This window comes from Streptomyces sp. NPDC043996, assembly GCF_056435225.1.
On the sequence record NZ_JBWKEY010000003.1, the window covers coordinates 468,687 to 692,219 of the forward strand.

At 72.5% G+C, this 223,533-nt stretch carries 209 protein-coding genes, 6 tRNA genes, 5 pseudogenes and 3 riboswitches (1 of these 223 cut by a window edge); of the genes and pseudogenes, 104 read left to right on the forward strand and 116 right to left on the reverse strand.

Annotated features, from left to right (window positions below; genetic code table 11):
* Both AC07A4_RS09415 and AC07A4_RS09420 read right to left on the reverse strand, forming a co-directional pair.
* A pseudogene (locus AC07A4_RS09415) lies at positions 1–686 on the reverse strand (dihydrodipicolinate synthase family protein) (its annotated part extends 439 nt beyond the left edge of the window); the annotation flags it as partial.
* 95 nt (positions 687–781) lie between these two features.
* Complete coding sequence (locus tag AC07A4_RS09420; RefSeq protein WP_478595215.1) at positions 782–1,933, reverse strand: Gfo/Idh/MocA family protein; 1,152 nt, start codon at positions 1,931–1,933, stop codon at positions 782–784.
* A gap of 180 nt (positions 1,934–2,113) precedes the next feature.
* Here AC07A4_RS09420 and AC07A4_RS09425 point away from each other — a divergent pair, with 180 nt between their 5' ends.
* The 3 genes and pseudogenes from AC07A4_RS09425 to AC07A4_RS09435 form a co-directional block, all read left to right on the forward strand.
* On the forward strand, positions 2,114–3,175 hold the full coding sequence (locus tag AC07A4_RS09425) for a LacI family DNA-binding transcriptional regulator (RefSeq protein ID WP_478595217.1): 1,062 nt from the start codon (positions 2,114–2,116) through the stop codon (positions 3,173–3,175).
* 307 nt (positions 3,176–3,482) lie between these two features.
* A complete protein-coding gene (locus tag AC07A4_RS09430; RefSeq protein ID WP_478595220.1) occupies positions 3,483–4,412 on the forward strand; it encodes a bifunctional helix-turn-helix transcriptional regulator/GNAT family N-acetyltransferase in 930 nt (309 codons plus the stop codon).
* A 79-nt stretch (positions 4,413–4,491) separates the two neighbouring features.
* Positions 4,492–5,202 (forward strand): annotated as a pseudogene (locus AC07A4_RS09435) (sugar phosphate isomerase/epimerase family protein); the annotation flags it as partial.
* On the opposite strand, the gene AC07A4_RS09440 reads toward AC07A4_RS09435, so the two are convergent.
* Positions 5,156–6,142 (reverse strand): EamA family transporter, encoded by a 987-nt coding sequence (locus tag AC07A4_RS09440; RefSeq protein WP_478595221.1) that lies wholly within the window; start codon positions 6,140–6,142, stop codon positions 5,156–5,158. The pseudogene AC07A4_RS09435 and the gene AC07A4_RS09440 sit on opposite strands and share 47 nt — an antisense overlap.
* Positions 6,143–6,265: 123 nt before the next feature.
* On the opposite strand from AC07A4_RS09440, the gene AC07A4_RS09445 reads away from it, so the two are divergent.
* From AC07A4_RS09445 to AC07A4_RS09455, 3 genes are all read left to right on the forward strand, one after another.
* Positions 6,266–7,168: a LysR family transcriptional regulator gene (locus AC07A4_RS09445; protein WP_478595925.1), complete on the forward strand. Its 903-nt coding sequence runs from the start codon at positions 6,266–6,268 to the stop codon at positions 7,166–7,168.
* A gap of 328 nt (positions 7,169–7,496) precedes the next feature.
* Positions 7,497–9,254 (forward strand): glycoside hydrolase family 3 protein, encoded by a 1,758-nt coding sequence (locus tag AC07A4_RS09450; protein WP_478595223.1) that lies wholly within the window; start codon positions 7,497–7,499, stop codon positions 9,252–9,254.
* 129 nt (positions 9,255–9,383) lie between these two features.
* Positions 9,384–10,007 (forward strand): hypothetical protein, encoded by a 624-nt coding sequence (locus tag AC07A4_RS09455; RefSeq protein WP_478595226.1) that lies wholly within the window; start codon positions 9,384–9,386, stop codon positions 10,005–10,007.
* Positions 10,008–10,208: 201 nt separating this feature from the next.
* Here AC07A4_RS09455 and AC07A4_RS09460 read toward each other — a convergent pair whose 3' ends face one another.
* Both AC07A4_RS09460 and AC07A4_RS09465 read right to left on the reverse strand, forming a co-directional pair.
* Complete coding sequence (locus AC07A4_RS09460) at positions 10,209–11,615, reverse strand: S28 family serine protease (protein ID WP_478595229.1); 1,407 nt, start codon at positions 11,613–11,615, stop codon at positions 10,209–10,211.
* A 180-nt stretch (positions 11,616–11,795) separates the two neighbouring features.
* Positions 11,796–12,188 (reverse strand): hypothetical protein, encoded by a 393-nt coding sequence (locus AC07A4_RS09465; protein ID WP_478595231.1) that lies wholly within the window; start codon positions 12,186–12,188, stop codon positions 11,796–11,798.
* 159 nt (positions 12,189–12,347) lie between these two features.
* On the opposite strand from AC07A4_RS09465, the gene AC07A4_RS09470 reads away from it, so the two are divergent.
* Complete coding sequence (locus AC07A4_RS09470) at positions 12,348–12,899, forward strand: hypothetical protein (RefSeq protein WP_478595234.1); 552 nt, start codon at positions 12,348–12,350, stop codon at positions 12,897–12,899.
* On the opposite strand, the gene AC07A4_RS09475 is transcribed toward AC07A4_RS09470, so the two are convergent.
* Positions 12,883–13,494: a TetR/AcrR family transcriptional regulator gene (locus AC07A4_RS09475; protein WP_478595236.1), complete on the reverse strand. Its 612-nt coding sequence runs from the start codon at positions 13,492–13,494 to the stop codon at positions 12,883–12,885. The two genes, AC07A4_RS09470 and AC07A4_RS09475, sit on opposite strands and share 17 nt — an antisense overlap.
* Positions 13,495–13,636: 142 nt before the next feature.
* On the opposite strand from AC07A4_RS09475, the gene AC07A4_RS09480 reads away from it, so the two are divergent.
* On the forward strand, positions 13,637–14,062 hold the full coding sequence (locus tag AC07A4_RS09480) for a RidA family protein (protein ID WP_478595239.1): 426 nt from the start codon (positions 13,637–13,639) through the stop codon (positions 14,060–14,062).
* Between the two features lie 53 nt (positions 14,063–14,115).
* On the opposite strand, the gene AC07A4_RS09485 is transcribed toward AC07A4_RS09480, so the two are convergent.
* On the reverse strand, positions 14,116–17,850 hold the full coding sequence (locus AC07A4_RS09485) for an ABC transporter ATP-binding protein (RefSeq protein ID WP_478595241.1): 3,735 nt from the start codon (positions 17,848–17,850) through the stop codon (positions 14,116–14,118).
* A gap of 100 nt (positions 17,851–17,950) precedes the next feature.
* On the reverse strand, positions 17,951–18,877 hold the full coding sequence (locus AC07A4_RS09490; RefSeq protein ID WP_478595243.1) for a serine hydrolase: 927 nt from the start codon (positions 18,875–18,877) through the stop codon (positions 17,951–17,953).
* 350 nt (positions 18,878–19,227) lie between these two features.
* Here AC07A4_RS09490 and AC07A4_RS09495 point away from each other — a divergent pair, with 350 nt between their 5' ends.
* Entirely contained in the window at positions 19,228–19,452 is a 225-nt protein-coding gene (locus AC07A4_RS09495; protein WP_478595246.1) for a hypothetical protein, read from the forward strand.
* A gap of 605 nt (positions 19,453–20,057) precedes the next feature.
* Here the strand turns inward: AC07A4_RS09495 and AC07A4_RS09500 are convergent.
* Entirely contained in the window at positions 20,058–20,273 is a 216-nt protein-coding gene (locus AC07A4_RS09500) for a DUF397 domain-containing protein (protein ID WP_478595247.1), read from the reverse strand.
* A gap of 13 nt (positions 20,274–20,286) precedes the next feature.
* A complete protein-coding gene (locus AC07A4_RS09505) occupies positions 20,287–21,237 on the reverse strand; it encodes a helix-turn-helix domain-containing protein (protein WP_478595250.1) in 951 nt (316 codons plus the stop codon).
* Between AC07A4_RS09505 and AC07A4_RS09510 the strand changes: the two are divergent.
* Positions 21,197–21,334: pseudogene (locus tag AC07A4_RS09510) on the forward strand (ATP-binding protein); the annotation flags it as partial. The gene AC07A4_RS09505 and the pseudogene AC07A4_RS09510 overlap by 41 nt on opposite strands.
* Before the next feature lie 166 nt (positions 21,335–21,500).
* On the opposite strand, the gene AC07A4_RS09515 reads toward AC07A4_RS09510, so the two are convergent.
* The 3 genes from AC07A4_RS09515 to AC07A4_RS09525 all read right to left on the reverse strand — a co-directional run bounded on the left by AC07A4_RS09515 (position 21,501) and on the right by AC07A4_RS09525 (position 25,868).
* Positions 21,501–23,192 carry a thiamine pyrophosphate-binding protein gene (locus AC07A4_RS09515; RefSeq protein ID WP_478595253.1) on the reverse strand — a complete coding sequence of 564 codons (1,692 nt, stop codon included), beginning with the start codon at positions 23,190–23,192 and terminating at the stop codon, positions 21,501–21,503.
* On the reverse strand, positions 23,189–24,163 hold the full coding sequence (speB, locus tag AC07A4_RS09520; protein ID WP_478595254.1) for an agmatinase: 975 nt from the start codon (positions 24,161–24,163) through the stop codon (positions 23,189–23,191). Before speB ends, AC07A4_RS09515 begins: the two co-directional genes overlap by 4 nt.
* 253 nt (positions 24,164–24,416) lie before the next feature.
* On the reverse strand, positions 24,417–25,868 hold the full coding sequence (locus AC07A4_RS09525) for a sodium:solute symporter family protein (protein ID WP_478595257.1): 1,452 nt from the start codon (positions 25,866–25,868) through the stop codon (positions 24,417–24,419).
* Positions 25,869–26,050: 182 nt separating this feature from the next.
* Between AC07A4_RS09525 and AC07A4_RS09530 the strand changes: the two genes are divergently transcribed.
* Together AC07A4_RS09530 and AC07A4_RS09535 are read left to right on the forward strand one after the other, a co-directional pair.
* Positions 26,051–27,544, forward strand: coding sequence for a PucR family transcriptional regulator (locus tag AC07A4_RS09530; protein WP_478595259.1), 1,494 nt, complete (start codon positions 26,051–26,053; stop codon positions 27,542–27,544).
* Positions 27,545–27,651: 107 nt separating this feature from the next.
* Entirely contained in the window at positions 27,652–28,437 is a 786-nt protein-coding gene (locus AC07A4_RS09535) for a phosphatase (RefSeq protein ID WP_478595262.1), read from the forward strand.
* 42 nt (positions 28,438–28,479) lie between these two features.
* On the opposite strand, the gene AC07A4_RS09540 is transcribed toward AC07A4_RS09535, so the two are convergent.
* The 3 genes from AC07A4_RS09540 to AC07A4_RS09550 all read right to left on the reverse strand — a co-directional run bounded on the left by AC07A4_RS09540 (position 28,480) and on the right by AC07A4_RS09550 (position 31,264).
* Entirely contained in the window at positions 28,480–29,352 is an 873-nt protein-coding gene (locus AC07A4_RS09540; protein ID WP_478595264.1) for an acyl-CoA thioesterase, read from the reverse strand.
* 8 nt (positions 29,353–29,360) lie between these two features.
* Positions 29,361–30,518: an acyl-CoA dehydrogenase family protein gene (locus AC07A4_RS09545; protein ID WP_478595267.1), complete on the reverse strand. Its 1,158-nt coding sequence runs from the start codon at positions 30,516–30,518 to the stop codon at positions 29,361–29,363.
* Between the two features lie 137 nt (positions 30,519–30,655).
* Positions 30,656–31,264, reverse strand: coding sequence for an SACE_7040 family transcriptional regulator (locus tag AC07A4_RS09550; protein ID WP_478595268.1), 609 nt, complete (start codon positions 31,262–31,264; stop codon positions 30,656–30,658).
* A gap of 82 nt (positions 31,265–31,346) precedes the next feature.
* On the opposite strand from AC07A4_RS09550, the gene AC07A4_RS09555 reads away from it, so the two are divergent.
* The 9 genes from AC07A4_RS09555 to AC07A4_RS09595 all read left to right on the forward strand — a co-directional run bounded on the left by AC07A4_RS09555 (position 31,347) and on the right by AC07A4_RS09595 (position 43,061).
* A complete protein-coding gene (locus tag AC07A4_RS09555) occupies positions 31,347–32,963 on the forward strand; it encodes a carboxyl transferase domain-containing protein (RefSeq protein ID WP_478595270.1) in 1,617 nt (538 codons plus the stop codon).
* Positions 32,964–32,983: 20 nt separating this feature from the next.
* The gene (locus AC07A4_RS09560; protein WP_478595928.1) at positions 32,984–34,936 is read left to right on the forward strand and encodes an acetyl/propionyl/methylcrotonyl-CoA carboxylase subunit alpha; all 1,953 of its coding nucleotides are present in this window, start codon (positions 32,984–32,986) and stop codon (positions 34,934–34,936) included.
* Positions 34,933–35,892 carry a hydroxymethylglutaryl-CoA lyase gene (locus AC07A4_RS09565; RefSeq protein WP_478595272.1) on the forward strand — a complete coding sequence of 320 codons (960 nt, stop codon included), beginning with the start codon at positions 34,933–34,935 and terminating at the stop codon, positions 35,890–35,892. The genes AC07A4_RS09560 and AC07A4_RS09565 overlap by 4 nt, the downstream gene beginning before the upstream one ends.
* Before the next feature lie 4 nt (positions 35,893–35,896).
* Positions 35,897–37,057, forward strand: a complete 1,161-nt coding sequence (locus tag AC07A4_RS09570) for an acyl-CoA dehydrogenase family protein (RefSeq protein ID WP_478595274.1) — start codon at positions 35,897–35,899, stop codon at positions 37,055–37,057.
* Between the two features lie 187 nt (positions 37,058–37,244).
* The gene (locus tag AC07A4_RS09575) at positions 37,245–38,279 is read left to right on the forward strand and encodes an ABC transporter substrate-binding protein (RefSeq protein ID WP_478595277.1); all 1,035 of its coding nucleotides are present in this window, start codon (positions 37,245–37,247) and stop codon (positions 38,277–38,279) included.
* 301 nt (positions 38,280–38,580) lie between these two features.
* Positions 38,581–40,017 (forward strand): pyridoxal phosphate-dependent decarboxylase family protein, encoded by a 1,437-nt coding sequence (locus AC07A4_RS09580; RefSeq protein ID WP_478595280.1) that lies wholly within the window; start codon positions 38,581–38,583, stop codon positions 40,015–40,017.
* Positions 40,001–41,158, forward strand: a complete 1,158-nt coding sequence (locus tag AC07A4_RS09585) for a lysine N(6)-hydroxylase/L-ornithine N(5)-oxygenase family protein (RefSeq protein WP_478595282.1) — start codon at positions 40,001–40,003, stop codon at positions 41,156–41,158. Before AC07A4_RS09580 ends, AC07A4_RS09585 begins: the two co-directional genes overlap by 17 nt.
* Before the next feature lie 50 nt (positions 41,159–41,208).
* Positions 41,209–41,877, forward strand: a complete 669-nt coding sequence (locus tag AC07A4_RS09590; protein ID WP_478595284.1) for a GNAT family N-acetyltransferase — start codon at positions 41,209–41,211, stop codon at positions 41,875–41,877.
* Complete coding sequence (locus tag AC07A4_RS09595; RefSeq protein ID WP_478595286.1) at positions 41,874–43,061, forward strand: IucA/IucC family protein; 1,188 nt, start codon at positions 41,874–41,876, stop codon at positions 43,059–43,061. Before AC07A4_RS09590 ends, AC07A4_RS09595 begins: the two co-directional genes overlap by 4 nt.
* An 82-nt stretch (positions 43,062–43,143) precedes the next feature.
* Here the strand turns inward: AC07A4_RS09595 and AC07A4_RS09600 are convergent, their stop codons facing one another.
* Positions 43,144–44,763: a beta-N-acetylhexosaminidase gene (locus AC07A4_RS09600; protein ID WP_478595288.1), complete on the reverse strand. Its 1,620-nt coding sequence runs from the start codon at positions 44,761–44,763 to the stop codon at positions 43,144–43,146.
* A 125-nt stretch (positions 44,764–44,888) separates the two neighbouring features.
* Here AC07A4_RS09600 and AC07A4_RS09605 point away from each other — a divergent pair, with 125 nt between their 5' ends.
* The 3 genes from AC07A4_RS09605 to glmS all read left to right on the forward strand — a co-directional run bounded on the left by AC07A4_RS09605 (position 44,889) and on the right by glmS (position 48,047).
* Positions 44,889–45,782: a DUF4429 domain-containing protein gene (locus AC07A4_RS09605; RefSeq protein ID WP_478595290.1), complete on the forward strand. Its 894-nt coding sequence runs from the start codon at positions 44,889–44,891 to the stop codon at positions 45,780–45,782.
* 159 nt (positions 45,783–45,941) lie between these two features.
* The gene (locus tag AC07A4_RS09610) at positions 45,942–46,199 is read left to right on the forward strand and encodes a hypothetical protein (RefSeq protein WP_478595292.1); all 258 of its coding nucleotides are present in this window, start codon (positions 45,942–45,944) and stop codon (positions 46,197–46,199) included.
* A 30-nt stretch (positions 46,200–46,229) separates the two neighbouring features.
* Positions 46,230–48,047: a glutamine--fructose-6-phosphate transaminase (isomerizing) gene (gene glmS, locus AC07A4_RS09615; RefSeq protein WP_478595294.1), complete on the forward strand. Its 1,818-nt coding sequence runs from the start codon at positions 46,230–46,232 to the stop codon at positions 48,045–48,047.
* 118 nt (positions 48,048–48,165) lie between these two features.
* On the opposite strand, the gene AC07A4_RS09620 is transcribed toward glmS, so the two are convergent.
* The gene (locus AC07A4_RS09620; RefSeq protein WP_478595297.1) at positions 48,166–48,729 is read right to left on the reverse strand and encodes a GPR1/FUN34/YaaH family transporter; all 564 of its coding nucleotides are present in this window, start codon (positions 48,727–48,729) and stop codon (positions 48,166–48,168) included.
* Between the two features lie 266 nt (positions 48,730–48,995).
* Positions 48,996–49,520 (reverse strand): universal stress protein, encoded by a 525-nt coding sequence (locus AC07A4_RS09625; RefSeq protein ID WP_150511256.1) that lies wholly within the window; start codon positions 49,518–49,520, stop codon positions 48,996–48,998.
* Positions 49,521–50,491: 971 nt separating this feature from the next.
* On the opposite strand from AC07A4_RS09625, the gene AC07A4_RS09630 reads away from it, so the two are divergent.
* The 5 genes from AC07A4_RS09630 to AC07A4_RS09650 all read left to right on the forward strand — a co-directional run bounded on the left by AC07A4_RS09630 (position 50,492) and on the right by AC07A4_RS09650 (position 54,662).
* The gene (locus tag AC07A4_RS09630; RefSeq protein WP_478595931.1) at positions 50,492–50,782 is read left to right on the forward strand and encodes a hypothetical protein; all 291 of its coding nucleotides are present in this window, start codon (positions 50,492–50,494) and stop codon (positions 50,780–50,782) included.
* Positions 50,783–51,178: 396 nt separating this feature from the next.
* Complete coding sequence (locus AC07A4_RS09635; protein ID WP_478595300.1) at positions 51,179–52,486, forward strand: helix-turn-helix domain-containing protein; 1,308 nt, start codon at positions 51,179–51,181, stop codon at positions 52,484–52,486.
* A 10-nt stretch (positions 52,487–52,496) separates the two neighbouring features.
* Positions 52,497–53,099: an oligoribonuclease gene (gene orn, locus AC07A4_RS09640; RefSeq protein ID WP_478595303.1), complete on the forward strand. Its 603-nt coding sequence runs from the start codon at positions 52,497–52,499 to the stop codon at positions 53,097–53,099.
* Positions 53,100–53,214: 115 nt separating this feature from the next.
* A tRNA-His gene (locus AC07A4_RS09645) sits at positions 53,215–53,287 on the forward strand.
* Positions 53,288–53,375: 88 nt separating this feature from the next.
* The gene (locus AC07A4_RS09650) at positions 53,376–54,662 is read left to right on the forward strand and encodes a helix-turn-helix domain-containing protein (protein ID WP_478595305.1); all 1,287 of its coding nucleotides are present in this window, start codon (positions 53,376–53,378) and stop codon (positions 54,660–54,662) included.
* Positions 54,663–54,671: 9 nt separating this feature from the next.
* Here AC07A4_RS09650 and AC07A4_RS09655 read toward each other — a convergent pair whose 3' ends face one another.
* Positions 54,672–55,814, reverse strand: a complete 1,143-nt coding sequence (locus tag AC07A4_RS09655; protein ID WP_478595308.1) for a helix-turn-helix domain-containing protein — start codon at positions 55,812–55,814, stop codon at positions 54,672–54,674.
* A 161-nt stretch (positions 55,815–55,975) separates the two neighbouring features.
* On the opposite strand from AC07A4_RS09655, the gene AC07A4_RS09660 reads away from it, so the two are divergent.
* Positions 55,976–56,470: a hypothetical protein gene (locus AC07A4_RS09660; RefSeq protein ID WP_478595310.1), complete on the forward strand. Its 495-nt coding sequence runs from the start codon at positions 55,976–55,978 to the stop codon at positions 56,468–56,470.
* A 189-nt stretch (positions 56,471–56,659) separates the two neighbouring features.
* Here the strand turns inward: AC07A4_RS09660 and AC07A4_RS09665 are convergent, their stop codons facing one another.
* The gene (locus AC07A4_RS09665) at positions 56,660–57,715 is read right to left on the reverse strand and encodes a LacI family DNA-binding transcriptional regulator (RefSeq protein ID WP_478595312.1); all 1,056 of its coding nucleotides are present in this window, start codon (positions 57,713–57,715) and stop codon (positions 56,660–56,662) included.
* A gap of 262 nt (positions 57,716–57,977) precedes the next feature.
* Between AC07A4_RS09665 and AC07A4_RS09670 the strand changes: the two genes are divergently transcribed.
* From AC07A4_RS09670 to AC07A4_RS09685, 4 genes are all read left to right on the forward strand, one after another.
* Positions 57,978–59,330, forward strand: coding sequence for an ABC transporter substrate-binding protein (locus AC07A4_RS09670; RefSeq protein WP_478595314.1), 1,353 nt, complete (start codon positions 57,978–57,980; stop codon positions 59,328–59,330).
* A 13-nt stretch (positions 59,331–59,343) separates the two neighbouring features.
* A complete protein-coding gene (locus AC07A4_RS09675) occupies positions 59,344–60,366 on the forward strand; it encodes a carbohydrate ABC transporter permease (protein ID WP_478595933.1) in 1,023 nt (340 codons plus the stop codon).
* 9 nt (positions 60,367–60,375) lie between these two features.
* Positions 60,376–61,278 carry a carbohydrate ABC transporter permease gene (locus AC07A4_RS09680; protein ID WP_478595316.1) on the forward strand — a complete coding sequence of 301 codons (903 nt, stop codon included), beginning with the start codon at positions 60,376–60,378 and terminating at the stop codon, positions 61,276–61,278.
* A gap of 69 nt (positions 61,279–61,347) precedes the next feature.
* A complete protein-coding gene (locus AC07A4_RS09685; protein ID WP_478595319.1) occupies positions 61,348–62,769 on the forward strand; it encodes a GH1 family beta-glucosidase in 1,422 nt (473 codons plus the stop codon).
* Positions 62,770–62,986: 217 nt separating this feature from the next.
* Here AC07A4_RS09685 and AC07A4_RS09690 read toward each other — a convergent pair whose 3' ends face one another.
* Entirely contained in the window at positions 62,987–64,381 is a 1,395-nt protein-coding gene (locus AC07A4_RS09690; protein WP_478595321.1) for a sensor histidine kinase, read from the reverse strand.
* Between the two features lie 25 nt (positions 64,382–64,406).
* On the reverse strand, positions 64,407–65,093 hold the full coding sequence (locus tag AC07A4_RS09695; protein ID WP_478595324.1) for a response regulator transcription factor: 687 nt from the start codon (positions 65,091–65,093) through the stop codon (positions 64,407–64,409).
* 131 nt (positions 65,094–65,224) lie between these two features.
* Here AC07A4_RS09695 and AC07A4_RS09700 point away from each other — a divergent pair, with 131 nt between their 5' ends.
* On the forward strand, positions 65,225–65,734 hold the full coding sequence (locus AC07A4_RS09700; protein WP_478595326.1) for a hypothetical protein: 510 nt from the start codon (positions 65,225–65,227) through the stop codon (positions 65,732–65,734).
* A 38-nt stretch (positions 65,735–65,772) separates the two neighbouring features.
* Here the strand turns inward: AC07A4_RS09700 and AC07A4_RS09705 are convergent, their stop codons facing one another.
* Positions 65,773–66,633, reverse strand: a complete 861-nt coding sequence (locus AC07A4_RS09705) for a spermidine synthase (RefSeq protein WP_478595328.1) — start codon at positions 66,631–66,633, stop codon at positions 65,773–65,775.
* Positions 66,634–66,871: 238 nt separating this feature from the next.
* A complete protein-coding gene (locus tag AC07A4_RS09710) occupies positions 66,872–67,423 on the reverse strand; it encodes a hypothetical protein (RefSeq protein ID WP_478595330.1) in 552 nt (183 codons plus the stop codon).
* Positions 67,424–67,763: 340 nt separating this feature from the next.
* Between AC07A4_RS09710 and AC07A4_RS09715 the strand changes: the two genes are divergently transcribed.
* Complete coding sequence (locus AC07A4_RS09715; RefSeq protein WP_478595332.1) at positions 67,764–69,182, forward strand: tetratricopeptide repeat protein; 1,419 nt, start codon at positions 67,764–67,766, stop codon at positions 69,180–69,182.
* Between the two features lie 25 nt (positions 69,183–69,207).
* Here the strand turns inward: AC07A4_RS09715 and AC07A4_RS09720 are convergent, their stop codons facing one another.
* Positions 69,208–69,801: a histidine phosphatase family protein gene (locus AC07A4_RS09720; protein ID WP_478595335.1), complete on the reverse strand. Its 594-nt coding sequence runs from the start codon at positions 69,799–69,801 to the stop codon at positions 69,208–69,210.
* A 262-nt stretch (positions 69,802–70,063) separates the two neighbouring features.
* On the opposite strand from AC07A4_RS09720, the gene AC07A4_RS09725 reads away from it, so the two are divergent.
* The 7 genes from AC07A4_RS09725 to AC07A4_RS09755 all read left to right on the forward strand — a co-directional run bounded on the left by AC07A4_RS09725 (position 70,064) and on the right by AC07A4_RS09755 (position 76,687).
* Complete coding sequence (locus tag AC07A4_RS09725) at positions 70,064–71,122, forward strand: phosphatase PAP2 family protein (protein WP_478595338.1); 1,059 nt, start codon at positions 70,064–70,066, stop codon at positions 71,120–71,122.
* Positions 71,004–72,179: a hypothetical protein gene (locus tag AC07A4_RS09730; protein WP_478595340.1), complete on the forward strand. Its 1,176-nt coding sequence runs from the start codon at positions 71,004–71,006 to the stop codon at positions 72,177–72,179. The genes AC07A4_RS09725 and AC07A4_RS09730 overlap by 119 nt, the downstream gene beginning before the upstream one ends.
* Before the next feature lie 326 nt (positions 72,180–72,505).
* A complete protein-coding gene (locus AC07A4_RS09735; protein WP_478595343.1) occupies positions 72,506–74,092 on the forward strand; it encodes a hypothetical protein in 1,587 nt (528 codons plus the stop codon).
* Positions 74,089–75,435 (forward strand): AAA domain-containing protein, encoded by a 1,347-nt coding sequence (locus AC07A4_RS09740; protein ID WP_478595345.1) that lies wholly within the window; start codon positions 74,089–74,091, stop codon positions 75,433–75,435. The genes AC07A4_RS09735 and AC07A4_RS09740 overlap by 4 nt, the downstream gene beginning before the upstream one ends.
* A 140-nt stretch (positions 75,436–75,575) precedes the next feature.
* A complete protein-coding gene (locus AC07A4_RS09745) occupies positions 75,576–75,923 on the forward strand; it encodes a hypothetical protein (protein WP_478595347.1) in 348 nt (115 codons plus the stop codon).
* Positions 75,924–76,032: 109 nt separating this feature from the next.
* Positions 76,033–76,623, forward strand: coding sequence for a bifunctional DNA primase/polymerase (locus AC07A4_RS09750; RefSeq protein WP_478595349.1), 591 nt, complete (start codon positions 76,033–76,035; stop codon positions 76,621–76,623).
* Positions 76,614–76,687: transfer RNA gene (locus AC07A4_RS09755), tRNA-Lys, on the forward strand. The genes AC07A4_RS09750 and AC07A4_RS09755 overlap by 10 nt, the downstream gene beginning before the upstream one ends.
* Positions 76,688–76,759: 72 nt before the next feature.
* On the opposite strand, the gene AC07A4_RS09760 is transcribed toward AC07A4_RS09755, so the two are convergent.
* Complete coding sequence (locus AC07A4_RS09760) at positions 76,760–77,986, reverse strand: M6 family metalloprotease domain-containing protein (protein ID WP_478595351.1); 1,227 nt, start codon at positions 77,984–77,986, stop codon at positions 76,760–76,762.
* 391 nt (positions 77,987–78,377) lie between these two features.
* Here AC07A4_RS09760 and AC07A4_RS09765 point away from each other — a divergent pair, with 391 nt between their 5' ends.
* Positions 78,378–80,240 (forward strand): putative bifunctional diguanylate cyclase/phosphodiesterase, encoded by a 1,863-nt coding sequence (locus AC07A4_RS09765; protein ID WP_478595353.1) that lies wholly within the window; start codon positions 78,378–78,380, stop codon positions 80,238–80,240.
* A 62-nt stretch (positions 80,241–80,302) separates the two neighbouring features.
* On the opposite strand, the gene AC07A4_RS09770 is transcribed toward AC07A4_RS09765, so the two are convergent.
* The 3 genes from AC07A4_RS09770 to AC07A4_RS09780 all read right to left on the reverse strand — a co-directional run bounded on the left by AC07A4_RS09770 (position 80,303) and on the right by AC07A4_RS09780 (position 83,453).
* The gene (locus tag AC07A4_RS09770; protein ID WP_478595935.1) at positions 80,303–81,379 is read right to left on the reverse strand and encodes an LLM class flavin-dependent oxidoreductase; all 1,077 of its coding nucleotides are present in this window, start codon (positions 81,377–81,379) and stop codon (positions 80,303–80,305) included.
* Between the two features lie 407 nt (positions 81,380–81,786).
* A complete protein-coding gene (locus AC07A4_RS09775; RefSeq protein ID WP_478595356.1) occupies positions 81,787–82,521 on the reverse strand; it encodes a maleate cis-trans isomerase family protein in 735 nt (244 codons plus the stop codon).
* The gene (locus AC07A4_RS09780; protein WP_478595359.1) at positions 82,518–83,453 is read right to left on the reverse strand and encodes a maleate cis-trans isomerase family protein; all 936 of its coding nucleotides are present in this window, start codon (positions 83,451–83,453) and stop codon (positions 82,518–82,520) included. Before AC07A4_RS09780 ends, AC07A4_RS09775 begins: the two co-directional genes overlap by 4 nt.
* Positions 83,454–83,766: 313 nt before the next feature.
* Between AC07A4_RS09780 and AC07A4_RS09785 the strand changes: the two genes are divergently transcribed.
* Both AC07A4_RS09785 and AC07A4_RS09790 read left to right on the forward strand, forming a co-directional pair.
* Entirely contained in the window at positions 83,767–84,747 is a 981-nt protein-coding gene (locus AC07A4_RS09785; protein ID WP_478595362.1) for a D-2-hydroxyacid dehydrogenase, read from the forward strand.
* A 78-nt stretch (positions 84,748–84,825) separates the two neighbouring features.
* Positions 84,826–86,307 carry an amidase gene (locus tag AC07A4_RS09790; protein ID WP_478595364.1) on the forward strand — a complete coding sequence of 494 codons (1,482 nt, stop codon included), beginning with the start codon at positions 84,826–84,828 and terminating at the stop codon, positions 86,305–86,307.
* A 17-nt stretch (positions 86,308–86,324) separates the two neighbouring features.
* Here the strand turns inward: AC07A4_RS09790 and AC07A4_RS09795 are convergent, their stop codons facing one another.
* Positions 86,325–86,813, reverse strand: coding sequence for a DUF3830 family protein (locus tag AC07A4_RS09795; protein WP_478595366.1), 489 nt, complete (start codon positions 86,811–86,813; stop codon positions 86,325–86,327).
* A gap of 109 nt (positions 86,814–86,922) precedes the next feature.
* On the opposite strand from AC07A4_RS09795, the gene ehuB reads away from it, so the two are divergent.
* The 11 genes from ehuB to AC07A4_RS09850 all read left to right on the forward strand — a co-directional run bounded on the left by ehuB (position 86,923) and on the right by AC07A4_RS09850 (position 97,183).
* Positions 86,923–87,855: an ectoine/hydroxyectoine ABC transporter substrate-binding protein EhuB gene (gene ehuB / locus AC07A4_RS09800; protein ID WP_478595369.1), complete on the forward strand. Its 933-nt coding sequence runs from the start codon at positions 86,923–86,925 to the stop codon at positions 87,853–87,855.
* Positions 87,852–88,619 carry an ectoine/hydroxyectoine ABC transporter permease subunit EhuC gene (gene ehuC, locus AC07A4_RS09805; RefSeq protein WP_478595372.1) on the forward strand — a complete coding sequence of 256 codons (768 nt, stop codon included), beginning with the start codon at positions 87,852–87,854 and terminating at the stop codon, positions 88,617–88,619. Before ehuB ends, ehuC begins: the two co-directional genes overlap by 4 nt.
* Positions 88,616–89,281, forward strand: a complete 666-nt coding sequence (gene ehuD, locus AC07A4_RS09810) for an ectoine/hydroxyectoine ABC transporter permease subunit EhuD (RefSeq protein ID WP_478595374.1) — start codon at positions 88,616–88,618, stop codon at positions 89,279–89,281. The genes ehuC and ehuD overlap by 4 nt, the downstream gene beginning before the upstream one ends.
* Positions 89,271–90,086 carry an ectoine/hydroxyectoine ABC transporter ATP-binding protein EhuA gene (ehuA, locus tag AC07A4_RS09815; protein WP_478595377.1) on the forward strand — a complete coding sequence of 272 codons (816 nt, stop codon included), beginning with the start codon at positions 89,271–89,273 and terminating at the stop codon, positions 90,084–90,086. Before ehuD ends, ehuA begins: the two co-directional genes overlap by 11 nt.
* A 159-nt stretch (positions 90,087–90,245) precedes the next feature.
* Positions 90,246–91,004, forward strand: a complete 759-nt coding sequence (locus AC07A4_RS09820) for an IclR family transcriptional regulator (protein ID WP_478595380.1) — start codon at positions 90,246–90,248, stop codon at positions 91,002–91,004.
* Between the two features lie 80 nt (positions 91,005–91,084).
* Positions 91,085–91,158, forward strand: a tRNA-Lys gene (locus AC07A4_RS09825).
* A 156-nt stretch (positions 91,159–91,314) separates the two neighbouring features.
* The gene (locus AC07A4_RS09830; protein ID WP_478595382.1) at positions 91,315–92,046 is read left to right on the forward strand and encodes a thioesterase II family protein; all 732 of its coding nucleotides are present in this window, start codon (positions 91,315–91,317) and stop codon (positions 92,044–92,046) included.
* Between the two features lie 34 nt (positions 92,047–92,080).
* Positions 92,081–92,941 (forward strand): endo alpha-1,4 polygalactosaminidase, encoded by an 861-nt coding sequence (locus AC07A4_RS09835; RefSeq protein WP_478595385.1) that lies wholly within the window; start codon positions 92,081–92,083, stop codon positions 92,939–92,941.
* 89 nt (positions 92,942–93,030) lie between these two features.
* Entirely contained in the window at positions 93,031–94,266 is a 1,236-nt protein-coding gene (locus AC07A4_RS09840; protein WP_478595387.1) for a sensor histidine kinase, read from the forward strand.
* Positions 94,199–94,882, forward strand: coding sequence for a response regulator (locus AC07A4_RS09845; protein WP_478595390.1), 684 nt, complete (start codon positions 94,199–94,201; stop codon positions 94,880–94,882). The genes AC07A4_RS09840 and AC07A4_RS09845 overlap by 68 nt, the downstream gene beginning before the upstream one ends.
* A gap of 168 nt (positions 94,883–95,050) precedes the next feature.
* Positions 95,051–97,183 (forward strand): MMPL family transporter, encoded by a 2,133-nt coding sequence (locus AC07A4_RS09850; protein ID WP_478595392.1) that lies wholly within the window; start codon positions 95,051–95,053, stop codon positions 97,181–97,183.
* Positions 97,184–97,189: 6 nt separating this feature from the next.
* Here the strand turns inward: AC07A4_RS09850 and AC07A4_RS09855 are convergent, their stop codons facing one another.
* The 7 genes from AC07A4_RS09855 to AC07A4_RS09885 all read right to left on the reverse strand — a co-directional run bounded on the left by AC07A4_RS09855 (position 97,190) and on the right by AC07A4_RS09885 (position 103,679).
* Positions 97,190–97,489 carry a hypothetical protein gene (locus tag AC07A4_RS09855; protein WP_478595394.1) on the reverse strand — a complete coding sequence of 100 codons (300 nt, stop codon included), beginning with the start codon at positions 97,487–97,489 and terminating at the stop codon, positions 97,190–97,192.
* 54 nt (positions 97,490–97,543) lie between these two features.
* The gene (locus AC07A4_RS09860; RefSeq protein ID WP_478595396.1) at positions 97,544–98,212 is read right to left on the reverse strand and encodes a response regulator; all 669 of its coding nucleotides are present in this window, start codon (positions 98,210–98,212) and stop codon (positions 97,544–97,546) included.
* Positions 98,188–99,438 carry a sensor histidine kinase gene (locus AC07A4_RS09865; RefSeq protein WP_478595399.1) on the reverse strand — a complete coding sequence of 417 codons (1,251 nt, stop codon included), beginning with the start codon at positions 99,436–99,438 and terminating at the stop codon, positions 98,188–98,190. Before AC07A4_RS09865 ends, AC07A4_RS09860 begins: the two co-directional genes overlap by 25 nt.
* A gap of 173 nt (positions 99,439–99,611) precedes the next feature.
* A complete protein-coding gene (locus AC07A4_RS09870) occupies positions 99,612–100,211 on the reverse strand; it encodes a lytic polysaccharide monooxygenase auxiliary activity family 9 protein (RefSeq protein WP_478595402.1) in 600 nt (199 codons plus the stop codon).
* A 159-nt stretch (positions 100,212–100,370) separates the two neighbouring features.
* On the reverse strand, positions 100,371–101,084 hold the full coding sequence (locus AC07A4_RS09875; protein WP_478595405.1) for a nucleoside/nucleotide kinase family protein: 714 nt from the start codon (positions 101,082–101,084) through the stop codon (positions 100,371–100,373).
* A complete protein-coding gene (locus AC07A4_RS09880; RefSeq protein ID WP_478595407.1) occupies positions 101,071–102,300 on the reverse strand; it encodes an SPFH domain-containing protein in 1,230 nt (409 codons plus the stop codon). Before AC07A4_RS09880 ends, AC07A4_RS09875 begins: the two co-directional genes overlap by 14 nt.
* An 86-nt stretch (positions 102,301–102,386) precedes the next feature.
* Complete coding sequence (locus AC07A4_RS09885) at positions 102,387–103,679, reverse strand: peptidoglycan-binding protein (RefSeq protein ID WP_478595409.1); 1,293 nt, start codon at positions 103,677–103,679, stop codon at positions 102,387–102,389.
* A 265-nt stretch (positions 103,680–103,944) separates the two neighbouring features.
* Between AC07A4_RS09885 and AC07A4_RS09890 the strand changes: the two genes are divergently transcribed.
* The 4 genes from AC07A4_RS09890 (at position 103,945) to glxA (ending at position 109,066) form a co-directional block, all read left to right on the forward strand.
* Positions 103,945–104,018 (forward strand) — tRNA-Lys (locus AC07A4_RS09890).
* Positions 104,019–104,103: 85 nt separating this feature from the next.
* Positions 104,104–104,817: a FadR/GntR family transcriptional regulator gene (locus AC07A4_RS09895; protein ID WP_478595411.1), complete on the forward strand. Its 714-nt coding sequence runs from the start codon at positions 104,104–104,106 to the stop codon at positions 104,815–104,817.
* A gap of 329 nt (positions 104,818–105,146) precedes the next feature.
* A complete protein-coding gene (locus AC07A4_RS09900) occupies positions 105,147–107,132 on the forward strand; it encodes a glycosyltransferase family 2 protein (RefSeq protein WP_478595414.1) in 1,986 nt (661 codons plus the stop codon).
* Positions 107,129–109,066: a radical copper oxidase GlxA gene (gene glxA / locus AC07A4_RS09905; protein WP_478595417.1), complete on the forward strand. Its 1,938-nt coding sequence runs from the start codon at positions 107,129–107,131 to the stop codon at positions 109,064–109,066. Before AC07A4_RS09900 ends, glxA begins: the two co-directional genes overlap by 4 nt.
* Positions 109,067–109,142: 76 nt before the next feature.
* On the opposite strand, the gene AC07A4_RS09910 is transcribed toward glxA, so the two are convergent.
* Entirely contained in the window at positions 109,143–110,186 is a 1,044-nt protein-coding gene (locus AC07A4_RS09910) for a glycoside hydrolase family 6 protein (RefSeq protein ID WP_478595419.1), read from the reverse strand.
* A 163-nt stretch (positions 110,187–110,349) separates the two neighbouring features.
* Between AC07A4_RS09910 and AC07A4_RS09915 the strand changes: the two genes are divergently transcribed.
* The 3 genes from AC07A4_RS09915 (at position 110,350) to AC07A4_RS09925 (ending at position 112,829) form a co-directional block, all read left to right on the forward strand.
* Entirely contained in the window at positions 110,350–111,126 is a 777-nt protein-coding gene (locus AC07A4_RS09915; protein ID WP_478595421.1) for a GAF and ANTAR domain-containing protein, read from the forward strand.
* A 463-nt stretch (positions 111,127–111,589) separates the two neighbouring features.
* Positions 111,590–111,705, forward strand: a riboswitch (cobalamin riboswitch).
* 33 nt (positions 111,706–111,738) lie between these two features.
* Positions 111,739–111,966 (forward strand): CbtB domain-containing protein, encoded by a 228-nt coding sequence (locus AC07A4_RS09920; protein ID WP_478595423.1) that lies wholly within the window; start codon positions 111,739–111,741, stop codon positions 111,964–111,966.
* Between the two features lie 17 nt (positions 111,967–111,983).
* Positions 111,984–112,829: a CbtA family protein gene (locus AC07A4_RS09925; RefSeq protein WP_478595426.1), complete on the forward strand. Its 846-nt coding sequence runs from the start codon at positions 111,984–111,986 to the stop codon at positions 112,827–112,829.
* Here AC07A4_RS09925 and AC07A4_RS09930 read toward each other — a convergent pair.
* From AC07A4_RS09930 to AC07A4_RS09990, 13 genes are all read right to left on the reverse strand, one after another.
* Entirely contained in the window at positions 112,826–113,506 is a 681-nt protein-coding gene (locus AC07A4_RS09930; RefSeq protein ID WP_478595428.1) for a class F sortase, read from the reverse strand. The genes AC07A4_RS09925 and AC07A4_RS09930 overlap by 4 nt on opposite strands.
* A 1-nt stretch (position 113,507) precedes the next feature.
* Positions 113,508–114,050, reverse strand: a complete 543-nt coding sequence (locus AC07A4_RS09935) for a hypothetical protein (RefSeq protein WP_478595430.1) — start codon at positions 114,048–114,050, stop codon at positions 113,508–113,510.
* A 96-nt stretch (positions 114,051–114,146) separates the two neighbouring features.
* The gene (locus tag AC07A4_RS09940; RefSeq protein WP_478595432.1) at positions 114,147–114,926 is read right to left on the reverse strand and encodes an HAD-IIA family hydrolase; all 780 of its coding nucleotides are present in this window, start codon (positions 114,924–114,926) and stop codon (positions 114,147–114,149) included.
* An 82-nt stretch (positions 114,927–115,008) separates the two neighbouring features.
* Positions 115,009–116,493, reverse strand: a complete 1,485-nt coding sequence (locus AC07A4_RS09945) for an alkaline phosphatase family protein (RefSeq protein WP_478595937.1) — start codon at positions 116,491–116,493, stop codon at positions 115,009–115,011.
* Positions 116,494–116,606: 113 nt separating this feature from the next.
* On the reverse strand, positions 116,607–117,677 hold the full coding sequence (locus AC07A4_RS09950; RefSeq protein ID WP_478595434.1) for a 2-aminoethylphosphonate ABC transporter substrate-binding protein: 1,071 nt from the start codon (positions 117,675–117,677) through the stop codon (positions 116,607–116,609).
* A gap of 58 nt (positions 117,678–117,735) precedes the next feature.
* The gene (locus AC07A4_RS09955; RefSeq protein WP_478595437.1) at positions 117,736–118,530 is read right to left on the reverse strand and encodes an ABC transporter permease; all 795 of its coding nucleotides are present in this window, start codon (positions 118,528–118,530) and stop codon (positions 117,736–117,738) included.
* Positions 118,517–119,395: a 2-aminoethylphosphonate ABC transporter permease subunit gene (locus AC07A4_RS09960; RefSeq protein ID WP_478595439.1), complete on the reverse strand. Its 879-nt coding sequence runs from the start codon at positions 119,393–119,395 to the stop codon at positions 118,517–118,519. Before AC07A4_RS09960 ends, AC07A4_RS09955 begins: the two co-directional genes overlap by 14 nt.
* Positions 119,388–120,440 carry an ABC transporter ATP-binding protein gene (locus AC07A4_RS09965; protein WP_478595441.1) on the reverse strand — a complete coding sequence of 351 codons (1,053 nt, stop codon included), beginning with the start codon at positions 120,438–120,440 and terminating at the stop codon, positions 119,388–119,390. Before AC07A4_RS09965 ends, AC07A4_RS09960 begins: the two co-directional genes overlap by 8 nt.
* Positions 120,437–121,156: a phosphonatase-like hydrolase gene (locus AC07A4_RS09970; protein ID WP_478595443.1), complete on the reverse strand. Its 720-nt coding sequence runs from the start codon at positions 121,154–121,156 to the stop codon at positions 120,437–120,439. The genes AC07A4_RS09965 and AC07A4_RS09970 overlap by 4 nt, the downstream gene beginning before the upstream one ends.
* Before the next feature lie 5 nt (positions 121,157–121,161).
* Positions 121,162–122,283, reverse strand: coding sequence for a TIGR03364 family FAD-dependent oxidoreductase (locus AC07A4_RS09975; protein ID WP_478595445.1), 1,122 nt, complete (start codon positions 122,281–122,283; stop codon positions 121,162–121,164).
* A 212-nt stretch (positions 122,284–122,495) separates the two neighbouring features.
* The gene (locus tag AC07A4_RS09980) at positions 122,496–123,284 is read right to left on the reverse strand and encodes a GntR family transcriptional regulator (RefSeq protein WP_478595447.1); all 789 of its coding nucleotides are present in this window, start codon (positions 123,282–123,284) and stop codon (positions 122,496–122,498) included.
* 91 nt (positions 123,285–123,375) lie between these two features.
* Positions 123,376–124,149 (reverse strand): hypothetical protein, encoded by a 774-nt coding sequence (locus tag AC07A4_RS09985; protein WP_478595449.1) that lies wholly within the window; start codon positions 124,147–124,149, stop codon positions 123,376–123,378.
* A gap of 553 nt (positions 124,150–124,702) precedes the next feature.
* The gene (locus AC07A4_RS09990; protein ID WP_478595451.1) at positions 124,703–125,857 is read right to left on the reverse strand and encodes an ROK family transcriptional regulator; all 1,155 of its coding nucleotides are present in this window, start codon (positions 125,855–125,857) and stop codon (positions 124,703–124,705) included.
* A gap of 56 nt (positions 125,858–125,913) precedes the next feature.
* Between AC07A4_RS09990 and AC07A4_RS09995 the strand changes: the two genes are divergently transcribed.
* Together AC07A4_RS09995 and AC07A4_RS10000 are read left to right on the forward strand one after the other, a co-directional pair.
* Complete coding sequence (locus AC07A4_RS09995) at positions 125,914–127,011, forward strand: Gfo/Idh/MocA family oxidoreductase (protein ID WP_478595454.1); 1,098 nt, start codon at positions 125,914–125,916, stop codon at positions 127,009–127,011.
* Positions 127,008–127,493: a heme-degrading domain-containing protein gene (locus AC07A4_RS10000; protein WP_478595456.1), complete on the forward strand. Its 486-nt coding sequence runs from the start codon at positions 127,008–127,010 to the stop codon at positions 127,491–127,493. Before AC07A4_RS09995 ends, AC07A4_RS10000 begins: the two co-directional genes overlap by 4 nt.
* A gap of 17 nt (positions 127,494–127,510) precedes the next feature.
* On the opposite strand, the gene AC07A4_RS10005 is transcribed toward AC07A4_RS10000, so the two are convergent.
* The 5 genes from AC07A4_RS10005 to AC07A4_RS10025 all read right to left on the reverse strand — a co-directional run bounded on the left by AC07A4_RS10005 (position 127,511) and on the right by AC07A4_RS10025 (position 132,223).
* Complete coding sequence (locus AC07A4_RS10005; protein WP_478595459.1) at positions 127,511–129,202, reverse strand: choice-of-anchor A family protein; 1,692 nt, start codon at positions 129,200–129,202, stop codon at positions 127,511–127,513.
* Positions 129,203–129,362: 160 nt separating this feature from the next.
* Positions 129,363–130,220: a fumarylacetoacetate hydrolase family protein gene (locus tag AC07A4_RS10010; RefSeq protein WP_478595461.1), complete on the reverse strand. Its 858-nt coding sequence runs from the start codon at positions 130,218–130,220 to the stop codon at positions 129,363–129,365.
* Between the two features lie 133 nt (positions 130,221–130,353).
* Positions 130,354–131,121 carry a YidC/Oxa1 family membrane protein insertase gene (locus AC07A4_RS10015; protein ID WP_478595463.1) on the reverse strand — a complete coding sequence of 256 codons (768 nt, stop codon included), beginning with the start codon at positions 131,119–131,121 and terminating at the stop codon, positions 130,354–130,356.
* A gap of 90 nt (positions 131,122–131,211) precedes the next feature.
* Positions 131,212–131,538, reverse strand: coding sequence for a DUF6412 domain-containing protein (locus AC07A4_RS10020; protein WP_478595466.1), 327 nt, complete (start codon positions 131,536–131,538; stop codon positions 131,212–131,214).
* A gap of 154 nt (positions 131,539–131,692) precedes the next feature.
* A complete protein-coding gene (locus tag AC07A4_RS10025; RefSeq protein WP_478595469.1) occupies positions 131,693–132,223 on the reverse strand; it encodes a winged helix-turn-helix transcriptional regulator in 531 nt (176 codons plus the stop codon).
* A gap of 148 nt (positions 132,224–132,371) precedes the next feature.
* Here AC07A4_RS10025 and AC07A4_RS10030 point away from each other — a divergent pair, with 148 nt between their 5' ends.
* Positions 132,372–133,778 carry an MFS transporter gene (locus AC07A4_RS10030; protein ID WP_478595470.1) on the forward strand — a complete coding sequence of 469 codons (1,407 nt, stop codon included), beginning with the start codon at positions 132,372–132,374 and terminating at the stop codon, positions 133,776–133,778.
* On the opposite strand, the gene AC07A4_RS10035 is transcribed toward AC07A4_RS10030, so the two are convergent.
* Positions 133,741–135,258: a sodium:solute symporter family protein gene (locus tag AC07A4_RS10035; protein WP_478595473.1), complete on the reverse strand. Its 1,518-nt coding sequence runs from the start codon at positions 135,256–135,258 to the stop codon at positions 133,741–133,743. The genes AC07A4_RS10030 and AC07A4_RS10035 overlap by 38 nt on opposite strands.
* Positions 135,255–135,464 (reverse strand): DUF3311 domain-containing protein, encoded by a 210-nt coding sequence (locus tag AC07A4_RS10040; protein WP_478595940.1) that lies wholly within the window; start codon positions 135,462–135,464, stop codon positions 135,255–135,257. The genes AC07A4_RS10035 and AC07A4_RS10040 overlap by 4 nt, the downstream gene beginning before the upstream one ends.
* Before the next feature lie 126 nt (positions 135,465–135,590).
* Here AC07A4_RS10040 and AC07A4_RS10045 point away from each other — a divergent pair, with 126 nt between their 5' ends.
* Positions 135,591–136,640 carry an SEC-C domain-containing protein gene (locus AC07A4_RS10045; RefSeq protein ID WP_478595475.1) on the forward strand — a complete coding sequence of 350 codons (1,050 nt, stop codon included), beginning with the start codon at positions 135,591–135,593 and terminating at the stop codon, positions 136,638–136,640.
* Here AC07A4_RS10045 and AC07A4_RS10050 read toward each other — a convergent pair.
* From AC07A4_RS10050 to AC07A4_RS10060, 3 genes are all read right to left on the reverse strand, one after another.
* Positions 136,637–137,563, reverse strand: coding sequence for a YDG/SRA domain-containing protein (locus AC07A4_RS10050; protein WP_478595477.1), 927 nt, complete (start codon positions 137,561–137,563; stop codon positions 136,637–136,639). The two genes, AC07A4_RS10045 and AC07A4_RS10050, sit on opposite strands and share 4 nt — an antisense overlap.
* Positions 137,564–137,624: 61 nt before the next feature.
* Positions 137,625–138,077, reverse strand: coding sequence for a hypothetical protein (locus AC07A4_RS10055; protein WP_478595479.1), 453 nt, complete (start codon positions 138,075–138,077; stop codon positions 137,625–137,627).
* 148 nt (positions 138,078–138,225) lie between these two features.
* Positions 138,226–139,515 (reverse strand): DUF445 domain-containing protein, encoded by a 1,290-nt coding sequence (locus tag AC07A4_RS10060; protein WP_478595943.1) that lies wholly within the window; start codon positions 139,513–139,515, stop codon positions 138,226–138,228.
* 329 nt (positions 139,516–139,844) lie between these two features.
* Here AC07A4_RS10060 and AC07A4_RS10065 point away from each other — a divergent pair, with 329 nt between their 5' ends.
* Positions 139,845–141,179 carry an SGNH/GDSL hydrolase family protein gene (locus AC07A4_RS10065; protein ID WP_478595481.1) on the forward strand — a complete coding sequence of 445 codons (1,335 nt, stop codon included), beginning with the start codon at positions 139,845–139,847 and terminating at the stop codon, positions 141,177–141,179.
* 64 nt (positions 141,180–141,243) lie between these two features.
* Here the strand turns inward: AC07A4_RS10065 and AC07A4_RS10070 are convergent, their stop codons facing one another.
* Positions 141,244–141,606: a roadblock/LC7 domain-containing protein gene (locus AC07A4_RS10070; RefSeq protein WP_478595945.1), complete on the reverse strand. Its 363-nt coding sequence runs from the start codon at positions 141,604–141,606 to the stop codon at positions 141,244–141,246.
* Between AC07A4_RS10070 and AC07A4_RS10075 the strand changes: the two genes are divergently transcribed.
* Positions 141,499–142,014, forward strand: a complete 516-nt coding sequence (locus AC07A4_RS10075; RefSeq protein ID WP_478595964.1) for a hypothetical protein — start codon at positions 141,499–141,501, stop codon at positions 142,012–142,014. The genes AC07A4_RS10070 and AC07A4_RS10075 overlap by 108 nt on opposite strands.
* Positions 142,015–142,183: 169 nt before the next feature.
* Positions 142,184–142,583 (forward strand): annotated as a pseudogene (locus AC07A4_RS10080) (roadblock/LC7 domain-containing protein).
* Positions 142,584–142,808: 225 nt separating this feature from the next.
* Here the strand turns inward: AC07A4_RS10080 and AC07A4_RS10085 are convergent.
* From AC07A4_RS10085 to AC07A4_RS10100, 4 genes are read right to left on the reverse strand one after another with little or no spacing between them, the layout of a single operon-like run.
* Entirely contained in the window at positions 142,809–143,630 is an 822-nt protein-coding gene (locus AC07A4_RS10085; RefSeq protein ID WP_478595483.1) for a DUF1707 SHOCT-like domain-containing protein, read from the reverse strand.
* Positions 143,631–143,640: 10 nt separating this feature from the next.
* Positions 143,641–144,651, reverse strand: a complete 1,011-nt coding sequence (locus AC07A4_RS10090; protein ID WP_478595486.1) for an ABC transporter ATP-binding protein — start codon at positions 144,649–144,651, stop codon at positions 143,641–143,643.
* A gap of 1 nt (position 144,652) precedes the next feature.
* A complete protein-coding gene (locus AC07A4_RS10095; RefSeq protein ID WP_478595487.1) occupies positions 144,653–145,555 on the reverse strand; it encodes an ABC transporter permease in 903 nt (300 codons plus the stop codon).
* Entirely contained in the window at positions 145,548–146,369 is an 822-nt protein-coding gene (locus AC07A4_RS10100; protein ID WP_478595489.1) for an ABC transporter permease, read from the reverse strand. Before AC07A4_RS10100 ends, AC07A4_RS10095 begins: the two co-directional genes overlap by 8 nt.
* A gap of 202 nt (positions 146,370–146,571) precedes the next feature.
* Between AC07A4_RS10100 and AC07A4_RS10105 the strand changes: the two genes are divergently transcribed.
* Positions 146,572–149,445 (forward strand): transglycosylase domain-containing protein, encoded by a 2,874-nt coding sequence (locus AC07A4_RS10105; protein ID WP_478595492.1) that lies wholly within the window; start codon positions 146,572–146,574, stop codon positions 149,443–149,445.
* Between the two features lie 224 nt (positions 149,446–149,669).
* Here the strand turns inward: AC07A4_RS10105 and AC07A4_RS10110 are convergent, their stop codons facing one another.
* The 3 genes from AC07A4_RS10110 to AC07A4_RS10120 all read right to left on the reverse strand — a co-directional run bounded on the left by AC07A4_RS10110 (position 149,670) and on the right by AC07A4_RS10120 (position 150,858).
* Positions 149,670–149,990 carry a DMT family transporter gene (locus AC07A4_RS10110; RefSeq protein WP_478595494.1) on the reverse strand — a complete coding sequence of 107 codons (321 nt, stop codon included), beginning with the start codon at positions 149,988–149,990 and terminating at the stop codon, positions 149,670–149,672.
* Positions 149,991–150,019: 29 nt separating this feature from the next.
* Positions 150,020–150,090, reverse strand: a riboswitch (guanidine-III (ykkC-III) riboswitch).
* A 41-nt stretch (positions 150,091–150,131) separates the two neighbouring features.
* The gene (locus AC07A4_RS10115) at positions 150,132–150,434 is read right to left on the reverse strand and encodes a GroES family chaperonin (RefSeq protein ID WP_055568690.1); all 303 of its coding nucleotides are present in this window, start codon (positions 150,432–150,434) and stop codon (positions 150,132–150,134) included.
* Positions 150,435–150,531: 97 nt separating this feature from the next.
* A complete protein-coding gene (locus tag AC07A4_RS10120; protein WP_478595497.1) occupies positions 150,532–150,858 on the reverse strand; it encodes a DUF3618 domain-containing protein in 327 nt (108 codons plus the stop codon).
* A gap of 169 nt (positions 150,859–151,027) precedes the next feature.
* Between AC07A4_RS10120 and bcp the strand changes: the two genes are divergently transcribed.
* Positions 151,028–151,495 carry a thioredoxin-dependent thiol peroxidase gene (gene bcp, locus AC07A4_RS10125; RefSeq protein WP_478595500.1) on the forward strand — a complete coding sequence of 156 codons (468 nt, stop codon included), beginning with the start codon at positions 151,028–151,030 and terminating at the stop codon, positions 151,493–151,495.
* 60 nt (positions 151,496–151,555) lie between these two features.
* Positions 151,556–151,639, forward strand: a tRNA-Leu gene (locus AC07A4_RS10130).
* Between the two features lie 85 nt (positions 151,640–151,724).
* On the opposite strand, the gene rdgB is transcribed toward AC07A4_RS10130, so the two are convergent.
* The 4 genes from rdgB to AC07A4_RS10150 all read right to left on the reverse strand — a co-directional run bounded on the left by rdgB (position 151,725) and on the right by AC07A4_RS10150 (position 154,236).
* Entirely contained in the window at positions 151,725–152,327 is a 603-nt protein-coding gene (rdgB, locus tag AC07A4_RS10135) for an RdgB/HAM1 family non-canonical purine NTP pyrophosphatase (RefSeq protein WP_478595503.1), read from the reverse strand.
* Between the two features lie 147 nt (positions 152,328–152,474).
* Complete coding sequence (locus AC07A4_RS10140; RefSeq protein ID WP_478595506.1) at positions 152,475–152,873, reverse strand: hypothetical protein; 399 nt, start codon at positions 152,871–152,873, stop codon at positions 152,475–152,477.
* Positions 152,874–153,060: 187 nt separating this feature from the next.
* Positions 153,061–153,792 (reverse strand): ribonuclease PH, encoded by a 732-nt coding sequence (rph, locus tag AC07A4_RS10145; RefSeq protein ID WP_478595509.1) that lies wholly within the window; start codon positions 153,790–153,792, stop codon positions 153,061–153,063.
* A 132-nt stretch (positions 153,793–153,924) separates the two neighbouring features.
* Complete coding sequence (locus tag AC07A4_RS10150) at positions 153,925–154,236, reverse strand: PTS sugar transporter subunit IIB (protein WP_478595512.1); 312 nt, start codon at positions 154,234–154,236, stop codon at positions 153,925–153,927.
* A gap of 144 nt (positions 154,237–154,380) precedes the next feature.
* Between AC07A4_RS10150 and AC07A4_RS10155 the strand changes: the two genes are divergently transcribed.
* A complete protein-coding gene (locus tag AC07A4_RS10155; RefSeq protein WP_478595515.1) occupies positions 154,381–155,694 on the forward strand; it encodes a PTS transporter subunit EIIC in 1,314 nt (437 codons plus the stop codon).
* Between the two features lie 228 nt (positions 155,695–155,922).
* Positions 155,923–157,173 carry a PTS transporter subunit EIIC gene (locus AC07A4_RS10160; RefSeq protein ID WP_478595518.1) on the forward strand — a complete coding sequence of 417 codons (1,251 nt, stop codon included), beginning with the start codon at positions 155,923–155,925 and terminating at the stop codon, positions 157,171–157,173.
* A gap of 106 nt (positions 157,174–157,279) precedes the next feature.
* Here AC07A4_RS10160 and AC07A4_RS10165 read toward each other — a convergent pair whose 3' ends face one another.
* Positions 157,280–158,032: an MBL fold metallo-hydrolase gene (locus AC07A4_RS10165; protein ID WP_478595521.1), complete on the reverse strand. Its 753-nt coding sequence runs from the start codon at positions 158,030–158,032 to the stop codon at positions 157,280–157,282.
* A 492-nt stretch (positions 158,033–158,524) separates the two neighbouring features.
* Here AC07A4_RS10165 and AC07A4_RS10170 point away from each other — a divergent pair.
* A pseudogene (locus tag AC07A4_RS10170) lies at positions 158,525–158,736 on the forward strand (hypothetical protein).
* A 75-nt stretch (positions 158,737–158,811) separates the two neighbouring features.
* Here AC07A4_RS10170 and AC07A4_RS10175 read toward each other — a convergent pair.
* Together AC07A4_RS10175 and AC07A4_RS10180 are read right to left on the reverse strand one after the other, a co-directional pair.
* On the reverse strand, positions 158,812–158,994 hold the full coding sequence (locus AC07A4_RS10175; protein ID WP_478595524.1) for a DUF397 domain-containing protein: 183 nt from the start codon (positions 158,992–158,994) through the stop codon (positions 158,812–158,814).
* Positions 158,991–159,803, reverse strand: a complete 813-nt coding sequence (locus tag AC07A4_RS10180; RefSeq protein ID WP_478595527.1) for a helix-turn-helix domain-containing protein — start codon at positions 159,801–159,803, stop codon at positions 158,991–158,993. Before AC07A4_RS10180 ends, AC07A4_RS10175 begins: the two co-directional genes overlap by 4 nt.
* A 110-nt stretch (positions 159,804–159,913) precedes the next feature.
* Here AC07A4_RS10180 and AC07A4_RS10185 point away from each other — a divergent pair, with 110 nt between their 5' ends.
* The 4 genes from AC07A4_RS10185 (at position 159,914) to AC07A4_RS10200 (ending at position 162,136) form a co-directional block, all read left to right on the forward strand.
* The gene (locus tag AC07A4_RS10185) at positions 159,914–160,177 is read left to right on the forward strand and encodes a hypothetical protein (protein ID WP_478595530.1); all 264 of its coding nucleotides are present in this window, start codon (positions 159,914–159,916) and stop codon (positions 160,175–160,177) included.
* Positions 160,174–160,380: a hypothetical protein gene (locus AC07A4_RS10190; RefSeq protein ID WP_478595532.1), complete on the forward strand. Its 207-nt coding sequence runs from the start codon at positions 160,174–160,176 to the stop codon at positions 160,378–160,380. The genes AC07A4_RS10185 and AC07A4_RS10190 overlap by 4 nt, the downstream gene beginning before the upstream one ends.
* Positions 160,381–160,620: 240 nt before the next feature.
* On the forward strand, positions 160,621–161,094 hold the full coding sequence (locus AC07A4_RS10195) for an NUDIX domain-containing protein (protein ID WP_478595534.1): 474 nt from the start codon (positions 160,621–160,623) through the stop codon (positions 161,092–161,094).
* 250 nt (positions 161,095–161,344) lie between these two features.
* Positions 161,345–162,136, forward strand: coding sequence for a phosphotransferase (locus tag AC07A4_RS10200; RefSeq protein ID WP_478595537.1), 792 nt, complete (start codon positions 161,345–161,347; stop codon positions 162,134–162,136).
* Between the two features lie 222 nt (positions 162,137–162,358).
* Here the strand turns inward: AC07A4_RS10200 and AC07A4_RS10205 are convergent, their stop codons facing one another.
* Positions 162,359–162,577, reverse strand: coding sequence for a DUF397 domain-containing protein (locus AC07A4_RS10205; RefSeq protein WP_478595540.1), 219 nt, complete (start codon positions 162,575–162,577; stop codon positions 162,359–162,361).
* Positions 162,578–162,870: 293 nt separating this feature from the next.
* Between AC07A4_RS10205 and AC07A4_RS10210 the strand changes: the two genes are divergently transcribed.
* From AC07A4_RS10210 to AC07A4_RS10220, 3 genes are all read left to right on the forward strand, one after another.
* Positions 162,871–163,032 (forward strand): hypothetical protein, encoded by a 162-nt coding sequence (locus AC07A4_RS10210; protein WP_478595543.1) that lies wholly within the window; start codon positions 162,871–162,873, stop codon positions 163,030–163,032.
* Between the two features lie 717 nt (positions 163,033–163,749).
* Positions 163,750–164,844 carry a hypothetical protein gene (locus AC07A4_RS10215; protein ID WP_478595545.1) on the forward strand — a complete coding sequence of 365 codons (1,095 nt, stop codon included), beginning with the start codon at positions 163,750–163,752 and terminating at the stop codon, positions 164,842–164,844.
* Between the two features lie 25 nt (positions 164,845–164,869).
* Positions 164,870–165,298 (forward strand): type II toxin-antitoxin system PemK/MazF family toxin, encoded by a 429-nt coding sequence (locus tag AC07A4_RS10220; protein WP_478595547.1) that lies wholly within the window; start codon positions 164,870–164,872, stop codon positions 165,296–165,298.
* A gap of 122 nt (positions 165,299–165,420) precedes the next feature.
* Here the strand turns inward: AC07A4_RS10220 and AC07A4_RS10225 are convergent, their stop codons facing one another.
* From AC07A4_RS10225 to AC07A4_RS10260, 8 genes are all read right to left on the reverse strand, one after another.
* Entirely contained in the window at positions 165,421–166,371 is a 951-nt protein-coding gene (locus AC07A4_RS10225) for a PLP-dependent cysteine synthase family protein (RefSeq protein ID WP_478595550.1), read from the reverse strand.
* A gap of 8 nt (positions 166,372–166,379) precedes the next feature.
* Positions 166,380–166,667, reverse strand: coding sequence for a MoaD/ThiS family protein (locus AC07A4_RS10230; RefSeq protein WP_478595553.1), 288 nt, complete (start codon positions 166,665–166,667; stop codon positions 166,380–166,382).
* Between the two features lie 142 nt (positions 166,668–166,809).
* Positions 166,810–166,914 (reverse strand): putative leader peptide, encoded by a 105-nt coding sequence (locus tag AC07A4_RS10235; RefSeq protein ID WP_478595556.1) that lies wholly within the window; start codon positions 166,912–166,914, stop codon positions 166,810–166,812.
* A gap of 115 nt (positions 166,915–167,029) precedes the next feature.
* On the reverse strand, positions 167,030–167,905 hold the full coding sequence (locus tag AC07A4_RS10240) for an ABC transporter ATP-binding protein (RefSeq protein WP_478595559.1): 876 nt from the start codon (positions 167,903–167,905) through the stop codon (positions 167,030–167,032).
* Positions 167,902–169,011, reverse strand: a complete 1,110-nt coding sequence (locus tag AC07A4_RS10245; protein ID WP_478595562.1) for a FecCD family ABC transporter permease — start codon at positions 169,009–169,011, stop codon at positions 167,902–167,904. Before AC07A4_RS10245 ends, AC07A4_RS10240 begins: the two co-directional genes overlap by 4 nt.
* A 44-nt stretch (positions 169,012–169,055) precedes the next feature.
* Complete coding sequence (locus AC07A4_RS10250) at positions 169,056–170,030, reverse strand: ABC transporter substrate-binding protein (RefSeq protein ID WP_478595565.1); 975 nt, start codon at positions 170,028–170,030, stop codon at positions 169,056–169,058.
* Between the two features lie 45 nt (positions 170,031–170,075).
* Positions 170,076–170,187: riboswitch (cobalamin riboswitch) on the reverse strand.
* A 2-nt stretch (positions 170,188–170,189) separates the two neighbouring features.
* Complete coding sequence (locus AC07A4_RS10255; RefSeq protein WP_478595568.1) at positions 170,190–170,612, reverse strand: M67 family metallopeptidase; 423 nt, start codon at positions 170,610–170,612, stop codon at positions 170,190–170,192.
* Positions 170,613–170,788: 176 nt separating this feature from the next.
* Positions 170,789–172,273: an amino acid permease gene (locus AC07A4_RS10260; protein ID WP_478595570.1), complete on the reverse strand. Its 1,485-nt coding sequence runs from the start codon at positions 172,271–172,273 to the stop codon at positions 170,789–170,791.
* On the opposite strand from AC07A4_RS10260, the gene AC07A4_RS10265 reads away from it, so the two are divergent.
* Positions 172,272–172,427, forward strand: coding sequence for a hypothetical protein (locus AC07A4_RS10265; RefSeq protein WP_478595573.1), 156 nt, complete (start codon positions 172,272–172,274; stop codon positions 172,425–172,427). The genes AC07A4_RS10260 and AC07A4_RS10265 overlap by 2 nt on opposite strands.
* Positions 172,428–172,721: 294 nt before the next feature.
* On the opposite strand, the gene AC07A4_RS10270 is transcribed toward AC07A4_RS10265, so the two are convergent.
* Positions 172,722–173,330, reverse strand: a complete 609-nt coding sequence (locus AC07A4_RS10270) for a DUF2017 domain-containing protein (RefSeq protein WP_478595576.1) — start codon at positions 173,328–173,330, stop codon at positions 172,722–172,724.
* An 11-nt stretch (positions 173,331–173,341) separates the two neighbouring features.
* A complete protein-coding gene (clpS, locus tag AC07A4_RS10275) occupies positions 173,342–173,659 on the reverse strand; it encodes an ATP-dependent Clp protease adapter ClpS (RefSeq protein ID WP_478595579.1) in 318 nt (105 codons plus the stop codon).
* A gap of 78 nt (positions 173,660–173,737) precedes the next feature.
* Between clpS and AC07A4_RS10280 the strand changes: the two genes are divergently transcribed.
* Both AC07A4_RS10280 and AC07A4_RS10285 read left to right on the forward strand, forming a co-directional pair.
* The gene (locus AC07A4_RS10280) at positions 173,738–175,072 is read left to right on the forward strand and encodes a nicotinate phosphoribosyltransferase (protein WP_478595581.1); all 1,335 of its coding nucleotides are present in this window, start codon (positions 173,738–173,740) and stop codon (positions 175,070–175,072) included.
* Between the two features lie 122 nt (positions 175,073–175,194).
* A complete protein-coding gene (locus AC07A4_RS10285; protein ID WP_478595584.1) occupies positions 175,195–175,779 on the forward strand; it encodes an isochorismatase family protein in 585 nt (194 codons plus the stop codon).
* A 221-nt stretch (positions 175,780–176,000) separates the two neighbouring features.
* Here AC07A4_RS10285 and AC07A4_RS10290 read toward each other — a convergent pair whose 3' ends face one another.
* Complete coding sequence (locus AC07A4_RS10290) at positions 176,001–176,318, reverse strand: hypothetical protein (RefSeq protein WP_478595587.1); 318 nt, start codon at positions 176,316–176,318, stop codon at positions 176,001–176,003.
* A gap of 135 nt (positions 176,319–176,453) precedes the next feature.
* Positions 176,454–178,901, reverse strand: a complete 2,448-nt coding sequence (locus AC07A4_RS10295) for an immune inhibitor A domain-containing protein (RefSeq protein WP_478595590.1) — start codon at positions 178,899–178,901, stop codon at positions 176,454–176,456.
* Positions 178,902–179,485: 584 nt separating this feature from the next.
* Between AC07A4_RS10295 and AC07A4_RS10300 the strand changes: the two genes are divergently transcribed.
* A complete protein-coding gene (locus tag AC07A4_RS10300; protein ID WP_478595592.1) occupies positions 179,486–179,806 on the forward strand; it encodes a hypothetical protein in 321 nt (106 codons plus the stop codon).
* 156 nt (positions 179,807–179,962) lie between these two features.
* Here the strand turns inward: AC07A4_RS10300 and AC07A4_RS10305 are convergent, their stop codons facing one another.
* Positions 179,963–180,619, reverse strand: coding sequence for an RDD family protein (locus AC07A4_RS10305; protein ID WP_478595594.1), 657 nt, complete (start codon positions 180,617–180,619; stop codon positions 179,963–179,965).
* A gap of 576 nt (positions 180,620–181,195) precedes the next feature.
* Positions 181,196–182,632: an RDD family protein gene (locus AC07A4_RS10310; protein ID WP_478595597.1), complete on the reverse strand. Its 1,437-nt coding sequence runs from the start codon at positions 182,630–182,632 to the stop codon at positions 181,196–181,198.
* A gap of 296 nt (positions 182,633–182,928) precedes the next feature.
* On the opposite strand from AC07A4_RS10310, the gene AC07A4_RS10315 reads away from it, so the two are divergent.
* Entirely contained in the window at positions 182,929–183,408 is a 480-nt protein-coding gene (locus AC07A4_RS10315) for an SsgA family sporulation/cell division regulator (RefSeq protein ID WP_478595599.1), read from the forward strand.
* Between the two features lie 19 nt (positions 183,409–183,427).
* Here AC07A4_RS10315 and AC07A4_RS10320 read toward each other — a convergent pair whose 3' ends face one another.
* Positions 183,428–184,798, reverse strand: a complete 1,371-nt coding sequence (locus tag AC07A4_RS10320) for an FAD-binding oxidoreductase (protein ID WP_478595602.1) — start codon at positions 184,796–184,798, stop codon at positions 183,428–183,430.
* 97 nt (positions 184,799–184,895) lie between these two features.
* Here AC07A4_RS10320 and AC07A4_RS10325 point away from each other — a divergent pair, with 97 nt between their 5' ends.
* Positions 184,896–186,407, forward strand: a complete 1,512-nt coding sequence (locus AC07A4_RS10325; protein ID WP_478595604.1) for a hypothetical protein — start codon at positions 184,896–184,898, stop codon at positions 186,405–186,407.
* Between the two features lie 12 nt (positions 186,408–186,419).
* Here the strand turns inward: AC07A4_RS10325 and hppD are convergent, their stop codons facing one another.
* Positions 186,420–187,565, reverse strand: a complete 1,146-nt coding sequence (hppD, locus tag AC07A4_RS10330; RefSeq protein WP_478595607.1) for a 4-hydroxyphenylpyruvate dioxygenase — start codon at positions 187,563–187,565, stop codon at positions 186,420–186,422.
* A gap of 121 nt (positions 187,566–187,686) precedes the next feature.
* On the opposite strand from hppD, the gene AC07A4_RS10335 reads away from it, so the two are divergent.
* From AC07A4_RS10335 to AC07A4_RS10360, 6 genes are all read left to right on the forward strand, one after another.
* A complete protein-coding gene (locus AC07A4_RS10335; protein ID WP_478595609.1) occupies positions 187,687–188,154 on the forward strand; it encodes an Lrp/AsnC family transcriptional regulator in 468 nt (155 codons plus the stop codon).
* 127 nt (positions 188,155–188,281) lie between these two features.
* Positions 188,282–188,929 carry an ABC transporter permease gene (locus tag AC07A4_RS10340; RefSeq protein WP_478595611.1) on the forward strand — a complete coding sequence of 216 codons (648 nt, stop codon included), beginning with the start codon at positions 188,282–188,284 and terminating at the stop codon, positions 188,927–188,929.
* Between the two features lie 109 nt (positions 188,930–189,038).
* Complete coding sequence (locus tag AC07A4_RS10345; protein WP_478595949.1) at positions 189,039–190,253, forward strand: betaine/proline/choline family ABC transporter ATP-binding protein; 1,215 nt, start codon at positions 189,039–189,041, stop codon at positions 190,251–190,253.
* Positions 190,250–191,149 (forward strand): ABC transporter permease, encoded by a 900-nt coding sequence (locus AC07A4_RS10350; RefSeq protein ID WP_478595613.1) that lies wholly within the window; start codon positions 190,250–190,252, stop codon positions 191,147–191,149. Before AC07A4_RS10345 ends, AC07A4_RS10350 begins: the two co-directional genes overlap by 4 nt.
* Positions 191,146–192,120, forward strand: coding sequence for a glycine betaine ABC transporter substrate-binding protein (locus AC07A4_RS10355; protein ID WP_478595615.1), 975 nt, complete (start codon positions 191,146–191,148; stop codon positions 192,118–192,120). The genes AC07A4_RS10350 and AC07A4_RS10355 overlap by 4 nt, the downstream gene beginning before the upstream one ends.
* A 113-nt stretch (positions 192,121–192,233) precedes the next feature.
* Positions 192,234–192,869 (forward strand): ArsR/SmtB family transcription factor, encoded by a 636-nt coding sequence (locus AC07A4_RS10360; protein WP_478595617.1) that lies wholly within the window; start codon positions 192,234–192,236, stop codon positions 192,867–192,869.
* 154 nt (positions 192,870–193,023) lie between these two features.
* Here AC07A4_RS10360 and AC07A4_RS10365 read toward each other — a convergent pair whose 3' ends face one another.
* From AC07A4_RS10365 to AC07A4_RS10385, 5 genes are all read right to left on the reverse strand, one after another.
* Complete coding sequence (locus AC07A4_RS10365; protein ID WP_478595619.1) at positions 193,024–193,833, reverse strand: S16 family serine protease; 810 nt, start codon at positions 193,831–193,833, stop codon at positions 193,024–193,026.
* Positions 193,834–193,920: 87 nt separating this feature from the next.
* Positions 193,921–194,562: an IclR family transcriptional regulator gene (locus AC07A4_RS10370; protein WP_478595621.1), complete on the reverse strand. Its 642-nt coding sequence runs from the start codon at positions 194,560–194,562 to the stop codon at positions 193,921–193,923.
* 429 nt (positions 194,563–194,991) lie between these two features.
* On the reverse strand, positions 194,992–196,785 hold the full coding sequence (locus AC07A4_RS10375) for a DEAD/DEAH box helicase (RefSeq protein WP_478595624.1): 1,794 nt from the start codon (positions 196,783–196,785) through the stop codon (positions 194,992–194,994).
* Positions 196,786–196,950: 165 nt separating this feature from the next.
* A complete protein-coding gene (locus tag AC07A4_RS10380) occupies positions 196,951–198,444 on the reverse strand; it encodes an MFS transporter (protein ID WP_478595626.1) in 1,494 nt (497 codons plus the stop codon).
* Between the two features lie 867 nt (positions 198,445–199,311).
* The gene (locus AC07A4_RS10385; protein WP_478595628.1) at positions 199,312–199,998 is read right to left on the reverse strand and encodes a hypothetical protein; all 687 of its coding nucleotides are present in this window, start codon (positions 199,996–199,998) and stop codon (positions 199,312–199,314) included.
* 404 nt (positions 199,999–200,402) lie between these two features.
* On the opposite strand from AC07A4_RS10385, the gene melC1 reads away from it, so the two are divergent.
* The gene (gene melC1 / locus AC07A4_RS10390) at positions 200,403–200,810 is read left to right on the forward strand and encodes an apotyrosinase chaperone MelC1 (protein WP_478595630.1); all 408 of its coding nucleotides are present in this window, start codon (positions 200,403–200,405) and stop codon (positions 200,808–200,810) included.
* A 17-nt stretch (positions 200,811–200,827) separates the two neighbouring features.
* Positions 200,828–201,655 (forward strand): tyrosinase MelC2, encoded by an 828-nt coding sequence (gene melC2 / locus AC07A4_RS10395; protein WP_478595633.1) that lies wholly within the window; start codon positions 200,828–200,830, stop codon positions 201,653–201,655.
* 98 nt (positions 201,656–201,753) lie between these two features.
* On the opposite strand, the gene AC07A4_RS10400 is transcribed toward melC2, so the two are convergent.
* From AC07A4_RS10400 to AC07A4_RS10430, 7 genes are all read right to left on the reverse strand, one after another.
* Positions 201,754–202,935, reverse strand: a complete 1,182-nt coding sequence (locus AC07A4_RS10400) for a methyltransferase domain-containing protein (RefSeq protein WP_478595636.1) — start codon at positions 202,933–202,935, stop codon at positions 201,754–201,756.
* Positions 202,932–203,897 (reverse strand): ATP-grasp ribosomal peptide maturase, encoded by a 966-nt coding sequence (tgmB, locus tag AC07A4_RS10405; RefSeq protein ID WP_478595639.1) that lies wholly within the window; start codon positions 203,895–203,897, stop codon positions 202,932–202,934. The genes AC07A4_RS10400 and tgmB overlap by 4 nt, the downstream gene beginning before the upstream one ends.
* Before the next feature lie 6 nt (positions 203,898–203,903).
* Positions 203,904–204,200, reverse strand: coding sequence for a putative ATP-grasp-modified RiPP (locus AC07A4_RS10410; protein ID WP_478595641.1), 297 nt, complete (start codon positions 204,198–204,200; stop codon positions 203,904–203,906).
* Positions 204,197–204,673, reverse strand: coding sequence for a hypothetical protein (locus AC07A4_RS10415; RefSeq protein WP_478595643.1), 477 nt, complete (start codon positions 204,671–204,673; stop codon positions 204,197–204,199). Before AC07A4_RS10415 ends, AC07A4_RS10410 begins: the two co-directional genes overlap by 4 nt.
* On the reverse strand, positions 204,670–204,909 hold the full coding sequence (locus AC07A4_RS10420; RefSeq protein WP_478595645.1) for a DUF7848 domain-containing protein: 240 nt from the start codon (positions 204,907–204,909) through the stop codon (positions 204,670–204,672). Before AC07A4_RS10420 ends, AC07A4_RS10415 begins: the two co-directional genes overlap by 4 nt.
* A complete protein-coding gene (locus AC07A4_RS10425) occupies positions 204,906–205,043 on the reverse strand; it encodes a hypothetical protein (protein WP_478595648.1) in 138 nt (45 codons plus the stop codon). Before AC07A4_RS10425 ends, AC07A4_RS10420 begins: the two co-directional genes overlap by 4 nt.
* A 137-nt stretch (positions 205,044–205,180) precedes the next feature.
* Complete coding sequence (locus tag AC07A4_RS10430; protein WP_478595651.1) at positions 205,181–206,365, reverse strand: helix-turn-helix domain-containing protein; 1,185 nt, start codon at positions 206,363–206,365, stop codon at positions 205,181–205,183.
* 270 nt (positions 206,366–206,635) lie between these two features.
* Here AC07A4_RS10430 and AC07A4_RS10435 point away from each other — a divergent pair.
* Positions 206,636–206,710: transfer RNA gene (locus AC07A4_RS10435), tRNA-Cys, on the forward strand.
* Between the two features lie 14 nt (positions 206,711–206,724).
* Here AC07A4_RS10435 and AC07A4_RS10440 read toward each other — a convergent pair.
* On the reverse strand, positions 206,725–207,669 hold the full coding sequence (locus AC07A4_RS10440; RefSeq protein WP_478595654.1) for a L,D-transpeptidase: 945 nt from the start codon (positions 207,667–207,669) through the stop codon (positions 206,725–206,727).
* A 145-nt stretch (positions 207,670–207,814) separates the two neighbouring features.
* Here AC07A4_RS10440 and AC07A4_RS10445 point away from each other — a divergent pair, with 145 nt between their 5' ends.
* From AC07A4_RS10445 to AC07A4_RS10455, 3 genes are read left to right on the forward strand one after another with little or no spacing between them, the layout of a single operon-like run.
* The gene (locus tag AC07A4_RS10445; protein ID WP_478595657.1) at positions 207,815–208,345 is read left to right on the forward strand and encodes a SigE family RNA polymerase sigma factor; all 531 of its coding nucleotides are present in this window, start codon (positions 207,815–207,817) and stop codon (positions 208,343–208,345) included.
* Positions 208,335–208,979, forward strand: a complete 645-nt coding sequence (locus AC07A4_RS10450) for a L,D-transpeptidase (RefSeq protein WP_478595660.1) — start codon at positions 208,335–208,337, stop codon at positions 208,977–208,979. Before AC07A4_RS10445 ends, AC07A4_RS10450 begins: the two co-directional genes overlap by 11 nt.
* Positions 208,980–209,036: 57 nt before the next feature.
* The gene (locus tag AC07A4_RS10455) at positions 209,037–209,708 is read left to right on the forward strand and encodes a hypothetical protein (protein WP_478595663.1); all 672 of its coding nucleotides are present in this window, start codon (positions 209,037–209,039) and stop codon (positions 209,706–209,708) included.
* A 272-nt stretch (positions 209,709–209,980) separates the two neighbouring features.
* Here the strand turns inward: AC07A4_RS10455 and AC07A4_RS10460 are convergent, their stop codons facing one another.
* The 7 genes from AC07A4_RS10460 to AC07A4_RS10490 all read right to left on the reverse strand — a co-directional run bounded on the left by AC07A4_RS10460 (position 209,981) and on the right by AC07A4_RS10490 (position 219,547).
* Complete coding sequence (locus AC07A4_RS10460) at positions 209,981–210,526, reverse strand: AAA family ATPase (protein ID WP_478595666.1); 546 nt, start codon at positions 210,524–210,526, stop codon at positions 209,981–209,983.
* Between the two features lie 60 nt (positions 210,527–210,586).
* Positions 210,587–212,893, reverse strand: a complete 2,307-nt coding sequence (locus AC07A4_RS10465; RefSeq protein WP_478595668.1) for a xanthine dehydrogenase family protein molybdopterin-binding subunit — start codon at positions 212,891–212,893, stop codon at positions 210,587–210,589.
* Positions 212,890–215,013, reverse strand: coding sequence for a 2Fe-2S iron-sulfur cluster-binding protein (locus AC07A4_RS10470; RefSeq protein WP_478595671.1), 2,124 nt, complete (start codon positions 215,011–215,013; stop codon positions 212,890–212,892). The genes AC07A4_RS10465 and AC07A4_RS10470 overlap by 4 nt, the downstream gene beginning before the upstream one ends.
* Entirely contained in the window at positions 215,010–215,912 is a 903-nt protein-coding gene (locus tag AC07A4_RS10475) for an FAD binding domain-containing protein (protein ID WP_478595674.1), read from the reverse strand. The genes AC07A4_RS10470 and AC07A4_RS10475 overlap by 4 nt, the downstream gene beginning before the upstream one ends.
* A 297-nt stretch (positions 215,913–216,209) precedes the next feature.
* The gene (locus AC07A4_RS10480) at positions 216,210–217,835 is read right to left on the reverse strand and encodes a beta-N-acetylhexosaminidase (RefSeq protein ID WP_478595677.1); all 1,626 of its coding nucleotides are present in this window, start codon (positions 217,833–217,835) and stop codon (positions 216,210–216,212) included.
* A 250-nt stretch (positions 217,836–218,085) separates the two neighbouring features.
* The gene (locus tag AC07A4_RS10485) at positions 218,086–218,385 is read right to left on the reverse strand and encodes a DUF3039 domain-containing protein (protein WP_037825937.1); all 300 of its coding nucleotides are present in this window, start codon (positions 218,383–218,385) and stop codon (positions 218,086–218,088) included.
* Positions 218,372–219,547, reverse strand: coding sequence for an MFS transporter (locus AC07A4_RS10490; RefSeq protein ID WP_478595681.1), 1,176 nt, complete (start codon positions 219,545–219,547; stop codon positions 218,372–218,374). Before AC07A4_RS10490 ends, AC07A4_RS10485 begins: the two co-directional genes overlap by 14 nt.
* A 110-nt stretch (positions 219,548–219,657) precedes the next feature.
* On the opposite strand from AC07A4_RS10490, the gene AC07A4_RS10495 reads away from it, so the two are divergent.
* Positions 219,658–220,521, forward strand: coding sequence for a LysR family transcriptional regulator (locus AC07A4_RS10495; protein ID WP_478595684.1), 864 nt, complete (start codon positions 219,658–219,660; stop codon positions 220,519–220,521).
* A 7-nt stretch (positions 220,522–220,528) separates the two neighbouring features.
* On the opposite strand, the gene AC07A4_RS10500 is transcribed toward AC07A4_RS10495, so the two are convergent.
* Positions 220,529–221,128 (reverse strand): YqgE/AlgH family protein, encoded by a 600-nt coding sequence (locus tag AC07A4_RS10500; protein WP_478595687.1) that lies wholly within the window; start codon positions 221,126–221,128, stop codon positions 220,529–220,531.
* Between the two features lie 252 nt (positions 221,129–221,380).
* On the opposite strand from AC07A4_RS10500, the gene murA reads away from it, so the two are divergent.
* Entirely contained in the window at positions 221,381–222,730 is a 1,350-nt protein-coding gene (gene murA / locus AC07A4_RS10505; protein ID WP_478595690.1) for a UDP-N-acetylglucosamine 1-carboxyvinyltransferase, read from the forward strand.
* A gap of 178 nt (positions 222,731–222,908) precedes the next feature.
* On the opposite strand, the gene AC07A4_RS10510 is transcribed toward murA, so the two are convergent.
* Positions 222,909–223,190 carry an HU family DNA-binding protein gene (locus tag AC07A4_RS10510; RefSeq protein ID WP_030680681.1) on the reverse strand — a complete coding sequence of 94 codons (282 nt, stop codon included), beginning with the start codon at positions 223,188–223,190 and terminating at the stop codon, positions 222,909–222,911.
* Between the last annotated feature and the right edge of the window lie 343 nt (positions 223,191–223,533).

Consider the following 223,533-nt stretch of genomic DNA (forward strand, 5'->3'; position numbering starts at 1 on the left):
CGGCGCAGCGCCCGCTCGCGGTCCGCGTCCAGGAGGGAGATCTTCACGCCGTCCACCTTGTCCGGGCGCGCGGCGATGACGTCCAGGAGCGTGTCCGTGGCCGCGTCCAGGTCGTGGGAGCCCCAGTAGCCCGCGAGGGCCGGGTCGAACATGGGGCCGAGCCAGTGCAGGATCACCGGCTCGGCGGCCTGGCGCAGCAGGTCGTCGTAGGTGCGCCGGTAGTCGTCCGGGCCCCGCGCCGTCGCCGCCAGGGCCCGGGACGCCATCAGGATCGCCCGCGCGCCGGACCCCTCGACGAGGGCGAGCTGTTCCTCGTACGCCGCGCGCACCTCCCCCGGCGCGGGCGCGGCCTCGGTGAGCTGGTCCGTGCCCGCGCCGCACGCGATGCGGCCGCCCTCCGCCCTGGCCTCCGCCGCCGAGCGCCGGATCAGCTCCGCCGCGCCCGCCCAGTCGAGGCCCATGCCCCGCTGCGCGGTGTCCATCGCCTCGGCCACGCCCAGGCCGTGCGCCCACAGATGGCGGCGGAAGGCGAGCGTGGCGTCCCAGTCGATGGCGGCGGGGCCTTCCGGCGGTACGTCGGCGTGGGGGTCCGCGACGATGTGGGCGGCGGCGTAGATGGTGCGGGTGCGGAAGGGGGGTGGGGGTGGGGTGCGGTTTGTGGGTGGGGTTGCGGTTGTGGGTGGGGTGGGGTCTGTGGGTGAGGTGGCGGTTGTGGGTGGGGTGAGATTTGTGGGTGGGGTGGGGTCTGTGGGTGGGGTGGGGTCTGTGGGTGGGGTGCGTGTCATAGGGAGATCTCCGGTACCTCAAGCCTGCGCCCCTCCGCCGACGACCTGAGGCCGAGCTCCGCCAGCTGCACCCCGCGCGCTCCCGCCAGCAGGTCCCAGTGGTACGGCGCGTCCGCGTACACATGCCTCAGGAACAGTTCCCACTGCGCCTTGAACCCGTTGTCGAACTCCGCGTTGTCGGGGACCTCCTGCCACTGCTCGCGGAACGCGTGCGGCGAGGGCAGGTCCGGGTTCCACACCGGCTTGGGCGTCGTCGCGCGGTGCTGGACCCGGCACGTGCGCAGCCCCGCCACGGCCGAGCCCTCGGTCCCGTCCACCTGGAGCTCAAGCAGCTCGTCCCGGTTCACCCGCACCGCCCAGGACGAGTTGATCTGGGCGATCACCCCGCCGTCCAGCTCGAACACGCCGTACGCCGCGTCGTCCGCCGTCGCGTCGTACGGCTTGCCGCGCTCGTCCCAGCGCTGCGGTACGTGGGTCGTGGCCAGCGCCTGGACGGTGCGCACCCGGCCGAACAGTTCGTGCAGCACGTACTCCCAGTGCGGGAACATGTCGACGACGATCCCGCCGCCGTCCTGCGCGCGGTAGTTCCACGACGGGCGCTGCGCGGGCTGCCAGTCGCCCTCGAACACCCAGTAGCCGAACTCCCCGCGCACGGACAGGACCCGGCCGAAGAAGCCGCCGTCCACCAGGCGTTTGAGCTTGCGCAGGCCCGGCAGGAACAGCTTGTCCTGGACCACCCCGTGCCGGACGCCCGCCGCGTGCGCCCCGCGGGCCAGGTCAAGGGCCGCCGCCAGCGTCGTCGCCGACGGCTTCTCCGCGTACACGTGCTTGCCCGCGGCGATCGCCCGCCGCAGCGCGTCCTCCCGCGCGGACGTCACCTGCGCGTCGAAGTAGATGTCGACCCTGGGGTCGGCCAGGACCGCGGCCAGGTCCGTCGACCAGTGCGCCAGGCCGTAGCGCTCGGCGAGGGCGCGCAGCGCCGTCTCCCTGCGGCCCACCAGGATCGGCTCCGGCCACAGCGCCGTGCCGTCACCCAGGTCGAGACCCCCCTGCTCGCGCAGCGCCAGCAGGGAGCGGACCAGATGCTGGTGGTGACCCATGCGTCCGGTCACGCCGTTCATGGCGATGCGGACCGTCCTGCGTGTCACGTGAGTTCCTCCCTGGGGCCGGGGATTGCTCTGACGGTGAACTGGAACGCGGGGTGGGGAGTGGGGCGGGAGGGGGCGGGTCCGCTTCGATCCGCCTTCCCGATGAGGCGTAGCAAGCGCTTTCTATGGGGGAGAAAGTAGCCTGCGGACAACGTTCGTACAAGACCGGAGGACCACTAGATGACCGTGACCCTGGCGGACGTGGCGGCCCGCGCCCAGGTGTCCCCCGCCACCGTCTCCCGTGTACTGAACGGCAACTACCCCGTCGCCGCCGCTACGCGCGAGCGCGTGCTGCGGGCCGTCGACGAGCTGGACTACGTCCTCAACGGGCCCGCGAGTTCACTCGCCGCCGCCACCTCCGACCTGGTGGGCATCCTCGTCAACGACATCGCCGACCCGTTCTTCGGGATCATCGCCGGTGCCGTGCAGTCCGAGATCGTGGGTCCGGGCGGGCGGGCCGGGGGCGAGCGCATGGCCGTCGTCTGCAACACCGGCGGCTCCGCCGAGCGCGAGCTGACCTACCTCACGCTGCTCCAGCGCCAGCGCGCCGCCGCCGTGGTCCTCACCGGCGGCGCCAGCGAGGACCCGGAGTACGCGGCCGCCATCGCCACGAAGCTGCGGCGGCTCGGGGACGCGGGGTCCCGGGTGGTCCTGTGCGGGCGGCCCCCGGTCGAGGGCGCGCCGGACGCGGTGGCCCTCACCTTCGACAACCGGGGCGGCGGGCGGCGGCTGACGGAGCATCTGCTGGGGCTCGGGCACCGGCGGCTCGGGTACATCGCCGGGCCCGTCGAGCGGACGACGACGCGGCACCGGCTCGAAGGCCACCTGGAGGCGCTGGCGGCCGCGGGGGTCGCCGAGGATCCCCGGCTCACGCTGCACGGGCCGTACGACCGGCGCTCCGGCTATGACGCCACGCTCGAACTCCTGCGCAGGGACCCGTCGTTGACCGCCGTCGTGGCCGCCAACGACACCGTCGCCCTGGGCGCCTGCGCCGCCCTGCGGGACCGGGGGCTCTCCCTCCCCGGCGACGTGTCGGTCGCCGGGTTCGACGACCTGCCCTTCAGCATCGACGCGGTGCCCGCCCTGACCACCGTGCGGCTGCCGCTGTACGAGGCGGGGGCGCGGGCCGGGCGGATCGCCATGGGGCGCGAGGAGGAGCCGCCCGGCGGGATCGCCACGGTGCACGGGGAGTTGATGGTGCGGGGGTCCACGGGGGTGCCTGGTTCCGGGGGGAAGGCGTGAGCTGTGGATTTCGCCTGCGGCGGGCCTCGGAAGGTTCGTCGGGGCTGGGGCATCGTCGCGGGCTGGTCGTGGGTTCGGTGCCTCCGCCTGGTGCAGGGGCGGGGCCGCGGCGGTATGTCCGTCCTCGCCTTTGTGGGCACCGCCGGACCTCCCGCACCGGCGGTCCGCTGACCGTGCTGCGGGCGGACATACCGCCGCGGCCCCTCGTGTTTCGTCGGCGTCCGGCCGCCGTCCGTGGTCTCGGAGTGTGCGCCCGCGTCGAACGCCACTACGCTCGGCTTCTCTGACTCGGTCAGCGAGGTGTCCCGTGAGTGTGCAGGAGATCCGTTCGTTCAACCGCTTCTACGCGAACCTCATCGGCTCCCTCGACCGTCATCTGTACGCGCCCTACACACTCACCGAGTCCCGCGTCCTGTACGAGCTCGCGCACTCGGCCCGTACCGACGCCGCCGATCTGCGGGCCGCCCTGTCGCTGGACGCGGGGTATCTGAGCCGCATCCTGGCGAAGTTCGAGGAGGACGGCCTGGTCGGGCGGACGCGCTCGGAGCGCGACACGCGGCGGCGGCACGTCACGCTCACGGCGCGGGGGCGGCAGGTCGCCGATCTGCTCGACGAGCGGTCGCGGGGCAGCGTCGGGGCGCTGGTGGCCCGTATGCCCGCGGCCGAGCGGGAGCGGCTCACCGCGGCCATGGCGACCGTGCGGGAGATCCTGACCGGGGCGGGGTCCGTGAGGTGCGGCGAGGACGTGGCGCTGCGGGAGCCCGGGGCCGGGGAGCTCGGGTGGATCGTGCAGCGCAACGGGGCGTTGTACGCGGCCGAGTTCGGGTGGAACGCCGAGTACGAGGGGCTCGTCGCCCAAGTGGTCGCCGACTTCGCGCGCGATCACGCCCCGCACGTGGAGCGGGTGTGGATCGCCGACCTTGACGGGCGGCCCGTGGGGTGCGTGATGTGCGTGCGGGACGAGGCGCCAGGGGCCGCCCGGCTCCGGCTGCTCCTCGTGGAACCCGAGGTGCGGGGGCTCGGCATCGGGCGGCGCCTGGTGCGGGAGGCGATCGGGTTCGCCCGGGAGGTGGGGTACCGGGAGCTGGTGCTGTGGACCAGTGACGTACTGGACTCGGCGCGGGCCCTGTACGCGCGGCACGGATTCGTGATGGTCGACGAGAAGGCCTGCCGTGCCTTCGGCGCCGACCTCGTGGGGCAGACCTGGCGGCTGCCGCTGCGGAGCGAGTCGGAATGATGGGAATGATCGGAATGATTCCCTCCGGGTTTTTTGAGGCGGGGTTGACCCAGGGCGCCCCGGCACTAGGGTCCCGGCCATGAGACTCGCCTTCTCCACGCTCGGCGTGCCCGGCCTGCCCGTCGATGACGTGCTCCGCCTCGCCACCACCCACGGCTACCACGGCGTCGAACTGCGCGCGCACCCCGAGGAACCCGTGCACCCGGGGCTCGGCCTCACCGAACGGGCTGATGTGGCCGCCGCGTTCAAGGCGGCGGGCGTCTCGGTCGTCGGGGTCTCCGGGTACGCCAGGCTCGCCGAGCCCGGCGCTGACGGGCCCGTGCTCGATGAGGTGCGGGAGCTCGTCGCCCTCGCGCGCGATCTCGGCGCCCCGTTCGTACGGGTCTTCCCCGGCGGCGGCGAGCAGCCCCCCGAAGAGGCCGACGCGACCGCCGCCCGGCGGCTCGGCGTCGCCGCCGAACTCGGCGCCGACGCCGGGGTGCGGGTCCTGATGGAGACCCATGACTCGCACCGCACGGGCGCCGACGCCGCCCGCGTGCTCGGCACCGTCGGCCACCGGCACGCCGGGGCCCTGTGGGACCTGATGCACACCTGGCTCGGCGGCGAACAGGTCCAGGAGAGCTTTGCCGCGCTCGGGCCGTATCTGGGATACGTCCAGGTCAAGGACATCGCGAGCGAGGACGACACCACTCCCCTGGCCCTTGGGACGGGCGCCCTTCCGCTCGCCGAGTGCGTCGAACTGCTCAGCCGCGAGGGCTGGGACGGGTGGCTGTGCTGGGAGTACGAGAAGCGGTGGTACGAGGACGCGGCGCCGCTGCCGGAACTCCTTGGCGCGGGGCGGGAGTTGCTTGCCCGGCTGTTGACCGAGGCCGCTTAGGGCCCTGGGAGAAGGACGTCAGGGCCACGCCGCCCACCAGGAGCGCCGCCGCGCACCACTGGGCGCCGCTGACCGACTCGCCCAGGAACAGCGCCGCCGACGACATGCCGAACACCGGGACCAGGAGCGTGAAGGGGGCCACGGTCGACGCGGGGTAGTGGCGCAGCAGATGGCCCCAGGCCCCGAAGCCGAAGACCGTCGCCACCCAGGCCACGCAGAGCAGCGCGGCCACGGCCTGCCAGTCGAGCGAGCGCAGCGCCTCCAGGTCGCGTCCCGGGCCCTCGAAGAGGAGGGACAGGGCGAGCAGGGGAAGCACCGGGACCGTGCTCACCCACACCATGAAGTTCAGGGCGTCCGGGGGCGCCGCCTTGCGGGTGAGGACGTTCGACACGCCCCAGCAGACCGCGGCCGCCACGGTCAGGCCGAAGCCCGTCAGCGGCCCTGACGCGCCCTCGTCGACCGCCGCGACGCCGATGCCCGCGAGGGCCACGGCCATCCCGAGGACGCGGAGGCGCGTGGGGACCTCGCGCAGGACCGCGAAGGCGATGAGCGCCGTGAAGACCGCCTGGACCTGCAGCACCAGGGAGGACAGACCCGGCGGCATGCCCGCGTCCATGCCGATGAACAGCAGGGCGAACTTCCCCACTCCCAGCGCGAGGCCCACCCCGATCAGCCACTTCCAGGCGACCTTGGGGCGGCCCACGAAGAACACGGCGGGCAGCGCCGCGACGAGGAAGCGCAGGGCGGAGAAGAGCAGCGGCGGGAAGTGGTCGAGGCCGATCTCGATGACGACGAAGTTCACGCCCCAGATGGCGGCGATGAGCACGGCTAGGAAGAGGTGGGTGGGACGCATGCGTCGAGGATCACTCGGCGGGAGCGTGTAGCACCAGCGCCAATTTCTTCATGATTGAGTTAAGCGTTGCTTGTGGTTGCGGGTTGAGGTTTCCGTATCGGTCGTAGGAAGGGTGTGGTGGGGGTGCTTGATCTGGGGCGGCTGCGGGCCCTGTACGCCGTGTCCGTGCACGGGACCGTCGGGGCCGCCGCGGCCGCGCTCGGCTATACGCCGTCCGCCGTGTCCCAGCAGATCGCCAAGCTGGAGCGGGAGACGCGCACCACCCTGCTCGAACGGCGGGGGCGCGGCGTCGCCCTGACTGAGGAGGCGCTCCATCTCGCCGATACCGCGCGGGAGTTGCTGGCGATCGTGGAGCGCGCGGAGACCGAGCTCGAAGAGCGGCGCGGGGTGCCCGCCGGGCGGCTGACCATCATGGCGTTCGCCTCCGCCGCGCGCGGGCTGCTCCCCGGGGTCCTGGCCGAGCTGGGGCGGCGCCACCCGGCGCTCGACGCCCGCCTCAGTGAGGTCGAGCCGCATCTGTCGGTCGACCTCGTCGCCAAGGGGGTCGTGGACCTGGCGGTGGTGCACGACTGGGACATCGCCCCGCTGCCCACGCCGCCCGGCGTCGACCAGGTCCTGCTCGGTGAGGACAGGTGCGATCTGCTGGTTCCGGAAGGGCATCCGCTCGCCGGGCGGGACGCGGTGCGGCGCGCCGAGCTCAAGGGCGAGCGGTGGGTCTCGCAGCCGCCGGGGCAGATCTGCCACGACTGGCTGGTGCGCACGATGCGGGCCGCGGGGTGCGAGATGGACATCGTCCACCAGGCCGAGGAGAACCCCACCCTGATCGCGCTCGTCGCCGCGGGGCTCGGCATCGCCGTGATGCCCCGCCTCGGGCGCGGCCCGCTGCCGCCGGGGGTGGTGCCGGTGCGCCTCGACCCGCTGCCGGTGCGCCGCCTGTACGCGGTGTGGCGGTCCGACGCGGCGCGGCGGCCCGCGATCGCGGAGGCGGTGCGGGTGCTGCGGGAGGCGTGGCCGGGGAGCGTCTGACCAGCGCGCGGGCTGCGGGCGCGCGCCGGCCGGGGTGGCTCCCGCGTCCCAGGCTTCCCGCCCGCACCGACTTCGGGCCATCCGCGCCCCGGCGGGAACCCGGAAGGACGCCCGGTCGTCAAAGGGGCACGCTGCCGGAGAGTCTCCGCGAGGCGGTGTCGGCATCGCTGCTGGCTGCGAACGCTGACCACCCTCTCCGCCGCCCGTGGCCGGCAGCGCGCCGCCGCCGGTGCGCCCCCCTCCATAGCGCCGGTGGCGGCCCCCTTGGCCCCGGCGGGCCGCCGCCGTTTCCCTTGACCGGGCGTACGCCACGGGATATCCGTGGCAGGTGCCTCACGACTCCCACAGCGCCCCCGCGACCCCCGCGTCGCCTGGGGAACTCCGCGCCCTCGTGTCCCGCATGTCCCTCGAAGAGAAGGTCGGCCAGCTCCTCGTCCTGGCCGTGTACGGGCACCACGCCACCGCACCCGATCCGGCCGACGCCGAGGCCAACCAGAAGGAACTGGGCGTCCGCACCGCGGCCGAGGCCATCGCCAAGTACCGCCCCGGCGGCCTCATCTACTTCGGCTGGGCCCACAACACCCGCGACCCGCGCCAGCTCGCCACGCTGTCCAACGACGTCCAGCGCGCGGCCCTCGGCCAGGGCGCGGGCGTGCCGCTGCTGCTGACCATCGACCAGGAGCACGGCGTCGTCGCCCGCGTCGGCGCCCCCGCGACCCTGCTGCCCGGCGCGATGGCGCTCGGCGCGGGCGGCTCGCGCGCCGACGTGCGCGAGGCGGCCCGCATCGCCGGGGCCGAGCTGCGCGCCCTCGGCGTCCTGCAGAACTACGCGCCCTCCGCCGACGTGAACGTGAACCCGGCCAACCCCGTCATCGGCGTGCGCTCCTTCGGCGCGGGCCCGGACGCCGTCGCCGACTTCGTCACCGCCCAGATCGAGGGCTTCCAGAGCGCCGGGATCGCCGCGGCCGCCAAGCACTTCCCCGGCCACGGCGACACCGAGACCGACAGCCACTCCGCCCTTCCGCACATCCCGCACACCCGCGAGCAGTGGGAGGAGCTGGACGCCCCGCCGTTCCGCGCGGCGCTCGCCGCCGGGGTCGACGCCGTGATGACCGCGCACATCGTGGTCCCCGCCCTCGACCCGGCCCTCGACCCCGCGACCCTGTCGCACCCCATCGTCACCGGCGTGCTGCGCGAACAGCTCGGCCACGACGGGCTCGTGGTGACGGACTCGCTGTCCATGCGCGGGGTGCGCACCAAGTACGGCGACGACCGGGTGGCCGTCCTCGCCCTGAAGGCGGGCGTCGACCAGCTGCTGCACCCGCCGAGGCCCGAACTCGCCTTCGACGCCGTCGTCCAGGCGGTCAGGGACGGCGAGCTGAGCGAGGAGCGCGTCGACGCCTCCGTGCTGCGCGTCCTGCAACTCAAGGCGAAGCTCGGCCTGTTCGCGGACCCGTACGTCGCCGTGGACGGCGTCGACGAGGCCGTCGGCACCAGCGCCCACCGCGCCACCGCCGACCGCATCGCCGACCGCACCACCACGGTGCTGCGCAACGACGGCGGACTGCTCCCGCTCTCCCCCGACCGCCACGGCGACCTGCTCGTCGTCGGCGCCGACCCGGTGTCCCCGTCCGGCACCACCGGACCGCCCACGACGGTCCTCGCCGACGCCCTGCGCGCCCTGGGCTTCACCGCCACGGCCCTGAGCACCGGCACCGAGCCCTCGAAGGCCGCCGTCGACGAGGCGGTCGCCGCCGCCGCGGGCCGCGCCGCCGTGCTCGTCACGGCGTACGACGTCACCGCGGGCGACGCCCAGGACGCCCTCGTGACGGCCCTCGCCGCCACCGGCGTGCCCGTCGTGACCCTCGCCGTGCGCACCCCGCAGGACCTCCCGAGGGCCGCCGCCGCCCTCGCCACGTACTCCTGGACGGACGTCGAACTGCGCGCCGCCGCCCGCGTGCTCGCGGGCCGCGTCCGGCCGCAGGGGCGCCTGCCCGTGCCCGTGCCGCACCCAGGGGCCCCGGGGCAGGTGCTGTACCCCATCGGCCACGGCCTTTCGTACGAGCCGTACGCCACCGCCGACTAACGGGCGTACGGGCCGTACGCAGCCCGCGCGCACCAGTGCCGCGAATGAGCGCAAAGCCCCCGAAACACCTGGCGTGGCCCGCGCGGCGGGGTCACGCTGGGTGCACATGGCCACAGTTCGGGGGGTGCCATGCGGAGGTCGGGTGCGGTGGTCGCGTGCGGGGGCGCGCTGCTCGCCGTCGCCCTGGCCGTCACGGGCTGTCAGAAGTCCGCGAGTCCGGCGGCGGACGCCCGCGCCGGGGCCGACAGGACCTCGCGCGACGCCGGGTACGGGGCCGTCTTCCTCGGCGCCGACGAGTGCAGTTCGCGGGGGCGCGTGGCCTTCACGGAGGTGCCCTGCGGCAGCGAGCGGGCCGCCGCGCGCGTCATCGCCCGCTACGACGGGCCCGCCGGTGACGAGCCCGCCTGTCCCGCGCGCACCGACTTCGTGCTGCACATCAAGCAGAACCGGCCCTCCGTCGACGAGGACGGGGACGGTGAGGTGCCGCAGGGGTACGCCTGCATGCGGAACCTGGAGCCGCCGCACCCCGGGGATCCCGGGGGCGGCGGCGGGCCCCGGACCGTGGTCGGGGACTGTGTGTACGGGTCGGGGGCCGGGGAGGTCCGCGAGACCGCGTGCGACGGGTCCGGGCGGCGGGCCCCCGAGTACCGCGTGACGGCCGCCGTCCCCGACCGCACCGCCTGCGCCCCCGGCACGGACCTGTACGTAACCCTGGGCGGCCCCCGCCCGGTGGGCTGCGCTACCCGCGTCTGACCCTGCCGGGGGCTCCTCCCCCACCCCGCCCCTTCCCGAAACTGGGGCTCCGCCCCAGACCCCGCTCCTCAAACGCCGGAGGGGCTAGAACTTCCAGCCCGTCCGGCGTTTGAGGACGAGGCGCGGAGCGCCGAAAAGCGGGGGCCCGGGGGCGGCAGCCCCCGGATCGGGAAGGGGCGGGTCTGGGGCGCCCCGCGAGGGCTACGGCCTCAGCGTCTGGTGGCGCTGGCGGTCCAGCTTCGCGTCATACGGCGCCGGCTTCGTGGCCGAGGAAACCCCCGCCCAGGCAAGAATCCGCTCCGTGGCCTTGGCCTTGTCCGCGTCGCCGAGCCCGGCGACGTTCGCGCCGTGGTTCCCGCCGGGCGCGGTGAAGACGTGGGAGTCGTACTTCGCCCCGCGCGCCGGCCGGAACGGCTCCGCACCCCACGGGTCGTTCTCGCCGTACACGAACATCATGCGCCGGGAGTGGTGGCGCACCCAGCGGTCGACGTCCTTCATGGCGTGCTTCTGGAAGCGCATCGGGATCTCACGGGGCACGAAGTTGCGCGGCGGCTGGTAGCCGTAGCGGCTCAGGTCGCCGAGCCAGGGCTGCTTGATGTCGGGCGAGCCCAGCTGCGTACCGGCCTGGTAGTAGTACGGCGTGTAGTACTCGAGGCCCTGGTCGGCGTAGGAGGACCAGCCGCCGATCCGCTCGATCCAGTCGAAGAGGTCCTTGTCGCTGACGGTGGCGGCGTCGGGCACCTGGCCGCAGGCGGTGGCGGACTGCTGGTACTGCCAGAAGCCCCAGTTCACGTCGAGGACGACGGCCTCGAAGGCCTTGTCGAGGTTGCCGATGGTCTTGAAGGTGTACTTGTTGTCGGCCGCGTACGCGGCGTACAGCTTCTCCAGCGGCTCCCGGCGGACCAGCGCCTCGCGCTGCGCGGCCTCCAGCTTGGTGCGGCACTCCTTGGTGCCGACGGTCTCGAAGAAGCGGTCATAGGCCGCGTCCTGCTCGTTGTTGACGTCGTTGGGCGCGACGTAGGCGACGACGCCGTCCATGTCACGCGGGTAGAAGCGCTCGAAGTAGGTGGCGGTCATGCCGCCCTTGGAGGCTCCGGTGGACAGCCACTTCTTGCCGTACAGCGGCTTCAGCGCCTTGAAGATGCGGTGCTGGTCGCTCGCGGCCTGCCAGATGTCGAGCTTCTTCCAGTTCGCGGGCGACGGCCGCGACGGCGTGAAGAAGCGGTACTCCATGGAGACCTGGTTGCCGTCGATGACCCGGGTGGGCTCCGAGCGCCCCGGGTTGGTGTTCAGGCCGTAGCCCGAGGTGTGGAAGACGGTGGGCCGGGCGGTGTCCTTGTGCAGCACGGTGATGCGCTGCTGGAAGGTGCCCTTGGCCGGGTGCCGGTGGTCCACCGGCTGCCGGTAGTTCAGCACGAAGAAGCGGTAGCCGTCGTACGGCTTCTCCTCGATGAGGCTCATGCCCTTGATGGCGAGGAGCCGGTCCTTGATGTCGGTCTTGGCGGCGGGTGCCCCGGGCTTCGCGGCGGTGGCCGCCGTGGCTCCGGTGAAGCTCACGGTGCCTATCAGCACCACGAGTGACAACACCCATCTGAGGGTCTTGCGCATGCGTCCTCCCCTGTCGGCGCGGCGATTCCCGGAACCTAACGGAGCAACTCTCCGCACACCAGGCCGCATTGAGGACAAATCGCCACCATCGCGCGGGCGGGGAAATTCACTTAGGGGGGCCGGGTGTCCGTTCAGCGGACAGGGGAGTGGGATCGCGCACGATTCGTCCCGGAACGCGCCTCAGCACAGGATCCAGTTCGTGCTGACGCCGTCGCTTCCCACCTGCCCCTTGACCCGTACGCAGCGGTGGCCCGCGTGCACCTTCACCGGGCCCGCGACGCGGAGGTAGCGGCCCGCGTCCCGCACGGGGCGGCTGCCCCGCGCCTGCACGCTCACGGACATCGCCTTGCGGACGCCGGTGTTCCTGGCGTACGTCAGGGCGCAGACGAAGCCGCGCTTCTTGTAGAGGACGACCTTGCCGGTGCTGAAGGGCAGCGTGCGGACCTTGCTCCCGGGGCAGGGCGCGGCGGCCTCGGCCGTCCCGGCGCCGGGGCCCACGAGCGCGAACAGGACGGCAGCGGCGACCGCGGCGCCGCCCGCCGTCAGGCGTCGCCGTATCCGACCACTGTCCACGATGTCCCCTCCCGCAACCCCGGCAACAGCGTACTGACGTACGGACGCCGGATGGGCATCGGACGGTTGCGGAACGGCGCCTTTCAGTTTCTGGGTTCAGGGCAACTCCGCGCGGGGACCCGTGGTCGAACGCAGCGGAACGTGAAAGGTGGAACCGCCATGACTCCGATACGCCCGTTACGGACACACCCGTCAAGCACCCGCAGCACCCCCGGCGCCCCCGGCACCCGAAGCCGCCGCGGCCCCCGGGTGGCCCTCGCCACCGCCCTGCTCGCCGCCGTGGCCGCGGTGCCGTCCGCCGCGTCGGCCACCGCGCCCGCCCCGGCCGCCGAGCCGGGCCAGGCCCCGCCGCGCAGCGGCAGCCCCGGGCCCGCCTACGAGCGGGTCGCGCACTTCTACGGCGCGTACGTCGACGTGGCGGCCTCCCCCGGCGCCCAGCAGGCCGCCACCGCGCTGCGGAAGTTCTACCTCACCGCGGACCTGCGCGGCCGCCTCGCCGACTGGGAGCGCCGCCACGACGCGGACGGTGTGCTGCGGGCGCAGAACGCGCCGACCGCCTGGCGCGTGACGGCGGGCGACAGCGGCATGGGCAAGACGACGTCGGCGGTGCGCCTGACGTGGGGCACCGGCAAGGACCGCACGTACACCTATCTGACGGTGCGCTCCGACCTCGCCACCCGGAAGATCACCGACATCACGTCGACGTACTAACGGGGGGCGCGGGCCGCGGCTCGGCGAGACCGGCGATGACCTCGCGCACGAGGTCCGCGCTCCGCGCGACGTCCGCGTCGTCGAAGCCCATGAGGAAGCGGTAGTACACGGGGGCGTAGAACAGGTCGACCATGGCCGCCGTGGACAGGTCGGCGCGGAGCTGCCCGGCGGCGACGGCGCGGTCCAGGCGCTCCCGGCACTGCCGGACGCGGGGGTCGACGATGATCTCGCGGATGGTCTCCATCAGCTCGGGGTCACTCTGGGCCTCGCCGATGATGCCGCGGTAGACCCGGCCGAGGTCGCCGGTGAGCATCGCGGTCACAGACGTGATCTGGGCGGCGAGGTCAGCGGCGACGTCCCCGGTGTCGGGGAAGTCGGTGGCCGCGCCGATCCGCTCGTCCAGGGCGTCAAGGGCCACCGCCCCCTTGCAGGACCACCAGCGGTAGATGGTCGGCTTGCCGACCCCGGCGCTGGCGGCGATGGCCTCGATGGTCAGCTTCGCGTACCCCTTGCTGGTCACCAGGTCGTAGACCGCGTCCAGGACCGCTCGGCGGGCACGCTCACTGCGTCGCTCTCTGTTGGGCTCAGGGGGCATGCCGCCATCGTATCCCAGGCGTGACGTTACGTTTCGTTTTGACAGGAGGGCCGAGTCGCTCTAGCTTTCTCTCACGTTACGGAACGTTTCGTAACGCAGATCTCGGGCCCGCCCTCCGGACCCGTCGAGCAAGGGGAGAGCCATGTCGAACGACCAGAGCACCGCCGCCGCGGCCCGCGTCGAGAAGATCGCGACCACCCCGGACTGGTACGAGCCCTACAAGATCTCGCAGGCCGTGCGGGCCGGTGGCTTCGTCTACGTGTCGGGCCAGGCGGGCTTCGACGAGAACGGCACGACCGTGCCGGGCGGGTTCCTGGAGCAGGGCAGGCAGGCGTTCCAGAACGTGGGCCGGGTCCTGGAGGCCGCCGGGCTGACCTTCGCCGACGTGGTGAAGGTGGGCGTCTTCGTGCGCGGCATGGCGGAGAACCTGCCGCACACGATCACGCTGCGCGAGGAGTTCCTGGCCGAGCCCTACCCCGCGGACACCCTCATCGAGGTCGTCTCGCTGGCCAAGGCGGACTGGCTGATCGAGGTCGAGGTCATCGCCCTGGACCGGGCGGACGCGTAGGCGCCGGGGGTCCGGGGGGGGGGGCGGGGGGGGCGGGGGGGCGGGGGGCGGGGTCAGACCGCCTCCACCGGCTCCCCCACGAACGTCCGCCACAGCCGGGCGTAGCGGCCGTCGAGGGCGAGGAGCTCGTCGTGGGTGCCGTCCTCGGCGACCCGGCCGTGGTCCATCACGACCACCCGGTCCGCGCGGGCGGCGGTGGTGAGGCGGTGGGCTACCACCAGCGTGGTGCGCTTGCCCGCGATGCGGTCGGTGGCCTGGTTGACCTGGGCCTCGGTGGCCAGGTCGAGGGCGGCGGTCGCCTCGTCGAGGAGCAGGATGTCGGGGTCGACGAGCTCGGCGCGGGCCAGCGCGATCAGCTGGCGCTGCCCGGCCGACAGATTGCGGCCGCGCTCGGCGACCTCGTGCAGATAGCCGCCGTCAAGCGTGGCGATCATGTCGTGCGCGCCGACCGCGCGGGCCGCCGCCTCGACCGCCGCGTCGGTGGCGTCGGGGCGCCCGTAGGCGATGGCGTCGCGCACGGTCCCCGCGAACAGGTACGCCTCCTGCGGCACGACGCCGAGCCGGTGCCGGTACGAGGTGAGGTCCAGGGCGCGCAGATCGGTGCCGTCGACGGTGACGCGGCCGCCCGAGGGGTCGTAGAAGCGGGCGACGAGCTTGACGAGCGTGGACTTGCCCGCGCCGGTCTCGCCGACGAACGCGACGGTCTGGCCCGCGGGGACGCGCAGGTCGATGCCGCTGAGCGCCTCTTCCGCCCCGTCCTTGCCGCCGTACGCGAAGTCGACGCCCTCGAAGGCGATGTCGCCCCGCAGGGACAGCACCTCAAGGGGCTCCTTCGGCGCCTTGGTGGAGGTGGGCTCGCGCAGCAGCTCCTGGATGCGGCCGAGCGAGACGGTGGCCTGCTGGTAGCCGTCGAAGACCTGCGACAGCTGCTGCACCGGCGCGAAGAACAGGTCGATGTAGAGCAGGTACGCGACGAGGGCGCCGGTCGTGAGGGTGCCCGCGTCCACCCGGTGCGCGCCCACGACGAGCACGGCGACCACGGCGGCCGAGGACAGCAGCTGCACGAACGGGAAGTACACGGAGATCAGCCACTGGCCGCGCACGCGCGCCTCGCGGTACTCGCGACTGCGGGCGGCGTACCGCGCCCGGCCCGAGCCCTCGCGCCGGAACGCCTGCACGATCCGCAGCCCGGACACGGTCTCCTGGAGGTCGGAGTTGACCACCGACACGCGCTCACGGGCCAGTTCGTACGCCTTCACGCTCGACCTGCGGAAAAAGTACGTGCCGACGGCGAGCAGCGGCAGCGTCGCGAAGACGACGAGCGCGAGCTGCACGTCGATCACCAGGAGCGCGACCATGATGCCGAAGAAGGTGACGACGGAGACGAAGGCCGTGACGAGCCCGGTCTGCAGGAACGTCGACAGGGCGTCCACGTCCGTGGTCATCCGGGTCATGATGCGCCCGGTCAGCTCCCGCTCGTAGTAGTCGAGGCCGAGCCGCTGGAGCTGCGCGAAGATCTTCAGGCGCAGCGCGTAGAGCACCCGCTCGCCGGTGCGGCCCGTCATGCGGATCTCGCCGGTCTGCGCCGCCCACTGCACGACGACGGCGGCGAGCGCGAGCCCCGACGCCGTCCACACCGCGCCCATGGCGAGCTCGGTGACGCCCTCGTCGATGCCGTGCCGGATGAGGACGGGAAGCAGCAGGCCCATGCCCGCGTCGACGGCGACGAGCAGCAGGCTCAGGAGCAGCGGGAGGCCGAAGCCGCGCAGGAGCCTGCGCAGGTTGTAGGAGTCCTCGGGCGTGACCGCGCGCGCCTCGTCGACCTCGGGCCGGTCCTCGGCGGGCGGCAGGGCCTCGACCAGGGCGAGCAGTTCGGGCGTGGCCGGGGCGCCGGAGAGCGCGGTGTCCTTGGGCTCGCGGTCGCCGGTCCACAGCCGGGGCGTGATGCCGCGCTCGGCGTCGAACTCGGCGTCCAGTTCGTCGCGTACGGAGGTGTCGTCCTCGGGGGCGGCGGGGTGGGCGGTGGTGTGGCCGGGGGAGACGCCGCCGAGTTCGTCGGGGTCGGTGAGCAGCCGCCGGTACAGCGGCGAGGTGCGCTCGAGCTCCTCGTGGGTGCCGATCGCGGCGAGGCGGCCCCCGTCGAGGACGGCGATGCGGTCGGCGAGGCCGAGGGTGGAGCGGCGGTGGGCGATGAGCAGCGTCGTACGGCCCGCCATGACGGCGCGCAGCGCCTCGTGGATCTCGTGCTCGACGCGGGCGTCCACGGCGGAGGTCGCGTCATCGAGGACGAGCAGGCGGGGGTCGGTGAGGATGGCGCGGGCGAGCGCCACGCGCTGGCGCTGGCCGCCGGAGAGGGTCAGGCCGTGCTCGCCGACCTTGGTGTCGTACCCCTCGGGCAGCTCGGCGATGAAACGATCCGCCTGGGCGGCGCGCGCGGCCCCTTCGATCTCCTCGTCCGTGGCGCCCGGGTGCCCGTAGGCGATGTTGGCGCGCACGGTGTCGGAGAACAGGAAGGAGTCCTCGGGCACGAGGCCGATGGCGGCGCGCAGCGACTCCTGGGTCAGCTCGCGCACGTCGTGGCCGCCGATGAGGACCGCGCCGCGCGTCACGTCGTAGAAGCGGGGCAGCAGCAGCGCGACGGTGGACTTGCCGCTGCCGGAGGAGCCGACGACGGCGAGGGTCTCGCCGGGCCGGATCTCGAAGCTGAGCCCTTCGAGGACGGGCGGTGCCGTGGCGCTGTCCCCGTAGGCGAAGGCCACGTCGTCGAACTCGACGGTCGCCGGGGCGTCGGCGGGCAGCTCCTTGGTGCCGTCCTTGAGGGCGGGCCGGGTGTCGATGAGCTCCAGGACGCGCTCGGCGCCCGCGCGGGCCTGCTGGCCGACGGTCAGGACCATGGCGAGCATGCGCACGGGCCCGACGAGCTGCGCGAGGTAGGTGGAGAACGCGACGAACGTGCCGAGGGTGATGTCGCCCTTCACGGCGAGCCAGCCGCCGAGCGCCAGCATCGCGACCTGCCCGAGCGTGGGCACGGCCTGGAGGGCGGGGGTGTAGCGGGAGTTGAAGCGGATGGTGCGCAGGCGGCCCGCGAACAGCCTGCGGCCGACCTCGCGCAGCTTGCCGGTCTCCTGCTCCTCCTGCCCGAAGCCCTTGACGACGCGCACGCCGCTGACGGCGCCGTCGACGACGCCCGCGACGGCGGCGGCCTGCGCCTGGGCGTACCAGGTGGCGGGGTGCAGGCGGGTGCGGCTGCGGCGGGCGATCCACAGGAGCGCGGGCGCGACGGCGAGGGCGACGAGGGTGAGCGGCAGCGAGAGCCAGGCCATGATCACCAGGGACATGAGGAACAGCAGGACGTTCCCGATGGTCATCGGCAGCATGAACAGCAGGCCCTGGATGAGCTGGAGGTCGCTGGTGGCACGGCCGACGACCTGCCCGGTGGACAGCTCGTCCTGGCGCCGCCCGTCCAGGGCGGTGACGGTGTCGTACATCTCGGTGCGCAGGTCGTGCTGCACGTCGAGGGCGAGGCGGCCGCCGTAGTAGCGGCGGACGTAGGTGAAGGCGTAGACGAGGACGGCGGCGCCGAGCAGGGCGCCCGCCCAGGGGGCCATGGGGCGGCTCCCGTCGCCGATCACGTCGTCGATGACGACCTTGGTGAGCAGCGGGACGACGGCCATCACGGCCATGCCGCCGAGGGAGGACCCGAGGGCGAGCACCACGTCCTTGGGGTAGCGCCAGGCGTACCCCCACAGCCGTTTCGCCCAGCCGCGCTGCTCCTGCCGCTCCGTCACCGCGTTCCTCCCGCCGTCCGACCTGCCGAGAGCCCCAACACGGTGAAGTGCGGTTTTCATCCCGCCGCAACAAACGCGGCGGGATGAAGGGGGTTTTCCGTCAGGACTGCGGCACCGGAACCACGGCTTCCTTCGGCGTCTCCGTCGGGGCGTAGCGCTGCGGGGCCTGGCTGATCGGGGTCAGGTCCTTGTGGATGGCCTTGGACACCCGCTGGATGGTGTCGACGCCGTAGTTCATGGAGCCGTTGCCGTGCGTGAGCACGGAGATCGTGTAGTCGTGGCCGCGGCCCTTGAACGCGCCGACGCTGTGCACGCGCCAGCCGTGCGTGGCCCGGGGCAGCCAGCCGTTCTTGACGTGCGTCTTCACGCCGGAGGGCGCGCCCGCCGGGGTGCCCCAGCGCTGGTCGCGGACGACCTGGTTCATCAGCTTCAGGATGTACGCGCGGCCCTTGTCGCTGAGCACGGAGTTCGGCGCGGTGATCAGGGCGAGCAGCTTCTGCTCGTCCTTGACGTTGATCCGGGTCAGGCCCCAGTAGCCGCCGGATCCGGGCACGGTCTTGGTCATCTTCGCGGCGGCCAGGAACTTCTTGACCTTGCCCGCGCCGAGCTGGCGCCACAGCGCGCTGGTGGCGTTGTTGTCCGACTTGGTGATCATGGCCTTGGCGAGGCTGGACTCGCGGTCCGTCAGATACCGGTCGTTCTTCTTCGCGTCCCACAGGAGCGTGGCGAGGACGGTCACCTTGACGACGCTCGCGGAGTCGAACGAGGTCGAGCCGCGCAGGGTGCACGTCGTCTTGGTGGCCTTGTCGTGCAGGCCGACGGCGACGGTGCCCTTGCGGTTCTTCAGGGCGGCGGTGATGTCCTTGGTGAGCTTCTTCGCCAGCTCCGGCTGCGCAGAGGTGCAGGTGACCTGGGCCGCCGCGGCGGCAGCCGGGCTGGCGACGGCCATCCCCGCGACCGGCACCAGGACGGCGGCGGCGACGCCGGCGCTCAGCACGCGGGCACGCCGGGATATGCGGTGAGTCATTGGAGGTTCCCCCCGTAGTTCGGTACACGCGTGCGCTCCCGGCGCACGCGTATCCCTTGACTCACCGGCACCAGTGAAGGTTGTACGAAGGTATGACCACACTCAGGCGAGGAACAGCCGTACCACCCGAGGCGCTCCACGCGAACCCGTTGGCATCGCGGCTTCCCGCCCGATCACATATGTCGATGGACGCCCCGACCGCAGATGAACATGTGCCTCCAGCCACCAACTCACTGCCCAGAGGCGCACTGGCTTAACTCCCGCTCACCCAGCAACAGAAACCTCGGGGCGAAAGAAAAGAAATATCCCCAATTAGGCATCACGACTACGCCCTCCTCGACAACAAGATCGTGGATGGCAACAAAGACAGAGGCATACCCATCCGCACCGGCCCGCACAAGCGCTGCGCGACCGTTTATGTCACCGAGCAGCCGACCTGGTTCATCCTGTACTGCTACACCTTCAACGAGAGCAACAACTCGTGGACCTACGTGCACAGCCGTTTCGGCTGGGACGGATGGGTTTACGACGGGCATCTCGTAGGTGGCGGCAGCTACGAGAAGTGCCCGGACTAGCCTCACCGAGCAATACCGCGCGTCTGGAGTCGGGCACACCGGGATGTAGCGTCTCCAGACATACACTCAGGCGCGACGAGCGCCTCCCGCATCCTCTGGAGGGGTGGTGACTGTTTCTTACCGGTCCCATGGAGACCAGGGCAGAGGCGGGCTGGAGATCACCATTAGCCTCACCTCGACGGAGTACGAAGCAACTAGTGAAGACGCCAGGCTCATAGCGGAGTTGGTCGACAGCTACCTGTGGGCGATGAGCATGCTTCGCACTCAAGTGAACTCCCGAGGCCCACGCGACGAACCGACCGCTGGCGACTGGGCCACAGCCATTCGCTGCATCAGCCGCCTCCCACCCCGCGTTCAGGGAGTGCTCGACGGGGCCATCCGCGCGTACGCCGCCGCCAACGGAAGCACTGAGCACCTGGCCAGTGCGCTGAACATCAGCGCCGAGGCGGCCAGGCAACGCCGCCAGGCGGTCCTTGGGGGGCCTCCAACGAACTGGGAACAGTGGGCGACCGAGCGGCCCCCAGCAGCGCGCTGAACCCGCCAAGCCAAAGCAGTTATGCGGCTGTTGAGGTCCACACAGCCCATGGGCTGGGCTCCGTTCGGGGTCAGTCCCGGCACGGAAGGCGGCCACAGGGCAGGGTCCCCGCCTTTACGCCACCGAGGAAGGCGGTCCAGGCGAGGGCGGGGAAGGCAAGTATGGGATCTGCGGGGGTCTTGGAGTCGCGTACGTCGAGACCATGGGCTGCTGAGCGGGTCTCTACACACTCGCCGTTCTGGCCGCTGTAACTGCTCTTGAACCATTCGGTCGGCTGCGACGACATGTGCTGCTCTTCCTTACGAATCGGTCAACCCTTCAGCGATCTCACTAATCCTGGACTCAGAGTCCAAGGCGCTGAGGGCTGCGGCGCGGAGGTGGTCGAAGGCATCGCCCAGCCGGACCGTGTCCTCCCGAGACTCCAGGTAGGCATGGCTCGCGAAGTTCTCCAGGAGAACGACCTCGAACCCGGCGGGAGGAGGGAAGCTGTAGATCAGAAAGGGGTACGGTCCGCCCTGGCACGCCCCTGCCGTGAAGGGTAGTACCTGCAAAGTTACGTTCGGAAGGCGCGCCACCTTCAGCAGATGCCGCAGCTGCTCGCGCAGCACGCGCGGCCCACCGACCTGCTGCCGTAGCGCGGCCTCGCCCAGAACCATCCAGACCTTGAGCGGTACGGAGTCCTCCCGGGTGAGTGCCTTCTGCCGCTCCATCCTCAAACGGACCTTGGCTTTCTGAGACTCGTCCAGCGAGCCAGGGACTCCCCCTTGGATGACAGCCGTCGCATACGCCTCCGTCTGGAAGAGGCCTGGGATGATCGCAGGCTGGAAGCCTCGGCATTCCGAGACCTCATCCTCCAGACCGACCAGGTCCAGGAATTCCTGCGGGAGCTGATCCTCAAGGACTCTCCACCACCGTTGCCGCCTGCTCTCGCGGGCCAAAGCAAGCCAGCTCGCTCGCTCGTCCGGATCGGTAACGCCGTACAGATCGAGCAACACCTTGAGGTCGAGCTGACGGATGCCGCTACGGCCGGACTCGATACGGCTCACCTTCGCGACATGGCAACTGAGCTGCTCCGCAGCGGCCTCAAGGAGCAACCCCCTCTCTTCGCGCAGCCGCCGGAGGTTGGTCCCCAGCACCCGCTTCCGCAGCGCGGGCCGCGCCCGTACACTCCCGCGCGAGCAACTCGCCGCGTGGAAAATTGACGGCGACGTGGCGGACACCGCCGAGCTGTTGCTCTCGGAGCTGGTCACCAACTCCATCCAGCACGCGCACGTTCCGGCGGTCCGGGAGATCGGTGTACGGATCACCCGCTACGAGGAGCGGTTGCGGATCGAGGTCACCGATACGAGCACCGAACAGCCCGCGCCATGCGAGGCGCGGGCTGACGACGAGCGCGGCCGGGGCTTTGGCCCTGGTGATCGCCTTGTCGGAGCGGTGGGGCTGCTGTCCACGCGCGTACGGGATCGGCAAGGCGGTATGGCTGGAACTCAGGCTGCAACCACCGGAGTTGTGATCAAGACGCACCGAGATGCGTCGGCGCGAACATCCTCAGTAGCGCCGGGAGGACGACCACCCGTGGCCCCGGCTCGGCCAGCGCCTTCGCGAGGTCCTCGCGAAGACGCTCCGGTGTCGTCCGCACGCCCGGCACCCCGAAGGACTCGGCGAGGGCCACGAAGTCGGGTCGGGCCAGCTCGGTGCCGGTGGGTTCGCCGAAGGCGTCGGTCATGTACTCGCGCAGGATGCCGTAGCCGCCGTCGTCGACGATCAGCCAGGTGACGTCGAGGTCGTACTGCTTGGCGGTGGCCAGCTCGGCGAGGGAGTACATGGCGCCGCCGTCGCCGGACACGGCGAGGACGGGCCGCGTCGGGTCGGCGGCGGCCGCGCCCAGGGCTGCCGGGAAGCCGTAGCCGAGGCCGCCCGCGCCCTGCGCGGAGTGCATGGTGTTGGGGCGGCGCGCGTCGAAGGCGGACCATGCCCAGTACGCCAGGATCGTCATGTCCCAGAACGACGGCGAGCCGTCGGGCAGGGCGGCCCGGACCGAGGCGAGGACGTCCTGTTCCAGGGTGAGGTCCTGGGAGGCGATGCGCTCGCGGACGGCGGCAAGGACCTGGCGTACCCGCTCCCGTGCCCCCGAATCGGGCCGCTCCTCCACCGTCTCCAGGAGCGCGGTCAGGGCGAGCCGGGCGTCCGCGTGGATGCCGAGCGCCGGGTGGTTGGACTCCAGCTTGCCGGGGTCGGCCTCGATCTGGATGACGCGGCCGCGCGGCGCGAACGTGTGGTAGTTCGACGACAGTTCACCGAGTCCGGAGCCGACCACGAGCAGCACGTCGGCGTCCTCCAGGAGATCCGTCGTGTGCCGGTCCTCCAGCCAGGACTGGAGGGACAGCGGGTGCTCCCAGGGGAAGGCGCCCTTGCCGCCGAAGGTGGTGACGACCGGCGCGTTCAGCCTCTCGGCGAGCGCGCGGAGCTTCCCGGCGGCGTCGGCGCGCACGACCCCGCCGCCCGCGATGATCGCCGGGCGCTTGGCCCGGGTCAGCAGGTCGGCGGCGACGGCGGTCAGCTCGGGGCGCGGCACCAGGTCGTGCGGGGTCGCGTCGACGGCGGTGACCTGCGGCAGCGACGTCTCCGCAAGGAGTACGTCCTGCGGGATCTCCACCCACACGGGGCCGTGCGGCGCGGTCAGCGCCGACTCCCAGGCCGCCGCGATCGCGGACGGGATCTGGGACTGCGTACGGACGGTGTGGACGGACTTGACCACGTCCCGGAACGAGGCCTGCTGGTCGCGCAGTTCGTGCAGATAGCCGTGGCGGCCGCCGCCGAGCCCGGCGACGGGCACCTGGCTGCCGATGGCGAGCACGGGGGCGCTGGCGGCGGCCGCCTCCTGGAGCGCGGCGAGCGACATCAGCGCGCCGGGCCCCGTCGAGAGCAGCAGCGGCGCGACCTCGCCCGTGACCCGCCCGTAGGCGTCCGCCGCGAACCCGGCGTTGTTCTCCACCCGCAGGCCGACGTACCGCAGCCGGGAGCGGCGCAGCGCGTCGAACATGCCGAGGGCGTGCTGCCCGGGCAGTCCGAACACGGTGGACGCGCCGAGCCCGGACAGGGTCTCGACGACGAGGTCGCCGCCGTTGCGCCCGGCGGGCGGGTTCAGGGCGGCCTCGGTCTGCGCGGCCGTGGGCCTCAGTTCCAGGTCGTGGTCGTGGGTCACTTGGCGCGGGCCTCCGCGATCTGGCGGGACATGATGGTCGTCAGCTCGTACGCGGTGTGCGAGGCGGCCACGGCGGTGATCTCGGCGTGGTCGTAGGCCGGGGCGACTTCGACGACGTCGGCGGAGACCAGGTTGCAGGAGGCGAGCCCGCGCAGGATCTCAAGCAGCTCGCGGGAGGTCATGCCGCCGGCCTCGGGCGTGCCCGTGCCCGGGGCGTGGGCCGGGTCGAGGCAGTCGATGTCGATGGAGATGTACAGCGGCCGGTCGCCGATGCGCTGGCGCAGCTGGTCGGCGACCTCGTCGGCGCCGCGCCGGTAGACGTCCGACGAGGTGACGATGCCGAAGCCCAGCTTCTCGTCGTCGGTGAGGTCCTTCTTGCCGTACAGCGGGCCGCGCGTGCCGACGTGGCTGAGCGCCTCGGTGTCGAGGATGCCCTCCTCCACGGCGCGGCGGAACGGGGTGCCGTGCGTGTACTCGGCGCCGAAGTAGGTGTCCCACGTGTCGAGGTGCGCGTCGAAGTGGAGCAGCGCCACCGGGCCGTGCTTCTTCGCCACCGAGCGCAGCAGCGGCAGCGCGATGGTGTGGTCGCCGCCGAGGGTCATCAGGCGGGCGCCGGTGCCGAGCAGGTCGTCGGCGGCGGCCTCGATGGTCTCCACGGCCTCGTTGATGTTGAACGGGTTCGCGGCGATGTCGCCGGCGTCGGCGACCTGGGCCAGGGCGAACGGGGACGCGTCCTGGGCCGGGTTGTACGGCCGCAGCAGGCGCGAGGCCTCGCGGATCGCGTTGCCGCCGAAGCGGGCGCCCGGGCGGTACGACACTCCCGTGTCGAAGGGGACGCCGACGACGGCGATGTCCGCGGTGCCCACCTCGTCGAGGCGGGGGAGGCGGGCGTAGGTGGCGGGGCCCGCGTAGCGGGGGATGCGGGAGGAGTCCACGGGGCCGCGGGGGGTGGGGGTGTCGGGGGTGGTCATGGTCGGTGTCTCCAGGTGTAACGAATAAGCGTAAACAGTGTGAACCCTCGTGGGACGCCCCAGACCCGCCCCTTCCCGAACCGGGGGCTGCCGCCCCCGGGCCCCCGCTTTTCGGCGCTCCGCGCCTCGTCCTCAAACGCCGGACGGGCTGGGATCTGCCGGTTGCGGTGATCTTTTAGCCCCTCCGGCGTTTGAGGAGCGGGGTCTGGGGCGGAGCCCCAGTTCGGGAAGGGGCGGGGTGGGGGAAGAAGAATCAAGCCGCCACGGGCACCTCCGCCTCGGGCTCGCGCCCGGCGACCCGGTCACGCCAAGCCGCGAGCGTCCCCGCGTCGGTGGGCCGGCTCACCAAGGACCCCACCACGTACACCGCCAGCGAGGCGAGCAGCCCGTAGTAGATGGGCTCGTTGGCGAGGATGCCGTAGTGCCACATCAGGCCGATGACGGAGAGCCCGCCCGCGACGACGGCGGCAAGCGCACCGGCCCCCGTCCCACGCCGCCAAAGCAGCCCCCCGAGGATCGGCACGAGCAGCCCGGCCACCAGCAGGTTGTACGCGACGGTCAGCGCCTGGACGACGTCGTTGAGGGCGATGGAGACGCCGACGACGGCGACGCCCATGACGAGGATGAAGGCGCGGTTGCCCCGCACCTCGTCGTGCGGCTCCCCGCCGCGCCCGGCGGCCCCCCGCAGCCGCGACCAGATGTCGTTGTTGGCGACGGTCGCGCAGGCGATGAGCGCCCCGGACGAGGTGGACATCACGGCGGCGAGCGCGGCGGCGAGCACCAGGCCCCGTACGCCCATGGGCAGTTCGTCCTTGACGATGGTGGCGAAGGCGGCGTCGGCGCTGGGCAGGTTCGGGTACATGACCTTCGCCGCGGTGCCGATGACGGCGCCCGCGAGCGCGTAGACCAGGCAGTACGTACCGGCCACGGTGCCGCCCCAGCGGGCGACCCTGTCGCTGCGCGCGGTGAACACGCGCTGCCAGATGTCCTGCCCGATGAGCATGCCGAAGGTATAGATGAGGACGTACGTGAAGATCGTCTCGCCGCCGACGCCGAACGGCGCGAAGTAGTCGTCCGGCAGCTTGGCCCTCATCTCGCCGAAGCCGCCCGCCTTGACGACGGCGATGGGCAGCAGCAGGAGCAGGACGCCGATCGTTTTGACCACGAACTGCACCATGTCGGTGAGCGTGATGGACCACATGCCGCCGAGGGTGGAGTACGCGACGACGATGGAGCCGCCGATGACGATGGCGAGCGTGCGGTTCACGTCGAAGAGGACGTCGAAGATCGTGGCGTACGCGATGGTGGAGGTCACCGCGAGCATCAGGGTGTAGCCCCACATCACCACGCCGGACAGGACGCCCGCGCGGCCGCCGTAGCGCAAATCGAGCATCTCGGAGACGGTGTAGACCTTGAGCCGGGCGATGCGGGCGGAGAAGAAGACCGAGAGGGCGAGCAGGCCGAGGCCGATGGTGAAGACCATCCAGGCGCCGGACAGGCCGTGCGTGTAGCCGAGGCCCACGCCGCCGATGGTGGAGGCGCCGCCGAGGACGATCGCGGCCATCGTGCCGGAGTACATCCACGGCCCGAGGCGCCGGCCCGCGACCAGGAATTCGCTCTTGGACTTGGCGCGGCGCATGCCCCACCAGCCCATGGCGAGCATCCCGGCGAGATAGACGGCGATCACTGTGTAGTCGACGGCCATGGGGCCTCCTTGCGCGCTCGGTCGGTGGCGTGTCGTGCAGATGGAGCCAGACGGCGACCGGCCGCGGGGACATCCGCCCGTACCCACGGCCCCCGGTCGGCACGACCCTAGGTGGCCGGAAAGCGACGCTGAAGTGTACGTTTCCTCCACCCCCCGAGCTGGTTATGGAGGATTCGTCCAGCATGCCGCCGCCCGCCGAAGCCACCGCGCCCCCGTCCGTGCCGCCCACCCCGGCGGTCCCCCTCGCCGCCCTGCTCGCGCACGAGGAGCTCGGCCTGCGCCAGATCGCGGGCCCGGACGCGGCGGCCGCCGCCATCCACTGGGTGCACACCTCGGAGATGACCGACCCCTACCCGTACCTCCTCGGCGGTGAGCTGCTCCTGACGGCCGGGGTGCACGTGCCGGACGCGGCGGGCGCGGGCCCGCACCTGGACGCCTATGTCTCCCGCATCGTCGCGGCGGGCGGCGCGGCCCTCGGCTTCGGCGTCGCGCCCGTGCACGACACCGTGCCGGGCGCCCTGGTGGCGGCCTGTGACCGGCACGGGCTGCCGCTGCTCGAAGTGCCCCCGCAGACGACGTTCAGCGGGGTCGCGCGGGCCGTGTGGCAGCTGATGGCGGAGGCCAGGCACACCGAGCTGCGCCGGGTCGCGCAGGCGCAGGCGGGCCTCGCGGCCGCGGCGGCCAGGCCCGACCCGGTGCCCGCGCTGCTGCGCCAGCTCGCGGCGCGCCTGAACGGGTACGCGGCCCTGCACACCGCCGACGGGGCGCCCGCCCAGAGCGCGGGCGCCCCGCCCGGCGAGGCCGCGCTCGCCGCCCTGGCCCGGCTCGCCGGAGTCGTGCTGCACCCGGCCGAGCCGCGCCCGGCCCCCGCCTCCGGCACGGACACCGTCGACGCAACCCACCTGGCCGCGTACGCGCTCGCCGGGCCGCAGGGCCTGGCCCTCGGCGTCGCCACGCGCCGCCGCGAGCCGGGCGACCACACCGTCGCCCAGCTCGCCGCCGTCCTGCTCGCCCTGCTCACCGCGCCGCACCAGGGCGCCACCGAGGCCGCGCGCTCCGCCGCCCTCGTCCGGCTGCTGCTCGGCGCGTCCCCGGCCGAGGTGGCGCCGCTGCTCGGCGGCGACCGCTGGACAGTGGTCCACGCGCGCGTGCAGCGCGGCTCCGGCGCGTCCGTGCCCACCCCGGCCGCCCTGGCCGCCGCGCTCGGCAGCACGCTGGTGGACCCCGGGCCGGAGGCCACCACCCTGCTCCTGCCCGCCGACCGCGAGGTCAGCGCGCAGGGCGGCTGGACGCTCGGCGTCTCCGCGCCCACCGGCGCCGACGGGCTCGCCGCCGCCGACGCGCAGGCCGCGCGGGCCGTGCGCAGGGCCGAGGCCACCCGCGCCCCGCTCGTCCGGCACCACGGGACCGGCATCGCCGCCCTCGTCGCCCCCGCCGAGGCCGACGCCCACGCGCGGGCGCTGCTCGCCCCGCTCGGCGGCGCCGGGGCCCTCACCGAGACGCTGCGCACCTGGCTCTCCCTGCACGGCAGTTGGGACCGCACGGCGGCCGCCCTGTCCGTGCACCGCAACACCGTGCGCCAGCGGATCACCCGCTGCGCCGCCCTGCTCGACGCGGACCTCGACGACCCGGACGTACGCATGGAGCTGTGGTTCGCCCTGGGCCACACCGGCTGACGAGCCCCAAAAGGGCGGGCTCACGCCCGTCGCACGTGACTCGCGGCACAGGCCCAGGGTGTGGGACGCCCCACACAGGCCGTGACGGCGACGGCACAATGGGGGCCATGTCCATACCCAGCCGTGCCGCGCTCGTCGACCACCTCGTCCGCACCCGGATCGCGGGCGCCGTGGCGACGCCCCGCGAGAACAACCTCTCCCACTACCGCAAGCTCGCGAACGGCGACCGCCACTACTGGCTGGGCCTGGAACTCGGCGATCGCTGGAGCGACGAGCAGGACGTGCTCGCGGTGATGGCCGAGCGCTGCGGCGTGGTCGACGACCCGGAGCACCGCCAGGGCCAGGACACCATCGACCCGGAGCTGACCGTCGACGCCCTGGAGCGGATGGCGGGCCGGCTGCGCAAGGCCGCCGCCGGCAAGGAGCGCGTGCTGTTCGCGACCGGCCACCCCGGCGGGCTCCTTGACGTGCACCGCGCCACGGCGGCCGCGCTGCGCGCCGCGGGCTGCGAGATCGTCGTCATCCCGGACGGCCTGACGGCGGACGAGGGCTTCGTCTTCCAGTTCGCGGACGTGGCGGTCCTGGAGCGCGGCGCGACGCTGTGGCACACGCACTCCCCGGAGCCGATGAACGCGATCCTCGACGGCCTGCTGCGCGCGGAGCGCCCCCTGCCGGACCTGGTCGTCGCCGACCACGGCTGGGCGGGCCGCGCGGGCCAGCGCGGCATCGACTCCGTCGGCTACGCGGACTGCAACGACCCGGCCCTGTTCATCGCGGAGGCCGAGGGCACGCTCCAGGTCACGGTCCCCCTGGACGACCACGTGACGAGCCCCCGCTTCTACGACCCGATGACGGCCTACCTGCTGGACGCGGCGGGGCTCGCGGAGTCCTGAGGCGGCGGCCCTTGCGTCGGGTCCAGGTGCACCGCGGGGGCCCTAGCCCCTCGGGACCCTGACCACGCCCTCCTGGATGACGGTGACGGCGAGCCGCCCGTCCCGGGTCCAGATGCGTCCCTGCCCGAGGCCCCGGCCGCCGCTCGCCGACGGGGACTCCTGGTCGTACAGGAGCCACTCGTCCGCGCGGAAGGGCCGGTGGAACCACATCGCGTGGTCGAGGGATGCGCCCACCACGTCCCCGACGGCCCAGCCGCCGCGGCCGTGCGCGAGCAGCACCGAGTCGAGCAGCGTCATGTCGGAGACGTACGTGGCCAGGCACAGGTGGAGCGGTGAGCCCGCGTCCTCCCCGTCGAGCTTGCCGTTGGTGCGGAACCAGACCTGTGAGCGGGGCTCGCGGGGCCGCCCCACCGTGCCCCACGGCGGGGCGTCCGCGTACCGCAGGTCGACGGCGGCGCGCGCCTCGATGAGCCGCCGGGCGACGTCCGGCGGCAGGTGCAGGGGCAGCGCCTCAGCGGCGGTGGGCAGCGTCTCCGGGTCAGGCGCGTCGGGCATCCCCACCTGGTGTTCGAGACCTTCCTCGTACGCCTGGAACGACGCCGACAGGTGGAAGATCGGCTGGCCGTGCTGCACGGCGACGACACGGCGGGTGGTGAAGGAGCGCCCGTCGCGGATGCGGTCCACGGTGTAGACGATGGGTGCGCCGGGGTCGCCGGGCCGCAGGAAGTAGGCGTGCAGGGAGTGCGCCGGGCGGTCGTCGGGGACGGTGCGGCCCGCCGCCACCAGGGCCTGGGCGGCGACCTGTCCGCCGAAGACGCGCGGCACCAGGGCGGAGCGGCTCACCCCGCGGAAGATGTCCCGCTCGACCCGCTCCAGGTCGAGCAGGTCGAGCAGGTCCTGAAGTTCCTCGCTCATGGGCGGGGTTACAGGCCCATCGACTTCGCGATGATCATCTTCATGACCTCGCTGGTGCCGCCGTAGATGCGGTTGACGCGGTTGTCGGCGTACAGGCGGGCGATCGGGTACTCGTTCATGAAGCCGTAGCCGCCGTGCAGCTGGAGGCAGCGGTCGATGACGCGGTGGGCGACCTCGGTGCAGAAGAGCTTGGCGCTCGCGGCCTCGGCGGGGGTCAGCTCGCCCGCGTCCAGGGCCTCAAGGGCGCGGTCGGCGACGGCCTCGGCGGCGTCCACCTCGGCCTGGCAGGCGGCCAGTTCGAACTTGGTGTTCTGGAAGGAGGCGACGGGCTTGCCGAAGACGGTCCGCTCCTGGACGTACTCCTTGGCGAACCGGACGGCGGCCTTGGCCTGCGCGTAGGCGCCGAAGGCGATGCCCCAGCGCTCGGAGGCGAGGTTGTGGCCGAGGTAGGCGAAGCCCTTGTTCTCCTCGCCGAGCAGGTCGTCGACGGGGACCTGGACGTCGACGAAGGCCAGCTCGGCGGTGTCGGAGGTCTTCAGGCCGAGCTTGTCGAGCTTGCGGCCCACCGAGTAGCCCGCGGCCTTGGTGTCGACGGCGAACAGGGAGATGCCGAAGCGGCGGTCGTCCTCGCGCGGGGCGGAGGTGCGGGCGCAGACGATCACGCGGTCGGCGTGCACGCCGCCGGTGATGAAGGTCTTGGCGCCGTTGAGGACGTAGTGCGTGCCGTCCTCGGAGAGCCTGGCGGTGGTCTTCATGCCCGCGACGTCGGAGCCGGTGCCCGGCTCGGTCATGGCGAGCGCCCACATCTCCTCGCCGGAGACGAACTTGGGCAGGAAGCGCTTCTTCTGCTCGTCGGTGGCGAGCATCTCGATGTACGGCAGGCCGAGCAGGACGTGCACGCCGGAGCCGCCGAAGGAGACGCCCGCGCGGGCCGTCTCCTCGTACATGACCGCCTCGAACTTGTGCGAGTCGATGCCCGCGCCGCCGTACTCCTCGGGGACGCGGATGCCGAAGACGCCGAGCTCGCCGAGCTTGTAGTAGAAGTCGCGGGGCGCCTGGCCCGCCGCGAACCACTCGTCGTAGACCGGGACGACCTCGGCCTCGATGAAGGCGCGGACGGTGTCGCGGAATGCCTCGTGGTCCTCGTTGAAGACGGTACGCCGCACGACTGAGCTCCCTGGGTCACGGATCCGGCCAAGCGCCGCCGCCGCTGGCTAAGCGCTTGCTCAGGTCCGAGGTTACCCGTGGGTTTCTGTGACCGTCCAGAGCGACAACTGTCACCGGCGGGCGGCGCCGCCCGCCCTCACGCGCCGGACGCGCCCGGCCTCCCCGCCGCGGCGAGCGCCCCGCGCGCCAGGCGGTGCAGCAGGTCCGCCATGGCCTCGCGGCCGGGCAGGGCGCCCGGCCTGCCCAGGTGCGGGGTGGAGTTGAGGAGGCCGAACACCGCGTGCACGGACGCCCGCGCCTCGACCTCGGAGAGGACGGGGTACGCCTCGCGGACCGCGGTCACCCACAGCTCCACGTACCGCCGCTGGAGCTGGCGCACCAGCTTGCGGTCGGCATCCCGCAGGCGGTCGAGCTCGCGGTCGTGGAGAGTGATGAGCGGGCGGTCGTCCAGGGCGAAGTCGATGTGGCCCTCGATGAGCGAGTCGAGGGCCCCCTCCACCGAGCCCGCGGCCTCGGCCACGCGCCGCTGCCCGCCCGTGAGCAGCTGCTCGCTGATCCCGACGAGCAGCTCGGCGAGCATCGCGTCCTTGCCCGCGAAGTGCCGGTAGAGGCCGGGTCCGCTGATGCCGACGGCGGCCCCTATCTCGTCCACGCCGACGCCGTGGAAGCCGCGCTCGGCGAACAGCCGGGCGGCTTCCTTGAGGATCTGCTCGCGGCGGGTGGGGGCGTCGGTCCTGGTGGCCATGGAGACAATTCTAGACAGGGCCGTTAGCGGTCGTTAACCTGAAGGCATACGTTAACGCTCACTAACCCGGGGAGCTCAGCGGATGCAACAGGCACCGGTCCTCACGAGCGCGGCGGACCCCGCGTCGGACGCCTGGCGGGCGAACGAGTCGGCGCACGCCGCGCTCGTCGCCGAACTGCGCGGCAGGCTCGCCGCCGCCAGGCTCGGCGGCGGCGAGCGCGCCCGCCAGCGGCACGTGGCGCGCGGCAAGCTGCTGCCGCGCGACCGCGTCGACGCGCTGCTCGACGCGGGCTCGCCGTTCCTGGAGCTGGCCCCGCTCGCGGCGGAGGGGATGTACGGCGGCGACGCCCCGGCGGCCGGCGTCATCGCGGGCATCGGCCGGGTCAGCGGCCGCGACTGCGTGATCGTCGCCAACGACGCCACCGTCAAGGGCGGCACGTACTACCCGATGACGGTCAAGAAGCACCTGCGCGCACAGGAGGTCGCCCTGGAGAACCGCCTGCCGTGCCTGTATCTGGTGGACTCCGGCGGCGCCTTCCTGCCGATGCAGGACGAGGTCTTCCCCGACCGCGAGCACTTCGGGCGGATCTTCTACAACCAGGCGCGGATGTCAGGCGCGGGCATCCCGCAGATCGCCGCCGTCCTCGGCTCCTGCACGGCCGGAGGGGCGTACGTCCCCGCGATGAGCGACGAGGCCGTGATCGTCCGCGACCAGGGCACGATCTTCCTGGGCGGCCCGCCCCTGGTGAAGGCCGCCACCGGCGAGGTCGTCACCGCCGAGGAACTGGGCGGCGGCGAGGTCCACTCCCGCGTCTCCGGCGTGACCGACCACCTCGCGGAGGACGACGCGCACGCGCTGCGCATCGTCCGCACGATCGTCTCCACGCTCCCCGCGCGCGGCGCACTCCCCTGGGAGGTCCGCCCGGTCGACGAGCCGAAGGTCGACCCGCTCGGTCTGTACGGCGCGGTGCCGGTGGACTCCCGCACCCCCTACGACGTGCGCGAGGTCATCGCCCGCGTGGTCGACGGCTCCCGCTTCGCGGAGTTCAAGGCCGAGTTCGGGCAGACCCTTGTCACCGGCTTCGCCCACATCCACGGCCACCCCGTCGGCATCGTCGCCAACAACGGCATCCTGTTCTCCGAGTCCGCCCAGAAGGGCGCCCACTTCATCGAGCTGTGCGACCAGCGCGGCATCCCGCTGGTGTTCCTCCAGAACATCAGCGGCTTCATGGTCGGCCGTGACTACGAGGCGGGTGGCATCGCCAAGCACGGCGCGAAGATGGTCACCGCCGTCGCCTGCGCCCGGGTGCCGAAGCTGACCGTCGTGGTCGGCGGCTCGTACGGAGCGGGCAACTACTCCATGTGCGGCCGGGCCTACTCCCCCCGCTTCCTGTGGATGTGGCCGAACGCCAAGATCTCCGTGATGGGCGGCGAGCAGGCCGCGTCCGTCCTCGCCACCGTCAAGCGCGACCAGCTCGAAGCCCGCGGCGAGGCGTGGTCCGCCGAGGACGAGGAGGCCTTCAAGGCCCCGGTCCGCGCGCAGTACGAACAGCAGGGCAGCGCCTACTACGCCACGGCACGGCTGTGGGACGACGGCGTCATCGACCCGCTGGAGACCCGCCAGGTGCTCGGCCTGGCCCTGACCGCCTGCGCCGGGGCCCCGCTGAGCGACCGCGGCTTCGGCGTCTTCCGGATGTGAGGGGTACGCACGCGATGAACATGTTCGACACGGTCCTCGTGGCCAACCGCGGCGAGATCGCCGTCCGCGTCATCCGCACGCTGCGCTCCCTCGGCATCCGCTCGGTGGCCGTCTTCTCGGACGCCGACGCCGACGCCCGGCACATGCGCGAGGCCGACACGGCGGTACGGATCGGCGCCGCGCCCGCGGCCGAGAGCTATCTGTCGGCGGAGCGCCTCCTCGAGGCCGCCGCCGCCTCCGGCGCCCAGGCCGTCCACCCCGGCTACGGCTTCCTCGCCGAGAACGCCGCCTTCGCCGCGGCCTGCGCGGACGCCGGGCTCGCCTTCATCGGCCCGCCCGCCACCGCCATCGACCTGATGGGCGACAAGATCCGCGCGAAGGAGACCGTGCGCGCCGCCGGGGTCCCGGTGGTCCCGGGATCCTCCGGCAGCGGCCTGACCGACGGCCAACTGGTGGCCGCCGCGCTGGAGATCGGCACCCCGGTCCTCCTGAAGCCGTCCGCGGGCGGCGGCGGCAAGGGCATGCGCCTGGTGCGGGACGCTTCCCTGCTCGCCGAGGAGATCGCCGCCGCCCGGCGCGAGGCCCGCGCCTCCTTCGGCGACGACACCCTGCTGGTGGAGCGCTGGGTCGACCGCCCCCGGCACATCGAGATCCAGGTCCTCGCCGACGCCCACGGCAACGTCGTCCACCTCGGCGAGCGCGAGTGCTCCCTGCAGCGCCGCCACCAGAAGGTCATCGAGGAGGCGCCGAGCGTCCTGCTCGACGAGGCGACGCGGGCCGCGATGGGCGCCGCCGCCGTGGAGGCGGCGCGCTCCTGCGGATACGTGGGCGCGGGCACCGTGGAGTTCATCGTCCCCGGCAACGACCCGTCCTCCTACTACTTCATGGAGATGAACACCCGCCTCCAGGTCGAGCACCCGGTCACCGAGCTGATCACCGGCCTGGACCTGGTGGAGTGGCAGCTGCGGGTCGCAGCGGGCGAGCGCCTGCCGTTCGCGCAGGACGACATCACGCTCACCGGGCACGCGGTGGAGGCCCGCGTCTGCGCCGAAGACCCTTCGCGGGGCTTCCTGCCCTCCGGCGGCACGGTCCTGCTCCTGCGCGAGCCCTCCGGCGACGGGGTGCGCACCGACTCCGGCCTCACCGAGGGCACGGAGGTCGGCAGCCTGTACGACCCGATGCTGTCCAAGGTCATCGCGTACGGGCCCGACCGGGCCACGGCCCTGCGGAAGCTGCGGGCCGCGCTCGCGGAGACGGTGATCCTCGGGGTGCCGACGAACGTGGGGTTCCTGCGGCGGCTGCTCGCCCATCCGGCGGTGGTGGCCGGGGAGCTGGACACGGGCCTGGTGGAGCGCGAGGTCGAAGGGCTGGTGGACGCGGAGGTTCCGGCGGAGGTGTACGAGGCGGCGGCGCGGGCGCGGGCGGCGGCCCCCGCGCGGGCCGAGGGCGCCTGGAGCGACCCCTTCTCCGTGCCCAACGGCTGGCGCCTCGGCGGCGAGCCCGCCTGGACGGCGCACCACCTGCGGGTGCCGGGGCACGACCCGGTCGCCGTACGCACCCGCCTCACCGCCGACGGCCGCGTCGAGGTCGAATCCCGGGGGTCCGGGGGCCTGGTGGGGGTGGAACCCTCCTTCCACCGCGCCGGAACCTGGCTCGGCCGCGACGGCGACGCCTGGGACGTACGCGACCACGACCCCGTGGAAGCCGCGCTCACCGGCACAGCCCACGCGGGCGCCGACGCGCTCACCGCACCCATGCCCGGCACCGTCACCGTCGTCAAGGTCGCCCCCGGCGACCACGTGGCGGCGGGCCAGAGCCTCCTCGTGGTGGAGGCGATGAAGATGGAGCACGTCATCTCCGCCCCGCACGCGGGCACCGTCACCGAGTTGGACGTCACCCCGGGCACCACGGTCGCCATGGACCAGGTCCTGGCCGTGGTGGCCCCCGACGAGAGCGCCGGGGAGGAGTCATGACCGCCCCCGGCCTGCCCATGGTCGTACCGACGCCGGACCTGCCGCCCCGGGTGCGCATCCACGAGGTGGGTCCCCGCGACGGCCTGCAGAACGAGAAGGCGACCGTGCCCACGGCGGTGAAGGCGGAGTTCATCCACCGCCTGGCCGACGCTGGCCTGTCCACCATCGAGGCGACGAGCTTCGTGCACCCCAAGTGGGTGCCGCAGCTGGCCGACGCGGAGGAGCTGTTCCCGCGCCTCGCGGACCTGACCGGCGTGCACCTGCCGGTCCTCGTCCCCAACCAGCGCGGCTTCGAGCGCGCCCTCGCCCTCGGCGCCCGCCGGGTCGCCGTGTTCGCCAGCGCCACCGAGTCCTTCGCCCGGGCCAACCTGAACCGCACGGTCGACGAGTCCCTGGCGATGTTCGAGCCGGTGGTGGCGCGCGCCAAGGCCGCGGAGGCCGCACAGGACCGAGTCCATGTGCGCGGCTACCTCTCGATGTGCTTCGGCGACCCCTGGGAGGGCGCCGTGCCCATCGCCCAGGTGGTCCGCGTCGCCAAGGCCCTCCTGGACCTCGGCTGCGACGAGCTGAGCCTCGGCGACACGATCGGCGTGGCCACGCCGGGCCACGTCCTGGCGCTGCTCGCCGCCCTCAACGAACAGGGCGTGCCCACCGACCGGATCGGCGTGCACTTCCACGACACCTACGGCCAGGCCCTTGCCAACACCCTCGCCGCGCTCCAGCACGGCGTGACCACCGTGGACGCCTCCGCGGGCGGCCTCGGCGGCTGCCCGTACGCCAAGAGCGCCACCGGAAACCTCGCCACCGAAGACCTCGTGTGGATGCTTCAGGGCCTCGGCGTCGAGACCGGGGCCGACCTCGGCCGCCTCACCGCGACCAGCGCGTGGATGGCCGACCAGCTGGGCCGACCGAGCCCCTCCCGCACCGTGCGTGCCCTCTCCCACAAGGAGCAGTGACCCCATGGACCACCACCTCTCTCCCGAGCACGAGGAACTCCGCCGCACCGTGGAGGAGTTCGCCCACGACGTGATCGCGCCGAAGATCGGCGACCTCTACGAGCGGCACGAGTTCCCCTACGAGATCGTGCGCGAGATGGGCCGCATGGGCCTGTTCGGGCTGCCGTTCCCGGAGGAGCACGGCGGCATGGGCGGCGACTACCTGGCCCTCGGCATCGTCCTGGAGGAGCTGGCACGCGTCGACTCCTCCGTCGCGATCACCCTGGAGGCGGGCGTCTCCCTCGGCGCCATGCCGCTGCACCTGTTCGGCACCGAGGAGCAGAAGCGGGAGTGGCTGCCCCGGCTGTGCTCCGGCGAGATGCTCGGCGCCTTCGGCCTGACCGAGCCGGACGGCGGCTCGGACGCGGGCGGCACCCGGACCACGGCCCGCCTGGACGAGGCCACCGGGGAATGGGTCATCAACGGCACCAAGTGCTTCATCACCAACTCCGGCACCGACATCACGGGCCTGGTCACGGTCACGGCCGTCACCGGCCGCACCGACGAGGGCAAGCCGCTGATCTCCTCGATCATCGTGCCGTCCGGCACGCCGGGCTTCACGGTCGCGGCGCCGTACTCCAAGGTCGGCTGGAACGCCTCGGACACCCGGGAGCTGTCCTTCGCCGACGTCCGCGTCCCGCAGGCCAACCTCCTCGGCGAGCCCGGCCGGGGCTACGCCCAGTTCCTGCGCATCCTCGACGAGGGCCGCATCGCGATCGCGGCGCTTGCCACGGGCCTCGCGCAGGGCTGCGTCGACGAGTCGGTGAAGTACGCCAAGGAGCGCCACGCCTTCGGCCGCCCCATCGGCTCCAACCAGGCCATCCAGTTCAAGATCGCCGACATGGAGATGAAGGCCCACACCGCCCGCCTCGCCTGGCGGGACGCCGCCTCGCGCCTGGTCTCCGGCGAGCCCTTCAAGAAGGAGGCGGCCCTGGCGAAGCTGTACTCGTCGACGGTCGCGGTCGACAACGCCCGCGAGGCCACCCAGATCCACGGCGGCTACGGCTTCATGAACGAGTACCCGGTGGCCCGCATGTGGCGCGACTCCAAGATCCTCGAAATCGGCGAGGGCACGAGCGAGGTCCAACGCATGCTGATCGCCCGCGAACTGGGCCTGACCAGCTGAGACGACCCGCTTCGCCGCCGCCTGTCCCGCTCTGGGGCGGGCGGCGGCGGGCTATCTGGGGGGGCAGGCGCCCCGGGGCCCCGCCGGGCGGCAAGGAAGGTTAGGTTAACCTAAGCACGATTTCCGGCCAGCGCCCCCGGCGGCCCCGGCGCCCCCGTACGCACGAAACACGAAAGCAGAGACCCCCATGCCCCGTCTCCCCCACCCCACCCGTCGCGGCATCCTCGCCGTGGGCGGTGCCCTCGGTCTCACCGCCGCGCTCGCGGCCTGCGGGGACGAGAAGGCCGGCAGCGGCACCAAGGGCGGGGGCGAGGGCGGCGGGCCCTGGTCGTTCAAGGACGACCGGGGGCAGACGGCGAAGAAGGGCTCCACGCCGAAGAACATCGTCGCGTTCACGGGCGTCGCCGCCGCGCTGTACGACTACGGCATCGAGGTCAAGGGCGTCTTCGGGCCGACCAAGGCCAAGGACGGCAAGCCGGACGTCCAGGCCGGTGACATGGACATCAGCAAGGTGACGATCCTCGGCAACGCCTGGGACCAGTTCAACATCGAGAAGTACGTGGGCCTCCAGCCCGACGTCCTCATCTCCACGATGTTCGACGACAAGGGCACCCTCTGGTACGTCCCCGAGACGTCCAAGGACAAGATCCTCAAGCTCGCCCCGAGCGTCGGCGTCTCCGTCTACGACCGGCAGATGACCAAGCCCCTGGAGCGGCTGCTCGCCCTCGCCGAGTCGCTCGGCGCGGATGTGAAGGCCGACAAGGTCGTCAAGGCGAAGAAGCGGTTCGAGGCGGCGGCGGAGCGGCTGCGCAAGGCCGCGAAGTCCCGCCCGGAGATCAGGGTCCTCGTCGGCTCGGCCAGCGCGGACATCTTCTACGTCTCCGGCTCCAACCTCTCCGCCGACCTGGAGTACTTCAAGGCCCTCGGCGTGAACCTCGTCGAGCCGTCGGCGAAGGCGCTGAAGGCGAGCGGCGGCTGGTTCGAGAACCTGTCATGGGAGAACGTCGACAAGTACGAGGCCGACGTCATCATGATGGACAACCGCACCTCGGCGCTCCAGCCGGAGGCCCTGGCCGGCCAGAAGCCGACGTGGGGCAAGCTGCCCGCGGTGAAGGCGGGCCAGGTCATCCCGCGTGTGACGGAGCCGATCTTCTCGTACGCCAAGTGCGCGCCGATCCTGGAGGACCTGGCGGAGGCCATCGAGAAGGCCAAGAAGGTCTGACCGACTCACTCAACAGCGTCGGCGCGCCGGACGGGCTAGAACTGGCAGGTTCTAGCCCGTCCGGCGTTTGAGGACGAGGCGCGAAGCGCCAACATCGGTGAGCGGGGGAACGGGGGCAGCCGCACCCGGATCGGGAAGGGGCGGGCCTGGGGCGCCCCGCGAGGACACTCCCAGCCGCGCCGCACTATCGGGATTAACTTAGGTTAGGCTAACCTAAGTATCACGTCGCGTCCCGGTCATCCCCCGCTGTGCCCTGTCCCCCGGGACGCGACGGCCCGTCCCCTCACCTGGAGGACCGTTCATGCGCTCGCACCTGCTCAATGACACGACCACGGCGCGGTACCGCGGCTCCGTGACCGAAGGAGTCGAGCGGGTGGCCGCCAGGATCGCCACCGCATCGCGACCGTTCACCGGTGTCCAGGCCGACGCCCTCTCCCCCCGCGTCGCCGCCGTCGACCTCGACACCCCGCTGCACGACACCGCCGCCGCCCTGGACGAGCTCGACGAGCTCTACCTGCGCGACGCGGTCTACTTCCACCACCCGCGCTACCTCGCGCACCTCAACGGCCCGGTCGTCATCCCGGCCGCGCTCGGCGAAGCCGTCCTCACCGCGGTCAACTCCTCGCTCGACACCTGGGACCAGTCCGCGGGCGGCACCCTCATCGAGCGCCGCCTCATCGACTGGACGGCGGAGCGCGTCGGGCTCGGGCCCGCCGCCGACGGCGTGTTCACCTCCGACGGCGGCCAGGCCACCCTCCAGGCGCTGCTCCTGGCCCGCGAGGAGGCCAGGGCCGAGGACCCCGCGAGCCTTCGCGTCCTCACCTCCGAGGCGGGCCACTCCGGCGTCCACAAGGCCGCCAAGGTCCTCGGCCTCGGCCCGGACGCCGTCATCACCGTCCCCACCGACAGGGACAAGCGGGCGCAGACCGTGGCGCTGGCCCGCCAGCTGGAGCGCTGCCGGCGCGACGGCCTGGTCCCCATGGCCGTCGTCGCGACCGCGGGCACCCCGGACTTCGGCTCCATCGACCCGCTGCCGCAGATCGCCGAGCTGTGCGCGCAGTACGGGACGTGGCTGCACGTCGACGCCGCGTACGGCGGCGGACTGCTCGCCTCGCGCACCCGGCGCCACCTCCTTGAGGGCATCGAGCGCGCCGACTCGGTGACCGTGGACTACCACAAGTCCTTCTTCCAGCCGGTGAGTTCGTCCGCGCTGCTGGTCCGCGACGCGGCGACGCTGCGGCACGCCACGGATCACGCCGGGGAACCGCACCGCGCGGCCCACGAACGCGTCCCCGACCAGGCCGGCAAATCCCTCCAGACCACCCGCCGCTTCGACGCCCTGAAACTGTGGCTGACGCTGCGCGTGATGGGCGCGGACGCCGTCGGCGACCTCTTCGACGAGGTCTGCGACCTGGCCGCCGACGGCTTCGACCTGCTCGCCGCCGACCCGCGCTTCGACGTGGTCACGCAGCCGTGCCTGTCCACGCTCGTCTTCCGCTACATCCCGGCCGCGATCTGCGCCCCCGCAGCCATCGACCGCGCCAACCTCTACGCCCGCAAGGCGCTGTTCGCCTCCGGCGACGCCGTGGTCGCGGGCGCCAAGGTCGGCGACCGCCAGTACCTGAAGTTCACGCTGCTCAACCCGGAGACGACGACCGCCGACCTCACCGCCGTGCTCGACCTGATCGCCGACCACGCCGAGCAGTACCTGGGAGACGTCCTTGACCGCGCCAGCTGACCCCCGCGAGCCCCACGACTTCATCGGGATCGGCCTCGGGCCCTTCAACCTCGGTCTCGCCTGCCTCACCGAACCCCTCTCCGACCTGAACGGCCTCTTCCTGGAGGCCAAGCCGGACTTCTCGTGGCGCTCGGGCATGTTCGTCGACGGCGCCCACCTCCAGACCCCGTTCCTCTCCGACCTCGTCTCGCTCGCCGACCCGACGTCGCCATACTCGTTCCTCAACTACCTGAAGGAGTCCGGGCGCCTCTACTCGTTCTACATCCGCGAGAACTTCTACCCCCTGCGCACCGAGTACCACGACTACTGCCGCTGGGCCGCCGGGAAACTCTCCTGCGTGCGCTTCGGCACGACCGTGACGGAGGTGACGTACGACGACGAGCTGTACGCGGTCCGCACCGCGGCCGGTGACGTCTTCCGCGCCCGGCACCTCGTCCTCGGCACCGGCACCCCGCCGTACCTCCCGAAGGCCTGCGCGAAGCTCGGCGGGGACTTCCTCCACTCCTCCCGCTATCTGGAGCACAGGACGGCGCTCCAGAAGAAGAACCAGATCACGGTCGTCGGCGGCGGCCTGAGCGCCGCCGAGATCTACTACGACCTGCTCGGCGAGATCGACGTCCACGGCTACCGCCTCAACTGGGTCACGCGCTCCGCGAGCTTCTCCCTCCGCGAGCACGGCGCGCTGATCAACGCCATCCACGACCTGCTGTACGAGAAGAGCCTCGAAGGCCCGGTGCCGACGCGGCTGCTCACCCACGCCACCCTGACCAGCGCCCGGTACGAGAGCGGGACGTACACCCTCGGCCTGCGCCAGGAGGATCGGGGCACGGACGTCGGGCTGACCACCGAGGGCCTGGTCCTCGCCACCGGCTACCGGTACCAGGTGCCGGAGTTCCTCGCCCCGGTGCGCGACCGCCTGCTCTGGGACGCGCACGGCGACCTCGACGTCTCCCGCGACCACGCCGTGGACGTCACCGGACGCGGCGTCTTCCTGCAGCACACCGCCGAGCACAGCCCCTCGACGACCGGACCCGACCTGGGCACGGGCCCGTACCGCAACGCCCGCGTCATCCGCGCCATGCTGGGCCGCGAGGCCTACCCGGTGGAGAAGACCCTCGCGTTCCAGGAGTTCGCCGCATGAGCCACGTGAACCGCACGAGTCATACGATGCATACGAGCCCTACGAGCCGCATGTCCCGGCTGAGCCGGCTCGCCCGGAGCGGCCGCGGCGGCGCGGCCCTCAACGGCGGCCTCGGGACCCTCTCCCTGCGCCCCTTGGACCCCTTCACGGACGCCGAGCTGGTGCACTCCTGGGTCACCCACCCCGCGTCCGCCCACTGGCTGATGCAGGGCGCCAAGCTCTTCGACATCGAGCGCGAGTACATGCGCATCGCGGCCGACGACCACCACGACGCGTTCGTCGGCCTGCACGACGGCGAGCCCGCGTTCCTGGTCGAGCGCTACGACCCGCGCCACGTCGAACTCGTCGGCCTGTACGAGCCCGAGCCCGGCGACGTCGGCGTGCACGTCCTGGTCGCGCCGGGCGAGGAGCGCGTCCACGGGTTCGCCCGCGCCGCGCTCACCACGGTCCTCGAGCACCTGTTCGCGGACCCCAGGACCGTCCGCGTCGTGGTGGAGCCGGACGCCGCCGACACGGGCGCGCACGCGCTCAACGAAGCCGTCGGCTTCGTGCCCGCAGGGGAGATCGACAAGCCGGAGAAGCGGGCCCTGCTCAGCTTCTGCACCCGCGAGCAGTTCGAGGCGGCCGTCGTCCGCCAGGCCGTGGCCGCCCGCCCCTCCGCCGTCCCCTTCTCCCGCCTCTCCGCCCTTCCTTCCGCCCTCCCTGGAGCATCGCGATGACCCCGGCGCCCGAGCACTGGGCCGAGGCCCACCGCCTTGTCATCCGCAAGGCCCTCGCCGCGTTCTCCCACGAGCGCCTGCTCACGCCCGAGGACCGCGGCGGCGGCCACTACCTCGTGCGCGGCGACGACGGCCTGACCCGCTACCGGTTCCGCGCCCGCCTGTTCGCCCTCGACCACTGGCGGATCGACGCGGCATCGCTGACCCGCCACCGCGACGGCGTCCAACTGCCTCTGAACGCCCTGGAGTTCTTCTCCGAGCTGCGCGACACCCTCGGCCTGGGCGACCGGATGCTTCCGGCGTACCTGGAGGAGGTCTCCGCCACGGTCTCCGGCCTCTGCGCCGAACTCGCCGATCTCGCCGGGCCCGCCGGGCTCCACGGGATCGAGACGGGCGGGACCGGGAGCCACCCCTGCTTCGTCGCGCGCAGCGGCCGCGACGCCTCGAAGGCCAGCCCGGCCATCGGCGACTGGCTCGCCGGTCTCGTCGCCTCCGACGAGGTCCTGCGGTCCACGGGCCTGACGGTCATCCGCGAGCAGGCGCCCGTGAGCGACCGGCGGGACGGCGAGCGGCTGACCACCCTGGCCGGTCTGCTGCGCACCGGCCGCGACGGGGCCCCGTTCGCCGCCGCCCTGATCGAGCGCTCGGGCCTGGAGCCCGCCGCGTGGCTGCGCCGCCTCCTGCGCGCCTACCTCACCCCGCTGCTGCACGGCTTCTACGCGTACGACCTGGCGTTCGCGCCGCACGGCGAGAACGTGGTCCTGGCCCTGAAGGACGGCTCCGTACAGCACATGCTGTTCAGGGACGTCGGTGAGGAGATCGCGGTCATGGACCCGACGGCGGTCCTTCCGCCCGCGGTCGAGCGCCTCCGTGTCGACGTGCCCGAGGACGAGAAGATCCTGTCCTTGTTCACGGACGTCTTCGACTGCTTCTTCCGCTTCCTGGCGGCGGACCTCGCCGCCGAGGGCGTCCTCGGCGAGGACGTCTTCTGGCGGACGGTCTCCGAGTGCGTGCGCGACTACCAGCACTCGATGCCGCAGCTGGTGGAGAAGTTCCGGCAGTACGACCTGTTCACGCCCGCGTTCGCGCTGTCCCGCCCCAACCTGCTCCAGCTGCGGGGCGGCCTCGCCGACCCGGCGGGCGCGCTGCCGCTGACCGGCGCCCTCAAGAACCCGATCGCCTAGCGGGTTTCCCCCAAGCCGGGCGGGGTTGCGGAGACGGTCCTCCGGAACCCCGCCCCTGTCTCACCCCGTCTGTCTCACCCCGTCACCGCCGCGCGGGCCACGGCACCTGCGGGGACTTGTAAGAGACGATGCCGAGCGCGTCCCAGCGGGGCGCCTGGTCGGCGAGCCGTCCCTTGTACTTCTCCCAGTCGTGCGCCGACGCGGGCGACCAGCCGAGCTCGGCGGTGCCGGGCAGGCGCGGGAACGCCATGTAGTCGAGGTGGGCGTTGGTGGAGAGGGTCTCCGTCCACAGCGGCGCCTCGACGCCGAGCACGGCGTCGGCCGGGGCCCCCTGGAGGTAGCTGCCCGGGTCCCAGTCGTAGGCCCGCTTCACCTCCACGTACCCGGCCCACTTGAGGCCGAGCGGGGTGTCCTTGTCGTACTTGTGGTCGAGGTAGGCGCGGTCGGCGGGCGAAAGGACCAGCTTGGTGCCCTTCTTCGCCGCGTTCACGACCTGGTCGCGCTCGGCCTGGCCGGTGCGGTCGTAGCCCCAGTACTGCGCGACCGCGCCCGGCACGGGCGTCGTCGCGGTCAGCTGGTGCCAGGCCATCACCGTCTTGCCGTACTTGGCGACGACCGGCTGCACCCTGTCCATGAACGCCACGAAGTCCTCGTGGCTGGTGGAGTGCGCCTCGTCACCGCCGATGTGGATATAGCGGCCAGGCGTGAGCGCGGCGAGCTCGCGGATCACGTCGTCCACGAAGTCGTACGTGACGTCCTTCTTCACGCACAGCGAGCTGAAGCCGACCTCGGTGCCCGTGTACAGGGGCGGCGCGACGCCGTCGCAGTTCAGCTCGGCGTAGGAGGCGAGCGCGGCGTTGGTGTGGCTCGGCATGTCGATCTCGGGGACGACCTCGACGTGGCGGGCGGCCGCGTAGGACACGATCTGCCGGTACTGCTCCTTGGTGTAGTAGCCGCCGGGGCCGCCGCCGACCTGCGTCGAGCCGCCGTAGGTGGCAAGGCGCGGCCAGGAGTCGATGGCGATGCGCCAGCCCTGGTCGTCGCTGAGGTGCAGGTGCAGCGTGTTCATCTTGTACAGCGCCAGCTGGTCCACGTACCGCTTGACCTGGTCCACGGTGAAGAAGTGCCGCGAGACGTCCAGCATCGCGCCGCGGTAGGCGTAGCGCGGCGCGTCCTTGATGGTGCCGCCCGCGATCCGCCAGGGGCCGCGCTGCCTGGTCCGCTCCTCGATGGCGGCGGGCAGCTGCTGGCGCACGGTCTGGACGCCGCGGAAGAGCCCGGCGCCCGTCCAGGAGGTGAGGGTCAGCGAGTCGCGCGCGGAGACCATCCGGTAGCCCTCGCCGCCGAGGGCCTTGTCCTCGGGCCCGGCGCTGAGGCGCAGGCGGATGCCGTCGCGGCCCGTGCGGTCGGTGACGGGCAGCTTGAAGCCCGTGGCGGGCCGCAGCACGCTCGCCAGGTACTCGCCGACGCGGCGCTCCTCGGGGCTTGCGCCGCCGACGCGTATCCGGGTCCTCGCGGTGATCTCGTAGCCGGGTCCGGACGGCTCGGCCGACAGCGGCGCGGGGATGATCCGGCCGAGCGGCGTGGGCGCGGGGGCGGGCTCGGCGGCCGTGCCCGGCGCGGCCGACACGGACGACAACCCGGCGGCGGCGACGAGCAGCAGACAGCCGATGACACGTGTCGATCTGTGGTGCGCTCTCACAAGCGGTCCCTTCGACGGGCCAACACGGAGGTGACGCGGTCGAACCGTCACCATCCGTACCGCGCACCCCAGACCGGGTCAAGGTGTAGACCACCTGGCCCGGAGCGCGATGGAAGAATCGCCGCATGGCGGAAATCATCCAACGTGACGGAACCTGGACCTTCGACGGAGAGACACTGCGGCTTGTGCCGGGGCGCGACAAAGGCGTCTCGCTGCTGCGCAAGACCCTGGGCGAACTCACCCTTCCGCTGACGGCGTTGGCGGGCATCGCCTTTGAACAGGGCAAGAAGAGCGGGCGACTTCGGCTGCGCCTGCGCGACGGCGCGGACCCGCTGCTGCAGGCGACCGCGGGCCGCCTCGCGGACTCCTCGGACCCGTATCTGCTGACCGTGGACCCGGACCGGTACGGCGTCGCCGAGTACGTGGTCGACGAGCTGCGCAACGCCCTGCTCCTGGAGCAGGTCCCGGCCACCGGCTGCGACGGCTATCTGCTGCCGGGCCCCTCGGTGCCGCTCCAGGTCTCCGCGGGCGACGCCACCGCGAGCTTCGACGGCGAGCGTGTCCGCCTGGAGTGGAACTGGAAGACGGAGGAGGCCAAGGCCGCGTCCGGCACCCGCTCCATCCCGCTCGCCGACATCTCCGCCGTGGAGTGGCAGCCCGCCGTCGGCCTGGAGAACGGGTACCTCCGCTTCACCGTGCGGAACTCGCCCACCAAGGCCCCGCCGAAGTACGACCCGAACTCGGTCGAGCTGTGGGGCTTCAAGAAGGACCCGCTGATGGCCCTGGTCGCGGCGGCCGTCCAGGCCCGGCTTCCGCATCCGGCCCGGCCCGTGGCCCCGGCCCCGGAGCCGGCGGCCGAGCTCGCCGCCCCGGCCGCGCCCGCCCCGGCCCCCGCGGCCGGGGACGACCACGACGCGCTGCTGCGGCGGCTGCGGGAGCTGGGCGAGCTGCACCAGAGCGGCATCCTGACGGACGACGAGTTCACGACGGCCAAGCAGGCGGTGCTCCGGCGGATGTGACCGGCGGGAGCCGCGGCGGACGGGTCCCACGGCGGCCGATCGGGGGGGAGGCGGCCGCCGTGACCCGAAGGTATGGTCCAACGCGGTCGATCGAGCGAATCCTGCCCGATTCCGGGCAGGATTGTTGCGAAGGGATCCTTGGTAATCCAGGATCATCGGGTGCACGAAGAACTTGTCGATCACCTGATGCGCTCCACCCAGCTGCAGCGCGGCGAAGCGCTCCGGGTGATCCAGGACGTGCTCGCGTACTTCGACGAGACGACGGAGGCGTACGTCCGCCGCCGCCACCGCGAACTCCAGGGTCAGGGCCTGGTGAACGCGGAGATCTTCGAACAGATCACGGCGGACCTGCGCTACCGCGCGGTCGCGCCGCCCGAGCTCTCGCTCCGGCAGCTGCGCCGCATCGTCTACGGCTGACCCCTGTCCACACCTACCCGAGGGACCCTTATGTGCGGAATCGTCGGATATATCGGCAAGCGTGACGTCGCCCCGCTCCTCCTGGAAGGCCTCCAGCGCCTGGAGTACCGCGGCTACGACTCCGCGGGCGTCGTGATCACCGGCCCCAAGGCCAGCGGCCTGAAGATGGTCAAGGCCAAGGGCCGCGTCCGCGACCTGGAGGCCCGCGTCCCCAAGCGCTTCAACGGGACCACCGGCATCGCCCACACCCGCTGGGCCACCCACGGCGCCCCCTCCGACGAGAACGCCCACCCCCACCTCGACCCCGAGAACAAGGTCGCCGTCGTCCACAACGGCATCATCGACAACGCCACCGAGCTGCGCGCCAAGCTGATCGCCGACGGCGTGGAGTTCCGCTCCGAGACGGACACCGAGGTCATCACGCACCTCATCGCCCGCTCCAGCGCCGAGACCCTGGAGGAGCGGGTCCGCGAGGCCCTGCGCCACATCGAGGGCACGTACGGCATCGCCGTCCTGCACGCCGACTTCAACGACCGCGTCGTCGTCGCCCGCAACGGCTCCCCCGTGGTCCTCGGCATCGGCGAGAAGGAGATGTTCGTCGCCTCCGACGTCGCCGCGCTCGTCTCCCACACCCGCCAGGTCGTCACCCTCGAGGACGGCGAGATGGCCACCCTCAAGGCCGACGACTACCGCACGTACACCACCGAGGGCTCGACCACCACGGCCTCGCCGACCACCGTGGAGTGGGAGGCCGAGTCGTACGACATGGGCGGCCACGACACGTACATGCACAAGGAGATCTTCGAGCAGGCCGACGCCGTGGACCGCGTCCTGCGCGGCCGCATCGACGACCGCTTCTCCACCGTGCACCTCGGCGGCCTCAACCTGAACGCGCACGACGCCCGCAAGGTGCGGCGCGTGAAGATCCTCGGCTGCGGCACCTCGTACCACGCGGGCATGATCGGCGCCCAGATGATCGAGGAGATGGCCCGCATCCCCGCCGACGCCGAGCCCGCCTCCGAGTTCCGCTACCGCAACGCGGTCGTCGACCCCGACACCCTGTACGTCGCGGTCTCCCAGTCCGGCGAGACCTACGACGTGCTCGCCGCCGTGCAGGAGCTCAAGCGCAAGGGCGCCCGCGTCTTCGGCGTCGTGAACGTGGTGGGCTCCGCGATCGCCCGCGAGGCCGACGCGGGCGTGTACGTCCACGCGGGCCCCGAGGTCTGCGTCGTCTCCACCAAGTGCTTCACCAACACCACCGTCGCGTTCGCGCTGCTCGCCCTGCACCTGGGCCGCATCCGGGACCTGTCGGTCTCCGACGGCAAGCGGATCATCGCGGGTCTGCGTCAACTGCCCGCGCAGATCGAGCAGATGCTGGCGCGCGAGGACGAGATCAAGAAGCTGGCGCAGGAGTTCGCCGAGGCCAAGTCGATGCTCTTCATCGGGCGCGTCCGCGGCTACCCGGTCGCCCGCGAGGCCTCCCTGAAGCTCAAGGAGGTCTCCTACATCCACGCCGAGGCCTACCCCGCCTCCGAACTGAAGCACGGCCCGCTCGCCCTGATCGAGCCCGCCCTGCCGACGGTCGCGATCGTCCCCGACGACGACCTCCTGGAGAAGAACCGCGCGGCCCTGGAGGAGATCAAGGCCCGCAGCGGCAAGATCCTCGCGGTCGCCCACCAGGAGCAGGAGAAGGCCGACCACACGATCGTCGTCCCGAAGAACGAGGACGAGCTGGACCCGATCCTCATGGGCATCCCGCTCCAGCTCCTCGCCTACCACACCGCCCTGGCCCTGGGCCGGGACATCGACAAGCCGCGCAACCTGGCGAAGTCGGTCACCGTGGAGTAGCACCCTTCGGGGCGCCCCGGAGTACGGACAGAGTGAACGGCCCCTGCGTGTGCCACCAGTCGCGCAGGGGCCGTTCCTCCAGGGACCGGAGTCGCCCATTACCCCGGCCCGTGCCTACTCAGCCGGTGGCCGTCACCCCCCGGCCGGCAGGCCGCCCCGGCAGCGCCGTGGGCCAGTTCGCGAGGGCCGCGGTGGCCCCGTACCAGGCGAGCAGACCGCTCGCCGCGGCGCACCAGCCGCCCGCCTTGGCCAGGCCTTCGCCGTCACCGAAGCGCGCGACGGCGAGCAGCAGCAGCGCCACGAACATCAGGGCGTACGTACCGCGCACGAGCGGGGAGCCGCTGGACGCCGCGGTGAGCGTCAGGGCGAGGAGCGCGAAGAGCAGCAGGAAGAGACCCGCGGCGTTCTCGGAGATCCGGTCGTCGGCGGAGGAGCCCCAGGTGAACCAGAGCGCGCCGAGCCCGGCGAAGGCGGTGCCCGTGAGCCGGTCCTCGCGCAGCGCGAGGACACCCGCGACGAACAGGGCGATGCCGCCGACGTAGGTGGCGAGGGCGACGGCGTCGGCCGCCGTCACGCCGTCGATCACTTCGGTGTGACCGAGGCCGAAGGCCAACAGGGTGAGTCCGAGGGCGAGATGGCCGAGGGTGGAGGTGCTGCTTCCCGCGGAGACGTCTTTGTCCACGGCGGGCTCCCTTCGTGCAGGTGCGGTGGTGCGGTGGTGCCGTACTGGCGCGGTGGTGCCGTATGGCGCCGGGTCACGCGGAATCCCGGCGACCGGTATGTACCCTTCACAAGGGAACAAACCACCTCTACGCACGAGTAGATTTATGCGCGCCGACACGGGAGTTGACCCCGTACCACCCTCATCTCACCTGCGACGGACGGCCGTTGGCGAATCCGCCCGGGAGTCCACTGGGAAGCCCGCCAGGGAGCCCTTCAGGAAGCCCTTCAGGGGATGACGACCACGGGTCGTTGCGCGCGGCGCGCGAGCCGGCCCGCGACGGAGCCGAAGATGCGCCCCACGATGCCGTGCGTGGAGCCGACGACGATGGCGTCCGCCGAGTACTCCCGGCCGACCTCTTCGAGTTCGTGGCAGATGTCGCCGCCGCGCTCGACGAGGATCCAGGGCACCTCCGACAGATACTCCGCGCAGGCGAGTTCGAGCCCGAGGACCTCGGTGCGGTGGTCGGGGACGTCGACGAAGACCGGTGGCTCGCAGCCCGCCCAGACGGTGGTGGGCAGCCGGTTGGCGACATGCACGATGATCAGGCCGGAGCCGGAGCGGTGGGCCATGCCGATCGCGTAGGCGAGGGCCCGTTCGCTGGACGTCGAGCCGTCGAAGCCGACGACGACGCCGTGCCGGAAGGCCGGATCGCAAGAGTGACGTGGTTCTTCCGCCGCTTGGGGGGTCGTCGTCGGATCGGCGACCTGCCGCTTGCGGTCCGCGGGTTCGGAGAATTCGTGACCGGCCATCGGTGTCTCGGCGAAGGAGTCCTCTGTGGGAGGGTCGGCTTTTTTCGAGTGGGTCGGCGCCCGTGGTACGAGGCGGTGGGTCGGTTCGGGCGAGTCGATCGGGGCGATCGGGTCGGGCGAGTCGATACGGGCCGCGCACGGCGGCCCGGTGGTGACGGGTGACGCACGGAGCGGAGCGGGTCGGACCCGGCGGCCTGGGGCACGCGGGCCATCACCGGACGCGTGTCCGGGAATCACCTTCCCAACCCCTTACCCCCAAGGGTACGGCGGCACTCCTCTCCTGCCCACCTCCCGTCCGGGTCTCTCCCGGGCCGTCGGACGCCCGCGCAAGGCCTCACGGCGGCCGCACGGCGTTCACCGGAGCATGCATGAGCCGGGCCCGGATGGCAATGGCAGCTGCCCCGTACAGGCGGTTTGCGCCTGGTTCGCGCGCGTGGCCCCTTCAGGCCAGTGACCGGCCGCTTGTCCACGCGTTGAACCGGTGAAACCACCCGTTCGGAGACATTCCCCATACCCCACCCCGCCCCCACCCACACCTCTCCCCACTACGCCCCCCTCACCACCACGCCCCACCGCCCCCTGCCACACCACCACCCCACCGCCCTCTGTCACACCACCGCGCCCCACCCCCTTCCCTCACACCACCGCGCCCTGCCCCTCCACTCGCTTCCGTCACACCACCGCGCCCCGCCCCCTCCTTTCACACCGCTCCGCCCCGCCCCTTCCCTCACTCCCCTCGCACCACCACAGCCCGCCGCCTCCCCTCCCCTCCCCTCCCCTCCTCCCGACCTCCCCCCCACCCCTCCGCCCATCACCACGCGCGAAACCACCGCCCCAGGGAGTACGCCGTGTCACGACCCTTCACCGCCGCCCCGGCCACCGCACCGGCCACCCGTCGTCGTTCCCCCGAAGGGGTGGGTGAGCGCAGGCACCCCGGGCCCACGGGGCCGCGCGGGGCCGAGCCGCCAGGGGTGGCGCCGCAGGAATCGGCGAGCGACGTGGTGCGCTGGGCGGCGTTCTCCTGTGTCCTGGTTCCCGTCGTCCTCGTGGGGTACGGGACCTCACTGGCCGGTGCCGCCGGATCGGCCCTGGGGCTCGCGGCCGTCACCGGCGTCTGCCGGGTGCTCCTCAGGCAGTCCGAAAGGGGAGCGGAGCGGGCCCGCGCCCAGCGGCACCCCGGCGCCCGGGGACGGCACCCGGGGGCGGCTCCGGGAGCGCATCGGAGCGGGCGTCACGCGGGGCCGAGCACGCCGGTGGACTGACTGATTCCAACGCACTCCCCCGAATGTTTTCAGCCAACTTCCGGCCGGTCCGCATTCCCTGGCCGAACAGGGGGTCAACCCACGTCCCACCAGGGGTGAAAGGAGCGAAGAAGGCGTCTGCACCCTACGTTGACCAGCCACTGGGACGAGGCGTACTTCCCTGGGCGCCCCACGAGTGCGACGCTTCGTGATCGAATGCTTCACGCCAAGTTGCCATGTCGACAATGCGCCGGGTGCTCAACTGGTCACGCCGGCGGCACGGGACGCAGTAGATTCGATCTTGACTGTAGTACGGCGGGGGACTGGTGGAGGACCGAGGGGAAACGTGCAGGAGCGACAGGCCCAGCAAGCACGTCAAGAACAGGGAGCCGCGACGACCGAGGGGGGCTTAGCGCCATGAGCCACGACTCCACTGCCGTGCAGGAAGCAGCGGCGCGGAAACTCTCCGGGCGACGCCGTCGGGAAATCGTCGCGGTGCTGCTCTTCAGCGGTGGTCCCATCTTCGAGAGTTCCATACCACTCTCCGTGTTCGGCATTGACCGGCAGGACGCGGGAGTTCCCAGGTACCGGCTGCTCGTATGCGCCGGTGAAGAGGGCCCGCTGCGGACCACCGGCGGACTCGAACTGACCGCGCCCCACGGCCTTGAGGCGATCTCGCGGGCGGGCACCGTCGTCGTGCCGGCCTGGCGGTCGATCACATCGCCGCCGCCCCTGGAGGCACTCGACGCACTGCGCCGCGCGCACGAGGAAGGGGCCCGCATCGTCGGCCTGTGCACCGGCGCGTTCGTCCTCGCGGCGGCCGGTTTACTGGACGGCCGCCCGGCGACGACGCACTGGATGTACGCGCCGACGCTGGCCAAACGCTACCCGTCCGTCCACGTCGACCCGCGAGAGCTGTTCGTCGACGACGGCGACGTGCTCACGTCGGCGGGGACCGCGGCCGGAATCGACCTGTGCCTGCACATCGTGCGCACGGACCACGGCAACGAGGCGGCGGGCGCCCTCGCCCGCAGGCTCGTCGTGCCGCCGCGCCGCGCCGGAGGCCAGGAGCGCTACCTCGACCGGTCGCTGCCGGAGGAGATCGGCGCCGACCCGCTGGCCGAGGTCGTCGCGTGGGCCCTGGAGCACCTCCACGAGCAGTTCGACGTGGAGACGCTCGCGGCCCGCGCGTACATGAGCCGCCGCACCTTCGACCGGCGCTTCCGCTCCCTCACGGGCAGCGCGCCGCTCCAGTGGCTGATCACCCAACGGGTGCTCCAGGCACAGCGGCTCCTGGAGACCTCGGACTACTCCGTGGACGAGGTCGCCGGGCGCTGCGGGTTCCGTTCGCCCGTCGCACTGCGCGGCCACTTCCGCCGCCAGCTCGGCTCCTCGCCCGCCGCCTACCGCGCCGCGTACCGGGCGCGCAGGCCCCAGGGCGAGCGGGCGCTCGACGGCGCCTCCGGCGGCCCTGCGGCCGTGCCCACCGCGTCCGCCGTGGTCTCGGCCGCGGAAGGACCCGGCGGACCCTCGGGTCCCGGCGGCCCGGTCCCGGGCCCGCATCCGGGGATGTCCCCGGGTCCGGTACCGGCCCAGACCCGCCGTACGGCCGCGGCGAGCGCGTTCGGAGCCACGGCGCACCTGCCCATGGACGCGGCCAAGGCCCACTCGGACGGGTACGCGCCGGGACGCACGCCGCTCCCCGGCCAGAGGAGCGCGCCGTAGGGTTGGGCGCATGAACGATCGCATGGTGTGGATCGACTGCGAGATGACCGGGCTCTCGCTGACGGAAGACGCACTTATCGAGGTGGCCGCACTGGTCACCGACTCGGAACTGAACGTGCTCGGCGACGGAGTGGACATCGTGATCCGCCCGCCGGACGCGGCGCTCGGGACCATGCCCGAGGTGGTGCGGCAGATGCACACCGCCTCGGGCCTCCTCGACGAGCTGTCCGGCGGCACCACCCTGGCCGACGCCGAGGAGCAGGTGCTCGACTACATCCGTCAGCACGTGAAGGAGCCCCGCAAGGCCCCGCTGTGCGGCAACTCGGTCGGCACGGACCGCGGCTTCCTGCTGCGGGACATGCCGACCCTGGAGAACTTCCTGCACTACCGCATCGTCGACGTCTCCTCCATCAAGGAGCTCGCCCGGCGCTGGTATCCGCGGGCGTACTTCAACAGTCCGGACAAGAACGGCAACCACCGGGCGCTCGCCGACATCCGCGAATCCATCGCCGAGCTCCGCTACTACCGCGAAGCGATCTTCGTGCCGCAGCCCGGCCCGGACTCGGACACGGCCCGGACGATCGCCGCGAAGCACGTACTGCCCGCGGGTTAGCCCGCCCCTGTAGGCCCCTCGTACGGGGTCCGGCATAAGGAGTGCGCGAGCACCCCTTCGGACCCTGTACACTTTTTCTCGGCCGGTCGGAAGAACGACAAAAGACCGGCTCACGGTGGGTGTAGCTCAGTTGGTAGAGCACCTGGTTGTGGTCCAGGTGGCCGCGGGTTCAAGTCCCGTCACTCACCCTGAAGACAAGGGCCCGGTCCGCGAAAGCGGATCGGGCCCTTGTCGTTGCCGCCACCGCCGTGGCCGGGCGCGGCGTACCGTGTCCGCGTGGCAACCGAAGATCTGGGGCGCACTCTGCGCCGCCTGCGCCGCTTAGCCTCGCTGAACCAAGAAGAGCTGGCCGAGCGCTCGAACATCTCCGTCGACGTGATCCGCCAGCTCGAACAAGGGCGGAAACACACGGCGCGCCTGCCCACGCTGCACGCCCTCGCGAACGGCCTCGGCGTGGAGCTGACCACGCTCCTGGGAGACCCGCCCGCCGTCACGGCCACCGGCGAGACCGACGGGCCGCGCTTCGTCGCGGTACGCCGCGCCCTCATGCCCGCGCTCTGGGCGCCCGAGCCGGAGCCGCCAGGGCCCGGCTTCTCGCTGGCCCGGCTGCGCGAACAGATCGCGGACGGCTGGACGCGGTACCACGCCGCCGAGTTCGACACGGTGATGACGGCCCTGCCGGACCTGATCGCGGACGCCCGCTCCGCCGCGGCCTCGGACGACGCCGAGGACCGCGGGACCGGCTGCGCCGCCCTGGGCAAAGCCCTCCAGCTCGCCGGGCACGTCGCCGTACGGATGGGCAAGACCGACCTCGCCCTCATCGGCCTGGAACGCGCGGCGGACGCCGCCGGGCAGTCCTCCGACCCACTGCTCCTCCCCATGATCGTCAACTCCACGGCGTGGACGTACCAGCGGCAAGGACGCCTGGAGGACGCCCTTGCCATCGCGCTCCACGCCGCGTCCACCATGGCGGACGCGGGCCACACCGGCACGGCCGACGGCCTGAAGGTGTGGGGCGCGCTGACCATGAGCGCCGCCACGTCCGCCGCGCGCGGCGGCGACTACGACCGCGCCGCGGCGATGATGGCGAGCGCGGAGAAGGAAGCCACCCGGGTCTCGAAGCTGCCCGCCGGCGGCGACAACCGCATGGTCAGCGTCTTCAGCCCGTCCTCGGTCCGCATCGAACGCGTCCGCCTCGCCGTCCAGTACGGGCACCCGCACGACGCGCTGGAACTGGCCAAGGGCATGCGGCTGTCAAAGGACACCCCACCGTCCTGGCGGACATGGCTCCTGCTCGACGTGGCACGAGCCCACACGGACGTGGGCGACGCCACCGGAGCGGTACGAACCCTGGAGTCCCTGCGCCGGGCGGCCCCGACGTGGATACGGCACCACACCCTGGCGGTAGCCATCGTCCGAGACCTGTGGACCCTGCCCAACCATCCCCCGGGGCTGCGCTCACTGGCGGAGTTCCTCGGGGTCGCCGACTCACGCCACGAAAGCGGAACGCTACGTAGCGGTTCGGTTGCACGGCGAGGCGAAGAGGCTCCGGCGCCCACGTGACCGGCCCGCCTACGCCGAGACTTCACGAGCCGTAACGGCCAGCCACACAGGACCGTCCCTGTCGATGACGCGCAGCGTGGACCGCAGGCGCCTGCGGATGCGGGAAGACGCCACGTCGCGCAGAAGGGGCCCAAGGCGCAGGAGCGGCCCCTCGGCTTCCCTCCAGGCCTTGAGCCGTACGAGGGCGTCCAGCTCCGCGGTGGTGTAGTAGAAGGCACCACGTCCCGTCGGATTGACCGCCTTCAGGAGTTCGCTGGTGCGCTGGAAGCGGGCCACGGCACGGTCGGGTTCCCCGAGGAGCAACGCCACCTCGCCCTCGTGCCCGGTGACTTCCAGGTCGTCCACCCACCACGACCAGTGCGGGTCCCGCGATTGCAAGGAGTCCTCCAAGCGGCCGCGCGCCCTGCCGATCGCCCCCAGGGCCCGCGCGCGCTCGCCAGCGGCAGCGAGGGCACGGCTGCGCCGCACTTCGGAGAGGAGCGCCACCCTCGGCGGCACCGAGCAGCTCGTGACCTCGTCGCATAAGGAGAGCGCCTCGCCCACGCGCCCGCTCTGGGCCGCCTCCATGGCCAGCAGGTCCATCGCGAACCACCGCATGGCCCGATCGTCGGCCGCCCGGGCGAAGTGCAAGGACTCCAGCCACGCGGCACGCGCCTCCTCCGGGCGATCCGCGTCGAACAGCAGCCATCCGGCGATCTCGGCCATCTCGGCGACGACGGCCGGGTGGGTCGATTCCTCGCTGCCGATGCGCGCCCGCTCGGCGCGCCACAGCTGCACGGCCGCGTCCGCCACGTGGTCGCCGCCGTGCGCACGGTCATGTTCGAGCAGCCACCCCGCTCGCCGCTGCACAACGGCGTGAGGGTGGCCGTCCCGTGGAATGTCCGGGGCCTCGCCCCGGGCTCGCGCAGCAGCCCGCTCCAGTTCCGCCAAGGGCGCGGCGAGTGCGGCGGCCAAGGGAGTGAGCCAGGCATCGGGCACACGCATCCCGCGCTCCCACCGCGACACCTCGTTGCGGGTCAGGGTGGTCGTGCCGCTGATCGCGCACAGCCTGGCGGCGAGCTGGGACTGGGTGAGCCGTGCCCGTCCACGCAGCGCGGCGAGGTGCGCGCCGAACGCGCGCCGCGCCGCTGTGACGTCGTCCACGTCGTCCATACAGGGGGCCTCCTCCACCACCACGCTACCCACGCGGCTGGCCCCCGGCTGGCCCCTTACGGGCTCCTCCCTCCCCACCGGTGACGAGGCTTCGATGGGACGGAAGGCCCCGGCGACCGTGCGACCGGTCCCGGGGCGCAGCCCACCACCCAGGAGCCGACATGGCCAACAGCACGGCCCCCGTTCCCCCACCCAACGACAGCCCTCCGGACAGCCACGAGCGCCAAGCGATCGCCGACTGGCTGGCGGCCGCCGAGCCCGACCCGGGCAAGGCCTGGCGGGAGTGGTGGGCGCGTGGCTTCGCGCTGTTGCCGCTGGGGCGCCGGTTCGATGCCGTGCGGGTGCCGGCCGAGCGCGTGCACGCGGCCGTGGGCAGCGACCAGGCGGAGGCCGTGGCCATGGGTCTGCGGGCCTGGCTCGAGGGTCCGGTGATCCGCGACCTGCGCGGCGGCCTCGGTCCGTACTACGTGCTGATCTCGCCCGGTGCCGACTGGGGCGGCAGGGAGGAGCGCCTCAGCAGCGGCACCTACCTCGGCGTGCCCCGCCCCGGTCAGATGTCGCTGCACACGGGCTGGGTCGCGCTGCCGCCCGCGCCCGGCAGGCTGTGCGACCCCGTACACCTGCGCACCCTGCTCACGCTGGCCGACCAGCCGTGACCGCCCCTGGACCGCCCCCGCTGGAGGCCCGCGCCGAGCGCGCGTACCTCAGGCTGCTTGACCACCTGCGCAGCTGTCCCCGGTGCGGTACGGGCTGGCTGGGGGCGCCCTGCCGGGGGCTCCACCACCTGAACAGGGATCTGCGCGCCGCCCGGAAGGCCGCGCTCCGGGAGCGGGAGGCGCCGAGCGTCAGGACGAGGCCCGGTGGACCAGTTCCGTCGGCAGGACGATCCGGGAGCGGGTGAGGTGGCGGGCCGTGGGCGGGCGGGGGTCGGCGATCTCCGCGAGGAGCACGTCCGTCATCGTGCGGCCCATCTCGACGATGGGCTGGCGGACGCTGGTCAGCGGCGGATCCATATGGCGGGCGATGGCCGAGTCGTCGAAGCCGACCAGGGCCACGTCGTCCGGTATCCGGCGCCCCTCCTGGCGCAGCACCTGCCGGGCGCCCGCCGCCATCACGTCCGAGGCGGCGAAGACCGCGTCCAGATCCGGCCTGCGGGCCAGCAGCTCCGCCATGGCGCGGCGGCCGCCCTCCTCGGTGAAGTCCGCGCGGGCCGTCAGGGACTCATCGGGGCCGTGCCCGGCCTCGGCGAGCGCGGCGCGGTAGCCGTCGAGGCGGAGCTGGGCGCCGTACACGTCCAGGCGGCCCGTGATCGTCGCTATCGCCCGGCGGCCCCGGGACAGCAGATGCGTCACGGCGGCGCGGGCGCCCGCGAGGTTGTCGGAGTCCACCGAGGGCAGCGGCTCGTCGGCGCGCCTGCGGCCGCTGATCACCGCCGGGATCTCCAGCTGCCGCAGCAGGTCCGGCAGCGGATCGTCCGCGTGCACCGACACGAGCAGGACGCCGTCCACCCGGTGCGCCGACAGGTACTGCGCGAGGCGGCGGCGCTCCCGGTCGCCGCCCGCGAACGTCAGCAGGAGCTGCAGATCGGTGTCCGCGAGCGCGGCGCCCACACCGTGGATGATGTCCGAGAAGTACGGCTCGGCGAAGAACCGCGACTCCGGCTCCGGGACGACCACCGCGATCGAATCCGTACGGTTCGCCGCGAGCGCCCGGGCCGCCGTGTTCGGTACGTAACCGAGCTCGGCCACGGCCTCCTCGACGGCGGCGCGCGTCGGGGCGCTCACCCGCGGCGAGCCGTTGATCACCCGGGACACCGTCCCCCGGCCGACGCCCGCGCGCGCGGCCACCTCCTCCAGCGTGGGCCGCCCCCCGCTGCGCCCCTTGGGCTGACGAGTCCCCATCAGTGCCTCCCCACGACGCGAAATCTAACAGCCGCCCCCCGGCCACCAGCGGCGGCGTGAACCGCCCGCAACTCCCGCCGTCCGGTGCCTTGACACCCCCGCGGCGAGCCGTAACCCTTCAAGGCATCAAATATGGGAGCGCTCCCACCCTACTCGGCTCATACACGACCCGCACGTTCCTTCCGAGCCACACCTCTCCAACACGTGTCACCCGTGCGGGAGTTGGAGGAATACCGGCAGGTCGGAGCACTAGGAGGACACCATGCGCCACAGGACCCGTTACAGGACTCGAACGCCCCGCACGGCCCTGGTGCTCGCGGCCGTCGCCGCCCTCGCCGGTGGCGCGCTCACCGGCTGCGCGGAGGATTCCGACGAGGACGGGCCCGGTGGCTCCTCCGGCGGCGGGGGCGGGGGCGGAAAGGGCAAGACGACCCTGACCATCGGTGTCTTCGGCGCCTTCGGCCTGCAGGAGGCCGGTCTCTACGAGGAGTACGAGAAGCTCCACCCGGACATCGACATCAAACAGAACTCCGTCCAGCGCAACGAGAACTACTGGCCCGCGCTGCTCACCCACCTCAGCGGCAACAGCGGCCTCTCCGACATCCAGGCCGTGGAGGTCGGCAACGTCGCCGAGCTGACCGGCACCCACGCGGGCAAGCTGATGGACCTCGGCAAGGCACCCGGCGTCGACCAGAAGGCCTACCTCGACTGGAAGTGGAAGCAGGGCACCAGCGAGGACGGCAAGACCGTCGCCCTCGGCACCGACATCGGGCCCACCGGCATCTGCTACCGCAAGGACCTGTTCGAGAAGGCGGGGCTGCCCACCGATCGCGAGGCGGTCGGCAAGCTGTGGGCCGGTGACTGGAACAAGTACCTGGAAGCGGGCAAGCGCTTCCAGGCGAAGGCACCCAAGGGCACCGCCTTCGTGGACGGGGCGGCGGGCGTGATGGCCGCCGTGCACGGCTCCGGCGCGCAGAAGTTCTACGACGCGGACGGCGAGCTCGTCTACAAGGACAGCCCCACCGTGAAGGAGGGCTGGAACCTCGCCGCCGAGTTCGCCGAGGCCGGCCTCACCGCGAAGCTCCAGCAGTTCCAGCCCAGTTGGGACCAGGCCTTCGCCAACGGCTCCTTCGCCACGGTGACCTGCCCGCCCTGGATGCTCGGCTACATCAAGGACAAGGCCGGGTCGAAGGGCGAGGACCAGTGGGACGTCGCCGCCGCGCCCAAGCCCAGCAACTGGGGCGGCTCCTTCCTGACCGTGCCCGAGGCGGGCGACCACAAGGAGGAGGCGGCCAAGCTGGTGGCCTGGCTGACCGCCCCGAAGCAGCAGGCCAAGCTGTTCGACGAGCGCGCCAGCTTCCCCAGCGCGAGCGCCGCCTACGACCTGCCCGAGGTCAAGGACGCCAAGAACCCCTACTTCGGCGACGCGCCCGTGGGCCGGATCTTCTCCCGGGCCGCCGAGGGCGTGCCCGTCCAGCCGATCGGGCCCAAGGACGGGATCATCCAGCAGTACCTCGCGGATGTCGGCATGCTCGGGGTCGACCAGAAGGGCACCTCGCCCGACAAGGCCTGGGGCAAGGCCGTGAAGACGGTCGACAACGCCCTGGACCAGTGACGCGGTGACCGACATCCCGAGCGACGCCCAGAGTGCCGCGTCCTCCACGGGGGAGGAGGGCGCGGCCCCGCGCGCCCCGGCCGGGGAACGGGACACCACGGCGGCGGCCGCCGAGCGCCGCCGGGCGTGGCGCAGCCGCCTCTACCGCTGGGACGTGCGGTTCAGCCCCTACGCCCTGATCGCGCCGTTCTTCCTCTTCTTCGTCGCCTTCGGGCTCTTCCCGCTGCTCTACACGGGGTGGGCCTCGCTGCACCGGGTGGAGCTGGGGGCGCCCACCGACATGGAGTGGGTGGGCCTGCGCAACTTCTCCCGCCTCCTCGATGACGAGTTCTTCTGGAACGCGCTGCGCAACACCTTCACCATCGGCCTCCTTTCGACCGTGCCGCAGCTGCTCATGGCGCTCGGGCTCGCCCACCTCCTCAACTACCGGCTGCGCGGGTCCATGTTCTTCCGCGTCGCGATCCTCACGCCGTACGCGACGTCCGTGGCGGCGGCGACGCTCGTGTTCGTGCTCATGTTCAGCCGCACCGACCACGGGATGATCAACTGGGGTCTCGGGCTCATCGGGATCGACGCCGTGGACTGGCAGAACGGCGACTGGACGGCGCAGTTCGCGGTGTCCGCGATCGTGATCTGGCGCTGGACCGGCTACAACGCGCTGATCTATCTCGCCGCGATGCAGGCCATCCCGAGGGATCTGTATGAGTCGGCGGCGCTGGACGGGGCGAGCCGCTGGCAGCAGTTCCTCCATGTGACGGTGCCGTCGCTGCGGCCGACGATCCTGTTCACCTGTGTGGTGTCCACGATCGGGGCGACGCAGCTGTTCGGTGAGCCGCTCCTGTTCAGCCAGGGCGCGAGCCCGACCGGCGGGTCGGACCATCAGTTCCAGACGCTCGGTCTGTATCTGTACGAGCAGGGGTGGTTCAACCAGCACCTCGGGCGGGCCTCGGCGATCGCCTGGACCATGTTCCTCATCCTCGTCCTGATCGGCCTGGTCAACTGGCTGGTCAGCCGGTGGATCCGCAGAAGCGCGTGAGGGGATGACATGACCGATGTGACACCTGCGCGCCGCGCTCGACGCACCGGCAGACGCACCGGCGGGCGCGACGCCCGGCGCGGCGCCGGGCGGCAGCTGCACGGGGGGAAGCTGACGTACGCCGTACTGATCCTCTTCACCGTCGGCTCGCTGTTCCCGCTGGTGTGGACGGCGATCGCCGCTTCCCGCACCAATACGCGCCTTGCCGAGACGCCACCGCCCTTCTGGTTCGGCGGCAATCTCTTCAAGAACCTGGAGATCGCCTGGACCGACGCCAACATGGGCACGGCGCTGCTCAACACGCTGGTGGTGGCGGGCACGATCACCGTCGGCACGGTGCTCTTCTCCACCCTGGCGGGCTTCGCCTTCGCCAAGCTGCGGTTCCGCTTCCGGGGTCTCCTTCTGCTCCTGGTGATCGGCACGATGATGGTGCCGCCGCAGCTCAGTGTCGTCCCGCTGTTCATGCTGATCGCCGACTTCGGGTGGACCGACCAGCTGCAGTCGGTGATCCTGCCGACGCTGGTGAGCGCCTTCGGGGTGTTCTTCATGCGGCAGTACCTCATCGAGGCGCTGCCCACCGAGCTCATCGAGGCGGCGCGGGTGGACGGGGCCAGCAGCCTGCGGCTGATCTGGCACGTGGTCTTCCCGGCGGCGCGGCCCGCGATGGCCGTGCTCGGCATGCTGACCTTCGTGCTCGCCTGGAACGACTTCTTCTGGCCGATCATCGCGCTCACCCAGGGCGGCGAGCCGACCGTGCAGGTCGCCCTCGCCGGGCTCGGCCGGGGGCAGATCCCCGACCAGTCCGTGATCATGGCGGGCGCGCTGCTCGGCACGCTGCCGCTGCTCCTCGCCTTCGTCCTTTTCGGCAAGCAGATCGTGGGCGGGATCATGCAGGGCGCCGTCAAGGGCTGACGCCGTCCGCACGCCCGGTTCACTCCTCCTCTCACTCCTCCTTTCCGTACGACTCATGGGAGCGCTTCCATGTCCGATGCGAACCTGCGGTTCCCCCCTGGCTTCGTGTGGGGTGCCGCCACCGCCGCCTACCAGATCGAGGGGGCCGCGCGGGAGGACGGCAGGACGCCGTCGATCTGGGACACCTTCAGTCATACGCCGGGCCGGGTGCTCGGCGGTGACACCGGGGACGTCGCCTGCGACCACTACCACCGGTGGCGCGAGGACGTGCGGCTGCTCGCGGACCTCGGCCTGACGGCCTACCGCTTCTCCGTGTCCTGGCCCCGGGTGCAGCCCACCGGGCGCGGGCCCGCCGTGCAGCGCGGGCTCGACTTCTACCGCGCGCTGGTCGACGAGCTGCTCGCGCACGGCATCACGCCGATGCTCACCCTCTACCACTGGGACCTGCCGCAGGAGCTTGAGTCGGCGGGCGGCTGGCCGGAACGGGAGACGGCGGAGCGCTTCGCGGAGTACGCCGGGATCGTCGCCGGGGCGCTCGGGGACCGGGTGGAGGCCTGGACGACCCTGAACGAGCCCTGGTGCAGCGCCTTCCTCGGCTATGCCTCGGGGGTGCACGCGCCGGGCCGCACCGAGCCCGCCGCCGCCCTGCGCGCGGCCCATCACCTGAACCTCGCCCACGGCCTGGGCGCCCTGGCCCTGCGCGCGGCGCTGCCCGCCCGCGCCCGCGTCGGCGTCAGCCTCAATCCGAGCGCGGTGCGCCCGCTCACCGACGCGCCGGCCGACCTGGACGCGCGGCGCCGCGTCGACGCGCTCGCCAACCGCGTCTTCACCGGGCCGATGCTGCGCGGCTCGTACGACGACGATCTGCTCGCGGACACCTCGGGCATCACGGACTGGTCCTTCGTGCGCGACGGCGACCTGGACGTGATCCGGCAGCCGCTGGACTTCCTCGGCATCAACTACTACTCCCCCGCTGTCGTGTCGGCCGCTCCCGACGCCGGTGACCCGCGCCACGACGGGCACGGCGCGAGCGACCACTCCCCCTGGCCGGGCGCGGACTCCCTCGTCTCCTTCCACCGCGCGCCCGGTGAACTCACCGCCATGGACTGGCCGGTGGACCCCACCGGCCTGTCCGACCTTCTCCTTGAGTACACCGCTCAGGCCCCCGGGGTTCCGCTCTATGTGACGGAGAACGGAGCGGCCTACGACGACAAGCCCGAGGACGGCGCCGTGCACGACCCCGACCGCGTGCGCTACCTGCACGGACACCTGTCGGCCGTGCACGGGGCGATCCGCGCGGGCGCCGACGTCCGCGGGTACTTCCTGTGGTCGCTCCTGGACAACTTCGAGTGGGCGTACGGCTACAGCAAGCGGTTCGGCATGGTGTACGTCGACTACGAGACGCAGCGGCGGACGCCCAAGTCGAGCGCCCGGTGGTACGCGGGGGTCGCGGCGAGCGGGGTGCTGCCGGAGGCTGCCGCCGAGGGGTGAACAGGGGCGCGCCCCGGCCTGGTGTGGGGGGGGATGGCCGGGGCACGCGTTTCCCGTGGGGGGGATCAAGGGCCCGCCCCGGAGGGGGAACGGGGACGGGACCACTGCGCACGTTAGCCCCGCCCCAGTGCGACATTTCGGGCCTTATGGCGGGCTTAAGGAAGGCATCGGGGACCGTTAAAGCGGGATGGCCAACCGGGCTCGCCCATCGGGATCGTTAGAGACGGCGGCGGCGCCGCACCATCGCGCGGGCCGCGCGCCGCCCCGCCGAGGGGCGCCGGGAGCCGCGCTGCAGCCAGAGCCTGACCTCGGTGCCGCCGAGCACCGACCGGCCGATCCGTACATCGCCGCCCGTCGACTCGGCGAGGCGGCGCGCGATGTCCAGGCCGAGCCCCGTCGAGCCGACCGCGCCCGTGCCGTCGGTGGCGGCGCCGGAGGCGCCCCGGGTCAGCGCGGCCTTCGGGTCGGCGATGCCGTCGCCCGCGTCGGAGACGAGGACGATCACCGCGTCCTCGCCGCTGTGCACGTCCACGGCGAACGCGGCGCCCTCCCCGGTGTGGCGGAAGACGTTGCCGAGCAGCGCGTCGAGCGCGGCGACCAGGTCGGCGCGCGCCACCGGCGCCCACACCGGCGCGTCCACGCCCGCGACCCGCGCCTCGCGCCCCTCGTCCTCGGCGAGCGCGGACCAGAACTCCATGCGCTCACGGATCACTTGGGCGGCGTCGCAGCCCGCTCCGGGCCCGGCGGTCGCCGTGCGCGGCTTGGCCTCGCGCGCGGTGCGGATGATCGTGTCGACCTCGCGCTCCAGGCGCTCCACGGCGACGCGGGTCTGTTCGGCGGCGGGTCCTTCGCCGAGCGATGCGGCGTTGAGGCGCAGGACGGTCAGCGGGGTGCGCAGCCGGTGGGAGAGGTCGGCGGCGAGTTCCCGCTCGTTGGCGAGGAGGTGGACGACCTGGTCGGCCATGGAGTTGAACGCCACGGCGGCGAGCCGCAGTTCGGTGGGCCCCTCCTCCGGCACGCGCGCGCCGAGCCTGCCCTCGCCCAGGTCGCGGGCGGCGCCCACGAGGCGCCGCGCGGGCTGGACCATGCGCACGCCGAGCCGGTCGGCGACCGCGACGGACCCGATGACCAGCGCCACGCCGACGCCCGCGAGCACCAGCCAGGCCGTCGCGACCCCGTTGCTGACCGCGCTCTCCGGCACCTGGATCTCGACGACGGCGATCTCGCCGGAGCCGAGGCCGAAGGGCTGGAGCAGGGCGTAGCCGCCGGGCACGGAGACGGTGCGGGCGCGGCCCTGCTCCCGGGTGGCGTCGATGGCGCCCGCGTGGGCACGGCGGTCGCCGATGGTCAGCGCGGGACGCCCGTCGACGGCCGGTACGTGCACGGCCATGCGCCCGTCGCCGCCCGCCTCGGAGGTGGCGACGGCCCGGGTGAGCTGCGCGCGGTCGGTGGTGATCGACAGGGTGGGGCCCATGGTGGCCGCGTGCCGTTCGGCGTTGGAGAAGGCGCGGTCGCGCGCCGTCTCCTGGATGACGAGGCCGAGCGGGACGGCGAAGGCGACCACGACCATCGTCGTGACGGCCAGGCACACCTTCACGAGCGCCCATCTCACGGCGCGCGCTCCCCCGCCACCGCTGTCACAGGGGTGGTTCCAGTTTGACGCCGACGCCGCGCAGGGTGTGCAGATAGCGGGGTTTGGCGGCGGTTTCGCCCAGTTTCCTGCGCAGCCAGGACAGATGGACGTCGATGGTCTGGTCGTCGCCGTAGGACTGCTGCCACACCTCGGCGAGGAGTTCCCTGCGCGCCACGACGACGCCGGGCCGTCCGGCGAGGAAGGCGAGCAGGTCGAACTCGCGCCGGGTCAGGTCGAGGCGCGCGCCGTCGAGGTCGGCCTGGCGGCGCAGCGGGTCGACGGTCAGGCCGCCGACGCGCAGCACCCGGCTCGGGGCCGTCTCTCCGGAGCCGCGGGCGCGGCGCAGCACGGCGGCCATCCGCGCGGAGAGGTGCTCCACGGAGAACGGCTTGGTCAGGTAGTCGTCGGCGCCGTCGTTGAGGAGCCGGACGATCTCCGTCTCGTCGTCACGGGCGGTCGCCACGATCACGGGCACGTCGGTGACGCCGCGCAGCATCTTCAGCGCCTCGGCCCCGTCGAGGTCGGGCAGGCCGAGGTCGAGGATCACCACGTCGAACCGGTAGTGGGCGACCTCGCGCAGCGCCTCCAGGGCGGTCCCGACGCTCCGTACGGTGTGGGAGGCCTCGGAGAGATGCCGGATGAGGGCCGAGCGGACGAACTGGTCGTCCTCGACGACGAGCACACGAGCCATGGGCGGCACCGTACGCCATCCGGGCGACGCCGGTGCCTGGTGGGAGTTTTGGCCCGGACATGAGCGTCATGTCCGGCCCTCCAGGCGGTACTTCTGGCCTCCGCGGCCCTGGTGGGGCACGATGGCCCGCGATGCGCAGAGGTCTCCTGCACGCCGGCGCGTGGTCGCTCGCCACGGGCGCGGCGGTCGCGCTGTCGTGGTGGGGCGTGCACTCCGTCATGGAGGGCACGGTCTACGACCCGCCGCGCGCGGTGCCGCTCACGGCCCGGCAGGAGCACCCGGTGTCGTCGTCCACGCACCGGCCGGAACCGGCGCCCAGCGCCCGGCCGTCGAAGCCCGCGCGGTCCGCCGCCGCCCCCGAGCCGCCGAAGCCGCGCACCCCGTCCCGCCGGGCGTCCCCGCCCGCCAAGCCCCCGCCGGGGAGCGTGAAGACCTATCCCACCGACGGCGGCCGGGTCGTGTTCGACCTCGGCGCGAACGCCGCGACACTGGTGTCGGCGTCGCCCACGGCGGGCTGGTCGATGCAGGTGTGGAAGGCCCCGGCGTGGATCCGGGTGGAGTTCACCTCGGGCCCGGAGCGGGTCTCGGTGTTCTGTACGTGGCACGACCGGGCGCCGAGGGTGGACGTCACGACGTACTGATCCGCACGGGCGCCTACGGGAGTACGGGCGCGCGTGGCTCAGCGGAACACCGACGGCGGTGGCGCGGGCGAGGCCACCGCGGTCGCGTCCGTGACGGGGGCCGCGCCGCCGCTGAAGTCGAGGAGGGCGCGCCCGTGTTCGACGCGCGCCGGGTGCGGGTCGCTCGCGCTGCGCCGGGTCAGTTCGGCGAGGGGAAGGGGCTGTGCGGAGGCGAGGAGCACGGCGTTGCCGAAGCGCTTGCCGCGCAGCACGGCCGGGTCGGCGACCAGCGCGAGCTCGGGGAAGACGGCGGCGGCGGTGGCGAGTTGCCCGCGCAGATAGCGCAGCGGCGGCCCGTCGGCGAGGTTGGCGGCGTAGTGGCCACCGGGTTTCAGGGCGCGGCGTACGTCGCCCAGGAACTCCACGGTGGTCAGGTGCGCGGGGGTGCGGGCCCCGCTGAACACGTCCCCGATCACGAGGTCCGCCCAGCCGTCCGGCACCTTCGCGAGCCCCTCGCGCGCGTCGCCGCCGCGCACGCGCACGCGTGCCTGCGGGTCAAGCGGCAGGGCGCGGCGCACCAGGGCGACGAGGGCGGTGTCCCGCTCGACGACCTGCTGGGTGGAGCGGGGGCGGGTCGCGGCCACGTAGCGGGCCAGGGTGAAGGCGCCGCCGCCGAGGTGCACGACGTGCAGGGGGCGGCCGGGCGGGGCGATGAGGTCGGCGATGTGGCCGAGCCTGCGCTGGTACTCGAAGCCGAGGTGGGTGGGGGCGGCGAGGTCGACGTGCGACTGGGGGGCGCCGTCCACGAGGAGGGTCCAGGCGTGGGGGCGGTCTCGGTCGGGGAGCAGTTCGGCGAGTCCGCCGTCGGTCTCTTCGACGAGGGGTTCTCGGGGGGATCGTGCTTGTCTGCTCCGTGCCACCAGCCCATTATCCCCGCGGTGCGCCCCAGACCCGCCCCTTCCCGATCCGGGTGCTGGCCGCCCCCGGCCCCCCGCTCAAAGCCATTGGCGCTCCGCGCCTCGTCCTCAAGCGCCGGACAGGCTGAATCCATCTCACCCACCCAGCCGCGAGCCGCTAGGTCGGGGAGTGCGAGGCAACCGCAGGTGTAAGGGCGGGCGGGTGGGAGATAAAGCCCGTCCGGCGTTTGAGGACACGGGGTCAGCGACAGTTGTCGGCGGCTTCGATCATGCGTTGGGCCTCGCCGAGCGCGGCCCGGAGCACCGCCGGATCGGTGACGGGGTCGGCGGCGCCGGGCGGCACCAGCCACCCCGTACCGGCGACGGGCGGAGGCGGCGGCGTGGACGGCACGCCGCTCGCACGGCCGCCGAAGGTCTGCGTACAGGCGCTGCCGGGCAGGTCCCACGCGGCGGCGGTGCCGGGCGGCACCAGGAAGCCGAGGGTGTCGCAGCCGCCGTCGTGCAGGACGGGCCCCACGGCCTCGTCGCCCGCGCCCCGGCGCAGGATGTCGACGGCTTCGAGGCCCTGCCGGGCGGGGACGGTCACCAGGTCGCAGTCGGCGTCGGGGTCGGAGTCGGCGTCTGGGTAGCCGTCACCCCCGTGGCCGTGGTGGGCCGGGTGCGCGCCGTAGGCCCGGAAGAGCCCCTGGTGAGCGGGGCCGTACGGGTCGCCGCCACCGGGCCCGGCGCTGCGGTCGTGGCTCGGCCGGTGCCGCGCCGTGGTCAGTGAGCCCCCAGATTCGCTGTTCTCCATGCCGACCTCCAACAAGGGAACCCCTCCTCGCCAGGGCGGGAGCCGCTTCGCTCCCTCTCCGCACTGGTACAACGCCCGACCGCGTCAACGGCTACGGCGCCACGCCGCCGCAAAGGATGGCAGTTCATGGCAGATCGCGGGTGAGATATCCGGTTTGTAGCCAAACTCCGCGTCACCGGTCGGTGACAGCGGGTACGTTCTTGCTCCGCCGGGACACGGCGGGACACGGCCGGACCACCCGGACCACCCACACCACCCAGACCAAGGGGACAGCGCGGGGGCGGGACCCGAACGGGGCGGCACGGTCCGTTCGAGAGGGCCACGTCGAGAGGAATCCGGCATGGCGTCGTCTTCCAGGACTTCGTCCACTCCGCCGCCACGGCCGAACCTCGCTTTCCGGCGCCTGCGCGGGCAGCGCTCACCGGGGGAGTTCGCGGCCCTGGTGCGCAGGGCCGCACGGGAGATCGGCGAGCGGGTCAGCTGCGACGCGCGGTATGTCGGCCGCGTCGAGGCGGGCGAGATCCGCTGCCCCAACTACGCGTACGAGCGGGTGTTCCTGCACATGTTCCCCGGCCGGGCCCTGACGGACCTCGGGTTCGTGCCGCGCGAGGCGGTGCGCGGCCGGGCGGCGCGCGCGGACACCGAGGCGGACCCGGCGCACGCCCAGGGGGCGCCCGCCCCCACCGGGCTCCGGCACCACGAGCAGAACCACAGCGACGAGGAGAGCGACGTGCGGCGTCGCGCATTCATGACCAGCGGCACCGCCACCATGGCGGCCGCCTCCTTCGGGGCGCTGCCCCTGAACGGCGTCGCCGAGGCCGACGTCGGCGTGCCCCGGCGGCACCGCGCGGCGGGCCGGGCCGAGGTGCACGCGGTCGAGGAGGCCGTCCGCAGGATCCGGCTGCTCGACGACCGGCACGGCGCCGACGGCCTGTACCGGCGCGCCGCCACCCCGCTGCGCACCGCCTACGCCCTCCTCGACGCGGGCACGGCCCGCCAGTCCACGACCGACCGGCTCTACTCGGGCGCGGGCGAGCTGGCGATCTCCGTCGGCTGGCTCGCGCACGACTCGGGCCGCTTCGACGACGCGCGCTCGCACTACGCGGAGGCGCTCGCGACGGCCCGGATGGCCGGTGACCCGGCCCTGGAGGCGCACGCCTTCTGCAACACGGCGTTCCTCGCCCGGGACACGGGCCGCCCGCGCGAGGCGGTGCGGGCCGCGCAGGCCGCGGCGCGCGCCGCCCGGGACCTCGCCTCGCCCCGGCTCCTGTCCCTGATCGCGCTGCGCGAGGCGGGCGGCTGGGCGGGGCTAGGCGACCGCGCGGCCTGCGAGCGGGCCCTCACGCGCGCGCACGCGCTCTTCGACCGGGGCCCCGGCGGCCACGAACCGGAGTGGATGACGTTCTACGGGCTCGCGGAGCTCGCGGGCCTTGAGGCGCAGTGCTGGTCGGCGCTCGGGCACTGGGAGCGCGCCGCGCGGCACGCGCACCGGGCGGTGGACGTCGCCGCGGCGCGGACGCCCGAGTTCGCCCGGAACATCGCCCTGTACACCGCCGAGCTCGCCGACGACCTGGCGCGCGCCGGGCGCCCGGACGAGGCGGCGGCCGCGGGCCTGCGGGTCCTCGCGCTGCTCGACGAGGTCCAGTCGTCGCGCATCCAGGGGATGCTCGCGGCCACCGCGCGGGTGCTGCTGCCGCACCAGCGGGCGTCCGGGGTAACCGACTTCCTGGAGTGCCACGCGGCCCGCGGGCACGCGTGAGGACGCCGAGCCGCCGCCGGGGGGCCTACGCGAGGTGCCCGGTCTCGTTCCACGACTCGATCGCGGGCTCTCCGTACGCCCAGCCGAGGACCGACAGGGAGGTCGGGTTGAGGCGGATGCGGGAGGCGAAGGAGATGTCGAGGCCGAGCCAGCGGGCGCCGATGGCGCGCAGGATGTGGCCGTGGGCGAAGACGAGCACGTCGCGGTCCGCGCCGCGGGCCCAGGTGATCACCTCGTCCGCGCGCGCGGAGACCTGCGCCAGCGTCTCGCCGTCCGGCACGCCGTCGCGCCAGATGAACCACCCGGGCCTGATCGCCTGGATGTCGGCCGGGGTCAGGCCGTCGTACGCTCCGTAGTCGAACTCCATCAGGGCGTCCCACTGCGCCGCCCGGTCGCCGAACCCGGCGATCTCGCACGTCTCCCGCGCGCGGGACAGCGGGCTGGTGCGCACCTCGACGCCGGGGAGGCCGTCGTAGGGCGCCTTGTGCAGTCGCTCGCCGAGCAGTTTCGCGCCGCGCCTGCCCTCGTCCAGGAGCGGGATGTCCGTCCTGCCGGTGTGCTTGCCGGACAGCGACCACTCCGTCTGTCCGTGCCGGGCCAGCAGGATGCGCGGTGCCATGAAGAGCCTTCCCAGAAGAACCGTTGTGCCGAAAACCGTCTGGACAAAGACGGACAAATACCCGCCCGCTCCCCCATTTGCCCTTCTGTTTCCCTCCATCATCACTCACGCGCCGCATGAGCAACCCGCGCGCCGATCTCTGCGTCTATGACCACCAGGGGGATGGCTCGGGGGCCTTCGCGTACGCCGTAAAGTGACCCAGCGGCCGTACGCCGCGAGAACTGAGCGGGAACAGCGCGAAATGAGATGGGGGACCCACCGGATGCCGCAGACCGAGGCACAGGGCGCCGGCAACGGCGGCATATCCGGGCACCGGGCAACCGGTGGCCTGCGCCCGCGCTGGTGGACCGAGCTGCCGCTGATCCTGCTCGTGTACGGAGCGTACTCGGCCGGCCGGCTGCTCGCCCGGGGGGACGTCACCACAGCCGTGGACCACGGCCTGTCGATCCTGCGGATCGAGAAGGCCATGAACATGAACCTCGAACATCCGCTGAACCGCCTCTTCACGGCCCACGCCTCCATCGGCGTCCCGGCCGACTTCTGGTACGCGTCCCTGCACTACCTGGTCACTCCGCTGATCCTCATCTGGATGTTCCGCAGCAGGGCGGTGCACTACGCGGCCGCGCGCACCTGGCTGATGGTCTCCACGCTCATCGGCCTGGTCGGCTTCTCGCTGATGCCGACCTGCCCGCCGCGCCTGCTCGACGCGAGCCACGGGTTCGTCGACACGATGGCGCAGTACAGCGACTGGGGCTGGTGGGGCGGCCAGGCCAGCGCGCCGCGCGGCCTCGGCGGCATGACCAACCAGTACGCGGCGATGCCGAGCCTGCACGTCGGCTGGTCCCTGTGGTGCGGTGTGATGCTGTGGCGCTACGGCCGCGGCCCGGTGGCCAAGACGGCGGCGGTCGCCTATCCGCTGCTGACCACGATCGTCGTCATGGGCACCGCCAACCACTACTTCTTCGACGCGCTCGCGGGCGTCGCCGTGATGCTCGTGGGCCTCGCCCTGGTCAAGCCGGTGCGGCGGCTCGCGCAGCGGGTCAAGGCGCGGCTGCGGCCGGTCCTCGCGAGCCTGCCGGGACGGGCCGGGTCCGCTGGCGACACGGCCGCCGAGGGCGCCGAGGGCGCGCGGGCGGGGGTCACGGTCGCCACGTCCGCCCCGGAAGCCTCCGTTGTCAGTGGCGGATGCCAGACTTCCACGGGTGAGCGAATCCCCCTTCAGCGCAAGCTCGCCGCCGAGCCGGGCGCCCCGCGACCGGGCCGCCCCGGGAGCACCGAGGACGGCGCTGCGGCAGCGGCTGGCGGAGCTGCGCGGACCTGACGTCCCGCCGCAGCCGCTCGACGCCCGCGCCCTGGCCGCGCTCGCGGCGAACCCGGGCTGCCGCAGACGCGCGCTCCTGGACGGCGCGGGGGTGCCGAAGGCGGCGCTCGCGCAGTCCCTCGGCTCCCCGGCCGCGTTCGGGCAGTCCCAGTTCGCGTTCATGCGCGGGCACGCCTTCGAGGCCCGGGTCAAGGCCGACGGCGGCGCGGAGCTGCTGCGCCTCACGCACGCGTGCCTGGGCGGCGGCCCGGAGCCGGTGCCGGGCGAGGCCGCGGCGCCGGACCTCACGGCGGCGGGGCCCGAAGGCCGCGCGGCCCGCACGGAGCTTGCGCTGCGCGAGGCCACGGCGGCCGGCGCCTGGACGCTGCTCGACCACCCGATGCTGGCCCTGGACGTCGCGGGCAGCGCCGCCTTCCTGGAGCCGGACGCGGTGGCGGTCGCTCCGGACGGCTCCTGGACCGTCGTCGAGATCAAGTCGTTCCCCATGATCGACGGTTCGGCGGACGCTGCGAAGGTGGGCGCCGCCGCCCGCCAGGCCGCGGTGTACGCCCTCGCGCTCGAGGACCTCGCCGCCCGGCTCGACCCGGCGCCCCGCGTGCGCTCGCGCGTCCTGCTCGTGTGCCCCAAGGACTTCTCGAACCTGCCGACGGCCGCCGCCGTGGACATCCGCAAGCAGCTGTCCGTCACCCGCCGCCAGCTGGCCCGCCTCGCCCGCGTCGAGGACATCGCGGCGACGCTGCCGCCCGGCACGACGTTCGACGTCACCCGCCCCGCCGCCGAGCTGACCGCCGCGGTCGAGGCGATTCCCGCGACGTACGCGCCGGAGTGCCTCGCGGCCTGCGAGCTGGCCTTCCACTGCCGTGACCGGTCCCGGGCGCGGGGAGAGGTGGCGGCCCTCGGGCGGTCCCTGCGGGCCGACCTCGGTGGGCTTGTCACGGTGGAGGCGGTGCTGGCCGCGGCGTCCGGTGCGGGCGGGGACGCGGGAGATCCGGCGGTGGTGGCGTTGCGGCGGGCCGCGGCGTTGCGGGCGGAGGCGCTGGCGGGGAGGCCGGGGTGACGCCCTCCCTCGCGGGGCGCCCCAGGCCCGCCCCTTCCCGCTCCGGGTGCTGGCCGCCCCCGTCCCCCCGCTCAAAACCATTGGCGCTCCGCGCCTCGTCCTCAAACGCCGGACGGGCTGAATCACCGCGCTTGCGCGCTTGTCCTCAAACGCCGGACGGGCTGGATCTTCGCTGGCGCGGCTGTTTTTCCCACCCACCCACGCGCGAGCCGCTAGGTCGGGGGGTGCGGGAGCAACCGCAGGTGTAAGGGCGGGCGGGTGGGAGAAGTAGCCCGTCCGGCGTTTGAGGACGAGCGCGTCAGCGCGACAGACGACGAGGGGCTCGCATGAGCTTGATTGACGACCTGGCCAGACTGGAGGCGGCGGCCACCGGCCGGGCGCAGCCGAGGGCGACGGTCCGCCACCGGCGGCTGTCCCAGCGCCCCCTGGTGTTCGTCCCGCTGACCACGGCGGGAGAGGCGGGCGCCCCGCTCGGGGCGCTGATCGGCACGGAGCGCACCCAACCGCGGCTCCTGGTCGTCCCGCAGCCCCGCGACCGCGACCTGCGCTTCGCGTTCCTCGCCCGCCTCGCCGACGAACTGCTGCCGTACGTGGAGTCGTACGCGGACGACGTGGAGGCGGCCGAGCGCACCGAGACCGACCCGGAGTCCGGCAAGCGCGTCAAGGTCGAGGTGGAGCTGTGCGCGGACGCGCCCCAGCTGATCGTGCCGAGCCGCGCGGGCGTGGACCTGGTGCGCCTGCTCGGCCGCTCGACGCGCTTTCGCAGGACCGCCGAGCAGGACCCGGACACACCGCATCCGGCGCCGCCGAGGGTGCCGCTGCTTGGGCGCTGGCTGACGCACTTCGGGGAGCGCGCCCGCGTGCCCGGCTCCGCGCTGCTCCTGTCCATGACGGACCTGCTGTCCCGGCACTGGGCGACGGGCCAGTCCAGCCTGGAGGAGCAGCACTTGGGCGCGCTGCTCGCCTGGATCGAGGCCCCCGAGGGCACGTCAGGGGCGCGGGCCGCGCTGCGCGCGGAGGTGGCGCGGGACGCGGCGGGCCAGCTCCTGTGCCCGCCCGCGGGCCCGGCCACCGACCCGGCGTTCGACAACGACCTGCTGGCCCCGGCCATCGACGCCTACGACCGCGCGCGGCAGGCGCTCGCCACCGCCGAGGACGGCCTGGCGGCCGACGCGCGCCTGGCCGCCCTGACCGCGGCCGAGCGGAAGATCCACGCCCTCGTCGAGAGCCGCACCCGGCCCACCTGGGACGCGGTGTGGCGCGGCCTCGACGCGCTGTGCACGCTGCCCGAGGCGCCGGGCGCCGTGGACCGCTGGCGCAGCGACCGCTGGTCGTACACCGCGCACCGCGACCGCGTCGCCGCCGGTGAGCCGCCGCAGCCGCGCGTCGACGACGCGGTGACGGCGGCGCAGAAGCTGGCCACGCGCGAGCGCGAGCAGGCCAGGATCGACGCCCAAGAGGCCCTGGACGACCCGCTGGTGATGGCCGGGCGGCGGCTCGCGGGCGAGGCCTTCGCCGGTGACGTGACCCAGGTGGTGCCCGCGTACAGCGAGGGGAAGTCGCCGCGCCCGCGCCCGCTGGTCACCGTGCGCACCGCCGACCGGCCGCATCTGGACGAGGGCGTGAAGGTGTACCGCTCCCTGGCCGGAAAGCCGCAGTCCGCGCAGTTCGTGACGTACGACGCCGAGGGCGCCCTGGTGCTGCGGATCCTCGACAAGATGGGCCGCGGCAAGGAGCCCGAGCCGGGGTCCGTGCCCGAGCCGGGCGACCGGCTGTGCTGGACGCTGTTCGAGCACGAGCAGCGCGGCGGGCCCAAGCTGCCCGACCCGGAGAACACCCCCTGGACGCACGGCGGTCCCCCGGACACCGCCGCCGAGCACCCCGACCTCGTGACCGCGGAGGACACCCTGTGACGCGCCCCGGCACCACGGCCCCCTTCGACCCGGCCGCGGCGGCCGCCCGGGCCACCGACGCGATCCTGCGGGACACGCTGCACGGCACGCACCGCGGCGTCGTCGTGGACTCGCCGCCGGGCGCGGGCAAGTCCACCCTTGTGGTGCGGGCCGCGCGCGAACTGGCCGCCGCGGGGCGGCCGCTGATGGTGGTGGCGCAGACCAACGCCCAGGTCGACGACCTGGTCCTGCGCCTGGCCGACAAGGACCCCCAGCTGCCGGTGGGGCGGCTGCACAGCAGTGACTCCGACCCGTACGACAAGGCGCTCGACGCGCTGGCGAACGTGAAGAAGTCCACGAAGGCCGCCGACCTCGCGGGGCTCGACGTGGTGGTGTCGACCGCCGCGAAGTGGGCGCACGTGCGGGGCGTCGAGCCGTGGGGGCACGCGATCGTCGACGAGGCGTACCAGATGCGGTCGGACGCGCTCCTGGCGGTGGCCGGGCTCTTCGAGCGGGCGCTGTTCGTGGGCGACCCCGGGCAGCTGGACCCGTTCGCGATCGCCGAGGCCGAGCAGTGGGCCTCGCTGGCGTACGACCCGTCGGCCAGCGCGGTGTCCACGCTGCTCGCGCACAATCCCGAACTGCCGCAGCACCGCCTGCCGGTGTCCTGGCGGCTGCCCGCGTCGGCCGCGCCCCTGGTGTCGGCCGCGTTCTACCCGTTCACGCCGTTCCGGAGCGGTACGGGGCACGAGGACCGGGCCCTGCGGTTCGCGGTGCCTTCGGACGGCTCAGGGCCCGACCGGGTGCTCGACGAGGCCGCCGCCTCCGGGTGGGGGCTCCTGGAGCTGCCCGCCCGGCACACGCCGCGCACGGACCCGGAGGCGGTGCGGGCCGTCGCCCTGGTGGTGCGGCGGATGCTCGACCGGGGCGGCGTGGCCACGTCGGAGCGGGACGCGGCGCCGGTGCCGGTCACCGCGGACCGGGTGGCGGTGGGCACGGCGCACCGGGACCAGGCGGCGGCCGTGCGGGGCGCGCTCGCGGATCTTGGCGTGACGGGGGTGACGGTGGACACCGCGAACCGGCTCCAGGGGCGGGAGTTCGACGTGACGGTGGTGCTGCATCCGCTGTCCGGGCGGCCCGACGCGACGGCGTTCCACCTGGAGACGGGGCGGCTGTGCGTGCTCGCCTCCCGGCATCGGCACGCGTGCGTCGTGGTGTGCCGGGCGGGGGTGGGGGGTCTCCTCGACGAGCATCCGTCCACGGAGCCCGTGCGGTTGGGCGTGACGGTGAAGTTCCCCGACGGGTGGGACGCGATGATGACGACGTGGGACCACTTGTCGGCCCACCGGGTGCCGTGGCGCTGACCCTGGCGGTGCTGCCAGAGTCTTCAGCCCGTCCGGCGTTTGAGGACGAGGCGCGGAGCGCCGACAACGGACGGCGACGGTCTTGCGGGGCAAGGGACAATGGGGCACAGCACCAGGCGTACGAGGGAAGGAACGTGAACATGGCGGAACCCGAGGCACAGGGCAAGCGCATGCGTCCCGCGCCGTTGCTCTTCGAGCCCGCGGAGGCCGCCGCCGACCCCGAGCACTTCTTCGACCTGGAGTCGATCGAGGACCCCCGCGAGCTGCTCGACCGGTCGACCGAGCTGGCCCTGGCGTTCCGCGCGGCGACCGACAGGTCCGTGGAGTTCCAGGCGATCGCCGCCGCGCAGCTCGCCGACCCCCGCCGGTTCGACCGGCTGACCCCGGCGGCCATCGCCGAGCGCGCGCGGTGGACCGAGGACTACGCCAAGAAGATGGTGGAGTTCGGCAGGGACCTGCTGCGCGGCGAGGGCCAGGGGGCCTCGTAAACCCTCCTGGCATATGCCCGGGGGCAAGGTACCGGAGGCGGTGGCGGACTGTCCCGGTTTCCGGCAACCCTGGGAAGAGCTTCGCTCACGCACGGTAAATGTCATCTCCATGAGCATCCCCCTCCCCCACACCAGCGGACCCTCCGCCACCGAGGTCACCCCCGACGGCGCGGCCTGGCTCGCGTCCGCGGAAACGTATCCGCGCAGCGTGCTCGCCGACTGGCGGACCCGGCCCCGCGCCCCCGCCGTACTGCCCTGCGGGACGGTGTTCGACGTGGTGAGCGTGGACGCCGTCTTCGGGCGGAAGCTGGTCGACCGGTTATGGCACGAGGGCCCCGGCTCGGGCCCCGTCGCCGTGCACCGGGGCCGGGTCCTGCTGTTCACCGCGCCCGGCACCGCCCAGCGGCTGCCCGCGCTCCTGGAGTGGGAGGAGTGGGCCGCGGCCGTGCCGTCGCCGCTGTGCCACGGCCTCGGCGACGCCGTCACCGTGCCGCCCCTGGCGCGGGCCGAAGGGGACCGCCTCGGCTCGCGCTGGCTGGTGGCCCCCGGCGCCCGCGAGCCCTGGCTGCCGGGCCCCGAGGTGGTCCTGTGGGCGCTCGTGCGGGCGGCCCGCACGGCCGCGGGGCCGGGCGCGCGCGTATCGATTTTTCCCCGCGGCGATCAGGATGCTAAGGTCTACGACGTCAGCAGGCGCCGCTAGCTCAGTTGGTTAGAGCAGCTGACTCTTAATCAGCGGGTCCGGGGTTCGAGTCCCTGGCGGCGCACAGACGGGAAGAAGCCCCTCACGGAACGTGAGGGGCTTCTTTCGTGCCCGCACTTGCACCCGCCCGCGCCCGTCAGCCGGGGGTGACCTCCACCGTCCACGCCCCCGACGGCGTACGGCCCGCCACCTCGACCCGGACGTCCGTGCCGGGCACCGTGAAGCTCTCCCCCGCGCGCACCGGCGCGTCCGCGAGCGGCGGATAGACCGAGTCGCCCCAGCACGCCTCCGTGGCCGGATGGGCGTCCACCACCTCGACGGGGCCGTGGCCGGACGCCGTGTCGCCGTGCACGCGGTAGAGCAGCACGCCCTCGCGGCACGTCGCGTGGTCGTTGCCCGCCGAGCCGCGCGCCTCGATCGCGACCGCGCTGCCCCGCCCTGTGCGGACCACGGCCAGCTTGGTGCCGCCGACGCCCCCGCGCGCGGGCGCCGCCGACAGGGCCTCGAGCGTCAGCCTTCTCGTACCGCCCTGGACGCACACCACCTGGCGCGGGTCCAGCCAGCCGAGCTTCCACTTGTGCCAGCCGAACAGGTCGGGCGCGAGGCCGAACTGGCTGCCCATGACGTCCCAGTCACCGACGTAGGTGTCCCAGTCGCCCTTGCCGTCGGCGGGGCGGTGATAGAGGTCCGGCAGGTCGAAGACGTGACCCGTCTCGTGGGCGAGGACGTTGCGGTCCGGCGGATGGCGCTCGAAGACCGTGACGATGCGCCGGAGCGAAGCGCCGTCCGCGCGCAGCGGGCGGTCGAAGTTCACGACCTTCGTCGCGTCCGAGTCGACGCCCGGCGCGTCCGGATCGGCCACGAAGTACACGATGTCGTACGCCGAGAAGTCCACGTGGGGATCGGCCGCGGCGAGGGCGTCCCGCAGATAGGCGGCGCGGTGCCGGGCGTTCCAGTCGCGCTCTATGGCATACGCGGTGGACGCCTTCGGCATCCGGATCCACTCGGACTGGGGATGCGCGCGCAACGCGAACCGCCCGTACGAGGCACGCGCGAAGAACTCGCTGGTCTCGGGGAAGTGGTCGGCCGCGAGCTCCGCGGGCGTCGTCAGGGGCGGCGAGTCCGGGAAGGAAAGGAAGATCATGACGGCGTCGCGGGCCGCGGTGGGGCGCGGATAGGCGGCGTTCCAGGTGTCGAGGCCCTCCGAGTGGTGGGCGGCCGTGCGCCGCAGGGCGCACGGGCCCGCCGCGCCGTGGGCGATCGCGGGGCCCGCGACCAGGGACGTGGCGGCGACGGCGGTCAGGCAGGTGAGCAGGGCGGCCGCGGTGCGCAGGCGCGGCTTTCCCCCCACACGGGTGAGCATCCAAGGGGGGAGCTGACGCTCCACATCGACCTCCGGGTGCGGAATGCGAGACACCTCACCCACCCTGTGGTGATTTATCGCTCTTCGCCCAGTTTGTCTGACCTGACCGAGTGAACATGGTCAAGAAGTCGACACGCGTGGTGCTTACTCACCGTCACAAGCGATCGCCGCAGAAAGGAAGCGGGACAGGGTCGAGCAGAAACGATCTGTCGGAGCCATCGGACCCGGCCCCGCGGCGTGCGGCGGCTGGAGGCGATGCGGACCACCCTCTATGATCGGCACACTTTCCGGGCCCCGTCGGCCGCCCGCCACCGGCCGATCGCCTCCCCAGACCCGCCAGGAACAGGGGCCCCATCGACCTGCTCGATCAATCGCACTGCGGGAGCAAGCGGTGAACGGAACGTCAGAAGGGCCGACTGCCACAGCGGTCACAGCACGGGGCCACACCTGGCCCGCCGTCACAGATTGTAATCATTTCGGCCTGGCGGGTCCCTCCGCCCGGGGCACCGCCGACTACCGCGCGGCCTTCGACGCGGCCCCGCTGCCCCTCGCCGTCGTGGACCGCGAGGGCCTCGTCGTCTGCGCCAACGACGCCTTCGCCGACCTGCTCGGCACGGACCCCGTCGACCTGCCGGGACGGGCCGCCGCCGAGCTTGTGGACCTCGCCTCGGACGCCCGCACCTGGCACGCCTACCGCGAGGTGCTCCGCGGCCGCCAGGCCAAGCTGCGCTGCACGCGCCGTCTGAAGCACCCCGACGGGCACTCCCTGTGGACGCAGATCACCATCGCCCCGCTGCCCGGCGAGCGGGGCGCGGCGGGCTCGGTGCTGCTCGCCGCCGCCGACATCAGCGCCCGCCGCGACCTCCAGGCGCGCCTGCGCCACCTCCAGATGCACGACCCCGTGACCCGCCTGCCCAACCGCGCCCTGTTCTTCGAGCGGCTGACCGCCGCCCTGGAGGCGGGCGCCTACGACGACGCGAGCACCGGCCGCGTCGGCCTGTGCTATCTGGACCTCGACGGGTTCAAGGCGGTCAACGACACCCTCGGGCACCGCGTCGGCGACCGGCTGCTCGCCGCCGTCGCCGAACGCCTCACCGCCTGCGCCGACCGGGCCGCGTACGGCAGGACCTCCGCGCCCCTGGTCGCACGGCTCGGCGGGGACGAGTTCGCGCTGCTCGTGGAGGACTCCACGGGCACCGACCAGCTCGCGGACCTCGCCGACGCGGTGCTGCGGACCCTGCAGCAGCCCTTCGACCTGTCCGGCCAGCGGCTTTCCCTCTCGGCGTCCATCGGCGTCGTCGAGCGGCGCGCCGCGGGCACCACCACGACCGGTCTGATGCAGGCCGCCGACACCACGCTGTACTGGGCGAAGACCGACGGCAAGGCCCGCTGGACGCTCTTCGACCCCGAGCGCAACGCGCACCGCATGACCCGGCAGGCGCTGTCCAGTTCGCTGCGGCCCGCCGTCGAGCGCGATGAGTTCGTCCTCGACTACCAGCCGCTCGTCGCCCTGGAGGACGGCGAGCTGCGGGGCGTGGAGGCGCTGGTGCGGTGGGACCATCCGCAGTTCGGACTGCTCACGCCGAATCGGTTCATCGGACTTGCTGAAGAAGACGGCTCGATCGTGCAGCTGGGCCGCTGGGTGCTGCGCACCGCCTGCCGCCAGGCGCGCCGCTGGCAGCTCGAACACCCCGAGCGCGAGCCGGTGTTCGTGAGCGTGAACGTCGCCGTGCGGCAGGTGTGGGACTCCGACCTCGTCGCCGACGTGGCCGAGATCCTCGCCGAGACCGGTCTCGAACCCCGGCTGCTCCAGCTGGAGCTGACCGAGTCCGCGGTCATGGGCTCCGCCGGGCGCCCGCTGCAGGCGCTCCAGGCGCTGAGCGACATGGGGGTGCGGATCGCCATCGACGACTTCGGCACCGGGTACTCCAACCTCGCGTACCTGAGCCGTCTGCCGGTGTCCGTCCTCAAGCTGGACGGGGCGTTCGTGCGCGGTTTCCAGTACGAGGACGGCGACGAGCGCGCGGGGCACGCCAACCCGGCCGACGAAGTGATCGTGGAGGCCCTGGTGCGCCTGGCCCACCAGCTCGGGCTCACCGTCACCGCGGAGTGCGTGGAGACGGCCGGGCAGGCGCGGCGGCTGCGCAGGATCGGCTGCGACACCGGCCAGGGCTGGCTGTACTCGCGTGCCGTGGGGGCGGATCGTATCTCCGTACTGCTCGCGGCCGAACGTCTGACGGCCGCGGACGCCTGACCCGGCGGGCCGACGGGTGATGGCGCCGCCCCCACCCCCGTTGAGGGGGCGGCGCCCGCCCGTCAGGCCGCCGTGGGCAGCCCGTACGCGTCCGCGATGAGTTCGTAGGAGCGCAGGCGCACGTCCCCGCTGTGCGCGTTGGCTGTGAGCATCAGCTCGTCGGCGCCGGTGCGCTTGGCGAGGTCGTCGAGGCCCGCGCGGACCTGCTCGGCGGTGCCGTGCACGACGTTGGCGTTCCAGCCGGTGACGAAGTCCCGCTCGACGTCGCTGAACACGTGCGCCGCCGCCTCCTGTGGGGTGGGGACCAGGCCCGGGCGGCCGGTGCGCAGCCGGATCATGTTCAGGGCGGCGGCCCGCACCTGGCGGCGGGCCTCCTCCTCGTCGTCCGTGGCCAGCGCGGACACGCCGATCAGGGCGTACGGGGCGTCCAGGACGGCGGACGGGCGGAACGACTCGCGGTACAGGTCGAGCGCCGGGAGCGTGTTCTGCGCGGAGAAGTGGTGCGCGAAGGCGAAGGGCAGGCCGAGCACACCGGCGAGGCGGGCGCTGAAGCCGGAGGAGCCGAGGAGCCAGACCGGCGGGCGGTGCGGGGACTGGACGCCGCCGGGGGACGTGGCCTGGACGGGGCCCGGGACCGCGTGGATGCGGGCGTAGGGGTGGCCGTCGGGGAAGTCGTCGTCCAGGAAGCGGGTCAGCTCCGCGAGCTGCTGGGGGAATTCGTCCGCTCCCTCGCTCAGGCGCTCGGTGCGGCGCAGGGCCGCCGCGGTGGCGCCGTCCGTGCCCGGGGCCCGGCCGAGGCCGAGGTCCACGCGGCCCGGGGCCAGGGCCTCCAGGGTGCCGAACTGCTCCGCGATCACCAGCGGGGCGTGGTTGGGGAGCATGACGCCGCCGGAGCCCAGGCGGATGCGGGTCGTGTGGGCCGCCAGGTGGGCGAGGATCACCGCCGGGGACGAGGAGGCCACGCCTGGCATGGAGTGGTGCTCGGCCACCCAGTGGCGGTGGTAGCCGCGGGATTCCGCGAGCTTGGCGAGGCGCACGCTGGTGCGGAGGGCTGTGGTGGCGGTGTGGCCGGCGCCTACGGTGACCAGGTCCAGGACGGAGAGGGGGGTGGGGGCCGTGCCCCTTGGCTTGGCCGTGATGCCTTCCGCTGCCGCGGTGGGGGTTGCTCCGTCGTGGTCGGGCTGTGTCACCGGGGGCTCCTGGGGGTGGGCTGGGGGGCGTACGCCCAGCTTTAACAGGAGGCCAACTCCGCTTATTCCCTCGCGGGGCGCCCCAGGCCCGCCCCTTCCCGATCCGGGTGCTGGCCGCCCCCGGCCCCCCGCTCAAAGCCATTGGCGCTCCGCGCCTCGTCCTCAAACGCCGGACGGGCTGAAACACCGCGCTTGCGCGCTTGTCCTCAAGCGCCGGACGGGCTGAAACGTCGCCTGCTCGGGCCTGGCTTTTCCCACCCACCCACGCGCGAGCCGCTAGGTCGGGGGGTGCCGTTGCAGCCGCAGGTGTAAGGGCGGGCGGGTGGGAGATATAGCCCGTCCGGCGTTTGAGGACGTCAGGGGGCCTGGATCACGGGTTCCTTGGTGAAGAGGGTGCCGAGGGCGGGGGCGTTGACCCGCCGGGAGGCCAGGCGGAGGGCCTCCCAGACGGTGACCTGGTTGGCGGTGAGGACCGGCTTGCCGAGGGCGGACTCCAAGGCGGGCAGACAGCGCGCGGTGTGCAGCGCGGTGTCGGGCAGCAGCACCGCCTCCGCGTCGGGATGGTCGGCCGAGCGGGCGAGCGCGAGCACCCGCTCGGGCCCCCACGTGCCGACCTCCGCCGCCGTGACGACGCCGCTGGAGCGCAGGGACACCACGTCGACCCCGGCCGCCTTGAGGAAGGTGGCGAAGTGCCCGGCGACGTCCTCGGGATAGGTCGCCGCGACGGCCACGCGCCCCGCCCCCAGCTCCCGTACCGCGTGGGCGAAGGCGAACGACGTGGAGGAGGCGGGCAGACCGGCCGCGCGGGCGAGCGCGCGCACCTGGTCGTGGGCGCCCTCCCAGCCGAAGACGAAGCTGCCGCTGGTGCACGCCCACACGACGGCCTCCGCGCCGGTGAGCCGCAGCTCCTCGACCCCGGCGGCGAGCCGCGCCGGTGACCCCATCTCCAGGAGCGCGTCCACGCGGTGGGCGTCCTCGCCGATGTCCGTGTGCACGACCTGGAGGCGGATGTCGGAGCCGAGGAGCTGTTCGACGCGCGGGTACTCGTCCTCGGCGGAGTGGCCCGGGTACAGGAATCCGAGTGCGGTCACGTCCAGCCTCCTTCTGTGGTGGGGTCCCCGGCTCCGGGGCCCGCGGGCGGGTCGGGCAGCGCCTCGGGCGCCGCGGGGGACGGCGGGTCGGCGACCGCGGGCCCCGCGACCCCGCTCGCCTCCGGCTCAAGCGCGCCGAGCGCCGGGTCGAGGGGGTCGAGGCCGGCCGCTCCCGGCCGCGCGCCCGCGTCGATCAGCGCCTGGTAGGGCCCTACCGCACGCGTGCCGAGGCGACGCAGCGCCGACCACATCGTCACCTGGTTCGCCGACAGGACCGGCACCCGCAGCTCCGCCTCCAGCTGCGGGATGACGTCGTACGTGGGGAGGTTCGTGCAGCTGATGAACAGCGCGTCCACCGGCTGGAGCACCGCGCGCCGCGCCATGTCGGCGACGTCCCGGTACGACACCTTCCAGATGTGCCGGGTGAGCCCGAGGTAGGCGCGGCCCACGACGGAGACGCCCGCCTCGGCCAGGTACTCCTCAAGGGCCTGGGTGACCGACCAGGTGTAGGGCGTGACGAGGGCGATGCGGCGCGCGTCGAACTCGGCGAGCGCCTCCAGGAGCGCGCCGGAGGTCGTCAGGGCGGCCCTCGCGCCCTCGCGCGCCATGGCCTCGCACATGGCGCGCTCGCCCGCGATGCCGCCGACGAAGCTGCCCGACGTGCAGGCGTACGCGAGGACTTCGGGCTCGGCGGCGGTGAGCGCGCGCACGGCCTCGGCGAGCGTCTCGTGCTCGCTGACCAGGCGCGCCAGGTCGAGGCTGACCTCGACGGGCACGTACGGCGTCCGCGTCAGGTGCAGGGAGACCTCGTCCGGGACCCACCGCCACAGCTCGCGGTCGAGGGCGAAGTCGAAGGGGGCGACGACACCGACTCCGCGCTGGGGGTGGGGTCCGCCCGCCATCGAGAAGGAGGTGAAGGAAGTGACGTCCATGAGCAGGCCCTACGTTCGTGCGTGCAGTGACAGGGCCGGCCGGGGGCCGGAAGTGGTGCGGTACCGGCGACGTGCCGGGACGTCGGGACGGGGGGACGCGTGCGGGGTGCGCACGGTGCGCGGGGACGAGCGAGCGGAACGTTCTCGCCGCCGCGGTCTCGGAAGTGAAGTTCCTCTGTTGACGAAGGTAGGTTCGGGTGCCAGCGTGGTCAATCCGCACATCTCAGACAGTCGGCCGGAGGCTCGTGACCGCCGGCCACCCCCACGTACTTTCCAGGGAAGCGGGCCCCCGTTGCGTAGTGGTTTCTCCACCGTGTCCGAAAGCGCCGGGTCCGGCGCCGCGCCCCCCACCGTCCTCGTGCTCGACGCCCCGCCGCCCGCGCCCGCGCCGCGCCTGGGCGCGCTCACCGGGCGGGCCCGCGTCCTGCACGCGGACGAGGGGACGCTGAAGGAGCGCCTTCCGGCCGCCGACGTGCTGTTGGTGTGGGACTTCCTGTCCGACGCGGTGCGCCTGGCCTGGCCCGGCGAGGGGCCGCGGCCGCGCTGGGTGCACACCGCGAGCGCGGGCGTCGACCGGCTGCTCTGCCCCGAACTCCTGGCCTCCGACACGGTGGTGACCAACGCCAGGGGCGTCTTCGACCAGCCGATCGCCGAGTACGTCGCCGCGCTCGTCCTGGCCATGGCCAAGGACCTGCCGCGCACCCTCGCGCTCCAGGGCGAGCGGACCTGGCACCACCGCGAGAGCCAGCGCGTCGCGGGCACGCGCGCGTGCGTGGTGGGTTCGGGCCCGATCGGCCGGGCGACCGTCCGCGCCCTGAAGGCGCTCGGCGTGCACACCGTCCTCGTCGGCCGCACCCCGCGCACGGGTGTGCACGGCCCCGCCGACCTCGACCGGCTCCTCGCGCGCGCCGACTGGGTGGTGTGCGCGGCGCCGCTCACCGACGCCACCCGGGGCATGTTCGACGAGCGGCGCTTCGGCGTGATGCAGCCGTCGGCGCGGTTCATCAACGTGGGCCGGGGGCCGCTGGTCGTGGAGCGGGACCTGGTGGCCGCGCTGTCGAAGCGGTGGATCGCGGGCGCCGCCCTCGACGTCTTCGAGCGGGAGCCGCTGCCGCCGGACAGCCCGCTGTGGACGGCCCCGGGCCTGCTGGTGTCGCCGCACATGAGCGGGGACGTCGTCGGCTGGCGGGACGAACTGGGCGCGCAGTTCGTGAAGTTGTACGGGCAGTGGGAGGCGGGGCGGCCGCTGGCGAACGTCGTCGACAAGAAGCGGGGGTACGTCCCCGGGCACTGACCGCGCGCGAAGGTGGGCATGGATCTTCCCGTCCCCCGCGTCCCGCAGCCCCTCACCGGGCCTCTTCCAGGAGCGTGCATGAGCGAGTCTCCCGTCCCCGCAGGCAGCGCGAACCGCACCACCGGCACCGGCGGCGCAGGCCGCCCGGACCGTGACGATCTCACGGCCCTCACCGCGGTTCAGCTCCTCGACGGCTACCGCAAGGGCGAATTCAGCCCCGTCGACGCGACCCGCGCGGTGCTGCGCCGGGCCGAGGAGATCCAGCCGTCGGTGAACGCGTTCGTCCGCGTGGACGCCCCGGGGGCGCTCGCGCGGGCGCAGGAGAGCGCCGCGCGCTGGCGGGCGGGCGAGCCGCTCGGCCTGGTGGACGGGGTGCCCGTCACCGTCAAGGACATCCTGCCGCAGCGCGGCGCGCCCACGCTGCGCGGCTCCCTGTGCGTGGACGACAAGGGCGCGTGGGACGAGGACGCGCCGTCCGTGGCGCGGCTGCGCGAGCAGGGGGCCGTGTTCATCGGCAAGACGACCACGCCCGAGTTCGGCTGGAAGGGCGTCACGGACAGCCCGCGGCACGGCGTGACCGGCAATCCGTACGACACCGGGCGCACCGCGGGCGGCTCCAGCGGCGGCGCCGCGGCCGCCGTCGCGCTCGGCGCGGGCCCGCTGGCGCTCGGCACGGACGGCGGCGGCTCGGTGCGCATCCCGGCGGCGTTCTGCGGGATCTTCGGCCTGAAGCCGACGTACGGCCGCGTGCCGGTGTATCCGCCGTCGGCGTTCGGGACGCTGTCGCACGTGGGGCCGATGACGCGGGACGCGGCCGACGCGGCGCTGCTCATGGACGTGATCGGGGTGCCGGACGCGCGGGACTGGTCCTGCCTCGGACCCCGCGCGGGCACCTTCCGCGAGGCGCTGCGCGGCGGGGTGCGGGGGCTGCGCGTGGCGTACTCGCCGACGCTCGGCGGGCAGGTCGCGGTGCGGCCGGGGGTCGCGGCCGCGGTGCGCGGCGCGGTGGAGCGCCTGGCCGCGCTCGGCGCGTACGTCGAGGAGGCCGACCCCGACTTCGCCGACCCGGTGGAGGCCTTCCACACCCTGTGGTTCAGCGGAGCGGCGCGGGTCGTCCAGCGGCTGCCGCCCGCCCGGCGCGAGCTGCTCGACCCGGGGCTGCGCGAGGTCTGCGGGCAGGCGGAGCGGTACAGCGCCCTGGACTATCTGGCCGCCGTCGACGTCCGCATGGAGCTGGGGCGGCGCATGGGCCGCTTCCACGAGACGTACGACCTGCTGGTGACGCCGACGCTGCCCCTGACCGCGTTCGCGGCCGGGGCCGAGGTGCCGCCGGGCGGCGGGGCGCGCCGGTGGACGGGGTGGACGCCGTTCACGTACCCCTTCAACCTGACGCAGCAGCCCGCCGCTTCGGTGCCCTGCGGGGTGGACGCGGCGGGGCTTCCGGTGGGGGTGCAGCTCGTCGGGGCGCGCTTCGCCGACGACCTGGTGCTGCGGGCCGCGCACGCGCTGTACGAGGCGGGGGTCGCGGCGGGGGTGCCCGCGCCGCCCCTGCCCCGCTGACGGGAACGGCGGGAGGGCTACGCGCGCCGGAAGCTCAGGGTCTCGCCCTGGGCTCCGGTGCGCCACAGGTCGTTGCAGGCCTCGGCCAGCGCCTCCAGGCCGTCCACGACCTGGCCCCAGACGATGCCGGGGACCCAGCCGACGTCCCCGTTGAGCAGGAGGTTGTTGCGTTCGTAGAACAGGGCCAGGTCGACGATGGTGCCGCGCTTCGGCGTGCCGTAGCCGTGCGAGGACGTGCCGAGGTCCGTACCGGCGAAGGTGAAGTAGCACAGGTCGCCGGGGATGGGGGTGACGGTGGGGTTCTCCAAGGGGGGTTCCTCGGCCGCGAAGGCCGGGAACAGGGCGTAGATCTCGTTGCGGGCGTACTTCGCGTGGTACACGTCCCCGGCCAGCGGCAGCGCGTCCCAGACGGCCGCGCAGGTCACCGGGGCCCGGTCGTCGAGGAGCTTCGCGGTGGCCTGAACTCCGCGCTTGGCGAGGGCGACTTCGAGGTAGCGGTCTGCCATGCGTCCCATGGTCCTCCCGGGGCCGAGGCCCGCGTCAAGAGGACGCCCGGCGCGCGCGGGGCTTGAATTCACCGGCATATCTCGCATCGGCTCGGGTAGCCGCGCGGCCATGGCTCCACCACTGAGGAACCCAATCAAGACAGAGAGCGCCAGAGCGGGCGGCGGCGGCCGGGGGCGCGCACCGCGCGTGCCCCGGCGCGCGGTCCTCACCTCCGCCGCGGCCATCGGCGCGGCCGGCGCCCTGGGCGCGGCCGGGTGCGGCCGGGTGCCCACGGGCGACACCCTGGCCCGGCTGCGGTCGCAGGGCACGGTGCGCCTGGGCATCGCGGGCGAGGCGCCGTACGGGTACATCGACGACCAGGGCGACTTCACCGGTGAGGCGGTGGAGCTCGCCAAGATCATCTTCAAGCGGCTCGGGGTCGACCGCGTGCAGCCCGTCGCCATCGAGTTCAGCTCGCTGATCCCCGGGCTCCAGATGAGTCAGTTCGATGTCGTCTCGGCCGGGATGTACATCAACAAGGAGCGCTGCCAGAAGGTGATCTTCTCCGATCCCGAGTACCAGATGCTCGACTCCTTCATCGTCCGCAAGGGCAACCCGATGGGGCTGCGCACCTACGACGACGTCGTGAAGAAGAAGGCCAAGTTCGCCACGGGCAGCGGCTACGCCGAGTACGGATACGCCGTGGAGGCCGGGTACGAGGAGAGCGACATCGTGATCCTCCAGGACCCGGTCGCGGGCCTGAACGCCGTCGAGGCCGGGCGCGTCGACGTCTTCGGCGGCACCGCCCTGACCACGCGCGGCGTCGTGCGCAAGAGCCGCAAGGCCGAGGCCACCGAGCCGTTCGCGCCGATCGTGGACGGCAAGAAGCACGTCGACGGCGGCGGCTTCACCTTCCGGCGCTCGGACACCGAGCTGCGCGACGCGTTCAACGTGGAGATCCACAAGATGAAGAAGAGCGGCGAGCTCTTCCGCGTGCTCAAGCCGTTCGGCTTCACCAAGGCCGAGATGACCACGCTGACCGCCGAGGAGCTGTGCCGATGACGGCGGGCCTGTGGGAACACTGGGTCCTGCCCGGCATCTGGGTCACCATCCAGCTGACGGTGTACAGCGCGGCGCTCGCGGCCGCCGTCGCCTTCGGCGTCGGCATGGCGCGCACCCACCGCTCGCGCGTGGTGCGGTTCTTCGCCGCCTTCTACACCGAGGTCTTCCGGGGCACGTCCGCCCTGGTCCTGATGTTCTGGATCTTCTTCGTCCTGCCGCAGCTCGCGGGCTGGGCGCTGGTGCCGATGTGGGCGGCCGTGCTCGCGCTCGGCCTGTCCTACGGCGCCTACGGCGCGGAGATCGTGCGCGGCGCCCTGAACGCGGTGGCCCCGGCGCAGCGCGAGGCGGGGGTCGCGCTGAGCTTCACGCCCTGGCAGCGGATGCGGCTCGTGCTGCTTCCGCAGGCGGTGCCGGAGATGATCCCGCCGTTCTGCAACCTGCTCGTCGAGCTGCTCAAGGGCACCGCCCTGGTGTCGCTGCTCGGCATCGGCGACGTGTCCTTCGCCGCCTATCTGGTGCGCCTCGCGACCACCGAGAGCGCGCAGATCTACTCGATCACGCTGGTCATCTACTTCGTGCTCGCGTTCCTGCTCACCCGCGGCATGAAGCTCCTCGAGCGCAGGGCGAAGGCGGGCATCGGACAGTTCCCGGAGCCGGGCCAGGGGCTCGCGCCATGGCTGAGGTTCCGTCAGGCGAGCGCCAAATCAAGTGAGTTGAGCGGCGGTGGCGTCACGGGCGGCACGGGCGGAGGTACGGCGCGATGAACAACGGTACGGATAAATGGGACTGGGGCGCCGTCTCCGACTTCATGCCGCACTTCTGGGACGGGGTGCTCGTCACCCTCCAGGTGCTCGCGCTCGGCTCGCTGATCTCCTTCGCGCTCGGTCTCGTCTGGGCGCTCGCGTTCCGGGCGCCGACGCGGTTCATCCGCTGGCCGGTCGGGATCTTCACCGAGTTCGTCCGCAACACGCCGCTGCTCGTGCAGCTGTTCTTCCTGTTCTTCGTCCTTCCGGAGTGGGACATCCAGTTCTCCGCCGAGACCACCGGCACCCTCGCCATCGGCCTGCACTACTCGACGTACACCGCGCAGGTCTACCGCGCGGGCATCGAGGCCGTGCCCGTCGGCCAGTGGGAGGCGGCCAAGGCGCTGAGCCTGTCGTACACCCGGACCTGGACCGCGGTGATCCTGCCGCAGGCGATCCGCCGCGTGGTGCCCGCGCTCGGCAACTACGTCATCGCCATGCTCAAGGACACCCCGCTGCTCGCCAGCATCGGCGTCCTGGAGCTCCTGCAGCGCTCGCGGCTCGAAGCGGCGCAGACCTTCCAGTACACGGAGGCGCTGACCGTCGTCGGCGTCGCCTTCATCCTCATCGCCTACCCGTCCTCCCTTCTCCTGCGAGTCCTGGAGCGCCGCCTTGTCCGTTGACCCGAACCCCAGCAAAGAACAGCCGAACCCGGCGGTCGACGGCAGCGAGCTGATCCGCTTCGACAAGGTCGTCAAGCGCTTCGGCGCGAACACGGTCCTGGACGAGCTCGACTTCTCCGTGGCCTCCGGCAAGCACGTCACGCTGATCGGCCCCTCGGGCTCCGGCAAGACGACGATCCTGCGCCTCCTGATGACCCTGATCAAGCCGGACGAGGGCACGATCAAGGTCGGCGGCTCCTATCTGACGCACGAGGAGAAGAACGGGCGGCTCGTCCCCGCGGGCGAGAAGCACGTCCGGGAGGTCCGCAAGAACATCGGGATGGTCTTCCAGCAGTTCAACCTGTTCCCGAACATGAGGGTCCTGCGCAACATCACCGAGGCACCCGTCACCGTCCTCGGCCTGCCCAAGGACGAGGCCGAGCAGCGCGCCCGCGACCTGCTCGACCTGGTCGGCCTCGGCGACAAGTGCGACGCCTACCCCACCCAGCTGTCCGGCGGCCAGCAGCAGCGGGTCGCCATCGCCCGCGCCCTGGCCATGCGCCCGCAGGTGCTGCTCCTGGACGAGGTGACGTCCGCGCTCGACCCGGAGCTGGTGGCCGGGGTCCTGGACGTCCTGCGGGACATCGCGCACACCACCGACATCACCATGCTGTGCGTGACGCACGAGATGAACTTCGCCCGGGACATCTCCGACCAGGTCCTGATGTTCGACGCGGGCCGCGTGATCGAGTCCGGGCCGCCGGAGAAGATCTTCTCCGATCCCGAGCACGAGCGGACCCGGGAGTTCCTGTCGGCGGTCCTCTGAGGGGCGGCGAACGGCCGCGTTGGGTGTTTCCCCCGCACGACGGAAACACCCAACGCCCCCTACCGGCGCTTGATTTGACGGTTATCGTGGACAGAGTCCAGCTGTCCGGAACCGTTCCATGAGGAGATCCCCGGGATCTCAGGGGTCAGGGGGAAAGCCGTGGCGCTGCAGAACGAGCCGACGACGGCGCACCAGTCGGTGCAGCACGCCCTGCGCGTGCTCGAGTCCGTCGCGCGCCGCTCCACCGGCGTCACCGAGGACGAGGTGGCCCGCCACACCGCCCTGCCCCCGGCCCGCCTCGCGGGCCTGCTGCGCATGCTGCTCCGCGAGGGGTACGTGGAGCGGACGGCCGACGGGGCGTACGTCACCGGGGAGTCCCTCACCCGCCTCGGCTCCGCCCACGACCGGGGCCTGGCCCTGCGCGAGAAGCTCCGGCACACCCTCGGCGGCCTGCGCGACTCGCTCGGCGCCGCGATCTACGTGAGCCGGTACGTGGACGGCGAGATCCGGGTCATGGACGTCGCCGACGGACCGTGCACGCCGAAGGTCAACGAGTGGGTGGACTTCCGCGTCTCCGCCCACGCCAGCGCGGTCGGCAAGAGCCTGCTCGCGCAGCTCGACGTGGCCGGGCGCCGGGACCACCTCGCGCGCCACAAGATGCCCCGCCTCACCTCGCGCACCATCACGAACGAGCGGGTCCTGCTGACCAAGCTCGCCGCCCAGGCCCCCACGGTCCCCGTCCTCGACCTCCAGGAGTACGCGGTCGGCACGGTCTGCGCGGCGGTCCCGATCACCGCGGGCGCCGCCGTGGGCAGCCTCGCCCTGTCGCTGCCCGTGGAGCGCGCGCACCGGCTGCGGGAGGCCGCCGAGTGCCTGAACCGCAAGGCGGCGCCGGTCCTGCTCTCCCTCGCGATCTGAGCCGGGGGCCCGTCGGCGGGCCGCGCCGCCGGTGGTCCGGAGCACCCCCTCGGACCAGGTAGTATTTTCTTCGTCAGCAGGCGCCGCTAGCTCAGTTGGTTAGAGCAGCTGACTCTTAATCAGCGGGTCCGGGGTTCGAGTCCCTGGCGGCGCACAGACAGGAAGAAGCCCCTCACGTTCCGTGAGGGGCTTCTTTCATGCCCGCGAGCGCCCGTGCCCGCGTGCCGCAGCTCACAGGTCGCCCCCGGGTGGGTGTCGGTGCCAGATGGAATCATGGGACGGGCCAGGCACAGCGACTTGGGGGGACATCATGGTGTGGACGACGGTGGTCGAGGAACGGCCCTTCGCGGCACGGCGCCTCGTGTGCTTCCCGCACGCGGGCGGCTCGCCGCACTTCTTCCGCTCGTGGGGCAAGGCGCTCCCGGACTTCGAGGTGCACACGGTGTGCTACCCGGCGCGCGCGGGCCGCATCGGCGATCCTCCGGCCACCGATCTGCGGCAGATGGCGCGGGACATCGCCGAGGAGCTGCGGCCGCTGCCCGACGGCAGGCCCACGGTGTTCTTCGGGCACAGCATGGGCGTCCTGGTGGCGTACGAGGTCACCCGGATCTGGGAGGCCGACGGCGCGGGCGTCGAGCACTTCTTCGCCTCCGCGTCCCGTGCCCCGTTCCTGTCCGACGGCTCCCCCGAGCGCGCCGCCCAGGTCGACGACGCCTACGCCCTGAACCTCCTGTCCAAGCTCGGCGGCACCGACGCGGAGCTCCTGGACAACCCGGCCTTCCTTGAGCTCGTGCTGCCGTACGTGAGCGCGGACTTCCGCATGTTCGCGGGGTACGCGGGCCCGGCCGACGCCCCCCTCGACTGCCCGGTCACGGCGCTGGTCGGCGAGAGCGACCCCCGGGTCTCCGTCGAGCAGGCCGCCGCCTGGGAGCGGTCGACGCGGGGCGGCTTCGACCTGGTGACCCGCCCCGGCGGGCACTTCTACCTGGCCGACGAGCCGCCCTTCGACATCATCGAGCGGTCCCTGCGCCCCCGGCGCTAGCGGCCGCGGTCACCGCGACGCACAGGACGGACAGATGCCGGACCGCCCCACGGCTCCCCTCCGCACCCGGGGCCCCCGTGTCCTCGCGGCCGGCGCCCTCGCCCTGGCCGCCGCCCTCCTCGCGGGCTGCTCCAGCGGCGGGGACAGCGGCGGGAGCGGCGGGCGGGGCGAGGACCGCTTCCGCCTGCCGCGCGCCCACGCCGCCTTCGACTACCAGCTGGGCGGCGCCTACCCGCCCCCGGACGGCGTCCGGGCCGTCTCCCGGGACCGGGGCGCGAAGCCCGCCCCGGGGCGCTACAACATCTGCTACGTCAACGCCTACCAGGCGCAGCCCGGCGGCAAGGCCGCCGCCTGGTGGCGCGCGAAGCACCCCGACCTGCTGCTGCGCGGCGCGAACGGCGAGCTGGTCATGGACGAGGACTGGGGCGAGCCCCTCCTCGACATCTCCACCGGCGCCAAGCGCGCGCGTCTGCTGGGCGTCGTCGGCCCGTGGATCGACGGCTGCGCCCGCGCCGGGTTCGACGCCGTCGAGCCCGACAACCTGGACTCGTACACGCGCTCCGACGGCCGCCTCGACGCCGCCGACGGCCGCGCCTTCGCCCGGCTCCTGGTGCGCAGGGCGCACGAGCGGGGCCTGGCCATCGCGCAGAAGAACACCAGCGAATACCTGGGCGCGCGCATCGGCTTCGACTTCGCCGTCGTCGAGGAGTGCGGGCAGTACGACGAGTGCGGGCCGTATCTGAAGGAGTACGACGGCCGGGTCTTCGACATCGAGTACGAGAAGAAGGGGTACGACCACGCGTGCCGCCGCTGGGGCGGTGAGCTCTCCGTCGTCCTGCGCGACCGCGACGTGCGCCCGGCGGGCGAGGACGGCCACGTGTACCGGCGCTGCTGACCCGCCGTTCGGATATCCCTCTCACCGGCGAGGACGCGGCCCGGGCGGGGCGCCGATACTGGCAGCCCCCCGCGCGAGGGAGCCGCCGCATGCCGCAGCCGACCGCACCGAAGCCGATCGCCGCGTTCGCGCGCCGTCCCTACGTCGTGGACGCGGGCCTCGCCGCCCTCGTCCTGCTCGCCGTGTCCCTGCAGTTCGTGTTCCCCGAGGGCGACGACCGGCTCGCGCCGCTGGGCTTCCTGCTGGGCGCGGGCACGGCCCTGCCGCTGGTGTGGCGGCGGCGGGCGCCCCTGCTCAGCGTGTATCTGGTGTCGGTGTTCACGCCCGCGATGGCGGTGTACCGGGCGCCGCCGCCGGACGTCGCCTACGGCGGGCTCGTCGCGCTCTACACCCTCGCCGTCGTCGCCAAGCCCGCGCAGCGGCGCACCGTGCTCGCCTGCTGGCTGGTCGGCGCGAGCGCCACGCTGACGTTCCGGGAGCGGGCCGACCCCTTCGAGTACGCCTTCCACCTGCTGAGCTTCGTCAGCGCGTACGGGTTCGGGGTGCTCGCGCGGGTGCAGCGCGCCTACACCGCGGCCCTGGAGGACCGGGCCCGGCGCCTGGAGCGGGAGCGGGCGGTCGAGACCGCGCGGGCCGTGGCCCGGGAGCGGGCGCGGATCGCGCGGGACATGCACGACGTGGTGGCGCACGCGGTGAGCGTGATGGTGGTGCAGGCGGAGGCGGGGCCCGTGGTCGTGCGGAGCGATCCGGCGCGGGCGGAGCGGGCCTTCGAGGCGATCGGGACCGCGGGGCGGGACGCGATGACGCAGCTGCGGCGGATCCTCGGGGTGCTCCGGGAGGCGGACGCGGGCGGCGAGCGCACCCCCCAGCCCACGCTCGCGGCGCTGCCCGCGCTCCTTGAGCAGGTCGCACACGCGGGGGTCGCCGTCGAGTTGAAGGAGTCGGGCACCCCCGGGACGCTGGCGGCGGACGTGGACGTGGCGGCGTACCGCATGGCGCAGGAAGCCCTGACGAACGTGCTCAAGCACGCGCGGGCCCGCCGCGCCCTGGTCGAAGTCGACTGGCGGGGTACGGAGTTGGCGCTCACCGTCACCGACGACGGGGCGCCTTCGGACGTGCCGCGAGGCGCCGAGGGCGGCTTCGGACTCGTCGGCGTCCGCGAACGCGCCGCCGCCTGCGGCGGGCGGGTCGAGGCGGGGCCCGCCCCCGGCGGTGGTTTCCGTGTCGCGGCGCTGCTGCCCACGGCATCCTGGGGGCATGAGCATCCGCGTGGTGGTGGCCGACGACCAGGAGCTGGTGCGCAGCGGCTTCGCGATGATCCTTGACGCGCAGCCCGGCATCGAGGTGGTCGCGGAGGCGGGTGACGGCGCCGAGGCCGTCGAGGCGGTCCGCCGCCTCGCCCCGGACGTGCTCCTCCTCGACATCCGCATGCCCGGCGTGGACGGCATCGAGGCGGCGCGCGTGGTGTGCGCGGAGTCCGGCTGCCGGGTGGTGATGCTCACGACGTTCGACATCGACGAGTACGTGTACGACGCGCTGTACGCGGGGGCGAGCGGCTTCCTGCTCAAGGACGTGCGCCGCGACGACCTGGTGCACGCGGTGCGCGTCGTCGCGGCCGGTGACTCGCTGCTCGCGCCGTCGGTGACCCGCCGCCTGGTCGCGGACTTCGTGCGCCGGGGCCGCCCCGCCGAGCCCGCGGCGGGGCCGCGGGGCCCGGCCGGGCGGCTCGCGGTGCTCACCGCGCGCGAGGAGGAGACGCTGCGGCTGCTGGCCCGCGGCCTGTCGAACGCGGAGATCGCGGCGGCCTTCGTGGTCAGCGAGCACACCGTGAAGACCCATGTCAGCAACGTCCTGTCGAAGCTGGCGCTGCGGGACCGGGTGCAGGCGGTGATCTGCGCGTACGAGAACGGCCTCGTCGTCGCGGGCGAGACCGACACCTGACCCCGGCTCCCCCGCCGGAGGGACCGGGCGCCGCTCTCCTCCCCCGTACGACCCAGGTCCGGCGCTCCGCAAGACCGCTCGCGGCGGCGATCCGAGGCGCGCCCTCCACCGCGAGGGTGGCCGGGAACAGTCGTCACCCATGGCCTTGAGGGCCGGTGAGGAGCGGTCATGCTCGCCACATTCGCCCGGACGGCGACGCGCCGTCCCCTGCTCGTGCTCTTCGTCTGGTTACTGCTGCTCGTCGTCGGACTCGGCTTCGGCACACGGGTGTTCGGCGGGCTCACCTCGGACGTCGAGGACGTGCCCGGAGCCGAGTCCCTCGTCGCGGACGAGCTGCTCGCGCGGCTCACCCCGGACGGCGACGCGTTCACGGCGGTCGTCACGGGCGGCGCGGCCGGGTCGGTGCGCGCGCCGGAGGTGCGTGCCGCCGTGTCCGGGGCGCTCGAAGACGTGCGCGCGCAGCCGGGCGTCGCCCGCGCCGCCGACCCCTACGCCACTGAGGGCCTCGTCGCCGCCGACGGCAAGGCGCTGCTGATTCCCGTCACGCTCGCGGGCGGCCTCGACGACGGCGAGGAGGAGGACGCGGTGGGCGACGCCGCCGACCGGCTGCGGGACATCGCCCCGGCGGCGGACGACCGGGTCGACGTGGCGGTCAGCGGCGATCCGTTGCTCGGCGAGCAGATGGGCGGCCGCGCCCAACAGGACGTTGCACGGGCCGAGTTGATCACGCTGCCCGCCGTTCTGCTCGTGCTGCTGCTGATCTTCGGGGGGCTGCGGGCGGCCGGGCTTCCCCTGCTGATCGCGGTCAGCGGCGTGGCCGGGGCGTTTCTGACGCTGTTCGCGTTCAGCCAGGTCACCGACATCTCCGTGTACGCGGTGCAGGTGGTGACGATGCTCGGGCTCGGCCTCGCGGTGGACTACGCGCTGCTGATGGTGGTGCGGTTCCGCGAGGAACGGGGGCGGACGGGGGACGCCGGGAGCGTCGCGGACGCCGTGCGCGCGACGGTCGCGCACGCCGGGCGGACCGTCCTGTTCTCCGGCCTGACGGTGGCCGTGTGCCTCGGCGGCCTGGTGTGGTTCCCCAGCCCGTTCCTGCGGAGCATGGGCCTCGCGGCGGGCGCGGTGGTCGTGGTGGACATGCTGGCGGCGCTGACGCTGCTCCCGGCGCTGCTCACCCTGTTCGGCGGGAAGCTGACGCCACGGCGGCCCAAGGCCCGTAAGGGGAAGGCGCCTTCGGAGCCCGGCGCGCTGTTCGCGCGGCTCGCCCGGTTCTCCGCCCGGCGTCCGCTGGCCGTCCTGACGGCCGTCGTCGCGGTGCTCGCCGTGCTCGCGCTGCCCGTGTTCGGGATGCGCATCGCGATCGGCGACGCGCGGCAGCTGCCCCATGACACCGAGGCGCGGCGCCTGTACGACGCCGTGCACACGCACTTCCCGCCCGGCACCGACGCCAGCACCGTCGACGTGCTGATCCGCCCTGCCGCCGAGGCCGAGTGCGAGCGCCGCGTCCGGGCGCTGCCCGGCGTCACCCGGTCCACAAGCGACACCCTCGCCGACGGCACCGTCCTGGTGCGGCTCACCCCGCCGGGACCGCCGGACGGCCCCGCCGCGACCCGGCTCGTGGAGCGCGTACGCGAGCTGCGCGGCGCCGAGCCGGTAGTGGTCACCGGCACCGCGGCCGGGCTCGTGGACTTCCGGGAGATGCTCGCCGAGCGCGCGCCCTGGGCCGTACTCACCGTGGTGGTGGGCCTGTTCGCGCTGCTCTTCGCGTTCACGGGGTCGCTCCTGAGCCCGCTGCGGACGCTCCTGTCCACGCTGCTCAGCCTGGGCTCCGCGCTCGGCGTGGTGGTGTGGGTGTTCCAGGACGGGCACGGGGCGGGGCTGCTCGGCGGCGAGGGGCTCGGCGCGCTCAGCCTGACCGCGCCGCCGCTGATCATCGCGATCGCGTTCGGGCTCGCCATGGACTACGAGCTGTTCCTCCTGTCCCGGATGCGCGAGACGTGGGAGGCGACCGGGGACGCGCACCAGGCGGTCGTCGAGGGGCTGCGCCGCTCGGGCCGCGTGGTGACGTGTGCCGCGCTGCTCCTGGCCATCGTCTTCGGCGGCTTCATGACGGGCGGCTTCTCGCCGATCCTGCAGATCGGGCTCGGTCTGACGCTGGCCGTCCTGATCGACGCCACGGTCGTGCGGATGCTGCTCGTGCCCGCCGCGATGACGCTCCTCGGCGACCGGGCGTGGTGGGCGCCGCCCCGGCTGCGACGGCTCCACCAGCGGTACGGACTCTCGGAGTCCCCCGCCACCTGAGCACCGTCAGGAGAGCACCAGGAAGTCGAGCACGAGCGCCGCGACCAGGCCCGCGCCCAGCAGATAGCTGCCGAGCCTGGTCCGGCCGCGGCTGCTGAGCCCGATGACCAGGCCGCACAGGACCAGCAGCAGCCCGTACACGCCGACGACGAGGACGGACGACCTGCTCGCGAGCCGCGCCACGAGCAGCACGGCGGCCACGGCCATCAGGACCGAGGCGGCGGCGACGCGCAGCCTGCGGGCCTGGCGCGGGGTCGGCCCGGTCCGCTCGGGCGGCCCCGGCGGTGCTTCGTCAGACACGCTCATGCCCAGGATCGTAGGGGAGCCGTACACGTCAATCCGGGGGCGCCCCGGCCGGGTTCAGGCCCGCAGGTAGGCGAGGACGGCGAGGACCCTGCGGTGGGTGCCCTCGGCCAGGGGCAGGTCGAGCTTGCCGAGGACGTTGCCGATGTGCTTGCCGACGGCCGCCTCCGTGACGACGAGGTCGGCGGCGATCGCGGCGTTGGACTTGCCCTCGGCGACCAGGGCGAGCACCTCGCGCTCGCGCGGCGTGAGCCGCTCCAGCGGGTCGCGTCTGCGGCGCAGCAACTGCCGTACGACTTCGGGGTCCACGACCGTGCCGCCCGCGGCGACCCGGGTGAACGCGTCCACGAACTCCTCGACCTGGCCCACCCGGTCCTTGAGCAGATAGCCGATCCCGCCGCCGTCGCCGGTGTCGTCGCCGGTGTCCAGGAGTTCGGCGGCGTACGCCCGCTGCACGTACTGGCTGAGCACGAGCACCGGCAGGCGCGGCCGTTCGGCGCGCAGCGCGAGGGCGGCGCGCAGCCCCTCGTCCTGGAAGCCGGGCGGCATCCGCACGTCGGTGACGACGACGTCGGGCTCGTGCGCGGCCACCGCCGCGCGCAGGGCGTCCGCGTCGCCGACGGCCGCCACCACGTCGTGGCCGAAGCGGCGCAGGATGCCGACGAGGCCCTCGCGCAGCAGGACGGCGTCCTCGGCGATGACTACGCGGTGGGACGCGGGCCGCACGGTATCTCCAGGGTCAGGGCGGTGGGTCCGCCGGGCGGGCTGGTGACGGTCAGTGTGCCATCGAGGACGGCGATACGGTCGGCGAGCCCGGTAAGGCCTGTGCCGCGCGCGGGGTCGGCGCCGCCGCGCCCGTCGTCGCGCACCTCGACGCGCAGGGCGCCATCCGCGTACCGGGCGCGCACCTCGGCCCGGCGGGCGCCGCTGTGCCGGGCGACGTTGGCGAGGGCCTCGCGGACGGCGAAGTAGGCGCCGGACTCCACGGGTTCGGGAAGGCGCGGTAGCGCGTGCAGTTCCGGTCCGGTGTCGACCGGCACCGGGGAGCGGTCGGCGGCGTCCTCGACGGCGGCGGCGAGGCCGTAGTCGGCGAGGACCCGCGGATGGATGCCGTGGATCAGCTCGCGCAGCTCCTCCAGGACGCGGCCCGCTTCCGCGTGGGCGGTGGCGAGCGACTCCGCGAGCGGCCCTCCGGGCTCGGCGTCGAGCCTGGCCAGGCCGAGGGTCATGGTCAGCGCGACGACCCGCTGCTGCGCCCCGTCGTGCAGGTCCCGCTCGATCCGGCGGCGTTCGGCCTCGAAGGCGGCCACGAGCCGGGCCCGGGACCGGGTCACCTCGGCGAGCCGGGCCTGTGTCTCGGCCTCGCGCGGGGCGAGCAGGAGGTGGGCGAGGCGGGCGCGGGCGCGCGCGTAGGTGCCGAGGGGGCGCGCGAGGACGAGCAGCAGCACGAGGCCGAGCAGGGCGGTGCCGCAGGCCGCGGGGTAGGACTCGACGAGCCACAGCTTCGCGGGCCGGACGCCGCCCGCGCCGGGGCCGCCGGTGAGGGCCAGTTGGGCGGGTGCCGCGGCCAGGGCCAGCGGAAGGCCGAGCGCGCACGCCGCGACGGTGAGGTCCAGGGGCCAGAGCACCACCGCCATCAGGGCGGTGTACGCGAGCTCCCGCCAGGTGGCCTGCTCCCGGGCGCGAAGGCGCAGCCAGGCGGTGAGGCCGGGGGACGCCGGGGTGCGGTGCGGGGTGGGCACAGGCTCGTCGAGCACCAGGCGGGCGCGGTGGCGCTCCAGGGCGCCCACCGGTACGCCGGTGAGGGCGAGCAGGGCCAGCAGGGGGAGTCCCACGACCACGAGGCTGGCGGCGAGGCCAAGGACGAGGCCGCCCACCAGGGCCACGAGGAGGGGCGCTCCCACCGCGACCCCCGACAGGACGTAGGCCGGGGCTCTCCATGTGCGCGTCACGCGGCCACGCTAGTCGGCGCCCGTGCGGGCTCGGTGCGACGCCAGGGAGCGGCTCGCCGCCGCGAGCCGTCCCTGGCTGTCCTGGGTGGGCGTTGCCCGCGCACGCCGTCGTCAGGGACGGCGTGCGCGGGACTACCCGTGGGGGGTGGCGTCCCGATGGACTTCGGGGACGGTCAGAATTTGACGTCCGAGCAGGCGTAGAAGGCGTTGCCCGTGTCGTGGACCGTCCACACCGCCACGATCACGTGGTGGCCGCTGCGGCCGCCGGGGATCGTGCCGCTGTGCGAGAGCGTGGCGGGAGGCTGCTGGCCGCCGTAGGGCACGGTGAGGAACGGCTGGGACTCCAGTGCCGCGCGCGTGATGGGCTGGCCCTCGTTCCAGCCCTGCTTGGTGATGTAGTACTGGAAGTCGGTGGTGCGGTGGCGCGCGGTGAACTGCCAGCGGAAGCTGTAGCTCTGGCCGCCGGTGACGCTGGTCGTGGGCCAGGCCTGGCCGTTGGGCCGCGTGGGCTTGTCGAGCGAGCTGAAGCCCGCGAGACCGGCGGAGCAGATCTTGCCGTCGGCCGGGCCGCGCGCCGGGAAGCCCTTGGGACCCTCGACGCTCTGCGGCTCGTACTGTATGGCGCCACAGCCGGTCACCACGCCCTTGGCGCAGTTGATCTGGCGGCTTGCGGGCAGGTCGGTGTAGCCATGGCTGCTGGCGCCGCCGGTCGAGAGCACGAACGCTCCGACCGTCGCCATCCCGAGCATGGCGGCGGACAATTTCTTTCGCATGCTGCGCTCCTGGAGAAGAACGTGGGGGAGTCCTGTGAGCCGTGTGCGCGCTGACGGTCGTGCCGAGCTGCCACGTGGCGGTTGGTGCCGTTCGCCACGCGGGGTGCGATGTGTGCTGCCTGAACCTGTGGGGAAGTGCGGTCTAGACCAAGCCCCAGATTATTGCGGGTAGTTGAACATGTCCATACCAATGGTCGAGACGATCCGATCGCACCGTCCCCGCGAGGCCGCCACCAGTTCACCGTTGGGGACGTCGTTGCCCGCCACCCACGCCCGCGCCCGCAGCGGGTCGCGCCCGCCCGTCAACTGCCGTTCCACCAGGCGCTCCTGGCGCACGGGCGCGGGCGCGTCGACGTACCAGCACGCCCCCATCAGCGCCCGCGCCTCACGCCATCCGGGCAGGTCGCACGCCAGGTAGTTCCCCTCCGTCACGACGAGCCGCACGGCGGGCCCGACCAGGTGCCGCGCGGCGACCGGCTCGTGCAGCGTCCGGTCGTAGTCGGGTACGTAGATGTCGCTCCCGCGCTCTTCGAGGACCCGGCGCAGCAGCGCGACGTAGCCGAGGACGTCGAAGCTCGGCTCGGAGCCCTTGCGGCTCGTCAGGCCGAGCCGCTCCAGCTGGACGTTCGCCAAGTGGAAGCCGTCCAGGGGCAGATAGGCCGCGCCCGCGCCGATCTCGGCGACGAGCGCCTTCGCCAGCGTGGACTTCCCCGCGCCGGGCGGACCCGCGAGGCCGAGCAGCGCGCGGGGGCCCGTGCCCGTCAGCCGCCAGGCGTCGGCGGCGAGGGACTTCAGGGCGGCCCGGTGCGGCTGGCCGGCGCGCGCGGCCGTCTTCGTCTTCTCGGGGTGCTCGGGGTGCTCAGCGTTCTCCATGGCCCGTATAGAACGCCACCGTCAGATCCTTGACCAGCGCCTTGCGCTCGTAGTCGTCGAGCTCGACCAGGCCCCGCGTGGTCAGCCGCGCCACCGTGTCCTCGACGGAGTCCACCACCGAGGTGAGCACGCTGTCGCGGTGCCGCGCGTCGAGGGCGGCGATCCGGCGGCGGTGCATCGCGGCGGCGACCTCCGGCGCGTACTCGATCCGCGTCGGCTGCGCCGAGAACACCTCGACGCCGACCGGGCCCGCCATCTCCGCGAGCGCCCGCGTCAGCGCCTCGCCGACGGCCTCCGCGTCCCGCAGCGTCGGCCCGTCCTCGGCGACGGCACCCTTCGGCTCGTCGTGGAAGGCGTCGGCGGGCAGCCGCGACAGGACGCGCGCGGCGACCGCCTCCACGCACTCGCGCAGATACTCCTGGTGGTCGGCGACGGCGAGCGTCGCCCGCGCGGTGTCCTTGACCCGCCACACGACGAGCACGACGACCCGCAGCGCCACCCCGGAGCGGTCCACGGCGGGCATCGGCTCGCTGCGCCAGTGCCGCAGGCGCACGTCGACCCGGCGCCGCAGCAGCAGCGGGTTCACCCACAGAAGGCCGGTCCGCCGCACGCTCCCCCGGTACCGGCCGAACAGGGTGAGCACCCACGCTCCGCCGACCCGCCCCCGCGCGAGCCCGCCGAACCCGAACAGGGCAAGGGCCCCGGCCCCGGCGACCACGGCCCAGCGCGCTGCTCCGACGCCCTGCCCGCCGCCCCGGACCCGCCCGCCGACGGCCTCCGGCAGCACCCCCGCCCACCACAGCGCCAGGACGCACCCCACCGCGCCGACGCCGCCCGCGAGCACGCCGACGGCCCCGGGCAGCACCCGCGCGGACCGCTCGGCGAGGCCCGGGTCCGGGTCCGCGTCCGGGTCCGGGGCAGGCACCGGCGCGGGCCCGGCCGTGGGCACCGGCGCGGGCCGCGCCCGCCCCGCGTCGGGCGCCCCGGGGCCGCCCCGCTCCCCGCGCGGGCGCCCCGAAGCCGTGCCCCGCACCACGGCGGGCGGAAGCGCCACCTCCACCGGCTCCCGCGGATCGTCACGGAAGAGCAGGTGGACGGGGATCTCCGTGGTGGCCTCGCTGTGGATGAGCCGGGCGGGGCGGCCCGCGGCACCGGCCGCGCCACCCTGCCCCCACCCCTCGTCCGACTCCGGCGACCGCTGTGTCGTCGTACTCATCTCTGCGTACTCATCTCTGCGTACTCATCTCTGGCCCCGTCGCCTCCGTCGCCTTGGCCGCGCGTTCCCTGCCGGGCGCGCGCCGCTCACCGGAACAGCCGCCGCCAGGTCTCGGGACCCGGCATCCCGTCCGCCGCCCCGCCCCGCCAGCCCTGCGCCCGCTGGAAGGCCTCCACCGCGCGCCGGTCCGCCTCGCCCCAGCGCGGCCCAGGACCCACCGCGTACGACGCCCCGAACCCCTTGCGCACCAGCTGCCGCCCGAGGAGGGCGACGTGCGCGCTGCGCTGCCCGGGGCGGAAGTGCCCGCGGCCGGGGAACGCCGGGGTGCCGCCCCCGCCGCCGCTGCCCGCGCGGCCCGGGATGTCCCGGCCCTCGCCCCGCACCAGGTACCGCCACGTCAGCGGGCCCGGGGTGCCGTCCGCGTCCGGGCCCCGCCAGCCCTGGGCCCGCTGGAAGGCGGCCGTCGCCCGGCGGTCGGCCTCGCCCCAGCGCGGCCCCGGGCCCGACCGGTAGTAGCGGGCCCCGCCCCGGGCGACCAGCATCTTTCCCAGGCGCGTGACGTGCGCGTTGTGCGCCCCGGCCCGGAACGCGCCCGCGCCGGGGTAGCGGGCGGCGGGCGCGGAGCCCGGTCCTTCCGAGGCCCGCAGCCCCTTGTAGCGGTAGGCCCGGTAGCGGTCCGCGTCCCGCCAGTAGGCGTAGGGCGTGGCCCGCTTGCGGGTGTAGGGACGCGCCTGTTCGTAGGCGAGGTAGGAGGTGCGCGTGGAGTCCGCCCAGCCGCCGAAGATCGTCACGTGCGAGCCTCTCTCCGGACTCGCCGGATTGTGGAAGAGCAGGATGTCCCCGGGCTTGAGTCCGGCCTTGGAGACGCGCGTCCCGTAGTCGTCGAGGCTGCCCGTCCACTCGTTCCCGCCGAGGTTCCAGGCCATCGACACGAAGCCCGAGCAGTCCTGCCGGTACCCGTCGGACCAATAGCTCCGCAGGTTGTACGGCACCTGCGCGTTCACCCACCGCTTGGCCCTGCCGATGATCTCCGCCCGGGTGGTGGCGCGCAGCCGGGCGCCGGGGGCGCTGGTGCCGTGCAGGGGGCTCTGGCGACCCTGCGGCGTGTCCGGGTCGTCCCCGCGTGGCACCGCTCCCACCTGCGGAAACGCCCCTGATCGCGAGGGCTCGGCGGCGGCCGCGGGCGGCGCCTGCGCGGAGCCGAGCACCGAGCTCGCGGCGGCGGCGAGGACCAGGGCGCGGCGGGCCCCGTGCGCGGCCGGGTGGCCGCCGAGGCGCGGCGGCAGGGCGTGCGCCCCGGAGCGCCGCCAGTACCGGCACCCCGGGCAGTCGCAGTCGCTCGCGGGCTGGAACTCCTCGAAGGCCGGAGCGGCGTCCATGCGATTCCCCTCACATCCGCCGGGATGTCCGGGGAGGTCCCCCGGGCGGGCTTGTCGGCGCGTCTGCATATCCGTCAGTTTCCCAACTGTCCGGAAATGTCGCATGTTGACGGTCCGAATGATGGAGCGGGCCCCTGGAGACCCCCGGAGACCCTGGGAGGCCCCCCGCCCACACAGGCCCCCGCACCGGCCCGCCCAGCCCCCAGAGACGCCCGGGTGGTCATGAGCACCCCCAGATGTCCAGTAAAGTTATTCAGGTCAGCAGGCGCCGCTAGCTCAGTTGGTTAGAGCAGCTGACTCTTAATCAGCGGGTCCGGGGTTCGAGTCCCTGGCGGCGCACCGACAGCGAAGGCCCTCCGTCCCCACGGAGGGCCTTTTCGCTGCTCATGCCCCTGACGGCGGGGGCGACCGCTACCGTGTCGCCATGGCGCGGGACATCCAGGAGCGGATCAAGAAACTCATCATCGACCAGCGGCTGCCCTCCGGGGCCGTCCTGCCGACCGAGCCGGAGCTCATGGAGCACCTCGGCGTGAGCCGGAACTCCGTGCGCGAGGCGCTCAAGGCGCTCCAGGCCATGGGCATCGTCGAGATCCGCCACGGCTTCGGCACCTACGTCGGGCCGATGTCGGTGGCGCCCATGATCGAGGGCCTCACCTTCCGCACCGTCGCGGGCCACTACCGGGGCGAGGACAGCCTGCTGCAGCTGCTCGAACTGCGCGAGGCCGTCGAGACCGGGCTCATCGCGCGCCTCGCGGGCTCCCTCCCGCCCGCCGACCTGGCCGAGCTCGACGCGCTCGTGGACCGCATGGACGCCGAGGCCGCCGGGCCCGCCGGGGAGGTCCGCGCCGAGACCGACCGCGCCTTCCACGCCACGCTCTACCGCTGCCTGGGCAACCGGCTGCTCGGCGAGGTCCTCGAAGCGTTCTGGGACGCCTTCCACCGGGTCCGCACCGACCTGGTCGACGTACCCCAGGACCCCAAGATCACCTGCCGTCAGCACCGCGAGATCCTCGACGCGGTGCGCTCCTCCGACGTACTCCGCGCCGAGCGAGCCATAAGGGAACACTTCGGTAACATTCGAATCCGTCTGAGCGCTCCGGCCTCAACAGCCGCCTCCCACCCCACATATGACCGGTAAACTGCTTGTTTCGCTCTTGCGATCATGCATAGGCGCGTAGAACCCTGACGGAAGGCTTGGGTAAGCCTTCGGCTCTCATATGGCGTGCGCCACGGGGCAATTGGGGTGCTTGACGCCGACCGCGCCGAGGGTCCGCATGTTCGAGGGGGACAGGGGGTCCCCGCGTTCATGAACGGATGCCTAGGGGGGCATCATGCAACCGGAAGGAAGCCTTTCGCTGTCTTAGCGAGGGGCGACTCGCCATTCACGCGCCCGCGACGGTCTTAGGGGGACCACGGCGGGCGGACGACCGACGACCACGCGGAGGACCGTGTGCGGGGGGATGACTCATGACGTCGACGCCACCGGGCGAGCGGCACGGCGACCCGTCCCAGACCACCCAGCTCCGTGTGCTCTCGCACCGGACGGGCGGGCTCAGACGCATCAAGAAGTCGCTGCCACGCTACGACTACGAGCACTACAGCCGCCTCGCCGGACCCCTCACCCAGCCGGACCCGACGCAGCCGTACAAGGTTCAGTACCGCTCCCTGCTGTCGCAGGAGCCGCACCGGATACGCGCGGCCCTCATGCTGGGCGCCGCCCCGCTGCTCTCCCTCGTCCTGCTCGCCTGGCTCCTCCAGCCCGAGCACTGGACGGAGCGCGACTACCCTGCGTATGACTTCTTGCCCGTACTCGACGTCGTCATGCTCGTCTCGATCGGACTGATCGAGTTCTTCCGCTGCATGAACGTCCTGTCGAACGCGCACGCCACGCTCGTCGCCCGCGACCCGGTGCCCGTCGTGCCCGAGACGGGCACCCGCGTCGCCTTCCTCACCTCGTTCGTGCCCGGCAAGGAGCCGATCGAGATGGTCACCAAGACCCTTGAGGCGGCGGTGAAATTGCGCCACCGCGGGCTCCTGCACGTCTGGCTGCTCGACGAGGGCGACGACCCCGAGGTCAAGGCCGTCTGCGCGCGCCTGGGCGTGCACCACTTCTCCCGCAAGGGCATCGCGAAGTGGAACCAGGCCAAGGGCCCGCACCGCGCCAAGACCAAGCACGGCAACTACAACGCCTGGCTCGACGCGCACGGCGACGACTACGAGTACTTCGCCTCCGTCGACACCGACCACGTCCCGATGCCCAACTACCTGGAGCGGATGCTCGGCTTCTTCCGCGACCCGGACGTCGGCTTCGTCATCGGCCCGCAGGTCTACGGCAACTACGACACGTTCGTCACCAAGGCCGCCGAGTCCCAGCAGTTCCTCTTCCACGCCCTGATCCAGCGCGCGGGCAACGCCTACGGCTCCCCGATGTTCGTCGGCACCTCCAACGCCGTGCGCATCAGCGCGCTGAAGCAGATCGGCGGCCTGTACGACTCGATCACCGAGGACATGGCGACGGGCTTCGAGATCCACCGCCACAGGAACCCGGCCACCGGAAGGAAGTGGAAGTCGGTCTACACCCCGGACGTGCTCGCCGTCGGCGAGGGACCCAACGCCTGGACGGACTTCTTCACCCAGCAGCTGCGCTGGTCGCGCGGCACCTACGAGACCATCCTCAAGCAGTTCTGGAAGGCGCCCTTCTCGCTGCCGCCCGGGCGGCTCTTCAACTACACGATGATGGTCATCTTCTACCCGATGTCCGCGCTGAACTGGATTCTCGCGGCCCTCAGCTGCGCCCTGTTCCTCGGCCTCGGCGCCTCCGGCGTGAACATCGACCCGACCATCTGGCTGATGCTCTACGGCAACGCCTCCGCGCTCCAGATCGGCCTCTACATCTGGAACCGCCGCCACAACGTCTCGCCGCACGAGCCCGAGGGCTCCGGGGGCATCGCGGGCATGGTGATGTCGGCCCTGTCCGCGCCGATCTACGCGCGCTCCCTGATGGACGCGGTGCTGCGCCGCAAGTCGTCGTTCGTGGTCACGCCCAAGGGCGACTCGGCGAGCCCGGACACGCTCTTCGGCACGTTCCGCATCCACCTGTTCTTCATCCTGGTCTTCGCCGGCTCCATCACGGCGGCGTACGTGTACGACCACGCGCACCCTGCGATGATCATCTGGGCCACGTTCGCGCTCCTGATCACCGCCGCGCCGATCTTCGCCTGGCGCTACGGCATGCGCGTGGAGCAGCGGAAGCCCCCGGCGGCGGCCGAGGCCGATGAGGCCCGCGTCCCGGAGCAACAGACGCTGCCCGCCCGGCAGTTCGCGCGCCCCGCGGGCCACGCCCCGCAGCCGAAACCCAGCTGGGCGGCGAACGCCCCGGGGAACGCCCCGCACCCGCCGCCCGCCTCGAATGAAGACACCATGCAGATCGCCCTCGGGAGCCACGACACATGAGAGACCCCTCAAGCCGCCGCCGCGCCCGCCGCATCGCGATAGGCACCGCGGTGGTGCTGGCCCTGGCCGGCATGAACGGTCCCTGGCTGTGGCGCGTGGGCTCCGAGAAGTACCACAACTACAAGATCAACCAGCCGGAGTACAAGGCCGACAACGGCCACTGGAAGGTCATCGACTTCCCCGAGGAGTACCGGCAGAACACCATCCACGCCTCGCTCCTGCACACCGGCAAGATCCTGATGGTGGCGGGCTCGGGCAACAACCAGAAGAACTTCGACGAGAAGAAGTTCGACACCCGGCTCTGGGACCCCGAGAAGAACACGATCAAGAAGATCCCGACGCCCACGGACCTGTTCTGCACCGGCCACACCCAGCTCGGCGACGGCAAGCTGCTCATCGCGGGCGGCACCAAGCGGTACGAGAAGCTCAAGGGCGACGTCACCAAGGCCGGCGGCCTGATGATCGTGCACAACGAGAACCCGGACCGGCCGATCACGCTGCCCGCGGGCACCAAGTTCACCGGCAAGAAGAACGGCAAGACCTTCGTGTCGAAGGACCCGGTCGTCGTGGAGCGCGCGAAGAAGGTCTTCGACAAGCAGACCGGCGCGTTCCTGCGCAACGACCCGGGCCTCGGCCGCATCTACGTGGAGGCGCAGGCGAGCGGCGCCAAGTACGAGACCGGCACCCAGGACAACTACCGCGTGCAGGGCCTCAGCGGCGCCGACGCCCGCAACACGTACGGCATCGCGCAGAAGCTCGCCCTCGACAAGAAGGACTTCCAAGGCATCAAGGACACCTTCGAGTTCGACCCGGTGGCGGAGAAGTACATCAAGGTCGACCCGATGAACGAGGCGCGCTGGTACCCGACGCTGACCACGCTCACCGACGGCCGTGTCCTCTCCCTCTCCGGCCTCGACGAGATCGGCCAGCTGGTGCCGGGCAAGAACGAGGTGTACGACCCGAAGACGAAGAAGTGGACGTACACCAAGGGCGTCCGGCAGTTCCCGACCTATCCGGCGATCTTCCAGATGGCGAACGGCAAGCTCTTCTACTCCGGTTCGAACGCGGGCTACGGCCCCGCCGACGTCGGCCGTGACCCGGGCGTCTGGGACCTGGCGACCAACAAGTTCAAGAAGATCCCCGGCATGAGCGACCCGGACCTCCTGGAGACCTCCAACACCGTCGAGCTGCCGCCCGCGCAGGACCAGCGCTACATGGTCATCGGCGGCGGTGGCGTCGGCGAGTCCACAAAGGCCTCCAAGAAGACCCGCGTCGTCGACCTCAAGGACCGCAGCCCGCGCTTCGAGGACGGCCCCGAGCTGGGCACGGGCACCCGCTACCCGCAGGCGTCGGTCCTGCCCGACGACTCGGTCCTGATCTCCGGCGGCTCCGAGGACTACCGCGGCCGCGGCGCCTCCAACATCCACGAGGCGCGCCTGTACGACCCGCGTAAGAACACCCTCGACAAGGTCGCCGACCCGCACGTGGGCCGCAACTACCACTCGGGCTCGATCCTGCTGCCCGACGGCCGCGTGATGTTCTTCGGCTCGGACTCCCTGTACGCCGACAAGGCCAACACCAAGCCGGGGAGCTTCGAGCAGCGGGTGGAGATCTACACGCCGCCGTACCTGTACCACGGCGACCGGCCCGCGCTCGGGTCCGGCCCCAAGACCCTGAAGCGGGGCGCCTCCGGCACGTTCCCCTCGAAGGACGCCCGGTCCATCAAGTCGGCCCGGCTGATCCGGCCCTCCGCCACCACCCACGTCACGGACATCGACCAGACGTCGATCGCCCTCGGCCTGAAGAAGTCCGGCGGCAAGCTGACGGTGACGGTTCCCAAGAACCGGAGCCTGGTGGAGTCCGGCTGGTACATGCTCTTCGTCACGGACGACGAGGGCACGCCCAGCAAGGCCCAGTGGGTGCACGTGCCGTAGGGGGCAGCTGCGCCCCGTAAGGGGCGCGGGGAACTGCGCGACCAGCCACAACGGACCCGCAGTTCACCGCGCTCCTTCAGTCGCTCCCCTTCGCGAGCCCGAGCGCGTACTCGGGCCACCACTGCCCAGCCTGCGGCCCCCCGCGACACGTTCCGTCCGACTCCCCAGGCCGCTTCACCCAGAGATAGGCGTCGACCTTCGGGTCACCGGTCTTGGTGGTGGGGGCCTCGCCCAGGGCCCGGCCCGGGGGGTTGCACCAGGGGTCCTTGCCCTTGCCCGTATAGGGCCCGCGCCCATTGCGGCTGGTGTCGATGACGAACGGCTTGCCGCCGATCTTCTCCGACAGCTTCGTGCCGTACTCCTTGCTGGCCTCGGTGGTCTGGAAGTTGGAGACGTTCACGGCGAAGCCGTCGGCCTGCTCGACGCCGGACCGCTTCAGCGGCTCCCACAGGGAGTCCGGCTGCGACCAGCCCGCGTTGCCCGCGTCCAGGTAGACCTTCGTGTTCTTCAGGGACTTGAGCGTGCCGATGGCCCCCTTGAGGAGGTCGTAGCGCTCCTCGTGGAACTGCCCGGGCGTGCACTGGTCGACCATGTGAAGGACCGCGTCCGGCTCCAGGACGACCGTGGCGCGGCGGTCGCCGATGCCCTTGGCGACGCCGTCGATCCACGCGCGGTAGGCGTTGCCGTCGGCGGCGCCGCCCTTGGAGAACTGGCCGCAGTCGCGGTGCGGGATGTTGTAGAGGACGAGGAGGGCGTCGCGGTCGGCCTTCGCGGCGGCCTCCGTGAAGCCGCGCGCCTCGTCCTCGGGCCGGTCCGGGCCGATCCACTCGCCGACGGGCTGCTCGGCGATCTTGCGGATCTGCGCGGCCTCGTCCTTCTTGCCGTCCTTCTCGTACGTGCCGACCTGCCGCGCCGCGTTGCCGTCGGGGTTGACCCAGTACGGGTCGGAGCCCTTGGGCTGCTGCTTCACCGGGCGGGTCGCGCCGTCGCCGTCACCGTCGCCGTTCCCGTCGTCGGACGAGCACCCGGACAGCAGGACCGCGGCGCCCGCGAGCGCCATCGAGACCGTTACCCCCCGCGCCGCGAAACCCCGTCCGCGGCCTGTGTTCCTGCGGTACATCCACTCCCCCTTGGGTGCCCGGTCCGGTGCTCAATCCTGACATAACTACGCGGCGCCCACGAGGTCGGACAGGCCCTGCCCACCAGGTGTTGGAGAGCTGTTACACCCCTCGGAATCCGGGTAGGCGAGAGCCGGGTGGGGGGCGGTGGAAACGAGGAGTGCCATGGCCGACCGCACCGCTGAGCTCCGGGTGGCACGCGCCCTGCTCGCGTCGGGCGTCACGGTCGCCGACGACTTCGACGCCGACGGCCATCTGTGCCTCGTCTCCCAGCGCTGCGCGGAAGTCCTCGGCACGCTCGCCGCGGGCGTGATGTACACCGACGGCGACGACACCGTCCAGCTCGCCGCGAGCCGCCGCGGCGGCGACCTCGCCCGCGCCCTCATGGAGGCCCAGCACCTCGGCGGCCCCTGCCTGGAGTCCTTCGGCACCGGCCGGGCCGTGGCGCCGGTGCGGCTCGCGTCGCGGCACGCGGCGTCCCGCTGGCCGGGGTTCACCGCACAGGCCCGCGCGCGGGGCGTCGGCGCCACGTTCGCGGTGCCGCTGCGGGCGCGCGAGCGCGTGCTCGGGGCGCTGAACGTGTTCGCGGTGGACTGGCTGCCGGACGGCGCGCCGCGGCCAGAGGACGGCGCGTTGGGGCTCGCGCAGGCGCTCGCCGACGCCGCTGCCGTCGGCCTGTACAACCAGCGCGCGTACGCCGAGTACCGCACCCTCTCGGGCCAGTTGCAGTCCGCGCTCAGCAGCCGCATCCGCATCGAGCAGGCCAAGGGGATGCTGGCCGAACGCTGGGGGACCGATCTCGACGTGGCCTTCAACCGGCTGCGGCGGTACGCCCGTCGGGAGCGCCTCGTGCTGGACGCGGTCGCCAGGATGGTGATCCAGGGCGGCCTCGACGACGCGGCGCTGCGCGGGAAGGAGCCGAAGGCGCCGCGCGGCCCGTAGCGGACCCAGCCGCCCCAGCCGACCGCGCCCCCGGTCGGCGGAGCCCGCGCGTCCGGCCACCGCATACCCTTGCGACCTGCGACAACTCCCCACGGCTTCAAAAGTCCTGTTGGCGTCAAACTCCCCTAGGCCAGGGCCGTCTTCCGTTCTAGAGTCGTGACTGAAGTCATGGTGACGGCCCAAGCCCCCGGCCGGAGTCGAAGTCGTACTCCACGCACGTCCACGACCGATGAACCATCCGAAGCCTCCCGCGCCGGCGCCGGGTTCCTCCCGCAGCTCGAGCGCGCGCGGTGGAGGACCGGCCCGGTCGACGGCTCCGGGGGGAGCGGGTCGTTGGCCGGGCCTGGTGCTGCCCGCGCGCGCCGCCGATCGCGCGCCCATGTCGTGCGCCCCGTGCCACTGCCCGGAGCAACGGGGCTGGTTGACAGTGTCCATGACCACCTGCGACTCTCCCGGCGACAAGTCCATACATCGAGGCGACGGTCGCCAGGAACCCGGTGCGACTCCGGGACGGTCCCGCCACTGTGACCCCGCGCAACCGCGGGGAAGTCAGGAACTGGCCCCCTCGTCCTCCTGCCATGGGGCGTGGAAACCCCAGAAGGAGAGCCCGGTATGTCCGCTACGTCTGCGCACGCAGGACCACACACCGACACCGCGGCAGTACAGTCCGCGACGATCCAGACCCGCGACTGGCTGATAGCCGCCGGCGCCGTGATCCTCGCGCTGATCGCCCTGTACGCCGTCTTCATGGACAACGGCTCGCTGATCTCGGCGACCGGCGACTACCTCCACGAGTTCGCGCACGACGGCAGGCACCTCTTCGGTGCCCCCTGCCACTGATCGGGGCCGCACGCACCATGACCGCGTCCCCAGAGACTCCCCCTTCCCCGAATCCCCTGACCGCTCCCCGCGCTTCGGCTCCCGCCGCCTCCCCAGCGGCCTTCTCCCCCGTTCTGACGCTGCTCGGCCGCGGTCTCGCGGCCGGTGGCCTCGGCGGTCTCGCCGCCGGTCTGTTCTCCCTGCTGCTCGCCGAGCCGCTGATGGACAAGGCGATCCGCGCGGAGGAGGCCCGCTCGCAGGCGCATGACCACGACGCGGGCACCGCGGTGCAGCACCACGAGGAGCTGTTCTCACGGTCGACCCAGCACGCGGGTCTGGTCGTCGCGCTCGTCGTCGCGGGCCTCGCGATCGGCGTCCTTTTCGCCGTCGCGTACGCGCTCGTGCACCGCCGCGATCCGCGCGCGAACCCCTGGCCGAGAGCGCTCGCGTTCTGCGCGGCCGCGTTCACCGCCGTCTCCCTCTTCCCGGCCCTGCGCTATCCGGCGATGCCGCCCGGCGTCGGCGACGCCGGGACGGTGGGCGACCGGCAGGCCATGTGGGTGGCGGCGGTCGTGATCAGCGTGCTCGGCATGTTCCTGGTCTGGCAGGTGTACGCGCGCCTCGCGCCCCGGCCGCAGCCGCTGCGGCAGCTCGCCGCGGCGGGCACGGCGGTGGCGGTTCTCGTCCTGCTGTGGGCGCTTCCGGACAACCCGGACCCGACGCCCGTGAGCCCGACGCTGCTGTGGGACTTCCGCATGCTGTCCCTGGCGTCGCACGTGCTGCTGTGGATCGTGTTCGCCGCGGTCTTCGGCGGCCTGGGGCTGCGGGCCATCCGCGCCAGAAGCGGCGGCGGGACCGCAAGCACCGGCACGGCCACGCCCTAGGGTCCCGTTCCGGTGAGATACGCGGAGACGACCACGTTCGCCGAGTAGGTGCGGCTCGCGTGGTCGAAGGTTCCGCCGCAGGTGATCAGGCGGAGCTCGGCGCGGCCCCCCTCGCGGGGGCCGTAGGCCGTTCTGGCGTCGAAGTTCCGCCGGGTGAGCACCCGTACGTCGTCGACGGTGAACTCGGCGACCGACCCGTCGTCGCGCGCCACCCGGATCTTCTCGCCCGGCCGTACGGCGCTGAGGTGGTAGAACACGGCGGGTCTGCTCTCGGTGTCCACGTGCCCCACGAACAGCGCCGTCCCGGCGGCGCCGGGCCGCACCCCGCCGCCGTACCAGCCGACGGCGCCCGCCTGCGCGTAGGGCGGCGGGTCGATCGCGCCGTCCGCGTCCAGGCCGCGCGCCACCACGGGCGCCCGCACCCCGAGCGAGGGAACGTCCACGCGCTGCGGGCGGGCGGCGGCCAACGGCGCGTGCTGACGGGGCAGTTCGACCCCGGCGGGGCGGCCGACGGCGGCGACGTCGCCGGTGGTCGGGTCCGAGAGCCCGCCCCGGACGTCGGTGATCTCGTTTCCCCACAGCCACAGGCCGACGAGCAGCACGGCCCATGCCACGCCCAGGACGAGACGGCTCGTGCCGTGCGCGGTGCCGTCGCTGTCGGGCTCGGGCCCGCCCATGTCAGCCCGAGCGGCGCCGGCGGACGCCGCGCAGGGCCACGGCCACGGCCGCGGCGGTCGCGAGCACCAGGCCGACGACGGCGTGCCGGGTGCCGGGCCCCGCCTGGTCGGCGGCGGCCGCGGCGGACGTCAGGGGGGCGGTGCCGCCGCCCCCGGCCCGCACGGGCGCCGACGGGGTGGCCGCGGCGCCGGTGACCTGGACGGTGCCGACGCCCTGGTGGGGGTGTCCGTCGCAGGTCACGGTGATCTCATAGGTGCCGGAGACGCCCGCCCTGAGCCGCGCGCTCCCCGTCAGCGCGCCCGCGCCGCCGCCCCCGGTGAGCTCGGCGTCCTTGGCGAAGGCCCCGGACCCGGCCGCGCCCGTCGTGCCGCGGCAGCCCGAGACCCGCACCTCGACCTGCCCGCCCGGCACCGCGCCCGCGGGCGACACCTGGGCCCTGACCTGGTCCTGGTCATGGGCGACGGCCGTCGCGGGCGGCCCCGCGAGGGCGCCCGCGAGGACGAGCACCCCCGCGCCACGCACGGCAAGCGAACATATACGCATCGTGAACCTCCTGTACCAGCAGATTCACGCCGGGAGCGGCGGACCGCACCTTCAGCACACCCGTACGGGACGGGGCCCGTCAGCGGCCCGGCGGCCTCACACCCGGTCGACGAGGTCGGCGATGGACTCCACGACCTTCGAGGGCCGGAAGGGGTACTGGTCGATGTCGGCCCGCGAGGTAAGCCCGGTGAGGACCAGGAACGTCTCCATCCCGGCCTCCAGACCGGCGAGGACGTCCGTGTCCATGCGGTCGCCGATCATCGCGCTGGTCTCCGAGTGCGCCCCGATCGCGTTCAGGCCGGTCCGCATCATCAGCGGGTTCGGCTTCCCGGCGAAGTACGGCTTCTTGCCGGTCGCCTTGGTGATCAGCGCGGCGACGGCTCCGGTGGCGGGCAGCGGGCCCTCGGTGGAGGGGCCCGTCTCGTCGGGGTTGGTGCAGATGAACCGGGCGCCGTCGTTGATGAGCCGGACGGCCTTGGTCATGGCCTCGAAGGAATACGTGCGGGTCTCGCCGAGGACCACGTAGTCCGGCGCGTGGTCGGTCAGGACGTAGCCGATGTCGTGCAGGGCGGTGGTCAGGCCCGCCTCGCCGATGACGTAGGCGGTGCCGCCGGGCCGCTGGTCGTCGAGGAACTTGGCGGTGGCGAGGGCCGAGGTCCAGATGTTCTCGACGGGCACTTCGAGGCCCATGCGGGTGAGCCGGGCCTGGAGGTCGCGGGCGGTGTAGATGGAGTTGTTGGTCAGCACGAGGAACGGCTTGCCGGACTCGCGGAGCTTCTTGATGAAGGAGTCCGCGCCGGGGATCGGCACGCCCTCGTGGATGAGCACGCCGTCCATGTCGGTGAGCCACGATTCGATGGGCTTGCGCTCTGCCATGGGGTGCACTCCTGCGGTCTGCGAAAAGCAACGTGGCTGATGGGGCGCCGGAACGACGTTGTGCCAGCACCCCCCAGCCTAGTCAGGACGGCCTGATCTCGACCCCGTCGATCACCCAGAACCAGTTGTCGCCGCCGGTGTAGCGGAAGCGGACGCGCGCGGTCCTGGCCCCGGCGGGCACCTGGAGCGCCAGGGTCTCGGCGACGGAGGGGGTGTCGGCGGTGTACGTCTTCACGACGACCGGCGCCCCGTCGTCGTAACTGACGAGGACCTGGCCCCGCTGCGGGGCCTGGTGGCGGTAGTACGTGGTGTAGCCGAGCGTGGCCCGCTCGCCGCCCCTGACCTCGTACGCCGGGCTGATCAGGGTGGAGTCGAAGGTGCCGGTGACGGGCTTGTCGGACCACTCGTCGCCGTCGGCGACGGCGAACACGTTCCGGGCCCTGAGGTTGAGTTCGCGCCGCTGGTCGCGCTGGGTCTTCGTCCAGAACTCGTCCGTGGTGAAGGACCAGCCGCGCCACTCGGTGACGCCACCGCCGCCCATCTTGGTGTTGTCGACACTCCAGCCCGCGGGCGGGGTGTGGGTGAAGCCGAGGACGCCCGCGCCGACGCCGGTCTCGTCGACGGGCGGCCCGAGCCGGTCGCGCAGCGCGTCGAAGGCGTCCGGGCGGGGTCGCTGCACGGGGCGGCCGTCGAGGTCCCAGGCGGGGTCGATGGCGACGCCGAGGTGGGCGAGGGCGCTGGCGGCGACGTCGGGCATGCGGACGTCGTGGCGCCGGGAGCCGGGGGTGAGGCCGCCGCCGGCGGCGATGAGGAAGGTCTGCCGCTCGGGCCAGCTGGAGCCGCCGTGGCCGCCCGCGTCGGTGTGGCCGTGGTCGGCGGTGACCATGACCAGCCAGTCCTCTTCGGCGTACGTGGCGCGGGCGCTCATCGCGTCGAGGACGCGGCCGACCTGGGTGTCGGCGCCGTGGATCGCGTCGAGGTACGCGCGGCTCGCGGCGCCGTGGCCGTGTCCGGCGTGGTCGATGTTGTCGAGCTGAACGAACACGGCGTCGGGGTCGCCGTGCGTGAGCTGGGCGACGGCGCGGGCCGTGGTGCCCTCGTCGTACTCGGCGGACGGCGTGGAGACGCGGGTGTCGACCTCGGCGGAGAGGAGCGTGTCGGTGATGGGGGCCCAGGACGACACGGCGTACGTGGTGAGGGTCGGGTTCGCGGTTTCGGCGCGGGTCAGGAAGTCGGGGTAGCGGGCGAGGGCGTGGCCGGTGAAGTCGTTGTTCACGACCTTGTGCTTGTCGGGCCAGACGCCGGTGAGCAGCGTGGACCAGCCGGGCCCGGACGAGGTGGGCGCGAGCGGGGCGGCGTAGATGCTGCTCGGGGCCGTGAGGCCGCGCGCCATCAGGGACTTCAGGGTGGGCGCGGCGGCGGCCCCGATCCGGTCGATGAGCGCGCCGTCGAGCCCGATGACCAGCACCTTGGGCTTTCTGGCCGCGGCGGCGCGGGCGAGGCCCGACAGGGGCCCCGCGGCGGTGGCGAGGGCGGCGGCGGAGACGAGGAGCGAGCGGCGGCGCATGCCGTGGGACACGGGTCCTCCAGGGGGCGGGCAGGCATGACAACGCCCCTGGCTGTGCAGGGGCGTTGGCGGGGCTGGGTGAAGCGGGGCGAAGGGGAGTGAAGGGGACGGGGTCAGCTGTCGGTGGCGGACTTCCAGTCCTCGACGTACGAGGTGAGGTTCTCGGAGATGTCGGCCCAGTCCGGCTCGAAGACCTCGACGCCGTCCATGATCTTCTCCAGGGCGATGGCGTTGGCGTCGGTGGCCTTGACGTCCTTGCGGGCGGCGAAGCCGCCGCCGACCTCGCTGACCTGGGCCTGCGCCCGCTGGGAGAGCAGGTAGTCGAGGAACTTCCGCGCGTTGGCGCTGTGCGGGGCCTTGTTGACCAGGCCAGCCGCGTAGGGCAGCGCGAAGGTGGTGGGCTTCTTGCCCTCCTTGGCCGGGAACCAGATGCCGAGGTTCGGCATGTCCTTGGACTGGGCGTAGTTCATCTGGACGTCGCCGTTGGCGACGAGGAGTTCGCCCTTGTCGACCTTGGGCGCGAGCTTTCCGGTGGAGGCGGACGGGCCGACGTTGTTGGACTGGAGCTCGCCCAGGTACTTCATGGCGGGCTCCTTGCCGCCGAAGTCGTGCATGGCCTTGATGAGGACGGCGGTGCCGTCGCCCGCGACGCCGGGCGTGGAGTACTGGAGCTTGTTCTTGTACGCGCCGTCGGTCAGCTCGTCCCAGGTCTTGGGGGCCTTGGCGCCCTTCAGCTCCTTCTTGTTGTAGATGAAGCCGAAGTAATTGTTCACGACGGAGGTCCACTTGCCGTCGGACGCCTTGTTCGCGCCGTCGACCTGCTCGGAGCCCTTGGGCCGGTACGCCGTGAGCAGGCCCTTCTCGTCGGCCTGCTGGATGAACGGCGGCAGCGTGATCAGGACGTCGGCCTGGGTGTTGGACTTCTCGCGGACGGCGCGCTGCACCATCTCGCCGGAGCCGCCCTCGACGTACTTGACCTTGATGCCGGTCTTGTTCTCGAAGTCCTTGAAGACCTTGTCGTACCAGCCGTCGCCGTTCTCTCCCTTGAGGCCGTCGGCGCTGTAGACGGTGACGACCTTGGCGTCGGAGGCGGCGGAGTCGCCGCCGCAGGCGGTGAGAGCGGTGGCGAGGAGGGCGCAGCCGCCGAGGGCGGCGAGCGTGCGGACGGGGGTGTGGGTACGCATGACGTGTCGTGCTCCTTGAAGGCTTGAAGAGGCGGACGCGAAGGGAGAGGCGGGGCGGTCAGCGGTAGGAGGCGCGGGTGCGGACGCGGGACACCGCGAACAGGACGAGCAGGGTCGCCGCCATGAGGACCACGGCGAGGGCGGCGCCGGTGAAGGCGGCGCCGCGGTCGGTGGCGGCGTAGATCCGCACCGGCAGCGGCGTCCAGTCCGGCGGGTAGAGCATCACGGTGGCGCTCAGCTCGCCCATGGACAGGGCGAAGCACAGCCCGGCGGCCGCCGTGAGGGACGGCAGCAGGAGCGGCAGCTTCACCCGCCACAGGACGTATCCGGGCCGGGCGCCGAGGGACGCCGCCGCCTGCTCGTACGCCGGGTCGAGGCGCTGGATGGCGGCGGAGACCGACTGGTAGGCGAACGCCGTGACGAGGACGGCGTGCGCGAGGACGACGATCGTGGACGTGCCGTTGAGGATCACCGGCGGCTTGCTGAAGGCGACGAGCAGCGCGAGCCCGACGACGACGGACGGCACGGCGACGGGCAGCATGAACAGCGCGTCGAGCGCCTTCCTGCCGCGCCGCAGCCGGGCCGCGGCGAGCGCCGCCCAGGTGCCCGCGGCGAGCGCGATGAGGCTCGCGCCGAGCGCCGTGAGCAGGCTGGTGGTGAGGGCGTCGAGGGACTCGCCCCGGGTGGCGGCGCGGTAGTGCTCGCCGGTGAAGGAGGACGGGAAGGCGCCGGACCAGTGGCTCGCGAACGACGCGGCGACGATCACCAGGAGCGGCAGCGCGAAGACCGGCAGGAAGAGGACGAAGAACACCGTCCAGGCGGCCCACTTGCCCTTGCGGCTATGCACCAGCACGACGGCTCACCACCCGGTAGAGGCCGTAGAGGCCCACGGAGATCGCGATGTTGACGACGGCGACGACGCAGGCCGCGGGGTAGTCGGACTCCAGCATCGCCTTGCCGTAGATGAGGGTCGGCAGGGTCGTGACGCCCTTGGCGCCGGTGAACAGGACGATGCCGAACTCGTTCAGGCACATCACCAGGACGAGGCTGCCGCCCGCCGCGAGCGCGGGCAGGGCCTCGGGCAGGATCACACGCCGTACGATCCGCGCGGGCCGCGCGCCGAGGCTGGAGGCCACCTCAAGCTGGGCGGTGTCGATCTGTGAGAAGGCGGCGAGCAGCGGCCGCATCACGAACGGCGTGAAGTAGGTGATCTCGGCGAGCAGCACGCCCCAGGGCGTGGTCAGGAACTGGAAGGGCCCGTCGCCGGTGCTTCCGGTCGCGTCCGTCCACAGGCCGTTGGCCATGCCCTTGGTGCCGTAGATGAACAGCAGCGCGAGGGTGATGAGGAAGGACGGGAAGGAGAGGAAGACGTCGATGAACCGGGCGACGGCCTTGCCGCCGGGGAACGGGACGAAGGCGATGACGAGGGCGAGGGCGAACCCGAGCACCAGGCACCCGACGGTCGCCCCCACGGCCAGCCACACGGTGGTCCCGAGGGCCTCGCGGAACGCTTCGGAGGCGAAGACGTCGGCGTACGGCTGAAGGGACGTGCCCCCGGTGTCCGGCCGCACGGACTGCTGGACGACGAGGGCGAGGGGGTAGAGGAAGACCAGGCCGAGGAGGGCGACGGGCGGCAGTGCCCACACCCATCCGGGCACGCCCCGGCGGGGTGTGGTCCCGGTCCGCTCCTTCGGCGCCGTGAGCGTCGCGCTAGCCATCGCTCACCCCCGCGGTCAGCAGCACCGCGTCCTCGGGCGCGAAGTGCAGGGTGACCTTCTCGCCGAGCGCGGGCGGCTCCTTCAGCTCGCGCACGTCGGCCTTCACGGCGTGCCCCGCCACGTCGACGTACAGGCGGTGCGTCGACCCCCGCCACTGGACCTCGGTGACGCTTCCGGTCAGGGCGTTGGGTCCTGGGCCGAGCCCCATCAGGTGCGGGCGCACGCACAGCGTGGCACTGGCCCCGGGGGCCGCCCCGTCGGTGGCGACGTCCACCAGGGCCTCGCCGAGCGCCACGCCGCCCGCGCGCACGGCGACCGGCAGCAGGTTGGCGTTGCCCACGAAGGAGGCCGTGAACTCCGTGCGGGGCCTGCGGTACAGCTCCTGCGGGGTGCCGCAGTCCTGGAGCCTGGCCTGGTCCATGACGGCGATGCGGTCGGCGAGGGTGAGCGCCTCCACCTGGTCGTGGGTGACGTACAGGATGGACACGTCCGGCAACTCGCGGTGCAGCCGGGCGAGTTCGGCGAGCATCCCGGAGCGCAGCTGCGCGTCGAGCGCGGACAGCGGCTCGTCGAGCAGGAGCACCCCGGGCCGGATGGCGAGGGCGCGGGCGATGGCCACGCGCTGCTGCTGCCCGCCGGACAGCTCGCGCGGGTAGCGCTTGGCGTAGGCGGCCATGCCGACCAGGTCCAGGGCGTCGGCGACGCGTCCGGGGATCTCGGACCTGGCGGTCTTGCGCGCCTTCAGGCCGAAGGCGACGTTCTCGTCGACCCGCATGTGCGGGAAGAGCGCGTACTGCTGGACGACCATGCCGATGCCCCGGCGGTGCGGCGGAAGCCCGGTCACGTCGCGGTCGCCGATGAACACCCGCCCGGACGCGGGCGTCACGAACCCGGCGACGGCCCGCAGCGCGGTGGTCTTGCCAGAGCCGGAAGGGCCGAGCAGCGCCATGACCTCGCCGGGCTCGACGGTCAGGTCGAGCGAGTCGAGCACGGTGTTGCGGCCGTAGGCGACGGTGACCGCGTCGAACCGGATGCCGCTGCTCATGACCCGAAGCCCCGTATCAGGGCGGGCAGTTCCGCCACCGACGGCAGCACGTGCGTGGCTCCGGCGTCCCGCAGCGCCGCCTCCTCGTGGGCGCCGGTGCGGACGCCCGCGACGATCCCGGCTCCGGCGCGGACGCCGCTGCGCATGTCGTACGCCGTGTCCCCGGCGACGGCGATCTCGCGCACCGAGTCGGCGGCGCCGGTGCGCAGGAACGCGGCGAGCACCATGTCCGGGTAGGGGCGCCCGCGCCCGCCCGCGTCGGCGGGGCACAGGGTGAGTGCCACCAGGTTCCGCCAGCCGAGGGCGTCCAGGATGGCGTCCTGGGTGACGCGGGCGAAGCCCGTGGTCAAGACCACGGTGAGGCCGTCGGCCTGGAGTTCCTCGATGGCTTCGCGGGCCCCGTCGACCGGCGCGATCAGGCCGCCGTCGACCAGTTCCCCGTACGCCTTCTCGAAGGCGGTGTTGGCGCGCCGGGCCAGGTCCTCGGCGCCGAACAGGTGCCGGAAGACGGAGATCTTGGACTCGCCCATGGTGGCGCGGACGTAGTCGAGCTTCGCGGCGTGGTCGGCGGAGCCGGGCTCGACGCCGAGTTCCCCGGCGGCCGCGGCGAAGGCCCGCTCGACCAGGCCGCCGTCGGCGACGGTGGTCCCGGCCATGTCGAGCACGGCCAGCTTGATATTCGCGGGCGTCGCGCTCTGCGTGTCCTGCGTGGTCATTTCCCTCACCATCCCAGCTCGTCGGCGGTCTTCTCGGCGATCGCGGGCGAGCAGGTCATGCCGCGCCCGCCGGGCCCGGTGACCAGCCACACCCCGTCGCGCACGCGCTCGCGGTGGACGACCCTGCTGGTGTCGGCGCACTGCGCGTACACCCCGGCCCAGCGGCGCCGGACCTTCGGCAGCGGGCGGCCGAGGAAGCCCTCGACGACCTCGTTGAGGTGGTCGTAGGGGTCCTCGACGGTGTCGAAGGCGAAGGGGTGCTCGTACTCGTGGGTGTCGCCGATGGTCAGGCCGCCGTCCGCGCGCTGCACCATGAGCAGCTGCATCTTGTGCGCGGCGGCCGTCGGGGTCTGCGCCTGCCCGGCGTTGAGGGCGTCCAGCTCCGGGGAGCGGTAGGCCGGGTAGTAGCGGAAGCTGTCGGCGTCGGCGACGGACGTGGTGAGCGGCTCGCCGAGCGGGTCGGTCTGCATCATCTGGAGCCGGACCCGGCGCACCGGAAGCTCCGGCGCGAGCTCGCGGACCAGGCCGCCGAGCCAGGCGCCGGTGCACAGCACGACGGCGTCGCCGGTGTGCGTGTCGCCGTGGTCGTCGCGCACCGAGGCGGGGCCGACGACGTCGCGGACCTCGCGGCCGGGCAGGAAGGTGTAGCGCGGGGACTTCCGCAGCTCCTCGCGCAGGCGCAGCTGGGCGGTGCGCGGCTCGACGGCGGCGTCCCGCTCGCACCACAGGGCGGCGGTGAACGCGCCGCGAAGGGCCGGGTTGAGCGCGCGGGCCTCGTCGGCGCCGAGCAGCTTGTAGCCGCGGGCGGCGGCGTCCGGGCGGGCGAGGGCGGCCTCGGCGATGGCGCGCTCCCGCTCGGTGCGCACCAGGGTCAGCGAGCCGTTGGGGCGGAAGCCGAGGCCCGGGACGCGGGTGCCGATCTCCTCCCAGAGCTCGCGGGCGCGCAGGGCGGTGTCCAGCTCCTCGCCGCCCGCGCGGCCGCTGACCCATATCTGCCCGAAGTTGCGAAGGGACGCCCCTCGAGCCTCGCTCTCGCGCTCGATCTGTACGACCTCGTGGCCGCGCTCCACTGCGTGCCAGGCGTGCATGGTGCCGACCACGCCTGCTCCTACGACGATGACTCTCACGACGGCAACGCTCCTTTCGGCGGGTGACCCGGCGTGGGCCGGATGGCAACCAAAGGGTGAACTGCCGAGCAAGTTTGGCCTAGACCCGTTATCGTTCCGTAATCAGAAGAGTCCAACTGGCGCCCGGAAAGGGGCGGTTGGACCCGATTGATCGTGCCGGGAAGGGCAGGGCGGGCGGAGAGGTCGGGGAGGTCGGGGAGGTCGGGGAGGGCTCAGCCGAGGTGCGTCGTGAACGAGAAGCGGTCTCCCCGGTACAGGGTGCGCACCCGCTCCAGGGGGCGCCCGGCCGTGTCCCGGGACACCCGGTGGATCAGGAGCATCGGAAGGGCGGGCGGCGTCCCGATCAGCAGCGCCTCGCGCGGCGTTGCGAGGACCGTCTCGATGCGCTCGTCGGCGTCGCCGAAGCCGATGCCGAGCTCGTCGCGCAGATACGCGTAGAACGACGAGTCGGGGTCGAAGTCCGCGTCGAGCCGCGGCACCCGCGCCACCGCGACGTAGGTGCTCTCCAGGCCCACCCGCTCGTCGTCGGCGAGCAGCACGCGCTCCATGTGCCAGACCGGCTCGTCCGCCGTGGCGCCGATGTCGGCGGCGAGGGCGGCGGGGCAGGGGAAGCGGTCGAGGGAGATGAGGGTACGGCCGGGGGTGCGGCCCTGGCGGCGCACGCCCTCGGTGTAGCTCGCGAGCGAAAGCGGCTGCTCCAGCTTGGGCCCCGCGACCACGGTGCCGCGCCCCTGCCTGCGCAGCCTTCCCTCCAGCAGCAGCTCGCGCAGCGCCTGGCGCACGGTCTCGCGCGCCACCTCGTACCGCTCGGCGAGGTCCCGCTCGGTGGGCAGCGTCCGCCCGACGCCCAGCTCCTCGATCAGCTCCGCGATCCGCGCCTTGACGGCGTAGTACTTGGGGATGCGGCCGTGCTCGGGGATGCCGGAGCGAATGGGCGCGCCGGGCGCCTGATCGCGCAGGTGAGCGGGCGAGGCGGCGGCGGTGTTGTCCTGGTGGTCCACGGGGGGATCGTCGCACGCGCGGGTGTACGCACGGCACGGCCCCGGGGAGGGCGCGGCGGTCACTGGCCCGTGGCCGCCGCGCCCTCCCGGCTCAGTGCCCCCGCTGCCGCAGGCGTCGCGCCGCCACCAGCAGGGCGCCGCCCGCGAGGACGAGGGCGGCAGCGGCGGCGGTGAGGCCGCGCAGGGTGTCCGGTCCGGTGCTCGCCAGCTCGCCGGGCAGCGGCGGCGCGGGGCGGCCGCCGTCGACCACGTCGAACGCGTAGTCGCCGGACGCGCCCACCCAGTCGCCGTCGTCGCCCCTGCGCTGCACGGCCGCCGCGCTCACCACCACACGCCCCGGCCTGGCGTCGGAGGTGAAGGCGAGCCGGACCTCGGCGGTGGCCGTGGAGCCGGGTCCGACGGTGAACCCGCCGAAGCCGCCGGGGTCCGCCACGGCGCCGGGGCCCCCGAACACCCCCACGTACTCGTCCCGCGCCGTCCGCTCGAACCGCACCGGCCGCCAGCGCGTCCCGTCGTGGAACTCCAGCTGGATCTGGCGGGGCCGCAGCCGCGCCGACCGGTCCACGAGGACCACGATCGGGTGCACGGCGGCGCAGACGGCGCCGGTGGTGTTGGTGAGCTCGACGGACCAGCGCCCGAAGCCGCCGCCGGACCGGTAGGTGCCGGGGCCCTCGACCAGGCGGGCGGCGAGCGGGAAGTCGGCGCCCGCGCAGGCGGTGGCCGACTCCTGGGCCGCGTGCGGGAGTTGCGGCCCCCGTTGTGCGGGGCGCGCCTCGACCGGCAGTGCCCGCGCGTCGGCCGCGGCGGGCACGAGGGCGGCGGCGGCTGCGGTGACGCCGGCGGCCAGAGAACGGCGAAGTCGCATGGAGGACCCTTGCTGGGGGCGGTCGACGGCCGGCCCGCCGCCCCCGAACCCGCGCCGGACCAGGCCCCGTTCACTCCTCCGGCGGACCCCCGTCGGCCCGCTCGGGGCTCCGGCCGGAAAGCAACAGGGCGTGGCCGTGACCCTGCCACGCACCCCGGCACCGGAGGGCCACCACCGCCCTGCCGGGCCGGACCGGCCACCGGATTCCCCCCGAACAGCCGATGACCCGCCCCGCCCGGCAACGGGGCCCGGGCCGCCCGCCCGCACCGGGCCGCCCCCTCACTCCGACGCCGGGCCGCCCCTCACCCCGACGCTCAGAAGGGTCCCTCACCCCGACGCTCGGAAGCGTCCCCTCAGGCGAGCACGCCCGACGCCCCGGCCCCGGCCGTCCACTCCGGCCGACCATCCCCCCACTCCTGGAAGCGCGCCCTGGGGCGGACGCGCCCCACGCCCAGCACCGGACCGCCCGCACCACAGCGCCCGCCCCACCGCCACACCAACCACCCACCACACCAACGCACCGCCCCCCAACCACCACCCCTCACCCCCGCCGCTAGGAAAACGCCCCCTCCGCCCGGCCGAAGAGCGGCGCGAGGATCAGCTGGGCCGCCCCCTCGGCGACCGCGCGGTCGCCGCCCGGAGCGGCGGTCACCCCCACGGGGGCCCGCGCGCCCTCGCGCCGGGCGCGGGCGGTGAGGACGGCGTCGACGCCCCGTACGAACAGGTCCTCGGCCGCCGCCACCGTGCGGCCGCCGAGGAGGACGAGGTCGATGTCCAGGAGGGAGACCAGGTTGCCCGCGCCGGTGCCGAGCACGCGGGCCGCCTCCGCCAGGTCGCCGCGCGCGACCGCGGCCAGGCACAGCGCCTCCAGGCACCCCCGGTCCCCGCACGCGCAGGGCGGCCCGTCGAGCAGCACCACCTGGTGCCCGAACTCCCCCGCCCCGGTGCGCGCCCCCCGGTGCAGCGCCCCGCCGAGCACGAGCCCGGCGCCGAGTCCGGTGCCCAGGTGCAGATACGCGAACGAATCGGCGCTCCCGGCGAGCGCGAGGCCCAGCGCGGCGGCGTTGGTGTCCTTGTCCACGACCACGGGCAGCCCGAGCCGCCCGGCCAGGGCGTCCCGCAGGGGGTAGCCATCCCACGCGGGGAACCCGGTGACGCGGTGCGGCACGCCCCGCACGTGGTCAAGCGGCCCCGGCAGCGCGACGCCGACGCCGAGCACGGCGGGCGCCACCGGCGCCACCGGCTCCGCCGCTCCGGCGGCGGCCGCCGACGCCCCCGCAAGGTCCCCGACCTCCCGGACCACCGCGCCCACCACGGCCTCGACGCCCGCCCCGAAGTCCAGCGGGACCCGTCGCTCGGCCGCCACCGCGCCCGCCAGGTCCACGCGCACCGCCACCAGCGTGTCCCGCTCCAGGTGCACCCCCACCGCGCTCCCCGCCTCCGGCACCAGGCGCAGCGCGGTGGCGGGCTTGCCGCCGGTGGACGCCCGCCGCCCGGCGTCGGCCACCAGGCCTTCGGCCCGGAGGCGCGCGGCGATCTTGCTGACGGCCTGGGGGGTCAGGCCCGCGTGCGCGGCGAGTTCGAGGCGGCTGACGCCGTCGTCGCCCGCGACCCGCAGCAGATCGAGCACGACCGCCGCGTTGTGCCCGCGCAGCGCCCGCAGATTCACACCAGTCGGACCGGTCGCACCGGAGTTAGCCCTGTTCACGTCTCCATTGTGGCGACCGCTTGCACTTTGGCAACAGCGTTGCCAAAGTGGAGGTCATGACTGAAGGCACGACTGAAGGCACGAACGACCTCCGCGTGGGCCTCATCGGGTACGGTCTCGCGGGCTCCGTCTTCCACGCCCCCCTGATCACCGCCGCCGACGGCCTCGCGCTCGACACGGTCGTGACGTCGAACGCCGACCGCCAGGCCGAGGCCCGCGCCGCGGGCGCGCGCCGCACGGCCGCAGCCGCGGACGAGCTGTGGGACCGCGCCGACGAGCTCGACCTCGTCGTGATCGCGTCCCCGAACAAGACGCACGTACCGCTCGCCACGGCCGCGCTCAAGGCGGGCCTGCCGGTCGTCGTGGACAAGCCGCTCGCGGGCACCGCCGCCGAGGCCAGGGAGCTCGCGGCCCTCGCCGAGGAGCGCGGCCTGCTCCTGTCCGTCTTCCAGAACCGCCGCTGGGACAACGACTTCCTCACCCTGGGCAAGCTCCTCGCGGACGGCGAGCTCGGCGAGGTCTGGCGCTTCGAGTCCCGCTTCGAGCGCTGGCGCCCGCAGCCCAAGGGCGGCTGGCGCGAGTCCGGCGACCCCGAGGAGATCGGCGGCCTCCTGTACGACCTGGGCAGCCACGTCGTCGACCAGGCCCTGGTGCTCTTCGGCCCGGCCACGCGCGTGTACGCGGAGGCGGACGTCCGCCGCCCGGGCGCCCAGGCCGACGACGACACCTTCATCGCCCTGACGCACGCGAGCGGCGTCCGCTCGCACCTGTACGTCAGCGCCACCACCGCCCAGCTCGGCCCGCGCTTCAGGGTGCTCGGCTCGGCCGCGGGCTATGTGAAGTACGGCCTCGACCCGCAGGAGGCCGCCCTGCGCGAGGGCAGGCGCCCCACCGACGCGGACGCCGAGAGCCCGTGGGGCACGGAGCCCGAGTGCGCGTGGGGCCGCGTCGGCTCCGGCGAGTCCCCGCTGACCGGCGGCGGCCGCCCCGAGCCCACCCTGCCGGGCGACTACCCGGCGTACTACGCGGCGGTGGCGGCGGCCCTGCGCGGCGAGGGCGCGAACCCGGTCACCGCGCACGAGGCCGCGGCGGCGCTCGACGTCCTCGAAGCCGCGCGCCGCTCGGCCCGCGAGGGCGTGGCGGTGACCCTGTGACCGCGCGCCCGGCGGAACCGACCGCTCCCTCCATCGAGGAACTCGAAGAGCAGGAGCGGCGCCTGACGCTCCGCCGCTTCACGCACGACGACGCGTGGGCGCTCGGCTGCCTCCTGGTGGACCTCGCCCGCGAGCGCCGGGCCCCCGTGGCCATCGACATCCGGCGCGGCGGCCAGCGGCTCTTCCACGCGGCGCTGCCCGGATCGACCCCGGACAACGACGCGTGGATCGAGCGCAAGCGCCGCGTCGCCGAGCGCTACGGCTGCTCCTCGTACCTGGTGGGCAGCCGCTTCCGCGCCAAGGGCAGCACGTTCGAGGCCTCCTCGCGCCTCGACCCCGACCGGTACGCCGCTCATGGCGGCGCGTTCCCGATCGGGGTCGAGGGCGTGGGTGTCATCGGCACGGTGACCGTCTCGGGCCTCCCCCAGATCGCGGATCACGCGCTGGTGGTGGAGGCCCTGGAGCGGTTCACCGCCTCCTGACGCCTACGGGTCCTTTCTCACTCGTACTCGCCTTCGCGGCGGCGGCGCACCGTCACCACGACCGTGACACCGGCGGCGAGCAGCGCCGCCGCGATCCCGCCGACCAGCGCGAGCTCCCCGGACGAGGCGCCGGTGTGCGCCATCTCGTCGTCCGGGCTCTTGGTCGGGTGGGGGTGCGTGGGCGAGTCCGACGGGGACGGCGAGGGGCCGTCACTGTCGGACGGGGACGGGGAGGGACCGTCGCTGTCCGAGGGAGACGGCGAGGGGCCATCGCTGTCGGACGGAGACGGAGACGGAGACGGACCGTCACTGTCCGAGGGAGACGGCGAAGGCGACGGGCCATCACTGTCCGACGGAGACGGGGACGGCGACGGACCATCGCTGTCCGACGGAGACGGGGACGGCGACGGGCCATCACTGTCCGACGGCGAAGGCGACGGCGACGGACCGTCACTGTCCGAGGGAGACGGCGAAGGCGACGGGCCATCACTGTCCGACGGAGACGGGGACGGCGACGGGCCGTCACTGTCCGACGGCGAAGGCGACGGCGACGGACCATCGCTGTCCGACGGAGACGGAGAGGGCGACGGGCCGTCGCTGTCCGAGGGAGACGGGGACGGCGAGGGGCTGTCGGACGGAGACGGCGACGGCGACGGACTGCTGCTGTCCGACGGCGACGGCGACGGGGACGGCGCGGTGCACGTCGGCAGGTCGCCGTTGAACGGGTAGGCGTGGAACTCCTGGCCGCCGCCGCCCATCGGAACGGAGCTGTGCGTCAGCGAACCCGCCGTGAAGAAGCGTCCGTTCATGCCGGGCATCGTCACGAGCGACATGCTGCCCGGCGACCCGACGAGCACGCTCCCCTGGAACTGGCCGCTGCCACCGAACCGCACGGTGGAGGCGTCCGGGAAGTTCCAGAGCAGCCGTTCGCGCAGGCCGTCGGGCAGGGTGCCCATGTAGGTGCGGATGGTGCGCACGTCACCGGTGAGGTTGACCAGGACGGTGGCGTCGGCGGGGATGTTCGCGAACACGATGCCCTGGTCGCCGCCGGTGCGGCTGACCAGGTCGAAGTCCACGTTGAAGACCTGGATCGGGGACGTGCCGTCACCGGTGAAGGTCGTCTCGCTGCCGTTGTTGACCGCCGTGCCGGTGGCCGTGCGGGGCGAGCCCTGGTCGTACGCGTAGCACTGGCTGGCCGACGTGAGCTGCCCCGGCAGCGTCGCGTACTTGTCGGTCGCCCCGGCCTCCTGCACCGCGGGCGGGGCGACCGTGCCGGTGGCCGTGCCCTCGTACACGACGCGGCCCGAGACGCTGCCCTCCTCGGCGAGCAGCCGCTGGCCCGAGGCGACCGACAGGTCGCCGCCCGTGGTGAGGAAGTCCGAGCCGTTGGGCGGCGGCACGCGGGAGCCGACGCCCGCCACGCCCACGTTGTAGATCTGCGAGGCCCCGGCCCGCTTGTTCATGTCGAAGCCGCCGAGCACGACGACCTTGCCCTCGGCCTCCGCCGCCGCCTCGCGGACGAGCATGTCCTCGCCGACGAACACGTTGATGTTCTCGTCGCGGCCCGCGACGGGACCGTTGTTGACCTCGGGATACGTCGCCGGGCAGGCGTCGCCCAGACAGGGGCCGAGGCCGCCGGGCAGGGGGTCGGCGACGCCCTGCCCGGCCAGGCCGCCGACGACCGTGGCCGCCGCGACCGCGACAGCCACCGCTAGATATGCTGAACTTTTTCTTCGCATACCTGGAAATATGCGTAATACGGACATCGGTGGCGGGAGACACGCTCAGCGCTCCCCCCATTAGGCCGACCAGCGGCGGGCACTCGGGGGGCGCGGCAGGGGGCGCGGAGGCGGGCGGGCCCGCCGGGCCTCACGCGGGCTTGAGCTCCTGGCGCTGCCGCCCGAGGCCGTCGATCTCCAGCTCCACCACATCGCCCGCCCGGAGGAACGGCTTGGGCTCCGGCTGCCCGAGGGCGACCCCGGCGGGCGTGCCCGTGTTGATCACGTCGCCCGGGTACAGGGTCATGAACTGGCTGACGTAGCGGACCACTTCCGCCACCGGGAAGATCTGCCCGGCCGTCGTGCCGTCCTGCTTCAGCTCCCCGTTGACCCACAGGCGCAGGGACAGGGCCTGGGGGTCACCCACCTCGTCCGCCGTCACCAGCCACGGCCCGAGCGGATTGAAGGTCTCGCAGTTCTTGCCCTTGTCCCAGGTGCCGCCGCGCTCGATCTGGAACTCGCGCTCGGAGACGTCGTGCGCCACCGCGTACCCCGCCACGTGCGCGAGCGCCTCCTCGCGCGACTCCAGATAGCGCGCCGTACGCCCGATGACGACCGCGAGCTCGACCTCCCAGTCCGTCTTGGCCGAGCCGCGCGGCACGAGCACGGTGTCGTTCGGCCCGACGACCGTGTCCGCCGCCTTCAGGAAGACCACCGGCTCGGCGGGCGGCTCCGCGCCGGTCTCGGCGGCGTGGTCGTGGTAGTTCAGGCCGATGCACACCACCTTGCCGATCCGGGCGAGCGGCGGGCCGATCCGCAGCCCGGCCGGGTCGAGCGCGGGCAGGCCGCCGCGCGCGGCGGCCTCCCGGACGCGGCTGAGCGCGGCCTCGTCGGCGAGCAGCGCGCCGTCGATGTCCCCGACGACGCCGGACAGGTCGCGCAGCGTGCCCTCGGCGTCGAGCAGTGCCGGGCGCTCGGCGCCCGCCGTACCGACTCGTAGCAGCTTCATGGTCTGCCTTCCCTCGGAGGGATGGGGTGCGGCCCATCGGACGTTCGGCTGATCCTCCAAGGTCACCGTCCGCCCCGCAAGACCCCGTTCACGTACTGGACCGTCACCTCCCGTGTGAGCCGGGCCGGGTCCCTCACATCGCCGTGGCCGCGACCCCGGCGGCCCCGTTCGGCATGTCCCGGTAGAGCACCGCGCGCTCCACCGCGCTCCACGTCGTGCTGGTCACGACGTACAGGGCGGCGGCGAGCGGCACGAACGCGACCGTGAAGAGCGTGAAGAAGGACAGGAACGGCATGAACTTCGTCATCGCGGCCATCGCCTCGGCCCCCGGCGCCTGACCGCCCTGGCCGCCGGTGCCGCCCGCCGCCGACCCGGCCAGCTGTCGCTTCGTACGCCGGAAGTTGAAGGTGGCGACGGCGGCGACGAGCACGAAGAGCACCAGGTAGACGAGGGCGGCGGCGCCGAAGAGGCCGCCGTCGCCGAGCGCGTCGGCGAAGCGGCCGCCGAGCGGGGCGGCGAGCAGCTTGTGGTCGAGGAGCCCGTTGGGCTCGCCGCCGATCTCCGAGCTGGAGAACAGGTGGTACAGGAGGAAGAACGCGGGCAGCTGGAAGAGGCCCGGCAGGCATCCGGCCAGCGGCGACACGTTCTCCTTGCGGTGCAGTTCGAGCACCGCCTTCTGGAGCTTCTCGGGGTTCTTGCCGTGCTTCTCGCGCAACTTGGCGACCTGCGGCGCGAGCCGGGCGCGCGCCTTCTGGCCGCGCGCGGCGGCCCGGGACAGCGGGTGGACGAGCAGGCGTACGCAGGCGGTGACGGCGACGATGGCGGCGGCCATCGCGGAGCCGTGGAAGAGCGGGGCGAACAGGTCGGCCAGGTCGGCGACCAGGTCGGCGAAGAAAGACATGGGTGAGCCCTCCGGGGGTCTCGTCGTGCCGGGGTGAGGTGCGTCGGCATGACGACCCGCGCGGGGTCCGGGGGTGGAGCCGGGGGTTCCCTACGCGGCGGCCGTCAGGAGGGAACGGCCGGGTGCTCGCGGCCGGGTGCGGCCCCGGGCGTCGGGGTCGCGCTGCGGCAGGAAGGCGGTGCGCCGCTCGCGGTCGCGGATGGCGGTGCGCACGCGGGTGCGGGGCACGGCGGGCGCGGAGCGGGCGGCGAGCAGGGAGCACAGGGCGAGCGCGGAGCCCGCGGCGGCGGTCGCGGCGAGGGCGACGGCGCCCACGAGGCTGCCGGTGTCGGCGAGGACGGTCTCGACCAGGAGGACGAAGAGCAGCACGGCGGGCCGCAGGGCCGTGCCCCAGCGCTTGACCAGCTCCCTGATCACGCCGTCCTCCCCTCTCCGTACGAGTACGCTCCCTGTCCAGCTCTGTCCAGCCTGTTTATACAGGATCAGTCGCCCGTACGGGTGAAGCGGGACCGGCCGCGCACACGGGACCGGCCGCGCACGCGGCCCCGGCCGCTCACGCCACCTCGGCCCTTCACGCCGCCTCCGTCACCACCGGCTGCAGCAGGCGCCGGGGGCCCAGCAGGGCCCGGCTGACCGGATCGCTCGGGTCCGGATCGAGCCCGGGGCCCGGCAGCATCTCCACGTCCCCGACCGGCACGAGGTGCCCGCAGGCCGGGCACTCCCCCGCGGGCCCCAGCTCCGTACCGCACCGCGCGTGCCGGAAGTAGCGCAGCGCCGCGGTGTCGCTGAAGGTGTCGCGCCCCCAGGCGCCGAGCGCGCGCAGGGCGGGCCACAGGGCCTGCCCGCGCTCGGTGATCACGTACTCGTGGCGGCGGGGGGCGTCGGCGAGGGGCCGCTTCTCCAGGACGCCCGCCTCGGTGAGCGCCTGGAGCCGCGATGCGAGGACCGCGCGGGGGATGCCGAGGTGGACGAGGAAGTCGTTATAGCGCCGGACGCCGTAGAGCGCGTCGCGCACGACGAGGAGCGTCCAGCGCTCCCCGACGACTTCGAGGGCGCGGGCGATGGAGCACTCCTGCGCCGCGTAGTCCTTGCCGAGAGCCATGGCCCCCACTGTAACCACGTCACCGCATCGAGGTTCATTCATTGAACTTCCTCATGCTACGGTCGCCCGCAGATGCAAGTTCAATGAATGAACCTCGACGCGGGACGGCGGTACGCCCCCCCGCACGCGTCCCGAAGGAACCCGGCCCATGCCCAAGACCGTCACCGCCAAGGCCACCCCCGCCCCCGCGCCCGCCGCGCGCGAACGCCCCGGCCCCACCCTCGCCCTGACCAGCGCCGCGACCTTCATGGCCCTGATGACGTACACGGCCCCGATGGTCACGCTCTCCGACACCGCCGCCGCGCTCGGCACCTCCCTGTCCGCCCAGGCCTGGCTCCTGAACGGCACCCCGCTCGGGCTCGCCGCCCTGCTCCTGGTCGCGGGCAGCCTCGCCGACGACTACGGACGGCGCCGGGTCTTCCTGTACGGGACGTTCGCGCTCGCCGTCACCACGGCGCTCGGCGGCCTCGCCACCTCGACCTGGATGTTCACGCTGGCCCGCGTGGCCCAGGGCGCCGCGAGCGCGGCCGTCATCGCGGCCAGCCTCGGCCTGATCGCGCGGGCCTTTTCCACCGGTCCCGGGCGGATCCGGGCGACCGGCGTGTGGGGCGCGTTCGTCAGCGGCGGCATCGCCGTCTCGCCGCTCGTCTCCGGCGGCATCGCGACGCTCGCGGACTGGCGGCTGCCGTACGTCGTCCTCGGCCTGGCCACCCTCGCCATCGGCGCCCTCGGGCCGCGTGCCCTGACCGAGTCCCGGTCCCCGCGCGCGGGCCGCCCTGACCTCGCGGGCGCGCTGACCTTCGGCCTGGCCCTCGTCGCCCTGCTCGCCGCGCTCACCCTGGGCCGCGACGGCTGGCTGCGCGCACCCGTCGGCGCGCTGCTCCTGGCGTCGCTCGCCCTCCTCGCCGCGTTCACATACGTGGAACGGCGGTCGGCGACCCCGATGCTGGACCTGGGGCTCCTGCGCCGCCCCCTCTTCCTGGCCTCCTCCGCGGGCGGCCTGTTCACGGGCCTGTCGGTGATCGCCCTGTTCAGCTATCTGCCGACGGTCCTGCAGCGCTCCATGGGCCTGTCCGCGATGGGCACGGCCTGGCTGTTCGCCCTGTGGGCGGGCACCTCGTTCCTGGTCGCGCTCCAGGCGCGGCGCCTGGCGGGACGCGTGAGCGCGCGGCACCAACTGGCCGTCGGCTTCCTGATGCACGCCGTCGCGGCCGTGACAATGCTCGGCGCGGCGAGCGCGGGTTCCTGGCCGCGCCTGCTGCCAGGACTGCTGCTCTCCGGCGCGGGCAGCGGCCTGCTGAACGCCGCCCTGCCGCTGCTCGCCGTCGAGTCGGTGCCGCCCGAGCGCGCCGCGATGGGCTCAGGGGCGGGCAACACCGCCCGCTACATCGGCTCGGCGGCGGGCGTCGCCCTGATGATCGCGGTGACCACGGCCTCCGGCTCCGCCCCGGCCGCCCTCGCGCGCGGCGCGAACACCGCGCTGCTCGTCTCTGCGGGCCTCGGCGTCCTGGCCGCGCTCACCGTCGTACTGGCACGGGAGCGGGGTCCGCGCTGACCTCCCCGGCCGGGTCCCGGGCCAGCACCTCGGCGTCCGCCCGGGTGTCCCGGTCGACGGGACCGGCGTACGACACCGCGAGCGCGACCGCCAGGTTCGCCGCGAGCGCGACGATCCCCGCGTTCACCCCGAACACCGGGTCGTGCTCGGTGAACACGAGCGCGCACACCACCGCCACGCCCACGACGAGCCCGCTCACGGCGCCCGCCAGGGTAAGGCGCCGCCACACGAGCCCGATGAGCAGCATCGGCACGAGCTGCGCCATCCCCTCGTAGGAGATCAGCGAGAGCCGCACGAGGGTGTTGGGCGTCGCGTACGTCAGGACGAGGGCCAGCGCGCCCGCGGCCACGACGACGCCCTGCGAGGCGAGCTTCTGGCGCGCGGGCGACCGCCACCGGGGCAGCAGCGAAAGGACGCTGCTGCCCCACATGGTCCCGATGACCAGCATGAACACCGCCATCGGCACGATGGACGAGAGCGCGGCGGCCACCCCCACGAGCCCCACCATCCACGCCGGCAACGAGTCCACCACCAGCTTGAAGAGCGCCAGGTTCGACCCGGCGCCGCTCAGCCCCGGCACCACGAACAGCGCCGCGAGCCCGAGCAGCATCGGCACGAACAGCAGGACGTTGTACGCGGGCAGCCAGATGGCGTTGCGGCGCAGGGCGTCGGCGCCGCGCGCGCCGAGATAGCCCGCGACGGTCGTCGGGAAGATCACGACGGTCAGGGCGTTCAGGAACGAGGTGGTGGCGAACCAGGCCTCCCCGTACGGGGACCCGCCGCTCCCGGGAAGCGTCAGCCACGCCCGCTTCTCCTCCACGACGCGGTGCAGGAAGTCCCCGTACCCGTCGAAGTAGTGCAGCGGCACGTACACGACGAGGAACGCGAGCGTGCCGATGACGAGGACGTCCTTGAGCACGGAGACCCACGCGCTGCCGCGCAGGCCGCTCACCACGACGAACCCGGTGGTGACGGCGAAGCCGATGAAATAGGCCCAGTTCAGGCTGATGGCGCCGTACGAGATGGTCGAGACGACGACGCCCATCCCCGTGATCTGCAACTGGATGTACGGCAGCAGGAAGACGGTGACGAGCACGGCCACCCCGGCGCCGAGCCAGGGCCGGTCGTAGCGGTGCGCGACCATGTCGCTGATGCCGACGAGGCCGTGCCGCCGCGCGTAGTCCCAGAGCAGCGGCCCCACCACGTACCCCACGGCGTATCCGCACGACATGTAGGCGACGACGTACAGGACGGGCGCGCCGTAGTTGTACCCCCAGCCCGCGGCCCCCAGATAGCTGAAGCTGGTGTACCCCTCCCCCGCCATCAGCACCCAGATGAACACGGGCCCAAGGGACCGCCCGCCCACGGACCACTCGGCGAGCCCGCCCTGCTTCCCCCGGCCCCTGACCGCGAGCAGCCCGAGCGCGACGGTGGCGACCATGAAGACCCCGAACACGGAGGTCGCGACGGCGGTGTTCACGGGCGCCGCCCCTTCTGGTCGCCCCGGTAGGCGAGCCAGACGGCCACGGGCGTGAGGACGGTGGCGGCGAGCAGCCACACGAACAGGAAGGGCAGCCCGAGGACGACGGGCTCGACCCGGTTGGCGAACGGCAGCGCCCCCACGTACAGCACGAACGGGACGAGCAGCCAGAGCAGATGCGGCCGACGGCGAATGATCACGAACAGCGAGCCTACCGAGGGGGCCCGCCCCGGGGTCACCGACCGGAACCGGGCCCTGACCGGGCCCTGACCGGCCACACCGACGGCGAAGCCCATACTCCCCACCCCGGGTACGGCAGTACGGTGTCACCCATGCGCCCCGACACGCCTGCCGACCACGTCGACCACATCGCCGAAGCGGAGCGCCTGGAGCGCACCGCGGGCCTCTACCCCGAGGACGCCGAGCACCTCCTCCTCCAGGCCGCGGCCCACCTGGAGCTGGCCGACGCCCGCGACCGCGCGACGACGCTCTACGACCAGTTGCTCTCGCCGTCGGCCCCGCACCCGCCGGAGAACCCGACCTTGATCCGCGCGCTCAAGGCGGCGAACCTCTGGGAGTACGGGCACGAGGCGGAGGCGCGGGCGATCATAGAGGGCGTGCGCGGCACGCGGCCGGTGGACGCCGCGCCGTGGGTGATCGTGGCGGAGTCCCTGGAGTCCCACGACGAGCTGGACCAGGCGCACGACACGTTCACCGAGGCCCTGGGCCGGCTCCTGCCCGACCCGGACCTCGAACCCCCCTACGCCACGCACCCGTTGCTCTACGGCCGCCACCGCGTGCGCCGCCTCCTGGGCGCGGCCCACGACGCCTGGGACGAGCGCGCGGACCGCGTCCACCGGGCCCGGGCGGCGGCGACGGGCCGGGCGCCGGTCCCCCTGGACGAACTCCACGACCCCAAGCGGGTCTGGTCCCTCGGCTCCGAGAACCCCGAGGAAATCCGAGCCGAAATCACCCGCCTCCAGGCCGAGTTGGGCACCTACCGCGAGGCCCTCTCCCGCCCCTTCCCGGTGGCGGTCCTCCACTGGCCCGCAACGGAACTCACCGAACTCCTCACGGCGTACCCGGCCCTCTCCTCCGAGTACCCCACCCACGAGGCCCACCTGTCGACCATAGAGTCCTCCCTCCGCGAACTCTCCACCTCCGGCACCCCCAACCTCGGCATCGTCACCGGCACGGTCCCCTCCTACGAAGCCTTCGCCGCCTCCGAGGGCACACCCCCCTCGGACCCGGCCCTCCTCCCCCAGTACGCGACGACACTGGCGGCCCGGGGGCGGGCGGTGGAGTGGCCGCCTCGGGGGGATGAGGGGTGTTGGTGCGGGTCGGGGAATTCCTACACCGAGTGCCACGGAGTGGACCACTAATTCCGCGTTCGATCCGCCCAACGCGACCGGTGCTGCTGAAGGAACTCTGTCTTGATGTGGTGCCGGTTGCGAATGACGTGAAGCTCACGCACGAACTTCTGCGTGATGCCGTCGATGACCTTGAGGTCGTCCGAAATCAGCAAGGCGCCGTTATCAAACAGCACATGGCAATTGGGGCAGAGGCAGAGAATGTTCTCGGCGACGTCAGCACCTCGGTGCGGCGCCCCCAGTGCCTGTATGTGGGCGCCCTCGCTGTAGCGATTACCCTCAGCGTCAATGACTAGGGGGTTTCGGCACACTTGGCATACGTTGTCGTACATCTCCTTGACCCTGCGCGCAGCGCGCGTGTTCCTCACCCTGCGCTGTGTCGTGACATACCGGGCGACTGACTTCTCAAGCGCCGTCATGTCATCGCTGATCTCGACTTCGACATCGCCCGGGAGTCGCTCTCCCTCTTCCTTGACGAGCCGGAACTGCCACATGACGTAGCCCTGTTCCGTGTAGGCCTTCCAGTGGTCTTCGACCAGGTAGATACCCGCGTACTCGTATCCCCCGCGGGCCTTGCCGTTGACGACGCCCAGACCACGCACGAACCGAATGGGAAGACCTTCCCGCTGGTTCTTCACCAATCCCGCGTTCGGCCCGATGAGTTCCTGGTCCTGTGTCAGCCGGCCCTTCACCGGCGAACCACCCATGCCGGTGTAGATGACTACGTCGCCTTCGTCCCGGTCGCCCTCGTACCCACCGCTAGCAACAATGGAGTCCACACCCTCGTGGGCGGTTCCTGAGATGCCCCAACCCAAGCGGCGATGCACATGAGCGGCGTGCAGGTCCGTCTGTCGGTCGAAGCGCTGGCCCTCCTCCACAGAGGGCGGTGGCCCGAAGTAGATTCCCTTGGAATTTTTCGTCGACGATCTCGGCATACGAGCATTCTGCCGAACGGGGTCCCCGCACCCGCACCCGCACCCGCACCCGCGGGCAACGCTAGCCCTGCATACGCCCCTCGAAGGGCCCCGCCGCAGCCCCACCCCCGCGGAACTGTCGCGCGACCCCCGCCACCGCGAGCACCACAGCCGTGCCCGCCACCGTGAGCACCGCCCACGCCACCGGCCAGGGCGACGCGTCCGGGGCCTCGTGGGTCAGGAAGGACGCGAGGAGGAGGGCGGCCGGGGGTGCGGCCACCACCGGGAGGATCCAGTACAGGCGGTCGCGGTAGCCGAAGTACGCGGCCAGGGCGAGGACCGTGATGGCCAGGGCCGTGATGCCCGCGTCCGTGACGGGGGTGGTCTCCTCGATGGCGCCGGGCGACTCCGGGCGGTTGCGCAGGTCCCAGGGCAGGAACAGCAGATACGAGGCGGCCGCCAGGCCCGCACCCAGCAGACGGACCACGCCTCGCTCCAGGAGAGGGCGGGCGCGCAAGGGGCTCAGTGCGTTCATGTGTACGACGATGGCGCGCGAGGGGGTGGGGTGCCTGAGTACGCGTACTCAATTCCCCTTGCCCGGCGGGTCCCTTGGGGACCGGCCCGCCGAGTACGGCCAGGCGCCGCCGGAGGCCGGAGGAGGGAGGTCGGAGGCCGGAGGAGGGTCAGCCTACGAAGAAGCGTGACACCGTGTAGATCGCCAAGCCCGCCAGCGAGCCCACCACCGTGCCATTGATGCGGATGAACTGCAGGTCGCGGCCGATGTGGGCCTCGATCTTCTTCGAGGTGTGCTCGGCGTCCCAGCTCGCGACGGTGTCGGTGATCAGGGACGTGATCTCGTCGCGGTACGTCGTCACCACGTACACCGCCGCGCCCTCGACCCAGCCGTCGACCTTCTCCTGGAGGCGGGGGTCCGTCTTCATGCGCGTACCGAGCGAGAGCAGCGAGGCCCGCACCCGCAGGCGCAGCTCGCTGCGCTCGTCCTCGGCGGCGGCCACGATCATCTGGCGGACCGCGGACCAGGTGGAGGCGATCAGGTCCTGCACCTCGCCGCGGGCGAGGATCTCGCGCTTGAGGCGCTCCACGCGCGCGCGGGTGTCGGTGTCGGACTGGAGGTCGGCGGCGAAGTCGGTGAGGAAGCGGTCGAGGGCGCCGCGCGCGGGGTGCTCGGGCATGTCCCGCATCTCGGTGACGAAGCGGAGCAGCTCCTTGTAGACCCGCTCGCCGACCTTCTTGTCGACGAAGCGCGGCGTCCAGCCGGGGGCGCCGCCCTGCACCGCGTCCATGACCTGGTCGGAGTGGAGGATCAGCCAGTCGTGGGCGCGGACGCAGACCAGGTCCACGACCCGCCGGTGGCCGCCGTCCGCGACGACCTTCTCCAGCATCTTGCCGAGCCCCGGCGCGATCTCCCGCGCGTCCGCGCGGCGCGTGATGGCCTCGCCGACGACGGCCTGCACGTCCGAGTCGCGCAGCACCGTGAGCGCCCCGCGCAGCGCCGTGGCCAGCTCGGCGGTGACCCGGTCGGCGTGCTCGGGCTCGGCCAGCCAGGCGCCGAGGCGGCCGCCGATGCCGACGGCGCGCAGCCGCTGGCGCACCACCGTGCGGGAGAGGAAGTTCTCGCCGACGAATTCGCCCAGGGACGCGCCGAGCTGGTCCTTCTTCTTCGGGATGATCGCGGTGTGCGGGATGGGGATGCCCAGCGGATGGCGGAAGAGCGCCGTCACCGCGAACCAGTCGGCGAGCGCGCCGACCATGCCCGCCTCCGCGGCCGCCGCCACATACCCGGCCCAGGCCCCGGCGCCCGCGTTCCCCGCCCACTTCGCGAGGACGTACACGACCGCGACGAACAGCAGCAGCCCCGTCGCGGTGAGCTTCATACGGCGTACGCCGCGCTGTTTCTCCTCGTCGGCGGTGCTGTACGTGAAGCCGCCGGCCGTGCCGGTGGCTCCCCTCATGGCGCGGCCGGTGCGGGCCGCGTGCTCCTCATCCACGTCGCCGTCCACATCGCCGTCCACGTCGCCCGGCTTCCCACTCTTCGTGCGTTCCATCGCTGGCGCCCCGTCTCGCGTCGGCCCTGGCCCTCATACGCATTGTCGCTTTCCGCGTTTCTTTCCGTGGGACCGGTCCACGGTCCCTTCCTGACCTACTCCCGGAACGAACCACGAGTTCCCGGCGTCTGAGTGAGCGGAGGGGGGCAGTGTCGGCTTCCTCGCGGCCCATGACGCATCATGGGGTCTTCACACCGGAGCCTCGGGCTCCCCCTGCCCGAGGAGAGACCGCCCGCATGACCAAGCGTCACGGTTATGCACTCCTTGCCGCCCTGCTCGCGGTCATCGTGGCCGTCTCGGCCGCCATATACGTCGGCGTCACGGGCGCCGACGACGCGAAGGACCAGGTCAGCGCGGGCCCCCGGACGCCCCGCAACTCCGCGGCCCCCGCCTCCGCTGGCACCTGGGTCGGCACCTGGTCCGCCTCCCCTGCGGGCGCCGAGCCCGGCACCGAGGCCCGCGGCATGGCGGGCCGCTCCGTGCGCAACGTGGTGCACACCAGCGTCGGCGGCGAGGGCGCCCGCGTGACGCTTTCGAACCTGTACGGCAGCCAGCCGCTGACCCTCACGCACGCCTCCGTCGCGGTGGCCGCCGCGCCCAACAGCCCATCGGCGGCCGCGGGCACGCTGCGCCGCCTGACGTTCCGCGGCGAGACCTCGGTCGTCGTCCCGGCAGGCCGCCAGGTCGTCAGCGACGCGGTCCGCCTGCGCGTCCCGCACGACGCGGACCTGCTGATCACCACGTACTCACCGACGCCGTCGGGCCCCGTGACGTACCACCCGCACGCCCGCCAGATCTCCTACGTGGCCGACGGCGACCGCACGGAGGACACGAGCGGCTCTGCGTACCACGAGCAGAGCCCGTACTGGCGCTACGTCGCCGCGGTCGACGTCCTCAGCAGCGACACCGACGGCACGGTGGTCGTGCTCGGTGACTCCATCACCGACGGCATCACCTCCACCATGGGCGCCAACCGCCGCTGGCCGGACGTCCTCGCCGACCGGCTGCGCGAGCGGTCCGGAGCGCCGCGCTACAGCGTCGTGAACCAGGGCATCAGCGGCAACCGCGTCCTGTCGGACGGGAAGCCCGGCGCCGTCGCGGGCGCCCCCGCGGGCAACCCCAGCGGCCTGTCCCGCTTCGACCGCGACGTCCTGGACCGGACCGGCGTCAAGGCCGTCGTCATCGCCCTCGGCATCAACGACATCCTGCGCAACCCGCGCGAGACCGACGCCCGCCGCATCACGGACGGCCTGCGCGAGCTGACCCGGCAGGCCCACACCCGTGGCGTGCGCGTCGTCGGCGCCACGCTCATGCCCTTCGGCGGCCACCGCGGCTACACCCCCGCCCTGGAGGCGGTGCGCCAGGCCGTCAACGCCGAGATCCGCTCCGGGAAGGTCTTCGACGAGGTCGTCGACTTCGACAAGGCCCTGCGCGACCCGTATGACCCCCGCAAGCTCCTGCGCCGCTACGACTCGGGCGACAGCCTCCACCCGAGCGACGCGGGCTTCCGGCGCATGGGTGAGGCGTTCGACCTGGCGGACCTGAAGGGGTCGGGGGCGGCGGAGCTCTGAGGGCTCCGCGCGGGCCGGATGCGTTCCGTGGCGGTCGTTGGGCCGTCATGTGCTCATGACCTGCTTACGCCCCGTTCGTCAGGATGGTGTCGATGCGCCGCAGGACCGGCTGGGACGCGCGGTGCAGGCGGTCGAGGTCGAGCCCCTCGTCACCCAGGACGACGAAGAGGGCGTTGTCGCCGACCGCGTAGACGGCCGCGCGGCCACGGCTGCCGTAGGACACCGTCCTGCGCAGCGAGCCCCGTTCGGCCACCGCGACCAGGCGCTGGGACAGGCCCAGGCTGGCGGCGGCCAGGGCGGCGAGGCTCTCGGCGTCGACGTGCTCCTCACCGCGGGCGGCCGGCTGCCGCGCGCGGTCTGGGACGAGGCGGCCGGGCGCGCGGGGCCGCGCCGCGGGGCCGGGCAGTACCTGGTCGCCGAGGGCCACCTCACGCCCGGCGAGCTGGAGATCTGCTCGCTCACCGCGCTGCACGACGCCGCCCTGTTCGCCCTGGCGCCGGGCGGCGGGCCGACGCGGTTCCGGCACGGGGTGGGGCACGGCATCGGCGCGGTGCGCCCCGTACCGGCCGCGGCCGTGGCGCGGGAGGCCAGGCGGCGCCGGACCCTCCTCGACCGCGCCTGGCCGGGCCCGGCGGCCGACACCGCGCCCGTGGTCCGCCGCCCCGCACCGCCCGGCACGAGCGTGCCCCGGCGGCAGCGGGCGCTGCTCGACCTCGCCGACGGCCGCCGCACCCCCGGCGACCTGTCCCGGCTGCTCGGCCGCCCGGCCTTCCACGTCCTCCTCGAAGTCCGCCGCCTGGCGGCAGCGGGCCTGATAGCGCTTAGCAAGGAATGAGACCCACCACGCCCGCCCCCGGGCTCCGGCTTCACCCCGCCCGACGTGGCGCTGCTGCGCCGGGTCCGCGCCGCCCTGGAGGCCCTGTGACGCCCGGCGCCGCCCACCGGGACGTGAGTGCCCCGTGAGGGGGCGGGCCGCGTGGCGACGCGCCTGGAGGAGGGAGCTGATGGCGGCGGGACCCGGTCTGCTCGACGAACTCAGACGGCTGCGGGCCCGTGTCCCCCAGCTGACCGGGGCCCTCGCGGCCGGCACCGACGGCCGCGTGCTCGCCCGGGACACCACCGACGAGGGGGCACCGCACCTCGTCACCCTCACCGTGGACGCCCTCGGGGCCGCCCTGCGCCTGGCGGACGCCGCCGGGTCAGGGGCGAGCCGGGGAACTCCTCATCCAGGGCGAGGGGGGCTGCGTGGCGGCGTACGCCGCGGGCCCCTCCGCCGTCCTCACCCTCCTGGCGGGGCCGCGCGTCAACGTGGGCCGGCTCCAGCTGGAGGCACGCCGGTCCAGCGCCCGTATCGGCGAACTGCTCGACGGCGCGCTCGAACGACTGGAGAGCACCAGACCATGACACCTCCCGCAGCCCGATCCGGCACCCGACGAAAAGGAAGTGCGAGCCCCATGTACCAACAGCGGCCTGTTCCTCTATCTGGCCCTCGACAAGGACAAGGCGAACCTGGCGATGGCCCGGCACCAGCTGAAGCGGATCGAGGCGGAGCTCGACGTCTGACCGCGGACGGCCGGACGCGGCGGGGGCGGCACCGCCCCCGCCGTGCCCGGCCGCCCCCGGAAGCGTCTACTCCGGGTCCCCGCCGCGCAGGCGCCGGTGGTGGTCGTCCGTCGCCTGGCGATGCAGCTCGTGCCTGCGCTCGTGCTCGAGCCGCCGCGCCTCCCTGGCCTCCAGCTTCTCCCGGCGGCGCTCCTCCTTGACGCGCAGCCGCTCGGCCCTGCGGAGCTTGCGCTCCACGCCGACGCCGCCCATCAGGGCGAAGCCGGTGACGGTGACGCGCGGCGAGCCGGACGTGCCCACGCCGGTGGCCTCGTCGCTGAAGCCGCCCATGATGCCGAAGCCCCTGACGGTGACGTCGAGTTCGGGCGGCACGACGACCTGGATGCCGCCCATGACCGTGAAGCAGCGGATGACGACCTCGCGGTCGGCGAAGCGCGCCTCGCGCAGGTCGATCTCGCCGCCGCCCCACATCGCGAACGAGGTGAAGACCCGCCCGACGGTCCAGCCGCCCTTGCGGCTGAACCCGCTCCAGAAGGCGAAGCCGCCCGTGGAGGAGGGCTCGCTGCCCACGACCACGCGCTCCGACCAGTCGATCTCCGCCGAGTCGCCGTCGGCGGACCGCTTGACCAGGGAGGTCTTGGGGGCGGCCGCGCCCGCCGCGGGCAGGTCCTTGGTGAGGGGCGCGAGCTCGCCGTACGTACGGGCCCGGTACGCCGCGTCCACCCGCTCGTTGAACTCGTCCATGTCCAGGCGGCCCTCGGCGAGGGCCTCGCGCAGGACCTCGGCGACGCGTTCGCGGTCGGCGTCGGAGGCGCGCAGGTCGGGGCTCGGCGAACCGGCGACGGCCGGCGGCGACGCGGGCGGCTGGGAAGACTCGGCGTCCGTCATACCCCGCAGCCTACGAGGTCCCCCTGTCGGCGTACATCTTGGCGATGACCGCCTCGATGTCCGGCTCGCGCACCGACAGGTCGGCCAGCGGATAGCGCTCGGCGATCGCGGCGACCAGCGGCGCCGCCGAGGCGGCCGCGGGGAACGCCAGCCACTGCCGGGGCCCTTCCGTGCGGACGACCCGCGCCGACTCGACCTGGAGCGGCGGCAGTTCCCGCTCCAGGTCCACCACCAGCATGCGCTCGCTGCCGCCCGCCTCGTGCAGCCCGTCGAGGTCGCCGTCGTACACCAGCCGCCCGTGGTCGATGACCATCACGCGCCGGCACAGCTGCTCGATGTCGGTGAGGTCGTGGGTGGTGAGCAGGACCGTCGTGCCGTTGTCGGCGTTCAGGTCGCGCAGGAAGCCGCGCACCTTCGCCTTGCTGACCACGTCGAGGCCGATGGTCGGCTCGTCCAGGTAGAGCACCTGCGGGTCGTGCAGGAGCGCCGCCGCGATGTCGCCGCGCATGCGCTGCCCGAGCGACAGCTGCCGCACGGGCACGTCCAGGAGTTCCCCCAGGTCGAGGAGTTCCACGCACCGGTCGAGGTTCTCGGCGTAACGGGCGTCGGGGATGCGGTACATGCGGTGCATCAGGCGGTACGAGTCGATGAGTGGCAGGTCCCACCAGAGCGTGGTGCGCTGGCCGAACACGACGCCGATGTGGCGGGCGAGGCGGGCGCGCTCGCGCGCCGGGTCGATGCCCGCGACCCGCAGCCGCCCGCCGCTGGGCGTGAGGATGCCGGTCAGCATCTTGATCGTGGTCGACTTGCCCGCGCCGTTCGGCCCGATGTAGCCGACCATCTCGCCGCGCGGCACCGTGAAGGAGATGCCGTCGACGGCCCGCACCTCGCGCCGCTCCCGGCGCAGGAAGCCGGTCTTCCTGCGCACGTCGAAGACCTTCTCCACGCCGTCGAGCGTGATGAAGTCCCCGTCTGCGGCGTCCGTGCCCGTACCGGTGTCCGTGCGGGTGTCGGTGGCCATGTCAGCTCCCTGTGCTGCGGTACGAGCGGAGTCCCGCGCGCCAGGCCAGGCCCGCGAGCGCCAGGCACGCGGCGGCCACCAGCGGCGGCGTGAAGGCGACCCACCGCGGCAGGTCGAGGGGGTAGGCGCGGTCGAGGACGTACAGGCCCGGCAGCCAGTTCACGAAGGCGATCGGCACCACGAAGGTCACCCCGCGCACCAGGTCCTTGGCGAAGACCGTCGGCGGGTACTGCAGGAGCGTGTTGCCGCCGTACGTGAAGGCGTTCTGCACCTCCGAGGCGTCCTGCGCCACGAACTGGAAGGCGGCGCCGCCGACGAACGCGGCGAGGAAGATGCCCGCGCCGCTGACCAGCATCAGCGGGATCAGCAGGACCTTCAGCGGGGTCCAGGCGATGTCGACGGTCCAGAAGGCGTACGCGAGGACGAGCCCGCCCTGGGTGATCCGGCCGAGGCGGCGCAGCGCGAAGCGGTCGGCGGCGACCTGGGCGAGCACCGGGGCGGGCCGCACCAGGAGGGTGTCGAGGGTGCCGTCGCGCACCCGGCCGCCGAGGCGGTCCATGGAGCCGACGGCGAGGTCGGCGATCCCGAAGGCGGTGGTGGCGACGCCGTACAGGAAGGCGATCTCCCCGAGGCCGTAGCCGCCGAGCCGGTCCACCTGGGAGAACATCAACAGGATCGCCGCGAAGTCGAGGCCCGTCACCAGGAGGTTGCCGAGGGCGGTCATCGCGAAGGACGCGCGGTAGGCCATCGTGGAGCGGATCCACATGGCGGTGATCATCCGATAGGCGCGCAGGCCGTCCCGCAGCCGCGCGAGCGGCCCCGCGGGGCCTTCGAACCCGGTGGGCCCCCGGTCGGCCGCCCGCTGCCGCCGCGCTGTCGTGTCAGCCGCTGTCGGGTCAGCCACCCTGCACCACCACCCGTCGCGTCGCCAGGCCCTGGAGCAGCCGCCCGACGGCGAGCAGCCCGGCGGCCCACGCGGCCTGGAAGGCGTACGTCCACAGCAGGCCGGCGCCGGTGTGCTTGCCGAGGAACACGTCGGCGGGCACCTGGAGCAGCGCCGACCAGGGCAGGGCCCGCGCGATCTCGCCGAGGGTGCCGGGGAACACGTTCAGGGGCAGCAGCAGGCCGGAGAAGAACATGCCCGCGATCCACGACATCTGGGCCACGCCCGAGCCGTCCATGAGCCAGAAGGCGCTGAGCGCGACCAGGAAGCGCAGCGCGAAGCTGACGACGACGCCGAGGAACACGGCGACGAGCGTGGCGAGCCAGGTCAACGGATTCGTGGGGAGCGCCAGTTGGAACAGGAGCGCCCCGCAGGTCATCGGCACCACGCCGCGCCCCAGGAGGTGGAAGGCGGCCCGGCCGAGATCGCCCGCGAGCCACCAGGCCTGGAGGTCGACGGGGCGGTGCAGGTCGATGGCGACATCACCGGTGCGGATGCGGTTGATCAGCTCCTCCTCGAAGCCGCCGCCCATCGCCGCGACCGTCATCAGGAGGGCCTGGCCGAGCCATACGTACGTCAGGGCCTGCGCCTGGTCGTATCCTCCTAGTCCGGGTCTCTCTTCCCAGAGGGCTATGTAGGTGTAGGCCAGGATCACCCCGAACACGGTGTTGGTGAAGACACCCGCCAGCGTCGCCATGCGGTACGTAGCGAATCTCCGGAAGTTTCCTCCGGCGACGGCCGCGTACAAGCGGAACCGTCCTGTTCTCACGGACATCCCTTTCAGAGAGCCTCGTCCCGCTCCAGGCCGAGCGCCCGGACCGGTAGGTCCGGACCGAAGCGCAGGAGCCTAATGTGAGCGGGGCCGTCCGTGCCAGGCAATTTCGCCGCGCGGCGCGTGCCTGGTCGGAAGGGCATGCGGAGACAGTGTGCAATGGGTCGTACGAGGCGTACGACGCGAACTGGGAGTTCCGCGAGACATGAGCAGCGACGAGCCGCAGCAGCAGCGTGGTCCCGGGCGCGGGCCCGCTGACGGGCCCGGTGAGCCCGCCGCCCGCGAGGACGGGCCCGAGGCCTCCAGGGGCCGCCGCGACGCGGGCCCCCAGAGCGGACGGACCAAGGGCGGGCCGGGCCCGGCGACCGAGCCGGGCGGTCCCGCCGCCAGCGACCCCGCCACTCAGCAGATCCGCCCCGTCACCGACCGCGACAAGCCCGCCCCGGGCAAGGGCGCCCCTGGCGCCTCCGCCCCGGACCCCGCGACCCAGCAGATCCGCCGCGTCACCGGCCACGACAAGCCCACCGCCGCCCGGCCGCAGGGCGCCGCGGGCGGGCCCGAAACGCGGCGCATCCGTCCCGTGCGCCAGGACGGCCCCGGCGCGGCGCACCAGGAGTCCGGCGCGGGCAAGCCGCAGGGCTGGGCGCCCCGTGAGCCCGGCGGCGGGGACGGGAACGGCGACGGCGGCCCGGCGGCCCCGGCCACCGCCCCCGGCAAGAAGGGCAAAAAGGGCAAGCGGCCCAAGCGCAAGGGCTGGCGGCGTCTGATCCCCACCTGGCGGATGGTGCTCGGCACGTTCATCGTCCTGATCCTGCTCGGCGTGGGCGCGTTCATGACGGGCTACTTCCTGGTGAACATCCCGCCCGCCAACGCCATGGCCACCAAGCAGAGCAACGTCTACCTGTACGCCGACGGCACCGAGATCGCCCGCGACGGCAAGGTCAACCGCGAGAACGTCCCCCTTTCGAAGGTTCCCAAGAAGGTCCAGCACGCGGTCCTCGCCGCCGAGGACCGGGACTTCTACAGCGAGTCCGCCGTCGACCCGAAGGCGATGCTCCGCGCGGGCTGGAACACGCTCACCGGCAAGGGCAAGCAGTCCGGCTCGACGATCACCCAGCAGTACGTGAAGAACTACTACCTGGCGCAGGAGCAGACGGTCTCCCGCAAGGTGAAGGAGTTCTTCATCGCGATCAAGCTGGACCGCGAGGTCAGCAAGGACGAGATCCTCCAGGGCTATCTGAACACCAGCTACTTCGGCCGCAGCGCGTACGGCGTGCAGGCCGCCGCGCAGGCGTACTACGGCAAGGACGTCGAGGACCTGTCCGTCGGCCAGGGCGCGTACCTGGCGACCCTGGTGAACTCCCCCAACGCGTACGACGTGGCGACGCACCCGGAGAACAAGCCGCGCGCCGTCGGGCGCTGGAACTACGTCCTGGACGGCATGGTCAAGGAGGGCTGGCTCGACAAGGCCGAGCGGGACAAGGTCAAGTTCCCGATGCCGGAGCAGGCGAAGGGCGCGCCGGGCCTGTCCGGGCAGCGCGGCTACGTCGTGAAGGCCGTCGAGGACTATCTGATCGAGAACCGGATCGTCGACGAGGACGCCCTCAGCAAGGGCGGCTACCGCATCACCACCACCCTGCAGAAGCCCCGGCAGGACGCCTTCGTCAAGGCCGTCGACGAGCAGGTGATGTCGAAGGTCGACAAAAAGGCCCGCAAGATCGACAAGAACGTGCGCGTCGGCGGCGCCTCCGTGGACCCGAAGACCGGCGAGGTCGTCGCGATGTACGGCGGCATCGACTACACCAAGCAGTTCGTGAACAACGCGACCCGGCGCGACTACCAGGTCGGCTCGACCTTCAAGCCGTTCGTGTTCACCTCGGCGGTGGAGAACGGCTCGGTCACCCAGGACGGCCGCCCGATCACGCCGAACACGATCTACGACGGCAACAACCGGCGCCCGGTGCAGGGCTGGGACGGCGGCACGTACGCGCCCGAGAACGAGGACGACGGCCAGTACGGCGACATCACCGTGCGCGAGGCCACCGACAAGTCCGTGAACTCGGTGTACGCGCAGATGGCCGTGGACGTCGGCTCGGACAAGGTCAAGGACACCGCGGTCGCGCTCGGCGTGCCCGAGAAGACCCCGGACCTGACCGCGTCCCCGTCGATCGCGCTCGGCCCGTCCACGGCCTCCGTCCTGGACATGACCGAGGCGTACGCCACGCTCGCCAACCACGGCAGGCACGGCACGTACACGATCGTCGAGAAGATCACCAAGGACGGCAAGGACATCGCCCTGCCCGCGCGCAAGAAGTCGACGGCGGTGAGCCGCGAGGCCGCCGACACCACGACGTCGATCCTGCAGAGCGTGGTGCAGTCCGGCACGGGCCGCGAGGCGCTCGCCGCGGGCCGTCCGGCGGCGGGCAAGACCGGTACGGCGGAGAGCGACAAGGCGGCCTGGTTCGCGGGCTACACCCCCGACCTCGCCACCGTCGTCGCCGTGATGGGCCAGGACCCGGTGACCGCGGCGCAGACCCCGCTGTACGGGGCGCTCGGCGAGGCCCGCATCAACGGCGGCGGCTACCCGGCGAAGGTGTGGGCGCAGTTCACCAAGGACGCCCTGGAGGGCAAGCCCGTCAAGGAGTTCGACCTCCAGCTCGAGCCGGGCTCGGAGGAGCCGGTCGCTCCCGACCCCGCGGAGTCGGCCCAGGAGCCGGAGGAGGACACGGACGGCGCCACCGACGGCGCGACCGGCGGCGGTGACGACGGCGGCCAGGACGGCGGCACCACGGACGGCGGCCAGACCGGCGGCGACCAGGGCGGCCAGACCGGCGGTCAGCAGGGCGGCCAGACCGGCGGTCAGACCGGCGGCGACCAAGGCGGCCAGACCGGGGGCCAGACCGGCGGTGACCAGGGTGGCCAGACCGGGGGCGACCAAGGCGGCGCGGACGGGGGCGGGGCCGCGGACGGCGGTGCGGCCGACGGCGGCGCGGACGGCGGGGGCGGGGCCCAGGGCGGCGCCGCGCAGGGCACGCTCAGCGGCCTCACCACGGGCGCGAACGGCCGCCGCGCCGACTGAGCGGACGGGCGCGCCCGCTCAGGGCGCGCCCGTCGGCGGCAGGGCCCTAGGGCCTGTCGTCAAATCCCCCGCCGTTCGCCCGAAGGGCGGGCCGCGCGGCGTCTGGTGCGTGCGATCGCAAGGCGCCGGAAGGTCCTCGTAGCGGAGCTACTAGGGCCTTTCGGCAACGCGGCGAGCGTGCGTGCCAGGCGCCGCGCGGCAGGCGGGGGATTTGACGACAGGCCCTAGTGGCCGCTGGTCGCCTTGAGGCCCACGACGGCCACGAGCAGCAGGCACACGAAGAAGATCCGGGCCGCGGTGGCGGGCTCGCCGAGCGCGACCATGCCGACCACCGCGGCGCCCGCGGCGCCGATGCCGACCCACACGCCGTAGGCCGTGCCGATGGGGAGCGTCTTGGCCGCGTACGACAGCAGGAACATGCTCGCGACGATGCCCGCGCCGGTGAACACACTCGGCCACAGACGGGTGAACCCCTCGGTGAACTTCATGCCGATCGACCAGCCGACTTCGAGCAGACCAGCGACGATGAGCAGGACCCAGGCCATGACGGCACCTCCGAGAACGAGACTTCAGGGGTGCGTCGTCTTTGCGGGGCCCGGTACGGCGCGTCTCGTCGGGGTCCCCCCACGGTAGCAAAAGGCAGGCAAAAGAGGCTGGTGACAACGGTCACCAGCCCCTTCCCACACCTACAGGTAGAGCCCCGTGGAGTCCTCCGAGCCCTCGAAGCGGTCCGCGGCCACGGCGTGCAGGTCGCGCTCGCGCATCAGCACGTACGCCACGCCCCTGACCTCGACCTCGGCCCGGTCCTCCGGGTCGTACAGGACCCGGTCGCCGGGCTCGACCGTGCGCACGTTCTGCCCGACGGCGACGACCTCGGCCCAGGCCAGGCGCTTGCCGACGGCCGCGGTGGCCGGGATCAGGATGCCGCCGCCGGAGCGCCGCTCGCCCTCGCTGGTGTCCTGGCGCACGAGGACGCGGTCGTGCAGCATCCGGATCGGCAGCTTGTCGTCGTGGGTCCTTGGGTCATGTGTCTTGGCGCTCACGCCCCGAACCTACCTGCCCGCGGGCGCCCTGTACGCCCCCGGGTCAGCCCTTGCGGCGGCGCGAGCCGACCGTGAGGAGCCCCACGACTCCGATGACGACCATGGCCACCGGCACGATCCGCTCCACGCGGGGCGAGCCGTCCGCGCCCACGAACTGGCTCCGCACGTCGGAGACGAAGCGGTTCGCCCCGACGTAGGCCCGGCCGAGGGACTGGTCCACGCTCGCCGCGACCTTCGCCTTGGCGTCGCCGACGATCGTCTTCGGGTGGACCCGCACCCCGATCTCGTCGAGGGTCTCGGCGAGCTGGTCGCGCCGGCGCTTGATGTCCGCCTCGATCTGCGCAGGGGTCCTGGCATCCGCATCCGACACCGCGCTGCCTCCGTGGGTGTGAGCCGTGTACCTGTGTACCTATGTGATCCACAGTCTGTCCGTGTGTTCACAGTCTGTCAGCTCCAGGCGCGCCGCACCCCATGGCACCCCCATTACGCTCGACACCGTCACCAGACCCCGAGCGTCATGCCTTTGCGAGGAGACCCAGATGAGCGAGCGACTCAAGCCCGGCGACCAGGCCCCCGCCTTCACCCTGCCCGACGCCGACGGCAAGGAGGTCTCCCTCGCGGACCACAAGGGCCGCAAGGTGATCGTGTACTTCTACCCGGCCGCCCTGACCCCCGGCTGCACCAAGCAGGCCTGCGACTTCACCGACAACCTGGACCTGCTCGCGACCGCGGGGTACGACGTCATCGGCGTCTCCCCGGACAAGCCGGAGAAGCTCGCGAAGTTCCGCGAGAAGGAGGACCTGAAGGTCACCCTCGTCGGCGACCCGTCCAAGGAGACCCTGGAGGCGTACGGCGCCTTCGGCGAGAAGAAGCTGTACGGCAAGACGGTGACCGGCGTGATCCGCTCGACGGTCGTCGTGGACGAGCAGGGCAAGGTGGAGCACGCGTTCTACAACGTGAAGGCGACGGGCCACGTGGCCAAGATCATCCGCGATCTGGGCATCTGAGGTCCCCGCGGCCCTCGAACGCCGGGCCACGGCCACTACGATGGGGCCTTGCGCTGACGCGCGGCCGTGGTGGAATTGGCAGTCACGCTGGGTTTAGGTCCCAGTGGGGTAACACCCGTGAGGGTTCGAGTCCCTCCGGCCGCACACGTCACGAAGGGCGCTCCCGCAGCACGCGGGGGCGCCCTTCGCCGTTCGCGGGGGGGGCGCCCTTCGCCGTTCGCGCGCCGCCTCAGCCAAGGAGCTCCCGCACCACCGGTGCCAGTGCGCGGAAGGCCTTGCCGCGGTGGCTGATGGTGTTCTTCTCCTCGGGGGTGAGCTCCGCGCAGGTGCGGGTCTCGCCCTCCGGCTGGAGGACCGGGTCGTAGCCGAAGCCGTTCGTGCCCGTCGGGGCGTGGCGCAGGGTGCCGACGAGGCGGCCCTCGACGACGCGCTCGGTGCCGTCGGGCAGCGCGAGCGCCGCCGCGCAGGCGAAGTGGGCGCCGCGGTGGGCCTCGTCGATGTCGCCGAGCTGCGCCAGGAGCAACTCCAGGTTGGCCCGGTCGTCGCCGTGGCGCCCGGCCCAGCGCGCGGAGAAGATGCCGGGCGCCCCGCCGAGCACGTCCACGCACAGGCCCGAGTCGTCGGCCACGGCGGGCAGACCGGTGGCCTTGGCCAGGGCGTGCGCCTTGAGCAGGGCGTTCTCGGCGAAGGTGACGCCGGTCTCCTTGACGTCGGGGATCTCGGGGTAGGCGTCGGCGCCGACGAGTTCATGGGCCAGGCCCGCGTCGGCGAGGATCGCCCGGAGCTCGGTGACCTTGTTGGCGTTGCGGGTGGCGAGGATGAGACGGGTCATGGGACCAGTATCTCCGCCCCGCCCGGGGGCTTGATCGGCGGCGGGGAGCCGCCGCCGGGCCCGCGCGGGCCGCGTTCAGCCGGTCAGAAGGCCAGACGGTCAGTCGGTCAGTCGGTCAGTCGGTCAGTCGGTCAGACGCCCAGTTGGTCAGTCGGTGCAGACCTTGGTCAGTTCCTTGGCCGCGTCGACGGCCGGGCTGAGGTCGGGGGTCTTGTCGCCGCCGTCCTTGGAGGCGTCGCGGATGTTGTCGACGGCCTTCTCCAGGTGGTCGAGGGCCTTGTCCACGTCGGCGTCGTCAGACTTGTCGCGGATGTCGTCGAGGTTGTCCTCGATGTCGTCGAGGGAGTCGTCGGCCTTCGACGGGTTCAGGGCCGCGTCCTGCGCCGCTTCCTGCATGTCCTCGATGTTGTCGTGTATGGAGTCGGCGGTCTTGACGCAGTCGACGGCCTTGTCGACCGGGTCGCAGGCGGCGAGGCCGACCACGGCCGGCGCGACGAGCAGTGCGGCGACGACGGCGGTGGCGGTTCGGCGGTGGCGCGCGGCCATGTGGATGTCCCCTCCCGGATGCGGGCGGGCTCACGGCTTGGCCCGTACACCCGCACCCGTAAGAACGCCCTACCGGGGGCGGACGGTTGCTCGCCCGCCACCGGCGTCGCGCACGCCACCCCGGCCGACTGGCGCCCTGCGGGGGCGACTTGGGACCGTGGTCCCGCCTGCCGGGGCTCCTCTGGGACTACAGTCCCTTTTCCAGCGCGGCCAGCTGGAGCGCGGTGAGCTCCGCGCAGCCTCCGACGGCGAGGTCGAGGAGCGCGTTCAGCTCGTCGCGGGCGAACGGCTCGGCCTCGGCGGTGCCCTGGACCTCGACGAAGCGGCCGTCGCCGGTGCACACGACGTTCATGTCGGTGTCGGCCTTGACGTCCTCCTCGTACGCGAGGTCGAGCAGCGGCACGCCGCCGACGATGCCGACGGAGACGGCGCTGACGGTGCCGGTGAGCGGCTGGCGCCCGGCCTTGACGAGCTTCTTGCCCTGCGCCCAGGCGACCGCGTCGGCGAGGGCGACATAGGCGCCGGTGATGGCGGCGGTGCGGGTGCCGCCGTCGGCCTGGAGGACGTCGCAGTCCAGGACGACGGTGTTCTCGCCGAGCGCCTTGTAGTCGATGACGGCGCGCAGCGAGCGGCCGATGAGGCGGGAGATCTCGTGCGTACGGCCGCCGATCTTGCCGCGGACGGACTCGCGGTCGCCGCGGGTGTTGGTGGCGCGCGGCAGCATCGAGTACTCGGCGGTGACCCAGCCCTCACCGCTGCCCTTGCGCCAGCGCGGGACGCCCTCGGTGACCGAGGCGGTGCAGAAGACCTTCGTGTCGCCGAAGGAGACGAGGACGGAGCCCTCGGCGTGCTTGCTCCAGCCGCGCTCGATGCTGATGGGGCGGAGCTGTTCGGGGGTACGGCCGTCGAATCGAGACATGCGGTGAGCCTATCCGGCGCCGGGCCGCCCGTTCATCGGCGGAGCGGCGGTCGACGGCGCCCCGCGACAGCGCGAAGGCCCCGTTCCGGTCAGGGGGGAACGGGGCCTTCACGGGACCGGCAGGGCCCGGTCTCACATCATGTCTTCGATCTCCGCGGCGATCGGGTCCGCGTCCGTACCGATGACCACCTGGATCGCCGTGCCCATCTTGACGACCCCGTGCGCGCCCGCGGCCTTCAGGGCCGCCTCGTCGACCAGGCCCGGGTCGTTGACCTCCGTGCGGAGACGGGTGATGCAGCCCTCGACCTCTTCGATGTTGTCGATGCCGCCGAGCCCGGCAACGATCTTCTCAGCCTTGCTGGCCATTGCTTTCTCCCTGCTGTGAAAGGACGCGGCCTCAACACCGTAGGTCCGCTTTGCCACGGTAACGCACGGTTGGCCCATCTTCGCGGGCGGTCACGGCGGCCGCACCCCATCATGACGATCAAGGTGTCACCCCTGACCAGGGGCCCACCGCGCACCCGTCCGCAACTGGTCTACACCAGTTTTCAACGACCGCCAAACTGGCTGGTTCCAGGAGGAACGCCGATGAGTTCCGACGCCGCCGCGGTACCGCAGAAGAAGTGGTGGAACGGCCTCTTCCAGGGCCTGCAGAAGATGGGCCGCAGCCTCCAGCTGCCCATCGCCGTGCTGCCCGCCGCCGGCATCCTCAACCGGCTCGGCCAGCCGGACGTCTTCGGCGACGACGGCCTCGGCTGGACCAACGTCGCCAAGGTCTTCGCGGCCGCGGGCGGCGCCCTGCTCGACTCCTCGCTCGGCCTGCCGCTGCTGTTCTGCATCGGCGTCGCGATCGGCATGGCCAAGAAGTCCGACGGCTCCACGGCGCTCGCCGCCGTCGCGGGCTTCCTCGTCTACTACGCCGTCCTTCGCGCCTTCCCCGACGACTGCGCCGCCGGGGCCGACTTCGCGGGCGCCGGGATGTGGAGCGGGGTGTGCGTGGCCGAGGACGGCACCTCCTCGCAGGCCGCGTACCAGAACCCAGGGGTCTTCGGCGGCATCGTGATGGGCCTGCTCGCGGCCTGGTTCTGGCAGCGCTACCACCGGGTGCGCCTGGTGGACTGGCTCGGCTTCTTCAACGGCCGCCGCCTGGTGCCGATCATCATGGCCTTCATCGGCCTGGTCTTCGCGGGCCTGTGCGTCTGGGTCTGGCCGCCGATCGGCGACGGGCTCACCAGCTTCTCCAAGTGGCTGGTGGACCTCGGCTGGCTGGGCTCGGGCATCTTCGGCGTGGCCAACCGCGCGCTGCTCACCATCGGCCTGCACCAGTTCCTGAACACGTTCGTCTGGTTCCAGTTCGGCGACTTCACCAAGCCGGACGGCACCGTGGTGCACGGCGACATCAACCGCTTCCTCGCCGGGGACCCCACGGCGGGCCAGTTCACCTCGGGCTTCTTCCCGATCATGATGTTCGCGCTGCCCGCCGCGGCCCTCGCGATCACGCACGCCGCCCGCCCCGAGCGCCGCAAGGTCGTCGGCGGCATGATGCTCTCGGTCGGCCTGACGTCCTTCGTGACCGGCATCACCGAGCCGATCGAGTACTCCTTCCTCTTCATCGCCCCGCTCCTGTACGCGATCCACGCGCTGCTCACCGGCGTCTCGATGGCGGTGACGTGGGCGCTCGGGGTCAAGGACGGCTTCAGCTTCTCCGCGGGCCTGATCGACTACGTGATCAACTGGAGCCTGGCCACCAAACCCTGGCTGATCATCCCCATCGGCCTGGCCTTCGCGGTCGTCTACTACGCTCTCTTCCGCTTCGTCATCCATAAGTTCGACCTGCCCACGCCGGGCCGCGAACCGGAAGAGGAAGCAAAGGCGTTGGACGAAGAGCAGACTAAAGCGTAGGCCTCAAGCGGAACCCCGCTCAGAGCCTCCCGAAAGGCCCTCGGACCGCCCGGTCCGGGGGTCTTTCGTCGCGCTTGTGACGGTATGGCCGACCCCACAGGAATCGCGGGTTCCTTATGTCGCCTTGACCGTGTTACAACAGGTCTACACCACTGAGTGGTGTAGACCACCTGGATGCTGTCGAACCCCCGAACTGTCCCCTGACAGCACCCGCACATGGAGGAAGTCATGAGTACGGCCACCGCCAAGGCGGCGCCCGCGAAGAAGCGGGGCTCAAGTCTGTTGCAGGGTCTGCAGAAGGTGGGACGCAGCCTGCAGCTGCCCATCGCCGTCCTGCCCGCGGCGGGCATCCTGCTGCGCCTCGGCCAGCCGGACGTGTTCGGCGCCGACGGCCTCGGCTGGGGCAAGGTCGCCACGGTGTTCGCCAACGCCGGTGACGCGGTGTTCGCGAACATGCCGATGCTGTTCTGCATCGGTGTCGCGATCGGCTTCGCGAAGAAGGCGGACGGCTCCACGGCGCTCGCCGCCCTCGTCGGCTTCCTGGTCTACACGAACGTCCTGAAGGCGTTCCCGGTCACCGAGGCGAAGATCATGAAGGGGGCCGACGTCGCCGCGACGTACAACGACCCCAAGGTCTTCGGCGGCATCATCATGGGCCTGATCTCCGCCGTGGTGTGGCAGAAGTTCCACCGCACCAAGCTGGTGGACTGGCTCGGCTTCTTCAACGGCCGCCGCCTGGTGCCGATCATCATGGCCTTCATCGGCACCGCCCTGGGTGTCTTCTTCGGCCTGTGCTGGGGCCCGGTCGGCGACGCGATCACCAGCTTCGGCGAGTGGATGACCGAACTCGGCTCGGTCGGCGCGGGCATCTTCGGCGTGGTCAACCGCGCGCTGCTCCCGGTCGGCATGCACCAGTTCGTGAACACCGTGGCCTGGCAGGAGATCGGCTCCTTCACCGACTCCGCCGGTGCCGTCTGGCACGGCGACATCCAGCGCTTCATGCACGGTGACCCGACCGCGGGCCAGTTCATGTCCGGCTTCTTCCCGATCATGATGTTCGCGCTGCCCGCCGTCGCGCTCGCCATCACGCACACCGCACGCCCCGAGCGCCGCAAGGTCGTCGGCGGCATGATGATGTCCCTCGCGCTGACCTCGTTCGTCACCGGCATCACCGAGCCGATCGAGTTCGCGTTCATGTTCATCGCGCCGGTCCTGTACGTGATCCACGCGGTCCTCACGGCCGTCGCCATGACCGTCACCTGGGCCCTGGGCGTCCACCACGGCTTCACCTTCTCCGCGGGCGCCATCGACTACGTCCTGAACTGGAAGTTCGCCGACAAGCCCTGGCTGATCATCCCGATCGGCCTGGCGTTCGCGGCGGTCTACTACGTGGTCTTCCGCTTCGCGATCGTCAAGTTCAACCTCCCCACCCCGGGCCGTGAGCCCGAGGAGGAGATCGAGGACCTGACGAAGGCGTAGCCCTTCCCCGCACGACGAGGGCCCCGGAACCGCATCGGTTCCGGGGCCCTCGTCGTAGGCGCGGCAGCCGCGCTCTCACCACCCGGCGGCGTATCGATACTCCGCCTCAGAGCTGGTACGTCGCCCCCGGCGCGGCCAGCTCCGTCGGTCCGTCGAACACCGCGCGGGCGTCCGCGAGGTTCACCCGGGCGTCCGTCCACGGCGGGATGTGGGTGAGCAGCAGCCGGCCCACGCCCGCGCGCCGCGCGGACTCGCCCGCCTCCCGGCCGTTGAGGTGCAGGTCCGGGATGTTCTCCTTGCCGTGTGTGAACGCGGCCTCGCACAGGAAGAGGTCGCTGCCCGCGGCGAGTTCGTCGAGCGCCTCGCACGGTCCTGTGTCACCGGAGTACGTGAGCGACTTCCCGCCGTGCTCGACGCGAAGCCCGTACGCCTCGACCGGGTGGCACACCTTCTCCGTACGCACCGAGAAGGGACCGATGTCGAAGGCGCCGGGCTTGACCGTATGAAAATCAAAGACCTCGCTCATCGAGGACGCGGAGGGCGTGTCGGCGTACGCCGTGGTCAGGCGCTGCTCGGTGCCCTCGGGGCCGTACACCGGGATGGGCGCGCAGCGGCCGCCCTCGTGCCGGTAGTAGCGGGCCACGAAGTACGCGCACATGTCGATGCAGTGGTCGGCGTGCAGATGGCTGAGGAAGATCGCGTCGAGGTCGTACAGACCGATGTGGCGCTGCAGCTCTCCCAGGGCTCCGTTGCCCATGTCGAGCAGCAGCCGGAAGCCGTCGGCCTCGACGAGGTAGCTCGAGCAGGCCGAGTCCGCGGACGGAAACGACCCCGAGCAGCCGACGACGGTGAGCTTCATAGAGCTGGAACCTCCACGCTGGCGGTCGGGGGGAAACGGGGGCGTGCGGTCCGTTGAGCGTAAGGCGCGAAAGCACGGCACGCTCCTCCGTCGTGGGCCGTTGTGGGCGAAGTCACCGGTCATGTCACTCTTCCCCCGTAGTTCCACGGGGTGGGCGTCACTCGCGGCGGCCCGAGTCAGCACCCCCGCTCTGGGCGGCCAGGCTCAGCAGGCCGTGCGGCGCGCGGGCGGCCAGCGAGGCGCGCCGGAAGTCGTGAGGGGTCCAGCCACGCTGTTCATAGCCCGCCGCGTTCCGGGACCTGGTGGAGGCCTCCCGGAGCGGATTCTCACTGAGCAGCCCTCGGGAGCGAATGCTCCGGAAGATCAGCCTTTCCTTCCCCGGCCCCGGTCCAACCTCACGGAGTGTCCCGAGCTACTTCTCAGTACGGCGGCGAAGTGGTGCCGCCTGTGGGTCGTGTAGCGGCACAGGTGCCAGAGGCGCGTGGTGGAGGCGTGGAAGACGCGCCGATAGTCGTGCATCGCCCGTCGCCGTCCGGCGGACGACGGGTGACGGCGCGAGGCGAGACCTTGGGCCTCTCGCACAGTGACTCCGACCTGATCGAGTTCCTGCGACGGGCAGCCCTGCCAGACGCTGAGAGTCTGTGGACGATCCGCGGTGGGTCGAGTGGCGGGGCGGTCGGCCGTACGAGTACGAGGGTGCCTGAGAGCAGCAGAAGACCCCTTCCTGGGCATCGGGAGGGGCCTTCAGTCGTTCTGTGCCTAGCTACGAGGCGTTTGCCTCAGCTGCGGCTCACGTGGTCAGTGAACGCACCCCAAGCTGACGGGGCCACCGTGAGGACTCCGGCCGCACGGTCCTTGGTGTCACGGACCATGACACGCGACTGGTTGTCAGCGACTTCTACGCAGTCGTTCGTGTTGCCGCCGCTGTAAGTGGACTTGTGCCAGTTCGGTGTGTCACTCACGTGAACCTCTTCAATGCTTGCTCTATGAGATCTGTGGACGCCTCAGCCGTCAACGCGCTGGCTGCGAGGCGATCATAGACCCGGGCGTAGGCCATGACTTCCGCTACTTCCTCCGTGTAGTTGCCCGTGAGGAAGCCTTCCGTGTACGCACCGCGGGCGCCGCTTGGAAGCGTGACCAGGGTGAATGACCCGGCGATCGATAGCGACGAACTCAGGGGTAGGACACGAAGACTCACATGCTCCATCCCTTGAGCTCGCAGGAGCGCATCAAGCTGCCCGCTCATCGTCTCTACAGAGCCTGTTCCCCGAAGTAGGGCTGCCTCATCAATGATCATTGACAGCCATGGCGGCTCCTCCTGCTGCAACAGGCGCTGTCGGTCGAGTCGATGCTCCACATAGGAATCGATCTGCCTTGGGTCTGTCCCGCCTGCCACCAGTAGGGCCTTCGCGTACTCGCGGGTCTGGAACAGCGGTGGCACTGTAATCCTGTAGTCGTGGATCGCCCTGGCCTGCTCCTGTCGAAGGAGGAACGGCTGTGCGTAGTCCCTGACAGCGGCGCGCATCAGGATGCGGACGAGGTTGGTCAGCGCTCCACTTGGGAGCTCCAGGGTCTGTTCGGTCTTCTCTGCTAGCTCTCTGTCCGGCGGTACGTCTCCCAGCTCCATTTCAGAGACGCGTGTCTGTCCGACGAAGAGGCGGTCTGCTAGCTGGCTTTGGCTCCATCCCTTGGACAGCCTGCCCTCTCGCACTAGGGCCCCGATGTACTGCTCTAGCCCCTCGCTGGGGTCGACGTCTCTGACTCTTGGCATATGCCGGTTACCTCAGTCGTGATCCGGTATTCAGCTCCTAGTAAACGTACCCGCGGGTGAGCAGTCTGGGAGTCCTACGGAAGAACCAACTCCCCTACGAGGTACAGCTGATGACCAGCAGCAGCGAGACGCGGCAGCACGCTGGGATGCCCGTCGCGATCCGACCCTTCGGGGACCCCTCGGCGGGCAAGGGGGTGGCTGACCGAACTGGCACAGCCGTCCAGTCGGGCAGTGACGACATAACACGACTGGTGCGGCACGTTCGAGTGCTCGGGCCATGGGGACTGGTGCTGTGGCAACCGGGACGCGGCTATGCCGACCCGGACACCATCGACCTGAAGGCCGTCGGTGCCGGGCTTCGGAGGCTGCTGTGAAGCTCGAACTGCGCAGCGTCGTCTTCGACTCGAAGAGGAGGCTTGTCGGTGAGGTCATGGGTTTCGAGGGGCCGTACGTCCAACTCCGGCCGCTCAAGGGCGGGATGGAGTGGGACGCCGACCCGGAGGACCTGCGCCCGGCCGCCACGCTGCAAGCCCTCAGTGCCGAGGGTCCCGCGCCGCCCGGTGAACGGAGCGCGTGATGGCTCCCCAGACGCGGATGGACGGGACCGCAGGCGGCGCGGTCGCCCTGCTGCTCCTGGTTCTGGTGATCGCCTGCGCCGTCTTCCCGGCCATGAAGGGCCAGGGCTAGAACGAACGCTCTAACCAGCAGAGCGGAGAAGACTCGCCCCTGCCGGATGGAACCACGCGCGTGACGGGATCCCGGCAGGGGCGAGGCCACAACCCTGTAGTCGCCTCAAGGCAATCAAGGAGATTCACCCATGTGTGATGGCGATGCGCTTTCGGCGCCGCCCCGGCGAACGGTCAGCGTCGGCGCGGTCATCGTCGACGAAACAGATCGCGTGCTGCTGATCCAGCCGACCAGTATGCGAGGCAAGGCCCTCCCGGGGTGCCGCGTGCGTGCCGGAGAGCTGCCTGAGATGGCTCTGCGGCGGGGAGTTCGCGAGGCCACGGGGCTGGATGTGCGGCCGGAGAGGCTGCTTCTGGTGGACGTCATGCCGGAAGCGGGCGGGTCGGAGGAGTACGTGTTCGTCTTCGGCTGCGGGTCTGCCGGGCAGGCGCCGAACATCCTGATCGACACGAAGGCCTACAGAGACTTCGCGTGGGCCGCTGACCGGGAGGTGGCGGCCCACACCGAGCCCTATCAAGAGCGACGTATCCGCGCGGCCCTACGTGCCCATGAAGCGAAGGCGGACAGCGCCTCGTACCTGACCCGCGGAAAGCCCGCGCTGTAGGCACCCAAGCCCTGTCCTCGCCTGCCTCATGGGTCTCCCCCTCCCTCGCAGAGACCGGAGTGGGTGAGGGCAGTCCACCCGCCGCTGCGCTCCCTGAGCTCTGGCAACGGTGTGGTGGGTCCATGGCCCCGGCTGGTGAAACGAGGTGGTCCCTCCGCCAGCCGGGGTCTCACAAGCCTGACGCGAGAGACGCTGAATGGTGACGGAGGGGGCCGTGTGCGCGGCTTTCTCCATTCAGTGGGGAGGCACGATGACACCGCGTACGGACTGGCACGACCTACCCGGCGTTGTCCGCCGGGCCGTCGAATCGTGCACAGGACCTGTCATCGCGGCGCGGACGATCTCCGATGGCCTCAACTGCGCCGCTGCCGTGCGCCTCACCACTGCTACGGAGACAACGTTCCTCAAGGGAGCGCCTATCCAGGATGCCAAGGCACGTACGGGGCAACGGTGGGAGGTGGCCGTCAACCACTGCGTCCAAGCCGTCGGGCCTCGCCTGAGGTGGCGTGTTGAGGTCGGCGGCTGGGACCTCCTCGGATTCGAGTTCATCGACGGAAGGCACGCGGACTTGTCTCCTCAGTCGGCCGACCTTCCACTCGTCGCTGACACGCTCAAGGCGGCTCGGGCTCTGCAACCACCGGAAGCGGTCACCCTGCCCAGTTTCGCGGACTGCTGGGAACCGTATGTGGACCGGAGACAGCTCTCGCTCATGCGGGGTGACACGCTGCTGCACACCGATACCAACCCGCACAACCTCATGGTCACTGACGATCGGGCCCATCTGATCGACTGGGCGACTCCAGCTCTGGGACCCTCATGGGTGGACATCGCATATACGGCGGTACGCCTGATGGAGGCAGACCACACTCCCGAGGAAGCACGCCGATGGGCGGCGCAGTTTCCCTGTTGGAACGCCGCTGGGCGGGAAGAGCTGGAAGTGTTCGTCACAGCTAACTGCCGCCGGTGGGAAGCGATGGTCGGCCCTATCGATGCACGGCCGAGCAACGCGCGCTACGCGGCATTGTTGGGTGACGCTGGCTGATACATTGGCCGACTCGCCAAGGCCCCCGCTATTAGCGGGATTTCGCCTTTGGTTGGGCTGCTCATTCCTCCGCGCCGTCCAGTGCCGCCAAGGGCCCCGTCGACTCCCGCGCTTCACTGCGCCGTCGAGAGCCAGCCGTGACGGCAGCCAGTGAACGATGCGCGTGACGAACCGGGGCCCGCCTCAACGACAGGTCCCGGCGCGGCTAGGACCACGAGGGAGTCAGTCGAACTCGCCACCCTGAACGCCTTCGCGGAAGGCAGCCCATTCCTGGGCGGTGAACCTGAGATCTCCATGGGCAGGGTTCTTCGAGTCCCGTACGGCTACAGCTCCGTTGTGGAGGTCCGCGACCTCTACACAGTTCCCGTCAGGGCCTGAATGACTGCTCTTGCGCCAAGAGACTCCGGAGAGGTCCAGGGCGTACAGCTCTTGCTTACGCATGGCTTGTCTCCCTTCGCTCGTTCCTCTTCAGGGTCACTCCGTTGAAGCTGTCTCGCATCTTCCCGGCGAGTAACCCGTTCGGCCTATGCCAGGTTCTGACCATGGAGCGTCAGTGAGCTACTGAACCGGGGCATCACCGAACCAGGAGAAGTCAGCCAAGCCGACGTCCCGAACCCTCAAAGAGGAGGTTTCAGAGGCTATCTCCATGGGCGACAGCTACATCTCCGGCGAGGGAGGCCGCTGGCGGGGCAACACCCCGATACGGGACCAGGACCAGAGCTAGGAGAACTCTCATGGCCAAGGAACAGCAGGACCCGAAGCAGGACGAGCAGAGCAAGCAGAAGGACCAGGAGCAGAAGCAGGCCCCCAAGCCGACGACCCGGTCAGCCACGTCCAAGCCGCGGAGGGACACCGGACTCGCCGGGGATGTGGTAAATACGCTGACCGGCAATTGATCGAGGCATAGATGCCTCCACGGAATCCCGTGGGGGCATCGCCTTTCCTTGCTGCTGACATGCCCCTCCCTGAAGGGGAGGCGTGGTCGCGCTCAATGGCCGCGGCACGCTGCCGCCACAGGGCTGCGGACACAGCGCAGCCACCCGCAGGCCCGCAGTCCAGCAGCCAGGCCTTGAAGCCTGCCGGGACTGTCGTGAGGTGCGGAGGAAGGCTGGTCTGGGCTCGGGGGGGGCATGGGCCACCAGCCTCAAGGCCAAGGGCCGCCGTGACGACGGCAGATGAGGCGTCATCGACGTTCTGCGGGCCGTTCGCATCGGCCTGCGCATGTCCCAGGACGACTTCGCCTAGAGGCACTGGGGTTCGCTCTCTCCGTGCCCATGGCACGCGTACACGAGGACGGGACTGGAGGGCATGACATGGCCGCCGGGCCAGAGGGACTCGCCGCTGTCGATGGACCTCACCGTCGATCGGAGTGTGGTCACGGGCACGTGGACGGAACAGACGGCCGCTGATCAGCACACGGCCCCTCAAAGCATGAGAACGGCCCGGAACGCTCATCAAGAGCGACCGGGCCGTTTCCCTGCTGACCTGCACGCTTGCCTGGTGTGGCCAGGAGCGCCATCCGCTCCCGTCTCCCACGGAAGTGAGTCGTGGGGAACTCACCTGGGACAATGGGAGGGACTGTTTTGGGCGGGTCTGGGAGGGATGCGGGAGTGGTGGGGAAGGCGGGGCGGGTACGGGGTGGTGTCGGGCGGTGGAAGGCGGTGCTCGCGGGCTGCTGCGCGCTGGTGCCCCTGCTGGTTTCCGCCGGGTTCCTGGCCGCCGTGCCGTCGGCGCTCGCGCGGGGGCAGGCGTACGCCTCCGCGCCCGTCTGCGCCGCCGGGGCCCGGTCGGACGCGTGTACGACGGCGGTGTCCGCGACCGTCGCGGGCACCGAGGAGAAGGCCCGCGGCCGGAAGGTCGACCACTGGCTTCGGGTCGCCGAGCGGGGCGAAGGGCGGGTGCGGCGCGTGCACATGTCCGGCTCGAAGCTGTACGACGCCGTGCGCGCCGGGGACCGGGTGTCGCTGACGTACTGGCGGGGCGAGATCCGCACCGTACGGTTCGGGACCGCCGCCGAGGAGACCGAGGCGTCCCCGGCCGACGACTGGCGGCTCCCGATGGGCATCGGCCTGCTGGCGCTGCCCATCGGGCTGGGGTTCCTGGGGACGGCCCTGTGGTCCCGGCGGCGGTACGCCACCGCGGCGCACGCCCACGCCTGGCAGCTCGCCGTGGGCTTCCTGGCCGGAGGGCTCCTCGGCGGGGTCGGCTTCGTGGCGGCCATGGTCTGCCCCACGGTGACCGGCACCCTGCGGGTCACGGCCATCGGCGTACCCCCGGTAGCGGCGCTGACCGGCCTGTCGGCGTGGCTGCTGCGGCGGCGGGAGCGGCGGGCCGTGGACACCAGCGACATCGTGCCGGTGGCGCCCACGGGGAAGCGGTGCGTGCGCGCCGCCGTGCTCGGGGACGTCCCGGGGCGCCCCTACGGCATCGACGGCTTCGACCACCTGGTGGTCGGCGACGGGCCGCCCGCGGTCACGCCCGACCCCGACGGGCGCGTCGCCCGCAGGCCGCTGCCGCCGTCGCTGACCGTACGGGACGTGCGGGCGCCGCAGCCGGGCGATCCCGCCGGCGGGGCGGGCGGCGCCGCGTACGACACCGTCCTCATCGAGTGCCGCGACGGCGACGCGACGGTCCTCGTCGCCGTGGCCCGCGACGACGCCCCCGTCGTCCTCGGCGCGCTGCGGGCGCACGCGCGGGCGGCGGTCTGAGGGACGCGCCGGTACCGTCGGTGCCATGGACACGTCCTGGTGGCTGGCCCTCGCCGCGGTGGTGGTGCTCGCGCTGGTGGTCACGGTGGTGGACGGGTGGGGACGGGGGCGCTCTCGCCGTGCGGGGCGGGCCGCGCGGCGCGGTGCCCCGGGGGTGCCGGTCCGGCCGCGTGCCGCGGAGATCTGGTGGGCCGTGGCCGACGAGGCCGAGTGCCCCTTCCTCGTCCTTTCCGTGCGGGGTGACGCGGTGCGCGTCGCGGCGATCACCACGCGGTTCCACGATGAGCGGGCCGGGGTGATCGCGCTGCCGCCGGGGGCGGTCGGGGATGTGCGGGGGCGGGCCAGCTTTCTTGAGCCGGGGGTGGTGCGGGAGCTGTGGGCCGGGGACTTCCGGCGGCGGGCGGGGGTGGTGGATCCGGCGTTGTGGGATCAGGTGCGGCACCTTGCGGGCTGACCCGTCGCGGGGCGCCCCAGGCCCGCCCCTTCCCGAACCGGGGGCTGCCGCCCCCGGTCCCCCGCTCACAGCAATCGGCGCTCCGCGCCTCGTCCTCAAACGCCGGACGGGCTGAATGCGGGCTACGCCCAGAGCTGGCCCTGCACCGAGGCGATGGCCTCCTCCGTCGTGGCCGCCGTGTACAGGCCCGTCGAGAGGTACTTCCAGCCGCCGTCGGCCACGACGAAGACGATGTCGGCGGACTCGCCCGCCTTGAGGGCCTTGCGGCCCACGCCGATCGCGGCGTGCAGGGCCGCCCCGGTGGAGACCCCGGCGAAGATGCCCTCCTCCTGGAGCAGTTCGCGCGTGCGGGTCACCGCGTCGGCGGAGCCGACGGAGAAGCGGGTGGTGAGGACGGAGGCGTCGTACAACTCGGGGACGAAACCCTCCTCGAGGTTGCGCAGGCCGTAGACGAGGTCGTCGTAGCGCGGCTCGGCGGCGACGATCTTCACGTCCGGCTTGTGCTCGCGCAGATAGCGGCCGACGCCCATGAGCGTGCCGGTGGTGCCGAGCCCGGCCACGAAGTGGGTGATCGAGGGCAGGTCGGCGAGGATCTCGGGGCCGGTGCCCGCGTAGTGGGCGCCCGCGTTGCCGGGGTTGCCGTACTGGTAGAGCATCACCCAGTCGGGGTGCTCGGCCGCGATGTCCTTGGCGACGCGCACGGCCGTGTTGGAACCCCCCGCCGCGGGCGACGAGATGATCTCCGCGCCCCACATGGTGAGCAGGTCGCGCCGTTCCTGGGAGGTGTTCTCCGGCATGACGCACACGATGCGGTAGCCCTTGAGCTTCGCCGCCATGGCCAGCGAGATGCCGGTGTTGCCCGAGGTGGGCTCCAGGATCGTGCAGCCGGGCGTCAACCGGCCGTCCTTCTCGGCCTGTTCGACCATGTGGAGCGCGGGCCGGTCCTTGATGGAGCCGGTCGGGTTGCGGTCCTCCAGCTTGGCCCAGATACGGACGTCGGCGGACGGGGACAGGCGCGGCAGGCGCACCAGCGGCGTGTCGCCGACGGCCGCGAGCGGGGAGTCGTAGCGCATGCGCCGGCTCAGCCCATGCCGCCCGCGACCGCGGGCAGGATCGTGACGCTGTCGCCGTCGGTGAGCTTGGTGGAGACGCCGTCGAGGAAGCGGACGTCCTCGTCGTTCAGGTACACGTTCACGAACCGGCGCAGGGCGTTGCCCTTGTCCTTGTCGACGAGGCGGTCCTGGATGCCCGCGTGCCGGGTCTCGAGGTCGGCGAAGAGGGCGGCGATGGTGTCGCCGCTGCCCTCGACGGCCTTCTCGCCGCCGGTGTAGGTGCGGAGGATGGTCGGGATGCGGACCTCGATGGCCATGGCGATGGGCTCCTGTCGGAAAGGGGTGGGCGGCCCGGGACGGGTCCCGGGGTGGTACGGGAGGTGCGGGGCGCCCGGTGCCGGGCGTGCGGCGGCCCGGGGCGCGGGAGGTGGCGGCGCCGCTGTCTGGCGGCGGCACGCGTCAGCGCCGACAGATCGCGCTGGCGAGACGGCACAGGTCGACGTGCAGCCGGCCGACGAGCAGGGCGCCCGGCGTCGTAGGGATGCTCACGTCGTTCGAAACCATGCGCTCATCGTAACGATTCCCGGTCCGGGCCCCGGAGTGTGATCTCGCATACCGGACGGATCGGGTTCGGAACCTGGACGGGCGGGTGCCGGGCCCGCCACCCGGCCCGTTCCGCTCAGGGCCCGGGAGGCCGCCGTGCCGGGCCCGGGAGGTAGGTGACGGTGGGGGCGCCGGTGGCGGGGTGGATCGCCACCTCGGCGGTGACGCCGTACACGTCGGCGAGGAGTTCGGCGGTCAGGACGTCCCCGGGCGGCCCTGACGCGACGACGCGGCCGCCGTCGAGCACGTAGAGGCGGTCGCAGTAGTACGCGGCGAGGGTCAGGTCGTGCAGGGCGAGCAGATTGCCCGTGCCGAGGGCCTGGACGAGGCCGAGGATCTCCAGTTGGTAGCGGATGTCCAGGTGGTTGGTCGGCTCGTCGAGGACGAGGACGTCGGGCTGCTGCACCAACGCCCGCGCGAGCAGCGCCCGTTGCCGCTCGCCGCCGGACAGCTGCCCGAAGGGCCGCTCTGCGAGGCCGTCGGCCCCGACGCGCTCCAGGGCGCCGCGCACGAGGTCGCGGTCGGCGGCGGTGTCGGCCTCCCAGAAGCGCTTGTGCGGGGAGCGGCCCATGGCGACGATCTGGCGGACGGTGAGGTCGAAGCCCGTCTGCCCGTCCTGCGGCACGGTGGCGATCCTGCGCGCGCGGGCCTTGGCCCCGGCCGTCGCCAGGTCCGCGCCGTCGAGCAGGACCCGCCCGCCGGTGGGCCTGAGCGTCCCGTACACACAGCGCAGCAGGGTCGTCTTGCCGCTGCCGTTGGGCCCGACGAGCCCGACCGTCTCACCAGTGGAGACGGCGAGCGAGACACCGTCGACGAGGCGGCGGCCCGAGGGGGTGTCGTACGCGAGGTCCTCGGTGCGCAGGACGGGGGTGCGGGGAGCGGGGGCCGCCGCTCCGGTTCCGGCGGCCTTGGTTCCGGTCAGGTCGGCCCTGGCCGATTCGGTTCCGCTCATGTCACCACCCCTTCCCGCGCCTTGCCCCGGCGCAGCTGCCACAGGAAGAACGGTCCGCCGGTGAGGGCGGTGAGCACGCCCACCGGCACGTCCTGCGGCGCCGCCACCGTGCGGGCCGCGAGGTCGGCGACGACCAGGAACACCGCGCCCATCAGCGCCGCCACCGGCAGCAGCGCCCGGTGCCCGGAGCCCACCAGCATCCGGGCGGCGTGCGGCACCATCAGGCCGACGAAGCCGATGGCGCCGCTGTGCGCGACGAGCACCCCGGTCACGAGGGAGGCCACGACGAACACGCCCGCGCGGAAGCGGGTGGTGTCCAGGCCGAGGACGGTGGCGCCCTCCTCGCCGACGAGCAGCAGGTCCAGCGGCCTGGCCAGGGCGACGAGGAGGGCCGTGCCCACCGCGAGGACGGCCAGGGGCACCGCGAGCATGTCCCAGCGGGCGCTGCCGAGGCCGCCGAGCGTCCAGTACAGGACTTCCTTGAGGTGGTCGGCGCGGGCGGAGACCACCAGGATCAGGCTGGTGAGCGCGGACAGGATGTACGAGACGGCGACGCCCGCGAGGACCAGGCGGCTGGTGGTGAAGCCGCCGCCGGGCTCGCGCGCAAGCGCGTACACCACGACGAGCGCGAGGAACGCCCCGACGAAGGAGGCGGCCGGGATCGTCACCGTGGTGGCGAGGCCCGCGCCCACGCCGAGGACGATCACCGAGACGGCGGCGGCGGACGCGCCGGAGGAGACGCCGAGCAGGAACGGGTCAGCGAGCGGGTTGCGGACCAGGGCCTGCAGGGTGGTGCCGATCACGGCGAGGCCCGCGCCGACGGCCGCGCCGAGCAAGACCCTGGGGAGGCGGACGTCGAGGACGATCGTGCGGTACGGGGAGGGGTCGGTGGCCCTGCCCGTGAGGATGTCGAAGACCTGGGCCGGTGGGATCTTGACGGAGCCGTACGCCAGGGCGCACGTGGCCGCGGCGGCCAGGGCGAGGGTGAGGGCGGCGATCAGGGCGGCGTAGCGGGCCCTGCCGGGTGGCCCCCAAGCCCGCCCCTTCCCGAACCGGGGGCTCCGCCCCCGGGCCCCCGGTTGATCGCGCTGCGCGCTCGTCCTCAAACGCCGGACGGGCTGAGAATTCCCGGGCGCCCCCGGGCGGCTCATCACAGCTGCTCCGCGAGCTTCTTCACCGCCCCTGGTGCCCGGACCCCGAGGACCACGTCCGACAGCGGCAGGACCGCGAAGCGCTTGTTCTTGATGGCGGGGACGTCCTTGAGGGCCGGGTCGTCCAGGAGGCGCTTCTTCTTCTGGGCGACCGTGGTGGCGCCGTAGTCATAGATCACGATGACGTCGGGGGCGCGGTCCACGACGGTCTCCCAGGAGGCGTCGCCGAAGGACTTGTCGAGGTCGGACATGACGTTGCGGCCGCCCGCGCGCTCGATGACCTCGTTGCCTATGCCGCGGCCTCCGGCCGTGAAGGCGGTCTTGTCGCCGCTGTCGTAGACGAAGACGGACAGGGGCTTCGCCCCCTTGGCCTTCGCCTTGGACTTCTTCGCCGTGGCGGCGAGTCCGGCCTTCGCGTCGCGCACCCACTTCTCGGCGCGGTCGCGGACGCCGAAGGTGGCTCCGGCCTCACGCACCTCCTGGTAGACGTCGTCCATCGTGACGGCCTTCTTGGCGCAGCTCTCGATGTTCAGACGGCTGTTGATGCCGGACTTGGCGAGGGCGTCCCGGGAGCGGCCGTCACCGGCGGCGAAGGCGCTGGCGTAGCCGCCGTAGACGAAGTCGGGGTTCGCGGCGAGGAGCTTCTCGTAGGAGGGGTACTCCTTGGCGAGGACCGGGCGGGAGCCGTAGGCCTTCTCGTACTTCGGGAGCACCTTGTCGTCGAGGTAGGCGGTGCCGGCGATGCGGTCCTTCAGGCCCAGTTCGAGGAGGATCTCCGTCACGTGCTGGTTCATGGTGACGGCCCGCTTGGGCGGTGCCTTGTACGTCGTCTTCACACCGCAGTTGGTGACGGTGTACGGGAATCCGGCGGCCCGGTCGGCGCCGTCCGCGGCGGGGGATCCGGAGTCGGACGACGAGCAGGCGGTCAGCGGGAGCAGGGTCGCCGCCGCGAGGAGCAGCACGCGGGTGCGCATGGTGATGCGGTCCTCCTTGAGGGGATTTCCGCGTCCCCTGCGTGGAAGTGGAGGAGGCGGCAGGTCAGTTCCTGACTCCCGGGCCGGGCCCGGTCACAGTGGCGGGACCGCGCCGGTTTCACACCGGCTTCCTGGGTCCTGCCGCCTCGAAGGTCGGGTTCAGTATGCCTGCACGACCTGGACGTCCTCCTCGGTGACCTCCCCGTCGACGATCCGGAACGAGCGGAACTGGAAGGGTCCGGCGTCGTCGGTGTCGGCGGTGGAGACGAGCACGTAGTGGGCGTTCGGCTCGTTGGCGTACGTGATGTCGGTGCGGGAGGGGTGGGCCTCGGTCGCCGTGTGCGAGTGGTAGACGACGACGGGCTCCTCGTCGCGGTCGTCCATCTCGCGGTACAGCTTCAGCAGGTCGCCCGAGTCGAACTCGTAGAACGTGGGCGAGCGGGCCGCGTTCAGCATCGGGATGAACCGCTCGGGGCGGTCACTGCCCGCCGGGCCCGCGATGACGCCGCACGCCTCGTCGGGGTGGTCCGCACGGGCGTGCGCGACGATCTGGTCGTACAGGGCCTGGGTGATGGTCAGCATGTGGGCCAGGATAAGCAGCACGGGCGTGCGAAAGGGCCGCCGCGTACCAGCATGTGGTACGCGGCGGCCCGCATCGTGAAAGCGGTGTCGCTGCGGTACGGCAGCGCCCCGAAGGGGCGCGGGGAACTGCGCGACCAGCCAGGGACGGCCCGCAGGTCCAGCGAAACGCCCGGAGGTCAGTCCTTGGTGACCGGCGCCGCGGCGGCTCCGTGCACGCGCTTCTTGAAGGCGGTGGCCTCCGGGTTGCGGCTCTTCAGGACCAGGTAGGACACGCACAGGATGGCGGCCCAGATCGGGGCGCAGTACAGGGAGATCCGCGCGTCCTTGTCGATGCCCATCATCACGATGACCATGCCGATGAAGGCGAGCGCGAACCAGCTGGTGTACGGGGCGCCGGGCGCGCGGAAGGTGGACTGCGGGACGATGCCGCGGTCGGCCTTGCGGCGGTAGTTGATCTGGGAGACCAGGATCATGATCCAGGCCCACATGCCGGAGATGGTGGCGAAGGAGACGACGTAGTTGAACGCCTCGCCCGGCCACTGGTAGTTGATCCACACGCCGACGAGCATCAGCGCGGCGGAGGCGGTGGTGCCGACAAGCGGCAGGCCGTTCTTGGTTAGCTTGGTGAAGAACTTCGGGCCCTGGCCGTTGAGCGCGAGGTCGCGCAGCATGCGGCCGGTGGAGTACATGCCCGAGTTGCAGGAGGAGAGCGCGGCGGTCAGGACCACGAAGTTCACGATCGCGGCGCCGACGCCGAGGCCCATCTTCTCGAAGGCGGCGACGAACGGGGAGACGCCCGGCTGGAAGGACGTCCACGGCACGACCGAGAGGATCATGATCAGGGCGCCGACGTAGAAGACGGCGATGCGCCACGGCACGGTGTTGATCGCCTTGGGCAGGGTCTTCTTCGGGTCCTTGGACTCACCCGCGGTGACGCCGACGAGCTCGACGGCGAGGAAGGCGAACATCACGATCTGCAGCGTCATCAGCGTGTTGCCGATGCCGTTGGGGAAGAAGCCGCCGTTGTCCCACAGGTGCGAGACGGACGCGGTGTCACCGGCGTCGGAGAAGCCGATGGTGAGGATGCCGGCGCAGATCAGGATCATGCCGATGATGGCCGTGACCTTGACCATGGAGAACCAGAACTCCAGCTCGCCGAAGAGCTTCACGGAGATCAGGTTGGCGCCGTACAGGATGACGGTGAAGATCAGGGCGTAGGCCCATTGGGGAATGGAGTCGTGTGTCCAGTACTGCATGTACTGGGCGGCGGCGGTGACTTCGGTGATGCCGGTGACGACCCAGAAGAGCCAGTACGTCCAGCCGGTCACGAACCCGAAGAACGGGCCGACGAACTCACGCGCGTACTCGGAGAACGAACCCGAGACGGGCCGGTACATGAGGAGCTCACCGAGAGCTCGCATGATGAAGAAGATCACGAGGCCGGCGATGGCGTACGCGAGGATGAGGCTGGGGCCGGCCTTGTGGATGGCCTTGCCCGCGCCGAGGAACAGGCCGGTGCCGATGGCACCGCCGATCGCGATCATCTGGATCTGCCGGGCGCCGAGCCCGCGCTGATAGCCCTCGCTGTCGCCGGACGTGTCCGCCGCGGCCGCCGCGGCCTCATTGCCGTCGTGGTGTTCTTCGACCTGCACTGAGGTCATGGTGACGCCTTTCTCCATGCTGATCCGCGCCGCGAACTGCGGTTTCGCCGCGGACCAGGTCGTGATCCCCCGAATGGTGATGGAGTGCCGCCGACGGTCTGCCGGCCCCTGGCGTGCCCTCGGCGACATGGGTGGCGTCACCGAGTGGTCGTGAACATTTATCACGACCGTCACAGTGATCGAATGAGCCAGCTGTGGCGCACCACACAGGAAGAAGCGGACAAACTTCCCATTACGCGGCATACGTGGACAGCACGGTGACGGGATCGTTATCCGGATTTGAGCGTCCGTTGAGCGAACGCCCGCGATCTTCAAGAGGAGGTCACATGGACGACGGAAAACCGTCACGCCCTCCGACAGAAAACCTTCACACCGGCTCTCGGAAATGCTTCACGCCGAACGGCCACAGCACCCGCACCGCGCGGTCACGACAGCGGTCGCGCCATCGTCACGGCATCAGGGTCTCGACGAGCGTCTCCTGCAGCCCGCCCAGCCACAGGTACGCCATCACCATCGGCTTGCGCGGGTCGGAGTCGGGCAGCCGGTAGAGGAGGTCGGCGTCCTCCTCGTCGGCCACGTCGAGCCGGGTGCCGATCGCCAGGCGCAGGTCGTTGAGCGCGCCGAGCCAGCGCCGCGATTCGTCGGCGGACAGCTTCAGGACGGCGCCGCCCTCGCCCGCGACGGTCAGCGCGTCCAGGGACCGGATCACCGCGAGGGCGTCGTCGCGCTTGCGGGCCCGCAGGTCGTTCTCGGTGAAGCGGCGGAACTCGGCGGAGTACGACCGCAGTTCGGCGGCCTTGTCCGGGGACGCGTCCGCCTCGCCCGGGCCGCCGTACGCGTCCGGGAGCAGCCGCTTGAGCACCGGGTCGGCGGGCGGCTCGCTCGGGCCCTCCGCGAACAGCTCGGCGAAGAGGTCCCCGTCGGCGCCCGCGGGCTCCTCGCCCGGGCCGATCAGCTCCAGGAGCTGCACGGCCAGGGAGCGGATGATGGAGATCTCGACCTCGTCGAGCGCGACGGCGGCGCCGCCGCCCGGGATCGGTTCGAAGTGTCCTGGCATCGGTCGCGTCGCTACTTCCGGTCCTGCTGAAGGGTGGCCCACAGCCCGTATCCGTGCATCGCCTGCACGTCGCGCTCCATCTCCTCGCGGGAACCGCTGGAGACGACGGCCCGGCCCTTGTGGTGCACGTCCATCATCAGCTTGGTGGCCTTGTCCTTCGAGTACCCGAAGTACGTCTGGAAGACATAGGTCACATAGCTCATCAGATTGACCGGGTCGTTGTGCACCAGCGTGATCCAGGGAACGTCCGGTTCGGGGACGGCGAAGGTCTCTTCGTCCGCGTCCGGTCGTGTGATCTCTACGGGAGCCGCGCTACTCACCTGTCCCATGCTGCCACCCGGGGAGGGTCATCGCACAAACGGCCCCCGAAATCGTCAGAGTGACGAGATGGAGGTAGCATCCGTCCCATGAACTACGGGGAGCATGACCTGGGGCTGCCGGTGGACGTGCCGTCGACCGCGCTCTTCACGGATCACTACGAGTTGACGATGCTGCAGGGCACGCTCAAGTCGGGGGCGGCCCACCGCCGCTCGGTCTTCGAGGTGTTCACGCGCAGGCTGCCCGAGGGCCGCCGCTACGGCGTGGTCGCCGGGACCGGCCGGGTCCTGGACGCCGTGGAGAACTTCCGCTTCGACGCGGGCGTCCTCGCCTTCCTGCGCGAGCGCGGCGTCGTCGACGAGCCGACCCTGGAGTGGCTCGCCTCGTACCGCTTCAGCGGTGACGTGTGGGGCTATCCGGAGGGCGAGGTGTACTTCCCCGGCTCGCCGGTCCTGCGCGTCGAGGGCAGCTTCGCGGAGTGCGTGCTCCTGGAGACCGTGGTCCTCTCGATCCTCAACCACGACTCGGCCATCGCCGCGGCCGCCTCCCGGATGGCCTCGGCGGCGGGCGGGCGGCCCCTGATCGAGATGGGCGCGCGCCGCACCCACGAGCTGGCGGCGGTGGCGGCCTCCCGCGCCGCGTACGTCGGCGGCTTCACCACCACCTCCGACCTGGCCGCGGGCTTCCGCTACGGCATCCCCACGGTCGGCACCTCCGCCCACGCCTTCACCCTGGTGCACGACAGCGAGCGGGACGCCTTCCGCGCCCAGGTGGACTCGCTCGGCCGCGGCACCACCCTCCTCGTCGACACCTATGACGTCGGCGAGGCCGTCCGCCTCGCCGTCGAGATCGCCGGGCCCGAGCTCGGGGCCGTCCGCATCGACTCCGGCGACCTGCTCCTGGTCGCGCACCGGGTGCGCAGGGAGCTGGACGAGCTCGGCGCCACCCATACCAAGATCGTGGTCACCTCCGACCTGGACGAGTACGCCATCGCCTCGCTCGCGGCCGCGCCCGTGGACGCCTACGGCGTGGGCACCCAGTTGGTCACCGGATCCGGGCACCCCACCTGCTCCATGGTCTACAAGCTGGTCGCCCGCGCCCGCTCGGCCGACCCCGGCGCCCCGCTCGAACCGGTCGCGAAGAAGTCCCTGGGCGCCAAGAGCTCCGTCGGCGGCCGCAAGTGGGCCGCGCGCCGCGTCGACGCCGAGGGCGTCGCCGAGGCCGAGGTCGTGGGCACCGGGGCGGTCCCGGCCGCCCTGGCCGGGCACCAGCTCCACATCCCGCTCATCAAGGGCGGCGAGGTGCTCGCCCGCGAATCCCTGGACGCCGTCCGCGACCGGCACGCCGCCGCGCTGGCCCGCCTGCCGCTGTCGGCGACACAGCTGTCCCGGGGCGAGGCCGTCATCCCCACCGAGTTCGTCTGAGCCCGCGTCCGCCGGGCGGGAAAGCGCTCTCCCGGCGGCCCGCGCGCACGCCCGCCACCCCCTCCCGGAACGCACCCGAAGTCTCTACGCTCGACTCATCCAGCTAGCGAAGGACACCCGCCATGCGCCGCGCCCTGATCGTCGTCGACGTACAGAACGACTTCTGCGAAGGGGGCAGCCTCGCGGTGGCGGGCGGCGCGGACGTGGCCGCCGCCATCACCGACCTCATCGGGCAGGCCTCCCCCTGCTACCGCCACGTCGTGGCCACCCGTGACCACCACCTCGACCCCGGCGCCCACTTCTCCGACCGGCCCGACTACGTCGACTCCTGGCCGCCGCACTGCGTGGCCGGGACCGAGGGCGTCGGCTTCCACCCGAACTTCGCGCCCGCCGTGGCGTCCGGGGCGGTCGACGCGGTCTTCTCCAAGGGGGAGCACTCGGCCGCGTACTCCGGCTTCGAGGGCGTCGACGAGAACGGGACGCCGCTGGCGCGGTGGCTGCGGGAGCGGCAGGTGCGGGAGGTGGACGTGGTCGGGATCGCCACGGATCACTGCGTGCGGGCCACCGCGCTTGACGCGGCGCGGGAGGGCTTCCGTACGCACGTCCTGCTCGACCTGACGGCGGGGGTCGCCGAGGCCACCACGGAACGGGCCCTGCGGGAGCTCGCGGGGGCGGGCGTGGAACTGACGGGCAAGCCGGTGGTGTGACCCGCGTGGGACGCCCCAGACCCGCCCCTTCCCGAACCATGGGGCTCCGCCCCCTGTCACCCCCGAAAAGCATCGGCGCTCCGCGCCTCGTCCTCAAACGCCGGACGGGCTGGATATCTGCCGGTTGCGGCTGTCTTTCAGCCCCTCCGGCGTTTGAGGAGCGGGGTCTGGGGCGGAGCCCCAGGATCGGGAAGGGGCGGGTCTGGGGCGTCCCACGAGGGCTACGCCGCCGCGCCCCGGCGCAGCAGGGCCCTGATCGGGTGCCACAGTTCCTGGGCGCCCTGGGCGGGGGCCGTGCGCCATATGAGGCCGTCGGGGTGGTGGAGGACGGCCGTGATCTCGTCCGGCGTCGGCGGCTCCGCGTTACCGCGCAGGTACACCGCCCGCAGCCCCAGATTCCGCAGCCGCGTCAACGCCCGCGCCCGGTTCCCCGCGTGCACGAGCACCCGCACCCGCGTGCCGCCCGCCGAAGGGCTGGGCAGGGTCAGCGCCACCACCACACTGCCACCCGGCAGCTTGCAGAAGCCTCCTGCGGCCATGCTGTGTCACACCCCCGTGAGACGTCGCGTCAATAAGAAATCCACAGCACGCACTCAAACACGATCGGCCGCCGCCCGCTAGGGGGCGACGGCCGATCGGCGCTCAGCAGGTCCCTGACCTGCGAAGACGAATATTTATCGGTCGGAGCGGTCCACCTGGACCGTGATCGAGGAGCCGTCCTTGGGCTGCTTCAAGATCTTGATCTTGGTGTTGGTGTCAGTGACCTTGACGCTGCCCGTGGGGTTCTCCGGGTACCAGTAGGTGCCCTTGCGGTCGTCGAAGACCGTGACGCCCTTACGGGACTTCAGCTTCAGGGCCACGTCCGCGTTGTGGAGCGTGAACGCGTCGGTGCGGTACTTCGAGAACGGCGCGTCGTACGGCTGGATCTTGTTCCGCAGGAGCGTGCCGTCCTTCCACTTCAGCGGCTTCGCGTGCGCGTCCACCGGCAGGATCAGACCCTGGCCGTGGTGCTTGCTGACGTTGTTGTCCTTCTGGGAGGTGTCCCACTGCCAGATCAGCAGGCCGGTCTGGTACGGGTAGTGCTCCACCCAGTCGGGACGCGTCGTGGCGAAGCCGAAGTTGTACGGGCCCGCCTTGAGGGTCTTGTCGTACGACACGTACTGGCGGTTCTCGGCGAAGTAGTACTGGTCGTACTTCTTGGTGAAGGACTCGCCGATGCGCGAGAAGCCCTTCACCTTCCAGCCGTTGTCGCCGTTCTCGGCGCCGTCGGTGAACAGCGTGGCGCCGTCCGCCGTGAGCGTGATCTGGTCGCCCGCGAAGCCCTTGAGCGAGGTGCCGCCGTCGGTGGCGTAGCGGAAGCGGACGTCGATCTTCTTGCCCGCGTAGGCGTCGAGGGGGTAGACGAGCTTCTGGTACTTCGTCGAGGAGCCGGTGAGCGCGGGCTTGTCGCCGCCGTCACGGGTGATCTGCTTGCCATCGGCGGTGCCGTCGACGGGCGTGTAGCTGGCGCCGCCGTCCGTGGACACCTCGGCGTACAGGTAGTCGTAGTTGCGCTCGATCTCCCACCAGCCGTCGAGCGAGAGCTCGGCCTTGGACTTGCCGGTGAGGTCGACCGAACGGGTCAGGGTGTTGCGGAGGTTGTCGTCCTGGCCGCTCCACCACTGGTTCGCGCCCTCGGTCGGCTTCACGACGTTCGTCGTGACCGCCTTCTTGGGCAGGCTGACCAGCAGGGCCTGCTTGTTGCGGGTGTTGTACTCGGACACGCCCAGCTTGTGCGTGGACTTCGTCGCGGCCTTCGCCTTGGCGTAGTTGAGCCAGCCGAGCTGGAACTTGTCCCAGGAGGTCATGTCACCGGGCAGGTCGCCGATCGCGTCCTTGGCTGTGCCGAGCCAGGAGCCCGCCGACATCAGCGACCAGAAGCCGACGGAGTTCTCACCGGCCGCGCCCGGGCCCGTGGTGTCGTACAGGTCCGGCAGACCGAGGTCGTGGCCGTACTCGTGGGCGAAGACGCCGAGGCCGCCGTTCTCCGGCTGCATCGTGTAGTCGCCGACCCAGATGCCGGACTTGCCGACCTGGGTGCCGCCCGCCTTGTTGTTGCCCGGGCCCGTCTTGCCCGCGTCGTCGCCGTACGCGTACCAGCGGTGCGCCCACAGGGCGTTGGTGCCCTCGGCGCCGCCGCCCGCCGACTCGTCCTCACCGGCGTGGACGATCTGGAAGTGGTCGATGTAGCCGTCGGGCTCGTTGAAGTTGCCGTCGTTGTCGAAGTCGTAGCGGTCCCACTTGTCGTACTTCGCGAGGTCCGCCTTGATCTGGGCGTCCGTGCGGCCCTTGGCCTTCTGGTCCTTCTCCCAGGCCGTCACGCCGTCGCGCACCGCGTCCCAGACGTTGGCGCAGTTGGTGTCGCCGCAGTAGTTCGAGCCGTAACGGGCCTCGTTGTAGTCGACCTTGACCCAGTCGGAGACCGTGCCCTCGACCGAGTAGCGGCCCGAGGAGGTCTTCTCGTAGTAGGTCTTCAGGGAGTGCTTGGCCTTGCCCTTGGCGTCCTTGCCCTCGCCGAAGTACAGGTCCTTGAAGTGCTTGCGGTTGTAGTCGGACTGCCAGGCCGTGCTGTTGTCCTTCGCACGGTCCGGCTTGGCTATCTTGTTGTGCAGCGGGCCGGGCTCGCCGCCGTACTTCTTGACGGGCGGCTGCGGTCCGTCGGGGCCGTCCGGGTCGTACAGGGTGGTGTCGTCCACCTTGTTCCCGAACTCCACCAGGATCGTGAAGATCTTGTCGGTCTGCTCCCGGCCGAGCTCCACGTACTTCTTGTCGTCCAGCTTGACGACGTTGGACCCGCCGCGCTTCTTGACCTCGGCCTCGCCGGAGACGACCTGTTCGAGGGCCGCCTTGCGCTGCTGGGCCTGCTGCTTGCTGAACGGCCCGTCCAGGTCGTGGTCGACGTGCGTCTTGGCGTCCGCCGGGTCACGGCGGTCGACGCTCTGGGCACCCTGGGCGCCGCCGCTCGCGGACGTCTTGCCGCCGTCGTCCGCGACGGCCACCCCGTACGCGGAGAACGTCGCGGTGGCAGCGGCCACCGCGACGGCCGCCGCCCCGACTCTGAACGTCCTTCTGTTGACTCTCACTTGTAGCTGTCCTCCCCCGCGTCCCGCACACGGACCGGAGGGGTTCCCGGTCAAGGAGGTCCGCGCGCGATAAACGCGTCATAAGTGACGTCATTCGACCGGAGGGTGCGGAGAAAAGACAGACCTTGACTTGAACAGGCCAAATGCTCTATGCAGACGCGGCCCTCCGATATCCGAACTCGCGCGCGATCCGGGCCCGTCGCGGCCCGCCGCCGCGGCGCCCGCCCCTCAGGGTCGCGACCCGGCCACGCAGGGCCACGGCACGACCGATCGGCATATTGCATCGTCAACCGGCGCGTGCCACCGTCCAGTTGATGGAATGCATGAATCTATGCGCCCCCCGTGCACCGGCACCGTGGGTTAGGTCACGCTTACCGCACGTCCCTGTCGGGCATGGAGGCGAATAGAGTCCAAACAGCGTCTAATTCGACGGTGCGCACGGGTACTCGGCGAGGCATCCAAGTCGACGCCCGGGAGCATCCTTCGATTCGTATACGTTCCCATACGTTTCCCACGACGCTCACATCGTCTGGATCACCCCCGCAACCGCTGTCCCGAGGACGGATCACGCCATGTCTCGCCCCATGCCCCGTCCGACCGTCGCACAGCTCGCGTACGGTTCGGCGACCGTCATCTGTTCCACGCTCGCCATGCTGCTCCTGTCGCAGACGAGTTCACCACCAGGAATCGCGGTCATAGCCCTCGCGGCCCTCGGCCTCGGCCTGCTGGTCGCCCTGACGGTTCCGCTGCCCAAGCCGGCGTCGGAACGCGCCACTCCCCTCCCGGGCGTCACCGCGCCCGCCCCTTCCGAGCAGCTGCTCCCCACCTCCCGCACGGTCATCGCGCCCGTGCCGGTGCGCGACCCCGCGGCCCACGCCCCCGTGCGGGAGCCCGCGGGTCCCTGAAACGCGCGAAAACCGGCGGGTTCCGTGTCGTACGTTCCCTGAAGACGTACGCCCACGAACCCGCCGGCCACCGAGCCTCCGGCACCACCGCGGCACCGGCTCTCTCTTTCTCACACTCCCTGTGCGCTGAGCCCCGCGCGTATCACCGCGCGCTTCTCACCTCGAGCTGACCACGACCGTCTTCGCCGCCTTGTCGTGGAGGCCTTGCTTATAGGGCTTGTCGAAGAAGCTCCAGCCGCCGCAGATCGCCGTCCAGATGCACGCGCAGCAGAACGCGAACGGCACCCACAGGACCGCGGCGCGGGCGAGCGCCGCCTGGAGGGTCGGCGTGGCACCGTCGTTGAGGTTCGCCACCCTCATGCCGAGCCACTTCTTCCCCAGCGTCTGGCCGGACTTCGAGATGAAGTAACTGTCGTACGCGACGTACAGCACGGCGGCGAGCAGGGACTGGCCGAACGACTTGCCGTACTCCACCTTGTCCGGGTCGAGGTCGTACTCATTCGTACCGAACAGCCATGACAGCAGCGTGACGACCACACCGACGATGAGCATGTCGATGATGCGGGCGAGGACGCGCTTGCCGCTGTCGGCCAAGGGGGGCATGCCGGCGAGGGGGTCCTGGGCGCCGCCGCCGTACGGGTCGCCGCCGTAGGGGGGTGGCGGGGGGCCGCCGGGGCCGCCGGGGCCGCCGGTGGGGGGTGGTGGGGAGTCGTACGGGGAGCCGCTTCCCCCTGCGGGGGGTGGCTGCTTCCGGAAGGGGTCGTTGTCCTCGGGGTCCGGTCCTGTGGGGTATTGCGGTGGTTCGGTGCTCATGGGGTGAGTGCACCTCGAAGTGGAAGTCCGCGCATGCGACGGGCGTCTGTCCGGGTTACGCCTTCCCCGCGGGCGCGCTCCTCACCGGCCAACCTCTTTCCCCCGCCCACCCGCCCCTTCCCTCGGCCTCCGGCCTGGTCCTCAATCGCCGGACAGGCTCCCTCCCCCACCCACCCGCCCTCCCCATCGCCGCTCCGCGGCTCGTCCTCAATCGCCGGACGGGCTCAGATTCCCCGCGACGGCCCGTCGCGGAAGTCAAGCCCGTCCGGCGATTGAGGACCAGGCCGCAGGCCAAGGAAGGGGCGGGTGGGCGGGGCAAATGAGCCCGTCCGGCGATTGAGGACCAGGCCGGAGGCCGAGGAAGGGGCGGGTGGGCGGGGCAAATGAGCCCGTCCGGCGATTGAGGACCAGGCCGGAGGCCGATCGAGGGGGCGCTGAGGTCGCGGGGTGTGAAGGGGGCGGCGGGTCCGGGGCATGGGGAGTGGGCCCGGGTTCACGGAGGTCCGGGACGGTGGGCCCGGGGGCGGTGGGCCCGGGGACGGCGGGCCCAGGTTCGCGGGGCCCCGAAGGGGGCCCTCAGCCGGATACGAAGGTTTTGGCTGATTTGTCGTGCCAGCACTGCCGCCAAGGCCGGTCGAACACGCACCACAGCACCCCGACCACCCCCACCCCAAGCACCCCGGGCACGGCGTACACCAGCCACCGGCGCAGCGCAGCGCCGAAGGACGGCGCCCCGTGCTCCGCGATGTCCCGGACCTCGATCCCGCACAGCTTCTTGCCGAGCGTCCGCCCCCACTTGGCCGTCGGCAGCGCCTCGTACAGGATCCCGAAGAGCAGCAGCACCCCGAGCACCATGCCCAGATAGCCCGCCGTGGTCCCGTCGAGCAGCCACACGGTGGCCTTCTCGCCGGACTGCTTCGCCGCGTCGATCTTGCTGTCGACGTGGTCGGCGGCCCGCGTGCCCAGCGGCAGCGCGGCCCCGGCGGTGACGGCGGCGAGGACGACGGTGTCGATGAGCCGGGCGGCGAGCCGCTTGCCGAGTCCGGCGGGCCGCGCCGCGGCCTGGGCCTGCGCGACGGCCGCGAACGGGTCCGCGGCCACCGGCTTCCACGGCACGACGGGCCCCTCGCCCCGCGGCGCCCCCTGCCCCTGCGGGGCGGCGGCCGGGCCGGAGGCCTGCGCGAGCTGGTGCACCTGCTGCGCCCAGGAGGAGGCGCCCCCACCGGACCCGGCGGTCACCACCCCCTCACCCCCGGGCACCCCGCCCTGCGGCGGAACGGAGGGCTCGGACGGTGGTGCGGACGGCTGGGGCGCGGTGGGCGTGCGGGAAGGGGGAGGCGTAGGGGACGCGGGCCCGGTCCCGCCGCCGCGCTGTGGGCGCAGCGCCCTGATCGACATCGTGCCTTCGGCGGGCCGGTCCGCGTCCGGCGTCCCCGCGCCCGCGGATTTCACCGGTCCGGTGGGCCGCCGGAAGGTGACCGTTCCCTCACCGGTGGGAGGCCGCCCCGCGCCGGACTTGACGGCGTGCTCGGCCACGGCGGCCTCCGGCTGCGCCTGCGCGGGCACGCGCGGCCCGGGCTCCGCGCCCTCGGCGGGAAGGCGCGGGTCCCGTCCGGGCGCGCCCCACGACACCCGCTGGTCCTGCTCGCCGCCGAGCCCGCTCTGCCACCCGGCGTCCGCCTGCCAGGCCGACGCGGGCTCCGGCCTGCCCCCGTGCTGGGCGGCGGCCGCGTCGGTGCCGGCGGCGGCGGTGTCGTCCGGTTCGGCCTGCTCGGACTGGGCCACGCCCTCCGGTTCCTCGTCGAAGAAGACGGGTCCCGTCTCCTCCACGACGGGCGCGGCGGCGGCCCGGGGCGGCGCGGGCAGCGGCTCTCCGTCGGACGGCGCCGGGCGGCTCGTACCGGGTACCCAGGCCGCGCCGTTCCAGTACCGGACGTAGCCGGGGATGGACGGGTCGGGGTAGTAGCCCTCGCGGGGCCTGTCGTCGCCGGGTGCCGGGGTTGGGGCGCTCATGTCCGTCGTCCCGTATCTGCTCGGGGGCCGTTGGGGCTCCACATCTATCAGACCGGCGCGGCCCGTCGGGCGGCTCCCGCCGCACCGCCCCCTTCCGTGCACGGTTCCTCCCCGGCCTCGTACGAAGCCGCGTACGATCCCCCGCCCTCGCGCGCGGCGGTTCGAAAGTTCTCGGAAAAAGTTTCGCCGAGTCGCGTAATGCTCGGCCCACCTCGCGGTCTCGCTCTCTACGGGCCCGCTCCGGGTCCGGTCGAACGACGTGACACACGAGACAAGAGAAAGGAAGCGCGAGCGCTATGCACACCGTGGTCGAACGCGAGCTGGAGCTCAAACTGGTCCTCTCGCCGGAACGCGCGATTCCCGTCCCGGCACGGCTTACCTACCGCACCGACGATCCGTACGCGATCCACATCGCCTTCCACATCGGCTCCGCGAACCCGGTGAACTGGACGTTCGCCAGGGAGCTGCTCGTGGAGGGGGTGTTCAGGCCGTGCGGCCACGGGGACGTGCGGGTGTGGCCGACGAAGGTCGAGGGCCGGTCCGTGGTCCTGATGGCGCTGAGCTCCCCGGACGGGGACGCGCTCCTGGAGGCGCCGGCGCCCGCCGTGTCCGCCTGGCTGGAGCGCACCCTGCGGGTGGTCCCTCCGGGCTCTGAGGCCGAGCGGCTCGGCATCGACGACGGCCTCGCCGAGCTGCTCGCCCCGACCCCCGGCCGCGCGGACGAGCTGTGGCTGCGCGACCCGTGGCCGAGCGACGAGTCGAAGGACGGTGAGTGAGCTCTGGCGACACGGGGGGTCAGAAGAGCTTGCCGGGGTTGAGGAGGTGGTGCGGATCGAAGGCGGCCTTGACGGCGCGCTGCATCTCCACGCCCACGGGGCCGAGTTCGCGCGCCAGCCACTCCTTCTTCAGGACGCCGACGCCGTGCTCGCCCGTGATGGTGCCGCCGAGGTCGAGGCCGAGGGCCATGATCTCGTCGAAGGACTCGCGGGCGCGCCGCGACTCGTCGGGGTCGGCGGCGTCGAAGCAGACGGTGGGGTGGGTGTTGCCGTCGCCCGCGTGGGCGCACACGCCGATGGTCAGGGCGTACTTCTCGGCGATGGCCTCGACGCCTTCGAGCATGTCGCCGAGGCGGGAGCGCGGCACGCACACGTCGTCGATCATCGTGGCGCCCTTGACCGCTTCGAGGGCGGTGAGGGAGAGGCGGCGCGCCTGGAGGAGGAGTTCGGACTCAGCCGCGTCCTCGGCGGGGACGACCTGGGTGGCGCCCGCGGCCTCGCACAGGGCGCCGACGGCGGCGAGGTCGGCGGCCGGGTCCGGGGTGTCGAAGGCGGCGAGGAGCAAGGCTTGTGTGGTCTCCGGCAGGCCCATGTGGGCCAGGGAGTTGACGGCCCGGATCGTCGTGCGGTCCATCAGCTCCAGGAGCGAGGGCACGTGCCCGCCCGCCATGATCGCGCAGACGGCTTCGCAGGCCGCGGCCGCCGAGGCGAACTCGGCCGCCAGGACAAGCTGCTGGGGCGGCTGCGGCTTGAGCGCGAGGACCGCGCGGACGACGATGCCGAGGCTGCCCTCGGAGCCGACGAACAGGCGCGTGAGGTCGTATCCGGCGACGCCCTTGGCGGTGCGGCGGCCGGTGCGCAGGAGGCGGCCGTCGGCGAGGACGACGTCGAGTCCGAGGACGTACTCGGCCGTCACCCCGTACTTCACGCAGCACAGGCCGCCCGACGCGGTGCCGATGTTCCCGCCGATGGTGCAGGTCTCCCAGCTGGAGGGGTCGGGCGGGTAGGCGAGGCCGTGCTCGGCGACGGCGCGGGACAGGGTGGCGTTGACGACGCCGGGTTCCACGACGGCGATCCGGTCGACGGGGCTGATCTCCAGGATGCGGTCCATCTTCACCAGCGAGAGCACGACGCATCCTTCGCTGGCGTTGGCCCCGCCCGACAGGCCGGTGCGCGCGCCCTGCGGCACCACCGGGACGCGCAGCTCGGTGGCCGTGCGCATGACGTGCTGGACGTGCTCGACGGTGCGCGGCAGGACGACGACGGCCGGGGTGCCCGCGGCGCAGAAGCTCGCCATGTCGTGCGCGTACGAGGACGTGACGTCCGGGTCGGTGAGGACCGCGTCGGCGGGGAGGCCCGCGCGGAGGGCTTCGATGAGGACGCTGCTCATGATCACAGCCTCGCACCCGGGGCCATCGGTGTGAACCCGTGTGCGACGCCCTTCGCGTGCCGCGACGCGATCTTCGTATTGACGCACAGTGAGCGCCATGGAGACCGAGAACCAGCTGCCGCGCGAGGTCCCCGCCGGGTTCCTGTACGAGGGCGGGGCCGCGGCGCGGCCGCGCCGCTCCCGTGGCGTGCGGCGGGCGGTCGTCGCAGCCATCGCGGGCTGTGCCGTGCTCGGCGGCGCGCTCGTCCTCGTGTCCCGGCCGGGCCAGGAGGCCCCGCCGCCCGCTCCGGGGCCCGCGGGGCGGGCGCTCGCGGCGGCGGGCACGGGGGCCGCGGCGGCGCTGCCGGACCTGGCCGCGCTCATCGGCGAGCGCGAGCGGCAGCTGCGGGCGCACCCCGGGGACGTGGCGTCGTGGGCCGTGCTCGGCTCGGCGTACGTCGAACGCGGGGTCAGGACCGGTGACTTCGCGTCCTATCCGAAGGCCGAGCACGCGCTGCGGACCTCGCTGAAGGCGCGGCCCGAGGGAAACGTGGAGGCCCTCGCGGGGCTCGCCGCGCTCGGCAACGCGCGGCACGACTACCGGGCCGCGCGGACGTGGGGCGAGCGGGCGGCGCGGCTCGCGCCGAAGCGGTGGGCGACGTACCCGGTGCTCATCGACGCCTACCGGGGGCTCGGGGACGCCAAGGGCGTGGGCCGCGCGCTTGAGACCCTGCGGGAGCTGCGCTCCGGCGCCGCCGTGATGGCGGGGGCCGGTGCGGTCTACCGCGACCGGGGCTGGCGCGAGGACGCGGCGGCCGCCCTCACCGACGCGGCGGCCCTCGCCGCCTCGCCCGCGGAGCGTGCCGTGGCCCTGCACCGGGTCGGGGAGCTCGCCTGGGAGCGGGGGGAGCCCGCCGAGGCGCTGCGCTACGCCGACGCGGCGCTCGCGGCGGACCCCACGCACGCCGCCTCGCACGCCGCGAGGGGCCGCTCGCTGGCGGCGCTCGGCCGCACCTCGGACGCGCTGCGCGCGTACCAGAGCGCCCTGGCCCGGCGGGCCGCGCCGCTGTACGCGCTGGAGCTGGGCGAGCTGTACGCGTCCTTGCGGCTTGAGCCCGCCGCGCGGGCGCAGTACGAGGTGCTGCGGACGCGGGTGCGCGCGGCGGCCGCGGGCGGGGGCGTGAACGACGAGCGGGTCCTTGGCCTCTTCGAGGCGGACCACGGGGACGCGCGGGCCGCTGTGCGGCGCCTTCGGGCCGAGTACAAGCGGCATCCGAGCCCGGAGAACGCGGACGCGCTGGGGTGGGCGCTGCACCGGTCCGGGGACTCGGAGGCGGGCGTCGGGTTCGCCGAGCGGGCGATGAAGAAGGGGCCGCGGAGTGCGGTGTTCGCGTACCACCGCGGGGAGATCGAGCGGGAGCTCGGCCGGTACGGGGCCGCGCGGCGGCATCTGTCGGAGGCGGTGCGGGTGAACCCGTACTTCTCGCCGCTGGGCGCGGCGGCGGCCCGCCGCGCCCTCAGCGCGCTCGGCGATCCCCCGGAGGGGGGCCCGGAGCAGATGTACGCCCCCGGCCCCGCCAAGCCGCTGACCCTGCCGCCGACGCCGCGCCGCCCCCCGGCGGCGCGGTGATCCGGCGGCCGCTCAGAGGTTGCCGCGCTTGGCCTGCTCGCGCTCGATGGCTTCGAAGAGGGCCTTGAAGTTGCCCTTGCCGAAGCCCATCGAGCCGTGCCGCTCGATCATCTCGAAGAACACGGTCGGCCGGTCCTGGACCGGCTTGGTGAAGATCTGCAGCAGATAGCCGTCCTCGTCTCGGTCGACGAGGATCTTCTGCTCGCGCAGGATCTCGACCGGTACGCGGGTCTCGCCCGCCCACTCGCCGAGGGTGTCGTAGTAGCTGTCGGGCACATCGAGGAACTCGACGCCCGCGGCCCGCATGGCCTGCACGGTGGCCACGATGTCGTTGGTGGCGAGCGCCATGTGCTGGACGCCGGGGCCGCCGTAGAACTCCAGGTACTCGTCGATCTGCGACTTCTTCTTCGCGATCGCCGGCTCGTTGATCGGGAACTTGACCTTCTTGGTGCCGTCCGCGACGACCTTCGACATCAGGGCGCTGTACTCGGTGGCGATGTCGTCGCCCACGAACTCCTTCATGTTCGTGAAGCCCATGACCTTGTTGTAGAAGGCACACCACTCGTTCATCTTGCCGAGCTCGACGTTGCCGACGCAGTGGTCGATGGCCTGGAAGAACCGCTTGGCGGGGGGCTCCACGATCGGCCGCGCGGGGACGAAGCCGGGCAGGTAGGGGCCGTCGTAGCCGGTGCGCTCGACGAGGGTGTGGCGGGTCTGTCCGTACGTGGCGATGGCGGCGCGGACGACGGTGCCGTGCTCGTCCTTCGTCTCGTAGGGCTCCTCGATGCCGGTGGCGCCGTGCTCGACGGCGTAGGCGTACGCGGCGCGGGCGTCCGGGACCTCGATGGCGAGGTCGACGACGCCGTCGCCGTGCTCGGCGATGTGGCCCTCGAGGAAGCGGCCCCAGTCGGTGGAGGCCTTGACCACGGAGGTGACGACGAACCGGGCGGCACCGCTCTCCAGCACGTAACTGGCGGTCTCGCGGCTGCCGTTCTCCGGTCCGGAGTAGGCGACCAGCTTCATGCCGAACGCCGTGGAGTAGTAGTGCGCGGCCTGCTTGGCGTTGCCCACGGCGAAGACGACCGCGTCCATTCCCTTCACCGGGAAGGGGTCGGCCTCGCGCGCGGTTTCGGGGGTGGTGTGTGTGGTCTGAGTCATACTCCGAGACTCCCGCCGATCCGCAAGGTGCGCAATAGTTCGCGTAATCGCTGGGCAATATGCAGAGCGAATCGCGGATGGCAGCAGACGTTCTGTGCATCCTGACCACTTCGGAGGCGTCATGGCGATCGATCATCTGGACGGCAGGCTCATCGTGCTGCTCGCCCGCGAGCCGCGGATCGGCGTGCTGGAGGCGTCCCGCAGGCTCGGCGTGGCGCGCGGCACGGTGCAGGCCCGGATGGACCGGCTTCAGTCGAACGGAGTCATCCGCGGCTTCGGCCCGCAGGTCGACCCGGCGGCGCTCGGCTATCCGGTCACGGCGTTCGCGACCCTGGAGATCAAACAGGGCCAGGGCGCCGATGTGCGGGCGCACTTGGCGACCGTGGCCGAGGTCCTCGAACTGCACACGATCACCGGCCACGGCGACATGCTGTGCCGCCTGGTGGCCCGCTCGAACGCGGACCTCCAACGTGTGATCGACCGGGTGGTGGGCTTTGATGGCATCGTCCGGGCCTCCACGGCGATCGTCATGGAGAACCCCGTCCCGCTGCGGATCATCCCGCTGGTGGAACAGGCGTCCGGCGGCTGACGGCAGGGCCCGCCTGGGTAAGCAGTAACGGAACGCACGACGTACGCACACGCGTACCAGTACGACGCACGCGGGCGCCGGGAGACTCCCGGCGCCGTCCGAGCGCGCCTCGTGAGGTGAGCGGCACTTGAACTTCTGGGACTACCTCGGCAACCGCCACCAGCAGTTGCTGCAGGACGCGTACCAACACGCCAGCGCGGTCTTCCAGTGCATGGTGGTGGCGACGGTGATCGGGGTCCTCATCGGCGTCGTGACCTACCGCAGCGAGTGGGCGGGCAACCTGGCGACCACCGTGACCTCGACCATCCTCACCATTCCCTCGCTCGCCATGATCGGTCTGCTGATCCCGGTGGTGGGCCTCGGCGTGGCGCCCACGGTGACGGCCCTGACGCTCTACGGCCTGCTTCCGATCGTGCGGAACTCGATCGTCGGCCTGCGCGGGGTCGACCCCACGCTCGTGGACGCCGCGAAGGGCATCGGGATGTCCCGCCTGCACCGGCTCCTGCGGATCGAGCTGCCGCTGGCGTGGCCGCCGATCCTGACCGGCATCCGGGTGTCCACGCAGATGCTGATGGGCATCGCCGCGATCGCCGCGTACGCCTCCGGGCCCGGTCTCGGCAACGAGATCTTCCGCGGCATCGCCTCGCTCGGCAGCAAGAACGCGCTCAACCAGGTGCTCGCGGGCACGCTCGGGATCATCGTCCTCGCGCTGCTCTTCGACGCCGCGTACGTCCTGATCGGCCGGCTGACGATTCCTAGGGGGATCCGTGTCTGAGACACCCGAGAGGCCCACGCCGTCGGCGGACCCCGCGGCGGCGGGCGCCACCGCCGACCAGGCGGGGTCCACCGCCACCTCGCCCCCGGCCGCCACCACCGGCGCGACGATCGAGCTCGAGAACCTCACCAAGCGCTACCCCGGCAGCGCCGACCCTGCCGTGGACAGCGTGAACATGGAGATCAAGGCGGGCGAGATCGTCATCTTCGTCGGCCCTTCGGGCTGCGGGAAGTCCACCACGCTGAAGATGATCAACCGTCTGATCGAGCCGACGAGCGGCCGCATCCGCATCAACGGCGAGGACGTCACGGACATCGACCCGGTGAAGCTGCGCCGCAAGGTCGGCTACGCGATCCAGTCCTCGGGCCTGTTCCCGCACATGACGGTCGCTCAGAACATCGCGCTCGTACCGAAGATGGCCGGCTGGGGCAAGCAGCGGATCAAGGACCGCGTGGAGGAGATGCTGGACCTCGTCGGGCTCGAACCAGGCGAGTTCCACGGCCGCTATCCGCGCCAGCTCTCCGGCGGCCAGCAGCAACGCGTCGGCGTGGCGCGGGCGCTCGCGGCCGATCCGCCCGTGCTCCTGATGGACGAGCCGTTCGGGGCGGTCGACCCGATCACCCGCGACCACCTCCAGGACGAGCTGATCCGCCTCCAGCACGAGCTCCACAAGACGATCGTCTTCGTCACGCACGACTTCGACGAGGCGATCAAGCTGGGCGACCGCATCGCGGTCCTGCGCGAGCGCTCGCACATCGCGCAGTTCGACACCCCCGAGGCCATCCTCACCAACCCGGCCGACGACTTCGTCTCCGGCTTCGTCGGCGCGGGCGCGGCCCTGAAGCGCCTCAACCTGACGCGCGTACGCGATGTGGAGATGGCCGACGTGCCGACGGTGACGGTCGACGACCCGCTCCAGGAGATCTTCAACAAGCTGCGTGCGAGCGGTACGAACGAACTGCTCCTGCTCGACAAGCGCGGGCGCCCCTACAAGTGGCTCCGGCGCGGCGACCTGATGCGCGCCAAGGGCTCCCTGGCCCGCGCGGGCACCCTGGTGCACGACACGGTGACCCGCGACGCCACGCTCCGCGACGCCCTGGAGGCGGTGCTCACGGACAACGCGGGCCGGGTCGCGGTGACCGGGCGGCGCGGCGAGTACACGGGCGTGGTCGACATGGAGACGCTGATGAACTCCGTGCACGAGATGCTGGAGGCCGACCGCCTGGACGCCCTTGAGCACCAGCACGAACTGGAGGAGCAGCGGGCCCAGTTGACCCATCAGGAGCAGGAGGGCGCCGCCGGGGCCGGGGAGGCGGGGCGTTGAGTCCGGCACCCGGGAGCGAGCCGCGCGTCCCCGAACGCAAGCACGCGGCCAGGCCGGCGGCACGCCCGCGCGGCGAGCACGAGGTCAAGGGCCTGGCCTTCCGCGACGAGGGCGAGGGCGAGCAGGAGGCGCCCGCGCCGCCGGTGGCGCGGGCGCCGCGCCGGGTGACCTGGCAGAAGCTGACGTTCCTGCCCGCGCTGCTCGCGGCGGTGCTCCTCGCGACGTGGCTGTGGTTCGAGCAGGCCGACCTGGACGAGATCTCCAAGAACGCCCTTTCCAACGGCCAGGTGGGCAAGGCCCTGCGGCAGCACATCGAGCTGACGGCGATCTCCACGTTCTTCGTGCTGATCATCGCGATCCCGCTGGGGGTCCTCCTGACGCGGCGCCGGTTCCGCAAGGGCGCGCCGGTGGCGATGGCCCTGGCCAACATGGGGCAGGCGACGCCCGCGATCGGCCTGCTCGCCCTGCTGGTGATCTGGCTGGGCATCGGCGAGAAGGCGGCCCTGACGGGCATCATCATCTACGCCGTCCTGCCGGTCCTCTCCAACACGATCGCGGGCCTGAAGGCGAACGACCCCACCCTGCTGGAGGCCGCGCGGGGCATCGGCATGTCCGCGCTCGGCGTCCTCACCAAGGTCGAGCTGCCGCTGGCCGTGCCGCTGATCCTCGCGGGGGTGCGCACCGCGCTCGTCCTGAACGTGGGCACGGCGACGCTCGCGACCTTCGGCGGCGGAGGCGGCCTCGGCGTCCTGATCACCACGGGCATCACCAACCAGCGCATGCCGGTCCTGATGCTCGGCTCGATCCTCACGGTGGTCCTCGCCCTGCTCGTGGACTGGCTGGCCTCGCTGGCCGAACTGATGCTCAGCCCGCGCGGGTTGGAGGTGCGGTCATGAAGCCCGCGCTGCGTACGAGAGTGCTCGGGGCGGTGGCCGTCCTGCTCGTGGGCTCGGCCGGATGCGGTCTGACGAGCGGCTCGCCGATGGTGGACGACGTCAAGCCCGGCATCGTCGGCCAGGGCCTGCCGCTGAAGGGCGCGGACCTGACCGTGACCTCGAAGGAGTTCACCGAGCAGCTGATCCTCGGCGCGATCATGGGCATCGCCTTCCAGGCGGCCGGGGCCGACGTCCTGGACCGCACCGGCATCCAGGGCTCGATCGGCGCGCGCGAGGCGGTCAAGGGCGGCGACGCGGACGCGATGTACGAGTACACGGGCACCGCGTGGATCACCTACCTCGGCAACTCCAAGCCCATCACCGACCCGCAGCAGCAGTGGGAGGCGGTGCGCGAGGCGGACGCGAAGAACGGCGTGAGCTGGCTGCCGCCCGCCGCACTCAACAACACCTACGCCCTCGCGATGAACCGCTCCAACTTCGAGAAGTACGGCACGAAGACGCTCTCCGACGTGGCCGCCCTGGCGCGGCGGGACTCCAAGGCGGTCACGCTGTGCGTGGAGGGCGAGTTCGCCAACCGCGCGGACGGCCTGCCGGGCATGCAGAAGGCGTACGGCATGAAGCTGCCCGCCGGGAACATCACGCAGATGGACACCGGGATCATCTACACCCAGGCGCGGAAGGGCTCCTGCACCTACGGCGAGGTCTTCACGACGGACGGCCGCATCAAGGCGATGGACCTCACCACCATGCAGGACGACCGGCACTTCTTCCCCAACTACAACGCCGCCCCCGAGATCAACAGCAAGACCCTGAAGGAGCACCCGGAGATCGCGGAGGTCCTCGCCCCGATCACCAAGAAGCTCACGAACACGGTGGCGCGGGACCTGAACGCGAAGGTCGACGTGGACGGGCAGGACCCGCACGAGGTGGCGAAGGACTGGATGGTGGAGGAGGGCTTCGTGAAGGAGTAGCCGCGCGGGCCGGGGCGCGGCACGGTGCTTTCCGGCCAGCCGGAGCGGCGCGCAAAGACTCCGTTGCAAAGAAGGCGTTGCAACGGAGTCTTTGCATGCGTACGCTGAGGAACATGACGGATGAGCCGGAGCGGCCCGCGCCGCGCAAGATCCACCACCTTGACGCCCGTTCGCTGCGCGGCCTCGCCCATCCGCTGCGGATAAGGCTGCTCGCCTCGCTGCGGCTCGACGGACCGGCCACCGCGTCCCAACTCGCCGCCCGCCTGGGCGAGTCGAGCGGCGCGACGAGTTATCACCTGCGCCAGCTCGCGGAGCACGGCTTCGCGGAGGACGACCCGGAGCGCGGCAAGGGCAGGGAGCGCTGGTGGCGGGCGGCCCACCAGGGCACGTTCCTCGACGACGAGCTGCGCACCGACTCAACGCCGGAGGTGCGCGGCGCGCTCAACGCCTATCTGCACGAGTGGGCGACGTACCACGCGCAGGAGCTGTCCACCTGGCTGGGCACGGAGGGCGACTGGTCCAAGGAGTGGATCGAGAGCTCGGACATGAGCGACTTCACGCTGCGGCTCACCCCCGCCCAGAACGCGGAGCTCGGCCACAAGCTCCACGACCTGATCGAGAGCTACCGGGACCTGGCCCCCGAGGACGGCACGCCGGACGCGGCCCAGGTGCGCATCCATCTGCACGCGTTCCCCACGAAGCACACGAACGGCGGGCCCACGGACGGCACGCCCACGCCCGAGAAGTGAGAGGAAGGCTCCGTCATGCACCCCGACGTCCATCTGCTCGTGCACCACGCCCGCTCCGCCGACCTGCGGCGCGCGGCGCCCGCGCGGGGACCGGCGCGGCCCCGGCTCCGCGCCCAAGTGGGCTGGACCCTCGTCGAGTTGGGCCTGCGCCTGGTCAGCAGCTCGGGACCCGCTCGCCCTTCCCCAGGGCCCGCAGCGCGTCGACCGTACCGGACAGCGTGGTGACCGGGACCAGCTGAAGCCCCTTCGGCTTCTCCGCCTCGGCGTCCGAGCACTCGGCCTTCGGGACCAGGAAGACGGTGGCGCCGTCACGGGCTGCCGCCCGCGTCTTCAGGGCGACCCCGCCGACCGCGCCGACCTTGCCGCTCGCCTTGATGGTGCCGGTCCCGGCGATCACACGGCCGCCGGTGAGATCGCCGCCGCTGCCGTTCCCGTCCAGCTTGTCGACGATGCCGAGGGCGAGGAAGAGCCCGGCGCTCGGACCGCCGATCTTCCCCAGGTCCGCGGTGACCCGCACCTTCTCGGTGCCGTCGACGCCGTTCGCCTTCAGATAGCGCAGGGCGGCCTTCGTCGCGGCGCTCTGCGACTCCTTCATGTCGCCGAGGTTGTGCTCCTCGACTTCCTTCTCGTTGTCGCCCTCGGGGTAGACCGAGTCCTTCGGCATCACGGCCCGGTCGGTGCGGAACCAGCCGTCGACCACGTCGCCGAGCCGCACGGTCATCTGCGGCCCCGTCGCCACGATCGTCGTCATCCGCAGCTCACCCTTGGTCTTGCGGGTGGGCGCCCCGGTGATCGTGAGGACCTGATGGCCCTCGTACGCGCCGAGCACGTCGGCGGTGCCGCCGGGCTGCGCGACGGCGAACGGCAGCGGGGCGAACGCGGTGACCGCGAGCAGCGCGACGACGGGGGTCGCGGCGACGGCGAGGGCCTTGGGGCGGCTCAGCTGAGCGAGGCGAGACAGCACCGGTTCAATGTAACCGGTGGCCACGGGCGCCGTGGCTCGCGGCCTTCGGCCTGGCTCGTCCTCAAACGCCGGACGGGCTTGATCTCCTCAGCGCAGCGCCTCGGCGACTTCGCGGGCCGCGTCCACCACCCGGGGCCCCACCCGCTCCGGCACCGAGTCCGCCAGCATGACGACCCCGACGCTGCCCTCAAGCCCGGTCACCCCGACCAGGGGCGCGGCGGCGCCGCTCGCGCCCGCCTCCAGCTCACCGTGTGTGAGCGCGTACCCGGGGTCGGTGATCTGGCCCTGCCGGGCGGCGAGTATCGCCTTGCCCGCGGCGCCCCGGTCGAGGGGGTGGCGGAAGCCCGTCCGGTACGCCACGTGGTAGTCGGTCCAGGTCGGCTCGACCACGGCGACGGCGAGGGCCTCGGTGCCGTCGACGAGGGTCAGGTGGGCCGTCGCCCCGATGTCCTCGGCGAGCGCCCGCAGCGCGGGCAGCGCGGCCTCGCGCACCAGCGGGTGCACCTGGCGGCCGAGCCGCAGGACACCGAGGCCGACGCGGGCGCGGCCGCCCAAGTCCCGTCGTACGAGCGCGTGTTGTTCGAGGGTGGCGAGAAGCCGGTAGACGACCGTGCGGTTCACGCCGAGCTTGTTGGACAGCTCGGTGACGGTCAGGCCGTGGTCGGTGTCGGCGAGAAGCTTGAGGACGCGCAGTCCTCGGTCGAGCGTCTGAGAAGTCTCCGCGGTCACGACGCCCACTCCTTAGTCGTGAGGGTCGACGGCCCCCTCTGCGGCGGGCACCGGCTGCGCTCCGGGGCGGCGCTGCCACGGGGCGTTGTGTAGCGGGGACAGTAGCGAGGGCGTCCCGCTCAGCGGAAGACTCCGTCCAGAATCCGGTCAAGGGTACGGAAAGACGGTCCGTATCGTCCCGATTAGCCCCGCCACATGTGGACGCGGAACGCACAATGCCTGCACGGAGTGCACACGTCCTCTGAACCACACCCGAAGGAACCGGTCCCAGCGCCCCGAAGCCGCCGGGGGGCAGCGCCCCGAAGCCGCCGGGGGGGCAGCGCCCCGAAGGGGCGCGGGGAACTGCGCGACCAGCCCCCACCAACCCGCACCCGAAAAACCGAGCCCCAGAGCCCATAGCCCCACACCCGCACCGGCAAGCCCCGCGCGCTACCGCATCCGGGTCGCCCACTCCTGCACCTTGGCGATCCGCTGCCGCAGCTGCCCCCCGGTGGCCTCCGCGCTCGGCGGCCCCCCGCACGCGCGCCGCAGCTCGGTGTGGATCACCCCGTGGGGCTTGCCGCTCTGGTGGGCGTACGCGCCGACCATCGTGTTGAGCTGCTTCCTCAGTTCGAGGAGTTCCTTGTGGGAGACCACGGGACGCCGCTCGGCGGGCAGTTCGAGGAGGTCGGCCTCCTCCGCGGGCTTCTTCTTGCTGTGCGCGATCTGCCGGGCCTGCCGCTTCTGGAGCAGCAGCTGCACCTGGTCGGGTTCGAGGAGGCCCGGGATGCCGAGGTAGTCCTGCTCCTCCTCGCTGCCGGGGTGCGCCTGCATGCCGAACTCGGCGCCGTCGAAGAGCACCCGGTCGAAGACGGCGTCGGACTCCAGCGCCTCGAAGGGCAGCGTGTCCTGCTCGCCGGTGTCCTCGTCCTGCTGCTTGTTCGCCTCGTCCATCTCCTGCTCGGACTCGGCGTACGGGTCCTCCTCGCCCTGCTTCTTCGGCTTGTCGAGGACGTGGTCGCGCTCGACCTCCATCTCGTTGGCGAAGCCGAGCAGGTCGGGGACCGTGGGCAGGAAGACGGACGCGGTCTCGCCGCGCCGCCGCGAGCGCACGAAGCGGCCCACGGCCTGGGCGAAGAACAGCGGCGTGGAGATCGTCGTCGCGTACACGCCGACCGCGAGCCGGGGCACGTCGACGCCCTCGGACACCATGCGGACGGCGACCATCCAGCGCTGGTCGCTGCCGCTGTAGTCGTCGATGCGCTGCGAGGCCCCGGTGTCGTCGGAGAGCACCAGGGTGGCCTTGGTCCCGGTGATCTCCCGGATGAGCTTGGCGTACGCGCGCGCGGATTCCTGGTCGGAGGCGATCACCAGGCCGCCCGCGTCCGGGATGGCCTTGCGGACCTCGCTCAGGCGGCGGTCGGCGGCCTGCAGGACGTTCGGCATCCAGTCGCCGCGCGGGTCAAGGGCGGTGCGCCAGGCCTGCGAGATCGCGTCCTTGGTCATCGGCTCGCCGAGCCGGGCGGCGATCTCGTCACCGGCCTTGGTGCGCCAGCGCATGTTGCCGCTGTAGGACAGGAAGATCACGGGCCGCACGACGCCGTCGCCGAGGGCGCTGCCGTAGCCGTAGGTGTAGTCGGCGGAGGAGCGCCGGATGCCGTCGTTGCCCTCCTCGTACGTCACGAAGGGGATCGGGTTGGTGTCGGAGCGGAACGGCGTTCCGGTCAGGGCCAGGCGCCGCGTCGCGGGCTCGAAGGCCTCCAGGCAGGCCTCGCCCCAGGACTTGGAGTCGCCCGCGTGGTGGATCTCGTCGAGGATGACGAGGGTCTTGCGCTGCTCCACGCGGTTGCGGTGCAGCATGGGCCGCACGCCGACGCCCGCGTAGGTCACGGCGACGCCCTGGTACTCCTTGCTGAGCGGGCCCGCGCTGTACTCCGGGTCCAGCTTGATGCCGATCCGCGCCGCGGCCTCGGCCCACTGCTTCTTCAGGTGCTCGGTGGGGGCGACCACGGTGACCTGCTGCACGACGTGGTGGTGGAGCAGCCAGGACGCGAGGGTCAGCGCGAACGTCGTCTTTCCGGCGCCGGGCGTGGCCACGGCGAGGAAGTCGCGGGGCTGCTCCTGGATGTACTTGTCCATCGCCCCCTGCTGCCAGGCGCGGAGCTTGCTGGCGGTACCCCAGGGAGCGCGCCCCGGGAAGGCGGGCGAGAGATGGTGCGAGGAGGAGGCGGCGGTAGTAGTCACGGTCTCCGTTTTTGACGCTGGGGTACGTACGACAACCGGGCCACCCTACCGGTGAGATGACCGCACTCCGGGGTTGACGCTCGAGTCGGGGCCGGGGTGCGACGCGGTTCACACCGGGGCCGCCGAGCGTGTTCGTACGGTCACTCCGGCGGGACCCAAGGGGCCTCAGGAGGTCTCGGCGGGCCCCCGCAGCCGCGTCCCCACCCAGGCGCCCGCGAGGGCGACCAGGGCCATCGGCAGGAACACCGCGGTGAACGCCCCCGGGTGCGAGCCCTCCGCGCCGCTGCCGTGGCCGCCGACCATGCCGCCGCCGAGCGCGGCGAACGCGGCGCCGCCCGCGGCGAGCAGCAGCGTGTTGGACAGGCCGTCGGATATCTGGAGGCTGGCGGCGTTCGCGCCCGCGTCCTTGGGCGGCGACAGCTTCAGGAGCAGGACGCTGGTCGAGGCGATGACCATGCCCATGCCGAGGCAGCCGACGCCCCAGGCGACCGCGACCACCCACACCGGGACGGCGTCGATCAGCACGGTGGGCGCGGTGGCGATGGCGGCGGCCACCAGGACCATCCCGGTGACGACGAGCTTCTCCCGGTGGACCTCCATCCGGGGCCGCGACTGCGCGTACGAGCCGAGCGCCCAGGTGGCGCCGCCCGCCGCGAGCGAGAGGCCCGCGAGCGTCGGCGACAGGCCCCGCTCGCTGACGAGCATCAGCGGCACGAAGGACTCGGCGGCGACGAAGGACCCGGCGGCCACGCCTCTGAGGAGCACGACGGAGGGCAGCCCGCGCGCCGCGCGGTAGGTGCCCCGGGGCAGCAGGCCGAGGACGGAGGGCACGAGCAGGGCCGCGCCGACGGCCAGCGGAAGGAGGGACAGCCAGCGCAGCTCCTGCCCCGCGTACTGGAGCAGTCCGGCGCCGAGCGAGATGCCGAAGGCGAGCCGGACGCGGCGGCGGTCGAACGCCGCGACCGGGGCGTGCGGGTCGAGGGGCCCGGAGGCGGTGCGCCGGATCGCGGGCAGCGCGAGCGAGAGGGGCGCGGCGACGAGCACCGGGACCCCGATGAACACCCACCGCCACCCGAGGTGCTCGGTCACCGTGCCTGACACCAGCGGCCCGACCACGGACGGCACGACCCAGGCGGCCGCGAACGCCGCCATGATCGACGGCCGCAGCGCCTCCGGATAGGCCCGGCTCACCACCACGTACAGCGACACGATGACGAGGCCGCCGCCGAGGCCCTGCACGGCGCGGCCGAGGATGAACTGCCACATCGCGGCGGCCGTCCCCGAGAGCAGCAGGCCCGCCGCGAAGGCGCCCATCCCGCACATCAGCGGCCCGAGCGGCCCGCGCCGGTCGCCCCACTGCCCGGAGAGGACCATGCCGAGCAGGCTCGTCGTGAAGTACGCCGAGAACCCGAACGCGTACAGCGACACTCCGTCCAGCTCCCGGGCCGCCACCGGCATCGCCGTCCCCACGGCGGTCGCCTCGAAGGCGATGAGCAGCACGACGGAGACGATGCCGATGCTCAGCGCGCGGTAGGGCTTGGCGAGGACACCGCCGCCGTCGCCGTCGCCGTGCTGACCGGCCGGTGACGGCGCCGTCTCATCGGCGGCGGGGCCTGGGGCTGGGGCGACGTCGGTGTCGTGGGAGTCCGGGGTGGTCATTGGGCCAGGTTAGGAGCCGCCACTGACACTCCGCGCCTGCCGCGGGACGGTCCCGTCCTGGTCCCTTGGTCGTACGTCTTCGGGCCTTCGGCGGACGGGACCGGTCCCGTCGGGGTTGGCTAGCGTCCCGAGGCGGGAGGTGCGATGGGTGTCTTTCTCATATGCCTGGCGTTCGTGGTGGCTGGCGGGCTCGTGGCCGTGGAGCGAAGGGCGACGCTCCGCCGCCGTGCGGACCAGCGAGTGCACGCGCTGTACGAGGCCGCGGCGCGCGGTGACAGCGCGTGGCTGCGGCAGCGGGCCGGTGACGGCGCGGAGACCGTGAACCTGCAAACCAGCGAGGGGAACAGCGCGCTGCACCTCGCGTATTACCAAGGTGACGAGAACGCCGTCGACCTGCTCATGGCATTCGGCGCCGATGCCCGGCTGCGCAACCGCCAGGACCTCGTCCCGCCCGAGATGACCGAGGTGGGGCGCGTGGAGGGGCTGCTGCGGGAGTGCGTGGCGCTGCTGCGGCCGGACGGCGCGTGGGACGACGAGGACGCGGCCCACACGCTGTACCACGAGGTGAGCGCCGCGCAGCCCCGCCACGTCTTGCCCGCTCTCTCCGCCCTGGTGCTGCGGCCGGGGCCCGAGCAGCGGGACGCGTTCCGGGTGGCGATCAAGCTCGGGGTACCCGGCTCCGAGGCGAGGCTGGAGGAGCTGCTGCACGCGCACGGCGACGTAGAAACGGCCACGGACTTCCTCAACTCCGGCTCCTCTGCGCTGTGTTGGGCGGGCGAGCGGTGGGCCCGCCGCAACGGCTTCCGGGCGCATCTCGCGGTGGGCGGCAGCAGGGGGGGCGCGCTGGGGCCGGTTCTAGCGCCGGTCTTACAGCAGCCTCGCGCTCTCCAGAACCGCGTCCACCGCCTCCTGCTCGCCCCCTTCCCCGGGCTTCGCCACCCCCAGCAGGAACACCGAACGCCCGGCGTCCGCGCTGATCAGCGTCATCCGCAGATGTACCTCGCCGCCCTCGCCGTCCTCCACCGCGAGGGCCACCGTGTGGGCGGGGCGGCCGTCGACGGTCGTCGCCTCGGACTCCGTCTGCTCCGACGATCCGTCCGGGTAGAAGTACGTCGCGTTGGAGCGGGCCGCGCTCTTCGCCCGCGCCTCCAGCTGCGACTCCGCGAGGGGGTCCGCCCGCCCGGTGAGCACGATGCCGAAGTCGCCGTCCCCACCGCTCCCTACGCCCGCGCCGCCGCCCTCGCCGTGATCCGCGTCCACCGTCCGGATCGTGCTCGTGTAGGCGTCGACGAGGTCCTTCTTGTCCTGCTTCCAGCCCTCGGGAATCCGGTACGAGAGGCCTGCCTTCAGGTCCGTGGCCCAGGGCCGCCCCGCCAGCGGATCGTCGTCCCCGCCCCTGGTCCACCACCACGTCCCGAGCCCGGCGGCCACCACGGCGACGGCCACCGCGGCCACGGCCAGCGGCCGCCACCGCCGACCGCGCCCCGGCGGCGGCGCCGGTGCGTACGGGGGTGGCGTCGGCGCGTACGAGGGCGGCGGGGGCGGTGTCGTCATGCGAACAGTCTCGCCTCGGCCGTGAACTGGACCTTGAGTACCCGTACTCACCGACTACTCAGACGCGCGCCCTCACCACGACCTCCCCACGACCTCCCCACGACACGGCTTTTCAGACAGCTTTCCCCTGTGACCCGGCGCACGAGCCGTGGACCAACCGTGAAGAACTTTCACGGTATCGTCACTTCCACCGCAGAATCTGCGGCGCGGACACCGCCCGGACGAACGCACCGCAAGATCAACTTCGTTCAAGAATGCACTATTTGCACGCGGATGTCCTTAATGATGGCCAACTCTTTCCGTTGATTACGGACATGCCGCCACCTCCCTGTACGTATGGCTTCAGCAGCCCCGGCCGACCACCGGAACTGCTGCTTCACCACGTTCACTTGGGGGTTTTTCGCATGTCCGGAATCACTCGCCGCCGGGCCATCGGTGCCGCGGGCGCCGTCGCCGGTATCGCCGTCGTCGGCGCGGCCCAGGCCGCCACCGCGGCCGCCTCGCGCGGCACGCACGACGGCCACGGGGGCTCCACCGAGCCCGCGCCCTTCGACGAGGTCTACCTCGGCCGCCGCATCCAGGGCGGCCCCACCACGGGCCACGGCGGACACCACGCGGGCCACGGCGACGGCTACTCCGTCCGCATCGACGGCGACGAACTGCACATCATGCGCAACGCCGACGGCACCTGGATCAGCGTCATCAACCACTACGAGCCGAGGGCCACGCCGCGCGCGCTCGCCCGCGCCGCCGTCGTCGAGCTCCAGGGCGCCGTCCTGGTCCCGCTCGCCCCGTCCCCGTCCGCCGTCTGATCCGGAGCGCCGCCGCCATGGCCGTACGCAAGAACCAAGCCCAGCTCACCGCCGACGAGAAGCGCCGCTTCGTCACCGCCCTGCTCGCGCTGAAGCGCGACGGCCGCTACGACTCCTTCGTCAGCACCCACAACGACTTCATCATGAGCGACACCGACAACGGCGACCGCGTCGGCCACCGCTCCCCGTCCTTCCTCCCCTGGCACCGCCGCTTCCTCATACAGTTCGAGCAGGCCCTCCAGTCCGTCGACGCGTCCGTGACGCTCCCCTACTGGGACTGGACCACCGACCGCACCCCCGCCGCGTCCCTCTGGGCCCCCGACTTCCTCGGCGGCACAGGGCGCCCCCGCGACGGCCAGGTCACCGACGGCGCGTTCGCCTCTTCCGGCAACGGCTGGCGCATCAACGTCCGCGTCGACGGCCGCGACTTCCTCCGCCGCAGCCTCGGCGCCGGCGGCGTCCAGCTCCCCACCAAGGCCGAGGTCGACTCCGTCCTCGCCATGTCCACGTATGACGCCCCGCCGTGGAACAGCGCCTCCGACGGCTTCCGCAACCACCTGGAGGGCTGGCGCGGCGTCAACCTCCACAACCGCGTCCACGTCTGGGTCGGCGGCCACATGGCCACCGGGGCCTCCCCCAACGACCCCGTCTTCTGGCTCCACCACGCCTACGTGGACAAGCTCTGGACCCAGTGGCAGTCCCGCCACCCCAACTCGCCCTACCTGCCCGCCGCGGGCACCCGCGACGTGGTCGACCTCAACGACACGATGCGCCCGTGGGGCAACGTGACACCGGCGGACATGCTGGATCACAAGCGGTACTACACGTACGACGTGGCCGCCTAGCCCTGCGGCCGGGCGGGCGATCAGTCCCGGCTCGCGTACGCCACGAAGTCGCGCCAGGCGCGCGAGGCGAACGCGAGCTGGGGCTTTGTCGTGGTGGGTCAGCTGGTGTTCAGGTGCCAGCGGGTTCCGTCGGGGATGTACCAGACGGAGGCGTCGCCGCTGGCTTCGCGGGCGTAGCCGAACTGGTCGTGCGTGGGCTGGTTGTGGGCGTTCCACCAGTGCCAGGCGGCTTCGGCCTGCTTCCACAGGTCGGCGTCGCCGCCGTAGGTGACGCTTTGGTCAGTGCTGAAGGGAACGCGGGCCCATGCGCCGTCGCCGCGCTGGAGTTGGATGCTCGTGGTGCCGGTGGCGTCGTCGATGTCGTAGACGAGTTCGGTCTCGGGCAGATGCAGCGCGAGGAGCAGGCGCAGTGTGTAGTGGGCCTGGATGTCGGTGGCCGTGAGTGTGGTGGGCCGGGTGTCGGCCTGTGGTGCGCGTTGCGGGCGGTTGGGCTGGGGGTAGGTGCGCGGGTCGTTGCGGGCGGGCATGAAGCGGCCTGCGGTGGTGGTGAAGTGGCCGATGGCGCGCTGCTCTTCGTCGACGGTCAAGGAGACGAGTCCGCCCTCGATGCCCAGCGTGACGTCGGTGACGATGACGGCGCCGGGCTTGGCGCGGGCGATCCACTGGTGCGGGATGGCGGGGACGGAGCAGGTGGAGATGATGCGGTCGAAGGCGTGCTCTGTGGGGAGGGCGGTGCGGCCGTCGCCTGTGGTGAGGTCGGGCGTGTACCCGATCTGGGTCAGGCGTGTCCTCGCGGTGTCGGTGAGGTCGGGGTCGACGTCGATGGAGTGCACGAGGTGATCCCCGAGTCGTGCGCACAGCAGGGCGGCGTTGTAGCCGGTGCCGGTGCCGATCTCCAAGGTGCGGTGGCCGTCGCGGACGGACAGGTCTTCCAGCATTCCGGCCATGAGGCTGGGCAGGGTGCTGGAGGAGGTGGGAAAGCCGGTCCACGCGGTGTCGTCGACTTGCTCGGCGGTGCCCGGGTCCAGGGCGGTGACGAGGGTGACGTCGCGGTAGGCGGCAGCCAGGTGCCGTACGTCGGCTACGGCGCGCCGCTGGCGCCACACAGTGATGCCCTTGTCGCTCTGCTCCTGGTCGAACCAGGACGGTACGAGGACGTGGCGGGGGACGGCGGCGAACGCCGCGCCCCATTGAGGGGTGCGGATGGCCCCGGCGTTCTTGAGTTCCTCGGCCAGTGCCGTCATGTGCGGGCGTGCCGCGTCGAGGGTGGCGTCGCTCACGTGCGGACTCCTTGCAGTTCGTCAGCGATGGCCTCCGCGATGGGCAGGCCGGTGGTGTGCTGAATCCAGTCCCATTGCCCGCACGGGTTGGCCTCAAGGAACGTCCAGGTGCCGTCGGGCGAGACGACGAAGTCCAGCGCGGCGAAGCGCAGTCCGAGACGGTCCATCAGGCGGTGCACTCCGTGCGCGATGTGACCGGGGGTGTCGGTGGCGCGGTAGGTGAGCGAGGGATAGTCGCTGCGCCAGTCTTCGTGTGCTGCTGTGCTGCCCGCGTGGATCTCCGCGGCGAGTAGCTGGTCGCCTGCCACGGTGAGGCGCACCTCGTGCGCTTTGGGTATCCAGGCTTGGAAGAGGTGCGCGGTGGAGTCGATGCCGCGTAGGTCGTCGAGGTCGGCGTGGGGCACGCGTCGGGTGTAGACGGTCTTGAGCTCGCCGCCCTCGACGAGAACCGGGGAAGCGATGGGCTTGCAGATGATCGGGCCGGGGGTGTCGGCGCAGAACGCGCGGACGGCGTCGGGGTTGTTGGTGATCAGTGTGGGCGGGATGGTCAGGCCGCAGGAGCGGGCGGCGGCGAGTTGGATCGGCTTGTACTCGGTGCGGGACATGGCAGCGGGATGGTTCACCCAGCGGCAGTCGAGCGCGGTCAGGATGCCGCCGAGCCCAGAGCGGGCCTGCGCGGCAGCGAAGCGTTGCTCGGGCTGGGACATGCCCGCGGGCAGGCGGAACGGGGTGGGCGCGCGGTAGTAGACGGCGTGGACGTCGGCCAGGTCGACGGCGCGGTGTCCGGTGGTGAGCTGCCCGTGCCAGCCGCGCCAGTCGTTGATGCGTCCGGTGAGGGTGAGCTCTTGGGGGAACTCTGCGGTGTCCATGCGGAACACGGACGCGCCGCGGTCGGTCAAGACCTTGATCACGCGGTCCGTCGGCCAGTCGTCCTGGGCTGCGATGACGAGAACGATGGGCATCCCGTGTCAGTCCTTTGGGCCCTCGTCGAGCGGCGGGGGGTTCTTGATGCTGCCGTCCGGGAGGGTGGGGGTGTGCGTGGCCATGTACGGGAGCGGTCCGTCGTAGAGGCTGACGGACATCTGCGATTCCTCGTCGTAGGTGGACGGGGGTTTGAAGATGGCCTGTGTGGCGTCTGGCGTACGGGCGTGCCGCAGCACCCAGGGGCGGGTGTCCGGCGCGGACGGAAGCTCTGAACTGAGCGGGGCGGGCCCGTCGGCGGAAGCGAGTGGGAACCCCTCGCGCGGGTGAGCTAGCACGGTCACGGTGTGTCCTTCCCTCGTGGGGCGGGGGTCTGAAGCAGGGCGTAGCCGTTGGGCGGCAGTACAAGGGGGCGGGCGGAGAGGCTGTAGCGCGTGGTGTTGTCTGCGACGGTGAAGCGGAAGAGGTTGCCGTCGCGCATCGCACTGAGCACGTCGTCGTGCTCGGCGGTGGTGTGATCCCAGGCGAGCTCGGCCCACATCCGCAGGGCTCCTGACGCGTCGAGCTGTCCCTCGTGCTGCTCTTCCGGCACCTCGACGGCCCCGATGGGGACCCATGGCGTATCGAGGGGCGGATCGATGAGGTCGGCCAAGTACCGGGCCTGGGTCGTCAGCCATCGCACGGCCGAGCGGGGAGTGGGCGCGAGGTAGACGCGTACCAGCCACTCGCGGGTGTGCTGAGGGGCGACGGCCTCGGCCACGGTGATCTCGCACCACAAGCAGTGGCCAGCCGGGTACGGCGCAGTGGGGGCGCTCACTGCCAGTTCCCGGATACGGCGCGGTAGTGGCGCGTGTGGTGCTCGCGGTAGTCGAGGTGCGCAGGGTTGGCCTTGAGGTGGCCGAACGTCCACTTCTCGCCGTCGGTGACCTGGCTACTGGGGACACTGGACGCCCCGCAACACATGCACTCCCGCCATGACAGCGGCGGCTCCGCGTCGGCATCGGCGTTCGGGGCGACGGTGTAGTTCCGGAACGCGGCGCGTGATCGAGTCACCGGTCGACCTCCCCGCGAAGCTTGGCGAGATGGCGGTCGATCTCCCGCTGTAGCGCGACGATCCGCGCCGTCAGGCTGCCGTTTGACGGCTCGCTGGTGGTGCGCTCTTCCTGCGGTCCCTGAGCTGTCGACATGCGGGCCCCTCAACAGATGGGCTGTACGGGCGTCTTCGTCGCTCCGAGCAGGAGCGGCCGATACCGCATGCTGGACCCACGCGAAGGCCCCGACTATCAGGACTTGTTGATAGTCGGGGCCAGAGCGTGACGGGCGGTTAAGCGCCCAGCCAGGTTCCGTAGGAGAGGAAACTATCGGGCAGTTGCCGCTTGGCGGCCTCCAGCCCGGCGTACGTCTCGCGCACAGTGGGGTGATATCGCGCCTGTTGAGGAGCGGCCTTCCGGGACTTCAGCAAGTGGCCGAACGCGCCGTCGAGGTCTCCCGTCCACATCAGGGAGCGGGCGTACTCGGCGTGGTGATGGCTCCGGCGGGAGGCTGGCCAGTCCTTGGGAAAACGCACAGTGCGACCCGCGCTGACCGCGTCGGCGTACTCGTCGAGTTCAGCGGCGACGCTCACTCTGTGCACGGCCACGTTGGTGGGCCCGAAGCTCAGCCAGTGCACCTTGACGGCTTCCCCGGTGCGCTCGGCCAGTCTCTCCGCCTCGTTCAAGTGGCCTTCGGCCCGATCTCCGTCGTGCGCACGCCCGGCCATGACGGCAGCTCCAAGGTGGAGTTGCCCCGTGACCACATCGCGTTCGCGCCCCGCGTCGGCCTGCTCCAGGATGCTCAGTCCCATGCGGACCAGACGTTCTCCCGTGCGGAATTGACCCTCGCGGAGATAAGTCAAGGCACGCATGTACCGGTACATGCCGCCGAATACGGCATCGGACCCGCGGTGGGCGGCCCAGTCCATGCGGGAGAGGGAAATCGCGGCGAGATCAGCGAATCCCAGCTTGGTCGCGACGTCGTATGCCGTGCGGTAGGTACTGGCGAGGAGTAGCCAGCCTTCGGTGGAGTTGGTGACGTGTGCCGCGGTGGTGACTTCTTGGATCAGCCCGGCGACCTCGCTGGCCGCGTGCTTGATCTCTCCGGCCCGCACTGCCACGAGAAGCCTCTCGGCATCATCGGCGAGGAGCGCATGCGGGCGAGGGGTGATCTCGGGGTCGGCTCCCAGGTCGTACACGTCTAGCGCTTCGCGAATCGGTCGTATCAGGACGTCGAGTTCATCAAGGCGCAGCTCGGTCAGGTACGGCTGGCCTTGAATCGTGGCGACATCCACACGCATGGCTCGCGCAACCCTGGCGACCACGTGCGGGCTGGCCGGAATGACGCCCTGCTCAACCTTCGTGAGGGTGCTGTACGGAAGTTGAGAGAGCTCTGACAGCGCGCGTTGCGTGAGATGGCGCTCTTGGCGTAGGCGCTTGATGCGCCTGCCGGTGTGGTCATGAGGTAGAGCGTGCATGCTGGCTCCTGTCTGACTCGACACCTGCACGGTACCCGCTCGCGGTTGCGGGAGATCAGCCAGAACGGCGAAAGGGCGGCCAGGACCGGGAGCGGCCACCGGCGGCGTTCGAGGTCGTCGACGCGTGCGCCGAGCGGCTGCCCCAGGAGGCGGGGACGGCGGTGACCCAGGGCCTCCATGAACGCCGTATGGCAGTCGCGTTGCGGCGGTGGTGATGACCTTGAGCCAGGGCACCGCCACCGCCTACCGTCGAAGACAAGAGCACAGCCTGGCCGTGTGCCCGAGTGGTTGAGGGATTCGCCTGCAAAGCGAAGCACACCGGTTCGATTCCGGTCACGGCCTCCAGGATCGCCCCCGGATCAGGGGGTCAGGGCGCTGCCCGCCTTCCACTGGTCCCACGGCACGTTCCAGTCGCCGTAGCCGTTGCCGGGCTCCACGGTCTCCTTGGAGCCGGTGACGCGGATGACGTCGCCGGGGATGACCTCCTCGTAGAAGCGGCGCGCGGTGCCGTCCGTAGCGAGGCCTATGCAGCCGTGCGTGACGTTCGTGTTGCCCGCGAAGGTGTTCGCCTTGGGGTTCTGGTGCAGGTAGGTGCCGGACGTCGTCAGGTGCACCGCGTACTCGTAGTAGCCCTTGTACGCGTCCCCGTAGCCCACCGTCCGGGAGTCCATGAACACCCGGCGCTGCTTGTCGGAGACGACCATCGTGCCGTTCCAGGTGTCCATCCCCGGGGCGCCCGCCGTGACGGGGACGCGGCGCGTGGTGCCGTCCTTGACGACGGTCATGGTGTGGGCGCGGACATCGACCGTGGCCACCAGGGAGCGGCCCACCGTGACGTTCGCCAGTATCGCGGAACCCGCCCGCAGGGTGATCTTCGTACCCGGCTTCCAGTACGTCTTCGGGCGGTAGTCGATTCGCTGCCCGTCATGCAGGTTGCGGTCCTTGACCCAGCTCCAGGAGCCGGTCGTGCCGTTGTCCGTGCGGACCGTGAGGCGCTTCTCCACGTCCGCCCGCCGCGACGGCGGCACGGGACGCGCGAACGTCACGGAGAGCGGCATGCCGACGCCGACGGTCTGGCCGTCGAAGACGTTGACCTTGGCGCCCTCGCGCAGCGCCTCCGGCAGCGGCTTGGCGCGCGGCGTCGGCTTCCGCGCCGGGGCCGAGGCACCCGGCTTCTCGCCCGCCCCGCCGCTCGTACCGCCAGCGGAGCCCTCCCTGACGCCGCCCGCGTCACCGCAGCCCGCGAGCAGCAGCGCGCAGAGCGCCGCCACGGCCACCGGTCCCCCGGCGCTCCTCGCCGTCACGCCCTTGCTTCCCCTGATTCCCCTGATTCCCCTGGTCAACAGAGCCCCCCTGTGTGGTGTGCTTCGATGTACGCGACTTGTACGCACGCCGGGGGTCACCGGGTTGCGTGGGACGGGCGGAAAGTTTCTTCAGCACGGGGGCGGCATGACGGAGGACGAGTTCGACGCGTTCTACGCGTCGGCGTTCCCGCGCGTCGTCGGGCAGGTGTACGCCTTCACCGGCGACCACGGCCAGGCCCAGGACGTCGTCCAGGAGGCGTTCGTACGCGCCTGGGACCGGCGGCGCGACTTCCTCGCCACCGAGGCGCCCGAGGCCTGGATCCGCACCGTCGCGATGCGGCTCGCGGTGAGCCACTGGCGCCGGGCCCGGCGCTGGCTGGAGCTGGTGCGCCGCACCCCGCCGCCCGAGCACGCCCCGGGCCCTGGACCCGAGCACCTCGCCCTGGTGCAGGCGCTGCGGCAGCTCCCGGAGGCCCAGCGCCTCGCGATCGTGCTGCACCACCTGTGCGACCTCAGCGTGGACCAGGTCGCCGCCGAGACCGGCGCCCCCACCGGAACCGTCAAGGCCCGCCTCTCCCGCGGCCGCGCGGCCCTCGCCGGGCTGCTTTCCCCAGCCGAGGAGACCGGCGGCGCGAAGGGCGCGCCGAGCGACGAGGAGGCCCGACGTGTCCGATGACCTGTCCCCCCGCGATCTCTCCACCGCGCTGCGGGGCCTCGCGGACACCGGCGAGACGCCCGCGCCGACCACCGGCGCGCAGGTCCGCCGCCGCGCCACGGCCCGGCGCCGACGCCGCCGCGCGGCCCTCGCGGGCGGCGCCGCCTGCGCGGTCGCGGCCCTCGCGTTCGGCCTGACCACCGCCCTCGGCGACGGCTCCGACGGGCGCCCTGCGCCGCCCGCCGCGCCCACCACCCGCTCCGCCGCGCCCGCCGCGACCGTGGACCTCGCCACGCGCACCCTGACCTGCGGCGACCGGAAGCTGCCCCTCTCGTCCGGCAACGCGAGCCACCCCACCAAGCCGGGCCGCATGACGGTCGTCGCCAAGTACCGCACGAAGCGCCTCGACAGCGTCACGGTCGGCCTGGGCGAGGAGTACGACGTCGCCCTCCCCTGGGTCATCGAACTGCGCGGCCCCGGCGGCGCCACCAACTACCTCGTCCCCATGACGTACGCCGAGCAGGCACCCGGCAGGCAGGACACCACCCGGGGCTGGATCGGCCTGCGCACCGCCGACGCCAAGTGGCTCTACGGGCAGCTGAGTCCGGGCTCCGTGGTGACGGTCGAGGGCAAGGCCCCCGCGGCTTCGCACTGAGGCGCGATGCGCCGGAATACCGCTCCCGGGGTGCGCCGCGCGCCCTAGGGTGGCCGCGTGGACGCAGGGGACTACATCTCCGCCGGGGGCGCGTGCGTGGCGGCGGTCAGTGCGTGCGTGGCGTGGTGGCAGGTACGGGCGGGGCAGCGGGCGGCGGGCAGGCAAGTAGCCGTCGCAGAGAGCCAGTTGGCACATGAGAGGGGCCTGAAGGACCAGGCGGAGCGGCCCCTGTTCGAGATGGCCGGGGTCGAGACGGACGTCGACCACGGGCGCGCCCCGCGCATCACCGCCGAGATCCGGCAGTGCGGCGGCGCCCCGCTGGCCGAGGTGTACTTCGCCGCCCACCTGGACGACGAACCGGCGGCCATCATCACGTCCACGGGCGACGGACCGCCCTGCTGGCTGCACACCGGGCCCGGCACCACGAAGACCGTCACCGTCCAGGCCGCCGAACGGCACTACGGCAAGGTCGAGGTGCGCGTCGACCTCAACTGCCGGGAGGCGCACGGGGGCCGGACGTGGAAGTGCCGGGTGGTGGGGTACACGCGACCGCCGGTCCTCCTGGGGCGGCTCGACGCCGCGGCCGTCCCCGTGGCGCGCCGCCTGGCGCTCATGGACACCGTGCCGCGCCGCTCCCGCGTCGAGTTCGGCCTGCTCTCCGTGGTTCCCGTGCCCGCGCCCCGGCCCGAGGCCCCGGGCGCGGACGACGACACCGACGACATCTGGTGACCCCCCACACGGCGAAGGGGCGGTTCCCATCGGAACCGCCCCCGTGGCGTCTCAGTCAGCGAGGCGCCCGAACGCCGGGGTTATCAGCCCCAGCCCGTGTCGTTGTCATCCCCCATGACAATCTCCCCCGTTGAGTCGAGTGGTGCGTCGAATGGTTCGGGACTCTTCGATAGTGCCCTGCGACGCGCCGGGACTAAAAGGGATTTATGGGGGCTTGAGAGGGCTGGGACCCCATCGCGACCGTTCGGGCACCGGTCGGAGACATTCCGCGCTCAGACCACCGCCGCCTCGCCGAGGCGCCCCAGAATCGCGTCCACCGTCTGATCCACCGTCAACTCCGAGCTATCGAGCCACAGTCCAAGGCGCGGGGTGTCCGCGCGCAGGCCCTGGTCCAGGGCCTCGACGGTCCACTCGCCGTAGCCCGTCTTGCCACGGGCGGCCTCGCGGGCGGCGACCGCGTCCGGGCGGGGCGCGAGCACGACGACGTACAAGGGGCGGGTCCGCACCAGGTCGACGTACCGCTTCAACTCCTCCCCCAGGATGACGTCCTGGACGACCGCGATGAAGCCCGCGGCGGCGTACGCGTCCGCCGTCGACGCCGACAGGCCGTAGCGGAGCCGCAGTTGGGCCTCCGCCTCGCCGCCCGCGCCCGGCTCGTACTCCTCGCGGCCGGAGACGATCATGCGCCGGAAGACGTCCCCGCGGACGTGCGCGGCCCGTGGCAGCCGCTCCGCCAGGGCCTGCGCGACCGTCGACTTGCCCGCGGCCATGATGCCGGTGATGACGATGACCCCGTCGGGGGTGGCACTGGTAGTCACGGCCGGAACGTATCCCAGGGCGCCCCTGGGGCTCCCGTCATTTTCCGGCGCGGGGCCCGCTCAGGCCAGCTCCGCGCCCACGGCCGCCTGCGGCCGGATCGGCAGGCGGTTCACCGGGCGGCCCGTCGCCGCCCGGACCGCCGACGCGATCGCCGCCGGGCACGTGACCACCGGCACCGCGCTCGCCGCCTTCGCGCCGAAGGGCGCGACGACGTCCCGCTCCTCGACCAGTTTCACGATGCGGATGTCCGGCGCGTCCAGGGCGGTGGGCAGCGCGTAGCCCGTCAGGTCCGGGTGGCGGACGAGGCCGCGCGGGGTGCGGAGGTTCTCGGTGAGCGCCGCGCCGAGGCCCTGGGTGACGCCCGCCTCGATGCGCACGCGCAGCTGCGCGGGGTTGAGGATACGGCCGACGTCCTGCGCGACCGCGAGCTCCACCACCCGCACCGAGCCGATCTCGATGTCCACGTCCACGACGGCGCGGATCGCGCAGAAGGCCATGCCGACGAACGCGTCGCCCTGGCCGTCGGCGTCCAGCGGCTCCGTCGGGTGCGGGCGGCACTGCGCCGTCGCCCACAGCTCCTTGCCGTCCATCGCCTCCTCGACGGTCGTCGACAGGACGCCGTCGTACGAGGTGATCTTGCCGTCGGCGATCTGGAGCAGCTCGGTGGACATGCCGAACTTGTGCGCGAGGGGCTGTAGGAGCTGGGTGCGGACCATCTTCGCCGCGCGCTCCACCGCGCCGCCCGACACCCAGGTGTGGCGGCCGTGGCAGCTCGGCCCCGACGGGGGCTGGTCGGTGTCCACGGGGGCGACGCGCACGTCGTCGATGCCGAGGGTCTCCTGGACGATCTGCCGGGCCAGGGTCGCGAAGCCCTGGCCGGTCTCCACGGCCGCGCAGATCACCGTCGCCACGCCGTCGTGGACCTTCACGGTGGCCGTGGAGACCTCGTCCGCGCCCTCCGCGCCGAGCAGCTGCACCATGCCGAGGCCGTAGCCGACGCCGCGCCGCACGGCGGCCGGTTCGCCCGCGCCCTCGGGCCCGCCGGGCAGCAGCCACTCCTCCTGCGGGGTGTCCTTCGGCAGCTCGGGCAGCGGGAAGTCCCGTACGGCGGCGAGGAGTTCGGCCGTCGGGGCCGGACACGTCACCGTCTGTCCCGTGGGCAGGACGTCGCCCGTCGCGAGGGCGTTGCGCAGCCGCACCTCAGCCGGGTCGACGCCCAGCTTCTTGGCCAGCTTGTCCATCTGCGCCTCGTAGGCGGCGCAGACCTGGAAGGCGCCCTCGCCGCGCACATGGCCCGACGGCGGGTTGTTCGTGCGGACGGCCCAGCCCTCGATGAAGGCGTTCGGGACGACGTAGGGGCCGCAGGCGAAGGACACCGCCGCGGCGAGCACCTGCGCGGACGTGTCCGCGTACGCGCCCGCGTCGAGCAGGATCTGCGCCTCGACCTTGACCAGCGTGCCCTCCGCGTCCGCGTGGTGGCGGTAGCGCAGGAGCGTGGGGTGGCGGTGGGCGTGGCCGAGGAAGGACTCCTCGCGGGTCGCGGTGAGCTTCACCGGGCAGCCCGTCTTCAGGGCGAGCAGACCGAGCGGCAGCTGGAAGCTCGCGTCCTCGCGGTCGGCGGTGGCGCCGGGCACGCCGGTGACGACGACCTTCACCAGGTCGGGGCCGAGTCCGTACACGGCGGCGGCGCGGTCGCGGTCGCCGTGCGGGTCGGTCGACGCGACGTACAGCTCGACGCCGCCGTCCGGGCGCGGCACCGCGAGCCCGGCCTCCGCGCCGATCGGCGCCGGGTCCTGGCGGCCGATGCGGTACAGGCCCTCGACGACGACCTCGCCGGTCGCCTCCGGGTCGCCGTGGCGCAGCGGGATGTGCCGGATCAGATTGCCGTCGGGGTGCAGCGGGGCCGCCTCGAAGGCCTGCTCCGGGTCCGTCACCGCGTCCAGGGGCTCGTACTCGACGATGATCGCGGCGGCGGCCATGCGGGCCGTGTCCGGGTGGTCGGCGGCGACGGCGGCCAGCGGCTCGCCGTGGTGGCGCACCACCTCCGAAGCGAACACCGGCCGGTCGGCGGGCCCGCGCCCGTGCGCCGCGGCGCCCGGCACGTCCTCGTGCGTGACGACGGCGCGGACGCCCGGCAGCTCGCGCGCGTGGCTGGTGTCGATGGAGACGACGCGCGCGTGCGCGTGCGGGGAGCGCAGCACGGCCGCCCACAGCAGGCCCTCGGCCCACAGGTCGGACGCGTAGGGGAACGTGCCCTCCGTCTTGGCCCTGAGGTCCGCCGACGGCAGCGAGGACCCGATGCCGTGCGGCAGCTGTTCGGCGCCGGGCTCGGCCTGGGCCACGCCTTCGTTGCTCGCGCCGTTCACGCCTGGTCTCCGTCCTGCCCGTACGGGCCCGCCTGGTGCGGGATGCGCGCCTGGTCGGCGGCCTGCTCGTCCTGCTGCTCCTGCTCGGCCGCGCCCTTGGCGGCGCGCTCGGCGACCACGTCGCGCACCGCGTCGAGCACGCCCCGGTAGCCGGAGCAGCGGCACAGGTTGCCGCACAGCGCGCGGCGGGTCTCCAGGTCGCTGGGCGCGGGGTTGCCCTCCAGGAGGTCGTGCAGCGTCATCGCCATGCCCGGTACGCAGAAACCGCACTGCACGGCGCCGCAGTTGGCCAGCGCCCGCTGCACGTCGGAGGGCTGGCCGTCGGCGGCGAGGCCCTCGACGGTGCGCACCTCGCTGCCGGCCGCGGTGGCCGCGGGCACCAGGCAGGACGCGACGAGCCGCCCGTCCACCTGGACGTTGCAGGCCCCGCACTCGCCCTGCGAGCAGCCGTCCTTGGCGCCCGCGAGGCCGAGCCGCTCGCGCAGCACGTACAGCAGCGACTCGCCGATCCAGGCGTCGGTGACGGGCCGGTCGGAGCCGTTGACCCGCAGGACGTACGAGATGAGCGGGTGCTCGTCGGCCTTCGCCACCGCCTCAACGGCCGGAGCAGCGGCTTCCGTTTCCTGCTCGGGGGTGGGCTCCTCGGCGGGGGTCTGCTCCTGGGGGTGCTCTGGGGCGGGGTCTGGGGACTGCTCCGGGGCCAGGTCCGGGGACTGCTCCGGGGCGAGGTCTTGTGCGGGTGCGGGTGCGGGCGTGAGCTCGGGCGCGGGTGCGGGCGTGCGCTCGGGCTCGGGCCCGGCGGCGGGCTCCGGGTCGGGGCTCGCCTCCGCCGCCACGGGGGCCACGAGGGCCGCGGGGGCCTCCGGTTCCGGCTCCAGCGCTTCGGGGGCCTGGAGGGCGGCGGGCGCCTCCGGCTCCTCGGCGGCGGGGGCTTGCGGGGCCGCCGGGGCCGCCGGGGCTGCCGGGGCTGCCGGGATCTCCGGCACGAAGGGCTCGGAGGCTTCCGGGATCTCCGGCACGAAGGGCTCGGGCGCCTCCGGGACTTCCGGCACGAAGGACTCGGGCGCCTCCGGGACTTCCGGCACGAAGGACTCCGGCGCCTCCACCGGCTCGGGTGCCTCGGGGGCCGCCTCCGGCTCCGCCACGGACTGCGGGGCGAACTCGGGCGTGAACTCCGACTGCGGCGCCGGAGGGGTCAGCGGCTGCGGCTCCGCGGCCTCTTCCGGCACGTCACGCGGCGCGAGCGTCCCGTCGGGGCGCTGGGTCACGACGAACAGCTTGGCAGTGCGCTCGAAGGGGGTCTCCTCGACGGCGGGCGGCGCGGCGGCGGGCGGCGCGGCCGGCTGCCCCGCTCGCGGCTGCTCGGCTCGCGGCTGCTCCACCGGCGGCTGCCCGGCCAGGGCTTCCGGCGCCCCGGGCACGAAGGGCTCGGGCGTCGTCGCCCAGGGCGCGGGGGCGCCCCCGGGCAGCGTCGCGGGCGGCGTGCCGCCGCCCCACTGGGCGGCCAGCGCGGACGCGGCGAACTCGCCCGATTCGTCCGGGAGATCACCATCCGCCACGGGGATGGACCACTGCCCGGTCACATCGTGCCCGGCGGGCGCGTGCCCACCGACGGGAGCGGTCGGCTCCTGGTGCCCGGGGTGCGCATGGCTGCCGGGGTGCGCGTGATCCCCATGGTTCACTGCGTCCGGAAACGTCCACTGGCCGGTGGCCCGCGGGTCGTAGGCGTCCTGGACCGGCCGCTGCTCGTAGGCGCCGTGGGCGTCCGGCGCGGCCGGTGCGTACGCCTCGTGCGCTTCGTACGCCTCGTGCGCGTCCGGCTCCGGGTGCGCGCCGGGGTCCGGCCAGGTCACGGTCCGCGTCGCGGCGGGCGCGACGCCGGTGACCTCGGGCGGCAGCACCCACACGCCCGTGGCGGCCGGGTCGGTGGCGTCGGCGGCCGTCGGGGCGACCGTTATCTGCGGCGGCACATAGCCGTGCCCGGGGGCGGCGAGCGGCGTGCTCACGGCGTCGACCGCGCCCTCCGGGAGCTGCACGAACGCGGTGGCGTCCGCGTCGTACTCGCCCTGCGGGTGCGGCTGCCAGGCGCCGCCCGCCCCGTTGTTCCTGCCTTCGGTCACGACAGCGCCCTCCCCAGTGCTCGTCGGGCCAGCGCGGCGACGGTGCGCCGCAAGTGGAGTACGGCGGGCGGCTGCGGCCGCGCGGTGCCGTCTTCGGCGGGCGGCAGGTCGGGCACGCAGGCCGCGGCGACGTACTCGCCGAAGGCCGAGAGCGCCTCCGGCACGAGTCCGCGCTCGCCGTCCCAGTCGATGAGCCCGGCCACCCACTGCTCCGCCTCCAGGGGGCGCAGCGGCATGGGGGCGATCGCCCCCACCGCGCATCGCACGCCCCGGCGCGCGGGGTCGAGGACCAGCGCGACGGAGGCGGTGGCGCGGCCGGGCCCGGTGCGCCCGGTCGCCTTCAGGAAGACCTGGGGGGCGTGCAGCAGCGGTACGCGGACGAAGCCGATGAGTTCGCCGGGTCCCAGCATCTCCATGCCCGCGAGCAGGTGGGACACCGGGACCTCGCGGCGGGAGCCGCCCGGGCCCGCGATGATCAGGACGGCTTCGAGGGCGGCGAGCACGGGCAGCGCGTCACCGGTGGGCGCGGCCGAGGCGATGTTGCCGCCGAGGGTGCCCGCGTTGCGGATCTGGGGCGGCCCCGCGGCGCGCGCGGCGGCGGCGAGCGCCGGGATGAGCGCCGCGAAGTCCGGGCGCCCCATGCGCGCGTGCGTGAGCCCCGCGCCGAGCAGGGCGTGCCCGTCCTGGTACTGCCAGCCGCGGATCTCGCTGATGCGGCCGAGGCCGACCAGGGCGGCGGGGCGCAGCAGGCCCGCGTTGACCGACGACATGAGGTCCGTGCCGCCCGCGACGGGCACGGCGGCGGGCACGGCTGCGAGCGCCGCGACGGCCTCGTCGAGCGTGGCGGGCAGCGACACAGACTGCGCCCCCTGCGCCGCCCGCGGTGCGTGCGTGGTCAAAACCGGCTGCCCCTTCCCGATGGCCCGGCCGCTTGCGTGCCGCGCTCACCGTTACGCCTGTTCCGCCGTACGGTACGTGCTCACAACCCGGACGTGGCAACTCTGGCACATCTTCACCGGGCCCCGGCGCGGGGGTCCGCTAGGAGACGTTCGTCCGCAGACCAGGGGGATATGCCGTTTTCGCACTCCCTCGCCGGTCAGCGGGAATTGCCACTCTTCGGTGAACCTTGTACGGCTTTCTCCTGGCGGCCCACCGTCGCAGGGCGGGCCGCCAGGAGCACGTGCGCGGGGCGGACCTCACACGATTGGGGGCGCCCCCTCGATCGGGCGTCCGAACACCCCGGGGCGCTGCTGCCACGGCAGCGGGCCCCCCGGCGGCCGGTACTCCACACCCAGCGCGTCAAGTCGCGCGTAGTGGGCGGTCATTCTCTCCTCGAACGCGGCGAAGTCGCGCTCCGCGGGCGCCGGGAGCGCACTCCAGGCGACCTCCGAGAGCGCCGCGAGCCGGGGGAAGACCTGGTAGTCCACGCGTGCGTGGTTCTCCATCACCTCGGTCCAGACGTTGGCCTGGGTGCCGAGCACACGCCCGGCCTCCTCCGCGGTGAGCTGGTCGGGCACCGGCTCGAAGCGGTAGACGTCCTCCAGGGTGCGCACCCAGCCGATCGGCACCGGCTCGTCGGCGCCGCCGTGCTGACGGTGGTCCAGATACACGTGCTGCTCGGGGCACATGACGACGTCGTGGCCCGCCTGGGCCGCCGCGATGCCGCCGCTGTAGCCGCGCCAGGACGACACGGCCGCCCCCTCCGCGAGCCCGCCCTCCAGGATCTCGTCCCAGCCGATGAGCCGACGCCCGCGCGCGGACAGCCACTTGTCGAAGTGCCGGATGAACCAGCTCTGCAGCTCGTCCTCGTTGCTGACGCCGAGCTGCTCGATGCGCTCCTGGACGGCCTTCGAGTCCTTCCACTGCTCCTTGGGGCACTCGTCGCCGCCGACGTGGATGAACGTCGACGGGAACAGCTCCAGGACCTCCTCGAAGACTCCCTCGTAGAAGCGCAGGGTGTGGTCGGTGGGGGCGAGGACGTTCGGCGTGACGCCCCAGTTGTCCCAGACGGACAGGGCGTTCGTGTCGATGACGTCGGCGTTGCCAAGTTCGGGGTACGCGGCGATCGCGGCCTGCGAGTGTCCCGGTACGTCGATCTCGGGGACGACGGTGATGTGCCGCGCGGCCGCGTAGGCGACGATCTCGCGGATGTCGTCCTGGGTGTAGTAGCCGCCGTGCGGCTTCTCGTCCCACAGATCCGACTGGCGGTGGCCCCACTTGGTGCGCGACCGCCAGGCGCCGACCTCGGTGAGCTTCGGATAGCGCTTGATCTCCAGGCGCCAGCCCTGGTCGTCGGTCAGGTGGAAGTGGAAGACGTTGAGCTTGTGGGCGGCGAGCAGATCCAGGTAGCGGAGGACGCCCTCCTTCGGCATGAAGTGCCGGGCCACGTCGAGCATCATGCCGCGCCAGCCGAAGCGGGGCGCGTCCTCGACGACGCCGCCGGGCAGGGTGAGCGCGGCGTCCCCCGCGACCGGGGCCCGGCGGAAGGCCTCCGGGCCGAGGAGCTGACGCAGCGTCTGGGCGCCCCAGAAGACCCCGGCCGGGGAGCCGCCGCGGATCTCGGCGCCGTCGCCGGTCACGGTCAGGCGGTACGCCTCGGGGGCGAGCGACTCGTCGACACGCAGCGCGATGCCGCCGGGGGCGGCCTCCGGCCCTGGCGCGAAGGGGAGTTGGAAGGCGCCGCCCAGCGTCGCGCGCAGCCAGCGCTCCGTGGACTCCGCGCCGGGGCCTGCCCAGAGCGTGGTCGACGCGTCGACGGGGAGGACGTCACCTTGCGTGCCCTCGGCGCGGACGGGCGCCGGGATCAGTTGCTCGAAGGTCATGGGGGTGAGGCTGCCATGGGCTTGCAGCCCGCGAAAGGGGCTTTGCGGCATATGCAACGCCGCCGGGCGCCGGCGGGCGCCGCGCAAGGCCGTCGGCGCTTCGCGCCTCGTCCTCAAACGCCGGACGGGCTTGAAATGCCCACCCAGCCGCGAGCCGCTAGGTCGGGGGGTGCCGTTGCAGCCGCAGGTGTAAGGGTGGGCGGGTGGGAGAAATAGCCCGTCCGGCGATTGAGGACACGGCGCGGAGCGGCTACTTCTTGCCGCCGTCCTTGCCGCCCTTGTCCTTGTCGCCGCCGGCGCCCATGGACTCGTAGATCTCCTTGCACATGGGACAGACGGGATACTTCTTCGGGTCGCGGCCGGGGACCCACACCTTGCCGCAGAGCGCCACGACGGGAGTCCCGTCGAGCGCGCTCGCCATGATCTTGTCCTTCTGGACGTAGTGCGCGTAGCGCTCGTGGTCGCCGTCGCCGTGCGACACCTGTGGTGTCGGCTCTACGAGGGTCCCCGTACCTGCCCCGCGCTCGGGCTCGGGCTCAAGAGTGCTCATGAGTGCCAAGGGTACTCACGCCCGGCGCCTCCTGGCAGCGGCGTCCCGCCGTCAGGTGCACGGCGAGCCCCAGGGCCGCGACCCCGGCCGCCGCCCAGGGCAGCGCGCCCGCGCCGAGGCCCGCCGACAGGGCGAGCCCCGCGGCGCCGGAGCCGACCGCGCTGCCCAGGTAGAGGGCGGAGTTGTTGAGGGCGAGGGCCACCGTGCCGCGCTCGGCACTGAGTGCCAACAGGCGGTGCTGCTGCGGCACCTGGAAGGCCCAGCCCGCCGCGCCCCAGATGACGAGCGCGGGGAAGGCCGCCGCGCCGAGGAGCGGCAGGGAGGCTTCCGAGACGACCAGGAGGGCCGTCACGCCGGTCACGAGGGCGAGGACCCGGCCCGTCCGGTCCACGAGCGGGCCCGCGAGGACGCTGCCGAGCACCCCGCCGATCCCCCACGCCCACAGGTACGGCGCCACCTCGCCCTCGCCGACGCCGCCCACCGCGTCCAGGACGGGCGCGAGGTAGGTGTACAGGCCGAGGCTGGAGACGGCCCCCAGGAAGGAGACCGTCACGATGGGCAGGACCGCCCGGTCCGTGAGCGCCCCGAGCCGCGCCCGCACCGGCACGGCGGGCGGGGCGGGGATCTCGGGCAGGCCCGCCGCGAGGCCCACGAGCGCGACCGCGCCGAGGCCCGTCACCAGCCACATCGTCGACCGCCACGAGGTGTGGTCGGCGAGCAGCACCCCGAGCGGCACGCCGAGCACCGTGCCCGAGCTCATCCCGCCCATCACCAGGGCGAGCGCCCGGCCGCGCCGCTCGGCTCCGGCGAGCGCGGCGGCGGCCGCCGTGGAGAGCGCCGAGTACACCCCGGCCCCCACGCCCGCCACCGCGCGGGAGACGAGGAGCACCGCGAGGCCGGGCGCGAGCGCGGTCAGGGCGTTGCCGAGCGTGAACACGGCGAGCGCGGCGATGAGCAGCACGCGCGGGCGCGCCCCGGCGAACAGGCCCGCGACGAGCGGCGCGCTCACCGCGTACGCGAGCGTGAAGACGGTCACCATCTGTCCGGCGAGGGACACGGTCGTGTCCAGGTCGTCGGCGACCACGGGCAGCAGGCCCGCCATCACATACGCGTCGAGCCCCAGCGTGAAGGCCCCCAGCATCAACAGCCAGATCTTCCGCACGGGTCACCAGCTCCCTTCGTTCCCGGTCGGGTGGTCGTCCGGACGGAAACGTAGGCAGTCTCCGGTTCCTCGGGGAAATGCCCGCCACGGTGCGTTTATGCTCGGGCGGCATGAATGACCTGGGCCCCCTCGACGCCGTGGAGCTGCGGCATCTGCGCGGCTTCCTCGCCGTCGCCGACGAGCTGAGCTTCACCCACGCCGCGGCCGCGCTCGGCATCGGACAGCCCGCGCTCACCCGGACCGTGCGGGCCCTCGAAGAGGCCGTCGGCACCCGGCTTCTCGACCGCACCACGCGCCAGGTGGAGCTCACCGACGCCGGGCGGCGCCTGCGCGACGAGCTCGCGCCGCTGCTCGTCCGGCTCGACGCCACGCTGCGCGCCCCGGGTGCCGCGCGGCCGGTCCTGCGGCTCGGCTTCACCTCGATGCTTCCGGAGGTCTGCGGCCCGCTCACCACCGCGTTCAAGGCGGCGACGGGGGCGGTCGTGCGCCTGGTGCGGCGCGACGAGCCGCTGGCGGGGCTCGCCTCGGGCGCCTGCGACGTGGCGGTCGTCCGCGGTGACCTGCCGTCCGGCGCCGAGGTGCGCGGCCAGGTGCTGCTGCGCGAGCCGCGCGTCGCCGTCGTGGCCCGCGGCTCCGGCGCCCTCGCGGGCCGCCGCGTCGTGGACTGGGCGGAGCTCGCCGCGCACCCGCTCGTCGTGAACACCATCACCGGCACCACGCGCCCCGACCTGTGGCCCGCGGCCCGCCGCCCCCGCCTGGCCTGCACCGCCGACAACTTCGACGAGTGGCTGGAGGCCGTCGCCGCGGGGCACGGCGTCGGCGTCGCCCCGGAGCCGGTCGCCCGCCGCCACTCCCACCCCGGCCTGCGCTATCTGCGCCTGAAGAACGCGCCCCCCGTCACCGTCCACCTGGCCGTACCGGCCCGCGACCCGCATCCGCTCGCCGAGCGGTATCTGCGCACGGCGTCCGGCTGAGCGGGCGTCAGTTCAGCGACGGGTCGTCCGGATACGTCGCCACCATGGCCAGCTCGCTGCGCTGGCGCCGAAGGACCGCCCGCCACAGCCGCTCGGGATCGGGCGAGGAGACGTCACCCGGCTCGGACTCCACGACGTACCACGCCCCGTCGGCCAGCTCGTCCTCCAGCTGGCCCGGGCCCCAGCCCGCGTACCCGGCGAAGATCCGCAGCGAACCGAGCGCCGAGGCGAGCAGCTCCGGCGGCGCCTCCAGGTCCACCAGGCCGATCGCGCCGTGCACCCGCCTGAAGCCGACGGGGTCCGCCCCGCGCGAGCGCTGCCGCGAGCCCGCCGCGAGCCCCTCCTCGCCGGGGACGACGGCGACGCCGAGGGCCGAGTCCAGGGAGACCGGGCCGCCCTGGAAGACGACGCCGGGCGCGCCCGCGAGGTCGCCCCAGCCCTCCAGGATGTCCCCGACGCCCACCGGCGTGGGGCGGTTGAGCACCACTCCCAGGGAGCCCTCCTCGTCGTGGTCGAGGAGCAGCACCACCGCACGGTCGAAATTGGGGTCCGACAGGGCCGGCGTGGCCACGAGCAGCCGCCCTGTGAGCGAGGACACCTCGGTCATGCCAGACATGATCCCGCATCTTGGGCCCGTGCGGGGAGGCTATGGACCTACCGGAGTGCGCCCAGTTCAGGGCGTGCGCGGGCGGCGCGGGCGGCGGGCGCCGAAGGTGACCGTGAGCGTCCGCTTCCGTACGGTTCGTGTTGTAGCCGACTCATGACGTGTTTGCGCCCCCTTGGGCCTACGGACGGGGTCCGTGCGGCCATTACGCTTTCCCTTTGGTCCCCCCGTCCACCTCATCGGAACGCGAGATTCATGACCGTCACCGGCTCCCAAGACGTACTGCTTGTCCACGGCGGAACCCCGCTGGAGGGTGAGATCCGTGTCCGCGGCGCGAAGAACCTCGTGCCCAAGGCCATGGTCGCCGCGCTGCTCGGCAGCGCTCCGAGCCGTCTGCGCAACGTTCCCGACATCCGCGACGTCCGTGTCGTACGCGGACTGCTGCAACTGCACGGCGTGACGGTCCGCCCCGGTGAGGAACCGGGCGAGCTGGTGCTCGACCCCTCGCATGTGGAAAGTGCGAACGTCGCCGACATCGACGCGCACGCGGGCTCCTCGCGCATCCCGATCCTGTTCTGCGGCCCCCTCCTGCACCGCCTCGGCCACGCGTTCATCCCGGGCCTCGGCGGCTGCGACATCGGCGGCCGGCCGATCGACTTCCACTTCGAGGTGCTCCGCCAGTTCGGCGCGACCATCGAGAAGCGCGAGGGCGGTCAGTACCTGGAGGCGCCGCAGCGCCTGCGCGGCACGAAGATCCGGCTGCCGTACCCCTCCGTGGGCGCCACCGAGCAGGTCCTGCTCACGGCCGTGCTCGCCGAAGGTGTGACGGAGCTCTCCAACGCCGCGGTCGAGCCGGAGATCGAGGACCTGATCTGCGTCCTGCAGAAAATGGGCGCGATCATCGCCATGGACACGGACCGGACCATACGGATCACCGGTGTCGACAGCCTCGGCGGCTACAACCACCACGCCCTCTCGGACCGCCTGGAGGCCGCCTCCTGGGCGTCCGCGGCGCTCGCCACCGAGGGCAACATCTATGTGCGCGGCGCCCAGCAGCGCTCGATGATGACCTTCCTGAACACCTACCGCAAGGTCGGCGGCGCCTTCGAGATCGACGACGAGGGCATCCGCTTCTGGCACCCGGGCGGCCAGCTGAAGTCCATCGCCCTGGAGACGGACGTCCACCCCGGCTTCCAGACGGACTGGCAGCAGCCCCTGGTCGTGGCCCTGACGCAGGCCACGGGCCTGTCCATCGTCCACGAGACGGTCTACGAGTCCCGCCTCGGCTTCACCTCGGCGCTGAACCAGATGGGCGCCCACATCCAGCTCTACCGCGAGTGCCTCGGCGGCTCCGACTGCCGCTTCGGCCAGCGCAACTTCCTGCACTCCGCGGTCGTCAGCGGCCCCACCAAGCTCCAGGGCGCCGATCTGGTCATCCCCGACCTGCGCGGCGGCTTCTCGTACCTGATCGCGGCCCTCGCGGCGCAGGGCACGTCCCGCGTCCACGGCATCGACCTGATCAACCGCGGCTACGAGAACTTCATGGACAAGCTCCAGGAACTCGGCGCGAAGGTAGAACTCCCGGGCAAGCCGACGCTCAGCTAGCCACCGTCCCGAAGGGCGCCCCCCGGCTGGGGGGCGCCCTTCGGGCTTCCGGGGGCGGGCAGCCGCGCCCCGAAGGGGCGCGGGGAACTGCGCGCCCAGCCACGACGGCGCGGCAGCCAGAGAACAAGCCAAAGGGGCGGCCACCCGAACCGGGTGGCCGCCCCTTCGCTGCTTGAGGCTACTTGCCCTTCGCGGCTTCCTTGAGCTTGCTGCCCGCGGAGACCTTGACGCTGAAACCGGCCGGGATGTTGATCGGCTCGCCGGTCTGCGGGTTGCGGGCGGTGCGAGCGGCACGGTGGGTGCGCTCGAAGGTCAGAAAGCCGGGGATGGTGACCTTCTCGTCGCCCTTGGCAACGATCTCGCCGACGGTCTCGGCGAACGCGGCCAGCACAGCGTCGGCGTCCTTGCGGGTCACCTCGGCGCGGTCGGCCAGCGCGGCCACCAGCTCACTGCGGTTCATGTTTGTACTCCCGTGTTCTTCTTGCTGTTGAGGCGTGCCTCGCGGCGGAGCCGCATATCGGGCACAGCGGAGCCGATGCTGCCAGGGTCCTTGGCCGGGCCCCGGACCCGGGTCCGTCGCCGGACCCTCGCGCCCAGAGACGCATCCTGCCCCCACCTACGGCGGGAAAGCCAATCCGGCACCCGTGGGAGTCACACGAAAAGCGCCCATTTCGCTGAGGTGCCCCGAAATGGTGACGCTCCGTCCGCTTCCCGGTGCCGCGCCGCAGGCCATGCGGGGCGGGTAAGGCGACGCGGGCCAAAAGGCCCGCGTCCCGCCACCCTAGAGCCCTGATGAGGGCCCT

Bases quoted from the DNA above. Each gene is read 5' to 3' on its own strand.
- AC07A4_RS09750 (WP_478595349.1), top strand. From the start codon at position 76,033: ATGAGCATCCCCCTCCCCCACACCAGCGGACCCTCCGCCACCGAGGTC.
- AC07A4_RS09580 (WP_478595280.1), top strand. From the start codon at position 38,581: ATGCGCTCGCACCTGCTCAATGACACGACCACGGCGCGGTACCGCGGC.
- AC07A4_RS09665 (WP_478595312.1), bottom strand. From the start codon at position 57,715: ATGGGGACTCGTCAGCCCAAGGGGCGCAGCGGGGGGCGGCCCACGCTG.
- AC07A4_RS10360 (WP_478595617.1), top strand. From the start codon at position 192,234: ATGACGGATGAGCCGGAGCGGCCCGCGCCGCGCAAGATCCACCACCTT.
- AC07A4_RS10155 (WP_478595515.1), top strand. From the start codon at position 154,381: ATGAGTTCCGACGCCGCCGCGGTACCGCAGAAGAAGTGGTGGAACGGC.
- AC07A4_RS10325 (WP_478595604.1), top strand. From the start codon at position 184,896: ATGGAGACCGAGAACCAGCTGCCGCGCGAGGTCCCCGCCGGGTTCCTG.
- AC07A4_RS09680 (WP_478595316.1), top strand. From the start codon at position 60,376: ATGACCGATGTGACACCTGCGCGCCGCGCTCGACGCACCGGCAGACGC.
- AC07A4_RS09885 (WP_478595409.1), bottom strand. From the start codon at position 103,679: ATGGACGCCGCTCCGGCCTTCGAGGAGTTCCAGCCCGCGAGCGACTGC.
- AC07A4_RS09490 (WP_478595243.1), bottom strand. From the start codon at position 18,877: ATGACTCACCGCATATCCCGGCGTGCCCGCGTGCTGAGCGCCGGCGTC.
- AC07A4_RS09480 (WP_478595239.1), top strand. From the start codon at position 13,637: ATGTCGAACGACCAGAGCACCGCCGCCGCGGCCCGCGTCGAGAAGATC.
- AC07A4_RS09895 (WP_478595411.1), top strand. From the start codon at position 104,104: ATGGCGCGGGACATCCAGGAGCGGATCAAGAAACTCATCATCGACCAG.
- AC07A4_RS10510 (WP_030680681.1), bottom strand. From the start codon at position 223,190: ATGAACCGCAGTGAGCTGGTGGCCGCGCTGGCCGACCGCGCCGAGGTG.
- glmS (WP_478595294.1), top strand. From the start codon at position 46,230: ATGTGCGGAATCGTCGGATATATCGGCAAGCGTGACGTCGCCCCGCTC.
- AC07A4_RS10485 (WP_037825937.1), bottom strand. From the start codon at position 218,385: ATGAGCACTCTTGAGCCCGAGCCCGAGCGCGGGGCAGGTACGGGGACC.
- AC07A4_RS10290 (WP_478595587.1), bottom strand. From the start codon at position 176,318: ATGGCCGCAGGAGGCTTCTGCAAGCTGCCGGGTGGCAGTGTGGTGGTG.
- AC07A4_RS10225 (WP_478595550.1), bottom strand. From the start codon at position 166,371: ATGCGCTACGACTCCCCGCTCGCGGCCGTCGGCGACACGCCGCTGGTG.
- AC07A4_RS10495 (WP_478595684.1), top strand. From the start codon at position 219,658: ATGAATGACCTGGGCCCCCTCGACGCCGTGGAGCTGCGGCATCTGCGC.
- AC07A4_RS09530 (WP_478595259.1), top strand. From the start codon at position 26,051: ATGCCGCCGCCCGCCGAAGCCACCGCGCCCCCGTCCGTGCCGCCCACC.
- AC07A4_RS09660 (WP_478595310.1), top strand. From the start codon at position 55,976: ATGGCCAACAGCACGGCCCCCGTTCCCCCACCCAACGACAGCCCTCCG.
- AC07A4_RS09525 (WP_478595257.1), bottom strand. From the start codon at position 25,868: ATGGCCGTCGACTACACAGTGATCGCCGTCTATCTCGCCGGGATGCTC.
- AC07A4_RS10110 (WP_478595494.1), bottom strand. From the start codon at position 149,990: ATGGCCTGGGTCCTGCTCATCGTCGCTGGTCTGCTCGAAGTCGGCTGG.
- AC07A4_RS10355 (WP_478595615.1), top strand. From the start codon at position 191,146: ATGAAGCCCGCGCTGCGTACGAGAGTGCTCGGGGCGGTGGCCGTCCTG.
- AC07A4_RS10150 (WP_478595512.1), bottom strand. From the start codon at position 154,236: ATGGGCCAACCGTGCGTTACCGTGGCAAAGCGGACCTACGGTGTTGAG.
- clpS (WP_478595579.1), bottom strand. From the start codon at position 173,659: ATGGGACAGGTGAGTAGCGCGGCTCCCGTAGAGATCACACGACCGGAC.
- AC07A4_RS10235 (WP_478595556.1), bottom strand. From the start codon at position 166,914: ATGGTTTCGAACGACGTGAGCATCCCTACGACGCCGGGCGCCCTGCTC.
- AC07A4_RS09535 (WP_478595262.1), top strand. From the start codon at position 27,652: ATGTCCATACCCAGCCGTGCCGCGCTCGTCGACCACCTCGTCCGCACC.
- AC07A4_RS09965 (WP_478595441.1), bottom strand. From the start codon at position 120,440: ATGAGCAGCGGCATCCGGTTCGACGCGGTCACCGTCGCCTACGGCCGC.
- AC07A4_RS10195 (WP_478595534.1), top strand. From the start codon at position 160,621: ATGTGTGATGGCGATGCGCTTTCGGCGCCGCCCCGGCGAACGGTCAGC.
- AC07A4_RS09715 (WP_478595332.1), top strand. From the start codon at position 67,764: ATGGCGTCGTCTTCCAGGACTTCGTCCACTCCGCCGCCACGGCCGAAC.
- AC07A4_RS09540 (WP_478595264.1), bottom strand. From the start codon at position 29,352: ATGAGCGAGGAACTTCAGGACCTGCTCGACCTGCTCGACCTGGAGCGG.
- AC07A4_RS09560 (WP_478595928.1), top strand. From the start codon at position 32,984: ATGTTCGACACGGTCCTCGTGGCCAACCGCGGCGAGATCGCCGTCCGC.
- AC07A4_RS10250 (WP_478595565.1), bottom strand. From the start codon at position 170,030: ATGCGCACCCGCGTGCTGCTCCTCGCGGCGGCGACCCTGCTCCCGCTG.
- AC07A4_RS09460 (WP_478595229.1), bottom strand. From the start codon at position 11,615: ATGCGCAAGACCCTCAGATGGGTGTTGTCACTCGTGGTGCTGATAGGC.
- AC07A4_RS10480 (WP_478595677.1), bottom strand. From the start codon at position 217,835: ATGACCTTCGAGCAACTGATCCCGGCGCCCGTCCGCGCCGAGGGCACG.
- AC07A4_RS09940 (WP_478595432.1), bottom strand. From the start codon at position 114,926: ATGGCAGAGCGCAAGCCCATCGAATCGTGGCTCACCGACATGGACGGC.
- AC07A4_RS09655 (WP_478595308.1), bottom strand. From the start codon at position 55,814: ATGGACGACGTGGACGACGTCACAGCGGCGCGGCGCGCGTTCGGCGCG.
- AC07A4_RS09935 (WP_478595430.1), bottom strand. From the start codon at position 114,050: ATGCGTATATGTTCGCTTGCCGTGCGTGGCGCGGGGGTGCTCGTCCTC.
- AC07A4_RS10500 (WP_478595687.1), bottom strand. From the start codon at position 221,128: ATGACCGAGGTGTCCTCGCTCACAGGGCGGCTGCTCGTGGCCACGCCG.
- AC07A4_RS09840 (WP_478595387.1), top strand. From the start codon at position 93,031: ATGCCGCAGCCGACCGCACCGAAGCCGATCGCCGCGTTCGCGCGCCGT.
- AC07A4_RS09830 (WP_478595382.1), top strand. From the start codon at position 91,315: ATGGTGTGGACGACGGTGGTCGAGGAACGGCCCTTCGCGGCACGGCGC.
- AC07A4_RS10205 (WP_478595540.1), bottom strand. From the start codon at position 162,577: ATGCGTAAGCAAGAGCTGTACGCCCTGGACCTCTCCGGAGTCTCTTGG.
- AC07A4_RS09760 (WP_478595351.1), bottom strand. From the start codon at position 77,986: ATGCTCACCCGTGTGGGGGGAAAGCCGCGCCTGCGCACCGCGGCCGCC.
- AC07A4_RS09970 (WP_478595443.1), bottom strand. From the start codon at position 121,156: ATGACCACGCAGGACACGCAGAGCGCGACGCCCGCGAATATCAAGCTG.
- AC07A4_RS09565 (WP_478595272.1), top strand. From the start codon at position 34,933: ATGACCGCCCCCGGCCTGCCCATGGTCGTACCGACGCCGGACCTGCCG.
- AC07A4_RS09995 (WP_478595454.1), top strand. From the start codon at position 125,914: ATGACTGAAGGCACGACTGAAGGCACGAACGACCTCCGCGTGGGCCTC.
- AC07A4_RS10335 (WP_478595609.1), top strand. From the start codon at position 187,687: ATGGCGATCGATCATCTGGACGGCAGGCTCATCGTGCTGCTCGCCCGC.
- AC07A4_RS10425 (WP_478595648.1), bottom strand. From the start codon at position 205,043: ATGTCGACAGCTCAGGGACCGCAGGAAGAGCGCACCACCAGCGAGCCG.
- AC07A4_RS09670 (WP_478595314.1), top strand. From the start codon at position 57,978: ATGCGCCACAGGACCCGTTACAGGACTCGAACGCCCCGCACGGCCCTG.
- AC07A4_RS10380 (WP_478595626.1), bottom strand. From the start codon at position 198,444: ATGACCACCCCGGACTCCCACGACACCGACGTCGCCCCAGCCCCAGGC.
- AC07A4_RS09695 (WP_478595324.1), bottom strand. From the start codon at position 65,093: ATGGCTCGTGTGCTCGTCGTCGAGGACGACCAGTTCGTCCGCTCGGCC.
- AC07A4_RS10200 (WP_478595537.1), top strand. From the start codon at position 161,345: ATGACACCGCGTACGGACTGGCACGACCTACCCGGCGTTGTCCGCCGG.
- AC07A4_RS09500 (WP_478595247.1), bottom strand. From the start codon at position 20,273: ATGTCGTCGCAGCCGACCGAATGGTTCAAGAGCAGTTACAGCGGCCAG.
- AC07A4_RS10115 (WP_055568690.1), bottom strand. From the start codon at position 150,434: ATGCTGCACGACCGCGTCCTCGTGCGCCAGGACACCAGCGAGGGCGAG.
- AC07A4_RS10315 (WP_478595599.1), top strand. From the start codon at position 182,929: ATGCACACCGTGGTCGAACGCGAGCTGGAGCTCAAACTGGTCCTCTCG.
- AC07A4_RS10280 (WP_478595581.1), top strand. From the start codon at position 173,738: ATGAACTACGGGGAGCATGACCTGGGGCTGCCGGTGGACGTGCCGTCG.
- AC07A4_RS09795 (WP_478595366.1), bottom strand. From the start codon at position 86,813: ATGGCAGACCGCTACCTCGAAGTCGCCCTCGCCAAGCGCGGAGTTCAG.
- AC07A4_RS10090 (WP_478595486.1), bottom strand. From the start codon at position 144,651: ATGGCCACCGACACCCGCACGGACACCGGTACGGGCACGGACGCCGCA.
- AC07A4_RS09555 (WP_478595270.1), top strand. From the start codon at position 31,347: ATGCAACAGGCACCGGTCCTCACGAGCGCGGCGGACCCCGCGTCGGAC.
- AC07A4_RS09700 (WP_478595326.1), top strand. From the start codon at position 65,225: ATGCGCAGAGGTCTCCTGCACGCCGGCGCGTGGTCGCTCGCCACGGGC.
- AC07A4_RS10255 (WP_478595568.1), bottom strand. From the start codon at position 170,612: ATGCTGACCATCACCCAGGCCCTGTACGACCAGATCGTCGCGCACGCC.
- speB (WP_478595254.1), bottom strand. From the start codon at position 24,163: ATGACCACCCCCGACACCCCCACCCCCCGCGGCCCCGTGGACTCCTCC.
- AC07A4_RS10270 (WP_478595576.1), bottom strand. From the start codon at position 173,330: ATGCCAGGACACTTCGAACCGATCCCGGGCGGCGGCGCCGCCGTCGCG.
- AC07A4_RS10015 (WP_478595463.1), bottom strand. From the start codon at position 131,121: ATGTCTTTCTTCGCCGACCTGGTCGCCGACCTGGCCGACCTGTTCGCC.
- ehuB (WP_478595369.1), top strand. From the start codon at position 86,923: ATGGCTCCACCACTGAGGAACCCAATCAAGACAGAGAGCGCCAGAGCG.
- AC07A4_RS10210 (WP_478595543.1), top strand. From the start codon at position 162,871: ATGGCCAAGGAACAGCAGGACCCGAAGCAGGACGAGCAGAGCAAGCAG.
- AC07A4_RS10105 (WP_478595492.1), top strand. From the start codon at position 146,572: ATGAGCAGCGACGAGCCGCAGCAGCAGCGTGGTCCCGGGCGCGGGCCC.
- AC07A4_RS09900 (WP_478595414.1), top strand. From the start codon at position 105,147: ATGACGTCGACGCCACCGGGCGAGCGGCACGGCGACCCGTCCCAGACC.
- AC07A4_RS10305 (WP_478595594.1), bottom strand. From the start codon at position 180,619: ATGAGCACCGAACCACCGCAATACCCCACAGGACCGGACCCCGAGGAC.
- AC07A4_RS09780 (WP_478595359.1), bottom strand. From the start codon at position 83,453: ATGGACGTCACTTCCTTCACCTCCTTCTCGATGGCGGGCGGACCCCAC.
- AC07A4_RS10060 (WP_478595943.1), bottom strand. From the start codon at position 139,515: ATGAGGGGAGCCACCGGCACGGCCGGCGGCTTCACGTACAGCACCGCC.
- AC07A4_RS09605 (WP_478595290.1), top strand. From the start codon at position 44,889: ATGGCGGAAATCATCCAACGTGACGGAACCTGGACCTTCGACGGAGAG.
- melC2 (WP_478595633.1), top strand. From the start codon at position 200,828: ATGGCCGTACGCAAGAACCAAGCCCAGCTCACCGCCGACGAGAAGCGC.
- AC07A4_RS10010 (WP_478595461.1), bottom strand. From the start codon at position 130,220: ATGAAGCTGCTACGAGTCGGTACGGCGGGCGCCGAGCGCCCGGCACTG.
- bcp (WP_478595500.1), top strand. From the start codon at position 151,028: ATGAGCGAGCGACTCAAGCCCGGCGACCAGGCCCCCGCCTTCACCCTG.
- AC07A4_RS09985 (WP_478595449.1), bottom strand. From the start codon at position 124,149: ATGCGACTTCGCCGTTCTCTGGCCGCCGGCGTCACCGCAGCCGCCGCC.
- AC07A4_RS10050 (WP_478595477.1), bottom strand. From the start codon at position 137,563: ATGCCGAGATCGTCGACGAAAAATTCCAAGGGAATCTACTTCGGGCCA.
- AC07A4_RS09455 (WP_478595226.1), top strand. From the start codon at position 9,384: ATGCGGAGGTCGGGTGCGGTGGTCGCGTGCGGGGGCGCGCTGCTCGCC.
- ehuC (WP_478595372.1), top strand. From the start codon at position 87,852: ATGACGGCGGGCCTGTGGGAACACTGGGTCCTGCCCGGCATCTGGGTC.
- AC07A4_RS09570 (WP_478595274.1), top strand. From the start codon at position 35,897: ATGGACCACCACCTCTCTCCCGAGCACGAGGAACTCCGCCGCACCGTG.
- AC07A4_RS09930 (WP_478595428.1), bottom strand. From the start codon at position 113,506: ATGGGCGGGCCCGAGCCCGACAGCGACGGCACCGCGCACGGCACGAGC.
- AC07A4_RS09685 (WP_478595319.1), top strand. From the start codon at position 61,348: ATGTCCGATGCGAACCTGCGGTTCCCCCCTGGCTTCGTGTGGGGTGCC.
- AC07A4_RS10300 (WP_478595592.1), top strand. From the start codon at position 179,486: ATGCCCCGTCCGACCGTCGCACAGCTCGCGTACGGTTCGGCGACCGTC.
- AC07A4_RS10240 (WP_478595559.1), bottom strand. From the start codon at position 167,905: ATGAGCGGAACCGAATCGGCCAGGGCCGACCTGACCGGAACCAAGGCC.
- AC07A4_RS10185 (WP_478595530.1), top strand. From the start codon at position 159,914: ATGACCAGCAGCAGCGAGACGCGGCAGCACGCTGGGATGCCCGTCGCG.
- murA (WP_478595690.1), top strand. From the start codon at position 221,381: ATGACCGTCACCGGCTCCCAAGACGTACTGCTTGTCCACGGCGGAACC.
- AC07A4_RS09625 (WP_150511256.1), bottom strand. From the start codon at position 49,520: ATGGCCGGTCACGAATTCTCCGAACCCGCGGACCGCAAGCGGCAGGTC.
- melC1 (WP_478595630.1), top strand. From the start codon at position 200,403: ATGTCCGGAATCACTCGCCGCCGGGCCATCGGTGCCGCGGGCGCCGTC.
- ehuD (WP_478595374.1), top strand. From the start codon at position 88,616: ATGAACAACGGTACGGATAAATGGGACTGGGGCGCCGTCTCCGACTTC.
- AC07A4_RS10320 (WP_478595602.1), bottom strand. From the start codon at position 184,798: ATGAGCAGCGTCCTCATCGAAGCCCTCCGCGCGGGCCTCCCCGCCGAC.
- AC07A4_RS10220 (WP_478595547.1), top strand. From the start codon at position 164,870: ATGGACACGTCCTGGTGGCTGGCCCTCGCCGCGGTGGTGGTGCTCGCG.
- AC07A4_RS10025 (WP_478595469.1), bottom strand. From the start codon at position 132,223: ATGGCTCTCGGCAAGGACTACGCGGCGCAGGAGTGCTCCATCGCCCGC.
- AC07A4_RS09855 (WP_478595394.1), bottom strand. From the start codon at position 97,489: ATGAGCGTGTCTGACGAAGCACCGCCGGGGCCGCCCGAGCGGACCGGG.
- rph (WP_478595509.1), bottom strand. From the start codon at position 153,792: ATGTCTCGATTCGACGGCCGTACCCCCGAACAGCTCCGCCCCATCAGC.
- AC07A4_RS09875 (WP_478595405.1), bottom strand. From the start codon at position 101,084: ATGGAGAACGCTGAGCACCCCGAGCACCCCGAGAAGACGAAGACGGCC.
- AC07A4_RS10165 (WP_478595521.1), bottom strand. From the start codon at position 158,032: ATGAAGCTCACCGTCGTCGGCTGCTCGGGGTCGTTTCCGTCCGCGGAC.
- AC07A4_RS10180 (WP_478595527.1), bottom strand. From the start codon at position 159,803: ATGCCAAGAGTCAGAGACGTCGACCCCAGCGAGGGGCTAGAGCAGTAC.
- AC07A4_RS10230 (WP_478595553.1), bottom strand. From the start codon at position 166,667: ATGGCCATCGAGGTCCGCATCCCGACCATCCTCCGCACCTACACCGGC.
- AC07A4_RS09945 (WP_478595937.1), bottom strand. From the start codon at position 116,493: ATGCGCCGCCGCTCGCTCCTCGTCTCCGCCGCCGCCCTCGCCACCGCC.
- AC07A4_RS09745 (WP_478595347.1), top strand. From the start codon at position 75,576: ATGGCGGAACCCGAGGCACAGGGCAAGCGCATGCGTCCCGCGCCGTTG.
- AC07A4_RS09425 (WP_478595217.1), top strand. From the start codon at position 2,114: ATGACCGTGACCCTGGCGGACGTGGCGGCCCGCGCCCAGGTGTCCCCC.
- AC07A4_RS09920 (WP_478595423.1), top strand. From the start codon at position 111,739: ATGTCCGCTACGTCTGCGCACGCAGGACCACACACCGACACCGCGGCA.
- AC07A4_RS09910 (WP_478595419.1), bottom strand. From the start codon at position 110,186: ATGTACCGCAGGAACACAGGCCGCGGACGGGGTTTCGCGGCGCGGGGG.
- AC07A4_RS10310 (WP_478595597.1), bottom strand. From the start codon at position 182,632: ATGAGCGCCCCAACCCCGGCACCCGGCGACGACAGGCCCCGCGAGGGC.
- AC07A4_RS09960 (WP_478595439.1), bottom strand. From the start codon at position 119,395: ATGGCTAGCGCGACGCTCACGGCGCCGAAGGAGCGGACCGGGACCACA.
- AC07A4_RS09950 (WP_478595434.1), bottom strand. From the start codon at position 117,677: ATGCGTACCCACACCCCCGTCCGCACGCTCGCCGCCCTCGGCGGCTGC.
- AC07A4_RS09925 (WP_478595426.1), top strand. From the start codon at position 111,984: ATGACCGCGTCCCCAGAGACTCCCCCTTCCCCGAATCCCCTGACCGCT.
- AC07A4_RS10055 (WP_478595479.1), bottom strand. From the start codon at position 138,077: ATGAACGCACTGAGCCCCTTGCGCGCCCGCCCTCTCCTGGAGCGAGGC.
- AC07A4_RS10430 (WP_478595651.1), bottom strand. From the start codon at position 206,365: ATGCACGCTCTACCTCATGACCACACCGGCAGGCGCATCAAGCGCCTA.
- AC07A4_RS10065 (WP_478595481.1), top strand. From the start codon at position 139,845: ATGACCAAGCGTCACGGTTATGCACTCCTTGCCGCCCTGCTCGCGGTC.
- hppD (WP_478595607.1), bottom strand. From the start codon at position 187,565: ATGACTCAGACCACACACACCACCCCCGAAACCGCGCGCGAGGCCGAC.
- AC07A4_RS09725 (WP_478595338.1), top strand. From the start codon at position 70,064: ATGCCGCAGACCGAGGCACAGGGCGCCGGCAACGGCGGCATATCCGGG.
- AC07A4_RS10085 (WP_478595483.1), bottom strand. From the start codon at position 143,630: ATGACGGACGCCGAGTCTTCCCAGCCGCCCGCGTCGCCGCCGGCCGTC.
- AC07A4_RS09790 (WP_478595364.1), top strand. From the start codon at position 84,826: ATGAGCGAGTCTCCCGTCCCCGCAGGCAGCGCGAACCGCACCACCGGC.
- AC07A4_RS09720 (WP_478595335.1), bottom strand. From the start codon at position 69,801: ATGGCACCGCGCATCCTGCTGGCCCGGCACGGACAGACGGAGTGGTCG.
- AC07A4_RS09710 (WP_478595330.1), bottom strand. From the start codon at position 67,423: ATGGAGAACAGCGAATCTGGGGGCTCACTGACCACGGCGCGGCACCGG.
- AC07A4_RS10285 (WP_478595584.1), top strand. From the start codon at position 175,195: ATGCGCCGCGCCCTGATCGTCGTCGACGTACAGAACGACTTCTGCGAA.
- AC07A4_RS10100 (WP_478595489.1), bottom strand. From the start codon at position 146,369: ATGTCCGTGAGAACAGGACGGTTCCGCTTGTACGCGGCCGTCGCCGGA.
- orn (WP_478595303.1), top strand. From the start codon at position 52,497: ATGAACGATCGCATGGTGTGGATCGACTGCGAGATGACCGGGCTCTCG.
- AC07A4_RS10030 (WP_478595470.1), top strand. From the start codon at position 132,372: ATGCCCAAGACCGTCACCGCCAAGGCCACCCCCGCCCCCGCGCCCGCC.
- AC07A4_RS09735 (WP_478595343.1), top strand. From the start codon at position 72,506: ATGAGCTTGATTGACGACCTGGCCAGACTGGAGGCGGCGGCCACCGGC.
- AC07A4_RS09635 (WP_478595300.1), top strand. From the start codon at position 51,179: ATGAGCCACGACTCCACTGCCGTGCAGGAAGCAGCGGCGCGGAAACTC.
- AC07A4_RS09595 (WP_478595286.1), top strand. From the start codon at position 41,874: ATGACCCCGGCGCCCGAGCACTGGGCCGAGGCCCACCGCCTTGTCATC.
- AC07A4_RS09550 (WP_478595268.1), bottom strand. From the start codon at position 31,264: ATGGCCACCAGGACCGACGCCCCCACCCGCCGCGAGCAGATCCTCAAG.
- AC07A4_RS09915 (WP_478595421.1), top strand. From the start codon at position 110,350: ATGGCCGACCGCACCGCTGAGCTCCGGGTGGCACGCGCCCTGCTCGCG.
- tgmB (WP_478595639.1), bottom strand. From the start codon at position 203,897: ATGCCCATCGTTCTCGTCATCGCAGCCCAGGACGACTGGCCGACGGAC.
- AC07A4_RS10045 (WP_478595475.1), top strand. From the start codon at position 135,591: ATGCGCCCCGACACGCCTGCCGACCACGTCGACCACATCGCCGAAGCG.
- AC07A4_RS10260 (WP_478595570.1), bottom strand. From the start codon at position 172,273: ATGACCTCAGTGCAGGTCGAAGAACACCACGACGGCAATGAGGCCGCG.
- AC07A4_RS10140 (WP_478595506.1), bottom strand. From the start codon at position 152,873: ATGGCCGCGCGCCACCGCCGAACCGCCACCGCCGTCGTCGCCGCACTG.
- AC07A4_RS10160 (WP_478595518.1), top strand. From the start codon at position 155,923: ATGAGTACGGCCACCGCCAAGGCGGCGCCCGCGAAGAAGCGGGGCTCA.
- AC07A4_RS09440 (WP_478595221.1), bottom strand. From the start codon at position 6,142: ATGCGTCCCACCCACCTCTTCCTAGCCGTGCTCATCGCCGCCATCTGG.
- AC07A4_RS09575 (WP_478595277.1), top strand. From the start codon at position 37,245: ATGCCCCGTCTCCCCCACCCCACCCGTCGCGGCATCCTCGCCGTGGGC.
- AC07A4_RS09475 (WP_478595236.1), bottom strand. From the start codon at position 13,494: ATGCCCCCTGAGCCCAACAGAGAGCGACGCAGTGAGCGTGCCCGCCGA.
- rdgB (WP_478595503.1), bottom strand. From the start codon at position 152,327: ATGACCCGTCTCATCCTCGCCACCCGCAACGCCAACAAGGTCACCGAG.
- AC07A4_RS09870 (WP_478595402.1), bottom strand. From the start codon at position 100,211: ATGCGAAAGAAATTGTCCGCCGCCATGCTCGGGATGGCGACGGTCGGA.
- AC07A4_RS10265 (WP_478595573.1), top strand. From the start codon at position 172,272: ATGGTGACGCCTTTCTCCATGCTGATCCGCGCCGCGAACTGCGGTTTC.
- glxA (WP_478595417.1), top strand. From the start codon at position 107,129: ATGAGAGACCCCTCAAGCCGCCGCCGCGCCCGCCGCATCGCGATAGGC.
- AC07A4_RS10385 (WP_478595628.1), bottom strand. From the start codon at position 199,998: ATGACGACACCGCCCCCGCCGCCCTCGTACGCGCCGACGCCACCCCCG.
- AC07A4_RS10445 (WP_478595657.1), top strand. From the start codon at position 207,815: ATGACGGAGGACGAGTTCGACGCGTTCTACGCGTCGGCGTTCCCGCGC.
- AC07A4_RS09470 (WP_478595234.1), top strand. From the start codon at position 12,348: ATGACTCCGATACGCCCGTTACGGACACACCCGTCAAGCACCCGCAGC.
- AC07A4_RS09880 (WP_478595407.1), bottom strand. From the start codon at position 102,300: ATGAGTACGACGACACAGCGGTCGCCGGAGTCGGACGAGGGGTGGGGG.
- AC07A4_RS09590 (WP_478595284.1), top strand. From the start codon at position 41,209: ATGTCCCGGCTGAGCCGGCTCGCCCGGAGCGGCCGCGGCGGCGCGGCC.
- AC07A4_RS09850 (WP_478595392.1), top strand. From the start codon at position 95,051: ATGCTCGCCACATTCGCCCGGACGGCGACGCGCCGTCCCCTGCTCGTG.
- AC07A4_RS09845 (WP_478595390.1), top strand. From the start codon at position 94,199: ATGAGCATCCGCGTGGTGGTGGCCGACGACCAGGAGCTGGTGCGCAGC.
- AC07A4_RS09835 (WP_478595385.1), top strand. From the start codon at position 92,081: ATGCCGGACCGCCCCACGGCTCCCCTCCGCACCCGGGGCCCCCGTGTC.